The 229,200-nt window shown below is 39.6% G+C and carries 219 protein-coding genes and 3 pseudogenes; 154 read left to right on the top strand and 68 right to left on the bottom strand.

Annotated features, from left to right (window positions below; translation table 11 throughout):
* Positions 1–492: 492 nt before the first annotated feature.
* A complete protein-coding gene (locus ACFPA1_RS10105) occupies positions 493–1,014 on the bottom strand; it encodes an ECF transporter S component (RefSeq protein WP_213145594.1) in 522 nt (173 codons plus the stop codon).
* A 436-nt stretch (positions 1,015–1,450) separates the two neighbouring features.
* The gene (locus ACFPA1_RS10100) at positions 1,451–1,720 is read right to left on the bottom strand and encodes a hypothetical protein (RefSeq protein WP_241113982.1); all 270 of its coding nucleotides are present in this window, start codon (positions 1,718–1,720) and stop codon (positions 1,451–1,453) included.
* 260 nt (positions 1,721–1,980) lie between these two features.
* Between ACFPA1_RS10100 and ACFPA1_RS10095 the strand changes: the two genes are divergently transcribed.
* The 3 genes from ACFPA1_RS10095 (at position 1,981) to ACFPA1_RS10085 (ending at position 4,049) form a co-directional block, all read left to right on the top strand.
* Positions 1,981–2,544: a hypothetical protein gene (locus ACFPA1_RS10095; protein ID WP_378582471.1), complete on the top strand. Its 564-nt coding sequence runs from the start codon at positions 1,981–1,983 to the stop codon at positions 2,542–2,544.
* Positions 2,545–2,693: 149 nt separating this feature from the next.
* Positions 2,694–3,248, top strand: a complete 555-nt coding sequence (locus ACFPA1_RS10090; RefSeq protein WP_213145596.1) for an S-Ena type endospore appendage — start codon at positions 2,694–2,696, stop codon at positions 3,246–3,248.
* Positions 3,249–3,422: 174 nt separating this feature from the next.
* Complete coding sequence (locus ACFPA1_RS10085; RefSeq protein ID WP_338088312.1) at positions 3,423–4,049, top strand: S-Ena type endospore appendage; 627 nt, start codon at positions 3,423–3,425, stop codon at positions 4,047–4,049.
* 201 nt (positions 4,050–4,250) lie between these two features.
* Here the strand turns inward: ACFPA1_RS10085 and ACFPA1_RS10080 are convergent, their stop codons facing one another.
* From ACFPA1_RS10080 to ACFPA1_RS10060, 5 genes are all read right to left on the bottom strand, one after another.
* Entirely contained in the window at positions 4,251–5,423 is a 1,173-nt protein-coding gene (locus ACFPA1_RS10080) for an MFS transporter (protein ID WP_378582510.1), read from the bottom strand.
* Between the two features lie 221 nt (positions 5,424–5,644).
* Positions 5,645–7,123, bottom strand: a complete 1,479-nt coding sequence (locus ACFPA1_RS10075; protein ID WP_378582469.1) for a flavin monoamine oxidase family protein — start codon at positions 7,121–7,123, stop codon at positions 5,645–5,647.
* A 286-nt stretch (positions 7,124–7,409) separates the two neighbouring features.
* Positions 7,410–7,736 (bottom strand): YnfA family protein, encoded by a 327-nt coding sequence (locus ACFPA1_RS10070; RefSeq protein WP_378582467.1) that lies wholly within the window; start codon positions 7,734–7,736, stop codon positions 7,410–7,412.
* Between the two features lie 128 nt (positions 7,737–7,864).
* Positions 7,865–8,815 carry an LCP family protein gene (locus ACFPA1_RS10065; RefSeq protein ID WP_378582465.1) on the bottom strand — a complete coding sequence of 317 codons (951 nt, stop codon included), beginning with the start codon at positions 8,813–8,815 and terminating at the stop codon, positions 7,865–7,867.
* A gap of 459 nt (positions 8,816–9,274) precedes the next feature.
* Positions 9,275–9,901, bottom strand: coding sequence for a metal-dependent hydrolase (locus ACFPA1_RS10060; RefSeq protein ID WP_378582464.1), 627 nt, complete (start codon positions 9,899–9,901; stop codon positions 9,275–9,277).
* 244 nt (positions 9,902–10,145) lie between these two features.
* On the opposite strand from ACFPA1_RS10060, the gene ACFPA1_RS10055 reads away from it, so the two are divergent.
* Both ACFPA1_RS10055 and ACFPA1_RS10050 read left to right on the top strand, forming a co-directional pair.
* Entirely contained in the window at positions 10,146–10,583 is a 438-nt protein-coding gene (locus ACFPA1_RS10055; RefSeq protein WP_378582462.1) for a hypothetical protein, read from the top strand.
* 173 nt (positions 10,584–10,756) lie between these two features.
* Entirely contained in the window at positions 10,757–11,617 is an 861-nt protein-coding gene (locus ACFPA1_RS10050) for an MBL fold metallo-hydrolase (RefSeq protein ID WP_378582460.1), read from the top strand.
* 8 nt (positions 11,618–11,625) lie between these two features.
* Here the strand turns inward: ACFPA1_RS10050 and ACFPA1_RS10045 are convergent, their stop codons facing one another.
* Positions 11,626–12,141 (bottom strand): DnaJ domain-containing protein, encoded by a 516-nt coding sequence (locus tag ACFPA1_RS10045; RefSeq protein WP_378582459.1) that lies wholly within the window; start codon positions 12,139–12,141, stop codon positions 11,626–11,628.
* Between the two features lie 182 nt (positions 12,142–12,323).
* Entirely contained in the window at positions 12,324–12,659 is a 336-nt protein-coding gene (locus ACFPA1_RS10040) for a L,D-transpeptidase (protein ID WP_213145604.1), read from the bottom strand.
* Positions 12,660–12,952: 293 nt separating this feature from the next.
* Between ACFPA1_RS10040 and ACFPA1_RS10035 the strand changes: the two genes are divergently transcribed.
* From ACFPA1_RS10035 to ACFPA1_RS10010, 6 genes are all read left to right on the top strand, one after another.
* Positions 12,953–13,261, top strand: coding sequence for a heterocycloanthracin/sonorensin family bacteriocin (locus ACFPA1_RS10035; RefSeq protein WP_213145605.1), 309 nt, complete (start codon positions 12,953–12,955; stop codon positions 13,259–13,261).
* Positions 13,262–13,434: 173 nt separating this feature from the next.
* Positions 13,435–15,375 carry a putative thiazole-containing bacteriocin maturation protein gene (locus tag ACFPA1_RS10030; protein ID WP_378582457.1) on the top strand — a complete coding sequence of 647 codons (1,941 nt, stop codon included), beginning with the start codon at positions 13,435–13,437 and terminating at the stop codon, positions 15,373–15,375.
* On the top strand, positions 15,372–17,312 hold the full coding sequence (locus ACFPA1_RS10025) for a TOMM precursor leader peptide-binding protein (protein WP_378582455.1): 1,941 nt from the start codon (positions 15,372–15,374) through the stop codon (positions 17,310–17,312). The genes ACFPA1_RS10030 and ACFPA1_RS10025 overlap by 4 nt, the downstream gene beginning before the upstream one ends.
* A gap of 22 nt (positions 17,313–17,334) precedes the next feature.
* Positions 17,335–18,915: a SagB family peptide dehydrogenase gene (locus ACFPA1_RS10020; protein WP_378582453.1), complete on the top strand. Its 1,581-nt coding sequence runs from the start codon at positions 17,335–17,337 to the stop codon at positions 18,913–18,915.
* Between the two features lie 239 nt (positions 18,916–19,154).
* Positions 19,155–19,244, top strand: coding sequence for a YjcZ family sporulation protein (locus ACFPA1_RS10015; protein WP_372447621.1), 90 nt, complete (start codon positions 19,155–19,157; stop codon positions 19,242–19,244).
* Positions 19,245–19,280: 36 nt separating this feature from the next.
* Positions 19,281–19,424, top strand: coding sequence for a YjcZ family sporulation protein (locus ACFPA1_RS10010; protein ID WP_213145609.1), 144 nt, complete (start codon positions 19,281–19,283; stop codon positions 19,422–19,424).
* Positions 19,425–19,622: 198 nt separating this feature from the next.
* Here ACFPA1_RS10010 and ACFPA1_RS10005 read toward each other — a convergent pair whose 3' ends face one another.
* The 4 genes from ACFPA1_RS10005 to ACFPA1_RS09990 all read right to left on the bottom strand — a co-directional run bounded on the left by ACFPA1_RS10005 (position 19,623) and on the right by ACFPA1_RS09990 (position 20,253).
* On the bottom strand, positions 19,623–19,793 hold the full coding sequence (locus ACFPA1_RS10005; protein WP_213145610.1) for a hypothetical protein: 171 nt from the start codon (positions 19,791–19,793) through the stop codon (positions 19,623–19,625).
* A gap of 93 nt (positions 19,794–19,886) precedes the next feature.
* Positions 19,887–19,988 carry a YjcZ family sporulation protein gene (locus ACFPA1_RS10000; protein WP_213145611.1) on the bottom strand — a complete coding sequence of 34 codons (102 nt, stop codon included), beginning with the start codon at positions 19,986–19,988 and terminating at the stop codon, positions 19,887–19,889.
* A gap of 54 nt (positions 19,989–20,042) precedes the next feature.
* Positions 20,043–20,126 (bottom strand): YjcZ family sporulation protein, encoded by an 84-nt coding sequence (locus tag ACFPA1_RS09995; protein WP_213146045.1) that lies wholly within the window; start codon positions 20,124–20,126, stop codon positions 20,043–20,045.
* A gap of 43 nt (positions 20,127–20,169) precedes the next feature.
* Positions 20,170–20,253: a YjcZ family sporulation protein gene (locus ACFPA1_RS09990; protein WP_213146045.1), complete on the bottom strand. Its 84-nt coding sequence runs from the start codon at positions 20,251–20,253 to the stop codon at positions 20,170–20,172.
* A 389-nt stretch (positions 20,254–20,642) separates the two neighbouring features.
* Here ACFPA1_RS09990 and ACFPA1_RS09985 point away from each other — a divergent pair, with 389 nt between their 5' ends.
* From ACFPA1_RS09985 to ACFPA1_RS09970, 4 genes are all read left to right on the top strand, one after another.
* Complete coding sequence (locus ACFPA1_RS09985; protein WP_213145612.1) at positions 20,643–20,951, top strand: hypothetical protein; 309 nt, start codon at positions 20,643–20,645, stop codon at positions 20,949–20,951.
* A 180-nt stretch (positions 20,952–21,131) separates the two neighbouring features.
* A complete protein-coding gene (locus ACFPA1_RS09980) occupies positions 21,132–21,557 on the top strand; it encodes a heterocycloanthracin/sonorensin family bacteriocin (RefSeq protein ID WP_378582450.1) in 426 nt (141 codons plus the stop codon).
* 518 nt (positions 21,558–22,075) lie between these two features.
* Positions 22,076–23,443, top strand: a complete 1,368-nt coding sequence (locus ACFPA1_RS09975) for an arsenic transporter (protein WP_378582506.1) — start codon at positions 22,076–22,078, stop codon at positions 23,441–23,443.
* A 28-nt stretch (positions 23,444–23,471) separates the two neighbouring features.
* Entirely contained in the window at positions 23,472–24,146 is a 675-nt protein-coding gene (locus ACFPA1_RS09970) for a DUF2642 domain-containing protein (RefSeq protein ID WP_213145614.1), read from the top strand.
* A gap of 404 nt (positions 24,147–24,550) precedes the next feature.
* On the opposite strand, the gene ACFPA1_RS09965 is transcribed toward ACFPA1_RS09970, so the two are convergent.
* Positions 24,551–24,871, bottom strand: coding sequence for a hypothetical protein (locus ACFPA1_RS09965; protein WP_213145615.1), 321 nt, complete (start codon positions 24,869–24,871; stop codon positions 24,551–24,553).
* Between the two features lie 179 nt (positions 24,872–25,050).
* Between ACFPA1_RS09965 and ACFPA1_RS09960 the strand changes: the two genes are divergently transcribed.
* Positions 25,051–26,220, top strand: coding sequence for a solute carrier family 23 protein (locus tag ACFPA1_RS09960; protein ID WP_378582448.1), 1,170 nt, complete (start codon positions 25,051–25,053; stop codon positions 26,218–26,220).
* Between the two features lie 94 nt (positions 26,221–26,314).
* On the opposite strand, the gene ACFPA1_RS09955 is transcribed toward ACFPA1_RS09960, so the two are convergent.
* Together ACFPA1_RS09955 and ACFPA1_RS09950 are read right to left on the bottom strand one after the other, a co-directional pair.
* The gene (locus tag ACFPA1_RS09955; RefSeq protein WP_378582447.1) at positions 26,315–26,473 is read right to left on the bottom strand and encodes a hypothetical protein; all 159 of its coding nucleotides are present in this window, start codon (positions 26,471–26,473) and stop codon (positions 26,315–26,317) included.
* A gap of 79 nt (positions 26,474–26,552) precedes the next feature.
* The gene (locus tag ACFPA1_RS09950; RefSeq protein ID WP_378582445.1) at positions 26,553–27,314 is read right to left on the bottom strand and encodes an SDR family NAD(P)-dependent oxidoreductase; all 762 of its coding nucleotides are present in this window, start codon (positions 27,312–27,314) and stop codon (positions 26,553–26,555) included.
* Positions 27,315–27,941: 627 nt separating this feature from the next.
* Here ACFPA1_RS09950 and ACFPA1_RS09945 point away from each other — a divergent pair.
* From ACFPA1_RS09945 to ACFPA1_RS09910, 8 genes are all read left to right on the top strand, one after another.
* The gene (locus ACFPA1_RS09945) at positions 27,942–28,607 is read left to right on the top strand and encodes a hypothetical protein (protein ID WP_378582443.1); all 666 of its coding nucleotides are present in this window, start codon (positions 27,942–27,944) and stop codon (positions 28,605–28,607) included.
* 173 nt (positions 28,608–28,780) lie between these two features.
* Entirely contained in the window at positions 28,781–30,223 is a 1,443-nt protein-coding gene (locus ACFPA1_RS09940) for a sigma-54 interaction domain-containing protein (RefSeq protein WP_378582441.1), read from the top strand.
* Positions 30,224–30,372: 149 nt separating this feature from the next.
* Complete coding sequence (locus tag ACFPA1_RS09935; protein ID WP_241113976.1) at positions 30,373–31,509, top strand: acyl-CoA dehydrogenase family protein; 1,137 nt, start codon at positions 30,373–30,375, stop codon at positions 31,507–31,509.
* Between the two features lie 34 nt (positions 31,510–31,543).
* The gene (locus ACFPA1_RS09930) at positions 31,544–32,719 is read left to right on the top strand and encodes a thiolase family protein (RefSeq protein WP_213145620.1); all 1,176 of its coding nucleotides are present in this window, start codon (positions 31,544–31,546) and stop codon (positions 32,717–32,719) included.
* A gap of 53 nt (positions 32,720–32,772) precedes the next feature.
* Positions 32,773–33,660, top strand: a complete 888-nt coding sequence (locus ACFPA1_RS09925) for a 3-hydroxyacyl-CoA dehydrogenase family protein (RefSeq protein WP_213145621.1) — start codon at positions 32,773–32,775, stop codon at positions 33,658–33,660.
* Positions 33,657–34,439, top strand: coding sequence for an enoyl-CoA hydratase (locus ACFPA1_RS09920; RefSeq protein ID WP_378582438.1), 783 nt, complete (start codon positions 33,657–33,659; stop codon positions 34,437–34,439). The genes ACFPA1_RS09925 and ACFPA1_RS09920 overlap by 4 nt, the downstream gene beginning before the upstream one ends.
* An 89-nt stretch (positions 34,440–34,528) precedes the next feature.
* Positions 34,529–35,764 (top strand): acyl-CoA dehydrogenase, encoded by a 1,236-nt coding sequence (locus tag ACFPA1_RS09915; RefSeq protein WP_378582436.1) that lies wholly within the window; start codon positions 34,529–34,531, stop codon positions 35,762–35,764.
* A gap of 79 nt (positions 35,765–35,843) precedes the next feature.
* Complete coding sequence (locus ACFPA1_RS09910) at positions 35,844–36,911, top strand: phosphotransferase family protein (protein WP_378582434.1); 1,068 nt, start codon at positions 35,844–35,846, stop codon at positions 36,909–36,911.
* Between the two features lie 316 nt (positions 36,912–37,227).
* Here ACFPA1_RS09910 and ACFPA1_RS09905 read toward each other — a convergent pair whose 3' ends face one another.
* Together ACFPA1_RS09905 and ACFPA1_RS09900 are read right to left on the bottom strand one after the other, a co-directional pair.
* Positions 37,228–38,283: a HupE/UreJ family protein gene (locus ACFPA1_RS09905; protein ID WP_378582432.1), complete on the bottom strand. Its 1,056-nt coding sequence runs from the start codon at positions 38,281–38,283 to the stop codon at positions 37,228–37,230.
* Positions 38,284–38,393: 110 nt separating this feature from the next.
* Positions 38,394–39,929 (bottom strand): phosphoesterase, encoded by a 1,536-nt coding sequence (locus tag ACFPA1_RS09900; protein ID WP_378582430.1) that lies wholly within the window; start codon positions 39,927–39,929, stop codon positions 38,394–38,396.
* 166 nt (positions 39,930–40,095) lie between these two features.
* Here ACFPA1_RS09900 and ACFPA1_RS09895 point away from each other — a divergent pair, with 166 nt between their 5' ends.
* Positions 40,096–40,653, top strand: a complete 558-nt coding sequence (locus ACFPA1_RS09895; RefSeq protein ID WP_378582504.1) for a hypothetical protein — start codon at positions 40,096–40,098, stop codon at positions 40,651–40,653.
* Positions 40,654–40,726: 73 nt separating this feature from the next.
* Here the strand turns inward: ACFPA1_RS09895 and ACFPA1_RS09890 are convergent, their stop codons facing one another.
* The 4 genes from ACFPA1_RS09890 to ACFPA1_RS09875 form a co-directional block, all read right to left on the bottom strand.
* A complete protein-coding gene (locus ACFPA1_RS09890) occupies positions 40,727–40,879 on the bottom strand; it encodes a hypothetical protein (protein ID WP_213145627.1) in 153 nt (50 codons plus the stop codon).
* Positions 40,880–41,459: 580 nt separating this feature from the next.
* Positions 41,460–43,094: a bifunctional metallophosphatase/5'-nucleotidase gene (locus tag ACFPA1_RS09885; RefSeq protein WP_378582429.1), complete on the bottom strand. Its 1,635-nt coding sequence runs from the start codon at positions 43,092–43,094 to the stop codon at positions 41,460–41,462.
* Between the two features lie 163 nt (positions 43,095–43,257).
* Entirely contained in the window at positions 43,258–44,232 is a 975-nt protein-coding gene (locus ACFPA1_RS09880) for a metal-dependent hydrolase (protein ID WP_378582427.1), read from the bottom strand.
* 533 nt (positions 44,233–44,765) lie between these two features.
* Positions 44,766–45,347 (bottom strand): DUF421 domain-containing protein, encoded by a 582-nt coding sequence (locus ACFPA1_RS09875; protein ID WP_213145630.1) that lies wholly within the window; start codon positions 45,345–45,347, stop codon positions 44,766–44,768.
* A 233-nt stretch (positions 45,348–45,580) separates the two neighbouring features.
* Between ACFPA1_RS09875 and ACFPA1_RS09870 the strand changes: the two genes are divergently transcribed.
* Both ACFPA1_RS09870 and ACFPA1_RS09865 read left to right on the top strand, forming a co-directional pair.
* The gene (locus ACFPA1_RS09870; protein ID WP_378582426.1) at positions 45,581–46,234 is read left to right on the top strand and encodes a TerC family protein; all 654 of its coding nucleotides are present in this window, start codon (positions 45,581–45,583) and stop codon (positions 46,232–46,234) included.
* 357 nt (positions 46,235–46,591) lie between these two features.
* Positions 46,592–47,440: a DUF1002 domain-containing protein gene (locus ACFPA1_RS09865; RefSeq protein WP_378582502.1), complete on the top strand. Its 849-nt coding sequence runs from the start codon at positions 46,592–46,594 to the stop codon at positions 47,438–47,440.
* 182 nt (positions 47,441–47,622) lie between these two features.
* Here ACFPA1_RS09865 and ACFPA1_RS09860 read toward each other — a convergent pair whose 3' ends face one another.
* The gene (locus ACFPA1_RS09860) at positions 47,623–47,940 is read right to left on the bottom strand and encodes a hypothetical protein (RefSeq protein WP_378582424.1); all 318 of its coding nucleotides are present in this window, start codon (positions 47,938–47,940) and stop codon (positions 47,623–47,625) included.
* Between the two features lie 267 nt (positions 47,941–48,207).
* A complete protein-coding gene (locus ACFPA1_RS09855) occupies positions 48,208–50,025 on the bottom strand; it encodes a bifunctional metallophosphatase/5'-nucleotidase (protein WP_378582423.1) in 1,818 nt (605 codons plus the stop codon).
* Between the two features lie 286 nt (positions 50,026–50,311).
* On the opposite strand from ACFPA1_RS09855, the gene ACFPA1_RS09850 reads away from it, so the two are divergent.
* The 7 genes from ACFPA1_RS09850 to ACFPA1_RS09820 all read left to right on the top strand — a co-directional run bounded on the left by ACFPA1_RS09850 (position 50,312) and on the right by ACFPA1_RS09820 (position 56,863).
* Positions 50,312–51,190: an endonuclease/exonuclease/phosphatase family protein gene (locus ACFPA1_RS09850; protein WP_378582421.1), complete on the top strand. Its 879-nt coding sequence runs from the start codon at positions 50,312–50,314 to the stop codon at positions 51,188–51,190.
* Between the two features lie 235 nt (positions 51,191–51,425).
* Complete coding sequence (locus ACFPA1_RS09845; protein ID WP_378582420.1) at positions 51,426–52,556, top strand: cysteine desulfurase family protein; 1,131 nt, start codon at positions 51,426–51,428, stop codon at positions 52,554–52,556.
* Positions 52,557–53,232: 676 nt separating this feature from the next.
* Entirely contained in the window at positions 53,233–54,237 is a 1,005-nt protein-coding gene (locus tag ACFPA1_RS09840; RefSeq protein WP_378582418.1) for a glycosyl hydrolase family 18 protein, read from the top strand.
* An 81-nt stretch (positions 54,238–54,318) separates the two neighbouring features.
* Entirely contained in the window at positions 54,319–54,708 is a 390-nt protein-coding gene (locus ACFPA1_RS09835; RefSeq protein ID WP_213145635.1) for a cupredoxin domain-containing protein, read from the top strand.
* A 91-nt stretch (positions 54,709–54,799) separates the two neighbouring features.
* Positions 54,800–55,354, top strand: coding sequence for a CBO0543 family protein (locus ACFPA1_RS09830; RefSeq protein ID WP_378582416.1), 555 nt, complete (start codon positions 54,800–54,802; stop codon positions 55,352–55,354).
* Positions 55,355–55,369: 15 nt separating this feature from the next.
* Positions 55,370–56,386, top strand: coding sequence for a DUF3231 family protein (locus tag ACFPA1_RS09825; RefSeq protein WP_213145637.1), 1,017 nt, complete (start codon positions 55,370–55,372; stop codon positions 56,384–56,386).
* Positions 56,387–56,485: 99 nt separating this feature from the next.
* Complete coding sequence (locus ACFPA1_RS09820) at positions 56,486–56,863, top strand: SET domain-containing protein (RefSeq protein ID WP_378582415.1); 378 nt, start codon at positions 56,486–56,488, stop codon at positions 56,861–56,863.
* Between the two features lie 163 nt (positions 56,864–57,026).
* Here ACFPA1_RS09820 and ACFPA1_RS09815 read toward each other — a convergent pair whose 3' ends face one another.
* Positions 57,027–57,245, bottom strand: a complete 219-nt coding sequence (locus ACFPA1_RS09815; RefSeq protein WP_378582414.1) for a hypothetical protein — start codon at positions 57,243–57,245, stop codon at positions 57,027–57,029.
* 64 nt (positions 57,246–57,309) lie between these two features.
* Between ACFPA1_RS09815 and ACFPA1_RS09810 the strand changes: the two genes are divergently transcribed.
* The gene (locus ACFPA1_RS09810) at positions 57,310–57,495 is read left to right on the top strand and encodes a hypothetical protein (protein WP_378582412.1); all 186 of its coding nucleotides are present in this window, start codon (positions 57,310–57,312) and stop codon (positions 57,493–57,495) included.
* Positions 57,450–57,575: an SDR family oxidoreductase gene (locus ACFPA1_RS09805; protein ID WP_378582501.1), complete on the top strand. Its 126-nt coding sequence runs from the start codon at positions 57,450–57,452 to the stop codon at positions 57,573–57,575. Before ACFPA1_RS09810 ends, ACFPA1_RS09805 begins: the two co-directional genes overlap by 46 nt.
* Before the next feature lie 127 nt (positions 57,576–57,702).
* On the opposite strand, the gene ACFPA1_RS09800 is transcribed toward ACFPA1_RS09805, so the two are convergent.
* Positions 57,703–58,524 (bottom strand): hypothetical protein, encoded by an 822-nt coding sequence (locus tag ACFPA1_RS09800; protein WP_213146053.1) that lies wholly within the window; start codon positions 58,522–58,524, stop codon positions 57,703–57,705.
* Between the two features lie 577 nt (positions 58,525–59,101).
* Here ACFPA1_RS09800 and spoIIP point away from each other — a divergent pair.
* Complete coding sequence (gene spoIIP / locus ACFPA1_RS09795) at positions 59,102–60,253, top strand: stage II sporulation protein P (RefSeq protein ID WP_378582410.1); 1,152 nt, start codon at positions 59,102–59,104, stop codon at positions 60,251–60,253.
* Between the two features lie 50 nt (positions 60,254–60,303).
* Here spoIIP and ACFPA1_RS09790 read toward each other — a convergent pair whose 3' ends face one another.
* Entirely contained in the window at positions 60,304–60,681 is a 378-nt protein-coding gene (locus tag ACFPA1_RS09790) for a hypothetical protein (protein ID WP_378582408.1), read from the bottom strand.
* A gap of 243 nt (positions 60,682–60,924) precedes the next feature.
* On the opposite strand from ACFPA1_RS09790, the gene ACFPA1_RS09785 reads away from it, so the two are divergent.
* From ACFPA1_RS09785 to ACFPA1_RS09775, 3 genes are all read left to right on the top strand, one after another.
* Positions 60,925–62,469 (top strand): spore germination protein, encoded by a 1,545-nt coding sequence (locus tag ACFPA1_RS09785; protein ID WP_378582406.1) that lies wholly within the window; start codon positions 60,925–60,927, stop codon positions 62,467–62,469.
* Positions 62,469–63,629 carry a Ger(x)C family spore germination protein gene (locus ACFPA1_RS09780; protein ID WP_378582405.1) on the top strand — a complete coding sequence of 387 codons (1,161 nt, stop codon included), beginning with the start codon at positions 62,469–62,471 and terminating at the stop codon, positions 63,627–63,629. Before ACFPA1_RS09785 ends, ACFPA1_RS09780 begins: the two co-directional genes overlap by 1 nt.
* A gap of 225 nt (positions 63,630–63,854) precedes the next feature.
* Positions 63,855–64,970, top strand: a complete 1,116-nt coding sequence (locus ACFPA1_RS09775) for a GerAB/ArcD/ProY family transporter (RefSeq protein ID WP_378582404.1) — start codon at positions 63,855–63,857, stop codon at positions 64,968–64,970.
* 43 nt (positions 64,971–65,013) lie between these two features.
* On the opposite strand, the gene ACFPA1_RS09770 is transcribed toward ACFPA1_RS09775, so the two are convergent.
* A complete protein-coding gene (locus ACFPA1_RS09770; RefSeq protein WP_378582402.1) occupies positions 65,014–65,370 on the bottom strand; it encodes a hypothetical protein in 357 nt (118 codons plus the stop codon).
* Between the two features lie 192 nt (positions 65,371–65,562).
* Here ACFPA1_RS09770 and ACFPA1_RS09765 point away from each other — a divergent pair, with 192 nt between their 5' ends.
* Positions 65,563–65,940, top strand: a complete 378-nt coding sequence (locus ACFPA1_RS09765; RefSeq protein ID WP_378582401.1) for an enoyl-CoA hydratase — start codon at positions 65,563–65,565, stop codon at positions 65,938–65,940.
* 139 nt (positions 65,941–66,079) lie between these two features.
* Here ACFPA1_RS09765 and ACFPA1_RS09760 read toward each other — a convergent pair whose 3' ends face one another.
* Positions 66,080–68,287 (bottom strand): glycoside hydrolase family 3 protein, encoded by a 2,208-nt coding sequence (locus tag ACFPA1_RS09760; RefSeq protein WP_378582400.1) that lies wholly within the window; start codon positions 68,285–68,287, stop codon positions 66,080–66,082.
* 190 nt (positions 68,288–68,477) lie between these two features.
* Between ACFPA1_RS09760 and ACFPA1_RS09755 the strand changes: the two genes are divergently transcribed.
* The 4 genes from ACFPA1_RS09755 (at position 68,478) to ACFPA1_RS09740 (ending at position 72,261) form a co-directional block, all read left to right on the top strand.
* Positions 68,478–69,137, top strand: coding sequence for a hypothetical protein (locus ACFPA1_RS09755; RefSeq protein ID WP_378582398.1), 660 nt, complete (start codon positions 68,478–68,480; stop codon positions 69,135–69,137).
* Positions 69,138–69,341: 204 nt separating this feature from the next.
* A complete protein-coding gene (locus ACFPA1_RS09750; RefSeq protein ID WP_378582396.1) occupies positions 69,342–70,364 on the top strand; it encodes a DUF3231 family protein in 1,023 nt (340 codons plus the stop codon).
* An 83-nt stretch (positions 70,365–70,447) separates the two neighbouring features.
* Positions 70,448–70,915: a hypothetical protein gene (locus tag ACFPA1_RS09745; RefSeq protein ID WP_378582395.1), complete on the top strand. Its 468-nt coding sequence runs from the start codon at positions 70,448–70,450 to the stop codon at positions 70,913–70,915.
* Between the two features lie 563 nt (positions 70,916–71,478).
* Complete coding sequence (locus tag ACFPA1_RS09740) at positions 71,479–72,261, top strand: TerC family protein (RefSeq protein ID WP_378582393.1); 783 nt, start codon at positions 71,479–71,481, stop codon at positions 72,259–72,261.
* Positions 72,262–72,417: 156 nt separating this feature from the next.
* Here the strand turns inward: ACFPA1_RS09740 and ACFPA1_RS09735 are convergent, their stop codons facing one another.
* Together ACFPA1_RS09735 and ACFPA1_RS09730 are read right to left on the bottom strand one after the other, a co-directional pair.
* Complete coding sequence (locus ACFPA1_RS09735; protein WP_378582391.1) at positions 72,418–72,699, bottom strand: hypothetical protein; 282 nt, start codon at positions 72,697–72,699, stop codon at positions 72,418–72,420.
* A gap of 140 nt (positions 72,700–72,839) precedes the next feature.
* Positions 72,840–73,649, bottom strand: coding sequence for a S1C family serine protease (locus tag ACFPA1_RS09730; RefSeq protein WP_378582390.1), 810 nt, complete (start codon positions 73,647–73,649; stop codon positions 72,840–72,842).
* Between the two features lie 120 nt (positions 73,650–73,769).
* On the opposite strand from ACFPA1_RS09730, the gene ACFPA1_RS09725 reads away from it, so the two are divergent.
* Positions 73,770–74,246 (top strand): hypothetical protein, encoded by a 477-nt coding sequence (locus ACFPA1_RS09725; protein WP_213145653.1) that lies wholly within the window; start codon positions 73,770–73,772, stop codon positions 74,244–74,246.
* A gap of 124 nt (positions 74,247–74,370) precedes the next feature.
* On the opposite strand, the gene ACFPA1_RS09720 is transcribed toward ACFPA1_RS09725, so the two are convergent.
* Both ACFPA1_RS09720 and ACFPA1_RS09715 read right to left on the bottom strand, forming a co-directional pair.
* The gene (locus ACFPA1_RS09720) at positions 74,371–74,811 is read right to left on the bottom strand and encodes a YaiI/YqxD family protein (RefSeq protein ID WP_213145654.1); all 441 of its coding nucleotides are present in this window, start codon (positions 74,809–74,811) and stop codon (positions 74,371–74,373) included.
* Between the two features lies 1 nt (position 74,812).
* Positions 74,813–75,649 (bottom strand): MerR family transcriptional regulator, encoded by an 837-nt coding sequence (locus tag ACFPA1_RS09715; RefSeq protein ID WP_378582387.1) that lies wholly within the window; start codon positions 75,647–75,649, stop codon positions 74,813–74,815.
* A gap of 124 nt (positions 75,650–75,773) precedes the next feature.
* Between ACFPA1_RS09715 and norA the strand changes: the two genes are divergently transcribed.
* Both norA and ACFPA1_RS09705 read left to right on the top strand, forming a co-directional pair.
* Positions 75,774–76,967, top strand: a complete 1,194-nt coding sequence (norA, locus tag ACFPA1_RS09710) for a multidrug efflux MFS transporter NorA (protein WP_378582385.1) — start codon at positions 75,774–75,776, stop codon at positions 76,965–76,967.
* Between the two features lie 248 nt (positions 76,968–77,215).
* Entirely contained in the window at positions 77,216–77,314 is a 99-nt protein-coding gene (locus tag ACFPA1_RS09705) for a putative holin-like toxin (protein ID WP_378582383.1), read from the top strand.
* 663 nt (positions 77,315–77,977) lie between these two features.
* On the opposite strand, the gene ACFPA1_RS09700 is transcribed toward ACFPA1_RS09705, so the two are convergent.
* A complete protein-coding gene (locus tag ACFPA1_RS09700; RefSeq protein WP_378582382.1) occupies positions 77,978–78,766 on the bottom strand; it encodes a TrmB family transcriptional regulator in 789 nt (262 codons plus the stop codon).
* A 110-nt stretch (positions 78,767–78,876) separates the two neighbouring features.
* Between ACFPA1_RS09700 and ACFPA1_RS09695 the strand changes: the two genes are divergently transcribed.
* From ACFPA1_RS09695 to ACFPA1_RS09680, 4 genes are all read left to right on the top strand, one after another.
* A complete protein-coding gene (locus ACFPA1_RS09695; RefSeq protein ID WP_378582380.1) occupies positions 78,877–79,644 on the top strand; it encodes a TSUP family transporter in 768 nt (255 codons plus the stop codon).
* Between the two features lie 257 nt (positions 79,645–79,901).
* Positions 79,902–80,366, top strand: coding sequence for a GNAT family N-acetyltransferase (locus ACFPA1_RS09690; RefSeq protein WP_378582378.1), 465 nt, complete (start codon positions 79,902–79,904; stop codon positions 80,364–80,366).
* Between the two features lie 210 nt (positions 80,367–80,576).
* On the top strand, positions 80,577–80,846 hold the full coding sequence (locus tag ACFPA1_RS09685; RefSeq protein WP_378582376.1) for a CD3324 family protein: 270 nt from the start codon (positions 80,577–80,579) through the stop codon (positions 80,844–80,846).
* Between the two features lie 129 nt (positions 80,847–80,975).
* Complete coding sequence (locus tag ACFPA1_RS09680; protein WP_378582375.1) at positions 80,976–81,641, top strand: FusB/FusC family EF-G-binding protein; 666 nt, start codon at positions 80,976–80,978, stop codon at positions 81,639–81,641.
* Positions 81,642–81,786: 145 nt separating this feature from the next.
* On the opposite strand, the gene ACFPA1_RS09675 is transcribed toward ACFPA1_RS09680, so the two are convergent.
* Positions 81,787–82,209 (bottom strand): hypothetical protein, encoded by a 423-nt coding sequence (locus ACFPA1_RS09675; RefSeq protein WP_378582373.1) that lies wholly within the window; start codon positions 82,207–82,209, stop codon positions 81,787–81,789.
* Positions 82,190–82,663: a MerR family transcriptional regulator gene (locus ACFPA1_RS09670; protein WP_213145664.1), complete on the bottom strand. Its 474-nt coding sequence runs from the start codon at positions 82,661–82,663 to the stop codon at positions 82,190–82,192. The genes ACFPA1_RS09675 and ACFPA1_RS09670 overlap by 20 nt, the downstream gene beginning before the upstream one ends.
* A 208-nt stretch (positions 82,664–82,871) precedes the next feature.
* Between ACFPA1_RS09670 and ACFPA1_RS09665 the strand changes: the two genes are divergently transcribed.
* The 9 genes from ACFPA1_RS09665 (at position 82,872) to ACFPA1_RS09625 (ending at position 95,966) form a co-directional block, all read left to right on the top strand.
* The gene (locus tag ACFPA1_RS09665) at positions 82,872–83,687 is read left to right on the top strand and encodes a lipid II flippase Amj family protein (RefSeq protein WP_378582371.1); all 816 of its coding nucleotides are present in this window, start codon (positions 82,872–82,874) and stop codon (positions 83,685–83,687) included.
* A gap of 161 nt (positions 83,688–83,848) precedes the next feature.
* Positions 83,849–84,814 carry a hypothetical protein gene (locus tag ACFPA1_RS09660; protein ID WP_378582369.1) on the top strand — a complete coding sequence of 322 codons (966 nt, stop codon included), beginning with the start codon at positions 83,849–83,851 and terminating at the stop codon, positions 84,812–84,814.
* Positions 84,815–84,844: 30 nt separating this feature from the next.
* On the top strand, positions 84,845–86,143 hold the full coding sequence (locus tag ACFPA1_RS09655) for a WD40/YVTN/BNR-like repeat-containing protein (RefSeq protein ID WP_378582367.1): 1,299 nt from the start codon (positions 84,845–84,847) through the stop codon (positions 86,141–86,143).
* A gap of 573 nt (positions 86,144–86,716) precedes the next feature.
* A complete protein-coding gene (locus ACFPA1_RS09650; protein WP_378582366.1) occupies positions 86,717–88,018 on the top strand; it encodes an MFS transporter in 1,302 nt (433 codons plus the stop codon).
* Positions 88,019–88,469: 451 nt separating this feature from the next.
* Positions 88,470–92,633 (top strand): 5'-nucleotidase C-terminal domain-containing protein, encoded by a 4,164-nt coding sequence (locus ACFPA1_RS09645; RefSeq protein ID WP_378582364.1) that lies wholly within the window; start codon positions 88,470–88,472, stop codon positions 92,631–92,633.
* A gap of 213 nt (positions 92,634–92,846) precedes the next feature.
* Positions 92,847–93,206: a spore coat protein gene (locus tag ACFPA1_RS09640; protein WP_378582362.1), complete on the top strand. Its 360-nt coding sequence runs from the start codon at positions 92,847–92,849 to the stop codon at positions 93,204–93,206.
* A gap of 449 nt (positions 93,207–93,655) precedes the next feature.
* Positions 93,656–94,696: a DUF3231 family protein gene (locus ACFPA1_RS09635; protein ID WP_378582360.1), complete on the top strand. Its 1,041-nt coding sequence runs from the start codon at positions 93,656–93,658 to the stop codon at positions 94,694–94,696.
* A 65-nt stretch (positions 94,697–94,761) separates the two neighbouring features.
* Complete coding sequence (locus tag ACFPA1_RS09630; RefSeq protein ID WP_378582358.1) at positions 94,762–95,235, top strand: hypothetical protein; 474 nt, start codon at positions 94,762–94,764, stop codon at positions 95,233–95,235.
* Between the two features lie 107 nt (positions 95,236–95,342).
* Positions 95,343–95,966 carry a thermonuclease family protein gene (locus ACFPA1_RS09625; protein ID WP_378582357.1) on the top strand — a complete coding sequence of 208 codons (624 nt, stop codon included), beginning with the start codon at positions 95,343–95,345 and terminating at the stop codon, positions 95,964–95,966.
* 298 nt (positions 95,967–96,264) lie between these two features.
* On the opposite strand, the gene ACFPA1_RS09620 is transcribed toward ACFPA1_RS09625, so the two are convergent.
* Positions 96,265–97,101 (bottom strand): hypothetical protein, encoded by an 837-nt coding sequence (locus tag ACFPA1_RS09620; protein ID WP_378582355.1) that lies wholly within the window; start codon positions 97,099–97,101, stop codon positions 96,265–96,267.
* A 265-nt stretch (positions 97,102–97,366) separates the two neighbouring features.
* Between ACFPA1_RS09620 and ACFPA1_RS09615 the strand changes: the two genes are divergently transcribed.
* The 4 genes from ACFPA1_RS09615 to ACFPA1_RS09600 all read left to right on the top strand — a co-directional run bounded on the left by ACFPA1_RS09615 (position 97,367) and on the right by ACFPA1_RS09600 (position 99,889).
* Positions 97,367–97,858, top strand: a complete 492-nt coding sequence (locus ACFPA1_RS09615; RefSeq protein ID WP_378582353.1) for a hypothetical protein — start codon at positions 97,367–97,369, stop codon at positions 97,856–97,858.
* Positions 97,859–97,992: 134 nt separating this feature from the next.
* Positions 97,993–98,499, top strand: a complete 507-nt coding sequence (locus ACFPA1_RS09610; protein WP_378582352.1) for a hypothetical protein — start codon at positions 97,993–97,995, stop codon at positions 98,497–98,499.
* Between the two features lie 427 nt (positions 98,500–98,926).
* Entirely contained in the window at positions 98,927–99,490 is a 564-nt protein-coding gene (locus ACFPA1_RS09605; RefSeq protein WP_378582350.1) for a GNAT family N-acetyltransferase, read from the top strand.
* A gap of 60 nt (positions 99,491–99,550) precedes the next feature.
* On the top strand, positions 99,551–99,889 hold the full coding sequence (locus ACFPA1_RS09600) for a hypothetical protein (protein ID WP_378582349.1): 339 nt from the start codon (positions 99,551–99,553) through the stop codon (positions 99,887–99,889).
* Between the two features lie 191 nt (positions 99,890–100,080).
* On the opposite strand, the gene ACFPA1_RS09595 is transcribed toward ACFPA1_RS09600, so the two are convergent.
* Positions 100,081–100,353: a hypothetical protein gene (locus ACFPA1_RS09595; protein WP_378582347.1), complete on the bottom strand. Its 273-nt coding sequence runs from the start codon at positions 100,351–100,353 to the stop codon at positions 100,081–100,083.
* Between the two features lie 509 nt (positions 100,354–100,862).
* Here ACFPA1_RS09595 and ACFPA1_RS09590 point away from each other — a divergent pair.
* The 16 genes from ACFPA1_RS09590 to ACFPA1_RS09515 all read left to right on the top strand — a co-directional run bounded on the left by ACFPA1_RS09590 (position 100,863) and on the right by ACFPA1_RS09515 (position 114,493).
* Complete coding sequence (locus tag ACFPA1_RS09590; protein ID WP_213119309.1) at positions 100,863–101,318, top strand: C40 family peptidase; 456 nt, start codon at positions 100,863–100,865, stop codon at positions 101,316–101,318.
* A gap of 294 nt (positions 101,319–101,612) precedes the next feature.
* Positions 101,613–102,635 carry a DUF3231 family protein gene (locus ACFPA1_RS09585; RefSeq protein ID WP_378582345.1) on the top strand — a complete coding sequence of 341 codons (1,023 nt, stop codon included), beginning with the start codon at positions 101,613–101,615 and terminating at the stop codon, positions 102,633–102,635.
* 406 nt (positions 102,636–103,041) lie between these two features.
* Positions 103,042–104,658, top strand: coding sequence for an ABC1 kinase family protein (locus tag ACFPA1_RS09580; RefSeq protein WP_378582343.1), 1,617 nt, complete (start codon positions 103,042–103,044; stop codon positions 104,656–104,658).
* A gap of 365 nt (positions 104,659–105,023) precedes the next feature.
* Complete coding sequence (locus ACFPA1_RS09575) at positions 105,024–105,368, top strand: PadR family transcriptional regulator (protein WP_378582341.1); 345 nt, start codon at positions 105,024–105,026, stop codon at positions 105,366–105,368.
* Complete coding sequence (locus ACFPA1_RS09570; protein WP_378582340.1) at positions 105,365–105,706, top strand: DUF1048 domain-containing protein; 342 nt, start codon at positions 105,365–105,367, stop codon at positions 105,704–105,706. The genes ACFPA1_RS09575 and ACFPA1_RS09570 overlap by 4 nt, the downstream gene beginning before the upstream one ends.
* 13 nt (positions 105,707–105,719) lie before the next feature.
* A complete protein-coding gene (locus tag ACFPA1_RS09565; protein WP_378582338.1) occupies positions 105,720–105,887 on the top strand; it encodes a DUF1048 domain-containing protein in 168 nt (55 codons plus the stop codon).
* Positions 105,888–106,041: 154 nt separating this feature from the next.
* Positions 106,042–106,803 (top strand): ABC transporter ATP-binding protein, encoded by a 762-nt coding sequence (locus ACFPA1_RS09560; RefSeq protein ID WP_378582337.1) that lies wholly within the window; start codon positions 106,042–106,044, stop codon positions 106,801–106,803.
* Entirely contained in the window at positions 106,804–107,553 is a 750-nt protein-coding gene (locus tag ACFPA1_RS09555; RefSeq protein ID WP_378582335.1) for an ABC transporter permease, read from the top strand.
* A gap of 199 nt (positions 107,554–107,752) precedes the next feature.
* Positions 107,753–108,514 carry an alpha/beta hydrolase gene (locus tag ACFPA1_RS09550; RefSeq protein ID WP_378582333.1) on the top strand — a complete coding sequence of 254 codons (762 nt, stop codon included), beginning with the start codon at positions 107,753–107,755 and terminating at the stop codon, positions 108,512–108,514.
* 233 nt (positions 108,515–108,747) lie between these two features.
* Positions 108,748–108,966 (top strand): Fur-regulated basic protein FbpA, encoded by a 219-nt coding sequence (locus ACFPA1_RS09545; protein WP_378582332.1) that lies wholly within the window; start codon positions 108,748–108,750, stop codon positions 108,964–108,966.
* Between the two features lie 71 nt (positions 108,967–109,037).
* Positions 109,038–109,574 carry an NADPH-dependent FMN reductase gene (gene ssuE, locus ACFPA1_RS09540; RefSeq protein WP_378582330.1) on the top strand — a complete coding sequence of 179 codons (537 nt, stop codon included), beginning with the start codon at positions 109,038–109,040 and terminating at the stop codon, positions 109,572–109,574.
* Positions 109,575–109,619: 45 nt separating this feature from the next.
* Positions 109,620–110,150, top strand: coding sequence for a hypothetical protein (locus tag ACFPA1_RS09535; protein ID WP_378582328.1), 531 nt, complete (start codon positions 109,620–109,622; stop codon positions 110,148–110,150).
* A gap of 291 nt (positions 110,151–110,441) precedes the next feature.
* Positions 110,442–111,812: an LLM class flavin-dependent oxidoreductase gene (locus ACFPA1_RS09530; protein WP_378582327.1), complete on the top strand. Its 1,371-nt coding sequence runs from the start codon at positions 110,442–110,444 to the stop codon at positions 111,810–111,812.
* Positions 111,793–112,563 (top strand): ABC transporter ATP-binding protein, encoded by a 771-nt coding sequence (locus ACFPA1_RS09525; RefSeq protein ID WP_378582326.1) that lies wholly within the window; start codon positions 111,793–111,795, stop codon positions 112,561–112,563. Before ACFPA1_RS09530 ends, ACFPA1_RS09525 begins: the two co-directional genes overlap by 20 nt.
* A gap of 13 nt (positions 112,564–112,576) precedes the next feature.
* A complete protein-coding gene (locus tag ACFPA1_RS09520; protein WP_378582324.1) occupies positions 112,577–113,416 on the top strand; it encodes an ABC transporter permease in 840 nt (279 codons plus the stop codon).
* 57 nt (positions 113,417–113,473) lie between these two features.
* The gene (locus ACFPA1_RS09515) at positions 113,474–114,493 is read left to right on the top strand and encodes an aliphatic sulfonate ABC transporter substrate-binding protein (RefSeq protein ID WP_378582322.1); all 1,020 of its coding nucleotides are present in this window, start codon (positions 113,474–113,476) and stop codon (positions 114,491–114,493) included.
* A gap of 133 nt (positions 114,494–114,626) precedes the next feature.
* Here ACFPA1_RS09515 and ACFPA1_RS09510 read toward each other — a convergent pair whose 3' ends face one another.
* Genes ACFPA1_RS09510 through ACFPA1_RS09500 form a run of 3 tightly spaced genes read right to left on the bottom strand, consistent with a single transcriptional unit; the run spans position 114,627 to position 116,816 of the window.
* The gene (locus ACFPA1_RS09510) at positions 114,627–115,460 is read right to left on the bottom strand and encodes an RnfABCDGE type electron transport complex subunit D (RefSeq protein WP_378582321.1); all 834 of its coding nucleotides are present in this window, start codon (positions 115,458–115,460) and stop codon (positions 114,627–114,629) included.
* Positions 115,438–116,352, bottom strand: a complete 915-nt coding sequence (locus ACFPA1_RS09505) for an FAD:protein FMN transferase (RefSeq protein ID WP_378582319.1) — start codon at positions 116,350–116,352, stop codon at positions 115,438–115,440. Before ACFPA1_RS09505 ends, ACFPA1_RS09510 begins: the two co-directional genes overlap by 23 nt.
* 8 nt (positions 116,353–116,360) lie before the next feature.
* Positions 116,361–116,816, bottom strand: a complete 456-nt coding sequence (locus tag ACFPA1_RS09500) for an FMN-binding protein (protein WP_378582317.1) — start codon at positions 116,814–116,816, stop codon at positions 116,361–116,363.
* A 223-nt stretch (positions 116,817–117,039) separates the two neighbouring features.
* Here ACFPA1_RS09500 and ACFPA1_RS09495 point away from each other — a divergent pair, with 223 nt between their 5' ends.
* Together ACFPA1_RS09495 and ACFPA1_RS09490 are read left to right on the top strand one after the other, a co-directional pair.
* Positions 117,040–117,714, top strand: a complete 675-nt coding sequence (locus ACFPA1_RS09495) for a response regulator transcription factor (RefSeq protein ID WP_378582315.1) — start codon at positions 117,040–117,042, stop codon at positions 117,712–117,714.
* 1 nt (position 117,715) lies between these two features.
* Positions 117,716–118,999: a sensor histidine kinase gene (locus ACFPA1_RS09490; RefSeq protein WP_378582313.1), complete on the top strand. Its 1,284-nt coding sequence runs from the start codon at positions 117,716–117,718 to the stop codon at positions 118,997–118,999.
* A gap of 100 nt (positions 119,000–119,099) precedes the next feature.
* On the opposite strand, the gene ACFPA1_RS09485 is transcribed toward ACFPA1_RS09490, so the two are convergent.
* Both ACFPA1_RS09485 and ACFPA1_RS09480 read right to left on the bottom strand, forming a co-directional pair.
* The gene (locus ACFPA1_RS09485; protein ID WP_378582311.1) at positions 119,100–120,674 is read right to left on the bottom strand and encodes a PucR family transcriptional regulator; all 1,575 of its coding nucleotides are present in this window, start codon (positions 120,672–120,674) and stop codon (positions 119,100–119,102) included.
* A gap of 1 nt (position 120,675) precedes the next feature.
* A complete protein-coding gene (locus tag ACFPA1_RS09480; protein WP_378582309.1) occupies positions 120,676–121,251 on the bottom strand; it encodes a 4Fe-4S dicluster domain-containing protein in 576 nt (191 codons plus the stop codon).
* Between the two features lie 129 nt (positions 121,252–121,380).
* Between ACFPA1_RS09480 and ACFPA1_RS09475 the strand changes: the two genes are divergently transcribed.
* The 7 genes from ACFPA1_RS09475 to ACFPA1_RS09445 all read left to right on the top strand — a co-directional run bounded on the left by ACFPA1_RS09475 (position 121,381) and on the right by ACFPA1_RS09445 (position 129,362).
* The gene (locus tag ACFPA1_RS09475; protein ID WP_378582307.1) at positions 121,381–123,432 is read left to right on the top strand and encodes a molybdopterin-dependent oxidoreductase; all 2,052 of its coding nucleotides are present in this window, start codon (positions 121,381–121,383) and stop codon (positions 123,430–123,432) included.
* 314 nt (positions 123,433–123,746) lie between these two features.
* Positions 123,747–123,989 carry a hypothetical protein gene (locus ACFPA1_RS09470; RefSeq protein WP_213145696.1) on the top strand — a complete coding sequence of 81 codons (243 nt, stop codon included), beginning with the start codon at positions 123,747–123,749 and terminating at the stop codon, positions 123,987–123,989.
* Positions 123,982–124,602: a TorD/DmsD family molecular chaperone gene (locus tag ACFPA1_RS09465; protein ID WP_378582305.1), complete on the top strand. Its 621-nt coding sequence runs from the start codon at positions 123,982–123,984 to the stop codon at positions 124,600–124,602. Before ACFPA1_RS09470 ends, ACFPA1_RS09465 begins: the two co-directional genes overlap by 8 nt.
* Positions 124,596–126,797: a molybdopterin-dependent oxidoreductase gene (locus ACFPA1_RS09460; RefSeq protein ID WP_378582304.1), complete on the top strand. Its 2,202-nt coding sequence runs from the start codon at positions 124,596–124,598 to the stop codon at positions 126,795–126,797. Before ACFPA1_RS09465 ends, ACFPA1_RS09460 begins: the two co-directional genes overlap by 7 nt.
* Before the next feature lie 12 nt (positions 126,798–126,809).
* Positions 126,810–127,373, top strand: coding sequence for a 4Fe-4S dicluster domain-containing protein (locus ACFPA1_RS09455; protein WP_378582302.1), 564 nt, complete (start codon positions 126,810–126,812; stop codon positions 127,371–127,373).
* Complete coding sequence (locus tag ACFPA1_RS09450; protein WP_378582300.1) at positions 127,373–128,176, top strand: dimethyl sulfoxide reductase anchor subunit family protein; 804 nt, start codon at positions 127,373–127,375, stop codon at positions 128,174–128,176. The genes ACFPA1_RS09455 and ACFPA1_RS09450 overlap by 1 nt, the downstream gene beginning before the upstream one ends.
* An 88-nt stretch (positions 128,177–128,264) precedes the next feature.
* Positions 128,265–129,362 carry a 4Fe-4S binding protein gene (locus tag ACFPA1_RS09445; RefSeq protein WP_378582298.1) on the top strand — a complete coding sequence of 366 codons (1,098 nt, stop codon included), beginning with the start codon at positions 128,265–128,267 and terminating at the stop codon, positions 129,360–129,362.
* Positions 129,363–129,552: 190 nt separating this feature from the next.
* Here ACFPA1_RS09445 and ACFPA1_RS09440 read toward each other — a convergent pair whose 3' ends face one another.
* Positions 129,553–129,651 carry a YjcZ family sporulation protein gene (locus ACFPA1_RS09440; protein WP_378582296.1) on the bottom strand — a complete coding sequence of 33 codons (99 nt, stop codon included), beginning with the start codon at positions 129,649–129,651 and terminating at the stop codon, positions 129,553–129,555.
* Between the two features lie 179 nt (positions 129,652–129,830).
* On the opposite strand from ACFPA1_RS09440, the gene ACFPA1_RS09435 reads away from it, so the two are divergent.
* The 4 genes and pseudogenes from ACFPA1_RS09435 (at position 129,831) to ACFPA1_RS09420 (ending at position 132,941) form a co-directional block, all read left to right on the top strand.
* Positions 129,831–130,262 (top strand): DUF2383 domain-containing protein, encoded by a 432-nt coding sequence (locus tag ACFPA1_RS09435; protein ID WP_378582294.1) that lies wholly within the window; start codon positions 129,831–129,833, stop codon positions 130,260–130,262.
* A gap of 305 nt (positions 130,263–130,567) precedes the next feature.
* Positions 130,568–130,942, top strand: a complete 375-nt coding sequence (locus ACFPA1_RS09430; protein WP_378582292.1) for a hypothetical protein — start codon at positions 130,568–130,570, stop codon at positions 130,940–130,942.
* A gap of 738 nt (positions 130,943–131,680) precedes the next feature.
* Positions 131,681–132,218 (top strand): annotated as a pseudogene (locus ACFPA1_RS09425) (GNAT family N-acetyltransferase).
* Between the two features lie 226 nt (positions 132,219–132,444).
* Positions 132,445–132,941, top strand: a pseudogene (locus tag ACFPA1_RS09420) (AAA family ATPase).
* Between the two features lie 977 nt (positions 132,942–133,918).
* Here ACFPA1_RS09420 and ACFPA1_RS09415 read toward each other — a convergent pair.
* Positions 133,919–134,188 carry a tyrosine-type recombinase/integrase gene (locus ACFPA1_RS09415; protein WP_378582498.1) on the bottom strand — a complete coding sequence of 90 codons (270 nt, stop codon included), beginning with the start codon at positions 134,186–134,188 and terminating at the stop codon, positions 133,919–133,921.
* A 749-nt stretch (positions 134,189–134,937) separates the two neighbouring features.
* Positions 134,938–135,210: a hypothetical protein gene (locus tag ACFPA1_RS09410; RefSeq protein WP_378582290.1), complete on the bottom strand. Its 273-nt coding sequence runs from the start codon at positions 135,208–135,210 to the stop codon at positions 134,938–134,940.
* Between the two features lie 827 nt (positions 135,211–136,037).
* Here ACFPA1_RS09410 and ACFPA1_RS09405 point away from each other — a divergent pair.
* Together ACFPA1_RS09405 and ACFPA1_RS09400 are read left to right on the top strand one after the other, a co-directional pair.
* Positions 136,038–136,826, top strand: a complete 789-nt coding sequence (locus tag ACFPA1_RS09405) for a hypothetical protein (RefSeq protein WP_378582288.1) — start codon at positions 136,038–136,040, stop codon at positions 136,824–136,826.
* A 10-nt stretch (positions 136,827–136,836) separates the two neighbouring features.
* Entirely contained in the window at positions 136,837–137,295 is a 459-nt protein-coding gene (locus ACFPA1_RS09400) for a hypothetical protein (protein WP_378582287.1), read from the top strand.
* Between the two features lie 413 nt (positions 137,296–137,708).
* Here the strand turns inward: ACFPA1_RS09400 and ACFPA1_RS09395 are convergent, their stop codons facing one another.
* Genes ACFPA1_RS09395 through ACFPA1_RS09385 form a run of 3 tightly spaced genes read right to left on the bottom strand, consistent with a single transcriptional unit; the run spans position 137,709 to position 140,319 of the window.
* A complete protein-coding gene (locus ACFPA1_RS09395) occupies positions 137,709–139,343 on the bottom strand; it encodes a GMC family oxidoreductase (RefSeq protein ID WP_378582285.1) in 1,635 nt (544 codons plus the stop codon).
* Entirely contained in the window at positions 139,336–139,941 is a 606-nt protein-coding gene (locus ACFPA1_RS09390; RefSeq protein WP_378582283.1) for a gluconate 2-dehydrogenase subunit 3 family protein, read from the bottom strand. Before ACFPA1_RS09390 ends, ACFPA1_RS09395 begins: the two co-directional genes overlap by 8 nt.
* A 6-nt stretch (positions 139,942–139,947) precedes the next feature.
* Entirely contained in the window at positions 139,948–140,319 is a 372-nt protein-coding gene (locus ACFPA1_RS09385; protein WP_378582281.1) for a hypothetical protein, read from the bottom strand.
* Between the two features lie 155 nt (positions 140,320–140,474).
* On the opposite strand from ACFPA1_RS09385, the gene ACFPA1_RS09380 reads away from it, so the two are divergent.
* From ACFPA1_RS09380 to ACFPA1_RS09370, 3 genes are read left to right on the top strand one after another with little or no spacing between them, the layout of a single operon-like run.
* Positions 140,475–142,118: a thiamine pyrophosphate-binding protein gene (locus ACFPA1_RS09380; protein WP_378582279.1), complete on the top strand. Its 1,644-nt coding sequence runs from the start codon at positions 140,475–140,477 to the stop codon at positions 142,116–142,118.
* A gap of 14 nt (positions 142,119–142,132) precedes the next feature.
* Entirely contained in the window at positions 142,133–142,993 is an 861-nt protein-coding gene (locus ACFPA1_RS09375; RefSeq protein WP_378582277.1) for an SDR family oxidoreductase, read from the top strand.
* Between the two features lie 44 nt (positions 142,994–143,037).
* Positions 143,038–144,156, top strand: coding sequence for a mandelate racemase/muconate lactonizing enzyme family protein (locus ACFPA1_RS09370; protein WP_378582275.1), 1,119 nt, complete (start codon positions 143,038–143,040; stop codon positions 144,154–144,156).
* 125 nt (positions 144,157–144,281) lie between these two features.
* Here ACFPA1_RS09370 and ACFPA1_RS09365 read toward each other — a convergent pair whose 3' ends face one another.
* Positions 144,282–144,878, bottom strand: a complete 597-nt coding sequence (locus tag ACFPA1_RS09365; protein WP_378582273.1) for a DNA-3-methyladenine glycosylase — start codon at positions 144,876–144,878, stop codon at positions 144,282–144,284.
* Positions 144,879–145,237: 359 nt separating this feature from the next.
* Between ACFPA1_RS09365 and ACFPA1_RS09360 the strand changes: the two genes are divergently transcribed.
* Entirely contained in the window at positions 145,238–146,446 is a 1,209-nt protein-coding gene (locus ACFPA1_RS09360; RefSeq protein ID WP_378582271.1) for an IS4 family transposase, read from the top strand.
* A gap of 462 nt (positions 146,447–146,908) precedes the next feature.
* On the opposite strand, the gene ACFPA1_RS09355 is transcribed toward ACFPA1_RS09360, so the two are convergent.
* Entirely contained in the window at positions 146,909–147,685 is a 777-nt protein-coding gene (locus tag ACFPA1_RS09355) for a DUF2935 domain-containing protein (RefSeq protein ID WP_378582269.1), read from the bottom strand.
* A 158-nt stretch (positions 147,686–147,843) separates the two neighbouring features.
* On the opposite strand from ACFPA1_RS09355, the gene ACFPA1_RS09350 reads away from it, so the two are divergent.
* Entirely contained in the window at positions 147,844–148,806 is a 963-nt protein-coding gene (locus ACFPA1_RS09350; protein ID WP_378582267.1) for a polysaccharide deacetylase family protein, read from the top strand.
* A gap of 50 nt (positions 148,807–148,856) precedes the next feature.
* Here the strand turns inward: ACFPA1_RS09350 and ACFPA1_RS09345 are convergent, their stop codons facing one another.
* The gene (locus ACFPA1_RS09345; protein ID WP_378582265.1) at positions 148,857–149,108 is read right to left on the bottom strand and encodes a hypothetical protein; all 252 of its coding nucleotides are present in this window, start codon (positions 149,106–149,108) and stop codon (positions 148,857–148,859) included.
* 345 nt (positions 149,109–149,453) lie between these two features.
* On the opposite strand from ACFPA1_RS09345, the gene ACFPA1_RS09340 reads away from it, so the two are divergent.
* Together ACFPA1_RS09340 and ACFPA1_RS09335 are read left to right on the top strand one after the other, a co-directional pair.
* Positions 149,454–151,778: a xanthine dehydrogenase family protein molybdopterin-binding subunit gene (locus ACFPA1_RS09340; RefSeq protein ID WP_378582264.1), complete on the top strand. Its 2,325-nt coding sequence runs from the start codon at positions 149,454–149,456 to the stop codon at positions 151,776–151,778.
* 218 nt (positions 151,779–151,996) lie between these two features.
* Positions 151,997–152,940, top strand: a pseudogene (locus tag ACFPA1_RS09335) (aldo/keto reductase family protein).
* Positions 152,941–153,189: 249 nt separating this feature from the next.
* On the opposite strand, the gene ACFPA1_RS09330 reads toward ACFPA1_RS09335, so the two are convergent.
* The 3 genes from ACFPA1_RS09330 to ACFPA1_RS09320 are packed head-to-tail and all read right to left on the bottom strand — an operon-like array spanning position 153,190 to position 154,427.
* Complete coding sequence (locus tag ACFPA1_RS09330) at positions 153,190–153,411, bottom strand: helix-turn-helix domain-containing protein (protein WP_378582262.1); 222 nt, start codon at positions 153,409–153,411, stop codon at positions 153,190–153,192.
* A 10-nt stretch (positions 153,412–153,421) separates the two neighbouring features.
* Positions 153,422–153,910, bottom strand: a complete 489-nt coding sequence (locus tag ACFPA1_RS09325; protein ID WP_378582261.1) for a DUF2975 domain-containing protein — start codon at positions 153,908–153,910, stop codon at positions 153,422–153,424.
* Positions 153,911–153,944: 34 nt separating this feature from the next.
* A complete protein-coding gene (locus tag ACFPA1_RS09320) occupies positions 153,945–154,427 on the bottom strand; it encodes a DUF2975 domain-containing protein (protein ID WP_378582259.1) in 483 nt (160 codons plus the stop codon).
* A gap of 222 nt (positions 154,428–154,649) precedes the next feature.
* On the opposite strand from ACFPA1_RS09320, the gene ACFPA1_RS09315 reads away from it, so the two are divergent.
* Both ACFPA1_RS09315 and ACFPA1_RS09310 read left to right on the top strand, forming a co-directional pair.
* Complete coding sequence (locus ACFPA1_RS09315; RefSeq protein WP_378582257.1) at positions 154,650–156,062, top strand: FMN-binding glutamate synthase family protein; 1,413 nt, start codon at positions 154,650–154,652, stop codon at positions 156,060–156,062.
* A 2-nt stretch (positions 156,063–156,064) separates the two neighbouring features.
* Positions 156,065–157,468, top strand: coding sequence for an FMN-binding glutamate synthase family protein (locus ACFPA1_RS09310; RefSeq protein WP_378582255.1), 1,404 nt, complete (start codon positions 156,065–156,067; stop codon positions 157,466–157,468).
* 281 nt (positions 157,469–157,749) lie between these two features.
* On the opposite strand, the gene ACFPA1_RS09305 is transcribed toward ACFPA1_RS09310, so the two are convergent.
* The gene (locus ACFPA1_RS09305) at positions 157,750–158,316 is read right to left on the bottom strand and encodes a hypothetical protein (protein ID WP_378582253.1); all 567 of its coding nucleotides are present in this window, start codon (positions 158,314–158,316) and stop codon (positions 157,750–157,752) included.
* Between the two features lie 1,059 nt (positions 158,317–159,375).
* Here ACFPA1_RS09305 and ACFPA1_RS09300 point away from each other — a divergent pair.
* The 3 genes from ACFPA1_RS09300 to ACFPA1_RS09290 all read left to right on the top strand — a co-directional run bounded on the left by ACFPA1_RS09300 (position 159,376) and on the right by ACFPA1_RS09290 (position 161,528).
* Positions 159,376–159,972: a hypothetical protein gene (locus ACFPA1_RS09300; protein ID WP_378582251.1), complete on the top strand. Its 597-nt coding sequence runs from the start codon at positions 159,376–159,378 to the stop codon at positions 159,970–159,972.
* A 16-nt stretch (positions 159,973–159,988) separates the two neighbouring features.
* Entirely contained in the window at positions 159,989–160,618 is a 630-nt protein-coding gene (locus tag ACFPA1_RS09295) for a hypothetical protein (RefSeq protein WP_378582249.1), read from the top strand.
* Positions 160,619–161,372: 754 nt separating this feature from the next.
* Positions 161,373–161,528 carry a Fur-regulated basic protein FbpA gene (locus tag ACFPA1_RS09290; protein ID WP_378582247.1) on the top strand — a complete coding sequence of 52 codons (156 nt, stop codon included), beginning with the start codon at positions 161,373–161,375 and terminating at the stop codon, positions 161,526–161,528.
* Between the two features lie 143 nt (positions 161,529–161,671).
* Here ACFPA1_RS09290 and ACFPA1_RS09285 read toward each other — a convergent pair whose 3' ends face one another.
* Positions 161,672–162,580, bottom strand: coding sequence for a LysR substrate-binding domain-containing protein (locus ACFPA1_RS09285; protein WP_378582245.1), 909 nt, complete (start codon positions 162,578–162,580; stop codon positions 161,672–161,674).
* Positions 162,581–162,716: 136 nt separating this feature from the next.
* Between ACFPA1_RS09285 and ACFPA1_RS09280 the strand changes: the two genes are divergently transcribed.
* The 7 genes from ACFPA1_RS09280 (at position 162,717) to ACFPA1_RS09250 (ending at position 170,246) form a co-directional block, all read left to right on the top strand.
* Positions 162,717–163,775: a carcinine hydrolase/isopenicillin-N N-acyltransferase family protein gene (locus ACFPA1_RS09280; RefSeq protein ID WP_378582243.1), complete on the top strand. Its 1,059-nt coding sequence runs from the start codon at positions 162,717–162,719 to the stop codon at positions 163,773–163,775.
* Between the two features lie 27 nt (positions 163,776–163,802).
* Positions 163,803–164,543: an aspartate/glutamate racemase family protein gene (locus ACFPA1_RS09275; RefSeq protein ID WP_378582241.1), complete on the top strand. Its 741-nt coding sequence runs from the start codon at positions 163,803–163,805 to the stop codon at positions 164,541–164,543.
* Positions 164,544–164,775: 232 nt separating this feature from the next.
* A complete protein-coding gene (locus tag ACFPA1_RS09270) occupies positions 164,776–166,200 on the top strand; it encodes an NCS1 family transporter (protein WP_378582239.1) in 1,425 nt (474 codons plus the stop codon).
* A gap of 489 nt (positions 166,201–166,689) precedes the next feature.
* Positions 166,690–168,066 (top strand): allantoinase AllB, encoded by a 1,377-nt coding sequence (gene allB / locus ACFPA1_RS09265; protein WP_378582238.1) that lies wholly within the window; start codon positions 166,690–166,692, stop codon positions 168,064–168,066.
* A 351-nt stretch (positions 168,067–168,417) separates the two neighbouring features.
* On the top strand, positions 168,418–168,708 hold the full coding sequence (locus ACFPA1_RS09260) for a hypothetical protein (protein WP_378582236.1): 291 nt from the start codon (positions 168,418–168,420) through the stop codon (positions 168,706–168,708).
* A 132-nt stretch (positions 168,709–168,840) separates the two neighbouring features.
* Positions 168,841–168,981: a hypothetical protein gene (locus ACFPA1_RS09255; protein ID WP_378582235.1), complete on the top strand. Its 141-nt coding sequence runs from the start codon at positions 168,841–168,843 to the stop codon at positions 168,979–168,981.
* A gap of 674 nt (positions 168,982–169,655) precedes the next feature.
* Positions 169,656–170,246, top strand: coding sequence for a molybdopterin-dependent oxidoreductase (locus ACFPA1_RS09250; protein WP_378582233.1), 591 nt, complete (start codon positions 169,656–169,658; stop codon positions 170,244–170,246).
* 456 nt (positions 170,247–170,702) lie between these two features.
* Here ACFPA1_RS09250 and ACFPA1_RS09245 read toward each other — a convergent pair whose 3' ends face one another.
* Positions 170,703–170,864 carry a hypothetical protein gene (locus ACFPA1_RS09245; RefSeq protein ID WP_378582232.1) on the bottom strand — a complete coding sequence of 54 codons (162 nt, stop codon included), beginning with the start codon at positions 170,862–170,864 and terminating at the stop codon, positions 170,703–170,705.
* A 416-nt stretch (positions 170,865–171,280) separates the two neighbouring features.
* Between ACFPA1_RS09245 and ACFPA1_RS09240 the strand changes: the two genes are divergently transcribed.
* The 10 genes from ACFPA1_RS09240 to ACFPA1_RS09195 all read left to right on the top strand — a co-directional run bounded on the left by ACFPA1_RS09240 (position 171,281) and on the right by ACFPA1_RS09195 (position 183,982).
* Positions 171,281–172,537 carry an amidohydrolase gene (locus tag ACFPA1_RS09240; RefSeq protein WP_378582231.1) on the top strand — a complete coding sequence of 419 codons (1,257 nt, stop codon included), beginning with the start codon at positions 171,281–171,283 and terminating at the stop codon, positions 172,535–172,537.
* A gap of 63 nt (positions 172,538–172,600) precedes the next feature.
* Positions 172,601–174,193, top strand: a complete 1,593-nt coding sequence (locus tag ACFPA1_RS09235; protein ID WP_378582229.1) for an ABC transporter substrate-binding protein — start codon at positions 172,601–172,603, stop codon at positions 174,191–174,193.
* Between the two features lie 181 nt (positions 174,194–174,374).
* Complete coding sequence (locus ACFPA1_RS09230) at positions 174,375–175,328, top strand: ABC transporter permease (protein WP_213145716.1); 954 nt, start codon at positions 174,375–174,377, stop codon at positions 175,326–175,328.
* A 28-nt stretch (positions 175,329–175,356) separates the two neighbouring features.
* Entirely contained in the window at positions 175,357–176,259 is a 903-nt protein-coding gene (locus ACFPA1_RS09225) for an ABC transporter permease (protein ID WP_213145717.1), read from the top strand.
* Positions 176,260–176,309: 50 nt separating this feature from the next.
* Positions 176,310–177,311, top strand: coding sequence for an ABC transporter ATP-binding protein (locus ACFPA1_RS09220; RefSeq protein WP_378582228.1), 1,002 nt, complete (start codon positions 176,310–176,312; stop codon positions 177,309–177,311).
* Positions 177,301–178,356, top strand: coding sequence for an ABC transporter ATP-binding protein (locus ACFPA1_RS09215; protein WP_378582226.1), 1,056 nt, complete (start codon positions 177,301–177,303; stop codon positions 178,354–178,356). The genes ACFPA1_RS09220 and ACFPA1_RS09215 overlap by 11 nt, the downstream gene beginning before the upstream one ends.
* Before the next feature lie 34 nt (positions 178,357–178,390).
* A complete protein-coding gene (locus ACFPA1_RS09210; RefSeq protein ID WP_378582225.1) occupies positions 178,391–179,716 on the top strand; it encodes an amidohydrolase in 1,326 nt (441 codons plus the stop codon).
* Positions 179,717–179,751: 35 nt separating this feature from the next.
* Positions 179,752–181,110: a CapA family protein gene (locus ACFPA1_RS09205; protein WP_378582223.1), complete on the top strand. Its 1,359-nt coding sequence runs from the start codon at positions 179,752–179,754 to the stop codon at positions 181,108–181,110.
* A gap of 15 nt (positions 181,111–181,125) precedes the next feature.
* Entirely contained in the window at positions 181,126–182,586 is a 1,461-nt protein-coding gene (locus ACFPA1_RS09200) for a M20 family metallopeptidase (RefSeq protein ID WP_378582221.1), read from the top strand.
* A gap of 172 nt (positions 182,587–182,758) precedes the next feature.
* On the top strand, positions 182,759–183,982 hold the full coding sequence (locus tag ACFPA1_RS09195; protein ID WP_378582219.1) for a threonine synthase: 1,224 nt from the start codon (positions 182,759–182,761) through the stop codon (positions 183,980–183,982).
* 22 nt (positions 183,983–184,004) lie between these two features.
* On the opposite strand, the gene ACFPA1_RS09190 is transcribed toward ACFPA1_RS09195, so the two are convergent.
* Entirely contained in the window at positions 184,005–184,901 is an 897-nt protein-coding gene (locus ACFPA1_RS09190; protein ID WP_378582218.1) for a LysR family transcriptional regulator, read from the bottom strand.
* A 128-nt stretch (positions 184,902–185,029) separates the two neighbouring features.
* Between ACFPA1_RS09190 and ACFPA1_RS09185 the strand changes: the two genes are divergently transcribed.
* The 4 genes from ACFPA1_RS09185 (at position 185,030) to ACFPA1_RS09170 (ending at position 191,082) form a co-directional block, all read left to right on the top strand.
* Positions 185,030–186,601 carry an ABC transporter substrate-binding protein gene (locus ACFPA1_RS09185; RefSeq protein WP_378582216.1) on the top strand — a complete coding sequence of 524 codons (1,572 nt, stop codon included), beginning with the start codon at positions 185,030–185,032 and terminating at the stop codon, positions 186,599–186,601.
* 109 nt (positions 186,602–186,710) lie between these two features.
* Positions 186,711–188,513, top strand: a complete 1,803-nt coding sequence (locus ACFPA1_RS09180; protein ID WP_378582215.1) for an alpha/beta fold hydrolase — start codon at positions 186,711–186,713, stop codon at positions 188,511–188,513.
* A 12-nt stretch (positions 188,514–188,525) separates the two neighbouring features.
* Positions 188,526–189,866 carry a M20/M25/M40 family metallo-hydrolase gene (locus ACFPA1_RS09175; RefSeq protein ID WP_378582213.1) on the top strand — a complete coding sequence of 447 codons (1,341 nt, stop codon included), beginning with the start codon at positions 188,526–188,528 and terminating at the stop codon, positions 189,864–189,866.
* 46 nt (positions 189,867–189,912) lie between these two features.
* Complete coding sequence (locus ACFPA1_RS09170; RefSeq protein ID WP_378582211.1) at positions 189,913–191,082, top strand: M20 family metallopeptidase; 1,170 nt, start codon at positions 189,913–189,915, stop codon at positions 191,080–191,082.
* Between the two features lie 313 nt (positions 191,083–191,395).
* Here the strand turns inward: ACFPA1_RS09170 and ACFPA1_RS09165 are convergent, their stop codons facing one another.
* Positions 191,396–191,701, bottom strand: coding sequence for a transposase (locus tag ACFPA1_RS09165; RefSeq protein WP_378582210.1), 306 nt, complete (start codon positions 191,699–191,701; stop codon positions 191,396–191,398).
* A gap of 210 nt (positions 191,702–191,911) precedes the next feature.
* Between ACFPA1_RS09165 and ACFPA1_RS09160 the strand changes: the two genes are divergently transcribed.
* On the top strand, positions 191,912–192,115 hold the full coding sequence (locus tag ACFPA1_RS09160) for a zinc ribbon domain-containing protein (protein WP_378582208.1): 204 nt from the start codon (positions 191,912–191,914) through the stop codon (positions 192,113–192,115).
* Between the two features lie 111 nt (positions 192,116–192,226).
* Here the strand turns inward: ACFPA1_RS09160 and ACFPA1_RS09155 are convergent, their stop codons facing one another.
* Together ACFPA1_RS09155 and ACFPA1_RS09150 are read right to left on the bottom strand one after the other, a co-directional pair.
* Positions 192,227–192,805, bottom strand: coding sequence for a hypothetical protein (locus ACFPA1_RS09155; protein ID WP_378582207.1), 579 nt, complete (start codon positions 192,803–192,805; stop codon positions 192,227–192,229).
* 222 nt (positions 192,806–193,027) lie between these two features.
* On the bottom strand, positions 193,028–194,011 hold the full coding sequence (locus ACFPA1_RS09150) for a glycosyltransferase (RefSeq protein ID WP_378582205.1): 984 nt from the start codon (positions 194,009–194,011) through the stop codon (positions 193,028–193,030).
* Between the two features lie 194 nt (positions 194,012–194,205).
* Here ACFPA1_RS09150 and ACFPA1_RS09145 point away from each other — a divergent pair, with 194 nt between their 5' ends.
* Complete coding sequence (locus ACFPA1_RS09145; protein WP_378582203.1) at positions 194,206–194,454, top strand: hypothetical protein; 249 nt, start codon at positions 194,206–194,208, stop codon at positions 194,452–194,454.
* A 107-nt stretch (positions 194,455–194,561) separates the two neighbouring features.
* A complete protein-coding gene (locus ACFPA1_RS09140; RefSeq protein WP_378582201.1) occupies positions 194,562–195,071 on the top strand; it encodes a hypothetical protein in 510 nt (169 codons plus the stop codon).
* A gap of 375 nt (positions 195,072–195,446) precedes the next feature.
* On the opposite strand, the gene ACFPA1_RS09135 is transcribed toward ACFPA1_RS09140, so the two are convergent.
* Entirely contained in the window at positions 195,447–196,898 is a 1,452-nt protein-coding gene (locus ACFPA1_RS09135; protein ID WP_378582200.1) for a bifunctional metallophosphatase/5'-nucleotidase, read from the bottom strand.
* Positions 196,899–197,149: 251 nt separating this feature from the next.
* Between ACFPA1_RS09135 and lgt the strand changes: the two genes are divergently transcribed.
* Positions 197,150–197,971, top strand: coding sequence for a prolipoprotein diacylglyceryl transferase (gene lgt / locus ACFPA1_RS09130; RefSeq protein ID WP_378582198.1), 822 nt, complete (start codon positions 197,150–197,152; stop codon positions 197,969–197,971).
* Positions 197,972–199,007: 1,036 nt separating this feature from the next.
* On the opposite strand, the gene ACFPA1_RS09125 is transcribed toward lgt, so the two are convergent.
* A complete protein-coding gene (locus ACFPA1_RS09125) occupies positions 199,008–201,266 on the bottom strand; it encodes a beta-glucosidase (protein WP_378582196.1) in 2,259 nt (752 codons plus the stop codon).
* Between the two features lie 302 nt (positions 201,267–201,568).
* Here ACFPA1_RS09125 and ACFPA1_RS09120 point away from each other — a divergent pair, with 302 nt between their 5' ends.
* The gene (locus ACFPA1_RS09120; RefSeq protein ID WP_378582194.1) at positions 201,569–202,003 is read left to right on the top strand and encodes a CBS domain-containing protein; all 435 of its coding nucleotides are present in this window, start codon (positions 201,569–201,571) and stop codon (positions 202,001–202,003) included.
* 138 nt (positions 202,004–202,141) lie between these two features.
* Here ACFPA1_RS09120 and ACFPA1_RS09115 read toward each other — a convergent pair whose 3' ends face one another.
* Positions 202,142–202,279, bottom strand: coding sequence for a hypothetical protein (locus tag ACFPA1_RS09115; protein ID WP_165976406.1), 138 nt, complete (start codon positions 202,277–202,279; stop codon positions 202,142–202,144).
* A 294-nt stretch (positions 202,280–202,573) separates the two neighbouring features.
* Here ACFPA1_RS09115 and ACFPA1_RS09110 point away from each other — a divergent pair, with 294 nt between their 5' ends.
* The 12 genes from ACFPA1_RS09110 (at position 202,574) to ACFPA1_RS09055 (ending at position 218,540) form a co-directional block, all read left to right on the top strand.
* Positions 202,574–203,380, top strand: a complete 807-nt coding sequence (locus tag ACFPA1_RS09110; RefSeq protein WP_378582192.1) for an IclR family transcriptional regulator — start codon at positions 202,574–202,576, stop codon at positions 203,378–203,380.
* A gap of 265 nt (positions 203,381–203,645) precedes the next feature.
* A complete protein-coding gene (fabG, locus tag ACFPA1_RS09105; protein WP_213145736.1) occupies positions 203,646–204,386 on the top strand; it encodes a 3-oxoacyl-ACP reductase FabG in 741 nt (246 codons plus the stop codon).
* Between the two features lie 120 nt (positions 204,387–204,506).
* Complete coding sequence (locus tag ACFPA1_RS09100; protein WP_378582190.1) at positions 204,507–205,673, top strand: acyl-CoA dehydrogenase family protein; 1,167 nt, start codon at positions 204,507–204,509, stop codon at positions 205,671–205,673.
* Positions 205,673–206,845, top strand: a complete 1,173-nt coding sequence (locus ACFPA1_RS09095; protein WP_378582188.1) for an acyl-CoA dehydrogenase family protein — start codon at positions 205,673–205,675, stop codon at positions 206,843–206,845. Before ACFPA1_RS09100 ends, ACFPA1_RS09095 begins: the two co-directional genes overlap by 1 nt.
* Positions 206,846–206,914: 69 nt before the next feature.
* Entirely contained in the window at positions 206,915–208,084 is a 1,170-nt protein-coding gene (locus tag ACFPA1_RS09090; RefSeq protein ID WP_378582186.1) for an acetyl-CoA acetyltransferase, read from the top strand.
* Positions 208,085–208,086: 2 nt separating this feature from the next.
* Entirely contained in the window at positions 208,087–208,491 is a 405-nt protein-coding gene (locus ACFPA1_RS09085; RefSeq protein ID WP_378582185.1) for a Zn-ribbon domain-containing OB-fold protein, read from the top strand.
* Positions 208,492–208,876: 385 nt separating this feature from the next.
* Positions 208,877–210,067: a TAXI family TRAP transporter solute-binding subunit gene (locus ACFPA1_RS09080; protein ID WP_378582183.1), complete on the top strand. Its 1,191-nt coding sequence runs from the start codon at positions 208,877–208,879 to the stop codon at positions 210,065–210,067.
* Positions 210,068–210,185: 118 nt separating this feature from the next.
* Positions 210,186–212,093, top strand: coding sequence for a TRAP transporter permease (locus ACFPA1_RS09075; RefSeq protein WP_213145742.1), 1,908 nt, complete (start codon positions 210,186–210,188; stop codon positions 212,091–212,093).
* Between the two features lie 3 nt (positions 212,094–212,096).
* On the top strand, positions 212,097–214,250 hold the full coding sequence (locus ACFPA1_RS09070) for an acetate--CoA ligase family protein (RefSeq protein WP_378582181.1): 2,154 nt from the start codon (positions 212,097–212,099) through the stop codon (positions 214,248–214,250).
* 77 nt (positions 214,251–214,327) lie between these two features.
* On the top strand, positions 214,328–215,098 hold the full coding sequence (locus ACFPA1_RS09065) for a citryl-CoA lyase (protein ID WP_378582179.1): 771 nt from the start codon (positions 214,328–214,330) through the stop codon (positions 215,096–215,098).
* A 14-nt stretch (positions 215,099–215,112) separates the two neighbouring features.
* The gene (locus ACFPA1_RS09060) at positions 215,113–216,924 is read left to right on the top strand and encodes an acyl-CoA dehydrogenase family protein (RefSeq protein ID WP_378582177.1); all 1,812 of its coding nucleotides are present in this window, start codon (positions 215,113–215,115) and stop codon (positions 216,922–216,924) included.
* Between the two features lie 209 nt (positions 216,925–217,133).
* Positions 217,134–218,540 carry a hypothetical protein gene (locus tag ACFPA1_RS09055; RefSeq protein ID WP_378582175.1) on the top strand — a complete coding sequence of 469 codons (1,407 nt, stop codon included), beginning with the start codon at positions 217,134–217,136 and terminating at the stop codon, positions 218,538–218,540.
* Positions 218,541–218,780: 240 nt separating this feature from the next.
* On the opposite strand, the gene ACFPA1_RS09050 is transcribed toward ACFPA1_RS09055, so the two are convergent.
* Positions 218,781–219,653: a LysM peptidoglycan-binding domain-containing protein gene (locus ACFPA1_RS09050; RefSeq protein ID WP_378582173.1), complete on the bottom strand. Its 873-nt coding sequence runs from the start codon at positions 219,651–219,653 to the stop codon at positions 218,781–218,783.
* 511 nt (positions 219,654–220,164) lie between these two features.
* On the opposite strand from ACFPA1_RS09050, the gene ACFPA1_RS09045 reads away from it, so the two are divergent.
* The 8 genes from ACFPA1_RS09045 (at position 220,165) to ACFPA1_RS09010 (ending at position 227,054) form a co-directional block, all read left to right on the top strand.
* On the top strand, positions 220,165–220,977 hold the full coding sequence (locus tag ACFPA1_RS09045; RefSeq protein ID WP_378582172.1) for an SDR family oxidoreductase: 813 nt from the start codon (positions 220,165–220,167) through the stop codon (positions 220,975–220,977).
* A 475-nt stretch (positions 220,978–221,452) separates the two neighbouring features.
* On the top strand, positions 221,453–221,692 hold the full coding sequence (locus ACFPA1_RS09040; protein WP_213145749.1) for a sulfurtransferase TusA family protein: 240 nt from the start codon (positions 221,453–221,455) through the stop codon (positions 221,690–221,692).
* A gap of 42 nt (positions 221,693–221,734) precedes the next feature.
* Entirely contained in the window at positions 221,735–222,097 is a 363-nt protein-coding gene (locus tag ACFPA1_RS09035) for a DsrE family protein (RefSeq protein ID WP_213145750.1), read from the top strand.
* 46 nt (positions 222,098–222,143) lie between these two features.
* A complete protein-coding gene (locus ACFPA1_RS09030; protein ID WP_378582169.1) occupies positions 222,144–222,857 on the top strand; it encodes a sulfurtransferase TusA family protein in 714 nt (237 codons plus the stop codon).
* 10 nt (positions 222,858–222,867) lie between these two features.
* Positions 222,868–224,037 (top strand): vitamin-B12 independent methionine synthase, encoded by a 1,170-nt coding sequence (locus ACFPA1_RS09025; RefSeq protein WP_378582167.1) that lies wholly within the window; start codon positions 222,868–222,870, stop codon positions 224,035–224,037.
* Between the two features lie 14 nt (positions 224,038–224,051).
* Entirely contained in the window at positions 224,052–224,504 is a 453-nt protein-coding gene (locus ACFPA1_RS09020; protein ID WP_378582165.1) for an OsmC family protein, read from the top strand.
* A gap of 353 nt (positions 224,505–224,857) precedes the next feature.
* The gene (gene nagZ / locus ACFPA1_RS09015) at positions 224,858–226,591 is read left to right on the top strand and encodes a beta-N-acetylhexosaminidase (protein WP_378582163.1); all 1,734 of its coding nucleotides are present in this window, start codon (positions 224,858–224,860) and stop codon (positions 226,589–226,591) included.
* 145 nt (positions 226,592–226,736) lie between these two features.
* On the top strand, positions 226,737–227,054 hold the full coding sequence (locus ACFPA1_RS09010; protein ID WP_378582161.1) for an Ada metal-binding domain-containing protein: 318 nt from the start codon (positions 226,737–226,739) through the stop codon (positions 227,052–227,054).
* A 364-nt stretch (positions 227,055–227,418) separates the two neighbouring features.
* Here ACFPA1_RS09010 and ACFPA1_RS09005 read toward each other — a convergent pair whose 3' ends face one another.
* Together ACFPA1_RS09005 and ACFPA1_RS09000 are read right to left on the bottom strand one after the other, a co-directional pair.
* The gene (locus tag ACFPA1_RS09005; RefSeq protein ID WP_378582159.1) at positions 227,419–228,375 is read right to left on the bottom strand and encodes a phosphoglycerate dehydrogenase; all 957 of its coding nucleotides are present in this window, start codon (positions 228,373–228,375) and stop codon (positions 227,419–227,421) included.
* A gap of 88 nt (positions 228,376–228,463) precedes the next feature.
* Positions 228,464–229,069 carry a TetR/AcrR family transcriptional regulator gene (locus tag ACFPA1_RS09000; RefSeq protein WP_378582157.1) on the bottom strand — a complete coding sequence of 202 codons (606 nt, stop codon included), beginning with the start codon at positions 229,067–229,069 and terminating at the stop codon, positions 228,464–228,466.
* Between the last annotated feature and the right edge of the window lie 131 nt (positions 229,070–229,200).

The raw sequence follows: 229,200 nt of genomic DNA, 5'->3' as shown, positions 1-229,200 counted from the left end.
TAGCCATTTGGTGTTAGGAAATGAGCAGTCATGCTTTTCGACTGATCATTTCTAATACCGTACCAAACGAAGTGCGGTAGTGGCTTGGTTTCTAAAAGTCTTAAATTTTACTGTCCACTTTCTTGACAGAAGACCATCTAAGGGACATTTTGCCATGGACTGCTGTTCGAAAAGTCCAATAAAAGCCGTCTAAGGGACATTTTGCCATGGGCTGCTGTTCGAAAAGTCCAATAGAAGCCGTCTAAGGGACATTTTGCCATGGGCTGCTGTTCAAAATGTCCAATAAAATCCATTTAAAAGACATTTTGCCATCGACCGGTGCCAGAAATGTCTAATAAAAGCTATTTAAAATACACTTAGACATCCACAGTGCGAAATGTCTAAAAAGTCGTTTTAAAGACAGGACTGTCTGACCAGAAGGGGAAAAAAGTCTTTAATCCTCGTTCTTAGGAATTGTTTTTCAGTAGTCTCGAACCGTCCCCATGAACCATGTTACCCTCTTTTCTTTAAGCGTCCTACAAGAGGGACTACAATGATGCCTGCTATTACGACCTGCATGATGTTTCCAGGGATGGAGCCGAATGGCTGGATCCAGTTCCCGTAGAGGATGACTTCGGTGAAATAGTAGCCTACAACTTTTATGACTAGTGCAGCTACAACGGCCAGAGAATATACAAGTACTCTTTTTCCGGGTACCTTTTCGGCAATGAGACCGACTACAAAGCCCATTGTACCTACGATGACAAAGGTAAATGGTGACCATAATGCCCATCCTGAGACAATATCAAACAAACCCATACCAAACGCCCCAGCAATGGCTCCGGTTCTTTTACCGTAAACCAAGGCTGCGATAAAAAGAGGAACGTTACCCAAATGGATTAAACCACCGTTCCCCATGATTGGGAGCCTTAAGTTGATGAACATCGTGGCTACGAAGGTTAAGGCAATGAAAAGTGCACTGATGACAATGGCTTTTGTTTTTGTTGATTCTGTTGTTGAAAATGTCGTATTCATATTTAACCTCTTCTTTTCTAAAAAAGTATTAGATTTAAATATATACGTAAATCTATTTGAAGAAAAGATAATTTTTGTACATTTATAAACTTGGGTTGAAGAAAGGGGTTGCGGCTATTCCCATTTTTCTTGCACTTCCGTTTTTTTGATTTTTAATTACCTTAGTAAAAACCAAAATATGAGTAAAGTGTTCCTCCAACTCATTCAAAAATAAAAAAATGGGTTACCCATTTTTGGCACAAACGATGCCTGTCCATACAAAGGCAATTACTATTGCATATGATGAGATAGAAAGGTGGTGGAAAACTTATGAGTTATTCTAATGGTAATGGGTATGATTACTGCAATGGGTGTTATAAACAAAAACAGTTTTGCACATGCCCAACTTCCTATTCTTCAGACCTGGTTATTCCGGAAGAACCTTGTAACCAAACGTTTACTGAACATAATCCATCATGTCAATCGATTGGGGAACAGGAGCAACAGCAGAAACAAGAACAAGGTGGACTTGAACAAACGCAAGGTCCACAAACGCAAGGTCCTCAACTGCAAGATCAAATTCAAGAAGGTCAGAGGCAAGGACCTCAATCTCAAGAACAAACACAGGGTCCTCAAACGCAAGGTAACCAAACGGAAGATCAACACCAAACCCAAGGTTCACAGGTACAAGCCCAAACAGAAGATCAAGACCAGACCCAAGGTCCACAGCTCCAACTCCAAAGACATGGGGATCAAACGATGACCAACAACCAAACCATTTCCACTCCGATAGATGTGGATGGGGTCACCTTGAATGTAAAGTGTGGAGATTGCCAGCCTATTATTTTCCCGGATTTTGAATTCTTTAAGAAGCGTAAGAATAGAAAACGTTGCGAGAGGGGGTGTCATAACATGGAAAATTGCGATTGCGGGCAGTGTAATGAAGATTCATGTTGCAATTGTTGCGTCCGAAATCTTGCTAATTTGTTGAATAGCGTTCGACAGCTACAAGCGACAGCTACAGTTTCCAATCCAATCGATCTCTTTTTTAGCGTCAGCAGCACATTGTCCAATCCTGCCACAGGTCAAATTATCACGAACGTAGTGGATTGTTCTACTGTCAGCTTTAGAAGTCCTGCCACAGCAGTACCAAATACAAGAGTGCAATTATGTGATGTCGCAGGGTTTTGCGTTGCCAATACCTCCCCTGATGTCTTTCAATTTCTGCTGGATCAAATCAATGCTACGGCACCGGTCACTGAAGACGACGATTGCAGTAAGAATCAGCCGTGCATTTGTCCAAGCTGTGCCGAGGGAATTGGACAAGAGTTGATGTGTGCTGCCAGCTTCGGACTACAAGTCAATATATTTATCAGAGGGTTAGTAACCAATCCCACAACGCCACTCCCTAATTATGTATTAGCAGTAAGAGACTGCTTGGTATTCTTGGGTAATGCCCCGATCAATCCGACCGAGATTTGCGTCTTCTCTTTATGTGCCATCACTGGATTCACTGTTCCTCCGCAAACGATTCCTGCGCCAACGATCTAGTTTACAGTACAAACTGTTCCAAGGTTCTATTCATTCAATAGGTTGTTTTAAAAATGGATGTATATACTGATTGATTAGCCTGTACCAAGAGTTCAATAGGACATACATTGATAGTGTGAAAAGTTGAAAAATCAAGGAGGAAATTTTAAATGAATTTCATGTCGGAGGTAAAAAAGTGTAACTGCGGACAACAGGAACAATGCACATGCAAAAAGAGGCATATGGTCCATTCCGGAGAATGTGAACAGAAACACCATCATTATGCAATGGGGGAAATGCGGAACCACTGTAATCATCAACACGAAGTATGTCCGGAGAAGGTGAAAGGGTTTAATTTATGTCGTCGGAGAAATGAGCTACGATGCTTTAAACAATGTGAACCTATTTCTCAACCATGCGATGGTTTATTTTATAACTACTTTACCAGCAGAACTAATTTTGAATTTAGCGGATTAGTTGTTGTTACCAATACAGGGAATCCAACTAGCGGCTGTTCTATGCAAGTTCGTGTGACAGATCGAGCAGGGACAGCGGCAGTAGTCGCAACCGTCAGTCCAGGTGCATCCGTACCAATTTTTGTGGAAGGTTTAACCTCACTGGATATTGCATGTGTTCCAAATCCAATAGAACTACCAGTTCCATCCATTTGTAGTGGTGAAATCCGCTTCGATTTGGAATATTGTGCTGCAACAGTATGTTTTTAAAAGAGTAAGAGATTATCATTCTTTCTAACACGTATGTATTCATTATCCCCCTCTCCACCGAAAATGGATGTTTGTACTGATTAAATAGCCTGTACGATAATTGCCTATTAGACATATATAGAAAGTATGGGAATATCTAAGGAAAACTTAGAGGGGGAAAAATAATTGAATTCTATGTCGGAAGAAAAAAACTGTGACTGTAAGGAAAAAGAATGTTGCACTTGTAAAAAAAGTTATAGGGGCTATTCTAGAGAACCTATAAAGAAACACCATCATTATGAAGCTTGTGAAATACAAAAAAACTGTGAACGTGAAAAAGAAAAGTGTCATCATGAAAAAGAACATTGTGATCACAAAAAAGAAAAGTGCCATCATAAAAAAGAACATTGTGATCACGAAAAAGAAAAGTGTCCAGATACTGTAAAAGGGTTTAATTTGTGCAGGAGAAGAAATGAATTAAGATGCTTTAAACAATGTGAACCTGTTTCGCAACCATGTGATAATAAATATTATAACTATTTTACCAGTAGAACTAATTTTGAATTTAACGGATTAGTTGTCGTTACCAATACAGGGAACCCGACCAGCGGTTGTTCTATGAAGGTTAGTGTGTCAGACCGGGTTGGTTCTGATGTAGTCGCAACCGTCAGTCCAGGGGCATCCGTTCCCATTTTTGTGGAAGGTTTAACCATGCTGGATATTAAATGTGTTCCGAATGAATTAGAACTTCCGGTACCACCCATATGCAGTGGCGAAATCATTTTCGATTTAGAGTACTGTGCTTCAAGAGCATGTTTCTAAAGATTTGAACAGCCTAGATATAATGAAAAAGGAATGTATTATTTTTTTAAAAATGACAATTAAAAAAACTAGCCTTTTCACTTTTACCGGGTAGGTCAATCCTGGGTGTGGGTGGAAATAGAAATTCTATATTATAAAAGAAATGACCCAGTAAAGTGGACTGGGCCATTTCTTTTTGCTGAAATCTTTTTTCTCATGTAATCATGCAGCCAGTTTCTTTTCCATACGATCATTTGGTAAAAAGACCGCGATCAACGAGCCTGCAAGCGGGAGCAGCGAGAGAATGGTGAAAACGGTCGCGATCCCAAAGATGTCTGAGATGCCGCCCATAAACACTGATCCAATTCCACCAGCCCCTACACCGAAACCAATCGAAAGACCGGAGGCCAGACCAATGTTCTTCGGAAGCATGCGCTGCATGTAAACCACACTGACCGAGAAAGATGAAAGAACACTGAAACCAAACAAGAGCAATACGAGAACCGACAACACCCCATGTACATGTGGAAAAATAAGAGCAAACGGTGTTGCAAGCAGCATGGAACTGACCAGTAAACGTTTCATGCCAAGTTTGTCTGCCAGAACCCCGCCGACAAAAGTACCAAGTGCTCCTGCCCCGACAAAGACAAAGCTAAGAATCTCTGACTGTTGGATGGTGAGGTTGTGCAGGTAAAAAGGCAAAAAGACGACAACGCCAATTTGGCACCAGGAACGCAGGATGATAACACAAGAGAGCAGGGTAGCTCCCAGTAAATTGTTGTCTCCAGTTATTTGTTTCTTAGATTGAAGTTTAGTAGTCTCTAATTTTTCACGCAGCCAAGGCAGAATTTGGCCAGTTAATAGAAGCGATAGGAACGCTACTGGAATGAGCCATAGGAGTCCCTGAATCCCTGAGTGACTTACGTAGAGGGATACTAATAATGGCCCAAAGGCTTGCCCGGCATTTCCACCGACTTGGAAAATAGCTTGGGCGAGTGCTTTTTTAGATCCAGAAGCAAGGTGGGTTGCTCGGGAGGCTTCTGGATGGAACGCGCCCGATCCGAGACCGGAAATCGAAATAAACAAAAGCAGCCAAGGCAGAGATGGTGCGAGTCCTGTTAAAGCCAGCCCCATAATCGAACAGAACACTCCTGCCGGATACAGCCAGACACGAGGCTTACGGTCCGCGAACATGCCGAACAGAGGCTGGGAGATAGAGGATGTTAGGTATGACATTAAAACTACTAAAGTAGACTGGGTATAGTTTAGGTCAAATGCTTGTTTATAAAGCACAACCATTGCCGGAACCATACCTGTGGTCACTAAATCATTTAAAAAATGTGATCCGCTGAAGGTAAAAACACCCCGGCGAAAGATGGGTTCTTTTCCTTTCATTATGGGTTGTGATGCTGTTTCCAATGGTGTGCTCCTCCAATCGATTGCAAAGCGATATTTTGTGGTACAAATTTTTTCCTTTTTTAATAATATCTCAGCTTCATATAATTGTCACTTTTTCAAACCTTAATTTGTAAAAGCACTTTTTGGAAGGACAATTGGTGATTAATGAAAAAAAGATGGGTGTTCCCCGTAAAAAATAGGGGAACACCCATCTTTTTTTAGATTGGCAGATGATTCACTTCATTGGCAACGCGAATGCCTGATTCAATGGCACCCTGCATCCAACCGTGGGTAAGTGTCGTATGTTCTCCTGCAAAGTGAACTCTGCCTTCTGGAATTGTAATATAAGGAAACAATTCATTTTCCTGACCAGGTTCAAATGCTACAACCGCTCCGGTGGCATGGGGATTATCCACCCAGCTATAAGAAATACCAGAAACAAATTCGGAATAGACCTGGCTGCCGAAAATTTGAGCTAGGTTATTTAAGGCATATTGAATACGCTCTGCGTCGGAAAGACCATTCCATGTCATCGCTTCATCCGCCCATGTATAGCTTGCGACCACAACAGCAGGTTCAGATGTGCCGATCCCGCGACTCGGGTAATAGGTGAACCGAATGGGCAGGTCCGTGATAGATTTACCGCCGTATTGGCCGTACCTCTCCCAAAAACGGCTCTTAAACTGAATTCCGATTTTTGTGGCGGCCATATAGTTGATTTCACGAATGGCTCTGTGCTTGTAATAAGAAAAAGAATGGTAGGGTTCAATGGTTACAAATCGCATAACAGAAAAGGGGATGGTAATGATGGCAAGGTCACTAGTGGTAGTCGAATTTTTAAATGTACGGGGATCAGTCGAATGAATGATGACACCTTGGTTATGTTGGACAATTTTAGTGATTCGTTGGTTGAACCTAATCTCCTCTTTTAATTGCGGCAAAAATGCCTTTGGAAGCAGATCCATTCCACCAGTGATTTCATAGAAACGATTAGTTGTGAGGCCCGACGTTTCGCGCAAAACTTCAAGAAACGACATCCCCATAAAAGCTTCATAGTCGAGAAGGACATCAATCATGTCAATGGCACCATCTGAAAAAGTCGTTCCGTATTGATAATGAAACGAATTCAAGAACGTACCGAGTGACTGGTTTTTAAATTCTTTTTCGATAAGCGGCCAATGTGTCACGGGGTCCTTATTAATAAATTGCACAATCGGATCTGTAGCTAATTTCCATAGTTCTTCTGCGCTCTTGCCTCTTTCATTCGGCCGGACAGGAAAGTTTAGAATTTCAGGATTTTGTTCAAATATGCTGAGACGGGTCATGACTCCATTTACATAAAGAATGTCTGCGGGAGTCCGGTTGATAAAAGGATTTACGGGCAACCCAAATTTTTTAATATACTCTAGAGTCAATAAATGGGTATCAGGAATACGCATAGGGCCGGCGTTTAAATAAAGTCCATTGCTGAAGGGGCTGCGAATCGTATAAATACGGCCGCCCACCATGCTGTTGGCTTCTAAAATAGTAACTTTGTGCCCGGCCTCTTTCAATAATGAGGCTGCTACAAGCCCTGCTATTCCTGCACCGACCACGGTAATCTGCTTAGGAGTTTGTGTTTTATCAAGCCCATTCCTAATCATGTGAATCATTTGTTGCGGTGATATTGTCATTGGTCCATTCAAATTTATTGGCATCTCACTACCTCGTTTAAATAAGGATTAATACATTTTATTCACTGGTTGAGATGTCTATGTGTGATGCATGGGGACGGTTCTGATGCATCATTTATTTATTTATTTAAACAAAAAGAGAGGGTGCCTCTTCATGTATTGATCCGCAAATATAACAGGGGGATTCGCAAATAAAAAGGGGAATTTCGCAATTATTCTGCTCGGATTCGCAAATATTTTGTTTAAAATCGAAAATTAGGTTCAAAAAAAATGAGGAACATCTGAGTGATGTTTCTCATTTTTTAAAGTTTTATTGGCGCGGTGCAAACAATATCACGGCAGCTCCAAATAAGCAGATACCAGCACCGATCCAGTCATATAAATCAGGTGTTTTTCGATCAATTCCCCATCCCCATAAGATAGACAGAACGATAAATACTCCTCCATAGGCAGCATATACTCTGCCGAAGGATGGGAACGATTGAAATGTTGCTATGACACCATACAATGCCAGGATAAGCCCTCCGAAGATCCCCCAATACAATGGTTTCCCTTCTCTTAACCATAGCCAAACCAGATAACCGCCGCCAATTTCGGCAAGCCCTGCAAGTATAAATATTACGATTGATTTAATCAAATGACATACACCTTTCAAAAGCCTATCTTATTGGAATTATATTTTTCAAATAAGTTTAGGTCAAATCACATACTGGTGTACTTAGGCAAAAGCAGCTTGGAAATCAGTCGGGTGAGTTGCTTTTATCTTCATTTTTGATTATCACTGGTCCCGTCCAAAAAACGTTCAAGAGCTTCTTTATTTTTCACGAAATCCACTTCCAATACATCACCAAGCTCATCATCCCGTTTATTTTGAAAACTGCCATCCTCGGGAATGCGTAAAGTTTCAATCTCGCTGTTCTTTCTCGTAAGTATGTCCTTTCCAATTTCAATAAGGGTAGAACTGTTCATATTTGTCTCTAAATATTTATTCAAAAGACCGATTAGCTCTGGGAGTTTTAACACACTTTTAGGACCTAACGCTTCTTCCTTTAATTTTGAAATCACTTCCTGCTGCCTTTGAATCCGCCCGAAATCACTTAAACGATCATGTCGAAACCTAACATAGCCTAACAGTTCTTTACCATGGAGCCGCTGCTTGCCTTCTTCTAACGTCATGCCAATTCCATAAGACATCTCATACGGCACGTCCACTTCGATTCCCTTTGGAACAAGCAGGTCGACCGCTTTTTCGAAACCTTTAAAATCGATGATCGCATAATAGTGAATATCGAGTCCGAAATTTTCTTTGATCGTTTTACTTAGCAATTCAGTACCGCCAAAAGCGTAGGCGGCATTTAGTTTTTGCTGTCCATGATTGGGTACGGAAACAAGCATATCGCGCATTAAGGAAATCAGTTTAAATTGATGTGTTTTTGGATCGTAATGGGCGATCATAATGGTATCTGTTCGGGATTGTTTTTCTCCCCGTGAGTCACTTCCTAATAAAAGCACATTGACCTCATCGAGGTTACTCTTTGCATCTTGAATTGTATGTTTTCCCTCCACTTTTTTAAGCGGTGGGTTAATCGTTTTAATTTTTCCTTCTATGTATTGAAAAATGGTAAAGAGACCAACTGTGACAATACCAATTACAAGTAGGGCGGCAAAAACTCTGCCCCATCTTATTTTAATTCTTTTCTTTTTCTTTCGTGTCAAAACTTGCACCACCTAGGCTGAAATAATACTATCATCAATGGTTTATTTTATACTATTAAGCTCCCATATAGGAATAATTTAGAAAGCTCTGAAGTAATGATTATCCCATAAATAATTTTCAACTATTTAACTATCAGGTTACATTTATTTTTCATTTCTAATTAATATAGTACAAAAACAGGTATGACTAATTAGTAGTCATACCTTCCAAACTGTCCCTGTGTATCGTTAAAAGATTTCTTTAATGAAAATAAAATTCTTAAGAAGTTCTCTTTCATTGATGGATATCCGATTCGCCAAATCTTTCGTTCTCAAGACAAATTCTTTAACTCCGATAAATTCTGATTCACTAATCAAGTAAAAGTGAGTTCCTATATCCATTAAACTGTCTTTTTAATCTATATACCTTCATTCAATAACCTCTAGTTTATTTTTTAACTATTCCTGAATTTACGCTAATTATAGTTCCTTAGATGTCAGCGGCAAGAACAGTTTAATCCCTCGCTTGTTAAATGGCAAGATTTTTAAATCAGCGATCAGGTGACTGATGTAACCAGCTAAACAGGTATAGAAAACACCGAGAATTCCAAGTGAAGATTCTAAATGGAAAGCAATGATCCCGAAGAAAACAACGCCTAAGATGGAATGAGTATAACTCCGATGAGAAGTCAAGGAAGCAATGATAAAGTAAATTCCTAATAGGATGATCCAAAGCTCCCCTAAAGATAATCCTCCAAGCAGAACAGCAATTCCCGTAATGGTTAACATATGTTTTTGCTTAATGAGGGATGCAACCAGCACAATCAAAAGCCCGATACCGACCCCCATCCATCGTTCAGCCGCCATTTTCTCCAAGACACTATAGAAAATCATCAGCAATCCAATGATCATCGCAGCTAGCCGAACCATCTTATGCGACAGTGTAATTTTTCCACGAAGCTTCCCGTCAATATCCAAATCTGGCATCAATCCTGACACGGCACCTAATCCAACAAACAAGAGTGTCGCAGAAGGAGACGTCTGATAGGTATTAGCCACAATATATCCTGTTGCTGATCCAATTACTGCATGTGCTGTACCATTCAATTTCATTCCACCTCAAAAATTATTAATCTAGTCAAACAGAAACAGATATTCCTATTCTACACCAAAACGTCTGTTCTGTTTACAGATAAATAATTTATGAATAAATACGTTAGGCTGCGTAGTATTAGCTAGCGACGATTTTTTTAAAATTTGATTCAAATATTTGGACAAATTAACGTGTCCCTCTGCTGTTTATATGAATAAGCTATTATAGTTTGATAGGAAAGGAGTGATATTGATATCTATGAGCAACAACACTAAAAAGTTTACAGCCGTATTAAGGCAGGAATTTTCTTTTTATGCGAACGAGGAAGTCCTTGACTCGGTTTTAGATGATATTGCGGATCAAGGAGTAACGATAGTTGCATTTACCATTACAAAGTTGGACATGGGCAGGGTGAACTTTGTCCGAATGGTTGTCGGTCCTGATAATTCAAATAGTTCCCGTGCTAACCAGATCGCGCGGGACGCTCTTCGCCGAGCAGGTGTACGGTTCCATCAAGAAGAAGTTATCCAGATCATTGTTTCACCTGCTCCGGGAATCTTAAGAAACGTGTTACGAGCTTTGTCTCCTCGGGTAGTTGTGTTCGCTGCGTACAGTGGAATAAATTCTATCATCCTGAACGTCTCCGATATCCCAACTGCTCTACAATTGTTAAGGCAAAATAACATTATAGCTTAAGAGTTTTACCTTTTAATGTCTAATTGTGAAAGCAATTAGGCATTTTAATGTCAGGTTCAATATAAACTGATGAAGACCAAACGATTCGAAGTGCTCTTCATGAAGTACATTGGTTATATAAAACTGGTACAATTCAGTTAGATTCGATTGATTATATACGAGGAGATATTACAATGCAAACCATACATAAAATAGGCAATTCATTTTGGTATATGACAGCTGTTTCGGATACAGATCGACCGATTTTAGGGATGGTCGTGGGAAAAGAAAAAATATTAATGATTGATGCTGGGAATTCGGAAGCACATGCTCAATTATTTTTAAAAATGCTGGAGGAACAAAATATTGGCCGTCCTGATATGGTTGTGTTAACCCATTGGCATTGGGACCATATTTTTGGACTTTCGGCATTAAAGGATAGTGTATCGATTTCTTCTAAAGCAACAAAATTAGAAATAGAAAAACTAATGCCTTTAGCATGGTCGGATGAGGCTTTAGATGAGCGGGTGAAGGAAGGCACAGAAATTGAATTTTGTGCCAGCTGTATTAAAAACGAGTTTGCAGATCATAGGAATATACATATCACATTGCCACAAGTCGTTTTTGACAACGAGCTCGAAATCGATCTTGGCGGGGTAACTTGTGTATTGAAGCATGTCGGAGGGGACCATGCTTCTGATTCTGTTGTCATCTATATGAAAGAAGAGAAGATATTGTTTTTAGGTGATAGCATTTATCCTGATATATTTTCTCCCAAACGGAACTATACAACCAAACGAACAAAGGAACTAGCGGCAATCCTGGAACAGTTTGATGCAGAGACCTATATCCTTTCCCACTGGAAACCAATATCGCGGACTGAGTTTAACAACGAAATGCAACTGTTAAAGACAGTGGCCGATTACACAGAAAAATATAATGGTGATGCAGAACAAATTAAATCGGAATATGTACGAGAGTTAAACCGAGATTTAAACGAAGACGAATCTGAAACGATCGATTATTTTGTGAATGGATTTGAACTAAAACGATAAATTTTCACTCAATCTCGTGGACTCGATTGCTTAAGATTCTCGTAATGTTCATTAAACACTTTAAAAAGCCTTTCATCCCCGCCGCGGTCGGGATGGAGGGCTTTTAGCAGTTTCTTAAATTCTTTTTTCATTTGATGGCTGCTAGAGTCTTGATTTAATCCCAATAACTCACCGTAGTGAAAAGTACTGGGTTCGGTGACTTCAATCTGTGTGTTTAGCATTTTTTTTAAGGTGCGTACCTTTGATTGTTCAATATGTATTCGGGTATTTAATATCTCTATTTGTTCCGTAAGACTGCGATTTTCTTGAAGTGACTCTTCTAATTGTGCAGTAAGTTGAGAGGCATGCGTTTGGATGATAAATTCAATTAGATCCTTAACATTGATTTTGTAGGTAGTTGTTCTTCTTTTGTTTATTTCGGCCTTCATTTTGCCTTCCTTAATCCACGCCATTACGTCATCGTCACTGGCTGCTATGCCAGACGAGGTTAATTGCTCAACCGCTTCTTTTATATTCAGCATCATTTTTCACTCGCTTTTTTTAAAATCTAGCATTCTATATTACAGATAGACCCATCATATCACTGAACTTTTTCAGAAAAAGAACAGGAGTGTGACATTAAATTAAAGTCTCTTTACATTGAGACATTTTTAATAAAAAGGATGCTCAAGAGGTACGAACATCCTAAATTTTATGAACAGATGCGTTATTTATGAATAAAAACCTGCGTGCCAATTGGGACTAAAGATGACAATTCTAGAACATCGTGATTAAACATTCTAATACAACCATGGGAGACGTTCTTACCGATAGAAGATGGATTATTTGTTCCATGTATACCGTAATGAGGTCTTGACAATCCCATCCAAAGGACCCCGAATGGTCCGCCGGGATGAGGATCTTTGTTAGTAATCGAGTATGTTCCGGTAGGAGTTGGTGTCAATATTTTTCCAACTGCAATGGGGTAAGTTTTTAAAAGCTTATGACGATCAAAGAGTTTTAATTGGTGTTTTGATGTTGATACATCAATCCATTTCGCCATCTGAATCAACTCCATTTTTTGAATAGTGTATTAAATAAAACATGCAAATGTTCATTAACAAGAATTAGTGGACAGTTATTTTTACTTGCGAAACCAATTAATCTATTAATTTTAAACGTGTTTTGGAAACATTCTTTAAACCATCACCGTAAAATAGGCTCTTGATTTAGTGACAGCGACCTATTAGTAATCATAATTTGTTGAAGAGAGTACACTTTGAATCTAATGTTTGATTTACACAAAAGTAATCATACAACTCTCGATATTTGATTAAATACAAAGGGGAGGACAAAATGCAGAATTTTCAAAATGAACTACAAGGGTTGGGAATCGATCCTTATCAAACTAGTCAGCTAGTTACAATGGATCCACAGAGCCAGGATCCGCGCCTGTTTGGTATGCGCTGTGGCGGCTTTCGTTGCGGAGGCTTTGGTCGTTGCGGAGGCTTTGGTCGTTGCGGAGGCTTTGGCTTTCGTTGTGGAGGCTTTGGTTTCGGTTGTGGTGGCTGTTTCGGTTGCGGCGGCTGCGGCGGCTGCGGCGGCTGTTTCGGCTTCGGGTTTGGTTGTTTTGGCTGTGTTGGCATTGGTTTCGGTTTTATTTAATTGGTTTGGCTTTTGGCGATCACCGAAAAAAATATTTTCTTATGAAAAAAGGTGCCCTGCACGGACTTGTGCCGTCAGGGCACTTCTTTACTATGTTTATCATATTGGACAAAAAATGATACATAAACTGATAGTGCGGAAGTTGTAACGATTAGAAATAAGGAGGAGCGCCAGTGACAGAACTTACCTCGTCCTCACGACTGAAGGTCAAAAGGGATACGTTTTTTCTCCCAGATAAAAAGGGGGGTGTCTATTTTAGAAATAACCAAAGTTCATTCCGAATGGAAGGCAATACCATCTATCAGTGGATTGAAAAATTGCTGCCGATGTTTAATGGGGAGCAAACAATGGGAGCTTTGACTCAAGGGTTAACAGGACCGTATCGTGACAGGGTATACGAAATCGGCGAAACGTTGTACAAGAATGGGTTTGTTCGCGATGTCAGCAAAGATACTCCCCATCAATTAAATCGTCAAGTTCTTGAAAAATATGCTTCACAAATTGAATTCATCGAGAATTTTGTCGAATCAGGTCCATACCATTTTCAAGAATACCGCCAGGCTAAGGTTCTCACTGTCGGCTCTGGCCCCTTCATGGTATCACTGGCTGCTGCGTTACTTGAATCGGGACTGCCCAAATTAAATGTCATGATAACAGATGCGGTTCTAACCAATCGGCAGCGGCTCCATGAACTGGTGCATAATGCGAGAAAAATAGATTCCGATGTGGAAATGGTAGAAGTACCTTACCATCATGGTACAGGGATCAATTTTTGGAAAGAAGCTGTTCAGGACTATGATTGGATTCTGTACGTCTCTCAGGATGGAAATGTCAATGAATTGAGAGCTCTAAATCAGGTTTGTATAGAAGAAAAGAAGTCGTTTCTCCCGGCCATCTGTTTAGAAAGAGTGGGGCTATCCGGTCCGTTAACACATCCAGAATCAGATGATTGTTTCGAGTCTGCGTGGCGAAGAATTCATCAATCTTTCGTGCAAGCCGATGGGAAGCCTCGAGGTTACTCTTCCACATCAGGAGCGCTTTTGGCAAATGTCTCTGTATTCGAATTATTCAAGAAGGCTACAGGAGTTGCTGGTTCAAATCAAAGTAATCAAATTTATCTGCTTAACCTTGAAACGATGGAAGGAGACTGGCTTTCTTTCATCACACATCCTTCATTAGCAGCTAAACGTAATACACCCGAACTGATTGAAAATCTTGATGAAAGACTAAAACAAGAAACGGACAGGGAAGAGGAACCGGGTTTGATTTTGGACTATTTCAGTCGATTAACTTCAAAGGAAATAGGTATTTTCCATACCTGGGAGGAACGGGATTTGCTGCAGCTTCCTCTTTCCCAGTGCTTTGTTCAGGCCGTTGACCCTATGTCAGAGGGACCGGCAGAACTGCAGCCGGAAGTTGTTTGTTCGGGGATGACACATGAAGAAGCAAGAAGAAATGCTGGTTTGAAGGGTATTGAAATGTATGTGTCAAAACTGATAGATTCCCATATTTTTAGAGGCAAGAGTCATCCAGAGGGGTTTATTGGTATCGGTTCAGGAGAAACAATCGCAGAGGCTGTTTGTCGAGGTCTGCAAGCCTATCTGGATGAAGAATTGAAAAAAAGAAAGGCTAGTCAGCCAAATACGGTTTATCGTGTACCGATGGGAGCCATAGAAGATAAAACATGCAGATTTTATTTAAATGCCCTGACTACCTTGCAGGGTCCACCAGCAATCGGTGTTAAAGAGGATGTAGCAGGCTTCCCGGTTGTTTGGGTTAGGTCAAACGGCCATTGGTACGCAGCGGCCGGTTTAAATATAACCTTGGCATTGCAAAACACACTGCAGCAAGCCCTTTTCGATGCTCAAAACGGGATCAGTTCCGTGGAGAGGAAAGCGAAGGAATCGATGATTTATTTGGAAATAAAGGATAGCAAATTTGATATCCGCTCTTGTGAAGACATGACACAATTGGAGCTATTACAATCTGCTATTCAGGTCTTACGTAAAAACAACAAACAGTTATTTGTCTATGATCTGTCGATGGAGCCATTTTTAAAGCAAGGGCTGTTAGTGGTGTATGGTGTGCAGGTACGAGAGGGGGATTCCAAATGACTGCACAGGTCCTCATTGACGGAGTCGGTTTATTAGCGGAATACGTCTATGATCTTCTGTCCACTAGCTATCTAGTAAGACGTCAAAGTATTCTGGAAGAGATTCCTAAAGAAACAGAATTAGTCCTGGTGCTTGACGATGCCTGGCATCCGGCCGTTCACCAAAAAGCGGAACAGAGATGCATGATTGCCGGAATTCCTTGGCTTCGAGGATTCGTTTCCTTTGGTGAGGGGATCATTGGCCCATTGATACGCCGAGAAAAACCAGGCTGCTCACTCTGTGCTGACAAACGGCGCTTGATCGCCGGACCTGACCGCCTTGAAATGTGGGGAATTCAGACGAAATTGACTTCAGGTCCAAGTGTGCTGCGTGATGCCTGGGCTTCCCGGACGGGGTTATCGCAAATGGCTATCTTGATCAGTAACGAAGTGCAAACAATTCTTAAAGGAGAACCCTCCTCCTTGGAAGAAAGAATGTTCATGACCAATCTGAGAACTTTAACGACCTCCAGCCACTTTTTCCTGCCTGATCCATTGTGCCCGATTTGCAGCCCAATCCCTGAAGACACACCGGAATTAGCACAAATTAGCTTGGCATCCAGTCCCAAAATCAATGGGGAAGGGTATCGCTGCCGTTCTATAGATGAATTGAAAACGGTTCTTACCGCAGACTATCTGGATGAGCGGACTGGAATCATGAATGGGAAAATGGCGGATTTCAGGCTCCCATTTGCCGATGTTTTGGTGAACATGCCATTGTTTGGAGCAGACGAGGGGGTAGCGGGCCGGACCAATTCCTATGAATTGAGTGAACTGACGGCCATTTTGGAGGGGTTGGAGCGATATTGCGGAATCGAGCCTCAAGGCAAAAGGAAGAAAGTTCGAGATAGTTATAACAATGTAAAGCATATCGCATTAAATCCTGCATCAGTAGGTCTGCATGACCAGGAACAATATGCAAAGCCCCATTTTCCGTTTAAACCGTTTCATCCTGATGCCCCAATGAATTGGGTTTGGGGTTATTCGTTTTTACAAGAACGTCCGTTACTGGTTCCAGAGTTACTCGCGTATTATAGTTTGGGCCAAGGGGAGGGCTATGTTTACGAAACCTCCAATGGGTGTGCATTGGGAGGAAGCTTGGAGGAAGCCATTTTCCATGGGATTATGGAGGTTGTCGAGCGGGATTCCTTCTTGTTAACCTGGTATGCCAAACTGCCCCTTCCGCGTCTAGACCCTTTTTCTGCTAACGATAAAGAAGTAGAGCTGATGGTCGACCGGTTACGTGAGGTGGCGGGATATGATGTTTATTTATACAATTCGACGATGGAACAGGAGATTTCCAGCGTCTTTGCAATAGCAAAAAACAGGCAAGATAAGGGGGTAAACCTCATTTGTGCAGCAGGAGCGAATCCTGATCCCGTAAGAGCTGTTAAAAGTTCGCTTTACGAGCTTGCTGGAATGATGGTTCGGCATGACAAAATACTGGAGGAAAACCGGCACAAATATGAACAAATGCTGAAGGATCCATATGCAGTCCGTTTGATGCCGGACCATGGCCTGCTCTACGGTCTGAAGGAAGCGGAGAACCGGCTGGACTTTTTATTGGATGACAATCGTCCATTACGAACGTTTGCTGAGGAATTTAAACAGCCTCCCACGAATACAGATTTGAAGGATGACATGCAGGATATTCTTCAGCGGTTCCGAGAGTTGGACCTCGAGGTTATTGTGGTGGACCAAACAACACCAATCACCAAACGGAATGGATTATACTGTGTAAAGGTATTGATTCCTGGCATGCTCCCGATGACATTCGGACATCACCTGACCCGTGTCAAAGGGCTGGAAAGGGTTCTCCAAGTGCCCGTGAAACTTGGATACGCCAAACAGCCGTTGACGTATGAACAACTAAATCCAGATCCGCATCCATTCCCATAATGGAAAGGAAGGAGGTTTACTCTTGAAACTGGAGACATTTCTGCAGCACCTTCACTTTGAACCGGAAAAAATCACTCCGCCAGATTGGCAAGTCGATTGGGACGATGCACCGCTTCCCTATAAACTATACCGCGGCCTACCCGAGATTCCATTAACCGGTGATGTACCGTTAACGCTTGAGAAGCGAGAAGCCGATGCGAGGATCGGACTAGAGGAGCTCGGGGCTTTCTTATGGTATGTGTACGGTCTAACGCGTTACGCACAATATGGTTTCCTTGAAGATCCCGAGGATAAAACTACTGTAAGCTATCTTCAGTTATTGCGAAAATTTGTTCCTTCTGGCGGGGCATTGTATCCCAATGAATTATATGTGTATGCAAAGATTAAGGACGTCCCAACGGGAATTTACCATTACGATGTAGCCCATCACAGCCTTCGCTTGCTCCGGGAAGGAAATTACGATTCCTACTTGTCCAGGAGCCTTGGGGATTGTGATGTTTCTGAGTGCTTCTGCACGGTTTTTGTCTCGACGGTTTTTTGGAAAAATTTTTATAAATATAATAATTTTTCCTACCGTCTACAAGGTCTTGATGCCGGTGTGGTCATTGGGCAAACATTAGAAGTAGCAGATCGGATGGGATTCTCGTCACGGGTATGCTACCAATTTCTTGATCGTTCGATTAATCATTTACTTGGGCTAACCGAACAGGACGAAAGTGTATATGCGGTGATCCCGTTATCTATTGATCCCTCTATCCAATGGGGTGACGACTTTAATAAAGAAGAATATGTGTCTACCGCTGAATTGTCCCTGGAAGTGCCGTTGCTGAAAACGGAAACCTATAACCGTTCAAAGAGAGTCCTTGATTACCCACTGCTCAGAGAGATGAATGAAGCATCGATATTTGAAACAACCCAGTCATTTGTGAAGATAAAAAAGGATGGTCGTGTTCAAAAGTCCTATGGTACGGAATTGATCATGCTCCCATTTACGGAGTCCTTTTCGTACGACCTTGCTTCTGTTTGTAGAGAGAGGCATTCTCCTGATATTGATTTTATTTTAGAAAAGGTCAGTCAAACTCAACTAGCAACTTTGTTTAAAGAGGTTTTTTCCAGACCTTATCAGAATGATCTTGACGGCACAGATGGAAAAACGGGGACTCGTGTTTCGTTGTACGGCTTTTTTTATAACGTGGAGGGTGTTTCAAATGGCGCTTACGCCTATGACAAAGGCGCTCATGCACTGAGTAGAATAACAGACGGGGATTTCCGTGAGATATTGCAAAATGCTTTAACCATGCCCACTGTCAATCTGTTTCAAGTACCGCTCTGCCTGCATTTGGTTGCAGACAAGGATCATCTTAAAGAAGAACTGGGCTATAGAGGATACAGAATTCAACAGATGGAAGCGGGAATACTCTTGCAACGGCTGCTATTGATCTCATGTGCCTTGGGTATGGGGGGACACCCTTTATTAGGGTTTGATGCGAAACTATGTGATGAACTTTATCAAGCTGAAGCGAAACAAATAACAAGCCTCATCCAAATCCCTGTGGGACCGTACCGTTCGCGTGCCTGGTTAAAAGGAAGTTTAAATAGTTAGACCAGTTTACCTTGTATATCCGATATCAGGTGCCCTAGTCCAAGGTTAATTTAAAGGACTAGGGTCATTTGTTATGATCCTAACCCTAAGTAACCTATCGATAAAAAATCCAGGCGAGTACACAATTGGGTATGTAACCCTCCAGGACATTTCTAGGGGGTTTTTATAGTGGTTAGCCCATACAAATTTTCTCCATTTACATAGTCTGTATTGACAGTTCGAAAGGAAGTATCAAATACGTGGTAGGTAACAGCAGTGGATTTGCATTAATCGTTGTTTTGTTTATCCTGCTAATTATTATTTGTGCTTCTTTTTGTGGTGTCTGGTAAAAAAATTTGAATGCTTTAAAGAAAGGATGATTATTGATGGATGGATTCGGTGCTTATGGCTACGGAGGTTGCGGATGCGTCGGTTATGGTTACGGAGGTTTCGGTTGCGGAAACCCGTTTGTTTTAATCGTTGTATTATTTATCCTGTTAATTATTGTTGGATGTGCCTGTTACTATTAAGCTTTTTTTAAGGTCCTTTAAAGGGCCTTTTTTCATGCAGAATCATTTAAGATATAATAAAGAAACGTTTGCGATAAACGCAAACGTTCCTTAAGAGAGGTGTATATGGTATGGTGCTTTTGGCGGCGGTCTAGTAATATTATATGCAACTAGAATAAAAGAGAGTGGACAAGCGTTGAATTTACAAAAGATTATTTTTTACAAGAAGAATCCGCCTCTTCTTCTTCTTCTTTCGATTTCAATTGCGATTCGTCTTCTTCTCTCTATTTCGATTTCAATTTCAATTACTCTTCTTCTTCTTTCAATTTCAATTTCAATTTCAATGGGAACGAATCGTCTTCTTCTAAAGCCGTCTGGAAAGGGAAACATGCATAAAACCTCCTTTCCTAAATATTAATATCGGGTAAAAGGACAGATTAATCTTACCCAACCTGTCCTTCACCAATTGGCAGTGCCATTAAATTAATAGCCGCCCATAAAGGAAGATCCTACGATGATTAGGAGAATGAACAAAACTACAATTAATGCTGCAACATTGTTTCTGCGTTCTCTGCGTTCTTCCATGTATACCACCTCCAGTCTAAATGGTTTTTATTCATTTGATTCTCTCATTTGGAATTAATAAGCAAAGCTAGTTAGTACAATGATTAACAGAATAAACAATACTACGATTAAGACAAAGCTGCTGCCACCGTAATACATAATCCTCACCACCCTTTGTTGGCTTCCATACGATTATCACCGATTAATAAGCAAAGCTTGTTAGAACGATAATTAAGAGAATAAACAAAACTACGATTAACACAAAGCTGCTGCCGCCGTAATACATAATCCTCACCACCCTTTGATTATTAGGAGGAAAGAAACTTTCCTCTATGTATATATATTTATTTGGACAAGGATTGCGTGGACAAGCATCATGGTATTCTGAAATAATTATTATTTTTTAAATTTTTCCTTAAAAATATAAAAAAGAGGCGTCTGCAATTCGTGCAAACGCCTTAAAGGAGGTTTTGATATATGGTTGACGGAGGTAATAATAACATATTCATTCATTGTTAAAGTGTGTGGACAAGCGTATAAAAAAAGAAAAAACTTTTTTAGAATAATTTACAGTATATGCTTGAAATCAAAATGTAAATATTCTGTCACTATAATATCGTTGAGGTTATGAAATGATAAGTTTACACTTTAATTACTATTTGAGGAGTGATTAAAGTGAAAACAGTTTCAGTAAATGAGTTAAAGTTTAAGAAAAATTTAACGATGATTGAGCAATTTTCAATCCAAGATTTCCTATTTAAATATATTAGACAAACCACAGAAGAAATTGCTGATATTCTAAAACTTGAGTATTCAGAGAATGTCTTTGCCAAGATGGAGGCAAAGCTGGAACCAGCAATAATTATTAATGGGGTTGAACAATTCAGATATGTGACAATAACTGAAGATAATCAAATTGTAATTGGTGTTTTAGATTCCAATAAAGAGTTAAAGCATAGAATCATTTTTCTAGATGAAGTTTAATCGCTAGCATATATGGGGAAGGTTAAATAATTGTTCTACCTACATAACAAATCTTTTAATATAGTAATCTATTTTTGGACTTTTTTGAGAACATCTCATAAAACTTCAACGAAAAATAGGCTCTTTATTTAGTGACAGCGACCTATAAGAAATCATAAATTGTTGAAGAGAGTGCAAGGCGTGTTGAATGTTGTATCTTACACATTTATCTCTCTATTCAGGTTTAACCTGATGAAATACAAAGGGGAGGAAAAAATGCATAATTTTCAATTTGAATTGCAAGGGTTGGGAATCGATCCTTATCAAGCTGGTGAGTTAGTTGTGATGGATCCACAGGGCCTGGATCCGCGCCTGCATGGCGGCGGTATGCGTTGTGGCGGCGGCATGCGTTGTGGTGGCGGCATGCGTTGTGGTGGTGGAATGCGTTGTGGTGGCGGCATGCGTTGCGGTGGCTTTCGATGTGGAGGATTTCGATGTGGAGGTTTCCGCTGTGGTGGATTTGGCTGTGTAGGTGTTAGCTGTTTCGGCATTGGTTTAGCGGTAGGCGGATGTGGCAGCTGCTATGGCGGCTATTATGATGAATACTACTATAATGGCTACTATTAACTGCTATAACTGTGTCAGCGTTGTTGTTATATAAACTATTCAAGGAACCAGCAGGATAGTTAAATAAGCATATAAATAATAAAGGGACAGTACTGTTTTTCGTAAGCTAATAAGAAAGTATAAACTTTCTGTCGAAAGCTTTATACTTACTTAACGCATAAATTCAACTACGCCTCTGTCTTCGTCCTCGCGGACTCGCCAATCGGCGAGTTTCCATTTATGTCCCTTTCCGTTGAATTTGTATAAATTTTAATGTGCGAAGCTTAATTGCTTCGCTTTTTTGTTTTCCCAGTGAGACGTAGCTATTAGAATTTCATTCTTTATTTTTTAGACTCCTGTTGATTTATTGAAAAAAGGGTACAAGTCTAAAGCCTGTCTTATTCGTTTTTCATAGGATAAAGTACAACAACACAAGAGGGATAGATGGTAGGGGGGGACATCAGCGGAACAATTGAAGAGGAAGGTATGTGGTCTCAGGGATACGTCCTGAGAAATCACAAAATGAAGGGAGAAAAAATATGGTCCATTTAACCGTTTGGATCACCATCGTGACTTTTTTGGTTACCCTCGGACTTATTCTTTGGCGGCCAAAAGGCATCAATGAAGCGATACCTGCAGCAATCGGAGCGGTTATTGTCGTCCTTAGTGGAAGTGTTTCATTATCAGACCTGGGGATCATTTCAGAAACCATAAGTGGTGCCGCGATTACGATCATGGCAACGATTGTCATGGCGATTGTATTAGAAAGTTTTGGGTTCTTTAGCTGGATGGCTGAGAAACTCGCAGAAAGAGCAAAGGGGTCAGGGGTAAGATTATTCTGGTATGTCAACCTTTTATGCTTCCTCATGACTCTTTTTTTCAATAACGATGGAAGTATTTTAATCACAACCCCAATCTTAGTCATGCTGTTAAACAATATGGGCTTAAAAAACAAGCAAAAAATTCCCTATTTGCTATCCGGAGCGTTAATTGCGACTGCTTCGAGTGCCCCAATTGGTGTAAGTAACATTGTAAATTTAATTGCGCTTAAAATCGTCCATATGGATTTGTGGCTGCATACGGCGATGATGTTTGTACCTGCAACGCTAGGATTGCTGCTGCTGACTTGGTTCTTGTTCCTTCGCTTTAAGAAAATCTTACCGAAAACCGTTCCTACGAATGTTTCAGGGCTGACAAGTTCAAAGTATCACCCTCTTAAACCAGCTAAAGGTATTGAACATCCTTCAGAAAAAGCCCGTTCAAGATTTATGCGAAATGTTCTGCTGTTCGTGTTTGCTGTCCGTTGCAGTCTGTTTGTTGCGTCGTTTTTGGACATACCCGTTCCTTTAATGGCTGTAATCGGTTCGCTTATTCTTTTAGCATGGAGATGGGCATATTTAAAAATCTCCCCAGCCGATATGCTGAAGAAAACACCATGGTACATTATCGTTTTCGCCTTTTGTATGTATACCATCATATACGGTCTCAATAACATCGGATTGACAGACTGGTTGATTGGTTTCATGGAACCGATGGTTTCTGGAAGCCTGCTCCACGCGAGTGTCATGATGGGCGTGCTTCTATCCGTTCTATCCAATATATTTAATAATCACCCAGCCCTCATGGTTGGAACACTCACATTAACCCATATGGATCTTAGTTTGCTCGAATTGAAAATTGCCTACTTGGCGAACGTGATTGGCAGTGATATGGGCTCGTTACTGCTTCCGATGGGAACCCTTGCTACATTGATGTGGATGCATATCGTAAGGAAAGGAAAAGTAATGATCAGTTGGTGGGAGTATATCAAAATCACGGTCGTCGTCATACCGCCCGCAACTCTGTTTACCCTAGTCGTTTTATATTATTGGGTTTCTTGGCTATTTGGCGGTGCTCTTTCGCATTAAGATATTTTAGTAAAAAAGGAGAATGAAGATGCCGATCGATTTTGTTGATTTAATAGGAAAGAAAATTGAAGTTGAACTTTCGGGAGGGAATTTTCACAAAGGAATCCTGTTAGATAGCGGATTAGACATTATCGTCTTATACGATAGCAAAAACCATCGTTTCATTTATATTCCATTCATTCATGTACAAAGATTAAAAGAAACTGAATTAGAAGAAGAAGATCTTACTAATACCCCACCGGCGGAAAAACCAATTGAAACGGATGCCATATCTTTTCGAAAGGCATTAACTGTTGCTAAAGGATTGTTCTTGAAAGTTTATGTCACAGGGAATAAATCCATCCATGGCTACCTAACCAGCATTATGAACGACTATTTCGTATTTCACTCACCTGTATATAAAACAATGTGTATCTCAATGAATCATGTGAAATGGCTCATTCCCTACCCACCAAATACAACGCCATATTCCTTAAACAGTGAAAACTTGCCTCTTATGCCAAAGTCCACTCCTTTAGCAAGGTCGTTTGATGAGCAGTTGAAAAAATTTGAAAATCAACTTGTGATTATTGATGGAGGAGACCATCCTGAAAAAATCGGCGTACTCCAAAAGATTCAAAATAACAAAATTGCTTTAATCACAGCAGAAGGGGAACGGATCTATCGGAATGTGGAGCATATTAAAACAGTACAATTACCTTAACAACGATGTGAAAACTCGAGAGATTGATATAACAACATTAAAGAAAGTGAAGAGTGATGTCATGTTGGGTCAATATTTACAAAATGAATAATCCATCCTGTTGGCAGACGAGGATGGATTATTGAATCACCGTTAACACTGTATTTGGCCGTGTCGCTTTTGTCACGGTCTTTTTTTCTGGTGTCCTACCTATGGTTATGATATGTTATTGACTTTAATTTTGTTCAGGCTAAAAAGATTTTGTCCGTTCATCTTTCTTAAAATAAGTAAAATAAAGCAGCAAGTATTGGGACAGCACTGCTTGGGTTGGGGATTGTGTTGTTACTTATAATCTATTTAATAGCCCATCGGATAATAAGGCTAAATCATTTGAGCCTTTATAATAAATAGGGTCCGTCCCTTCTTTAAAATCTAAATTCTATCCCATTTTCTAGATAGATTGTGTTTTGAAATCCAGTTTGGTTTACCAGATATTCAAATACATTTTTTGCGGTCCTTCTGGTTATCACGACCAGACCTAAGTTGTCAAACACGCGCGCATAGCAACGGATAATCAACGTATCATTTTCTGAAAACAGATGATAATAGACGGTTTCTTTTTGTTTTTTCGAAAAACAGTGGATAAATAAATATTCATCTGTTGGTTCTATTCCTTTTATCAAAAGTTCTTTTTGAACGATTTGTTTTATTTCCGCTATTTGATTTTCTGATAAATTTATTCTCATTCGAAGTTCACCATCTTATTTTTTATCGATAATTTTAGCATGAAATAGGGCTTCCGGCAGGGGCCTTTTTTGTGTAAACAGAAAATAGAAAAATGTAATCAAAAAAGACATAAAACATTTTTCATTCGAATATTTAACATTGAATAGAACAAATGAACTATCAAAAGGGGGGAACACGATTGAAAAATTTTTTAAGTGCAATACCCTTGTCATTACAACATTTGTTTGCGATGTTTGGTGCAACTGTTTTGGTCCCAGCACTCACCGGTCTTGATCCGGGAAGTGCCCTAATTGCCAGTGGTTTGGGAACCTTGATTTTCCATCTTATTACGCGTGGAAAGGTTCCTACTTATCTAGGTTCATCGTTTGCCTTTATTGCTCCGCTTGCGTTGTATGTGGGGAAGCTGCACTCTCCGGGTCAAGCGGTCGCAGGACTTATTAGCGTTTCCATTGTTTATGCCATTGTATCATTGATTATTTCTTTTTTCGGCTTTGAAAAAGTCCGCAAGGTTATTCCTCCAGTTGTTGTCGGACCGGTTGTAAGTATTATCGGCCTTTCACTGGCAACCACAGCGGTGACCAGTATGGCGTCAACTCAATGGGATGTCGCGATCGTCAGCCTTCTTGCAGCGGTTATCGCAACGCTAGCAGGCACAAAGGTAATCCGCCTTTTGCCGATCATCATCGGTCTTGTTGTCGGGTATGTTTATGCCGCGATACGTGGATTTGTTGATTTTGAGACAATAGCTACTGCACCGGCTTTTGCACTTCCACATTTTGTTATGCCGGAATTCACCTGGGTCGTGATTTTCGGAATGGCACCGATTGCCCTGGTTACCATCATTGAAGACCTTGGTCATATGTTTGTATTAAATGAAATTACAGGAAAAGAAGTTACAAAGGATCCTGGATTTTCGAGCATCCTTTGGGGGAATGGCATTGCAACATTAGTCTCCGGCTTCCTGGGCGGACCAGCGCAAACTACTTACGCTGAAAATCTCGGGGTACTAGCCATCACACGCCAGTTTTCCAGCAGGATCATTCAAGGCGCTGCCGTTATTGCAATTCTCCTTGGATTGTTCGGTAAAGTTGGTGCGGCAATTCAATCCATTCCAGTTGCCGTGATGGGCGGCATATGTATCCTGTTGTTTGGTATGATCGCCGCAATGGGGATCCGTCACCTTTTAGAAGAAAAAGTGAGTCTAGCTAATATGAAAAATTTAGTAATAGTTGCAATCATCTTTATCATCGGTGTTGGATATGCCCACAATGGTATCGCCTACGCTACTATTGCTGGATTGCTTATCCATTGGCTCGTACCCGATTTTACGACAAAAAACGAGAGTTAAAATGACACATGGGGACGGTTCTTGTGCATCAATTTTTAGTTCGCACTTCAGTGAACCAAAATGACACAAGAGAACCGTCCCCATGAACCATTCTTTAATCGCGCATTGCTCCTGCCTCTCGGGAAGTCATCGCACCTTGTCCTGCACTTACATCTTTTTGAATTTCTTGTTTTACTTTTTGTGCATCAGTTCCAGCAAATTCCTGTTTCATCATGGAACCCGCATTCCCTTTAGCTTGTTGGTTCTGCTGCATATTAATCCTCCTTAATTTGTGGTTAAACGCTCTTATTATGGCTTAATTAAGGAAAACCATCCAATCTTCGAAAATCGACTTAAAAATTCATCCTTGATTGTCCGCCATCAACATTGATGCTGGCCCCGACAATCCAGGATGCTTTTTCAGAAGCAAGGAATACCGCAACATTGGCGATTTCTTCTGGGGTACCGAAGCGGCCAGCGGGAATTTCCTTATTCACAAACTCTTTGATGCCCTCCGGGTCTTCGTTCATGCGTCTTTTCCAATTGCCAGTCTCGTGCAAAATACTTCCGGGAGCAATACTGTTCACTCGTATACCATAAGGAATCACTTCGTCAGCCAAAGACTTCGTAAAACTGATGAGTGCAGCTTTTGCATTATTGTAGGTAACTTTTCCGCCGCTTTCCCTACCATAAACAGAGGTAATATTAATGATTGATCCCGACCTCTGATTTTTCATGTGAATTGCAGCCAGTTTACTCAAATGTACTGCGGAAAAATAGTTCAGTTCCATTGCCTGATAAAAAAGCTCCATATCGGTTTCAATTGTTTTACCACCGTTGCTGCCACCGGCATTGTTAATCAGGATATCAATCGTTCCATTTTCCTCGATAAACGTGTGAATCAATTTGTCCCGTTCCACTTGATTAGTAAGGTCAGCCTGATAAATTGATACGTTGCCGCCAAGTACCGCTTTTGCCTCTTCTAAATAACCTAAACCTCTGGCGGTAATCGTAACATTTGCGCCTTCCGCAATAAATGCCTCGGCAATCGCTTTTCCGATTCCTTTTGAACCGCCAGTAATAAGTACGTTTTTGCCTTGTAATTGCAAGTCCATTGTTTAAAGCTCCTTTATTCAGATCATTTTTGTGTTATGTATGGGGGCGGATCTGCGGCTTGAGGGTTACCATCAATAACCGTCCCGGTGGTTTCCCGATTCCTGTTCATGAGCGATTTAAGTTGTGTGAGACTTTTTCTTTTTATTTAAAATAAAGATTTCTCTTATAAATGCACCCACTATCGAGGAAAGTATGATGACAACGATAAGATTCAACACTTTGATAAATACATAGGGTGAGCCAATCACTAATACACTATCAAAAATCACAATGATTCCAAAAAGAATGCAAAAAATAATGAGTTTGGCCGGCGTATTTACTTTCTCATTACCTATCTCTTTCCCCTCCTGGTCTGCTCCTTTATATACAACTTTCTTCTATTTTAGCACAAAATGGAAATGGGGTTTTTTGCTTTCTTAAAACAACTATAAAAATAATGAAAACAAATCCGTGATTAATCCGTTGAAACCTTCTCGAGTTATTAACGTATATGAGTACAAATATAGCGGTTTGTAGGAGAGGGGAACAAGTATATCTGAGAAGTGCTCTATAAAATGTGGAAGCAAAAATGCAGGAACAAAAGGGTCCCCGTGGCTTAGATTAAATAGAAGTAGAGGTTGTTAACAATGATTCGAAAAAGAACAATACATATTCTAAATGGACTAGCTATGTATAATTTTTACAAAAAGACAAATTTTCTTGAACAAGAATTAATGGTTCCCTTTAACGAGGCGATGTGCTATGGAAATACGAGTCCCAATCTATTTTCCAAAGAATTCATCCAAATACGTGCGAAGGTCCATCATGTAACGCCTAAACAATACACTGAACACACACTAACACCATTGCAGCCGCTCTTCTGCGGAAAATTTACTCATATTTCCTTATGGTTTGATGCCGATATGTTTTGTCAAATCAATATTCTGACCATCCTAGCTTGGTTAGACAAAGCAGAGCATATAGATGCTATCGATCTTTATATAGTCGATGATCAGTTTGAGCCTGTGAGCCAGTATACCTTAAAGGCGAAAGGATATTATGACATTTACAAACAAGTGTTGATTGATAAAACTATGTCTGAAAATATCAATCCCGAACCATTAAAGAAGGGGATAGGGCTATATTTGAATTACTTAAGAAAAGACAGTGATCTTATGCAGTATATTCGCAAACACCGTGATATTCCAGAAGAAGAACTTATGCTAACTTTACTGGAAAAATTTAAAGATTATGGTCTGGGCGATACACAATATTTTGAGATTATAAAATCTCAACGGCAAAATCATCTTTAAGAATCTATTTCCTATATTCCAGGAGTTGCGGATAGGAATGAATAGGGATGAACAGATTAAATCGTTTATTTTTCAGAAAATATAGAATACAATAACTATATTCACATTATTTACATACAACCCTAATTGGAAGGAGGACTAAGAAAATAGCAAATAGGGATCGTAAGTGGACGTTGTTACCAGACGCATCGAGCGAATTAGAGAAACTGAAAGAGATTTATGAAACGTATCAGCAAATGTTTCAGCATTCCATAACAGGAATAGTCGTCACTGATCAGGATGGCAGGATTACCGAAGTGAATCCGGCATTTAAGGAACAAACGGGATTATCGGCAAGTGATGTGGTTGGCCGCAAGCATCGTGATTTAATGATCGAGGAAATCATTGACCAAACTGTCGAACTGCAGGTTTTTAAAGAAGGAAAACCTAGTACCCAGCTGACAAAACTCTATAATGGCAAGGAAGTTTTAGTAACCGCCATCCCGATTAAAAATAAACAGGAGCAAATCATTAAAGTTGTCAGTCAGATATTGGACGTAACGGTATTAAACCAGCTCAAGCATGAAATTTTTCAATTAGAGCAGGAGCATGAGGAAATCACTCGGCAGCTGGAGGAACTAAAATCCAATAAAAAAGCCATTCATTCCATTGTCGCCTACGACTTGAAAATGAAGAAAGTCATTGACCGCGCCTTACGAGTCTCTCAGCACGATTCAACCGTCATTTTATATGGGGAATCAGGAGTAGGGAAAGAGGTTGTTGTAAAAGTAATTCATGAAAATAGCAATCGAAGCAGCCAGCCGCTTATCAAAGTGAATTGCGGGGCGATTCCCAATGATCTATTAGAATCTGAATTGTTCGGCTATGAACCTGGGGCGTTTACTGGAGCTAGCCCTAAGGGTAAGGTTGGTTTATTTGAACAGGCAGCTAAGGGGACAATTCTTTTAGATGAAATTGGCGAAATCCCCTTACACTTACAGGTCAAATTACTAAGGGTGCTGCAGGAATTTGAAATTACCAGGGTCGGTGGGACAAAGCCGATAAAAATTGACACCAGGGTGATCGCTGCAACTAATCAAAATCTAGAAGATTTAATCAAAAAAGGAGGATTTCGAAAGGACCTCTATTATCGATTAAATATCATTCCAATCCATATTCCTCCGCTAAGGGAAAGAACAAATGACATCATTCCGTTAACCTATCACTTTATCAATAACATAAGACAAAAATATGGCGTGAATAAGATTTTTTCAAAGGAAGTTTTGGATAGCTTTCAACGTTATCATTGGCCGGGAAACGTGCGAGAACTTCAAAACATAGTTGAGCGGCTGTGCATTATGATTGAAAAACCGATCATTACTGCTGAGGACATCAGAAATGAATTGTTTATACAGCAGCATAACGAAAAAACGCAGACTGAACCACAAAGGGAAAGTGACAACATCATCACTGAGCCGAACAATTTAAAGTCCCTAAAAGAGCAAATGGAACATTATGAAAAACAGCTCATCGATCGTGCCTTGAAAAATTACCCCAGCATTCGCGCGGCAGCAAAAGCACTAGACGTCGATGCATCCACGTTATCAAGGAAAGTACAAAAATATTCTAATTTCTAAAAACAGTGCGGAAATGCAACGTGTTGCAATTTTGCACTGTTTTTTTTGTTGTGTTTTTGCATTACCAAAGGAATGGAGCCTAAATAACCTGTCAATTTAGTTTGGCACAGAAATTGCATTATAAAAGAATAATGACCATGGGAGGGGCAATGGAATTGATTCAGGAAGAGATTCAAATGGTTCGTCATTTTATCCGGTCTATTGCTGAAGATTGCTTTCTTCCTGCAGCAAAAGATGTGGACCAACTTCAAAGAATACCGGACACCCACGTCAGGAAGTTAGCAGAAAATAGATTATTCGGAACAAGTGTACCTACTAGTTTTGGAGGTGGCGGCTTATCGCACTTGAATCAGTTGATCATGATTGAAGAGATTGCTCGCTGCTGCGGTTCGACATCCATGCTGTTGACGAATCAGGAAATGGTGATGAACCCCATTCTTCTAGGTGGTACGGAGGAGCAAAAAAAGAAGTATTTACCCCCTCTCACATCAGGTGAGTTAATAGGGGCGATTGGGATTACGGAAGAGGGAATCACCAGCGATCTCGAAACGGTTTATACAACTGCTGAGAAAATGGGCGATTATTATGTTTTAAATGGTAAAAAGTTATTTGTGTTTAACGCTGGGGTAGCTGATATTTACATGATTGTGGCAACCATGGACCCCAGAATAAAAAATGCAGGAATCACCTATTTTATTGTCGAGCAAGGTACACCTGGACTAATAGTAGGAAGAGAAACAGGGAAAATGGGTGTAAAAGGGATTCCCGCAAGAGAGGTTATTTTAGAAAATGTAAAAATTAACCAATCACAACTAATTGGAGGGGAGGGCAAAGGATTTAAAATTTTAAAAGAAACGCTTAATCGAACGAGATTAAATGTTGCGGCTCTAGCTTTGGGGATTGCACAAGGCGCATATGAAGAGGCAATAAAGTATGCCCATAAATTTATGCGCTCTTCGAGGGAGAGTTTGAGATTTCATAATACCCAGCTAATGCTGGCTGATATGGCAACAGAGATTGAGGCGGCAAGAAGATTGCTTTACTACGGTGGAGAATTGCTGGACAGCGGATCAGCTGAAGTGGCAGGTTCAGCCTCTATGGCAAAGCTATTCTGTTCGAATACCGCGGTGAAGGTGACCACGGATGCGGTTCAAATGCTAGAAGGCAGCGGCTACACCGATGACTACCCTGTGGAAAGAATGCTGCGGGATGCGAAAATTACCCAGTTTTATGAAGGTTCAAATTTGATACAAAAGCTTGTCATTGCACGACAGGTTTTACTATAAACATAGTTAATAGATGAATAGGGAGGAAAAAAGAATGTCAAAGAGAGATGCAGTGATCGTATCAGCCGTAAGGACTCCAATAGGAAGGCAGGGTGGGGCATTAGCCAGCCTGAATGCCCATGAATTTGGTGCAGTCGTGATTAAGGAAGCGCTAAATCGAGCAGGTGTTAACGCGAATCAGATTGATGATGTTATTTTTGGAAACGTTTTAAGCGGCGGCGGGAACATTGCCAGGTTAACAGCTCTGCAAACGGGGCTTTCCCTTGAAATTCCTGGTTTAACCATTGACCGTCAGTGCGGATCCGGTATCAATGCCGTCGTTTTAGCTGCCCAGGCGATTAATGCCGGAGCAGGTGATATTTATGTGGCAGGTGGGACCGAAAGCATGAGCCGTGCTCCTTATTTAATGGATCGCGCAACAAAAGCGTACAGTGCAGCGCCCCCAAGTTTTCGCAAATCGCAGCTTTCACCAAAGGAAATCGGTGATCCTCCAATGGGAATCACGGCTGAAAATCTAGTGAAAAAATATAATATTTCTAGAGAAGAACAAGATGCCTATTCATTAAGGAGTCAGCAAAGAATGGCAGCCGCTATGGAACAAGAATTTTTCAAACAACAAATTGTGCCTATTGAAATTCCTGTTAGAAAAGGGCAGCCTATCACATTTGCAGTGGATGAACATCCGAGATCATCAACGACGCTTGAAGGATTAGCTAAATTACCGCCAGCCTTCCTTGAAGGAGGAACTGTTACAGCCGGAAGCAGCTCAGGACTCAATGATGCAGCCAGTGCATTAGTGATCATGTCCCGTGAAAAGGCTGAAGAATTAGGCTTAAAGCCGCTGGCAGTTGTACGTGACTCAGCCGTAAGCGGTGTTGATCCTAATATTATGGGAATTGGTCCAGTACCGGCAACTAGAAAGCTATTACAGCGGACAGGTTTAAAAATCGATGATTTTGATTTGGTAGAATTGAACGAAGCGTTTGCTGCTCAAGTTCTTGCCTGTAACCGCGAGCTGGAAATTGACGAAGCAAAGCTCAATGTAAACGGAGGAGCAATTGCACACGGCCATCCACTTGGAGCAACAGGAGCCATTTTGATGACGAAAGCCGTTTACGAATTACAAAGATCAAATAAACAGCGGGCTTTGATTACGGCCTGTATCGGCGGTGGCCAAGGTATTGCAGCGTTGATTGAGCGAGAAGGATAAGTTTTGAATATTGCTAAAGTACTAACCGGTTAGTACCGGAAGGAGTGAAATCATTGAATATACAGGATGTAAAACATATTTCGGTGTTAGGTGCAGGGTCTATGGGACACCAAATTGCCATGTTATGCACGTTAGGCGGGTTTTCAACAACCATCTACGATATCCAGGAGAAGGCGTTGGAACAGGCAAAGGAAGCCCTTGATTTTCAAATGGGAAAATGGGTTCAAAAAGGGAAAATCAGTCAGGAAGGCTTGGATCAGGCCTTCGCCCGGTTGTCTTATACTACTAATTTAGAAGTGGCGGTAGGGAATACAGACTTTGTCATTGAGGCTGTAGTTGAAAAGCTAGATGTTAAACGAGAGCTTTTCGCTGTTGTTGATCGTTTGGCACCACCTCATGCCATTTTAGCATCCAATAGCTCCACGATTGCTAGTTCAAAAATTGCCGATGTAACTAGGAGGCCGGAGAAAGTCTGCAATATGCACTTCTTCTTTCCAGCTTTAGTGATGGATTGCGTCGAGGTCGTCATGAGTGAGACTACGTCTGAAGAAACGGCTGCTGTCACAATGGCTGTTTGTGAAAAAATCAATCGTACCGGCGTGTTGCTGCGCAAGGAAACATGGGGCTTTATAGCCAACCGTCTGTTGTTTGCCCTAAATAACGAGGCGCTCAAGCTGTATGAAGAAGGCATCTGCGATTATAAAGACATTGATACGATTGTCAAAAAAGCATTAAACCACCCGATGGGCCCTTTTGAACTGATGGATTTATCCGGCATTGATGTCGGCTACTATGCACTGGCGGAAAAATATAAAGAAACAGGAAATGAAGAGGATAAGCCTTCTGCAAGCCTAGAAGAAAAAGTGAAGGCCGGGACTCTTGGCCGTAAAACCGGCAAAGGCTGGTATGAATACGAAAAAACAGGGGTGAAGGCAAAGTGAATACGCAATTGGTAAAATTGGAAAAAAGTGATCATATTGCGATAGTGACGATTGATAATCCGCCGCTAAATGTTTTAAGCGGGCAGGTAACCAGTGAGTTAAAGACTGTCTTTGATGATATTGCCAGCGATCACGACATTGTGGTGGTCATCTTGACGGGGGCAGGAAGCCGGGCGTTTATGGCGGGAGCAGATATTAAAGAGTTTCCACAATCCATTGGCAAAGCAGGCATGAAGGACCGAGTATTGGAGCAGCATGCTGTCTTTAACCAAATCGATTTCCTGCCGAAGCCGACGATTGCCGTCTTAAATGGCCTGACCTTCGGCGGCGGCTGTGAGCTTGCCATCACTTGTGACATCCGGATTGCCGAAGAACACGCACAGCTTGGCCTGCCGGAAATCAAATTGGGAATCTTCCCTGGCGGAGGGGGCACCCAGCGTCTTCCGAGAATAGTAGGAGAAGCAAAAGCAAAAGAGCTCATGTTTGTCGGTGACCCCATTTCGGCACATGAAGCGGTGAAGCTTGGACTCGTGAACAAAGTTGTCGCAACAGGACAAGGAATGAACGCGGCACTGGCAATGGCCAAGAAAATCAGCGGGTATTCTCTGCAGGCTCTTTCTCGGATTAAAAAGGCGGTAGATGAAGGAACAAATATGGAATTCCATGCCGGAATTGAAAGAGAAGCTGAACTGTTTGCAGAGGTCTTTTTAACAGAAGATGTGAAAGAGGGAGTTTCAGCATTTATCGAAAAAAGAAAGCCCGTTTTTGCCCATAAATAAAATGGGTAACAGTGAACATGCCAACACTCGATTCAGGTCTATTGTACAATCTTAAATTTATCTAAAAACATGAAAAGGGGATGGATAGGATGAATTTTTCATATTCTGAAAAGGTTGTTAACTTGCAAAAGAGAGTTATTAAGTTTATGGAGGAGTATGTTTACCCAAATGAAAAGTTGTATAAGGAGCAGCTGAATCAACAGGAAACACGCTGGTCTGATATTCCTCCGATTATGCAAGAATTGAAACAAAAGGCAAAAGCGGAAGGGCTATGGAATTTGTTCTTGCCGGAAAGTGAGTATGGGGCTGGATTAACCAATCTGGAATATGCACCGCTATGTGAGATTATGGGGAGATCCATGATTGGTCCGGAAGTATTTAATTGTAGCGCACCAGATACAGGAAATATGGAAGTTCTTGTTCGGTATGGTACAGAAGCCCAAAAGAAACAATGGCTTGAACCGCTTTTGGCCGGCGAAATTCGTTCCTGTTTTTCGATGACAGAGCCTGATGTTGCTTCCAGTGACGCAACCAATATTGAAACAAGTATTGTCAGGGATGGCGATGAATATGTCATCAATGGCAGAAAATGGTGGTCCTCAGGAGCAGGGGATCCGCGCTGCAAGATTGCGATTGTAATGGGTAAAAATGATCCAACCGCAAAGCTGCATGATCAGCAGTCTATGATTCTCGTACCATTAAACACACCAGGTGTGAAGATTGAACGAACCCTTTCAGTGTTTGGGTATGATGATGCCCCGCATGGTCACGCGGAAATTGTTTATGATAATGTCCGGGTGCCTGCCGAGAATATGCTATGGGAAGAAGGAAAAGGATTCGCGATTGCCCAAGGGCGGCTTGGACCGGGGCGGATTCATCACTGCATGAGATTAATCGGCCTTGCAGAACGTGCACTCGAAGACCTCACTAAGCGCGTGCTTAACCGGACTGCCTTTGGTAAAAAAATTGCCGATCAAGGTGTTGTTCAAGAGTGGATTGCAGAATCAAGAATTGAAATCGAGCAAGCCCGTTTATTGACATTGAAAGCTGCCTATATGATGGACACAGTTGGAAATAAAGAGGCGAAAGCCGAAATCGCAATGATTAAAGTGGTTGCACCAAATATGGCACTTAAAGTGCTTGATCGTGCGATTCAAGCATTTGGAGCTGCCGGCGTAAGTGATGATTTCACTCTTGCCAATCATTGGGCGCAGGCACGTACATTAAGACTTGCCGATGGTCCTGATGAAGTGCACCGCCGTCAAATTGCCAGATTGGAACTTAAAAAATATCAAACTCCAGAATTATCAGCCGTCCGGAGTTAAAAACAATATTCGAGTTCAGGTAATGGGAGGTCAGACCTCCATTGCCTGAACTTTTTTTTAAAAGGGAGTGAAAAAAGAAATGAAGGAAACCTTTCGTGACACGATTGATGTGAGAAAAGGGGAGGAGCTCGATTACGAGAAACTCCAAAAGTTTATTCATGAACATATCGAGGAGGCCCCTGCAGGCAAATTGGAGATTGAACAATTTGGTGCAGGTCAATCTAATCTGACCTATTTAATACGAGTTGGCGAATGGGAGGCGGTACTGCGCCGGCCGCCGCACGGACCTGTTGCCCCAAAAGCTCATGATATGGAGCGGGAATATACGATTTTATCGAATGTGCACCCAATCTTTCCAACTGCCCCTAAACCGTATATTTTTTCCAATGATCACTCCATTGTCGGCAGTCCTTTTTTTATCATGGAAAGAAGAAAAGGGATCGTGTTAGATAAAGAGTTTCCTGCACATGTTCCCTATCAACCTAGTATAGGGAGAAAAATATCGGAGATTATGGTCGATCAATTAGTAGAACTGCATCAAGTCGATTACACGAGAACAGAATTACTAAACATCTCAAGGCCGGACGGATTTATGGAGCGGCAGACTGGCGGCTGGATTAAACGGTACGAAAATGCCAAAACGGAAGAGGTTCCCGGTGTTAAGGAGTTAACTTCCTGGCTGCAAAAAAATATCCCTGAATCACCTAAACCCGCCATCATTCAATATGATTATAAATTGAATAATGCGATGTTTTCAGAGGATTTTCGTGAGATGAACGGTTTGTTTGATTGGGAAATGGCAACAATCGGCGATCCGCTTGCAGATGTTGGGGTAGCCTTATGTTACTGGCTGGAATCCGGCGACCCTGACGAATTAAAAGGCGGGTCAGGAAAACAACCTGTCACAGCAAAAGAAGGCTTCTTTACTCGCAGAGAATTTTTAGAAAGGTACGCGAAGAAAAGCGGCATTGAGGTTGCTAATATACCTTTTTATCTTACCTTCTCGTACTTTAAATTAGCTGTCATAGCTCAGCAAATTTACTTCCGGTATTTCAAAGGACAGACCCAGGACGAGAGATTTGCACGGATGAATCGAGCAGCTGCCAGCTATATTGAATACGCCTTGTTGTCGACTAAGGGGCTTTAGGAATGATGCATGGGGACGGTTCTCTTGCCTCAAAATGATAGAAATCCGTCCCTATGGCATTTTTTTAGGCTCTTTTCTAAAAAATAGTTGCTAATAAGAATTCGCAAATAAAGAAATAGAAATCGCAAATAAAAGGTTTGAATTCGCAAATAAAAGTGTCAGATTCGCAAATAAAAATTGCAAANACTATTAAAATCGCAAATAAAAGTGCTGGATTCACAAAAAAGATCTGAAAACCCTCTGAAAAAGTCTAATATTACTCTTTGCTACGTCAATTCTATAGAAAGAAGCAACTGTATTTACGAAAAAAGCCTTTTTAAAAAGCTCTTTGAATAAACCACACAAGACCAAATGCTAAAATGGCTGCTGATGTTCCGGGAATGACCCATTTTATTGGTTTCACCGTTAATTTCTTGATCCATAAAATAAGCGGGTATACCAAAGAAACAATGATAAGTTGGCCGATTTCGATCCCGATATTAAAAGATAAGAGGGACGCAGCCATATGGTTTGTGTCTAATCTCATTTCCGATAAGATTCCTGCAAAACCGAATCCATGGATTAAACCAAAAGCAAAGGCAAGCCATGGCTGGTGTTTGGAGTCCTTATTAAAAATATTCATAAGCGCAACGTAGACGATGCTTAAAGCGATCGCGGATTCCACAAATCTGCTTGGCAGCTGAACAATGTCGAAAGTAGCAAGAGCCAGTGTGATACTATGGGCAATCGTAAAGGCAGTGACTAAAGAAAGAATGTGACGAAAAGTTTTTGCCCCAAAAAGTAAACTAATGATAAACAGGATATGGTCATAGCCTGTAAAAATATGCTCTAAGCCAAGAACGACAAACTGTTTAACATTTTGCAAAAGGCTTACTTCACCAATTTCTAATTCCCTCGATTCAAACGTAAGAACCTTTTCCTGTTGTTTCCCGTCCATTTTAATGGTTGCGAAATTGGCATGACTTGGATCGGAGTCGTCCAAAAACATATTATATTCCATTACTAGTTTTTGGGCTTTATGTTCAATATTATAATTCAAGTTAATGACCGAAAATGGTTTCTCGTTAATCATCTCTATATCTGATTTTTCCAATTTGCCCTCAATAAGTTGACTATCCGCATAAAGTTTTATATGGGAATTAATATATTGCTCCACAATCTTATTGTTAATTAGTTCCTTTTCAGCTGTTGTCTTATTAAGGGCATGCCCTAGTTCTTCTAGATCGAGTTTTAACTCGTAATCTAGCGATTTCTCCTTCACATCAATGCTAGAAAAACCTTCACTATTATTTGTATGAGCAGATGATGGGGCAGGCAAAAGGGAACCAAATAAAAGTAAAAAGAATAAACTAGGCAGCCATAGCTTTTTCATTCATTCCACGTCCATTTCAAATGTTTTCTCGCAATGTTGTTGATGATTAAAGATAACGGAAAGACGAGGAGTATAAAATGCCCCTCGTCAAGTTCTCCTTGAATTCCTAATTATTTACTTGCTTTCATGAAAATTGGGTTTGAGTAGAACCAAAGATCATTCCATGGGTTTTCACCTTTAGGATCTTTTTCTGGTTCTAATTGATCAGTGTTAGTACCACGTAAACGAATGTAGCTATCTTTATCCACATCTTTTAAAGTATAAGTAATCGTGATGTATTCACCATCTTGTTTCCAATCGTTTTCAGTAAAACGCTTCACAACTTTTGTAGTTGGATTAGAAGCAGTTGAGCGGTCTTCCACTTTTCCGTTCACTTCTCCCATGATTAAGTCAACACGTTGAACATTTGGCTTATCTCCATGAGAGTTCGCGGCGTTTGGATCTTTGATGCGAACTGTTACTGTTACATCAGATTTCTTACTTGGAAGTGTAAGTGTTTCACCGATTGATGCTGTATTTCCTTTTGCCTGTGCATGCAATGGTGATTTTCCTCCTGCCTGCAGTTTAACATCAAGTTCTGAGATAAGGTCACCCGTGGTAACAAACACATTACCATTACGAAGGTTTTCCATTACATCCTTATAATCTTTCTTCGCTTTAACATATGTTTTCGAATATTCACCAGGCCAGAAGTCACTTCCTCCATCACGCCAGTTAACATGTGAGTCAGAGGTAGCAGTAATCCACCAATGTCTTCCTTCACCTAACATCGAATCCCATAAACCACCAACGATAGCTGACATTTGGTCAAATCCACCCATTGTTGGAGCGTTTACGTTTCCGTATGAGCCACGGGATCCTTTAGGATCAAGTGTGCCATCTGGATTAATAGCAGCTGCTTGGTGACCAGGAGCTCCTTCCATTCCGATAGAGATATTTGGTGCTGTATCATTCCAATTACGGAATTCTTGCGGAGTATCTTGTCCCCAGACTCCAACACCTGTCGCTGAACGGGATGGATGATGTGCGATAGAAATTGGAAGTTCGTCCATTTGTTTCATATAGTTAAGAGCTTCAATCATAGTTGATTCCGTATCCCTGCTTCCATCATTTGGATATGGGTCACGTTTATTGAATTTACTTTCAATTTCATAAAGCACTTGCGATTCATTATCAACTTTTGGGATCATTAGCGTGCTGTGATCAGCTGCTGGTGTATCAAACTCCATTCCATAGAATTGAAGAACTTCAGGAACAGCAGCGCGTGATTTTAATAACTCAGGATATGCTTGCTCTAAGTTAACCTTGGAATGATTAGGACCGCCGTGGTCTGTTGTCATCATCCAATCCAGTCCATACTTTTTACCATTTTCGGCATTTTTAGAGATTGGATAGATAGCATCCCCACCTCTAATAGCAGTCGGAGGATTTGTAGAATTGTCCCAACCAACACTCCATTCACTATGTACGTGGTGATCTCCTGCTAGCCATGTAGCATCCTTCTTTTTCACATCTTCATTTGAGACTGACTGAGCTTCTGCTTTTTGATTACCACCCTCATTAAATAATGATTGGGTTGTAAGAGCAGTTGTTGCTAGAACAGTTGTAGCAATGAAAGGAATAGCCTTCTTAAAACGAGTTTTCATTTTTCCTTCTCCCCCTTATTAATTTGCTTGCTCAACAGCTTAAATATTAAATAAGTTTTATTAGGGGAGAATAAACATTCTGTAAATGTTGTGTAAATCAGGAAAAATAAGACAAAAGAACTATCTTTGTCGAAATAAATAATAAAAAAATGGAAGGATACGGTTGATGCAGGTATTAAGACTTAAGGTAAATGGAAGGATTTACTTTCCGTTACCATTTCATAAAAATAAAGAGAGGAAGGCAGAAAAAATTATTTTTAATGAAAAGATTTTAGGAAGGGAAGTGGTCGATAGAATGCTTTATATATGGGATATTGAGGAGATTATAAGCAATACTTTAGAAGAGCACAAATTAGATATTAATTATGAGATGAACAATAAATTACCTGCACCGATGAGTTACAACGTATCGACAAATACTATTAAATTTAACTACCTACAAATAAATGGATACATAGCTAATATTAACTTTAAAATTAAACAAACAGATGAAGACTGTGTAAAACTTATTCTTTATCGTCAACTCGGATATTATTTAGATTTTAAGAAAAACAAACATGACTTAAGGACAATTCATTATGGTGGAGATGAAGAAAAAGTACAGCTTCTATCTCAAATAGAAAGGACTTCCTGGGAATACGGCAGAACCTTGGTACCTGAGAAACTATTAATTTCATATGATCAAGTGCGTGAAATTGATAAAATGCTGATAAAAAACTATTAAGAAACCACTGGGTCGGTTCTGCAGGCTTTTTTAAACATGAAATTAAAATTGCCACGAGAACCGTCCCTATGTTTCACTTTTGTTTAGCCTTTAACCGCTTTAATTTTCTTTTATGGGTTCTTATTGCGGTATCCTTATCTTTTAAACTTGTGGTAACCACTCCATCGCTTTCTACTACGACTAAATTATTATTTCCGCCTTGATAGTTTTTATAGGAAATATTCATAAGTCATCCTACCTTTATGAATAAAATTTGATTTTCCTTAACGTTGTGGCTATTAAATCGGTTACTTACGATAATTGTAGCCTATATTTTTTAAGCTTAGATAAAGAAAGTGTAAAGTTACCTTTAAATATTTCTTGCGAATTTGTCCGCATTGGCGATGAAGGACAAAATGGAGGAACCTAGTGTTGAAAATGTCCTTCATGAAGGTGATGAAGGCAAAAACGAGAGAGCCCTGGGATGGAAATGTCCTTCATGAGGGCAATGAAGGCCAAAACGAAGGAGCCCCGGGGTAGAAATGTCCTTCATGAAGGCGATGAAGGCCAAAACGAATGAGCCCCGGGGTGGAAATGTCCTTCATCGAGGGGATGAAGGCCAAAACGAATGAGCCCCGGGGTGGAAATGTCCTTCATCGAGGGGATGAAAGACAAAACGAATGAGCCCCGGGGTGGAAATGTCCTTCATCGAGGGGATGAAAGACAAAATGAAAGAACCTCGGGTTGGGACAGTCATCAAGGCGATGAAGGACAAAAGAGAGGAGCTACAGGGAGGAAATGTCCTTCATTCACTAGCAGGGATTCTATCAGTGAACCTTTTGAACCCGCCCATCAATGAAAGAGAGAATAGGTTGATTAAACTGTTTCATATATTCTTTAAAACTATCGACATCAATAGGTCCAATCTCTTTATACGTCCCACTCCGAAAAACAGTGAAATGATCACCGCCATTTGCCAGATAGCTAGTTACGGTTACGGTGTAAGTTTTTTCAGGTTGAATGAGAGCACCATCGTCCATAAACATATCGACTACTTTGTCACTGTCAGCTTTCGTTTCATTCCAGGTATACCTCAAACCGGAAACCTGAAGCATACGCACTTGGCCTGGCTGCCATTGTTGATTTAATACTTGACGGATTTGGTCGCCAGACAACGTCATCTTCACGAGGTGATGATGAAAGGGCAATATCGTTAACAGCTGTTCATAAGTGACAATACCAGCTTGAATATCTGCCCGGATTCCACCTGGGTTTATAAAAGCAAAATCCGTATTCATCATGGAACGCTCGGAATCGGCAATCAGATTGCCCAAAGCGGATTCTCCGTTTTCGTTCCGATTTCCAACTATATCAAAAGCAACCGTTCCAACAATTTCGTCCATCACAGAGGTAACTTCTGTTTCATATTTTGCAATCAATGATTTCCTTTCTGGGTCTGGCTTGATGCTGTCATGATAGGTAACAACAATCTCCGCTTTTTTTCTCACAATATCTTTCGTTACCGGGTCAACCTCCAAATCCACATCGGAGAAGGCTGTACCGTATGATTCAGCCTGGATAAGCAGCTTTCCGTCAACCTCCGTATTTAAATAGGAATGGCTATGACCAGCAAACATGACGTCCACTTCATTGTCAACCCGTTTGGCCATATCTACAATTTCACCGGTACCGGCAGCGTCGAGGGAAGACTGTTTGCCCGCATTGTGTGCTAAGACTACGATTGCTTTCACGCCTTGTTCCTTTAATTCAGTCACGGCTTGATTAATGGCAGTTACCTCATCAATGAATTTGACTCCTTCAACCGTGTTCGAATCAACCATGCTGGGTGTGTCATCTGTTACGACACCGATGAAGCCGATTGGAATGCCTGCTATTTTCATAATTTTATAGGGAGGGAGAATGGGAGAATTCGTCTTTGCGTTAAGAACATTGGCACATAGATAGGGGAATCCAGCACCAATAAAGTATTCGGACTTTTGGTTGAAACCTCCACGAATCAATCTGAGCATTTCCTTCACGCCCCGGTCAAACTCGTGATTCCCTAACGTTCCGATATCAAAGCCGATTTGGTTTAACACGTCGATTGAGGGCTCCTCTTGTAAAAGCGAAGAGACGGGTGCGCTTGCGCCAACCATGTCTCCGGCGTGAACGATAAGGGTGTTTTTGTTTTTCGCTTTTCTTTCTTTTAGATAGGCAGCGAGATAATCCGCGCGGCCAACTGGTCTTCCGTTTACTTCACGAGTTACATTTAATTGGCCGTGAAAATCATTAACCCCAAGCAATTGAACGTGAATGCGCGACTGACCAGTCTCGATGATGCGAGAAATGCCTGTCGTTTCAGGTCTCCCTGAGTCCAAAACAAAAGCGGCTGAAAACACAGTCGTAAGGATCAAAGCAGGTACAGCTTTTCTGATGGCATTCCCATTCAATGCGCCTTTCACTTTTTTCCCTCCTAAACTATTTTTTAGGGTGCGGATAAAATTTATGGCGGAATTTTTATGTAAAAAAGAGTGTGAGGATGGGGGAGAAGTATTGTGCTATGAACATAACTTGTCATTTTGCTAGTAATCATCCATAATGTTTTTTCCATTTGATCACCCTTTTTTATATTTTTAGTTTTCGAACAACCTGTTTGTATTGCTTCAAGGAATGCAAAGTACCGATAAAGCAATTCTTTATTTTAAAATCAGACGAAATAACTAGAATGGCAACAGTGGGAAAAAATTTTTTGGTACGAAAACGAAGGTCCCTCCAATAGATGAGGTATCCATTTTTCCAAGACCGAACAAACGGAAAGGCATATTGTGTGCTAGAAAGAAAATCGGAAACGGTAGGGTGGTTTTGGCTATCTGAAACGAGTTCTGGAAAGTCTATTTCCTTTGAAAAAGTATGCTCAATATGTAGACTTCCTTCAGAATAGACGCCAAATAAAAAGTCTGTATTTGTCTCGATTAAGACATCCCATTGAAACAAGAACGTACGTGGAATCAATTTAATCCGGAGGGACCGGGTAAAGTGGTGCTCTAATTTTCTTTTTATTAAAAATGCGTAAATGGTCCGGACAACAACATATAGGAAGATAAAAAGATAGATAATAAGAAAGGTTTTTCCAGGTTCATTGAAAGGCAGCAGGCAAAATCCTAGGATATGTACGAAAGAAATCGTTGGGTCAAATAAGGGGAGCGAATCAAAGGCAATCCATTTTTTTGAGAAAGGGAGTAAGACTTGCGTTCCATGCACATTAAACAAATCAAAGAAGACATGCAGAATAACGGCTAAGAAGGTCCATAAGAATAGATGGGAAAAAGACGGCACATTGAAAAGGGAAAAAATAATTCCTGAAAGGACAGCACTCCATAATGGTAAAGCAAGAAGAGAATGGGACCATGCTCTGTGGTTTCGATAATAGCTGCCTTTTCCTTTCAAAAGATACATAAAGTCAAAATCAGGAGCATTGGAACCTATGACTGTACCTAAAACAACAGCTTGTGCCAGGGCAGCATCATTAACGATCACCGGATCAATTTGAGCAAGGGCACCTAATCCCAACCCCATTAAGATGTGAGAAGTTGTATCCATATCATCACTCCTCTAAAAATGTAAGCTTCTACTTTATTATATTTGAAGTTGGAGTCTACTTTATTAATCTAATGTAAAAAGTACATTATGTTTTTGTAATGTGACAAAAATTAATAAAGATATTAGTAAAGGACGGGGCTTCGTGGAAGAATGTGAAGAAATCTACTTAAAAGTAACGGAAGTTGAACAAGAGTCACTTGTTTCATTGTTTTAAAAATAAAAACCAGCCATTTTTTTGGCTGGTTTTTTATTGGTAATTAGAATTTAAAAACGTAACGGAACGTATCGTGTTTAATCAAAATAAAAGTACCTAATCCTATAAATACAATGTGAACAATAATGTGACCTTTACGTTCTAAAGTCTGAGCTATTAAGGGGTGGTGTGCAAGGGCAAACGGGCTTCAATTATTTAATGCGAACATGGAAACTCTAATTATTAATGCAGTATGTAAAGAAAATTATTTTTACCGGATTGATATTTATTGTTATTGAAATTTTCCACAATGACCGTAAAGTTCAGTCTTGTGATTATTTTAATTTTTCTGCTCGTTTTGTGTTTGAGTGTTATCCTGAACAGTTTCCTTAGAAACTCTTTGTTCAATAATGCGAAGTTGTTGGAGTATATTTGATTGTAGTTCATCTATAGTTTTTTCTAAATCTCCGAGTGTTACGGCCTTTGAATAATTCATTAATTCATACCCAAATTGTCCGGTAATTTCAATGGATGCAGTTTTAACATCGGTGATAGAAGAAATTCCATTTTCTCGTAACCTTGCTTCCAACTGATCAACGGTGATGCGTAGCTTTTTTAGATTATTAATAATAATTTTTCCATCTTGGATAACTGGTGTTGACTTCCCTACCAATAATCTTTTAACAAAATTAAATTTAATTGCTAAAAACTGAATTGTTATTAGAATTGCTACAAGAGAACACAAGGCAAGTATGGTTTTAATTAACCCTTGTTCTGAAATAGCGTGACCAGTTGTGGAAGCAATCGCTAAAATTGTTATAACTTCCAATCCTGACATTTGAGCCACTGTTTTTTTTCCGGCTATCCGTATTAAGCAAACTCCTGTGAATAAAATTGCCATCGATTCCCAAATGTAATTCATTTCATAGCTGCCCTCGATTTAGACGTTATAATAAACGTTTTTTTTTAATATTTCCCCTTTATTCTATTAAATATACAGGTGTACCGCTTTCCTTAAAATAATTTATATATGTAAATCTATAAAGGAAAATATATTTCAATTAATCCAAATCAGGTGGTCTTTAATAAACCCCAAATTAATATAATGGCTTAGTTAAACTTAAGTCAGAGGTGGTTAAATTGGAGATATTTGGTTTGTCGTTTGCGGTGCTTTTGGAGGTTATTTTAATCAATATTGTATTAAGTGGAGATAACGCAGTTGTAATCGCAATGGCAGCTCGGAATGTTCCAAAGAAACAACAAAAGAATGCAATCTTTTATGGCACAGTTGGAGCCATTATTTTACGATTAATTTTTGCAGTAGCAATAGTGTACCTGCTAGAGTTACCATTCTTAACTTTTGCTGGGGGCCTTCTTCTCGTATATATAGCCATTAAACTTCTAGTTGATGAGGGTGAAAATCATCAGAGAGTAGGAGGGTCAAGTTTAATTTCCGCCGTGAAAACCATTATTACTGCTGATGCAGTGATGTCCCTTGATAATGTACTAGCTATTGCCGGTGCCGTTAAAGGAAATTTAGCTGGGATTTTCATCGGTGTAATCGTTAGTATCCCAATCGTCGTTTTTGGAAGCCAATTCATATTAAAAGCCATGGAAAAGTACCCGATGATCACCTATGCTGGTGCTGGAATATTAGCATGGACAGCAGGCGAAATGATGGTAGGAGAGCCTAAATTCCAGCCAATACTCCCAAACGATTTTCACTTATTGGTACCAACTGCTATTACTGTTCTTGTTATAGTTTTTGGATATATTATTGCTAAGATAAATACAGCAAAAGAAGGCTAGATAAAAAAATAAGGTTAAATAGGACAACATTAGGAAATAACGGTTGTCCTTTTTTGCATGGTGAAATCACTTTTTTGGCCATGGTTACATCTGGAACCACTGCCGTCATTAGTCTTTTTGTGATAATCAATGGGTCGGTAAAGAAATCGTACTCTAGCTGTAACATTATTATCCACTGTGTAAATACCTTAATAGAATTGGCATAATTGTTACCGATTCTTATAATGAAATGCCAAACCTCTAGTGTTATGATAATGCAAAGCCAAATTTTCAGGAGGTATTTTTATAGAAAAGATACTCATCCAATGAAAAATGGCGCTTTAAGGAGGTTTTATTTTGAAACTCAAATTGAAGGCAATGTTTCTTGCTATAGCGATGCTTGTCTCGATCCCTTCAATCTGCTTTGCAGACGCATCAGAAGGAGATGTCATTGTTACGTTAGGAGAAAACCTAACACAACAGCAAAAAAATGACATATTAGCAGAGTTAAGGGCACCGGAAAACGTGCAAATGATTACAGTAACCAATCAAGAAGAGCATGAATATTTAGGGGAGTTTGTTCCCAAGGCACAAATTGGCAACAAAGCTATTTCATCAGCAAGTATCACAATCGACGCTAAGGATTCCGGGTTAAAGGTTCAAACGAATAATATTACTTGGGTTACAGAGGAAATGTATAAAAATGCCTTGATGACAGCAGGGGTAAAGGATGCAACAATCAAGATTACTGCTCCCTATGCAGTATCAGGAACGGCTGCTTTGACGGGGATTATGAAAGCTTATGAAACAACCACGAATAAAGAAATTCCAGAAGAGGTCAAAAAAGCGGCCAATGAAGAAATGGTGAAAACCGCACAGCTTGGTGATTCTATTGGAGCGGACAATGCCGCAGCTCTGATGGAAAAGGTCAAGGATGAAATTGCTAAAAATGATCCAAAAACTGAAGCAGACATACGTGAAATCATTCAACAAGCTGCAACGGAGCTTGGGATTTCGTTATCAAATGAAGAGTTAAATAAGTTAGTAGACTTCTTCAACAAACTGAAGGGGATGGACATTGACTGGAACCAAGTAAAGAACCAGGTAAGTGATACTGCAGAAAAAGTCTCCAACTTTTTACATTCAGATGAGGGACAGTCATTTTTACAAAAGCTGCAGGATTTCTTAAATCGGACAATTGAAGTGATTCGTGCCCAATTTAATTAATGGATAAAATTTATTCTTGCGTGTTCCTAATCAAAAAACGAAGGATATATCCTCCACGTCTGAAAGATTTTCGAAATGAAATGCATAATTGTGGATTGAATGATAGATGTATAAATAGGATAGTTGTTATGAAAAACAAGACGGCAGCAGCCGTCTTGTTCACTTTTTCCTGCTACTTTTCCTTATTGACCAGAATTGTCATCTTCACTTTGTGAACCATCATCTTGTTGAGACCCATCATCCTGTTGAGAACTATCATCTTGCTGAGAATCATCATCCTGTTGGGTGCTATCGTCATTCTGTGAGCCATTATCCTGTTGAGAACTATCGTCATCTTGTGACCCATCATCCTGTTGAGATCCATCATTTTGTAAACTATCGTCGTTTTGTTCCGTGTTCGGATCATCCGTTTTTGAACTGGCATTTGAGCATGCCGTAGCAGCTCCCAGTAACAACAATGCGGACATCAAAGCAAATAACCATTTTTTGAAAGTTTTCATCTGTATTCCTCCTCGAGTTCCATATTGTCTTACAGTCTTATCATACAAGCCTTCAAGGAAAAAAGAAGGCATTTTTCCAATTCTTTACACAACTTAATCCTATCGAAAAATCTCTTTAATTTTTTGAATTGAAAATTAATAGACAATTAACGAAACCTACAACTTCTTTCACTTTACAAGAGCCTTTATCAATTCCAAGTGTGAAGAAATAACTATGGGCAAAAAAAATGCTGGAAACGTGGATCATCATGTTTCCAGCTTTATCACTTATTGAGAAATTGTTATAGATGTTACACGGTTTAATGCTGGCGGTTCGATGACCTTCTGCTCCTTTAAATAGTTTTGGAGAGCCCAATAATCAACTTCAGTGCGAACAGGTTCGCGATATTGTGTAAATGTCGGGTATCCATCAGCACCAATGACCATATACGCCAGTGCAGCTACTCTGTAGGAGCGGTTCAAATCTAGGGACTCCCCATTAATGATAACCGTCTTTGGATCGATTCTATCATTTATTGGTTTGCTTTTATCGTAACTATAGTGGACGTTATAGGAAACAGCCAGCGGGTAAAAGCTTTCAGTACCGTTTGCATTTTTTCTCCACTGCTCTTCAAGGATTTGTTTAATTTGCTGGCCAGTTAACGTTACGACTAATAATGGATTTTGGTAGCCATGGGCTTGCCACGCTTCGCCAAATAGAATCTGCCCGTCACTGTCAGCGGCATTTGTTCCCTTTTTGTACAGTAAATCCCCACGCAACGGACTGGCGGCTGTCAAAGCGAAATCGGCTGGATTCTCTGCTTTTTTACCAGAATAATAGTGAGCATCTGCCACAAAATTGGCAAGTGTACTTTCACCGTTTGCATTACGAGCCCGTGTCAAATCGCCTGTCAGTTTGGCAATTGGCTCTGCCCAGCGTTCCTTTCCACGTTCTACCCAGTAAGATACCATCTTCTCAATCTCCGGGTCAGCTGGAAGATCTCGTGTAACAGGGTGGTTTGTAGACGTAGTTAAATTGCGAACAACGTCCTTTGTATTTGGATCAATCGACAAGTTGATTTCATTAAGAAGGCGTCCATGATTGGCGGCTTCTACAACAGGACGAGGGTTACCGGCAGGATCTTCGATAAAGGCATTAAACTTTGCATGCCAGTGTCCGGATACAATCGCATCAATTGCCGGTGAAGCTTCTTTTGCAAAATCGAAGATAGGACCAAAAGGACTGTCAGACCCGTTAATGTCAGAGCCATCGCTTTTGGTCGACCCACCTTCATGGACGACAGCAATAATGGTTTCAACACCTTTTTCCTGCAATTCCTTTGCATACCGGTTGGCTGTTTCCACGAGAGGATCCGCTGTTAGTACCCCTTCTTGAAACGAAGTGGACCCTGTTATGGTTGTTGGTGTGGTAAGAGCAATGAAACCGACAGGGATAGCACGACCCTTGCCATCATGGATCATTTTAATGGTGTAAGGCTTTAACACCAGTTCCCCAGTTTTTGCATCACGAATATTCGCCGAAAGGTAGTCATAATCACTTCCTTTGAATTTCTTTCCCGTAGAGTCAGTAAATGAACTATCAACGCCTGGGACTCCAAAGCTTTTTCCCTTCATGATATGCTCCGTCAAGAACTCCTTGGAAGCATCAAATTCATGGTTGCCAGCCGCAGAAAATTCCAATCCAATCGCGTTAAGGAATTCGATGGTTGGCTCATTATGATGAGATGCCACTTCAAATGGCCAACCGCTGAAATCGTCCCCAGCGGAAAAAAGGATTGAATTTTCGTGACCTGCTTTTAAGTTTTTGATATGGGCGGCCAAATACGCTGCACCACCAACTGTAAGCGGCCCGTTTGTAGTCATGATTTGACCATTCGACTTGTCATTGAAGGCTTGAAGGTAGCCATGCAAGTCTGTCAAACTTAATAATTGCAAATTGACAAGGTCTTTGTTGCCCAGACCTTGATTGGACACCGCTTGTCCAGCATTATTGGATGCGAGAGTTTGTGAAGAGTTCATTAGGATTCCACCGCCAAGGACCGCGGCAGTAGTGACAGCAAATAGACGTTTGAACGACTTTTTCAATTTCATTCCCCCTAAATGATAGTTACAAGAAAATGGTAGCAAATAATTGTTAAATGGTAGTTAAGGAAGGGTAAAAATATTGAAAATTCAATCTCCTTTAATTTATTTATAGAATGCGAATGGAAGTACGCTGTTCATGGTTGTTCATAAAATCTTGGGGAACAAAACTGATTACTTTACCAGTTCTTAACAATTTTTAATGCGCTTTTTACACGTCAGAAATCAATACTTCAAATTGATCAAGTAATATTTAATAGAAAGAAAACAATCAGGGAGGGATGAGAGAATGAAAATCGGCACAAAGAAAAGAGGGAAATGGATGCTAAGCCTTCTGTCTATGGCATTTTTTATGGTTACTTTAACAGGGGTGCAGACAAAAGCAGCAGGGATTGAAATGGAGTTTCCTAGAGGACAATCAGTCAACGTAAAGGTAATGTCTTATAACATTCATCACGCTGAAGGTGTTGACCGAGTATTGGATCTGGAACGAATTGCAAAGGTCATTGAGGATGAAGAGGCAGATATTATCGGACTTCAGGAAGTAGACAACCATTGGTCAGAACGCAGTGATTTTCAAGACCAGGCAAAGTGGCTTGCGAATCGTTTAGGAATGTTTTATGTTTATGCAGCTAACCTGGACAGAGATCCATTACATGAAGGTGAGCCACGCCGGCAGTATGGGACAGCAATTTTAAGCAAATATCCTATTTTGCATTCTGAAAACCATCCCCTTACAAAAATCGGAAACACGGAACAGCGTGGTCTCCTTGAAGCGACTATTAATGTAAAAGGAAATCATCTTCATTTTTATAATACACACTTGGCGTTGACAACTGCAGAACGACAAATACAGATTAAGGAAATTATTTCTATAGCAGGAGAATCTGAAGGGCCAAAAGTGATAATGGGAGACTTAAATGCTGTTCCAGATAGCATTGAAATGCAGCCGATGTATGGTCATTATCTTGACGTTTTTTATGATAAGCCTGAAGCTTATACGTATTCTGCAGTAAATCCTACCAAACGAATTGATTTTATTTTTACATCAGCTGAAATTAAAACAGTAGAAAAAGAAGTAATAAAAACGTTAGCATCGGATCACCTACCCATAACTGCAGAAATTGTATTGGAGAGAACAGAACCATATGAAAATGGTGGAAACTAAATGCTTCCGAAGGAATCAGAAAATCCCGCTGAGCTGTAATGGCTTGGCGGGTATTTTTTTGAATAAGGGGACGGTTCTCGTGTTTCAAATAGTTAGCTGAATGAAATGAAGTGAAGAAAGCTGCGGAACTTGTGATAAATGCCGAACCCTCGTAAAATAAACATAGAATACATACAATAAACTAGTAGAACAGTATGAAAGTTTAATTGGGAAATGGGAATCCTCCGGGGAAGGAATGAATCGGTATATGCAACAAATTTATTTGGACTATAACGCAAGTACACCTCTGGCTCCTGAAGTAATTGATGCCATGATGCCGCTCCTGCATGACTATTATGGAAATCCATCAGCGCTGCATTGGGCTGGGGCACCAGTGAAAGAATGGTTACAGAAGGCAAGGGAACAGGTTGCTGACTTAATTGGCTGTTCGCCAAGGGAAGTCATTTTTACAAGTGGGGGCAGTGAGGCCAATAACCTGGCATTAAAAGGCTATTATTTTAAGAATAAAAGTAAAGGCAACCATATCATTACATCTAAAGTAGAACATCCAGCAGTGAAAAATCCATGCCAATTTCTCGAGCAAATCGGGGCGAGGGTCACCTACGTAGGCGTGGATCAATTCGGGAGAGTGTCAGCCGAAGAAATTGAGCAAGCCATCACGGAGGACACCATACTGATTTCGATTATGCACTCCAATAATGAAACTGGGACTTTACAGCCGATTCAAGTGATTGGAAATCTTGCTGAAAGGCACGGGATTGCCTTCCATACGGATGCTTCTCAATCAGTCGGGAAAGTGCCTGTTAATGTGAACGAGTTAAAGGTCGATATGTTGACCATCGCCGGCCATAAGCTTTATGCCCCTAAAGGAATTGGAGCGCTTTATATAAAAGATGGAATCAAACTGGAATCGCTCATTCATGGGGCCGGTCACGAATTCGGGCTCCGGGCAGGGACGGAAAATACATTGTTGGCAGTTGGCTTGGGAAAAGCGTGTGAAATCGCTGAAACCCATGTAGGAAATAGCGTCCTGAAGGAACTCACGGACTATTTTTGGAGCGGATTAAAAGTAGAGTTCGGGGACCGAGTTCAGTTAAATGGACATCCTGAGGAGCGTCTGCCCAATACATTGAACGTAAGCTTTGTCGAAAAAATAGGACAAGATCTGCTGGCGGCGATCCCACAGTTAGCGGCCTCAACCGGTTCGGCATGCCATGCCGGCAGCATCGAATTATCACCGGTATTAAAGGAGATGGCCGTTCCTGAAAAGGTTGGAATGGGGGCCATCCGCTTTAGTTTGGGCAGGTATACGACGAAGGATGAAATCAATCAGGTATTGCAATGGTTAAGGGAAACGATAGATTAAAGTTATCAGGGACAACAGTGAGATTCAACTGTTGTCCTTTTTATGTTATTTCAGAATGAGACAAAAGAACCGTCCGAGACCACTGAAAAATGATCCTAAGATGCTGGAGCGTTACTTTTCTTGAACTCAAGGGCAAAATAGATGGCTTATTTTTACCAGTGCGCTTCTTTTCTATGGTTCACGGGCAGAATAGGGCTGCTTATTTTGACCGTTACGCTACTTTTCTAAGGCACAGGGGAAGAATAGACCACTTATTTTGACCGATGCGCTTCTTTTATTGGCCTCAAGGGCAAAATAGGGCTGCTTATTTTGACCGATGCGCTTCTTTTCTAGGGCTCGCGGGAAGAATAGACCGCTTATTTTTACCGTTACGCTTCTTTTTTTGGCCTCACGGGCAGAATAGGGCTGCTTATTTTGACCGGTACGCTACTTTTAAGGCAGTTCATCTTAAAGAAGCCAAGGGGAAGGAGTGTTTTTTCATTGGTCTCGAACCGCCCCCATGCCTCACTTGTGAATAAGTTACACCTTTTCTTACCAACTTAAGTATAATATACGAATTGGAAGAAGGGGTATTATGGCGAAGTTTTGTTATCGGTCATTCACCATCGTTTCGATATGCTTGGCCATATTATTAATGTCATCGTGTAGGCAGTCACAATCAAAAGGGGTGGACAAAATGGAAAAAACTCCTCGTGAAGTTTTAGGTTTTTACACAGAACAGGAAGGAACGTTTCCAGGGTCGCAGCCTACAGTGGACTCGCAATACAAAAGTTTAAGCAGCATCGCACCCTTTTGGTATAAGCTTGACGATAAAAGTCCGGGAAGTGTTATAAGTTCCGTTCAAGCAGATCATAAGACAAAGGTTATTCAGAGTGCTCATGAAAAAAAACTAAAGGTATATATGGTTGTACATAATCTGTTTTACGAAACCGTGGAGAAAGGCAAGCAGGTTGCGAGTGATGTACTCAATAATGAAAAAAACCGCGATGTTTTCATTCAGAACTTACGCAATGAAGTCAATCAGTTTAATTATGACGGTATTAATATTGACATGGAAAATCTGAATTTGTCTGATCGGGATTCCTTTAGTCTAATGGTAAAAAATTTATCTGATACACTGCATCGTGATGGAAAAGTAGTGACGGTTTCAGTCCCGGCAAACACAGGTGATTCCCGTGCTAATCCCTGGTCACCATGGTTTGATTACGAAAAGCTTAGCCAATATTCAGATGGGTTAATGATTATGACGTACGATGAACATAACCCAAGAACAAAACCCGGTTCAACCGCATCGGTCGATTGGACAGAAGCAACGATTCGGTATGCTTTGAAACATGAAGTCCCACCAGCAAAAATTTTACTCGGAATCGCTGGTTATGGATGGGACTGGGATACAACAGCAGGCAAAGGCAAGTATAGCTCTTATGAAGAGTTAATAGCACAGAAAACAAAATATAAAGCTAAAGTTCTATGGGACTCCCATTCGAAAACACCTCATTTCAGTTATGTGGATCAAGAACAACATAGCCATCAGGTTTGGTTTGAGAATAGCGATAGTCTGGAGTATAAGCTAGACCTTGTTGAAAAATATAACTTACGGGGAATTGGGATTTGGCGACTCGGTTTAGAAGACCCAGAGTACTGGAAGACGATTCCTGAGAAAATAAAAGTAAAAAAGTGAATTAGGCACGTTGAGACCAATTAATTTTGATAATATTTAATAATTATGAAAAAAATAGCCATAGGAAAGGAGGGAGTGCGAATGTCTGTAAAAAAGTGGTTAGCTGGATTGGCTGTTATGTTTGCGATGGTATTAGTTGTAACAACTCCAAGCTCATTCAGTGTATTTGCCGAAACCGGCAAACTAACACAGCCTATTGAGTCAGCCAAAGCAATTGAGGTCGAGTTGAACGATGATTACTTTATGCCGAAAGACATCACTATTCCGAATGGGAGTACGACAACGTTACTATTGAAAAACAAAGGAAAGAAAAAGCACACCTTTACAGTGGAAAAACTCAAAATTGACGTTGAAGTCCTGCCGGGAACAGAAAAAACCATTACTGTGAAACCGACTATGTCCGGTACATATGATCTGATATGTCGATATCATCTACAGGAAGGAATGGCCGGGAAAGTAATAGTCAAATAACAAGCAGGGCCAATCGGGCCTTGCTTTTTTTATGGGTAATGGTACCTGAAAAGGGGATAATAAAAGCATCTGATACGAGAGAGTGAAGAAGTTGAAAGCAGCCTATCCAAGTTATGATGAAATTCAAAAAATCGAATATAAGTTAACTGAAATGAAAAATGAATATTGGCTTCATCATGATTTGTTTACATTTCAATGGTGGCTGCTTTTGATAATTTTTATTCTTCCATGGATTATATGGTGGAGGTACGTTGATAAAGCTAGATTAAAGGAAATTGTACTTTTTGGCACTTTATTAATGCTTTTGGTTGGACTGTTGGATGATATAGGTGTTAATGCTCACCTGTGGTCATATCCCTATAAATTGTTACAGGTGATACCAAGATTAGTCGCAGTTGATTATGGAATACTTATCGTGGCCCATATGACGGTTTATCAATTCTGCAAAACATGGAAATCATTTATCATTGTTAACTTAGTAATGGCAACTATTTTTACCTTTATATTTGAACCTTTGTCAGTTTGGCTTAACATTTATAAATTAGAAAGCTGGAAATACATCTATTCACTTCCAATTTATGTTGCAAAGGCTGTATCTATAAAATGGTTAGTTCAAGTAATAAATCGAAAATCTAAATCTATGTGATGGGGTGGAAAATTCATGGTTAAACACATACCCAAAATAACATCTGCTGAAATTTCGATGTTATGGAGTACCTATATTGGTGACACCATGTCTATTTGTGTTCTAAAACATTTTTTACAAACTTGCGAAGATCCGGACGTTAAACCTATTATTAAAATTGCGCTAAAGTTTTCCCAAGACCATGTGGCACAAATATCGGATTTATTTACAAAAGAAGGTATTCCTCTTCCAAATGGATTTGGGGACCAGGATGTGAACTTGCAAGCAAAGAAGCTTTTTTCGGATATAACATATTTGCGTTACTTACAGCATATGGGTAGAACGGGATTGAATTCCTATAGTTTGGCTAAGTCAATTTCTGCCCGTAAAGATGTCCGTGACTTATTCAAACAGTTTTATTCTCAAACCGAAATGTTATATGACCGTAATGCAGAACTGATGCAGGAAAAAGGGGTTTTTATCCGATCCCCTTATATTTCTTATCCTGATAAAATTGAGTACATAACAGAGAGAAAATTTCTTGGTGGTCTTATAGGTCATCGGCGACCGCTTCTTGGAATAGAAATTGCCCATTTAGGAATTAATATTGAAGTGGCAAATGTGGCCAAAACAATACTTTTAGGATTTAGCCAAGTCGCTCAATCTAAAAAAATTAGTGACTACTTTAAAGATGGATATGAATTAGGAAAGAAAATGGTGGAAGATTTTATGATAAAACTAAAAGAAGATGATAATTCATATCCCTCTACATGGGATTCTACTATTACCAATAGCACAGACCCACCTTTTTCCGATAAACTAATGTTATTTCATACAAGTGCACAAAGTGCTATTGGTCTTGGAGATTTTGGAATTGCCATAGCTTCATCATTTCGAAAGGACTTAACGGTTAATTATGAAGGCTACATTATTAGAGTCGGGGCCTTTGCTGAAGAAGGTGCAAAACTCTTAATTGATCATGGGTGGTTTGAAAAACCCCCCCAATCGATTGATAGAGAATCACTTAGAAATCAAAATATAGTGAAAAGGTAGAATACTTTATTTTAAAAAAGAGCGTAAAAAAAAGAGCATTATGTTCAAATTAATGGTACAGTTTAGTAAGAAAATTTTAAAGATGAATAGGAGAACAACATGATTGAGATAAAAAAATCTCCACTAAGTGATGGAGAATTCGATAGAGGAGTATTTGCTACATGTGATATCAAAAAAGGAACGCTTTTACACGAAGCACCTGTCATTGCTTATCCAAATGAGGAGCATCAACATATAGAGAAAACCTTACTTGCTGATTACACTTTTGAGTATGGGATCAATCATTCTGCGATCCTTCTAGGTTATGGAATGTTGTTTAACCATTCATACGAGCCCAATGCATTTTATGAGATTAATTTTGATAATCATACCTTTGAGTTCTACGCTTACACAGATATAAAAGCAGGGGATGAAATTCTAATTAATTATAATGGGGAAGTGGATAACAAGGATCCACTGTGGTTTAATCAGGACTAGTTATTTTGATTCATTATTTTTTGGAAGAAATAAATAGGATAGAGATGCACAAATAAAAAAGAAATGGCTCTATTTTATGAGTCATTTCTTTTTTATTTACAAAATCGCTGATAAATTAGATGCAATTATAACTGAAATTTAAAGAATCCCTTAAACTTTCTAATTACAAACCTTTTCCAATATCACGTATTGGTGCTTGCAATGGAACAGACGGTGGTGCCAAAAGTGGAGCGACAGTCTCTCCGATTGTCGTATATCCGACTGGAGTAGTTTTGGGAATCGTTGCAGCTGACCCCGTACCAATTTGCAAAATTCCCGCATTGGCGATAATCCCGATTTTCAAAAACCTGATGTCAAATGATTGTTCGAGATAACGATCCATATCCATCACCCGCCATCATTATATGCTAACAATTTAACTTTTATTTGCCATTTAGTTGAATTTTTTGGTTGGACTTATTCTAGTATTTGAGGCAGCTGGCGCGAACGTTCGAGTGAATTCCATTCATCCTTCGCCAGTCAATACGAGAATGATGCGGTCTTTAGAAAGCGGAGTTAGTCCGGATAACCCTGGGGGTGCAAAAGCATACCGCTTAAACGGTACGGAGAAGTCGCTGACATTGCTAATTTAGTATTATTCCTAGCTTCTGATGAGAGTGCTTTCATCACAGGTGCCCAATATCGAATCGACGGCGGCATGGGTGCATTTTAACCTGAAACAAAACCTCAAACTCATACAATAGTTTGAGGTTTTGTTTTTTGAAAAGGAGAATTGGTGCCCGGAACAGAGAAAAGTGGGCCGGTTCGGCATCAATAAAACCAAACAAACGAAGTACAGATTAAGTATCAAACAACGTCCCACTTAACGCATCAATATACCTGTCCGCTGACTTCTGTACTGCTATTTTGGCATCTTTTTTGACTATGCCATGAAAAGCATTATACAATCTGTCAAATTTCAATTTTTTTACGATATTGGCCATCTCACGCACTTTAGATGCAGGCAGTGGGATCAGATTAGGGTAACTATACATAAAGCTGACCCAGTTTTTGTCGGCGACAACTTGGATGATATCACCTGACAGTAAAATTCCCTTTTGCTCATTCCCATCCTTCCATTCTAAAACTGATCCACCTTTAAAATGTCCGCCTAGACGGTGAATAATGACCCCTTTATGCAATTCAAGGGATTCACCTGACCAGAAAAGAATCTTATCGCTTGGCCTCATGACCCATTCTTTATCATCCTCATGTATATAAATCGGCACATCGAATAGCTCTGCCCATTCAACTTGTGCAGAGTAATAATGCGGATGGGATAGTGCAATTCCCTGCAGTCCACCCAAATCCTTCATCTTTTTAATGGTACTTTCGTCAATAAAAGTGATACAATCCCATAATAAATTGAAACCCGCACTTTGGACCAAATAAGCAGTTTGACCAATTCCGAACTTTGGAATAGTGGTTATGCTGAATAGACCTTTTTCCTCAAAAGTAAACCTATTTTGATAGCCTTCATTAGCCATTTTCTCCAACGTGGTCCACGACTGCCCATTCGGATTTACATACTGCCTTTCCTCATTACAAATCGGACATTGCTCTGGTTCTGCCATTGAACTTTCATACTGAACACCACAAGTCTCGCAAATATAATTTTTCAGAGGTAACCCACCCTTTCCAAAAAAAGGATATACATAAAATTATATTTAGCGGGACTTTCGAATAGACTTTCGTGTAAATTTTTTACAGTATATTCCAATTTTGACTTCACTAGAAAAAATTAACAATAATTTTATTATGTAAACCGAAATCAGTGATAAGAAAAATACTATGAAATGAATCTGTAACATAATTAAAATATGCATGTTCTAATTTTCAGAATATAATGTAACTACAATAGTTGCTAAATGAAGTTGGTGGTTTTTAAGGACAAAACAGTGGAAAGGGGGCATGATCGATGGATATTTGTATTTCATGTGGTGAGGAATTATCAGTTATGGAGAGAAATCGTGCGGAATGCTGGGAGTGCAAAGATAAAACATCGGAAGCATATACAGAAGGAGAATGACATGGTAATGGATATTTGTGTGATGATCTAAAGCCAGTTTGCCTTTTAAAGGTGCTGGCTTTTGCTTTTCACACCTGTAATAAAGTAACTATATTGTAAAAATAAAATACTCTATTTTTCCTCCTAAACTCCTTATTCACTCATACACATGAGATAAGGAGGTATTTCCATTGAATCCGCTAAAAATCATCCCACTAAAATTTATTTATCGTTCTGTCCTAGTTGTTCTATTAATGTTCTTCACTATTTCATTGGTTGTTGTGTTAAAAGTAAATATTACTTCCCTAAAAATGAGTAATTCTATCGGAATCTTAAATGGACAGAAACTCTTTGTTGAATTTTTCAAAGCCGAGAACCATTCCTTTTTCCGAAAATTGAATACTCCTGTTTTTACCATCCCAAAAATAACAAATGTAGCATTCCAAATAGCAACCACCATCAAACCAACAGATATAAGAACGTACTTAGGCAATGAAATACCTGGATTAAGAATGCATGAAACAGAGATCGTCGTAGCCGGGGAGGGGACTAACCTAAGGAACCTTCCGAAAGAATCGGCTCCTCCAAATAAGGCTTTATTAAAGGAGAGACAAGCATCTGAAGAGAAATTAAAAGAAAATCAACGAACCGACGATGGCCAGCTTAAAAATCCCGAAAACAAAACCGTATTTATTTATCAATCCCATAGCTGGGAGTCATTCCTTCCAGTTTTAAATGATGCAAAAATACCTGACGATGCCATAAGCTCGGATGAAAGAGTAAATGTGATTGGGTTAGGAAATCGTTTAGCAAGTGATTTAATGAGTAAAGGAATCGGCGTTGAGCATGACAAATCAAATATGACGCAAGAATTATTGAAAAAAGGATGGGAATCAACAAAAGCATATACAGAATCCCGAGAGATTGTCGAAGCTGCAACAGCCAATAATCACCAATTAAAATATTTTATTGATATACACCGTGATTCGCTAGGAAAAGAAATTACGACTAAAACGATCAATGGTACAAGCTATGCAAGGCTCTATTTTGTAGTAGGAAAAGAAAACAAAAATTACCTCGAAAATCTGGAGGTGGCCAAAGAACTGAACGGAGAGTTAGAAAAAAAATATCCTGGGATCAGTAGAGGGGTATTTCTAAAAACGTATAAGGATGGGAACGGTGTATACAATCAAGATTTATCAAATAAGGCAATGCTGCTGGAAATAGGTGGTGTAGATAATAATTTGAATGAACTTCATAATACGATTGATGTATTTGCGGAGATACTTGCAAATTATTATTGGAAATCAAATGAATCCAAAGTAGTGAATGGCAGTGGTTAGGCAATTCGAAGCCAGCAAACAGATCATCAAAATGATGGTCTGTTTTTTTATCAACTTTCTACCTTAGATTGCTCTTTTCGGTCCTGTAAAATTTCTTGGATGATTTCGATATGAACGGAAGCCCAAGATTTTTCATGAAAGTGAAGAATCACGCTCATGGTAAGGATGAATATATAGGCGAAAGCAAAGTAAATCCAAAGTACACTTCCCTCTTTGAAGAGAAATTTTTGTAATTGCTCTGAAAAGAGAAGTAGCAGCCATGGGCCAGAAGATACAAGAATAGGTATAATTCCGGAGCCATTTTTCTCTTTTATCATGCATAAATATATTTTTTTTAATGTAGGACTATCAATAGAAATGTAGAAGCTCTGAATTTGTTCGATTTGGTCAATTTCCTTTACTGATTTAAATGATTGTTCATTGTTCAATGCCCTTTTTAGCTTCAGGTAAATTTTATGAGCATCTCCTCGAAATGAAAACATATGAAAACATATTTCCTCCATCAACAACATTACTAGAAGGCTTTACAAATATCGTTTCGTCTATTCAGGTTCCATTACAACTATTATTTGAAGCAAATACGGTGTATCAACTAATTCACCGTTTTTTTATTTAGAAAATACTTTTACTAAAAAAGGGAAATCTAACAAAAAGTTCGTGGAGTGAGTAGGATGTCGTTTTTTTCAAAATTGAAAGGGTTGCAGCAAACCCAAAAGGAAAATAAAAAGGTTTTTTTAGGGGCGGATTTTGATGTGCGAATGGAATGGTTTAAAGAAATCTTCCAACAAAGTATTGACATCACCTTTCACGAATTAACTGCCAATCAAACGCGCTGCGGTATTGTGTTTATACAGTGTATGGTGGATCAGCAAGTCTTTGATGAGCAAGTGTTAAAATATATTGTTTCGCCGAACTTTGCTTCATCACCAAGTGAATTGATTCATAAAGTTCTGGATTTACAGTCCATTAGTACAATGTGTACCAGCGTCCTTTCTGATATGGAGGAAGCTGCAGAAACGATATTAGATGGAAAAATTATTGTCTTTTTCGAAGGCGACAGTCGGATGATCGCCTTTCCTTTAACAAACTTCGAAAAGCGGACCGGTAGTGAAACCACGAATGAAAATGTCATCAGGGGGCCAAGAGAGGCATTTTTGGAGGATATACATACGAATGTCACCATGGTTCGGAGAAGAATAAAATCCCCTGCCTTAAAAATGGAACAACTTGTCATCGGAGATTATACAAAAACAAAGGTCATTATTAGTTATATTGAAGGGCTTTGTCGAGAAGATTTAATAGCAGAAGTGAAACAAAGAATAAACAGGATTAAAATCGATGGCGTTTTAGCGAGCAGCTATATTGAGGAGTGTATTGACGATCGGCCATTTTCACCGTTTCCTCAATCACAAAAAACAGAACGGCCGGATGTGGCGGCAGCAGCCTTACTGGAAGGCAGAGTGGTTATTTTTGTGGATGGTGACCCCATTCCGCTTATAGCACCTGTGAATTTTTACATGTTTCTCCAAGCTGCTGAAGATTATTATCAACGGTATTTCCTTACCAGTTTTATTCGCCTGCTTCGCTATGGCTGGTTAATCGTTTCGCTAACCTTTCCATCTTTTTATATAGCGATTACCACCTTTCATCCGGAAATGATTCCTACCAGTTTATTATTAAGTGTTGCTGCATCAAGGGAAAATGTCCCATTTCCAAGTATTGTGGAAGCCTTATTGATGGAACTGGCTTTTGAAGGTTTACGGGAAGCAGGGATTCGTACTCCAAAAGCGGTAGGGCAGGCGATTGGGATCCTAGGTGCAATTATCATCGGCCAAGCAGCTGTGCAGGCAGGGATTGTTTCTGCCATTATGGTGATCATTGTTTCAATTACCGGGATTGCCTCCTTCGTCATACCTGGTTATGATTTAGGATTTTCCGTCCGCTTGCTTCGATTTCCACTTATGTTTTTAGCAGGCACATTTGGAATATTCGGTTTAATGATTGGTACCATTTTAATTTATATTCATGTAGTAAGCTTACGTTCGTTTGGAATGCCTTATCTTTCACCAACAGCGCCGCTTAGAACTAGCGATTTAAAGGATATTTTCATCCGCGCTCCATGGTGGAAGATGCAGCGCCGGCCCTCCTTTTCCGGGTCAAATGATCGTATTCGCTCTAACATCGAGAAAACCATATCCGAAGGTGATGAAGATTAATGAAAAGACTCAAATGGCTCATCCTGTTATGCCCTTGTTTTTTAACTGGCTGCTGGTCACAATTTGAACTTAATGAACGCGCTTTTGTCTCCGGCATCTACGTTGATAAGGCCGCAAATGGCCACATGGAGATAAGCCTATCTTTTGCCTTGCCTAATCGCCTTGTCCCTAGTGATCTCGGTGGTGCCGGTACAACAGGAAAACCATACTCGCTTCAATCTGCAACTGGAAAAACTTTTACGGAAGCCTATAAGAAAATACAAGCCACCCTTACCAGAAATATTAGTTGGGGGCATACGCGGATCATTATCATCAGCGAAGAAATGGCTAGGGACGGTATCAGGGATATATTGGAATTTGTTCTCCGCGAACCAAATTTGAATATCAATCAAACTTTATTAATTGCACCAGGAAAAGCAAAAGATATCGAAGAATTGACTCCGATATTTGAACGATTTCCAACCACCATTCCCATATCATTTGCCCAAAGAAAGGTGACAGTCGATACAACACCAAAAGACTTCCTTGAAACAACTAGCGGAGATATGATTGTCGGCCTTTTATCAAAGAAAAGGATAAAAATGCTTAGTGAGGGCGGGAAAGAGGGGCTTTTTGTCCTTCCTGGGGAGATGGCTTTGTTTCATAATTATAAAATGGTCGGGAAATTAGACGCAAAAGTGGGCCGAGGAGCGTTCTGGCTTCGCAACCTGATAAAAGGTGCAGAAGTAACTATAAAAGCCCCGGCCGATCAACAGTTAATCAGTTTATTAGTCACGGACGCACATACAAAGATCCGCCCTTCTAAAAAAGAACCGTTTACATTTAATGTGGATATAAAAGCGGAAGGGAATATTTCTGAATCTCAATCCAATATGAGTTTAACAAATGAAAAACAAATGGCGCAACTTGAGCATGTAGCTGAAAAGCAAATCCGGAATAGAATTAAAGCCACTTTAAAGACTTCTCAAGAGGTAAAAGCAGATGTTTTCCAATTCAGTGAATACTTATCCTGGCACAAACCAAAAATATGGAAAATGGTAAAAAAAGATTGGCCTGAATCTTATCATGAAAAAGTAAAAATGAATGTTCAGGTTGATTTGCATATTAAACGACTAGGTGCTGAAAACAATTCATTCTGGGAAAAGGAAAAAAGTTTATGATTTTAATTATTATCGGATTTCTCATTATCTTTGGATATGAGTTGACGTATTTAAAAAGTAAAAAACGGAAAAAAAGAACCTATTGGATTGTCCTTTGTACCCTAGGGGCTTCCTGTATTTATTGCATTTCTACTGTATTATTCGAGCATATGCCCAGTCCAAGTGATTTGATTCAGTTCATTTTTGAACCGATTCAACAGAAAATTTTAGGTTAGGTGGACTCCTTTGAAGACAGAACAGATCACTCAAAATCAATTAATGCTTTTTTTCATTCTTCATTATTACTCCACATTAGTTGGATTTGCAGCGAGTCGCCTGATTTACCTATCTCAATACGATTCAGTGCTCGTTATTTTTATAAGCGGATTAGCAGGAATTATTCTAGCATATTTTGTCATAAAACTTGCGACGCGAAGACCAAACGAATTTTTCGTCCACTATGGTAGTGAGATACTTCCCAAATGGATTCATATTCCAATTATGGTGTTTTTTTTCGTCTCCTTCCTGCAAATTAGTGGAATCATTTTAAGAGAATATGAAGATTTCATCGTGCAGACTTATCTCCCAAGAACACCTAATTGGGCGGTTGGCTGCATGTTTGGAATGGTTGTAGCGGTCACAGCACGTTTAGGGTTTGAAAATTTATTCCGGATTGCCCAAGGGCTATTTTATCTTGTGATTATAGGGAATATCGGAAATGCGATTTTTATTGGTAAGGAATTACAATGGGACCGCTGGATCGCTTTTGTTACGAACCATAGCGGACAAGGAATCTTTAACGGCAGCTTCCAGACTGCTCCATCTTTTGGAGAAGTCGTTATTTTACTCTTTATATTTCCATATTTAACTCAAAAACATAAAACACTAAAGTCAATCATTTGGGCGACTTTTTTTTCTGCTATATTTATTGGACAAAATATTATTTGGCTATTATTACTTTTTGGTCCGAATTTATCTAGCCATCTTACCTATCCGATGTTAGAGATGATTCGCTACATTCGAATCGCGGATTTCATTCAAAACTTGGATCATTTATTAATTTCGATTTGGGCAACAATGGTTTTTTTAAAGGTGACCGTTTTTTTTACTATTTCAGTTCAAATTCTTGCCCATCTATTTCGTTTAAAAGATCACCGCCCTCTGACGTTTTCGTTAGCAGCAGTTATGGTCGCATTATCTATAAACACGGCAAGCGGAACTGCAGAGCTATCTAGCTTCCTTTACTACGTATGGCCTATTTTTTTATACTTTTTAGAGTTCATTCCTTTACTTTATTTATTGGTAGACACTATAAAACAATCCAATAAGAAAAACAAAATAGGTAACAAATTGAAGACTTAAAAGGGCAAGGAGACTGAAACGTATATGGACGGCGGTTAATGGCTCACTTCTTAAAGAATTTTCTCACGTAAGTTGAAACGTCCTTAAATATGGGTTGATATAGTTTATATGTTTTAACTGCCTCATCAACGGTTTCCATGAGCAAAATGATATCTACTTGGTTAAGAAGATGTTCAATTTGGTTGTACTGGTTGTGAACGGGTGGGGGGGTATGGGTACCGTTTGGCCCAAACAACCAAGGATCCCTTTGCGGTGCATGAGAAGGTTCATGGTGGTCTGGGAATTCTTCTGTTTGATTCGTAATATCTTCTTCGATGACTCTTCGTTTCTTCCCGAACATTAGATTTGTAAAGGGATCGGCATCATCCTGTGGAGGCTTATGTTCTTTTTCAAACTCCATAATGCTTTTATCTTCCTTTCATACCGTTTTCTTCTACAATAAAATATGTTTTGTTTTTAATCGTGGTGTGGACAAATACCTGGGCTTTTCGCTTGTGGTTATATTACTGGTTGAAAAAACATGATAACAATTGTTTGAATCTTCTAAGGTATCTATACTGATATTAGTATTAAATTCAAGGGGGAGACCAGATTGGCAACAAAAGTAGGAGACGTAATTAAGTTTGAACGAACATTCAAACAAGAAGATGTTGAAATGTTTACAAAAGTATCTATGGATGAAGGGAATCATCATATTACTCCAGATGAACAGGGGAGACTTGTAGTGCAAGGCATGTTAACTGCTACATTACCGACAAAGGTTGGCGGAGATTACAATGTACTCGCTCGTACGATGAATTTTGAGTTTTTAAGACCAGTTTTTACGGGAGATTCCATAATTTGTGAAGTGACAATTGAGCAATTTGAAAAACAAGAGAATAATAGAACCGCCATTATGGCTACTTTCTTGTGCACTATTCAGAATGAGAAACAAGTGTTGAAGGGGAACTTTGCGGGCGTGATATTATAGAATTAATCTTTTTCGAATAAACGGCTTGAGGCCATTGGAATTGCGGAATGATATCTAAGTTTATTTAAACCAGAAAAAAAGGATGGAGTCCTGTCTAGTGTACAGGATTCAATCCTTTTTTATTTTAATCAATCTGGGGTTAGGAAACGACCAACGTAGCTTCGAAAGGAGTTTCTTCGCTGGAGGTACCAAGGTATACCGTGTATTCACCAGGCTTCACTACAAAGTCATGTTCGCAGTAGTCCCACACACTCATCGGATGATTCGTCGCGGACGGATCAATCGTAATGGTAGCTTCCTGTGACTGCTCCGGCTCAAGAAACACCTTCTGGAACCCGACCAGGCGCTTAGGCGGCTGCCCCGTGACGGGTATGCCCAAATAGACCTGGACAACCTCGGCCCCTGCGACCTTCCCAGTATTGGTCACGGTAACCTTCACCGTAATCGGGGACTTGCCGTCTACTTTAGCCGGCGTTACCGAGAATTCGGAAAGCTCAAAGGACGTGTAGGACAAGCCAAATCCGAACGGAAATAGCGGCTTGATGCCCTGAGACTGGAACCAGCGATATCCCATGTTGAGGCCCTCGGAGTAACGAATGACAGGGAAGCCATTGCCCTCGTCGGTGCCAGGATAGCGTTCAGGGTGGCCGGCGTACATGAGATCGTTCTCGGATGCTGCGTAGGTAGTAGGCACCTTGCCAGATGGATTGACAACACCGAAAAGCAGATCAGCAACGACGTGACCATCTTCAGTACCTTGATTCCATGCTTCCAGAATCGCCGGAGCTTTGTTGATCCATGGCATCATCACGGGGCTGCTGTTTTTCAAAACTAGAACTGTGTGCCTGTTGACTTCCAGGAGTTCGTCAAGCATGCGGTTCTGATCGTTAAGCATATTCGGGCTCGGTAAATCGGCACCCTCGGATGCAACCAAGCCAGCCATCAGGATAACCAGGTCGGCTTCTTTGGCGGCAGACTTCGCCTCTTCAAGGTTCGACAGGTCTTTGGCGACGGTCACCTTGCTGACCTTCGCTTCCGAACCAAGGCCGTGCAAGACTTCCTGCATTCCCTCTACCGGTGGAATGGTGTAAAGCGGGTCAACCTTGGACGAGCCGCCGCCGCCATTGCAGGCATCGTCGACAAACTCGGATTGGCCGATGATAACGATGGTGCCGTAAGCTTTCGGGTCAAGCGGCAGCATTCCGCCTTCGTTTTTCAGAAGAACGGCTGTCTGGGAGCCGATTTTCCGGGAGATGGCGCCATGGCCTTTAGCGTCGATGACGCCCGGGTTGTAAGGACGTTCGAACTGTCCGAAACGGAACATCTGGGTAAAGCGGCGAACCAACGCCCGGTTGACGGTCTGAATCTCGAGACTCGTGTCCTCGAGCGCATTCTTTACGTTGGTCTCGTTGCACCACTTGGCATCTGGCATTTCATGGTCCATGCCTGCGGTCAGCGACGCGGCAGTAGAGCGGCAGGACCAGAAATCGGACTGCACGTAGCCTTGGAAACCCCACTCATCCCGGAGAATGTCATTGAGCAAGTAACGGTTCTCGGTGGCGTAAGTGGCACGAACGCGATTGTATGCGCTCATGATCGCTGCAAGGTCCGCGTCTTTGACCAGCATTTCAAATGGCAGCAGATAGAGCTCGCGGAGCACGTGTTCATCCACTTCGACACTGGTACGGAAGCGCTCATACTCCTGATCGTTAACCACATAATGCTTGCCCATGGCAATAACGTTGTGCGCCTGAATCGCCTTGGCTACCTCAACACCCATCACTCCTGACAGGTATGGATCTTCAGAGAAGTACTCGAAGTTGCGGCCGGCAATCGGGGTTCGGTGCAGACAAACACCCGGTCCTTCAAGCACGTGCTGACCCAGCGTCGCAGTCTCCGAACCGATTATGTCCCCGTAATCGCGGGCAAGCTTAGGATCAAAACCGGCAGCCAGACCAATGGTCATCGGCAATGCGGTAGCAGGCGGGCTCGGGTGCCCGTCACCCATGCCCACACCCACTGGGCCGTTGGTAATCCGAAAACGCGGGATACCAAGTTCCTCGATACCCTTTACATGGCGCTGCACTTGGATCTGGGCCATGAGCTTGTCATATTCCTCAGGGCTCATCGCATTCATTTCTTCCATTGATGGTAAGGCGTAGATGTTAATCGTCTCCATTGCTCCGTGAAGCTGGGCAATCTTTTGCTCCAAGGTCATTGCCGCTACAAGCTTCTCAGCACGTTCACGCGGTGACAATGACTGATCCATCCACGGAAAGTTACCATTGCGATGAGAGCTTTGTGTTGACTCATTCAGTTCGGGGTTTAAAGTATGTTCATTGTTCATGGGAGAACTCTCCTCAAATAATATTTTTTCAAATAACTCTTCATAATTTTTACCATCTTACAATTGATATATGTATTAGCCATAGAGGTTTGGGAGAATGGACCTTAAGATCGGTACCTTCATTACGGAATACTAACTAACAAGATGAAGAAAAATAAAATAGTCCGAACTTAAATGGAGGAAACATCTAATGAAAAAATTACTTTCAGTTATCTTAACAATAGGATTGTTAACTGGTTGTGGTAAAACAGCAACACAAGAGAAGAGCTCAGAGCAACCATCGAAAGAAAAAGTAGAAATGAAAAGTGAAAAGATAAACGTGGTTAAAAAGGAACAACCAGGAGAATCAGTAGAACAGAATAAACAACCATCCAATAATAATCAAGCACAACAACCAAAGCAAGAGGAAAATAAGAAAGTTGAACAAACACCACTATTAACTCAAAAGCCTGGAAATCAACCTGTAGAACAGCCAAAACCACAAGGAATACAAACACCACAAACAGAACAAAAACCGGAAGAGGTACAGCCGAAACCACAAGAAATTAAACAAGAACCTGAACAACCAGCTCCAGTTGAAAAGCCAGTAAAGCAAGAGCCAGTCGTTCCTCAAAAGACCCAACAACAACTATTTAAAGAATATGTAGATAGTGGACACTGGACATTAACCACTAACACAGACTATCTCAATAGTCATAAACTATATGTATACGGAGTAGAAAGCGCAGAAGAAAACTTCGTAGGAAACTACGTAAAGAGGTATATAGAACAAAACATTGCAGGTAAACCAGTAACAGTTACAACCTATCAAGTGGGGAACGGAATAAAAACCTATAAATTCTCTTGGTGATGCATGGGGACGGTTCTCGTGCATCGTTAAATTTAAATTCAGAAGCACTAAAGCTCATGAAGGAACGAACTTGCAGCGTTGTTCAAATTACCATTATAAGTTAGAGGTAGAGTTTGTTGGAATTAAACTATATCCCAATGGAAATCATAAGCGAAAATGCGGGAAAAGGAGATTAGTTATGACCACCGATAAAGATTTAATCCAATGAATGTGATGAAACCAATCAATTTTAGTTCATATTCATTAAATGAGAGCCAACCTTTAACGACGTTTGAAATGGGTAAACTATGGGCTACATATATGGGAAACAGTATGTCAATTCAAATCTTAAGTTATTTTCTTCAGCATTGCGAGGACGAAGAAATTAAAACGCTATTGGAAAATGGTTTAGCTTTATCAGAGGATTTCATACAAAGGATCGAAGGATTTTTTAATAAAGATAATTTCCCTATACCGATTGGATTTACAAAAGATGACGTAAATCTTGGTGCCCCACGTTTATACTTCGATGAATTTTACGTTCACTATTTAAAATATGCTGCAAAGGCAGGTATGAGCCTTTATGCAGTAGCAGTTCCGTTGGTAATGAGAGAGGATATTAGAGAGTTCTTTATTTATTGTAATCAATGTACAACTGTCTTGTTAGGGCAAATTAATAATGTTTTAATGGGAAAAAAACTAATTGCAAACCCTCCTATCATTCCGACACCAGATGGAATTGAAAAAATTGATAAACAAAGTTTCTTAAACGGTTATTTTGGAGAAGTCCGACCATTACAGGCATTAGAAATCATTCATCTTTGGGATAACATTGAGAATAACACAACAAGTATGGCGTTATTATTGGGATTTCATCAGATTGTTAAAGATGAAAAAATAAAAGCTTTATTCAAACGAGGTTTAAACATGACTGATAAAGCGGTAAAGCAGTATAAGGAAAAACTTCACATTGAACAGATACAATCACCAGCGTACTTAGGCCATTTGGTTACAACCTCAACATATCCTCCTTTTTCCGATAAAATAATGCTGTTTCATAAAGTGGATATGTTTGCAATGAAGATAAGGGCATTTGGAAACTCATTAGCGGTAACGGCAAGAAGAGATATAGATATGTTGTATGCAAGAACTCTAATAAATATAGGCTTATTTGTTGACGACGGCATGAATATCTTAATTGATAAAGGTTGGTTGGAATCACCGCCAAAAGCGCATGACAGGGTTTAACAATCGGAACAGATTGAACAACTTCCAAATGAAAGCTAGGCAAAAAATAAGGTGGTTTTTCCATTTCAGAAGGGGAGATTACAATGTCCCTTGCTTTGCTGGCGATGGTAACTTGGTTAGTAATGATTGTCTTCGCCAATATTCCAAAAAGGTTTACCCTCACGGAAATAATCTTCCTATATTTTGTAAGTTCCATCATGACCGTTACCGTATTCACATTATTTGATGAGAATTTTCAATGGGTTACAGCCACTCGGAACGTGGAAAAATCATTGGCACTGGATATTTGTCGCTTCGTCGAAATACCGCTTCTTCTCATTATGTCTTCGGAGGTTCTTATTAACTCATCCTTAAGAGTGGGTTGGAGATGGACAATTGCAGCTACAATTTGTTTGTTTCTTACCGTGAACGACTGGATTTTAGTGCAGTTTGGCATTTTGGAATATCGCCAGTGGAACTATGTATTTGCGTTCCTCGACTATGGAATGTTTATTGTTTTGATGGCATGGACTGCCCGATGGTTTGTTCGTTTGGATAAAGGAGGTTCGTGAACCTTGAATGAAATCGTGTATGACAATCGTTTTAATGCCAATGAGTGGTATGTCATAACCTCACTCTGCATTGGAGTCCTGATGGTATTCATACTCCCAAAACGGTTTACAAAGAAGACGACGGGTGTTTATCTCATGTGCGGAGTGTTTTTTGGTTTTTTTTTCGATCATACATTGAGTGTATTTCCAGTTAGTTTTTATGACATAAACGATACCTCACGTTATGAACTGATGGATTTTTTATCTCACTTTATGTACGCAGCGTACTGCTATTTGTTCATGTATCTATACGATAAATGGCATATCAAATTACGGTACTCACTAGTTTACATTCTTGTGTGGTCATTCATAAATATCGGGTTTGAGCGGTTGGCCGTTGCTTTGGGAGTTTTTCACTACACGCAACACGGATATAAAATTTTCTATTCTTTTGTGATTTATTTGTTTGTTATGAGTTGTTGGATTGTTCTTTACTATGTTACTCGGATATATGGTAACAAGCGGTTTTTGACATACAAAGAGTCATAAAACGGTGGATTATAATAAAGAAAGGAAAGAAATGGATGGATTCAATATGGCTGGAGTACGCTTGGGCATTGTTAATTCTAATCGGATTAGAGGGATTGTTATCGGCTGACAATGCTCTAGTGCTAGCAGTAATTGCAAAACATTTACCGGAAGATCGGAAAAAAAGAGCTATAAATTACGGAATCATTTTAGCATTTGCTTTTCGGTTTGTTGCACTTTTTGCGATTTCATTTATTGCAAATGTTTGGCAGATACAGGCGATAGGTGCAGTTTATCTTCTGTACTTAGGATTAAAGCACATCATTCAAGCGCGATTCGGCAAAGAAAATGAGAACATCCACAAGGACGATGAAAAGGAATCCGCAGGCAAAGGTTTTGGGCTAACAGTTGGAAAGATTGCAATAGCTGACCTCGCTTTTGCAATAGATTCGATTCTAGCTGCGGTTGCTCTCGCTCTAGGCCTTCCAGATACACCTTTAGACAAATTCGGAGGTATGGACGGAGGTCAGTTCTTAGTTGTTCTTATTGGTGGTGTTGCTGGCCTCATCTTGATTAAGTTTGCAGCAACCTGGTTTGTGAAACTTCTTGAAAAACGTCCAGCCTTGGAAACTACAGCATATGTAATTGTTGCCTGGGTTGGTGTCAAACTGGCTGTAATCACTCTAGCACATGAAGATATTGGGATCTTAAATCATGATTTTCCACACAGTACAGCTTGGACGCTGATTTTTTATGGAGTATTAGTCGCTATTGCCCTAATTGGTTGGTTTGCTCCTGGAAATAGATCATTACAGGCGAATGCTAAAGGAAGTAAATGAAAGATGCATGGGGACGGTTCTCGTGCATCAATAAATTTGGATCCAGAAGCACTGAAGCTCATGATGGGATGAACTTATTGATCCACAAAGACCGACCAATATTGGCTCCCAAATAGGGAGCCGTCTTATGATCTTAAAAGAAGAAATTACGAATCGTTATTTGTTCTTTATTTCATTATAAAGTGCAACAATAATATCAATATTATTATCAATAAAATTCAGTCGTTCTCTTGAAACCTGCGACCACTCGCTAGATAGATGGCTTGCTGATAAAATATGTCTGAGGCTAAATGTATAGGTGTGATGCAATTCTGAAATCAGATAGCTAATGCCTGCATGAGGGTCCTTACTCACAATGCTTTCGACATCCTTCTTTAACCAATCTGGAGCTACCTCAACGGATTTCTTTAAAAGTAGTTCATACTCTTCATTAAACATGATTTTTCTCCTTAATATAAGTTTTCATCATGTTTTTTATCATACAATATCTAAGGTCATATTGCTAATGGTGTGTCCATTAGTTCACCACAGGGATTAATTGGTTACACTTCATCAGAACTGTTCCCCAGCTTATTATCTTAATTAATTTCTTCCATAATCTGCTGAATGTAATAGGAGGGAATGGCTGCACCAATGATTTCTTTGGTGGAAATTTCCGGGTTTTGCAATGTGGCAAAGATGACTCCGATGACTTGCCCCTCTTGATTAATCACCGGACTGCCGCTATTTCCCTTGTAAATCGGCGCCTTAATCATCATAACCGGAATACCCAATCCGTTCACTAGGACCGGACTTATGAAGGTTCCTTCATTAGCAATCTGCGTATAAGCTAAAGGATTGCCGATAAAAATAATTTTCTCGCCCGCCCAAGTCTCCCAGTCTTTTTCAGCGGCAATCGACAGGACGGGCAGTTTTTTTGCCTTTTCAATATCAACAATGGCAAGGTCCCATTCCGGCCGTTTGGCAATGACCTTACCTGCAAAGGAATCCCCGTTGCTAAAATGCACATTCACTCGATTCGATTTTTCAACAACATGTTCATTAGTGATAATTAACCCATCTGGAGCGATATTAAAGCCAGTTCCCTTAACACCGTCCCATTCCAGAGTGACGACGGCTTTTTTGTATTTTTTCACTTCCGGTTTCTTCGAAAGCTGATTAGACACCTTCACAAAACGAATGGCAGGCAGATTAAAGACATCAAACCACATCCCTAATCCGCTGATTAACATGGCAAACACAAGCAGTGAACTGACTATTTTAGCAGCAATTTTTCTTCGCTTTTTCCGCTTTGCTTTATCCTTTTCCCATTCTTTTGCTTCTTCTTCAGTAAAAAAAGCTTCCCAATCCGGCTGTTCTTCATGAAAATCCTGATTTTCCTTGTCCATGTGGATCCTCCATAAAAAGGTTCGGTATATTCCTATTATATCGGTTTACGTAAAGAAAATGGCGTTAAGAATGGTTTCACGATACAATAGATTGGAATGTAAGGAACAAGGAGAATGAACATGAATGGTAAAGAAATCGAAGAATTGAAAGTGGAATTAAACCGTGTAAAGGAACAAAATCAGGAGTTATTCCAAACCATAGTTGAACCAGGGTTACATAGCAAAGTTCAGGAATTTTTAGATAGCTTTGAGGATTATTTTCGTGAAAGGGGCTTTGTGATTCGAAAAAAGAACGATAAGGTTAGAGTTTCATTCGATGACCTTCATCTAAAAGCTTTTTCGGACGGCGGTCGGGATATTTTTATCATGAGAGGAAAAGAGCAGATTGCCTCTGTAACCGTTAAATTTATTGGCGAAGGTAAGAAGGGTATTCAGAGCCAAATGGATGATTCGTTGGACCAGCTGGAAAAAGAAATGGAAAAAGAAAAATCATTTACAGATAACCTGAAAAATCCCGTATTTTATTACACAGGAAGGGATTTTGGCTATAAATACGAAACTCCATTATCCGTTCTTGATAGCATTTTTGGGATATGACCAGTTGAAAACTTGAAATAATGGAACTAGTTAGAGATTAATGTGAAAGGACAACAGTCGTAATCAAACTGTTGTCCTTAAGTAACCGGCACCAATTTTTAATCCAAAATGGACGGCCCTTTATTTAACTTGATATCGCTTTTTTAAAAAGCACCCTAAATTTCTCACTATCTTCTGTAGTAAAAGGTTTTGGCCCCTTTGTCCGCTTTCCGCTTTTTCGGGCCATTGCACTTAAATAACGTGCTTGAAGTAATTGGTCAATATTTTCATTTGTATAGCTATACCCAGTATGGTGAAGGACCGTACACTTTTTTGCTAAACCTAGTGAAGCAAGACCATAATCTTGCGTAACAATGATATCTCCTTTTTCTGCTAACTTCATAATCCGATAATCTGCAGCATCTGCTCCAGAATCAACATAAATTGTTTCCACTCCTGCTGGTTTTTCCGCATTAGAAAAATGTGAAAAGCTCGTAACAAGGATCACAGGAATATCAGCCTTCGTACCTTCAGAAATAATAATATCTTTTACCGGACAAGCATCTGCATCAACATATATTTTCATCTTATCCTCCAGAGTTTTGTTCCACTTGTATCATAATTTTGGTTGCATAATGTTCCTTATGATTCATTACAACTGTATCATAAATATATTCCTCAAAAACATACTCTCCTAAGGCTAAATTTAAACGTTCCATTTCTGAAAAAAGCCGCTTATAGGTTTTATGTAATGTTTTCTCATCCCCAATATGATACCCAATAAGAAAATCACCTTTCACAGCCTGGAAATAGGGATATCCAACCTTTGGATGGGGCTGCTCAATATATAAGTAGCTATAATTAGAGAATTCTCCCTTCATTACATGCTCCCGTTTTGTTATACCACCTATTGGATATCCTGAATCAAGTTGGGATATGTTCAATTCATTAATAAAATCTGAAATAACCTCTACAAATTCTTCATCCGTTATATTTTCAATGTTTCTACTTAGATAAAGTGTTGCTTCTGGTAATTGTTTAAGCGTCATTTGTTGAAAATCAAGGTGCGACGCTTCTTCCATTATGGCTATTTTAGCATCGATCATTTTTTCCTTCATTTCAATCTCCTGACGCTTTTTTACAATCTCTTGTTTTTGTTGATACATTAACGATAAAAAACTTTCAGGCGATTTATTATTCATGTATTGTTGAATATCATTTAGCGACATACCAAGATCCTTTAATAAATCAATAACAAAAAATAGCTCTATTTGGTGAATGGAGTAATAACGATAGCCTTTTTCATTTTTCCAGAGGGGAGACAAAAGTCCAATTTGATCATAATAAAAGAGTGTCTGTTTGTTTACTTTACAAAGCTTCGCAAATTCCCCAGTAGTTAAATACTTGCCATTTTTTTTATCCATTTTTTACAGCACCGCCCTTGACTATATAGTAACTATATACACTAGGATGGAAATTGTAAACAAATGATGATAAACAAAATGAAGTGGTTTGCTGTAGTTAGTTTTGTTAAGGAGAATGTAAAAAATGAAGAATAATAAGGTCACCTTAGGATTATTATTAATGAATTTATTCATAGCCTTTTTAGGAATTGGTCTTGTCATTCCAGTCTTACCGACATTGATGAATGAATTAGACATTACGGGAACAACAGTTGGTTATTTAACAGCGGCGTTTGCTATTGCTCAATTGATTGTTTCGCCATTTGCAGGGAAGGCAGCAGATCAATTCGGCAGGAAAATTATGATTGTCATTGGCTTATTTATTTTCGGCATCTCGGAATTTTTATTTGGGATCGGCAAAGACATTCAAATGCTAATTATTTCTCGTCTTTTAGGCGGAATTAGTGCTGCGTTCATCATGCCAGCTGTGACAGCTTTTATTGCTGATATTACAAATTTGGATACTCGTCCGAGGGCATTAGGCTATATGTCTGCCGCGATTAGTACAGGATTTATTATTGGGCCCGGCATTGGTGGATTTTTAGCGGAATTTGGAACACGTATCCCATTCTTCTTTGCAGGAGCACTGGGAACTATTGCAGCTATACTTTCTATCCTTTTATTATCTGAGCCTAATCGTCATGAAAATAGCCATAAACAAGTCTCAGATGGGAAGGTTGGTTTCAAACGTATTATGGACCCAAAATATTTCCTAGCGTTTCTGTTAATTTTTATTGCCTCATTTGGTTTAGCAGCTTTTGAATCGTTCTTTAGTCTATTTGTGGACCACAAATTTCAGTTTAAACCATCCGATATTGCAATAGTCATCACAGGCGGTGCTGTCCTTGGTGCAGTTTCACAAGTCGTATTATTTGATAGGCTAACACGAATCTGGGGTGAAATTAAACTGATTCAATATAGCCTCATTTTATCAGCCATACTTGTCTTTTTAATGACGGTTGTTCATTCCTATTTCTCTATATTACTTGTTACATTTCTTGTTTTTGTTGGATTCGATTTATTCCGTCCGGCAGTTACTTCATATCTTTCAAATATCGCCGGGAACGAACAAGGTTTTGTTGGAGGAATGAATTCTATGTTTACAAGTTTAGCGAACATAAGTGGACCCATTCTAGGGGGGATCTTATTTGATATAGATATCAACTACCCATACTATTTTGCGACTTTGATCTTATTCCTGGGAATCGTTCTTACATTATTTTGGAAGAAGCAAGCCAATAATTCTTCAAAAGAAGTGAAGGCTAGAGTAGCTAATTAGTCGAATTGAATTAAACTTTATGTGGAAATTATTTTGTTTTCGGTTGTGACTATCTAGAAGTGAGGCATTCATCATGAAAGACAAAGTTCAAAAAACTTATACATCATGATAAAAATTGTGGCGGGGTAGGGGCGAATGATATAATAAAGGTGTACAGCTGCATAGCGGGGTGAGAAGTGGCCGTGAACTTTCTTTTGTGGAAGGTGGTGGTATTAACCGACTTCCTCTGAAGGGGGGTGAGGCCGCTGATGGTTACTTTTGTTGAAGCAATGACTCTGATGTTTGGATTTGGAATGTTTATTCTAACATTTATCTCAGTGTTAATCGCTCTCTTCAAAAAGAAGTAACCTTCCCCCCGCACCTGCCAGTGTAAAAGGGTAATGGTTACTTCTTTGCTCATAATATAGCTTGGCGGTCACTGCACTTCATGCAGTGTGGCTGTATATTAGGGATACTAGTTGGCGCTAGTATCCCTTTTTTATGCTATGCTGTATATCTTTATTATATGCAACAAATTGGTATTTTACAAATAAAAAAGAGTATCTGTGGGAGTTCCCGGATTTGGACAGGCAAAGCCTTTATGCTAATTCCGTATCCAGAATCAAGAGGATCCTCACTTATCTTTTGGGGAATTAGGTTAAGCAACCGAGCTGATAAATAGACGGAAAAATTCCGCTAAATTAGTAATTTATATTAAAAAAGGCTGAAATAGACGGAGAGGTTCCGCCTATTGACTCGAAAAATTCAAAAATGGGGGATTTTGCTGCGCATAAACGGAAAAACTTCCCTTATTTCCCTCGAAACAAGCTTCATTCTGCATTTAACCGGAAATTCTCCGCTTAAGGTTGCTCACTCAACATTTTTTAGGCTATCGACTATTTTTACCGCGTCCTTAATGGGACCTTTATAAAAAAATTTATAAACAAATCCATCACCCCCAGGATATGTTAGTATATGCATGATAAGTGATTGATCGCCTATTTCTTTGAGGAAAGGGGCATTCCCCATTTTTATTTTTCCTTAAAGAATGTTTTCCGCTCATTGGTAATCCAATTGTCCAGATCGTCTTGGCTGCGTCGGACAAGTCGGTTTACTAGCACATCGTGCCACACATAATCCTCTAATAAATAAATATGGACAGGGTCATCTGTATAAAAAGCAACACTACGCTCCTCAATAGATGGTCCGTAAATCATCTCTTTAGAATCTATGGATAAAATAAACCAACGCTCTGTAGAAGGAGTTTCAGTAAAAGTTGTGATGCGATGTACTTCTAGATTTTTAATAGGATTTTCAACATGTATGGTAATACCTTGTAGAGTGACGTTATCAGCCGCAGCCTCAGCCAGTTCGTCTTTCAACACCTCATACATATCGTCCCACATCGAAATAACAATACGGCTGTTTGCTTTTTTTATTAATGTCTGACAATAGCTAATGATGGTTTGATAGTCCTTTAAAGTAATCACTCGATTGTCTGTTTTTTCCTCAGAAGCTTCTAAACTTCTTAATGAATCACTTATTTCCGTATAAGTCGATTGCCACTCTGATTGAGCCTTCTGCAAAAAAATTTCAACGGGCAAAGGGGAATACCGAGTGGAGTCATTTATTTCTTCCTTTAAGACAATCCCTTTTTCAACTAGATTACTTAACACGTCATAAATTCGAGCTCTTGGGACGCCAGACTCCTTACTAACTTGGTAGGCAGTGACAGGACCTTGTTTAACAAGCGATAAATAAGATTTAGCTTCGTATTCGTTAAAACCTAATTTTTTGAGCCGTTGCACGATGTCGACCACTTTTTCCGTCCTCCAATTTCTTTCCTATATTTCCAATTTACAATACCTATTTACAATAAGCAATTCATTAGTTACTATTTTAGTAGTGACTACACGAAAGGCTGAATGACATGCATTTTGACTTAGACCCAACGTTATTAATGATTTTGATTCTTTTCGGATTTTTAGCAGCATTTATTGATTCGGTTGTAGGTGGAGGCGGACTAATCGCACTACCCGCATTATTATTTACAGGTTTGAATCCGGCAGGGGCAGTAGCGACCAATAAACTAGCATCGACTATAGGTTCTTTAACGAGTACATTTATGTTTTATCGGTCAGGTAAACTAGATATTAAGTCAGTTTATAAATTATTTCCGCTCACTTTTATTGGTTCGATGCTGGGTGCGTGGACTGTACATTTGATAAACCCTGAAGTACTAAAGCCATTGATGCTGATCATGCTCGCAGCCGTTGCCATTTATACGATTTTTAAGAAAGATTGGGGAAGCGTTTCAACTCCAAAGAAATTGTCCATCCAGCACTTCATTATTTTTACGATTGCTCTTTTTTCGATTGGTTTCTATGATGGATTCCTTGGTCCCGGGACAGGCTCATTTTTAATTTTTTCTTTTTTATTGGTTGGTTTTGATTTTTTAAAAGCTGCGGGGAACGCAAAATTTTTAAACTTTGGCAGTAATATTGCCGCATTGTTGATGTTCATGCTTCTAGGACAAGTAAATTACACGTATGGGTTAATCATGGGAGTGGCACAGCTTGCTGGTGCCATTTGTGGCTCAAAATTTGCGATCAAAAAAGGAAGCGGCTATGTTCGTGCGCTGTTTATTGCCGTTACCTGCTTATTGCTAGCAAAAAATATTTATGATTATCTTCATTAACATCAAAAATACTGTCTTCCTTAAAGGGGACAGTATTTTTGGCTTGGTCGTGAATTTTTTAAAGAAAATTTAATTGGTGAAATCCAATTAGCCATTGCACCGATTATTTTAGAGAAAGGAATCTCTATTATTTCACAACTGGAGTTTAGTGAAAGAAGAATAAAATTTAATCTCGAGAATTTAAAGGAAATTATAGAGTTTTATAGAAAATATTTAGAAAAATCCCTTACTTATTATAATATACGAGGAGTATGAAGATGGAATTACAGACAGAAAGACTAAAAATTGTTCCTTGCACAGATGAATTATTATCTACAATTTCACCAGAAGATTACAAAATAGGCCCTCATATAAAGATGTTTTTGGAGAAACTTAGAGAGGATTCTACTCAATTAGGTTGGGGTGTATGGCTAGTTATCAATAAAGAAAACAATACGATTATTGGTGATATTGGATTTAAAGGTAAACCTAATTCAGAAAATACGGTTGAAGTAGGATATGGAATGATCCCTTCAGCACGAAACAAAGGTTATGCAACTGAAGCCGTAAATGAAATTATTAAATGGGCATTTACGAATGATCATGTAGATAAAGTAGTTGCTGAGTGCCTACATGATAATATTCCATCCATTAGAGTGTTAGAAAAGTTGAAGATGAATAAAATTGGAACTGTGAATGATATGTTAAAATGGGAATTAAAAAAGGTGAGATGCGTTCATTGAATTGCGCTATAATTAAATTTTAAAGGGGGTGCGTACAGATGGAGAATCACGTTAGATTGTCTGGTACTTCTTTCACTCATGCAAAGCCAATTATTAGAAAGGCGATACTTTGCATGGGGCGAAACATTTAATTTTATCGCTGAATAAGCTTTTCTAATCTTTTGGCTTTGCACCTTATTTTATTCAAAATCAAATAAGGGGCGAGCAAAATTGAAGTATATGAATGCAAGCAAAGTTTTACCAGAAAAGCTAATTGTGGAAATCCAAAAGTATATTCAGGGGGAAACCCTTTATATTCCTAAACAGGAAACGGAATATCGGAAATGGGGAACTTCAAGTGGAGGAAGACGGCTGCTTGACCTCCGAAATACCGATATTAGAAATTCTTTTATTAGTGGTAACAGCATCCAGCAACTGGCTGAGGAGTATTATCTTTCACCTGAAACGATTAAGAAAATTGTATATTCACATAAAAAGTAGGAGAGCAGCACTGGTGAAAATCCTTCATCAGTGCTGTTTTTATGTAAAAAACGATTCTAAATCATTTTTTCCATTTTTTAAGGTTGATATATTTTTTAAAATAAGTGTAAAGAGACTTCAGCAAAATGAATGGAGATAGAAGAGATGACCGAAAAGTTTATTAAAAATGAACAATTAAATTTTATAAAAAAACAGATTGCTGTCATTAAGGACAGCACCAAAAAGAACGTACCTCAAAACGTTTTGACTGCTGTGATTGACTTAGCCAATGCCAAAATCTCCGATCTATTTCCAAATGTCTCTTCGGAACAACAAGAAATGTTGGATCTTTCGAGACTAAAAACAGATAAAGAGTATGAGCAATATATCCAGCATCTTTCAGACTATTTGCTGCCCTTTCCAAGAATCACCGAACAGCAATTGAAAAAAATGTTTCCGAAACATAAAAAATTAAAAATGCCTGATTTATCAAATATAGACCACAGCCAGCTGACCTATTTAAGCTGGAACGACCTAAGATCAAATAAGAAATTTATAGTATATGAGTTAGAGGGGAAAATGGTCGGCATTGAATGCGAATTTGCACCGACTAGTAAAAAAAATCTTTGTTCCTTCTGTAATTGCTTTGGTGAGGTTGCCTATTTTTCCACCGTAACAAAAGCGAAAAAATCAAAGAACCCAGATTATTACAAATCTATCGGAAATCTCATTTGTGCCGATAGCTTAGAATGCAATAAAAAAATAACCAATGTTGAATATTTAACAGCTTTTCTAAAAGACTCACAAGGGATGTGAAACTTATTGAGAAAAGGCGCTCTCTATACACAAGAAAAGCGCCCTCTATTTGAATAACCATTTACTTAAAACAGTACCTTATATCACTTGAAGGTAAACAGCTTTGAGCGATTCTGCGAGTTAGAAGACAATTCGGGAATCTCTGCTACGGTAGTCCTTGTTTTTTCTTCACAGTTGTGCCCAGTATGATCAAGGCAACATAGATTACGATGGCAATCGAATCTATAAGCGTATCCGTAAGAGCCGTAACGTCAAGTAATGCCGTTACGCCAAGGATGACCATCAGCCGGACAATCAGGATTGCCGCTATCATCCATGCGGCAAAACGGACCTTCGACCGCTCACTTTGGAAAGACATGAGAATGAACGCGATGCCGAAGATCAGGTTTTCCGCGGTTATAATGTGCCAAACATACGTGAATACCGTTCGGGTATCCATGGATATCGTCCTAATGTCGAGGGTCTGCAGCACAGCGGCTTGCCCGTTCCATGCATGCGTGACAGCAAACAGCATCGCAAGAACACCTGCAATCAGATAATAAAAATTCCTAACCTTGATGATGATCACAACCCTCCTTAGAAATTACCGGTTTATTTCCTCGGATATCCTTGTAAAGCTCGCGGACGAATTCTGCCAACCGTTGGTCGCTTTCGTTACTAAAATCTCTTAACGTTTCGGCTGCCATACTGAGCAGCAGACTGACCTTTTCCAGATGGTGAATCTTCATGCGCGTTTCTGCGTTCTTTGCATCGATGAAAGCAGCAGCCTCTTCACAGTAAGCGGAGTTGAGATTTTCCATCTTTCGTAAACCAAGTTTCTCCTTGATTTCATCAAGAGAGAAGTCCGCAAACTGCATGATCTGAATATTCATCAAGTCTATGAGGTCATCCCCCGAATACCTGCGGTACCGATTGTCATCCCGAGACGGCGAGACAATCCCGATCCGGTCATAATACCGAAGTGTATCCTTGGGAATCCCAAGTATCTGCGAAACCTCTTGAATAGAATAAAGTTTTTCCATGTATTCAGAATAACATTTGAGTTGACTCCAATGTCAAGAGGTTTTTTGAATTTTCTATCAATATATGCAGGCCGACGTGCAGAGGATGTGAACAGCTGGTCAGTTGGTTAGTTAAAGAATGAATGATACTTGTACTTTCTCTTCTAATCATTCCAAAAGAAAATAATTTAGTTTATAATACGGCTATCATATTTTTTAGGGGTTATTTATGGGACTAATTTCAGGCAAAGTTATTATTATCGCTCTGTTTTTATTGATCATTACCATGATTGAAACATTAGCTTATTCAACAAGAATTTCAGGAGCCAGAGTAAGATTAATCGCCACTGCTTTATCTTTGTTTAGTACATTGGTGATTGTTTCAAGGTTTTCCACAATGATTCAACAGCCTCTTACAGCAAAACTTATTGCAGAGGCACCTGATGTAAACAAATTGCACTTTATAGAGGAACAATATAGGATCTTAATAGCTGTGACCTCCATAGGGGTTTTGTTGGGGATACTTTTATTTCCAACGTTTATCAATATCTTTTCAAGAGCCATTGTTCAACTTTCAAATCAACGTGGTTCAATCATTGCGCTGTTTGTTCATCAATTCAATCGAAATGGCTTAAGAAAAGTTTTTATGTGTTTAAGGATGCCGAGATTTGCATATCTGAAGGGAATTACCTTAAAAACCATTCCAAAACGGCTCTTTGTGATTAATGTCATCATTTCAGCTGTTTTTACGATTGGCGTTCTATCTTCAATTTATGCTTCAATGTTAGTTCCTAAAGATTATGCTCAGGCAGCATTAATGTCATCTGGAATTATTAATGGTATAGCAACGATTCTTTTGACATTGTTTATTGATCCGAAAGCGTCGGTGTTAGCTGATCGAGTAATGAAAAAACAAACCGATTACATTTACTTAAAAAGCTATTCTTTGACTATGATTGGTTCAAAATTCTTGGGGACAATTGTGGCTCAACTTCTGTTTATTCCTGCGGCTTATTATGTAGCTTGGTTTGCTAAGTGGATTTAATAGATCGATTATATTCATTAAATTCAAAAATACTGTCTTCCATATTGGGATACAGTATTTTTATTTTGCCTTCTATATATTGGAATAGGTATTATTTTAATATGATAGTTTAGTGGAAGAATTTGAAACAGGATGCAATTTGACTCAAAGGGGTTATATGAATGGTAGTTGAAAATAAATTAACAAAAAAATTATATCGACGACTGATGTTGCGAGATTTATTTTTGGGAAGTAAGAGCAGTTTGTTTATCCTTCTACTATATATCATGTGGTGGAGAATTCTTTACACCATTACAAAAATAGGACAATTGAAAACGAATATTCCGATTTTTATAGGAATCAGCTTTCTGCTATTATTAATGGTTATCCATATTTTTGTTACCTATTGTAAGCTAGTGAAAAGAGAGATAAACGCTAAGCCTGTTCATCCAAACTTTTGGAAATGGACGGTTATTCTCTTTTCATTGGTTACGATGGTTGGAGGATACTATGTTGGTTCAAATGCTGTCAATTTTAACGGAGCATTAGCCTGGAAAATCCAGGAGTTAAAAACAGAGACACTGGTCAAGCTTGAGAATGATAATTTTTACACAACAAAGCTAGATGGGATAATCGATTCTGTCAATGAGAAGATGAAGCTGGAACCGTATCTAATGACCAATGATTTAAGGATAGACTTTGAAAAGGATGGGACAATCGCAGAAATTTATATATATATTTACGGCTTTGACCAAGACAAGAAATTGCAATCAGGATATTTAATCTATTTTGATAAAACAAAGGACAATAAGGTTAAGATCCATAAACAAGATTGGAATGGGGAAGGAACAACAGTTTATGATCCGAATAACGATTTATCGATCGTCATCAATATGCTGAAATGGATACCCGTTAAAGAGGAAGTAAAACGGTGGAATGAAGGACGTTATGCTGTACTGTATAAAGGAATAAGAAACTGGGGGATTACTAGGGATGGGATTCACTATATAGATGAAAAAGGCAAGGCTATTCCTTCCATAGCTGACCCAGGAAACTCAGGACCAACCATCTCCTTATACATTCCAGGCAAGGAGGATATGATTCCTCCACAGCGGTATATATATAAACCATTTTTTCGTGAAGAATAAGTTTATATTTTGAATGAAGGATGAATTCCATTGAAAAAAACGAAAAGTAGATTAATCCTTTTTAGTTCCATATTAATTGTTATCTTCATTATCTTCCAAATGTTTAATGGGGTTCATGAAAATCCCAATACGAAACCAGTTGAAGTAAAAAAGGTAGATATAAACAGTAAACTCCCTTACACAGTTCAGGTAGAAGAAAGTGATCAAAAACCAGAAACGATTGCTTACCGAATCTGGTTTGATTTCATGAATCAGTTAGTGAGTGAAGGAGCGATTACCAATAAGAGCTTTACCAGATTTACCAAGTTATCGGGGGATGAGAACTATTTTATTGCGGCGGTCGTGTTTCAAGTTCAGTTACCTGAAGGAACACAAAAAATTGATTACGGTTGGGGAAAGGTGCAGGAGACCCGAGTCGTTCCTAATATCGTTTGGAAACTAAGCATCAAAAAGGAAGAAAATTTAACGTATACATTAACCAATATTGAAAGGACAACCGATACGCAAATCGGGCTGCCGCCTGTTGAAACGTTGGAAGAATATCGAAAGAATGTCGGAATTGAAGAGCCATCTAAAAAAATAGATTATGAGATTAAGGATGATAAGCTTAGGGTTACTTATAATAGGGGTAAAAGTTGGAAAGTAGTTCCTGTTGCGGTTGAAGATTTATTAGGCAGTACGGATCAAAAATTGCTGGATGGCAGCTATCTGATTACATCGGAGATAACAGCGTTTGTACTTAACAAAGGCTTGACGGTTCTGATTAGTAGGGATAAAGGGAAATCCTGGAATGAAGTGTTGGTTTCGGACCAGCTGCCATCTTTGCGTATGCGAAAACTAGGGTTCACATCGGACAAGGATGGTTATCTCATCGTGACAGGTGAAAAAACGATGAGTTGGGAGGCACACTTTGTATTTAAAACAAACGATGGCGGAGTGTCCTGGTACAACGCCGGATCGGTTAAGGACGTCTATTCCTTAGTGACAGACGGAGGGTTTATTGACGATCAATTAGGGTTTATCTCCTTTGGTGAATTACGATATGAAGCACAACCGCCAATTCCAAATTTATATAGGACGATCGATGGTGGGGCAAACTGGGAACGCGTCGAGGTCCCGATACCGGAAGAATATCAGGGTTATTTCACAATAGCAGAGATTCCTGCCTTTAACGGAAATGAAGGAATTTTATTGGTGAATCAAGGTCCACAAGGTGATTATTTGGGCGGAAAGGTATTGGCAAAGTTTACCTCACAGGATACGGGCAAAACATGGTCCTTTGCCGGTTTAGTCGATCCAGATGGGGTGCTTGGTGCAATGAAAAATTGAATAGGCTAGGTTTTATGGAGCATTTCTTTGTCATGAGGAATGCTCTTTTTTGGAATTATCATTAAAACGCAATAAAAACATCATAAAATAGGATAAATATTTATTGAAAATCTACAGAAATGTGCCATTAGAATCAGGGCTTTGTACCATTTCGGATTTATTAGTTTGTTCAGACAGTAACAACGGCTTATACGACAGAAACAGGGGCTTATACGACAGTAACAGCAGCATATGCGACAGTAACAACCCGTTATGCGACAGTAAGAGCAGATTATGCGACAGTAAACCTTTCTAAATAAAATTGTCGATTGCAAAGTTTGGTATCTTTGTCCAATAAATACAAAATATTCGGAATTTTATCAACAAGTTTAGCGTTTGAGACCAATTGTTGTAGAAATATTACTATGGTATTCTACTTGTAAGCGCTTTCGATATAGGTAAAACAAAACGTCGTTTTGTTATTTGTTTTCCTTTGGAATTTAATTTCCAAAGGGGTCTTTAAATCTAAAATTATCTGAATTATAGGAATAGTTTGTCTGGTAGTGGGTTTGTAAAACAAGGGGGTAATACTAGGTGGAAGTCCAACAAATAGCCGAAAATACGATAGAAACGAAGAAAGTCAGTTACTCAGACGTAAAGAAAGTTGTTTTTGGAGCAGGTATGGGGAATTTAATTGAATGGTTTGATTACGCTTCATACGGATATCTAGCTACGGTCATCGCTGCAGTCTTCTTTGCCCCCGGGAACGAACGAGCCGCATTGTTAGGTACATTCGGGGTGTTTGCCATCTCTTTCATAGCAAGGCCAATAGGTGGAATCGTTTGGGGACATTTTGGTGACAAGCTTGGGAGAAAGCGGATCTTGACTCTTACGATCATCATGATGTCACTTGGGACATTTCTAATTGGGCTAATTCCCAGCTATGCTACGATAGGAATGGCCGCACCCGCGTTACTGCTTCTCTGCCGTCTTGTTCAAGGTTTTTCAGCATCGGGTGAATATGCTGGAGCTTCCTTGTTTATTGCCGAATATGCCCCGAGTTCACGCCGGGGACTTCTTGTCAGTGTTGTGCCGGCGAGTACCGCGGCAGGACTGTTACTAGGGGCTTTGACCGCGGCAGGTCTTGAATTCTCTCTAAATCAGGATGCATTGCACAGCTGGGGATGGCGTATTCCCTTTCTTGTATCAGGTCCTCTAGGTTTAATCGCCTTGTATTTGCGGACGAGAGTTGAAGAAACGCCTGCTTTTAAAGAGATGGACCATGAAAAGCCGCAGGACCCAGTTTTCGAGAGCATTCGTCAGAACTGGAGAAAGATCATCGTTGCTTTCGGAGTAATCTGCCTCAATGCCGTTGGTTTTTATACTATTCTTAGCTACATGCCGACCTACCTTACTAATGAGTTGGGCTTTGACAGTGTTAAATCAATACTGTCGACCATCGCTTCACTTGGAACTTATGTAATTTTTCTACCTATTGTTGGTACACTTGCAGATCGCATAGGCAGGAAGCCAGTGCTGATTGGAGCCAGTTTATTGTTTATTTTGTTTTCCTATCCTGCCTTCATGCTTCTACCCTTGGGAGGAGTATACGCCGTGTTAGCACAGATCTTCCTTGGGGCCATATTGGCCGGAAATGATGGCGTGCTCGCCACGTTCTTATCAGAGATGTTCCCAACCTCTGTACGCTTTACGTGCTTTGGATTGTCTTTCAACTTGGGTAACGCCATTTTTGGTGGAACTGCACCATTCATTGCTACATTTCTCATTCTTCAAACAAACAACAAATTTGCACCGGCCTTCTACTTAATAGCCGCTTCCTTAATAGCATTTATTGCTTTGTTAAAAACCAAGGAAACGGCGAACAAGTCTCTATAATGATGAGGGAAAGGAGGGCATCCATTTTCGTGGCTGCCCCCCCAACCACCATACTAATTCTTCTGGTGTTTCGGTTGATACGACGGCTTATACCGTCGTATTTTTTTGTTTGAGCAAAATATGTTTCAATGATTATTACGCTAGCAGATAGTCTATATAAGATGGAAGGTCTAGGTACTTGTTCTCATTAAGAAAAAATTGGAAAATATTATAATAAATTAAAAGTTAAAAATTCAATATTTTCCTTTGTAAAAATTGTTAACGCCTTGTTTTGTGAGGGTTAAAATTCAGTTAAACGAAAGGAAAAAACTAGAAGAAATGGTAAATTGGTAGTATACCTCTAGTGCTTCCTACAAGAGAAAGGAGGATATTATTGATAGATTTAGAAGATTATTTGGAAGTACTATTCTATAGAGGGTAATAATTAAACAAATTTAAAGGAGGAATACACGTGGAGAGGCTTAGAAAACAGCTATTTGCGATAACGACAATGTTTGTCATGTTGATTAGCATGGTTCTCCCATTTCGAGCACAAGCGGCTGAACCTATAACGGTTGCTCAGGCAATTGCGAATAATATGGGGACAGCCACTGTGACAGGGTATATTGTAGGTTATACCACAAGTGGTGGTGGTGGAAAAGCTACATATGATTTTGAGGCACCATTTGCAGGAAATACAAACTTCGCCATCGCAGATAGCCCTACTGAAAGAGATGCCACGAAAATATTACCCGTTCAGATCACAACTAGTTTCCAATCAACCTATGGTTTATTATCGAATCCCTCGAATGTAGGTAAAAAGGTTTTTGTTACAGGTTCACTTGAAGCTTATTTTTCAGTACCTGGCCTAAAATCTCCAACGGCCATTTCCTTTGATGGCACAACTCCACCTCCAGATGAACCCGGAGATGGCGAAACAGGTTTAAAAATTCGCGACATTCAAGGTCAATCTCATATTTCACCATATAAAGATAAAAATGTAGCAGATGTACCTGGAGTAGTAACCTACGTAGTAGACGGCAGCAATTTTTACATGCAGGATCCAAACCCAGATAACAACTCTAATACATCAGAAGGTGTTCTTGTCTACAAGCCATCCCATGGTGTGGCAGTGGGGGATAGCGTAACCATTTCAGGACTTGTCAAAGAGTGGGTATTAGATGGATATGCGGAGAAGTTGCAAACCGATTTAGCGATGACCGAAATCAATGCCCAATCAGGCAAGGTTACTAAGGTTTCTAGTGGTAATCAGCTTCCGGCTCCAATTGTCATCGGTAAGGACGCGATACCGCCAACTTCTGTCATCGACAACGATCGATTTGGCACATTTGACCCAGCAGAAGATGGTATCGATTTTTATGAAAGCCTTGAAGGAATGCTTGTTTCCATTGAAAATCCGATTGTTACAGGGCCACAAAAATATGGAGAAGTACCTGTCATTACAGGTCAAGTGGACGGAAAAGCATATACAAAAGAAGGAACTCCTCTTTTAACAAAAGAAAATCAAAATCCAGAGAAAATGCTTCTTCAACTTGATGATCGCAGCTATGTATCGAAAGCAGGGGACTCCTTTGATGGAACCGTAACAGGAGTGGTCAGCTATACGTTTAGTAACTTTAAGATTCTTACAAAAGCAGCTAATCTACCTAACTTAGTAGAACGTCCAAGAACGAATGAAGTAACGACTATTCAAAAAGAAGAAGATAAACTAACCATCGCCGGTTACAATATCGAAAACTTTGTAGCAACAGACACGGCTAAACGCGATAAGCTGGCAAAATCAATGGTCGAGAACTTAGGATCTCCCGATATCATTGGTCTTGTTGAGGTACTTGACGAAAGTGGGGAAACGAATAACGGTGTTGTCAAAGCGGATGCAAACTATAAGGCATTAAGTGATGCAATCAAAGGCTTTGGCGGACCAGCCTATGCTTGGACAGACATCGCACCAGTTGACGGGAAAGACGGTGGAGTACCGGGAGGAAATATACGCGTCGGATATTTATACAATCCTGAACGTGTGACGTTGAATAATGCACCAAAGGGAGATGCCACAACGGCTGTCGCTTACGAAAATGGTTCACTTTCATTAAATCCTGGCCGCATTGACCCTACAAATGCTGCATTTAACAGCAGCCGAAAGCCGCTTGCAGCGGAGTTCACATTCCAAGGCGAAGAAGTTATTGTCATTAACAATCACTTTAACTCAAAAGGTGGAGATCAGCCGTTATTTGGAAAAAATCAGCCGCCGTTCCTTGAAAGTGAAGCACAACGTGTGCAAATTGCCACGATCGTAAATAACTTTGTCTCTGATATAAAGACTAAGAACGAGGACGCAAATGTAGTGGTTTTAGGTGACTTGAACGATTTTGAGTTTTCAGCACCACTAGCAGCATTAAAAGGTGATGATTTAACGAACTTAGTTGAAACACTGCCTGCTTCTGAAAGGTACACATACAACTATCAAGGAAATGCACAGGTATTGGATCATATTTTGGTATCTAATAACTTAGCTCAGTCAGCAAAGCTTGATATCGTGAACTTTAACTCTCCGTATATGGAAGAGCATGGACGTGCTAGTGATCATGATGCGCTGGTTGCTCAGTTAGATTTAGATGTAGAAAAAGGACCATTTTCGTTGTCACTTCTTCATACAAACGATACACATGCTTATGTAGAGCAGTTCCCACGACTGATTACGGCTGTGAACGAAGTGCGGTCCCAGAAGGAAAATTCACTGTTGCTACATGCAGGGGATGTGTTCTCAGGAACATTATATTTTAGACAATATCTAGGTCTAGCAGACTTGTATTTTATGAATCAACTAGGCTTTGATGGTATGACTCTCGGAAATCACGAGTTTGATAAGGATTCGGCTACTCTTGCGAACTTTATCAAGCAAGCGGAGTTCCCAATTGTGTCTTCCAACGTAAACATGACAAACGATCCTGAACTAGGTCCACTATTCAATAACGCAATCGGTGGAACGAATGAACAAGGTGAAATCTTCCCAGCCATTATTAAAAAAGTGGATGGAGAAGAGGTAGGGATTATTGGTTTAACAACAGAAGATACAACATTCCTAGCGAATCCTGGCGAAGATATTGTATTTGAAAATGCAGTCGAAAAAGCCAATGAGACAGTTGAAATGCTTGAAGCACAAGGTGTAAACAAAATTATTGCTTTATCCCACTTAGGCTATCAACAAGATTTGGATTTAGCGAAAAAGGTAGACGGTATTGACGTTATTGTTGGCGGACATTCCCATACAAAACTAGATGCTCCAGTGGTTGTAGATAAAGTGGAGCCGACACTAATTGTCCAAGCCAATGAGTATCTAAAATACCTTGGTGTTGTTGATGTAACATTCGACGAAAATGGCGTGATTACTGATTACGCCGGTGAACTGAAGGATTTAAGTAAGTATGCAGAGGATGCAGCTGCAAAAGCGAAGGTGGAGGAGTATAAAGCTCCATTAACAGAATTACAAAAACAGGTGGTAGGAAGTACATCTGTTGCGTTAAATGGTGAACGTGCTGATGTTCGCAGTAAGGAAACTAACCTAGGAAACTTAATTGCAGACGGAATGGCAGCTAAAGCCAATGAGTTCATCCCAACGTATATCGCCATGCAAAATGGCGGCGGAATCCGCGCCTCCATTGATCAAGGTGATATCACATTAGGAGAAGTGTTAACGGTATTGCCATTCGGCAACAGCCTAGTCACTCTTGATCTATCTGGAAAAGAAATTCTTGCTGCCTTAGAGCACAGTGTGAGCGCCCCTGGTGCAGGCGGATTCATGCAGGTATCAGGGTTAAAGTTCAAGTACGATCCAGCGAAACCAGTTGGGGAACGAGTCTGGTATGTGGAAGCTTTAACAGCTGATGGCTATGAAGAACTCCAACTGGATAAAACGTATCGAATAGCGACGAATGCCTTCACTGCGGACGGTGGCGATGGATACGGCATGTTTAAAACAGCGAAGGACGAAGGACGGATCACAGAGTTGTACATTGTAGACTTTGAAGTGTTTACTTCCTATTTAGAAAAATTCAATCCTGTTTCACCATCGGTGGAAGGTAGAATTGTCCAAGAGGTTGCGGATACTGTAGCTCCAGAGGCTCCTTCTGTAAATGAAGTGACAGACCAATCGACTAAAGTAACAGGCAAAGCAGAAGCAGGTGCAACGGTAGAAGTGTCTGTTGATGGAACCATTCTTGGTTCAAGTACGGCTTTAGAGGACGGCAGCTTTGTCATTGAAATTGCGAAACAAGCTGCTGGAACTGAATTAGCTGTTACGGCCACAGATGCGGCTGGCAATGTAAGTAAAGCGACAGTTGTGATAGTTAGGGATGTAACCGCACCAGATGCCCCACAGGTCGACCCAGTCATTCATAATGATACGACTGTCACAGGGACAACAGAAGCCGGTGCAATTGTTAAGATCATAATGGGCAATGTGGAGCTAGGCACAGCTGTAGCAGATGCAAACGGTAAGTTTATGGTATCTATACCAAAGCAAAAACACAAGAATTTCTTAACGGTAACGGCTACAGATGCTGCTGGCAATGTTAGTAAGGAAACTGTTGTTGACGTATTAAAGAAAAACGAATAGTAAGCGTGAAGGCAGGTTCCTGTTTGGGCAACCTGCCTTTTTGTATTTAAACACAATATTACAGAAACCGTATATTCAAGGAACGAGAAGGTTAGCTAAAATAAATACTCATCCGCATATGTCATAGATAATTTGAAGATTCAGGACGAATACCCAGGAATTTATCCCAAATAAGCATATGCTCTAATGGAAAAGGAAATGAGGAGGATGAAAGTGAGTCCGCATAATCATATAAATTATATTGTCCATATTCCAATTGATGAAAGAATAGGTTTGGGTGGACCAGGCTCGGGGGTAGGCTTTTCACCAGGACTTGGTTTAGGTGGACCAGGCTCAGGGTTAGGTTTTGGACCAGGACTTGGTTTTGGGGGACCAGGATTTGGACCTGGTTTTTATCCAGGTATGGGCTTAGGTGGTCCGGGTTCGGGCGTTGGTTTCGCAACAGGACTTGGTTTAGGCGGACCAGGCTCAGGGTTAGGTTATTATCCTGGACTTGGGTTTGGCGGACCAGGCATGGGATATGGCCATCCGTACCCATATCCATATCACCACCATTATTACCCCCATTATTAAAAATTGCTGATATAAAAAAATTAAACCCAGTATGATGTCTCTAAAAACCGGGCGTTTCTACAATAAGTGGAGACGCTTGGTTTTTATTAATTTAATTTGAAATGGTTAGGACTGTTAAATAAGATAAGAAGTATTCATTATATAAGCAAATTTTATAAACAGCAGGTCATACAAAAATTAAAAAGGAATCGAGTTATGACCAGAGCAGATATATCCATAAGCCTACATAGCAATCTAAAAGCTCTTTCAGAACGATTTAATGGTTTATCCAATTTGAAAATAAGAAAACTATACGTCGGATGCATGGGGACGGTTCTCATGCATCACTTTTTAGGCTAAAGTGAGGCAGAAGAACTGTCCCCATGCCTCAATTTAGATTAAGTTATCCCGAATATGATTTGAATGGAGGAGAATACTAACTCAAAACTCGAAAAGGGAGATTTTTCTTAATGGAACCGCTAACGCCAATTAATATAAGTTCAGAAAAAACGGACCTAACTGAAAATCTTACTTCAGCAGAAATGGGAAAACTTTGGGCGACCTATATGGGTAACAGTATGTCAGGATGCATTTTACGCTATTTCCTTCAACATGTTGAGGATCAAGATATTAAGACATTATTAGAGAACGCATTAAAATTAAGCACGGAATTCATGAAAACGACAGAAGCGATATTCAAGAAGGAAAATTTCCCGATTCCGAAAGGTTTTTCAGTAGAGGAAGATCTCAACGTTGGTGCTCCTCGTTTATTTGAAGATGAATACTATGTTCATTATCTTAAATATGCTGCCAAAGCGGGGTTAAGCATATATCACATTGCCATACCGCTTGTTTATAGAAAGGATGTAGAAGAGTTTTTTATTTATTGTTTGGATTCCAGCATTGCTTTGGTAAAACAAATCAAAGAGATATTAATGGGTAAAGGTCTTATTATCAAACCACCTATTATTCCAGTACCCGATAAAGTGGAATTTGTTCAAAAAGAATTCTTAAATGGGTTTTTGGGAGATGTACGGCCATTACACGCATTAGAAGTTACTCATCTTTACGACAATATTGAAAATAATGTAACAAGTAAAGCGCTAATTATGGCTTTTAGCCAAGTGGTAAAATCGGAAAGGATTCGAGAGCTGTTTATTCGCGGGAAGAAAATGACTCATAAACATATTGAAACCTACATGGAAAAACTCCATAAAGAAGATTTGCCTACGCCTTCTTTTCTTGACCATTTGGTTACAAAATCAACTTTTGCTCCATTTTCAGATAAATTAATGCTGTTTCATAAGATGGATATGTTCTCCATGAAAATTAGGGCATTTGGAAATTCTGAGGCGGTAAATGGTAGACATGATATAGGGCTTATGTACACAAAGTCATTATTGCGCCTTGCATCATTTGTTGAGGATGCAGCAGAAATCATGGTGGAGAACGGTTGGATGGAGCAGCCTCCCTATGCACTTGAAAGAAATAAGTTAGCAAAAAAAGAGTAACCATCCATATTGCCGAAGTCTAACGATGTGTTCTATAAAATCTAAAAGAAAAAGGTTAGAATGATTTGAATCCAAAAGAAAAATTGTTATGGAGTATCGCACTCCCTGGATTTGGTCAATTACTGAATGGAAAATACCTTAAAGGAATCATATTTATATCATTAGAATTTCTTATTAATGGTCAATCTCATTTTAATGAATTAATCTTGCTTAGTTTTAACGGTGAAATTGAAAGAGCCATTGACAAGACAGAATACCAATGGCTAATGTTTTATCCGTGTGTCTATTTTTTTGCCATGTGGGATGCATTTAAAGATGCAGGTGGCGGTAAAGAACCTTATTCGTTCTTACCCTTTGTTCTATGTGCTTTTTTCGTGACTGTGGGCCTTATATATTCAGCAAAAGTAAGGTTATTTGGGGTTTCCTTGGGAACAGTTTGGTTTCCAATGGTATGCGTGATTCCAGGTGTTGTCATAGGTATAGTATTAAAAGCATTATTGAAAAAGGCAAAATTTTTTAGTAAAAGTGTACCGGATTAAGGTACACTTTTTTGCATCGTTTTTTTACCCGACCCGACCCTGTCCTTTTTCGATTCATTTGACTAAATAAAGGGTGAAAAAACAAGGAGACGATGATTGTTTAGAATTTGCCGGAGCAGGCAGGGAGGGGAAGCTTAATAAAAAAGCAAATTGCCGGCATGACCCTTATCGCAGGAGCAACTTTTCTGGCATTGCAGCCGGGATCCCTGCAAAACAAATGGAGCAGTGTTCAACAGAATAAGGAAACGACTCCTGCAATAGTCTCTACGTTTTATACACAGAAGCGGGTACCGGCGGTTCTAGTAGAAACCATCGATGGAGATACAATCCGTGCAAGAGTGAACGGAAAAGTTGAAGCGGTCCGCTATTTATTGATTGATACCCCGGAATCGAAAAAGCCGGGAATGTGCACCCAGCCCTATGCGAAAGAAGCTTTTTCTAGGAATGACGAGCTGGTGAAGTCAGGAGTCTTGACTTTGGAATGGGAAGAGGGGAACACAAGGGATTCCTACGGTCGGTTGCTAGCCTATGTGTATGTCGATGGAAAGTCGGTTCAAGAAAGCCTGCTGAAGGATGGATTCGCGCGGGTGGCTTACGTAATGAAACCTCCCTATAAATATCTAACTTTATTTAAGGACGATGAACGGCTAGCCATACGCAACAAAGCTAACATCTGGAGCCGTCCGGGGTTTGTGACGAAATGGGGATTTAATGGGTGTTTAGATGGATAAAATTTGGTTTCCGCTGCATTTTTTTCGAGTACATATCCATTTTTATTTACTTCGTTATATAAAATAAAGGAGCCCAATCCCCAATAATTTGTTTAGCATGAATATTTATGAAAATATTAGATAAAGATTTTTGTACTTAAAGTAAACCATATAAAAAAAGGTCAACCAGAAAAATCTGGCTAACCTTATATTACGAACGGGTGCTTTGCTTCAATATTGGAGCAAGGCACTTTTCTTATTGAAGTAACAGTGCAGAATAGTTGAGGTAGAAAGATGACCATTCATGAAAATGGATACTTTATTTTTTGTGTATTGTTTTATAAAAAAATCTTGAAATAAATGTCATTACTAAATATCGAGAACTGGTAACTAAAAATTGGTTGATATTCATTTTTAAGATATTCATTTTAACCAATGTTAGATCAATAAATATATGGCTTATTGGTAGTAGTATTCTATAAAGCAATCCAGTCTTTGAAGAAGTAATGGTAGCGATAAAGGAGAGTATCAAACTGTATAGAGGTACGATTTTAAAATGTTCAGTCCACGTATGTAAATTTCCTCGCCCAAATCGAATCAAACGTTTTATTGCAGAAATATATATAACAGTAATCCAAACTACTTCAATAGACAAGTAATGAGCAATTACCATTGCCCATCTTTTTTGGGTTGAAAGTGCCTTATAAAACCCATCGCTAATATAAAAATATACATTGATTAAAACTAGAGTGTATATAGGTTTCCACCAATAATCTTTATAAATATTTAATTGTAAAAATAATTTTTCAATACAATAATAAAAAATGCTGAACTTTATTTTCCACTTCCAGTTTTTATTTAGTAGAGTTAGAAAAGTAGCTGTAATTGGTACATAAATTCCTTGAGAAAAGATTGCTCCCAAGACTGAGTCAAAAACACGCTTTTTCATTATTGAAGGTCTATATCTATAACCATTAAATAAGTTGAGGGTCGGATACTCAAATAAATAAGCAAATCCTATATTTGATAATAGTAAAATCCACACATCCTTTTGTTTTTTACGTTTTAACAATATCAATAACATACCTAAGTGAAAAACTGCTAACAACAAAAAAGGAGTTGAGTTTTTATTGAAAAGTTTTATCTTTTTTCTCATTCTTGACACCGTTTTACTTTTTGACATTTAGTTTTATTATTGTTCATTTGAAGGGAATTATTTATTAAACAAACGGATGCTTATGTTCAAAAACGAGTTGGTACGATGAACCCGTTTTCTTATTGAACTAAAGGGCAGGTTACTTGAAGAAAAGCTTTGGATGATTTTTTATAAAAATCCACTAATAAACTAATAGTTTTGTCTAAGCATCAATAGAACTATTTTAATAAAATATATTATTCCCATTAAAAGGAGGTGGATTTTATTGTCAGATAAAACTGTAGATCAGGGGTTACCAAACACGCCAGCCAACGCTTGGCCAGTTTCGGTAACTAATTTTCCTTCAAATCACACACATTTAGGACGAGCGCCGAGTGATTTAGTAACAGTACGAGGTAGACTAGATAACGATTTTATCATTAGAGATTTTATTAGGATATTTCCAGATAGTACTCAAGCACCTTTTGAAATTCCCGAAAATCAGATTTTTATCCTAATGGATATAAATTTTACTTTTTTATCTAGCCCCATAAATCCTACTTCTGGAATACATCCATTTTTATCGATATTAGTCCCCGCCAACTCTCAGGTATATTTCCAAAGTGCTACAGAACCAACAGATATTGAGGGTAACGGAGGAGGGAGTATTAGTCTAACTAGTGGAGTGGCTATTTCAGAACCGTTTGAAGTTGGTTTTAGTAAAACATTTGAAGCAGCAACAGTAACCTTAAATGGCTATTTTATGGATTTCTCTTAGTGAAGTATTACACTTAAAGTAACGGGTGCATTACTGGAACAACGGTAATGCTTTTTTATTGAAGTAACGATGCAGTTTAGTTGAAGAAGAAGTGGTATTATTTAAACTAGGAGAGAATGGGAAGGGCTGACTTTATGAAACGTTACTTCAGGTGGGACGATGATGACTATATTGGAGGCACTATATATATAGAAATTGATGATGGTTATGCAACAAAACAGATTGCAGTAACACCAAACAAGTACATAGCCTCCAACCGTAAAGACGAAGAACATCATTTTTATTTAGCCGAAGGACTAGTGGAAATTGATGAAATTATAGAGTACGGTGGTTCTGAGATAAATGAAGAACAATTTTTTAGTGTATGGTACACATATAGAAATGACCTTATCGATAAATGGAACGAGACAAAAGAAAAATTCCCTATTGGAGTTGAGATTGAGGGCATAATTGAAGTTTTTTATCCTCAAGGGGTAATTATTAATGTTTCACAAGATGTAATTGGTATCGCTGACTACAATAAATGTAGCGACAGTACGCACCCAGAAAACCTTTATCCAGGACACAAAATAATAGGAACAGTAGTTGGATTTGATGAAGAAAATATGTGGTTAGTTATTGATAATCCAAGGGTGTTTTGACCATTGTTCTTATTCAACTAACGGGCAGGTTAATTCAACAAGGAATTTCTTGACAAGAGTAACTTGGGAGGATATAATATCCAGAAAATTCCGCATTAAATAAAGTTGATGATAAGAGTAGTTAATTAGTGGATATTTACAGACAGCTCCTGTTTGCTGAAAAGGAGTAGTATTCGTCTTAATGAATAAAGCCTCGGAACTTCTTACCAATCTAATGAAAAATAGGGATAGTAAGACGGGATCTTAAGATAGAAAGATAGGGTATGAAAGTACTTGAAGAGGTTGATATGGTGACGTTTCAACAAACTGAGGTGGTACCACGAAGTTACAACTCTCGTCCTAAAGATTTATTTCTTGGAGGTGAGAGTTTTTTTATTTCACTGATTTTCATTATTAATTTAAAAAGTTCAGAGAGAGGGAAAATCAAATGAACCCATTGTTGTTAGATGTTCCTTTAAAATTAGAAACAGAAAGGCTAATGCTTCGAGCACCACTACAAGCTGGTGACGGAGAAATTGTGAACCAAGCAATTGGAGATTCCTTTTATGAATTAAAATCGTGGTTGTCACTTTTCCAAGAACCTCCTACTGTTGAAGAAACAGAGATAATGTTAAGGAATGCTCATATAAATTTTTTAAAGAGAGAAAGTTTTCGTTTTCTTATCTTTGATAAAGGTGGCAATGACTTTATTGGAACTACGAGCCTCCATGGGATTGACTGGGACATTCCAAAATGTGAAATTGGATACTGGATTAATACAAAATATAGCGGTAATGGATATATGACAGAAGCTGTAAAGGAATTGGTTAACTTTGGATTAAATAATATCAAATTTAGAAGAATTGGAATAAGGTGTGAATCAACAAACCTTAAAAGTCGTGCTATCCCAGAAAAACTTGGGTTTGTATTAGAAGGTACTTTAAGAAATGATGATTTATCCGCTGATGGTAACAAACTAACTGACACTTGTGTTTATTCTATAATAAAGTAACATTGTGAACAATTACACTTAAACTAAAGGGTAGCATTTCTTAAAATTGGGGGTAAGAATGTGACTGCATCTTGGAACCTGAATAAAACATCAATTAATTTACCATACTCATATGAAAGTTTAGTTGGGCTATTAAGTCGTATATCTAAAAGTGAAAATAATTTCTCCCAATATGATTTTGCTCAGTGGTGCGATAATTTTACAATGGTCTTTGATGAAGCTGAATTATCACCAATCGTTGAAATTGCAGTTACTGTCGCACGAGATATAGAATGTCAATGGGATTTATTTTTGGATAATTCCTATTCATTAAAAGAATTGGAGAATATGGACTTATCAAAGGTAAAATTACCTCAAGAGTGGTATATACAGTGGCTAGAGGAATTAAACGAGAGGTAAATGATGAACCTGCTTGTTTCACTAACGGAGTACTTTACTTTTATTTGGAGTAAAGCTCTTTTCTTATTTAAGTAACGGGCGGGTTAGTTAAACAAGTATAAAAAAACTAAATATCGGTAGGTTTCGAAACAGGGATTTACACAAAAAAAAGCACTAATTCAAGTGCTTTCTTCAAGAAAATTATTAATTAATTATATTGGATGTGGTGGAAGAAATGGAATGGGGCGGATAGAGGCTACGGTATCGCTATTCGGTTTCACGTGAATCTGCACTTTTGCATCATTAGCCGCTAAGTCGGCTGTGATTGCAGCGAAACTGTCTAGGACGTCAGATGTCGTCGAACCGAAGGTCACTGGTCCTTTGATACCCTCAATCAGTGTATTCCAGCGTGTGACTAGTGGACGAATTGGGTCGGAGGGGAAGAACCGTTCTAGTGGTGCATGCAGTGGTTTCGTCGTAGACACGACGGTGGACGTCTGTGTGACGCCATCAACGCTGTAGGTGAGTGTACCAGTGCTTGGAGAAAAAGAGATTAGCGTTGCAAATACGTTCATACCTGTCCTCCTTTATTATAAGATTCTATTTATCTTATGCTTGTACAACAAGTCAGTATGGATTTATATCCAAAAAAAATGGAGATTTTCATCAAACGTATTTGGAAATAGTTATTAGGTCCACCATATTTGTTTTAGATACTTATCAACAACAAGAATTTAGTGGCAAAGTTGGTGAAGTATTACACTTAAAGTAACGGGTGCGATTGTTCAATAAGAGCAATCGCTCTTCTTGTTCAGCTAAAGAGGGCAGGTTAATAGCAAAAAGAAAGCAGCTCTGAACATGTAAAAAATAATTAATTAGCGCTTTTTAATTATATTAGAAAAACTTTGTAATGAGATTATCATATTGTTGTGATGAGTCTGTTATACCTTTCTAGTATAGTGAAGCTATCAAATCACACTAGGAGGAAACAATCATGCTAAAGAAATTCATCGTAGCCTTTACCATTTTAGCTTCTTGTGGCTCTTTGTTCGCCGCCAAGGGTGATAATGCGGAAGCAGCAACTTATAATTATCATACAGCAGCGGTTTCGATTGCGAAATCTAATATCGGAGTTCCTTACCGATGGGGCGGGATGTCGCCAAGCGGCTTTGACTGTTCAGGTCTTGTGAAGTATTCTTACGGAAAAGCGGGAAGAACACTTAATCGCACTGCTGCCCAAATGTACTATGGAAACGGATATCGACCATCTAATTTGCAGATAGGTGATTTACTGTTCTATGGACCATCCAAAGCAAGTGCTCCGACCCATGTTGCCATCTATATCGGATACGGGAAAATGATCATGGCATCCTCATCAAAAGGGGTTATTATCACCTACACAAGCAACCCATATTGGCATCCTAGATATATTGGAGCAAAGCGAGTATAAAGATCATCGATGACGATGATCTTTTTTCATTTAATAGTATTTTTCTTAACTAAAAAAACTACTCCTAAAATAGGGTTTTTTGAAAGTAATTGAAAATCTTGAGGGTTAAGCTCTTATTAAACAAACGGGGGGCATGAGAGAAAAGAGCTACACTTCTGTACTGACCCCAAAAGTTAGAGCTGAATTCTGACTTTTGGGGTGCTTACAGGGTTGATTTTTATAAGGTAACTAATACATACTATACGAAATTTATGGGGAAGGTATTTTTTAGTAGATCTTTTTTGGAGGTTACTTATGGAGGAAACAGGGAACCAGATCAGGCTAACAGCAGGTGAGATTGCTCAACTTTGGATACAATACTTAAATGATAGCTCAAGCATATGTGTTCTTTCGTTTTTTTTAGAAAAAGCTGAGGATGATGAAATTAAGCCTATTATTAAATTTGCTATAGAGTTATCTCAATCACATATTCAAAAAATTACAGCAATTTTAACTGAGGAAAAAAATGTTGTACCATGCGGTTTTAGTATAAAAGAGGATGTAGATTTATCCGCTCCTAGACTTTATTCTGACACTTTTGTACTTAATTTTATAAACCAAATGTCTAAGATTGGTCTCATTTCTTATGCTGGAAGTGTAGCGGCATCTGTAAGAAATGACATTAAAAGTTATTATATGGAATGCCTTACCGAAACAATGCAATTATATAAAAATTCAACGGAATTATTATTGTCAAAAGGATTATTTATCAGGTCTCCCAGCTTGCCAAATTTAGAAAAGGTTGAATTTGTGAAAAAGCAATGGTTTATGTTAGATGTGTTTGGAGAGAAAAGACCATTAACCGCTGCCGAAGTAGACGCTTTATTTGCCAATCTCCAAAGAAACGCTTTGGGAGTTGCGGCACTCACTGGATTTAGTCAGGTTGCACAAAATAAGGATGTAAAACAATTCTTTTTAAAGGGTTTAGAAATTGGGAATAAACATATGAAATTATTTAGAGGAAAGTTAGAGGAAAGTAAACTCCCTGCACCTATGGGATGGGATTCGGAAATAACGAATAGTACAGCGTATACATTTTCTGATAAACTTATGATGTTCTACACATCTGGTTTGGTTACTTTGAGCGTGGGGTATTACGGTACAGCTGTCAGTCAAAGTCCAAGAGGTGATATTAGTGCAATGTATAACAGGCTATCCTTAGAAGTGCAGTTGTATGCTGAAGATGGTGCCAATATTATGATAAAAAATGGATGGTTGGAACAGCCTCCAATGGCCTCGGATAGAGATGAACTAGTTAGGAAAAAGAATCAATTATAAACATATTTAAAGTCCTTCTGTAAATAAGCATAAGGACTTTTTTCATTTCCATTAGGATTTATCTACTTTCCTGATATATTAATTTTGGGGGCTGTAATGTCAGCCAATGGACCCAATTTCAGTACTAACCATTTTTAAGTTAATTACAAGGAACACCTATAAAATTTCTTGTGAAAAAATTTAAAATTTAATCTTAAATTAAAACCAATTTTGCCGGAAAGCTTAAAGAGATATTGTTAAAAAGTTCAAAAAAAGGAAAAATCCAAACAATAATTATGATATAGTTTAAGTAATAAAATAGCGTGTTTTCTGGAGGAGCCTGTCACCATAGGATTTTTTATGTCCTTTTGTTACAGGCTTTTTTCTATAAAGTCAAAACAAAATAGTTAAGAAAAGAGGGGTGCTAATGAAAACGAGAAACAAGTTAACTCGAACAAGAAAGTTGCTTTTTATGTCCTTTATTATCTTCCTTCAAATCTATTGGTATAAAATTCGAAGAAAACCTAAAGACAAGTGGGAAATACTATGGGGTGAAATTGGGGAACGATTTAGAAAAACCCTATTTGAATTAGAGGGACTGCTAATCAAAATCGGACAGTTTTTAAGTACCCGTGCTGATTTATTACCCAGTGCTTTTATTCATCAAATTGAAGATCTTACGGACCATGTTCCTCCTTCAAACTGGATTGAAATTAAGGAAATCCTTGAAAAGGAATGGGGGAATTCACTAAATAAAAATTTTATCTCAATCGAAAAAACGGCAATTGCTTCTGCATCGATAGGAGAAGTATATAAGGGGGTGCTGCAAGATGGAACAGAGGTTGCCATTAAAGTAAAACGCCCTAATATTGATTCGGTAATTCAAACAGATTTCCGTACTTTAAGCATTATCATTTGGTTTGCTGATCACTTTGTTCCCATGCCAAAAGGGTTCATTAATTTTAAAGTTCTGTTTAAAGAACTTAAACAAGTGATTGAGCGTGAACTTGATTACTCAAAGGAATTAGACACAATTCTTTTTTTTAGAGAACGATTTAAGGATATGAATGTCGTGCAGATTCCTTCGGTATACCCAGAACTTAGCACCCCAAATGTCCTTGTAATGGAATGGGTTGAAGGTATAAAGCTCACTGATATGAAGGGGTTAAATCTATTAACAGAAAGCCGAGAGGAGCTTGCCAAGAGGCTTTTCAAAGTATTCCTTCCTCAATGGCTTGAACCAGGTATTTTTCATGCAGATCCACATCCAGGTAATGTTTTAATATCAAAGGAAGGTAAGATTATCTTGCTTGATTTTGGAATGGTGGGGGAGATTTCTAAACAGGATGCAGCTTATTTTCAAGGGTTAATCCAAAGCATTCTTTCGAAAAATTATCCGAAAGCTGTTGATTGTTTGATCCATTTAGGATTTTTGCAGCCTGAAGCTGAGTCAAGAACAATTGAGCGTTTATTAGCTGAATTGATCGCTATACAGCCATCTCAATTAAAAGAAATGGACATATTTGCTTTAAAAATGGAAATGAATGATTTACTCCAAGCCTTGCCCATACAAGTCCCAACAAGATTTGTCTTTTTAGGCCGATCTTTTGTAACGATTGAAGGGATTATTCGAAATTTGGCACCAGATTCTGAACTAATTGATTTATTGAAACCTGTGTTTATTGAGTGGCTGGGGAAACAAGGGAATAAATGGTCCTTTGTGTGGCAATGGATTCAATCACAACCGATTTTTAAAATATTCCATTCTGTTATGGAATTTTTAGATGCACCTCAAAAATTAGAATTGTTAAAAGAGATTGAGCAAAGAAGACAATTTCAGTTTACTATTTATGAAAATCATAAAAAGCAGTTATTTCAATTAACACTAATCGGATTCACAGGAATTGTAGTAGGCATTTATACAGTTAGCTCTTTTATATGGCAGATTTCCTGTGGAGTAACCGTCGTGTCTTTTGTCGGGTATTTTATTTGTAGTTATAAACAGAGAAAATGGATGAAGTATATGCATGAAAAACGAAGATAGTAAAATAAATAATTAATGTAACAAAAAGATTATTCTAAGTGATTTAACGAGATAAAACTTATTTGAATAGTTGTAACATTTAAATCAAGTCTACCAAAATGAGTGAGTTCCTGGTCATCAACCCCTTCACCAATTATTTTAAATTATTTAGATCTTCTTGAGAATAAACGTGTCTGGATAAAGTCTTAGCTGTCAAATTTAATAAAAGCATCTTTGACGTCGTAAAAACGGGCTTTTTTGACGAAAAGTTTTATTGACAAACTGCTCTATTCAGTAATACTATATACTAGTAATCAGTAACACAAAATACCTGTGTTACAGAGTACTGAAAAAAATATAAGTAAAATATACATGGAGGTAATAAATTGGAAAATATCACGGAAATGCTGAAAGGGGTGCTTGAGGGGTGTGTGCTTGAAATCATCAGCCGCGGCGAAACTTACGGCTATGAAATCACGCAACAGCTGCGAGAACTTGGCTTCACTGATGTGGTTGAAGGCACAGTTTATACGATTACAATGCGGCTTGAGAAAAACAATCTAGTGGACATCGAGAAAAAGCCATCCACTATGGGACCGCCGAGAAAATTTTACACACTCAACGCAGCAGGTCAAGAGCAACTTAAAATATTTTGGAAAAAGTGGGAATTCGTCGCAGGTAAAATTAACGAACTCAAAACTAATAAAATCAAGAGGAGAGAAGTAAAATGAATATTTTTGAAAAAATTATCGGAAGTCTGGATGACAAGCGGGAATGGAGGGCGATGGAGGCACGTGCAAAGGCACTTCCAAGTGAATACCACAACGCTTACAAAGCTATACAAAAATATATGTGGACAGCTGGTGGTGGTCCTACCGACTGGAAGGACAGCAGCCGTATCTTTATCGGCATTCTCGACCTCTTCGAGGAAGGAGCAGCGGAAGGCAAGAAAGTCACTGACCTTACGGGCGAGGACGTGGCTGCTTTTTGCGACGAACTAGTGAAGGATGAGCAAACTTGGAAGGATAAGTATCGCAAGAAGTTGAACGATACGATTGGTCGTGGCTAACGGCAATTCCTGTGTGGATTTTCGCCTAGCATCGACAATAAAGACGCAAACTACCACTGATGACGACTTGGCTTCCTTTGCCGACGAACTAGCGGCAAACGCTAAAACCTATGTTGACAAGTATCGTGAAGATTTGAATCAGAGTATCATGAAGCGATTGGGAAAAAAGAAAATTCAATAGATCATACCGACTGAATAGCTGGTTACAAATGTAATGTGTTCACACCTTCACTATTCAGTTATATTTTTAACACAGTAGTAAGTAATACTGAATATCAGTCAGACTAAGTAGGGTATTATAGGCAATCTAGTACTTTTATAAGGAGGAAAAAAGTATGAGCAAGGCAGCGATTTCTGTAAAAGGGTTAAAAAAATCATTTAAAGATAAGGAAATCTTAAAGGGGGTGGATTTTGAGGTGAGGCGTGGCGAAATTTTCGCACTGCTGGGCTCAAATGGAGCGGGCAAGACGACTACGGTCAACATCCTCTCGACACTGATGAAACTCGATTGCGGCGAAGTAAGTATTTTCGGCTATGACGTCCAGCGTCAACCGGAACATGTTCTACAGAGCATCAGCCTTACAGGGCAGTTCTCTAGCTTAGACGGCATGCTCACAGGAAGGGAAAACCTGATGATGATCGCAAAGTTGCGGGGAGTTTCTAATCCTTCTCAAGTCGCCGACAATTTGCTTGCAAGATTCAGCCTGACCGATGCGGCCAACCTCCGGGCGGACAAATATTCAGGCGGGATGAAACGCAGGCTTGACATTTCCATGAGCCTAATCGGGACGCCAGCAGTCATTTTTCTCGACGAACCGACAACAGGGCTGGACCCCGAAGCGCGGATTGAAGTCTGGAATACCGTCAAGGAGCTTGCCAGCGGCGGCACGACCATCTTGCTGACAACCCAGTACCTGGAGGAAGCCGAACAACTGGCAGATCGTATCGCCATCCTGCATGGCGGAAAAATCATCACGACCGGTACTCTTACCGAACTCAAAGAGATGTTCCCGCCAGCAAAAGTGGAGTACATCGAGAAGCAGCCGACACTGGAGGAAATTTTCCTCGCGATCATCGGCAAAAAGGAGGAGATGTAAATGAAAAGCAAAGCAGGGGTATTACTAGGGCGTTTAATGCGCAACATCATGCGCAGCCCGGATACGATTATCACGGTGGCGATTACGCCAATTATGATGATGCTGCTGTTTGTCTACGTATTTGGCGGCGCAATAGAGTCAGGCACGGACAACTACGTCAATTATTTATTGCCGGGAATCTTGCTGATGGCTATTGCATCCGGCGTCGCATACACTTCCGTGCGGCTGTTTACGGATGTAAAAAGCGGGCTGATGGCTCGTTTCATTACCATGCCCATCAAGCGCTCGTCGGTATTATGGGCTCACGTGTTGACCTCGCTTGTTTCCAATGCGCTTACTGTCGTGGTCGTGATCCTCGTCGCGCTCTTGATCGGCTTTCGTTCCAGCGCTGATATGCTGGATTGGCTCGCGGTGGCTGGGATACTAGGGCTGTTTACGCTGGCGCTGACATGGCTGGCAGTCATTCCCGGATTGACAGCGGGATCCATGGAAGGGGCGACTGCCTACTCGTACCCGCTGATTTTCCTGCCGTTTATCAGTTCGGCCTTTGTCCCCACCGAAACCATGCCTAAAATTGTCCGTGTGTTCGCTGAGAACCAGCCCGTAACTTCAATCGTGAATGCGATTCGTGCCCTCTTGTATGAAGGGTCTGTAGGCAACGATATCTGGATCGCGCTTACCTGGTGCGTCGGCATTATGATCATCGCTTACTTCTTCGCCAATAAACAATTTAAACGCCAGTTAGGGTAAGTACACCATGATTAGCCAAATCAATAGTCAGCCGTTGCGATAAAAGTATTTGCTCCACATGGAAGGCTGCTTAAATGATCTTGGGACCCGAGAACCGTCCCCATATTTCGAATAATTCATAGTTGACAGGTAGGAATAATATGAATTATAATCCTTTTAATTAGAAAAATGGAAATGGTCGTTAAGGAGGGGACTTGGGATGAAAGAACAATATCCTGTTTTGGCTGGAGCCGAGTCATTTTTTATTGAAGGGAACGATACGGGCATCTTAATTTCCCATGGATTTATGGGGACACCTCAAAGTGTGCAATACTTGGGACAAGAATTTTCCAAACTGGGTTATACAGTTTATGCCCCTAGGTTAACAGGTCATGGAACGCATTATCGGGACCTAGAGAATACTACGCATCATGACTGGTTTTCAGCTTTGGAAACAGGTTACAAGTTTTTAAAGGAACGCTGCTCCACGATCTTTGTCATCGGTCAATCGATGGGAGGGGCATTAGCACTCTGGTTGGCAAAAAAATATGCAGATATAGAGGGACTCGTTACCATAAACGCTGCTTTAAGTTTACCAGACTATGAATATTTGGTTGGAAAATCAAAACCAAGATTTCTTCCTGAAGGTTCGCCGGATATAAGATTACAAGGTGTTCATGAAATAACCTATAACAAAGTTCCACTTCAGTCCATTCATGAACTCCAAGCGCTCATGAAGAAAACGCCTGATATCATCCCAACGGTCAAACAGCCTATCCTTTGCTTTAAATCCCTTGAGGATCATGTAGTTCCTCACGAGTGCACGGATTATATATTCAATCATATTGGGTCTGCACAAAAAGATGTGGTGACACTTTATCATTCTTATCATGTGGCATCGATGGATTATGACAAAGATGCAATCATCAAGAATTCACAAACATATATAGAGAAAATCATTGAAAAAAAAGTTTTAGTTTAGACTAAAAAGCTCGCCGTGGATGGTTTTAACATTTTGGGACACGAGAACAGTCCACGTGCATCAATTTGTTGTTGACAATGATGGAAAATGCTGATAAATTATAATTCAAAGTTATCCAATCGGAATAATAAAGGTTCGATCAGTCTACTGAAGGCCTTGCGATGTTGAAATCACATGATTAAACATTGCAAGGCCTTTTTGTCTACATTAACTAAATATAAGGGGTGTTTTAATTGGGGAACCTTCTTAGGAAAGCGGTGGAACAAAGACGGCAAAGTTTAATAGATAAATTGATTGCATTTAACGTCTATAAGAAAGCTGATAAACATCTTTTTGAATTGTCATTATCTGAATTGGAGAATGAATATCGGCAATTTATACAAACCTGCCACCCACATACGAATCTAGGGTTAATCAAATGGAATAAAAAATATGACCGATCAGGCACCTGAAGGTCCATAACTATTATTAGAGTTAGGTGCCTTTTTATTTTTAAATTTTTAAAAAAGAGGAGCAGATAAAGATGACAAACATTTTAATTATTTCGGGAAGTCCAACGAGCGTTTCACGTACCGCTGCGGTTGCTGCATTTATTAAAAATATCCTGGCTGAAAAGGGAACGAAGGTGGAGCATCTGTCAGTAAGGGAGCTGCCCGCAGAAGCACTGCTTCACGCACAGTTTAACCACCCGGAAATCAATAAAGCCCAAAAGTTGGTAGAGGATTCGGATGCATTGATTGTAGTAAGTCCGGTCTATAAAGCAAGTTATCCAGGGATTTTAAAAAGCTTTTTTGATTTGATTCCTGAAAAAGGGCTTGAAGGCAAAATAGTGCTGCCGATTGCATCGGGTGGAACCCCTGCTCATTTATTAACGCTTGAATATGCATTTAAACCTTTATTTTCAGTTCTGGGCGCACGGGAAATTCTACAAGGAGTTTATATTGTGGACGCACAGGTTAGCTATACAGGTGATGAAATCAAATTTGTCGATCCGCAGCTCGAAGAACGGCTGGCATCAGCAGTACTGGAATTGCTGGAGAAGATAGTGGCCATTAATTAATACAAATTTTTGGATACCAAAAAAGACTTTCTTGGAGGTATACCAATGAAACCACACGTAAACAAATTCATTTTAGTCATCTTAATCCTGTATTTATTTTTATTAATTGCCTGGACTAAACAGCACGACAACAAAAACCATCCCGAAAAACGGCGAAGCTACTATATTAAATATCAGCAACCAAAATCTTGGTTTAGGCTGGATTTGATGAGAATAGGAGGTATGGAAATGCAAAAGAACGCCATAAACAATATGGAGTTGCCTTTGTCAGCCGAGAATAACAATTTAATAACAAACCATTTTTTAAATCTTCCTGACCTACACTTCTTTCAAAAATGCAACCACCAATACCGTGTTAATCGCGGAGTATATAACATGATTGACGATTGGTTTTTCGAGTATGGTATTGTTCAGATTGCACCTAGAAGGATTTTTATTTTAGCATTTCTGGATTTTGCCTACCAGGAAAATAAAACCGAATCAACTAAATTTTTAAGATTTGGTCATGGAGGACTAATGAAAAAACTAAATGACTTCATTAAAAATCATGAGAAGGGTTCCTACGGACAAAACTGATGAAAAAAGCAGAGGAAGTGTCCGAACCAAGGGTCGCTTCGGACAAAACTGGTGAAAAAAGAAGAGGAAGTGTCCGAATAAGGGGTCGCTTCGGACATTACCTGTTGAAAAAGAGAAGGCAGTGTCCGAACCAAGAGTCCCTTCGGACAAAATTGGTGAAAAAAGCAGAGGAACTGTCCGAACGAAGAGCCCCAACCAACAAAAGCCGCCGATCGTACAAACGAAGGCCTGCCTTATACAAATTAAAAGGCAGGCCTTTTTATATAAAAAAACATAAGGGAGACGATTGTAATGAATAATCAAAAGCGTCAAATGAATTTAGGGGCATTTTTTATGATTCCAGGCCATCATGTAGCTTCTTGGAGGCATCCTGAAAGTCCAACAGAACAGATTCTATCTTTTGATTTATATAGGAAACTGGCAGAAACAGCAGAACGCGGCAAATTTGACATGATCTTTTTCGCAGATGGTTATGCGGTAAATGACCGAAATGGCGTCGGCATTGAGCAGAGCGTCAATGTAAGACCCGATCCGTTAACCTTGCTTGCCGCACTAGCAGCCGTAACTAAGCATATTGGCTTGGCGGCCACAGCATCGACAACCTATAATGAACCCTTTCATCTCGCACGAAAGTTTGCCACCATTGATCATCTTAGCGGCGGGCGTTCAGCCTGGAATGTGGTGACATCCTCAAGCGAGGAAGAGGCGCTGAATTTTAGTAAGGAACATCATCTCCAGCATGGTTTGAGGTACGAACGCGCGGAAGAATTTGTCGAGGTGGTCAGGAAGCTTTGGGATAGCTGGGAGGACGCTGCCCTACAAATTAACAAAGAATCGGCGAGATTTGCAGACCCTAATCTTGTGCATCACTTAAACCATATGGGTAATTGGTTTTCCATAAAAGGACCATTAAATATCTCAAGACCAGTCCAAGGACATTCGGTGATAATTCAAGCAGGCTCTTCGGAAGCAGGGAAGGAACTTGCGGCGAAGACGGCAGAAGTCATTTTTACAGCTTGGCAGACCATCGGTGAGGCGCAAGCCTTTTATCAGGATGTAAAAGGCCGGTTAAAGAAATATGGCCGAACGGAAGACTCTTTGAAAATCATGCCAGGTGTGTTTCCGGTGATCGGAAGGACAGAGAAGGAAGCGAATGAAAAGAAGCAACAGCTGATTGAATTAATACCGGAAAAAGTGGGAGTTGGACTGCTGTCTTCGCTTATTAGCTTTGATTTAACTGGTTATCCAGTAGATGAGCCGCTGCCAGAATTACCGAATATCAATGATATAAACGGAGCAAAAACAAGATTCCAGCTCATCAAGAATTTAGGAGATCGAGAGAATTTAACAATCCGTCAATTATACCAGCGGGTGGCGGGTGCCAGGGGTCATCGAGAAATTAAAGGAACACCTGTTCAAATCGCGGACCAGCTGCAGGAATGGTTTGAAAATGGTGCAGCGGATGGCTTCAATATTATGCCGCCGTATTTGCCAGGCGGTTTGGAGGATTTTGTTGATTTGGTCATTCCAGAACTACAGAACAGGGGACTCTTCAGAGAAGAATATACGGGACGAACATTACGAGATCACCTTGGCCTATTAAGACCAGCTAATCATTTTGAAAAAATAAAAGGAGACTACTATGACACTATTAGAAATTAACCATTTAAATAAAACCTTTGTAAAAGGAAGGGATGTGACGCATGTTTTAAACAACATTGATTTACATGTCAAAAAAGGTGAATTTATTACGATTATCGGGCCAAGCGGCTGCGGAAAAAGTACTCTCCTAAAAGCAATGGCGGGGTTGGATATAGAGTATTCAGGTGAAATCAAATTAGATGGAGAAAGGGTGACCGGTGCAAGCATCAAGCAAGGGGTTATTTTTCAAGAACCTCGACTGTTTCCTTGGCTGACGGTGGAAAGGAATATTGCAGCAAGCCTGCCATTATCGGATAGCGAAGTAAAAGAGAATGTAGATAAGCTAATCAAGCTTGTAAGGCTGGAGAGATTTGAAAAAGCGTATCCAAAGGAACTATCAGGCGGTATGGCGCAGCGAGTTTCGATCGCGAGAGCATTACTGAGAAAACCAAAGATTCTCCTGCTGGATGAACCCTTTGGCGCATTAGATGCGTTTACCAGGTCGCATATGCAGGATGCGCTCTTGGATATTTGGAAGGAAGAGAAAACGTCGATGGTCTTTGTGACACATGATATTGATGAAGCGATATATTTGGGAAACAAAGTCATTATTATGAGTGCACGGCCTGGTACGATTCAAAACATAATCAACATCGATTTGCCAATTCCACGAAAAAAATCAACCAAGTCCTTTCAAGAGTTTCGGCAGCTCGTGTTAAGGGAATTCGAAAAAGTGGAAGAGTTAGAGCTAATCGATAGCGCCGGAATTTAAAGGAGGTTCAAAAATGAGTAACCAATCAGCGATATCTTTGGATAAAGTAAACTCCTCAAAAAAGAGAGTTTTAAAAAGTAAGAGAGACCTAGGCAAGGTAACCATCATGTTAAAAGGATTTATTTTTCCAATTGTCATTTTGGTCATTTGGGAACTGACAGGGGCTTGGGGCCTGATATCCCCGACACTATTGCCAAGACCCAGCGCGATCCTTACAACCTTTATTGATTTAGTTTTAACTGGTAATTTAATAGAGCATTTTAAAATTAGCTTATGGAGAGCTTTAGGTGGATTCGTATTAGGCGGGACCCTCGGACTGTTGGTCGGAGTGGCGGTTGGTTTTAAAAAGAATATTGAACAAACGGTAGATCCGACCATCCAAATGCTGAGAACCGTACCTACACTGGCGGTGATTCCATTGTTCATTCTGTGGTTCGGATTTGGCGAGGTTTCGAAAATATTGTTGATTGCAAAAGGGGCATTCTTCCCGCTCTATGTGAACACATTTTTAGGCATCAGAACTGTAGACTCAAAATTGTTTGATGTGGCAAAAGTATTGGAGTTTAATCGCTGGCAGCTGATTACACGATTGATTTTACCTTCAGCGCTGCCAAACATATTATTAGGATTGCGATTGTCCATAGGCGTTGCGTGGCTGGCGCTGGTTGCGGCCGAATTAATGGGCTCCAGTGAAGGGATCGGCTATCTCATCATGGACGCACGGCAATTCTCGCAAACATCGATTGTGTTTGTAGGGATTATCATTTTTGCTGTATTTGGTAAAGTTTCAGATTCCATTGTGAAGGTATTCGAAAAAAGACTATTAAAATGGCAGGATAATTTCAAGGGGTAACGGGGAACCTTTGGTTTTAATCCGACTAATCATATATGTTTAAATGGAGGTAATTACATGTCCAAAAAATTAGTGCAATATTATAGCTTACTAGCCGTCATTATTTTACTTTTACTAAGCGGCTGCGCAGCGTCGTCTTCAAATTCTGAAACTTCGTCAAAGGCTACGAATAAGGAAATTGTTGTGAACATAGGGGTTCAAGGGAAAACAGGCATCCTCACTTATGCAAGAGATCATAAATACTTTGAAAAGGCATTTGAAAAAGAGGGAGTAAAAGTGACCTGGAATGAGTTTGCAAGCGGACCGCCGCATTTTGAGGCATTGGCTTCAGGCCGGCTGGATTTTGGGTCTGTGGGAGGTACACCAGTCATTGCCGGGCAGTCAGGGAATGTCGATTTTAAGGCCATTGGTGTTACAGCTGATGGGAGAAAGGGGAATTCTATTTTAGTACCGAAAGGAAGCTCCATTAAAGAATTAAAGGATTTAAAAAATAAGAAAATAGGTGTCGCAAAAGGCAGCAGTGCTTATAACTTTTTATACATGGCATTGGATCGTGCCGGCTTAACAGATAAAGATATCGAGATTATTCAGCTCCAGCCGGATGAAGCGCGACCGGCATTGGATAATGGCTCCATTGATGCTTGGTCTGTGTGGGAGCCTTATGTGACGACAGCTGTGTTTCAAACGGGAGCAAAAGAACTAGCGACCGGAGAGGACTTGAATATTAATGCACCTAGCTTTCTGATTGCCAGAACAAAATTTACCGAAGAACATCCCGATTTAACCGTCTTATTTTTAAAAACATATGAAGAGGTCCGCAGGCACTACGTCGAAAACCTTGACGAGGTAGCAAAGGAGATCGCGCAATCACAAAAGGTTGACGTGAAAATCATTGAAACGGTTTTGAAAAAAAGTGATCCTATTTTGTCTCCGGCTACAGCTGAATTTAGCAAAGCACACCAAGAACAAGCTGACTTTTTATATTCTGTTGGCGGTATTAATAAAAAGCTGGATACGTCCAAAGTAATTGAAAACAAATTTGTAGAGCAGGCATTGAAGGAATTAACAAACAAATAGGGTGAATGAAAGTGTTTCTAGCATATAACTAAAATGTATATTATGGCAGATAGGGGCTCCCCAAAAGCCCCTTTAAACTTAGTTCCTATTGATCAGTGTGGGGGTAATACAATTCCCACTAATTTAGTTCACTTTATCTGTAAGTTTGCAAACCTCTATTCTTTATTACATTAGAACGGCTCAATGAGGCCTTTGAAGACGAGCGTTTTTTGAGGAAGGAATAGAAATTTCCGATAACTAACCCAAAATACAAATAAGTCAATCCTCCAAAAAGTCCATAAGTGAGCGTTCCCGCAACCGCCGTAAGGATTCCGAATATCACTTGATCTTTATCTTTTGCCGGCGATGTAGGCGGATCTGTAAGCATAAAAAAGCCAAAGAAGAGAGTAGCATTTATAAAAGGTGGACGGAGGGCATCCGTTTCACCTCCAATATTGAAATAGCCGATAAGGAGCAATAGTAAAAAAGATGTACCAAAAAATGCGAAAATCTGAGGGAATTTATTGACTCGGTTAGTAATGGCGTATCCTCCAATTATAAGAAACGCAATCGTCCAAGCGGGAAGATCTCCGAAGGCCCCCCACCAGCTTTGTCCAGAATGGAAGAAAAGGACAGATAAAAGCAAACCAATGGCTGCAGGATTAAAGATTGGCTTTTTCTTATAGACCAGAAGATACTTGGAAAGTATAGCCATTACAGCCGTTGCTGCAATGACTCCTACAGATGACGTTGTACTTATGATCAAGGATATAATTAACCCTGTAATAATGGCACTATCCGGCATGCTCCATTTGCTTTTTTTCATTGTACGACAAAGAATGTCCACGATGACCGAAACGAAAACAGCCACGAAAACATTTTTAATACCCATTATATCTTTAGACCCAATTGAGGCGATCAACAGGTAAATAATCATCGCCAGGGTCACATAACCTTTTGGTGTTTTAAGCCATTTCTTTGCTGTCATTTTGTGTTCCTCCAACTTTCACAATTTGTAAATCAGGTGTAATGAAAAGTCCCCTTAAGCCAACGCTTTCGATTAATGTCTTTCCTTTTTCACGGCCAAACAAAATCGCAGTTGTCGAAAAGGCATCCGCCATCATGGCAAAAGGTGCAATAATGGTGGAACTGACGCAATCATTAGGTGAATATCCCGTTTTTGGATTGATAATGTGATGCATCCCAGGAATGTTGGCATTCTTTCGTTCATAACTTCCAGAGGTACAAACCGCTTCATTCGAAATTTCAATCACATCAATGATTTGATCTTTTTTTAAGGGATGTTGAATTCCTACCTTCCATGGGCGTCCATTCCAATCCATTCCGCCGGCAAACAGGTCCCCTCCTGCATTAACCATGAAACCTTCAAAATCTCTTAGTACGTTAGCAGCCAAATCGATGGCAAACCCTTTAGCAACCGCACCTAAATCGATCACAAGAGGTTTGTTTAAATATAATGTATGGTCATGTTCATCTAAAATAATATCCCTAAATGTAGCTGTGGAATCGGCAGCAGGCGTTTCTATGGATTTACCTGTTAAATAATGTCGATTATATCCCTGCTCCTCCATGACTTTTCCAATGGCAGGATCAAATTCACCATCCGTCCAATTGGCCATTTCTAACGCGAAATTCAGAGGTTCAAATAAATACGGGCTGATTTGTACCGGCTTTTCAATGACTCGGCAGGCAGTCATTAATTCACTGTCAGGACTAAATCGACTGCAGGCCTGTTCTACTTTCCGGAACGCTTCAAAAGCCCTGTCTACTTTTGTTTCAACCAGCTCTTTGGATGCTGTTCCATTCATCACTACCTGTATTTCTACAACTGTATCCATAAATAATTTCGCTTTTTTCATTTATTCTCCTAACTATTTTGGGCTTGATAGAGTGCGTCTTGTACGGCGTCTTGAAAAGCTTGGGTACTGTATGTTGCCCCTGAAACATTCGATACTTGTGCATTTTGATTTTGTAAAACTTCATTAGGCAGTCCGACGACATCACTTTCAGAATAATGCATAGCAAAATCGCTTATTTCAACATCCGTAATTTTATCGTTTTGAATCGTTACTGCGACTTCAATCGAACCGCGTCTATTCTCCCCCATGCCCGTAAAGGTACCATTTTTATATAATGATTTTTTAGGCTGATTTTTTGATTCAGTCACACTTGGGTGATCTGCATTTGTTTGAATATTGATAGGGGGATGTTGTCTCAATGTCGTTTTCGTCGCTTCAGCTTCCGTAGAAAAATAACCGGTTGCGTAAACCGCAGCAACCGCCGCAGAACACAAAACGACCAACTTTCGATCCATTTTAGCCATTAAAAGTCCTCCTAAATTTTTCTTTTTGGTTTTTAATGATTAACATTAGTATAATGAGGCAATCTTAAAATTCTCTTAGAAAGATGAAAATTCTTTCCAATAAAAATTTTTGTAGGGAAGTCATAAAACGAGAATTTTTCTAATAAAAATTAAATCTTTCTTTGATAAAATATATAGTTAAAATCATTGTTTTCATTTTTAGAACAAGGAATAAGGTGAGATTATGCGTATTTTAGTCATAGAGGATGATTCGGCTCTTCGAAAAATCGTATCAACGATATTAGAAGAAGAAGGTTACGAAGTGGATCAATCTGCAGATGGAAAAGAAGGTTTATTCATGTCCCAATCTGGGATGTATGATTTACTTATTATTGACCTCATGCTGCCAGGTCTAGATGGAATTTCCCTGATTAAAGAGCTCCATGTGAAGGGGATGAATGTTCCAACCCTCATTTTAACAGCAAAAGATAGTGTTGCGGATAAAGTAAAGGGTTTAGATGTAGGAGCAGATGATTATTTGGTAAAGCCTTTTGCTACAGAGGAATTTTTAGCAAGAGTAAGATCCGTCCTTAGGCGTGCAGGGAAAATAGGTCTTGAAGGAAAAATTTCCTATGGTGAAATCGCTTTAGATACGAACTTAATGCAATGTTCAATTGGGGAGAATACGTTAAAGTTAACCAAAAAAGAATATGACTTGCTTTATTATTTAATCCAAAATCAAGAAAAAATTCTCATGCGTGACCAAATTTACGATCGTGTTTGGGGGATTGAATCTGATGCGGGAGAGTCGGTTGTGGATGTGTATATCCACTATTTACGAAAGAAATTAGCACCTTTTGGATATGGCGATATCATTCGTACCATACGGGGTGTAGGCTATATGCTTACGGAGGAATAAAATGTTTGAAAAGACGAGGCAGCGATTAGTCTTATTAAATTCAATTGTACTCTTAATCATATTAGGCAGTTTTGGAACATTCCTTTATTTTTATATGGAGTATCGTTTATATCGGGAAGTAGATGAAACATTACAACATGCTAAAACACATATTACCCGGGAGCACAAAGGTGATATGTCTAAATTTATTAAACCAGAAGAAAATGACGATGATCAACGAACGATTTTCCTTTTTTGGGGAAGAAACGATATCCTTCAAGCTGAAATTCCTAAAAATATTATTTCTGAAAAGGCTAAAGATAAACTATTAGAAGAGAAAAATTCAAAGTCGCCAAGTACCGTTCATATTGGAAGTTTCTATTATCGAACGATTAACATTCCAATTCATCATTCAATAAGTATCAATGGCAGTACAAAATATGTTGAAAGAATACAATTAATTTATAATTTGGAACGTGAAAGAGAAATGTTGGAACATCTTTTAGTCTTTATTGAATTTGGAAGTGTAATAAGTGTTGTTGTCGCCATTCTAGCGGGTTTCTTTTTAGCCAATCGAGCATTGGTGCCAATACAATTGGCTTGGAACAAACAATCTCAGTTTGTTGCAGATGCCTCACATGAATTACGCACACCTCTTGCTGTTATGAAGCTGAATTTGGAACGTTTGTTTCGGCACCCAAAAAGCAGTATTGAAGAAGAAAGTGAAAATATCTCACAGTCAATCAGTGAAATTAAGTATATGACGAAAATGATTTCCGAACTTCTTACGTTAGCACGATCTGATTCCAATCAGCTTGAGATAATTGTTAGTAAAGTTCAATTAGATACCTTATTAAATAAAGTGGTTCAAGATTTTTCGGAATTGGCCAGGTTAAAAGGTATAAAGATGATCTCTAAAATCCAGAGTCCAGTGGAAATTCTAGGAGACAAAGAAAGGCTTTATCAATTATTTATGATTATTTTAGATAATGCATTGAAATACACTCCCGAAAACGGGCAAATCACCGTTCAATGTAATGTAAAAGGATTTAATGCCCACATTGTCATTGCAGATACAGGGGAAGGGATCTCTAAAGAAGACTTGCCTTTGATATTTGACCGCTTTTATCGAGGTGATAAAGCGAGGACTAGAAAATATGAAGGTACGGGTCTTGGACTCTCAATTGCCAAGTGGATTATTGAATTACATGGCGGAAAAATCCGTGCAACGAGTGAAATGGGAATGGGGACCCAGATTATTATGCATGTTCCTCTTAACAAACGGCATATCACCTCCTTCCATTGATTTCATCAATGGAAGGATCTTATAAAAATACTAAAGGAAACCAGCAATTTATCATATCTTTTGTGCTATATGGACTGTCCCGCTCTTTGGTTAGATAAACTCATTTCAGCATTTTCATAATTTTTAAGGCAACATCGATTTTGACAAGGTCATCTAAGAGATTAAAATCTACATTAAGCAGGGATTCAATTTTTTTAATCCGTTTTCTTAATGTGTTTGGATGAATATACAGTTGTTCCGATGTTGTATTGATATCCGCATTATTCGTGAAGAAGGTTTCGATTGTTTCAAGGTAAAAATCATCATTTTCTTGATCCATTCCGATCAATTTACCCAATGTTTCTTGATAATAGTCATGTAAAATATCATTATGGATGTTGGCCAGCAGCCTCGCGATACCGATGTCCTCAAAATGAAGAACAGCACGGTGCTTCGTTTCATACTTCCCGAGCTCCAGTGCAACTTTCGCTTCATAAAAGCTTCGAAAACATTCCATATTTGATGGATGCTGCCGGCCAAGGCCAATCTGGAAGTCGATGCCCGGAAAGGAGTGTGCGAGACTGTGGTGGATTTTTCCAGCCAATGAAACCATAAATTCTTTCCGATTGATTCCCGTCACAGCAGGGGAATCAAAGATAATCAGGACAATGAACCCTTGGATGGGAAAGGCGATCAGGTTGAGAAAATTGGCCTGGACGATCGAGCGTATGTGACTAATAATCTCGTTTTGGTCAATGGTACCACCAGTGAAGTTGGTGGTCACATCCATGCGCAATACCATTAACTGAGTTGGTTTCGTGAAGTCCCAGCCCCATTGCCCGCCCAAATTGATTAACGTCTGCTCAGATTCAATATTGTTATATAAAAGATTTGTTAAAAATTGTTCTTTGTATGATTGATGTGCACGAAGAACAGCTTTTTCACTTTTTAACATGGAAATAATCGCAGGTATCGCATGTGTCAGCTGTTCAATCGTTACGTCAAGCATCATGCCAGGCCGTACTTGGATGAACATAAAGCCATAAAGAATTTCCCCAGATTGCAGCCGCATGAGGAGATACTCATCGGCGCCGTTGTTAAGCATGAATAGTACATCTGACCGTGACTTTACTTGCTGATAGTAGCTTGCTTGAAGGTCTTTTCTTTGTTCCTCCGGGTCAGCATCTCCATTCCAATTTCGGATATAAAAATGTTCATTTAACATCTGTATTCCTTCGCCGATGATGGAACCCAATCTTGCCAAAAGACCGTTCAATCCGCTTCTTTGCCCGAGTTGAAGCCAATAATTCGTAGTACGCTCCCAAACCAAATGAAACAATCCCATCGATTTAAGCTGCTGTAAATCGGTGATGGCTTTTTGCAAACTGTATGGATTTGACACCGATACATCTAATAAAGGCTTACCAATGATTTCAGCCATTTGTAATATCGTGGGAGATAGATGTATATTTTCTGCCCCGTACAGAAGAATCCCTTGGATGTTTGGATGTTCAAGATAATCTGCCAACAGTAAATGGGCGTCGCCGGACTTTGACAACAGTAACAGGCTTGGTTCTTCCAACAAGTCGGTTGGTGCAGCAGCCTGCAGGATATATCTGTCCTTTCCCTTCCATCCTGCCAGTATTTCCGCATTGTCAAAAGGAGTCGAGCTTATAATTTCCTGAAAAATTAACATGTTAGATTCCTCCTTCATCGACAGCTACAAAAAAATGCTGAATTTCTTCCTTTCGTGTTTGAAAGCGAATGGAAGGGCTGGTGACTTTTTTCATTTCGAAACCATGGACGGCTTTTTCACAATGGGCATTTTTTGGATCGTTAATATCTATGATTTCAATCGCTTTAACCGGACAGGCCGAGACGCAAATGGGCGCCTTGTTTTTCATCTGGCGCTCGTAGCACATATTGCATTTATCTGCTTTTTTCGTAATCGGGTTAATTGTGATCGCATCAAATGGACAGGCGGTTACACACTTACCGCAGCCAGAACACTTGGTTTGATCGATCAAAACAATCCCATTCGGCTTCTTTTTGATGCAGCTTTCCGGGCAAACAGGAAGACAGGCAGGATTTTCACAATGGTTGCACGCCATTGAAAAATGGTGAAAACTGTGCCCTTTTATGCCATCTCCCGCAACAGCATGGATTTTTCTCCGAAAAGTATCTTCATAGCCATGTTCATTTTTACAGGAGAATTCACAGGAACGACATCCCAGACATTTTTCAATATGGACAAGAAAACCAAGTTGTTTCATAAAATGATCACCTTTTTAACCTCAAATAATTAAGTTTTCCCTTTATACTAAGTATAAATAGTTTTATTACAGAGGAATTGCGGAACTTGGTACAAGTTTTTAACAATTTATCGAGAAAGGAGATTGCCCATGGACAAGACGTACACGATTACCCGCCATATTTGTCCCCGTAATTGCTATAGTTCCTGCAGCATGCTGGGGTATACGGTCAATGGCCGTTTAACCAAGGTTTCCGGTGATCCTAAGCATGGTTATACAAACGGGCTCTTATGCGCCAAAGGGTATAATTATTTGCAGCATGTTTACCATCCCGACCGGCTGAAATATCCAATGCGACAAGTGCCGCGGGGAAGCGGGAATTGGCAGCGGATTTCTTGGACTCAGGCAATCGACCTCATAGCGGAAAAAATCATTGAGCTCTATCAGCACTATGATTCACACCTTTCGTTAGCCTTAAATAAATATTCCGGGAATATGGGCATCCTGCATCATGCGATGGAGGGCTTCTTTAACGGGCTGGGGAAAACCTCACGGGCAATCGGTAATCCATGCTGGGCACCCGGTATGGATGCCCTTTATTATGATTTCGGCGAACATCACACATCAGATATGGTAGATATTCGTCATGCGAAAACGATTATCTTGTGGGGAATTAATCCTGTTTGGACCTCGATTCATTCGATGCCATATATCCTTGGGGCTAAGCAGCGAGGGGCGAAGGTGATTACGATTGACCCAGTTTACACGGAGACGGCGAAGAAATCAGATACTTATATTCAAATTAAGCCGCGGAGTGATGGAGCGCTGGCACTCGCGATTGCCAAGTACATTTTTGAGCATGACTTGTATGATGCTGACTTTATCAGCCGCCATACGCATGGTTGGACGGAATTAACAGAATACCTAAGGCACAGTTCCATGGAGGAGGCGCTCAAGCAATGCGGGCAAACAATAGAGGCAATCCAATACTTGGCAGAAGTGCTTTCGAAAAATAAACCGGCCTATTTTTGGGTGGGGTTTGGCATGCAGCGCCACCAAAATGGCGGACAGAATATTCGCGCCATCAATGCCCTTGCCGCAATCACAGGGAATCTGGGTAGGAAGGGAAGCGGTGTTCAATTTGGACAACGGGCGACCTGGAAATTTAGCTACAACATTCTCAAAGCTGAACCGAAAGACAAAAAAAGATCGACCGGGGTCCGGCCGCTCGATTTTAATGATTTCGCGAATGAATTGCAGAAGCAACAAAATCCTCCTGTGAAACTTCTTTGGATTACGAGCAGAAATTTACTCACCCAAAGCGGAAATATCGAACAGCTGAAGCAATCGCTGCAAGAATTGGAGTTAATCGTGACGCTTGATCATTTTTTAACCGAGACCGCGACCTTTTCCGATCTTGTTTTGCCGGCGACCACTCAATTTGAGGAGTGGGATGTGGTTGCGAGTTATTGGCATCATTGGATCAGTATTAATCAGCCGGCAATCAGTCCCTACTATGAAAGCAAAAGTGAGTTGGAAATTGCCCGAATGCTTTCCAAACGGTTAAATGAGTACGAGCAGAATTTCAGTGCTTTTCCAACCGACCTAACGGATGAGGAATTTATTGACCAGGAATTTACGGATGAATTTTACCAAGCGTTGCAAATTCAAAATTGGCGTGAATTATTGAACGGTCCACGAAGGGTGAATCTCCCGAAAACAGCATGGGAAAGCTTAGATTTCAAAACGCCGTCAGGAAAAATGGAGCTTTTCTCAACAAGGGCGGAAAACGAACAGCTTTCACCATTTGGGATGGCGCTATTAAACGAGCAAAAAACAAGTAAATATCCATATCTCTTACTGTTAAATCATGAACCGTTCCGGATTAATTCACAATTTCAAAACCTAAATTCCTATAAGCAAATAAATCCGGAGCCTTGTATCTATCTGCATCCTGCACTTGCAATGGAAAAAGGGATTCAATCAAATTCACTGATTAAGCTGTTCAATTCTCATGGACAAGTTACCATTCGTGCCAAATACTCCGAGGATGTAGAGAATCATACACTTGTGATTCATCCCAATCATCCTTTGATCAATCAGCTGATTGACTTTATTCCTACTGACATGGGAAAAATGGTCACCGGTGGAAACGGGAATGCGCTTAATGATCTGTACGTTAATATCGAAAAACTCACTTGAAAAAGTATGGATGATTTCAGTTACTGTAGAACAGTAGTTGAATCGAATTCCATACTTTTCTTTTTTTGGCTCTTTTTTAAAAGATTAGGATTCGCAATTAAAACTCGTAAAATCGCAAATAAGCTTGCTGGATTCATAAATACTTTTTTTATAAAAATGTGTCGGAAATATTGTGAAAATATGAGCAAGGTGTGACAAAAGCATCGGTTTCATTCTTTTTACACCAGCGGCTTCGAAAGCTTGTAGACACTTCTACATTTGCTCACTCCTGAACATGGTATGCTGAATTCAACATCCTGAAGGGAGTTAAATCGATGATGAAAAAGTTTCTATTTCTCCTCCTTACTGTCATGATTGCTAGTTCACTAACCGGGTGCGGCGAGCAGGCAAATGAGGATCTAAAAGCGAAAATCCAATCTTCTCCTAATGAAAATTATAAGGGTAATCCGCATCCAGTCGTGAAAGAGGAAATGAAATTAACCGAAGAGGAAAAAGCGGAATTCAACAAGCTTAAACAAGAAATCATGTCCACAAAAGAGGGCGAATCCGATGAATGAAAAATGGATCGACAGGCAGGATGAAAGAGTCGAGATATACCAGCTTTGTTGGCATTACTATAGGGGGGACTTAATGAAATTAACCCTTGGTGAATGGCAAACAGTTGCAGCTTGTCTTTCAAGCAAGCCAGCCATAAGGAAAAATGAATGGGGAACAAAAGCGTTAAACCTGCTAGCTGACATCAACGAACAAACGCTGGAAACATTCGAATACGATTATAACCGGCTTTTTGTCGGTCCTAACAAACTATTAGCGTCGCCCTATGAGTCTAGTTATCTTAACATTGAAGGCACAGTAATGCAGGCTGAGACATTGAAGGTTCGCAACTTTTATTATCATGAAGGACTGCAGGTGGACATGGAGGGGCAGATGCCTGATGATCATCTCCAATTTGAATTGGAATTTATTCTGTATTTAATCAGATTTGAGGAGAAGAAGGAAGTCCTGCACTTGTTCTTGAAAAATCACCTTTTGAAATGGTGCGAGACACACTGCTGCAAAATTGAGGAGCACAGCCGAAATCCGATTACGTTGGCGTTTGCCTATTTATTGAAAGGATTTTTACAGCAGGAAAAATTATTAATGGAAGAAGAGGGGGCCGTCATATGTTAACGGAATCGATTACACGCCGAAATTTCTTAAAGGGGTCCGCTTCATTAACAGCCCTTTTGGGACTAGGTGCCGCCGGCAGTCAGGCGCCAAATGGGCTGGTTTCGAAAGCGGCAGCCAAAGCAAACGGAAAAGTCCAGCAATTCTATAATGCTTGTCCGCGCAACTGCTATGATACTTGTTCGATTTTAACAACTGTTGAGGACGGCAGAATTACCTTTATCACTGGAAACGAAAACAACAGTTATACGAAAGGGAGGCTGTGTGTTAAGGGAAATACGTATCCTCGTGTGGTTTATTCACCCGACCGGATTAAATATCCGATGCGGCAAAAGGGCCGAGGCAGCGGCAATTGGGAACGGATTAGCTGGGATGAAGCTTACACCATTATTGCCAAAAAGATTCTGGAAATAAAAAAGGAATACGGCAGCACACTTCCTATTTGTCTAAATAAATATTCAGGCAACTTCAATATTTTAAACTATGCAACCGAAGGAATGCTGTCGAGTATCGGCTATACAACCCGGGCTCAAGGGACTCCATGTGACCCAGCCGGTTCGGATGCCCAAGGCTTTGATATGGGCGCTGCCTATAACAATGATCCGGAGCAATTTCTCGACGCGAACTATATCATCCTTTGGGGAGCAAACCCTGCCTGGACTTCGGCGCATTCGATGTATTTTATTGAACAGGCGAAGGAGCGCGGGACAAAGCTGGTCGTCATAGACCCGCTGATTACGCAAACAGCCTCAAAAGCCGATGAGTATATCCAGGTGAAAGCAAGTACAGATGGGGCACTGGCACTTGGTATGATCCGCTATATCTTCGATCATCAATTGTATGATAAGGAGTGGGTTGCCGCGAATTCAATTGGTTTCTCGGAATTCTTCGCTTATGTAAACAAGAATATTACGGTTGAATGGGCGGCGGAAAAAACGGGTGTTCCACAGCCAGTGATTGAACGCTTGGCACGTGAATATGCGACAGCCAAACCAGCCAACATTTGGATTGGTTTCGGGATGCAGCGTCACGTCAATGGCGGCGCTATGGTCCGGGCAATCGATGCCCTTGCTGCGATTACCGGAAACATTGGCAAACGAGGCGGTGGTGTCAACTATATTGGCGAAGAAACATGGGGTTTCAATTACTACACGATGGGCTTTGGTGCACCACAAGGAAGCGGCGGAGAAGAGGACCGTTATGTGAATATGAACAATTTCGGGGCCCAGGTTTTAGCAGCCAATGATCCGCCGATTAAGATGATGTGGATTGCCTGCCGCAACCCGTTAGCCCAAGATCCGGAACCAACCGTAGTGAAAAAAGCGTTTGATCAAATGGATTTAATCGTGACCGCTGATTTATATATGACGCAAACCGTTGAATATTCCGACATCGTCCTGCCGGTCACCACCCCGTTTGAGTCGGTCGGGATCAATGTCAGCTACTGGCACTATTGGATGAATGTCAACGAACAAGCGATCAAACCACTCTATGAAGCAAAGAGTGACTTGGAAATTGCCATGGGTCTATCGGAAAAATTAAACCAGTTAAGTTCGGGCTCGTGTACATTTCCAACCTCCGGCGACCCTCAGGATTGGGTCGAAAAAGAGTTCAATGATGAAATAAAAGAGCTGTTTAACATTGACAGCTGGGAAGACCTCAGGAAAAAAGGAGGTACGGCAAAAGCAAATGAAAAAATTACGGTAGCCTGGGAGGATTTACAGTTTCGAACACCATCCGGCAAATATGAATTTTTTTCAAAAAAAGCAGTTGAATATGGCCATCACCCGCTTCCTGTATTTACAGAAGAGTATAAAGCGCCGAAGGAATATCCGATTCGCTGTATGTCGCCACACTGGAAATTTGGGATTCACAGCCAATTTCAGCATCAAGATTGGCTGATGGCGATTCAGGATCATCCATTCCTTGAGATCCATCCCGAATTGGCGAGGAAAAAGGGAATTCAGAACGACGATATTGTCAAAATCATAAACGAAACTGGCCATATGACATTGCCTGCTAAGATAACAAAGATGGTACCGCCAGATACGGTTGTCATGTATGAAGGCTGGTGGAAGGGTGTCAATTATACGGAGAATTTTACGGTAAAGGCGTTGGCGGAAGATATGGGTGAATATCAAAAAGGGCAGCGCGGAATTGCCTTTCATGACAACTTTGTCAACATTGAAAAAGCGTAAGGGGGAGCAACTATGGGCAAAAAGCTGGGGTTTTTAGTAAATATTGAGCGCTGCATCGGCTGTCACGCTTGTGAAATATCGTGTAAAAGTTTTTATCAGCTTGAACCGGAGATGCGGCGGCGCCGGGTAACGGAATTGCCGGAGGACCTTGTCGGTACGCCTGTCCGGGCATTTGTGTCCACCGCCTGCAATCACTGTGAGGACCCAGCCTGTAAAAAGGCTTGCCCGGTTGGTGCCTATACGAAGCGGGAGGACGGAATTGTCGTCCACAATCAGGAGCTGTGCATTGGCTGCCAAATGTGCGGCAAGGCCTGTCCATATAAGGTTCCTGTGTACAATCCGGTTAAAAGAAAAATGGACAAATGCAGCATGTGCCATGAACGTTTAGATGTGGGCCAATTGCCCATCTGTGTAGAAAAATGTCCGTTGGAGGCGATTCAAATCGTCGATTATAATGAGGTCCAGCCGGCAAATGGTGTTAGCATCGTGCCGACCTTTGCCGACCCTTCGATTACCCATCCAACGACACAGTTTATTTTGCCAAAGCCAGGCAAACAAACAAGGAGGTCATCGTAATGCATGAGCTGCCACTCGTGATCTTTACTGTATTATCACAACTAGCCGTCGGCGGGATTGTGACGCTTTGGTGGATGGACTGGAAGAACACGATCCAACGGAAAACCGGATTGCTTATTTCGCTTTCACTTGTGGTGATTGGCGGGGTGGCAGTCCTAGTCTCTATGTTTCATTTAGGCCATCCATTTGCAGCCTATCGGGCAATTTTAAATATCAAGGTCTCATGGCTTAGCCGTGAGGTTACCTTTTACGGTGCCTTTGTTGGCTTAAGCTTCCTGTACACCTGGTTTTGGTTTAAAGATGTGGCGGACTGGCGCGGCATCACTGGAGGAATCGCGGCAATCTTGGGCGGTCTTGCGATTTTCTCTTCAGCCAAAATTTATATGATTCCAGCGATTCCAGCTTGGAACGGGATGACGACCATGATGATGTTCTTTTTAACTTCTATTCTTTTAGGACCATTATTTGTTGGGTTGTTTTTACTGATTCGTGGAGAGCTGTCGATGAAGATCACCACATTTGTCCTATTTGGCTTCATTGCAGCGGCAATTGTAATGCTGCTCTATTTCTCGGGGCTTCAAGGCGGCCTGCCGCAAGCGGGTGAGAGCCTGCGATTAATGACAGGTCAGTTTATTTTTTGGCTGCGGCTGTTCACGTTTGTCATTGCGTTTGCCATTCTTGCAATCAACTCAATCGGCAAACAAAAGCAGACGGGCATCACCTATTCCGTGGTGTTTTTGCTCCTATTAATTAGTGAGTTCTTGGCCCGCTTTCAATTTTACGAAACGGCCGTTCATTTGTAGGTAAGTGATGCATGGGGACGGTTCTCATGCATCATGTTCACTTGTAGGTTTAGATTGTTTTATAAGCTAGAGAGGAGGCTGGTTTGGAATGAATCTGATGACCTGGGCAAAGGCCATTGAGAAAAATACAACAACGCTTATGATTGAAGCAAATCTTTGTACTCGATTGATATCGCCTAAAAGTACATGCCGGCAGTGTGTTGACTCTTGTCCAACAAACTGCATCACGTTTACGAAGGATACACTCGAGATTACCGATTCCTGTTTAGAATGTGGATTATGTACAACGGTTTGTCCGACAAGCGCACTTTCCACCAATCGGCCTTCTCTCCACCATTTGGTTGAAACGGTTTTGCACACATGCAAAGAAAGCGAACACGTTTATTTGCATTGCCAAAGACATTCCATTAAAGAGGAAGGTGTGGCAGTCGTCGCTGTTCCCTGCCTCGGCAGCATACCACGAGAAGCCTGGCTTACCTTTCTTGAGGAATGTGACAATCTGTCGATTCACCTTCCTGATGGGGGATGCGATAGGTGTGAAATAAAACAGGGAGAAGAGTTGTGGCAAAGAGAATTGGCTGCTGCAGAAAGGATGAGCGGCAAGTGTATGGATTTGGCTTTGGCCTTGAAGAAGTCAACAGAATTAGAAGGGCTGGATAAGAGCAAGCGATCCTTATTTCATTCCATATGGAGGGAATGGAAGGACGTTCATAAGCTGGCAGTGAAAGAAGCTCTCGGCAGCGCTGAAATTAAACCGTACCAGGAAAAGCTCAAGAGCGATTCGGCTTCGCTCATTCGAAAAGAATGGAATGTGGCAGCCAACGGTGTGATGGAAAAAGTTTTTAAAGAATCCACCTACCCCTATATGGTGAAGCGAAACTTGTTTTTGAATCAACTTATCACGAATAAAGACCTACAAACAGAAAAGAATGTTCGGGTGCCAATTATCTTGTCTGATTGCACTTTGTGCGGAGCCTGTTCCATTCTCTGTCCTACCAACGCACTTGTCCAAGAAACAGAAAATGGCGCCACGCAGATCAAGCTAATACCAGCAAATTGCGTCGACTGCAAACTCTGTGAGGAAATCTGTTATTTTAAGCAAATACAATTAATAGAAGCAGAGAATCGCGTGTTGTTAAAGGGACAAGGAAGGGAATCGGTGCTGTTTCGAACGGAAAGTCAATAATCTTAATAATCTAGGGGTCAGACCCCCGGTCGTTTAACGCTTTAAGACACCGGAGGTCTGACCCTATTTTTCTACTTATTTTTAGGTATATCAAATTGGTTGTCATTTTTTTCATTATATTATGTAGGAATAGGAGCGCCTTTTGACGCTTCTATCCATAAAATGAGTCGTTACAATTTTGATTCTAAGCTTAGTACACCGTCATAAACTGTGTACCAACGATAATTAAGAGGACGAAAAGCACTACGATTAAAGCAAAAGATGTGCCCATTCCATGTCCGTCAGACAAAATGTATCACCTCCTTATCTCTAAGGGATAATACATGCTATGATAGAACGAATATGAGTGAAATGGACAAGCATGGAATTATACTGACATAATAATATTTTGTGGATTAATTCGAAACAACATAAGATAGGATAAAACCTTGCACACGCTTCATAATAAACCTTGAGGATGTGAAACGAATGGACAAAGAAGAGGTAGTCATTGAGGAATTAAACACATTATTAAGAGGAACCTATATGGGAATTCACGCTTTTGAACATCATATCCAAAAGCTGGAGGAAACCACCATAAAGCAGAAGTTTCAGTCCCTGCAGCAAGAGGCGAAGCAATCGGCCCAAGTTCTAGCCGAACGGATTCAAAATTTACATGGAGTTCCCGCAGATAGTGAAGGAGTCTCAGGCAAGCTGAAAAGCTACATGCATAAGATGATCGTCCCCAATGAAACTGAAGGGATAATCCAAGATGCTTTAAAGGGAATGGAGCAATATGGTGTTGAATATTCGGAAGAACTCGTAAAGGGAGACCTGGACCCAGAAAGCAAACGCATCGTCGATGAAGTGATCGATACAAACCGCAGAATCGCACAGGAGTTACGACAATTGCTTCATTGATGCAAGGTGATGCATGGGGACGGTTCTCATGCATCACCTTTCAGACCACCTTCGGACAAAGCGGGTGAAAAAAGCAGAGGAACTGTCCGTAAGAAGGATTCCTACGGACAAAAACGGTGGAAAAACCGAGTAAATGTCCGTACTAAGTAGAAAGTTCGGAAAAAAATAGCCGCCGATCAGTGGCTCCGGTAGATTAATAGCCAATTCTTATATCATCATGTAGAAATGATTGGTAATGCCTTGTTGGTTGTTGTAAAATAGGCCTAATCAGTTGTCATCTCTCAGTATTAAGGTAGGTGTTCCTCATGGGGAAATGGGTTAGGACAGGTACTATTGTATTAATTTTATTCGGAGTCCTATTGATATATCTGAAGGATGTTTATTATCCTTCTCTTCCGATCAGATCAATTTCAAAATCCGAAGTGATAAATAAGGTGAATAAATCGAATGGAAATATTGTTAAAATCACAGAGGAAGACAGTTACCAATGGTATGTATCAGAAATGAAACAAGGGAGAGCGTATGAAAATTTAAAAAGATTAATGGAAGATAAAGGCTGGTTTTTTAAAGAACAACTAGGTTCGGGCTTTGTTTTTCAAAATGAACAAGGTGAAATAATGGTTTCAAGTGAAATGTGGACTAAAAAATATGTAATCTTTCATTTTCCCAATGATATATAATGGCCAGTTTTCGAGATGAGATTAGTAACCAAATAACCATGAGGATCAAATCAAAATAGAACTGTATCCCAATTATTGTTGTGTTAATGATTAGGGTGCAGTGTTAAGACGCCTTCGCTTTTTTAATATGCAGTTTGCAAACCGTACAGGAAGATACAAATAAATTTACCAAATTTCCCCTTAACCTGTTAAAATGAATGTATATACTACTAGTGAAACCTAAATGATGTTAACCCGGTGGATTGCCCATGGAAAATGTGAGGTTGATAGGGGTGATATATATTGAAAAAGAGGTCAAGGTTGCGCAGACGTATTCGGGAATGGCTAGAGAAAAGACGAGTGCGGAAAGAAGAAAACTCGCTACCTAGTTTTTCAAACCGTAGTATAAATGACCGTCAGCAGCAATTAAACAAGCCGGATGAATTGTCTAATGATTAACCAACTAACTGAAGGTAATGGCGGATATCAGCTCTAAATAAAATAGGTCCAAACAAAAATGACGTGTGCTAATACACGTCATTTTGAGCTCTATTAAGAAATCATGAATGAAAAATTAAAAAGGTAATGTGTATCCCCTGCCCATTGGTTTGACATTAAATTTAAACCAATAAAAACATGATCATAAATAATGCTAAGCTAAGGGTATTTTAGTTGAGGAACAAACAATTATCAGGTTAAACTTTAGTTGTATAATGCGATAAAGCGTTAAAGTGATAAATGGATGGGAGTAAGGCATTTATGATAGAACTAAAGTATTTTGAACGTATTGATTTCAAACAACTTATCAATTGGATTGATTCACCAGCATTTTTGCTTCAATGGGGAGGTCCAGGGTTTGATTACCCTTTAAATGATAAACAACTAGAAACGTACATCGAGAATGCCAATAAGGATAACACAGAAACGATGGTTTATAAAGTAGTTGATAAAGAGACTGGTAGAGCGATTGGTCATATCTCTTTGGGGAAAATTGATAGAAAAAACAAATCTGCAAGAGTGGGAAAAGTATTAGTCGGTGATAAAAAACACAAGGGGTAAAGGAATAGGGCAGCAAATGATGAAGGCAATCCTTAAAATCGCATTTGATGAACTTCAACTATATAGAGTTAGTCTTGGCGTTTTTGACTTTAATGGTTCGGCCATCGCCTGTTACGAAAAAGCAGGATTTATAAAAGAGGGGTTGCTTCGAGATTCAAGAAAAAATGGTGATGAATACTGGAGTTTATGGGAAATGAGCATTTTAGAAAACGAATGGTTGAAAACCCATAACGTTTAATCTTATTTAACTCAATGGGGATAGGTGTTTAACAAGGGGTTGCTTCGGCGACTTCTTTTCTTATTAAGTTAAAGGGAGGTTTGTTAAAGAAGGAATATGAACAAAATTGGTAGAATAAGTAAATTGGATATAAATCTTAACTTCTAAATATTAATAAGAGGAGAATATCTATGGGCGCTAACGAAGTAAAAGTTTAAACTAATATAAGCGCGGGGGGTTAAAAAATATGAAACAATTGGGGACGCTATACTTTTTCTGCGGAAAAATGGGAGCTGGAAAATCAACTAAATCAAAACAATTGGCGTTAGATAAACATGCGATACTGTTGTCTGAGGATGAATGGCTTTCATCTCTTTATCCCAATCAGATTGAATTATTTGAGGACTATCTAAAATTCTCAGTGCAGCTCAAGCCGTTGGTGAAAAAACATGTCCAAAACATATTAAGGGTCGGTACAGATGTAGTGATGGATTTTCAGCTAACACTCAAAAACTGCGAAAGTGGTTTTTGGATATGGCGTCAGAGGTCAATGCAAGCCATCAACTAATTTTCCTTAATCTAAATAACGAGCAATGCTTACGTCAAATTGCACAAAGGCGTAACGAACAACCCGACAGAGCAGCTTTTGACACGGAAGCGGTGTTTATTCATGTTACTAAATTTTTTGAAGCACCAGAGGCATTCGAGGGTTTAAATATTTTAGAGTTTAGCGGAAAAGAATAACAAGGAGTTCAATGATTCGTGTGTATAAAGTACCTTTTGTTCTGGGAGGTGCTCTATATGATATAAAATGAAATGTGAGTAAGAAAAGTTTCAATGTATATATGTTAAAATCGATGTAACTTTGTGAAGTGGTACACTTAAACTAACGGGTAGCGTTAGTTGAATAATTTAATAAATAAAGGACCATACATATTAGACATATCTAAAATGTGTGGTCCTTCTATTAAAAACCCTTTTGATTCCTAACCTAAATATAATCATTGCTCTATTAATATATGGATGATTGAGATGGTGAAGGCTTAGTAGGTGAATAAATGGGGTTATGCAGTGGTTCTTTTCTTCTTATTGAATTAACGGGAGTTTAGTACAAGAAGAAAATAACAATCACACTTCTTTAAATGTCCAAATGACCAAAATTTGTGCAATATGTAGGAGAGTGAAAATGAAATTTAAGAGCTGTTTGGATTATTAAAAATAATACAGCTAAACAGCTCAAATAATACTTAATATAATGAGAAAAAAGGAGTCCCTGGAGATCTCAAGAAAGGATTATAAGATTCGACTATATATGGTTGTGAAATATTTGTTATGTGGTAGTGAAAGTGATAGTGAAAATGATGGGTACCGGGGTAATAATGTGAGATATCATATTCAAGATGACCTGGAAAAGGACCAGTTACTATAGTATAGCTCAAATATACACACTTCTTTCCAATTATTTATTTATTCATATGACTTAGGAAGTAATTTAGGAACTTTAAATAAATATGCGAAGGTATATTTTTTGAAAGAACGCAGTCAATTATGTTTGGGTTTATTTTAGAGTTTATAAAGAATGAGTATTAAAGCAAAGACCATCATACCAGGCGTAAAATCAATTAAGGAAATAATAAATAAAAATTAGAATAAATACCGGTATTGAGTTAATTAAAGGTTGCTATGCAACTCCTTTTTGATATTGATGAAAAATTTTGTACTTAAACAAACGGGGGCAATAGTGAAAAGGCAGCGGAGTTATCCGTTGCCTTTTGCCATCCAATCTGAAAGTATTTTCTATAAAACTCCCTTCTAAGGCTCCCACTTAACAGAGCATAAATCCTTGTAGTCTCGCTATTTTCGTGTCCTAATAAACTTTGAATAACATGAATGGGAGCCCCGTTGTTCAAAAGGTGTCTGGCATAGCTGGTGAGGATGAAATCGTTGTTAATTCCTACCCGACTTGATATTCGTTTTATGATATACCTCATCTGTCTAATACTCAGCCGGCAGATGCCACCATCCATGAAACCGTCTTTTGGTTGAGACAAATGGCAGATCATCTAGGTTATATACGCCATTATATCTTAGTTTTCCTTCCAATGATCAATCAGGTACTCGACTTGTTTTTTGTCAACAATGTTTACAGCGAAATAAGCAATATCCTTATATTTCATTTTTCTAATTGGATTTTTTACAACGTTATGCATTTCTCTAAAAACCATTATATCCGGTATTGTAAAGGCAACTAAGATAATCGACTTCTTACCATTTATGCCCCAGGTACCTCTTGTGCCTATAACAAGAGGTAAAGGCTTTTCCTACTTTTTAGATAATTGTAAACCCACTCTTGTTCGGTTAAGGTTTTTTCACTCATATAGATGACCCACCCTTATTTGAACGACAATATGCTCTTAACGTGTTTTCTTCTTTACAAATGTTGTCAAGATACTTAAGGTATTTGACAACTGGGGCAACAGGTGTGTTATTTTCTTCATCAATATGTACATATCGTTTTTTATTATCAAAAGGAAGATACTTTTTAGTGAATATAAGATGTTTTAGATAACTTAAAATATCCATAAGTTGATGGTCTAGGATGTCTATGTTTTGTCGGAATTGTCTTACTCCTCTTCTTGGACGAAATATACTTTCCAACAATCATTGGACTTTTTTAGCACTATTTGCCCATAAAGGTTTTTTTTCTCATTCCTTTCATTTGAATGTATCAGCCTATAGTTTACACGAGAAATATATTCATTGGCACTACCTTCGTTTCCAACAAATCGACATGCCCAAAGTTGTTTATATTTTTCCATATGAAATCTTTGTCTCCATATCTAACTTTTATAAAATAATCCCCTAAAGTTTGAATATATTTCTCAGCATCCTTTTCATTGATTGCTGTAACCATTGATTCAACAACAGAAAGGATTTTTTGCTCTTCCGTTTTATCAAATCCGGATAACAGAAAACTGCAACTAAAAAATAAAACCAATATAAGCTTTGTCATAAAAATTATTTTTCCAAAATTTTTTTAAAATATGCTTATTGCAAGCCGTAAAAAAACCCATTTAACCGTAGCTAAATAGGTTTCAATTAGGTGAATGTTCATAGCTCAATGACTTTTTATGATATGAAAAACTGGTTAAGTTTGTTTTTACTAAATATTTTTTTATAGGGAACGATATTGACAGTTAAGAAATTTTTGGGAAAGAATCTTAACAGGAAAGGATTTGCACTTGTATGCTTCGTTTGATACCTAAATACCTAATAATCTCGTTATTGATTTGTTTTTTCCTTGTCTGTATATCCATATATTCCTTTAGCCGAAACAAAGTACAATCAAAAACTGCAAGCATTTTTGGATTTTGAACATAAAATTGAAAAGATGGTTACAGCCAATATGGGGCAATTGGAAAAATTCGATAACAAGATTAAAAAAATGGATAAGGAAAGCTTATATAAAATTGTCTTGTCAACAAAACAAATACTCGTGAAGACTCCAAGGTTCTCGCAAAATTGGAAATACCAAGCATACTTCCGGAAAATATAAAAGATTCTATAATCGTAATAAAAAGTGATTTTTCTTTCGGATTTAAATCAATAGCGGAAAGCATGACCTACTACAAAAAATAACTGGATACTGAAGATCCGGTATTATACTGGAAGTTCCTTAAACAGCGTGATATAGGCATTACCCATATCAATGGTGGATTTACTTCATTAAGTACTGCAAGACTGCAGCTAATTCCACCACCAAGGGGCGTAATACCTAATAATGATTGGGAAGTAGTTGAACGTGGAAATAAATGGCGAAAATCACAAATGGTGAATTTAATGAATAACTATACGAATGATAACACTGCAAGACGTTATAAGGCTGATATTAGCATATTTGGCACGACCCAAATCCATTTACGAAACCCTTATATTGTTGCTTGGTGGTCAGCAGCTTTCCCGGGATTCGGACATATGATGCTGTGTAAATATCCAAGAGGATATGCATTATTTATCTGGGAAGTGGTTGTAAATATTAAAGCACATGTGAATCTTGCCATGATTTACTCATTTCAAGGAAATATATCGATGGCAAAGGAGGTGTTGGACACTAGATGGTTACTCATGTATATCCCCGTGTATCTATTTGCGATTTGGGATAGTTATCGGACAACGGTTGATTTGAACAAAGTTTTTATTTTAGCTGACCATGAAGACCACCGTTTCAACTCATTTAGTTTAGGACCATCTGGAATTAATTATTTAGATAAGAGAAACCCCACAGCTTCTATTATGTGGTCACTATTTATTCCAGGGCTAGGGCATCTTTATATACATAGAATTTTGACAGCCTTTTTTATTATCTTTTGGGTAGTAGTCTTTTTTTATCAATCCCATGCACTTGAAGCGGTTTCCCTTTTGTTCTTAGGAAATGTCAAGGAGGCTTCCTCTGTTTTAAACTCGGAATGGCTGTTATTCCTTCCATCTCACTATGGATTTGCTGTTTTTGATTCCTATATAGATACGATTGAGAATAATAAACTGTATGAAAAAGATCAAAGAAGGTATTTAATGGAAAAGTATCAAGATACAGGTTTCCAAATACTTAAAGGTCAAAAAGTGAAGTGATGTGAAGTGTTTGCAACTATTTTCAACTTTTGAATATAACGCATTTTTAGAAATGGCAATTTCAACTTTAGAGAAAAAAGGAATTAAAAAGGAAAATATATTTGCTATTCCACTGGATAATCGAGAAGAAGACCGTAAAATTTTTGATACCATACATCGCTCAGACGGTACAAGCCTTATTGATATCGGTATGGGACTTGCCACTGCGTTTTCAGTTATTGGAGCAAGCATAGGATTTAAATTAGTTTGGGGTCCAATTTATTGGGGGCTGATAGGTGCATCTGTGGGGTTTATTCTTGGCTTAACTATTCGACTTTTTATGGAGTTAGTTATAAAGAAAAATAAAAGGGTTATAAAAGGCAAACATTCTGAAATAATTTTAATTGTTGATTGTGAAGAAACGCAAGCTGAAATAATTGAGGATATACTTTGGTATCATTTTGCAATTGGCGTGGCAAAAGTAAAATGATTAATCAATATTTGTTGATTATAGATAAAACTAAAAGTTGTGAAGGATTGCACTTAAACTAAACTAGCTATCAAAAAGAGAAAAAAAGCATCTCATTGACTAGCATGAGGCGGGGGAATTTGACCAGCAAATAATTCATTCCATGGAATATAACCATTCGGTAAGGCTTACAGTATGGATGAAGGATGTACTCACGACATTAGTGGTCGAGTCATTACATGGGTCCTATTACGCTTGAGCTACGAATTGAAGTTTCATCACCCTTTTTTCTTCCTTATCCAGAGTGAACAAGAGTCATGTATTGATCTAATTAAATCAATACATGACTGTTTAATGCATCTTAAGTGCAAATCCAAATTCGGGGTTAGTAAAATTATAAGAACCCTTACCTTTATGACTATACCATTTTTATACTATGAAATTCCCCGATATTTCATTTGTTCAATGATATAATCGGCGGTACGAGAGGCAAGCGCCATCACCGTATTGGTTGGATTACCCCCCCCTGACGTCACGAAAAGACTAGCACTACAAATAAATAAGTTAGGGATATCGTGTGCTTGCCCAAAGCTGTTCGTTACCGATTCAACTGGGTTATCTCCCATACGGCATCCGCCCATCAAATGGGCTGTATCATTCGTAACAAATTCCGGGGTGCCTCCAGCTGCCTGAATAATCTCCTTCATTTTTACTACGGCATGGTCTATTAATAGTTGATCATTCGTCCCATAGGAAAAAGAAACATTTGCTAGCGGCATTCCGTATTCGTCCTTTTCCTCCGAAAGTGTGACACAATTCATTGGATTGGGCAGAACTTCGCCAACTAGCGTTACTCTGCCGTAAAAATTATAATCTAGCATCGTTTTTCGCAACGCCTCTCCCCAAAGCTTTCCTGATTTGGAAATGCCCTTTGCCATTTCAACTGGTCGGGAACCGTGTGCGTGTAAAGTATAACCCCGAGCAAACCCACGATTCTTATCCGTTTCATAAAAATCCTGCGTTGTTGCCAAAACAGGAGTCCCCTTATAAAGTCGGATTTCCTCCGGGAATTTACCATAGACATCGTTGCTGCTATGGACCGTAATTGCTTTACCTACCCACCCGCTGGAGTTAGCCAGTCCGTCGGGGAACTGTGTGCTGGCAGAATTCAGTAATAGCCTTGGCGTTTCAACTACAAAATTAGACAGGATGACAATACGTGCCTTTTGTTCATATGTTTGTCCATCATGAACAAACCTTACGCCGGTTACGAGCCCTTCTTTATTAGCTAATACTTGGGTAACCATGCTGTCGGAAATTACTTCGGCCCCGTGCTGAATAGCCTTGGGAATATGATGAACCAGTGTACTAAACTTTGCATTTGGCATGCATCCTTGGTTACAAAACCCCCTGTTAATACAAGGCGGCCGGCCATCAAAGGGTGCGGAATTAATAGCAAGTGGTGCTACTACACTCTGTATACCTAATTTTTCGCATCCAATCCGGAACATTTCCGCGTTTGCACTGATTGGCTCGCGTTCCGGATAAGGATAAGGACCATGAAATGAACCCCATGGAAAATGTTTCGGTCCAGATACGGCAATTTCTTTTTCGATTTTATCGTAATAGGGTTCAAGGTCCTGATAGGTGATGGGCCAATCCTCCCCAACGCCGTCTTCCGTTTTTGTACGAAAATCACTTTCATGAAAACGTAAAAATACGCCGGTAAAATGCGTAGTTCCCCCGCCAACCCCTCTTCCAGAGTTATTATGACCCATTTGCAGGGGATTTGCGCCGCTGACAATTCGTGTATCCTGCCAGCCAAGGTGAGTCATGGATAATTCATCACTGGCGAAGTCAGTTTGCGGGTTCCAAAATGGTCCCGCCTCAATGACAACGACTTTTAGCCCCGCTTTGCTTAACTCATAAGCCAGAACACCACCGGCAGCGCCTGCTCCGACTATACATACATCTGCATCATCTTTATATTTTCGCTTGTCAAGGTGATCATAACGATGTCCATGGTAATGGTTGACGTTGTGCTTAACAGAGTCTTGAATATTAGCCATCTTTTTTCGCCTCCCATGGGTCAGTAAGGCCCAATTCTGTACGAACATATCCTCTTGGGTAAGCAGGACCGGCATAACCGATTTCCGACCAAATTATTGGATGGGAATAATAAGCAGCCGTTGCCTCGCTTGAAATCTTTTGGATAAAATCTTTAACGGGAATACTAATCTGCCCATATTCTAAGGTAAAGTTTCCTTGCATCAAATTGCTTACTACTTCCTTTTTTGTTTCATCTTTTAAGCTATCAAAAGAACTGCCATAAATGTGGGTACAGACTTGGTCAAGCAAGGCAAGCCCATCGCGTATCAGGACGGATTGCTGCGGGACGCCAGCCTTTCGCTGAGACTCCCCAATATTAGCGGCCAATGTCGAATCAAAGTGATGGACGATAAAGGATATAATCGGATCACGCAGGTCATCTAGAAAAATAGCGCAAAGCTGGAATAATGTACTTGATTCCTTCTCGGTAAAATATTGGAGTGGAAAAAATGAATCCGTTTCCGTTCGTTTACCCACGATTTGTCGGGTGTGGGAATCCCACTGTTTTTCTTCGTCCATAACATTGAAATTTGGATAATGAAATTGATCCTTTGACATTCAAAATCACCCCCAATGCAATGCGATTAGCCCCAGAAGGCTAACGGCACTTACCATAGCCGGAAGCGTCAACGGCGGTCCAATCATGAAATTTCGTAATTTATAGCCATCCACGCGCTGTCCGACCCCGCGGATATGCATAAAAGACCCAAATAAGCCTGCGATTATCCCAATGGCTAGCAACACGGTTAAAAGGCTTCGGAGCCAGCCAGCATTATAAAATGTGAATATAACTAAACAAAGACCAAAGATTGGCGTACCAAGTACGGGAATCCACATCGACCAATGACGAAAGTTTTGCCGGTAATGAAATAAGGTAACTTGTACAAAGATTACTAGAAATAATAAACCCATCGCGAAAATGAAAACACGATCCAATGACCACCCGGTCCACCCCAAAACAATCACCTTCCATTTTTGATAGATACAATTCCATTATTCCCTAAAATTTGTAATCGCTATTCAGGAATAATAAGAGATTATATTTTTAAAACTATAAAAATAACTGAATGTAATGGAAGGGGGCTTGGCGATTGTCTACAACCGAAGGCTCAATACTACTGCGGCCTATTTCCCGCACTGTAGCAGAGGCTATTCTTGAACAACTTGAATTATTCGGGGTCAAACGAATTTATGGAGTTATCGGTGATGCCATCTTTGGGCTCATGGATGCGATTGCTAAGAATGGGGAAATTCAATTTATTGCGGTTAAGCATGAGTCTGTTGCTGCAATGATGGCTTCCGCTGAGGCAAAATGTACGGGAGGACTCGGAGTTTGCGCTGCACAGATGGGTCCTGGGCTAGCCAATTTAATAAATGGACTTGGTGATGCCTTTTTAGATGGATTTCCTGTTTTGGCTATCTCAGGTCAAGCCCCATTAAAGAAAATCGGTACTTCCTATAAACAGTATATAAACCAGCAAGAATTGGTTCAGGCGGTTACGGGTGACAGTCAATTAGTTGTTCACCCTGATGCGGTTATTGGTTCCTTGACAAAGGCAATCTATACATCCATTACAATGGATACAGTATCTCATCTTTCCATACCAGCAGATGTCTTTACAGTAAAAACGTTAGTTCCGACAAACAAACCGACATCTATAACCGATGGGGAATTTTGCACTGAACAACTTGAAAAAGGGCTACAGATCATGTATTCGGCAAAGAACCCCATGATTTTAATAGGAAATAAGGTTGGGCCACTATCGGTGGAAATCCAGCAATTGGCCGAACGCTGGGGAGGGGGTATTGCCACGGCCTATGGTGCAGTTGGGATTCTTCCTGATTCCTGTCCATATGGATTGGGCGGATTGGGAGAAGGAGGTAATCCTTTTTTAACCCATTTATTCAAGCAGGCTGATGTAGTTTTGGCCATTGGTACATCGTGGTGGCCGGAGGGGCATACTCCTGTAAGAGCCCGTGTTATTCAGGTTCAAAATAGGCAGACCAATCTTGGAAACGGAATGCCAGTGGATTGCGGAATTGTTGGAAACATGTCAGATATCATTTTACAGCTAATTAGTAGATTTGAACCCCATGATCGGAATCAAGAATGGGTTGGCCAAATTAACCAATGTAAACAAACCTGGGCCGCTCAAAACGAGGAGGAAGGAAATAAATCGAGTTTTCCACTCCAGTCTTCCCGTGTTATTAGGGCTATCGAAAGATGTACCACTCCCGATACGGTCATTGCATTGGATGAAGGGGATTTTACGCTCTGGTTTATGAGAAATTTCCGTGCCCAATGTGAGCATGTCCTTCTTTCTAGTAATTGGCGAACAATGGGATTTGGCCTGCCGTCAGCTTTAGCCGCAAAGTTATGTATGCCAAATAAACATGTGATTTGCGTTACAGGGGATGGCGGGCTTGCGATGGTATTGGCCGATTTGCTAACCGCAGTACGATACCGGCTTAAAATAACCGTCATTATCCTGAATAATGGCATGCTGCAAATGGAATACAACAAAATGGTGAAAAAAGGACTTACTCCGGAGGGGGTTGAATTAACCAATCCTGATTTCGTCATGCTTGCAAAAGCATGTGGTTGGGAGGCCTTTAGGATTCAATCAGGGGATGAATTGGAGCAGCTGTTAATAACCGCCCAAATGAGTGAGAATCCTGTTATATTGGATGTTCCAACCGCCCAGGTTTCTTACCCAAATTATCAAATTTCTTAAAAGGAGAAAAACACATGGAAACTATACCGACACCTTTTCCACCCCAACATCAAAACCAGCAGCCAGGCATTGAATCAATAATGAATCCTAGACCAGCCTATGATAACCCAAATTACAAAGGCAGTGAGAAGCTTAAAGACAAAGTTGCCATCATAACGGGAGGCGACAGTGGACAAGGACGTGCGATTGCAGTTGCCTTTGCCAAAGAAGGGGCCGATGTCGTCATTGTCTATCTTAATGAGCATGAAGACGCTAAGGAAACAAAACAGGTGGTAGAGCAGAAGGGGCGCCGCTGCCTTGCGCTTGCCGGTGATATTGGAACCGAAAACTTTTGCAAACAAGTGGTAGAAAAGACAGTTGCTGAATTCGGCAAATTGGATATTCTGGTCAACAATGCGGCGGAGCAACATGTGCAATCGGGGCTGGAATATATCACAACAGCACAAATGGAAAAGACATTCCGTACAAACTTTTATTCAATCTTTTATTTAACGAAAGCTGCTTTGCCCCATATGAAGCAGGGAAGTACAATCATTAATGCCGCATCACTTACAGCCTACGAAGGGAACGAACAATTAATTGACTATTCGGCAACGAAGGGAGCCATTGTGGCTTTTACACGGTCACTTTCCAAATCGCTTCAGACCAAAGGGATTCGCGTGAATGGTGTATGTCCAGGAAATATTTGGACACCATTAATCCCTGCTTCGTTTCCCGCTGACCAGGTGGCAAACTGGGGGGCAAAAACCCCGATGAAACGCGCGGGACAACCTCAGGAAATTGCACCGGCCTATGTGTTTTTAGCGTCGGAGGACTCTTCCTATATGTCTGGGCAATTCCTGCATGTAAACGGGGGAATCGTTATTAACGGATAGGAAAATATGGGGCGGTACAAAAAGCGTAAAGGGGTGCCAGGCTAATGAAGATTGCAAGTATCGAAACCTTCCCTTTGTTCTATCCGCTTACACAGCCCTATGGTGATGCGAACGGTTATAAACAATACCGAACCTGTTTCTTATTTCGGATTACAACCCAATCTGGGATTACTGGCTGGGGGGAGTGTGTTGACTGGCTGCCGACTTTGAAATTAGGATTTGAAAATAGAATTATTCCCCATTTAATCGGTAAAAACGCATTAAACCGCCTGCAACTGGTTAATCACATCAAAAAATGGCATCAACGTGCAGCGGCCGGTGTCAGTATGGCGCTTACGGAAATTGCCGCGAAACATTCCGGACTTTCTGTATGCGATTTATGGGGAGGTAGATGGAGGGAAGAAGTACCCGTTTACGCGTCGTTCCAATCCTACACGGATAAAGTAGGGTGGGCTAAACATTCCATTCACCTTGTAGAACAGGCTTTAGATTACGGTTTTACCATGATAAAAGTAAAGATAGGGGGAAAGACATTTAAGGAGGATCTTATGCATATCCTTGGTGTCCGCAATGTGATGTCGGAAAATCACCAATTAATTTTAGATGCCAACCAAAGTTATGATTTTTCAACAGCCAAGCAATGGGGACAACCGATTTCAGAGTGGAATAACTTCCTTTGGTTTGAGGAGCCACTACCGATAAATCTCGTCTCGGATTATAAATTACTTCGGTCAAGTTTTCCCGCCCCAATTGCCGGGGGAGAAAACTTGAAAAATGCCAAGGAATTCTTAGCCTTCTTGCGTGAGGGGGCAATTGATATTATTCAACCGGATATTGCACATGAAGATGGGGTAGATGGGTTCAGGCATACGTTGCAACTTTCCCGTTATTTTGGGGTCAGAGCATCACCGCATACATTTGACGGGGCTTTATCAAGATTATACGCCATATTTGCTCAAGCTTGTTTACCAGCTTGGAGTAAAATGCCTTTGGAAAATATTGAACCTGTTGAATGGGATGTGATGGAAAATCCATTTAATTCAATTATACCAATTGAACCGGGCCGCGGAACAGCAGCCATTCCTACTGGTGAAGGGATTGGTGTTGAATTAGATCAAGGGATTATTGAAAGGTACTGTTGGGATGGCTCAATGTACAGCTAATTTAAGATAATTGATATTATGTTAAACATCGTTTTTTAAATTTGATATGGGGGGAGTTTTGGTTTGCCGGACCAATGCCCCACCTCCCGTTTACAGGCCTTAAAACTTGACTAAAGTATAATATTTTATTGGGTTTTCGGGGAAACAAATTTGTTTCCGGAAATCCAAAAGCGCCATGGATAGTGTACTGCTTCCCCCGTATTCTGTATTCCAATCCTCGGGCCAATTGCTATATCCCTTGGGTCTATATTCATTCCCTTCGATATCCAAAGCGGGGGTTCATCAAGTGGATGGCCATAGTCGGACATCGTAATACCCAGCGCTTTTGCAAGTTTACCCGGACCATTTGTCCATTCTATTTCATTTTTTGCTTTTGGCCTTCTTTCGGCCATTAATTCTTTACCGGAAAAAGGTTCTAATGCCCTAACAAGAACGGCATGTGGTTGACCAATTTTACCGCTTACTACATTAAGAAGACAATGCGTATGCATGGAATACGTATAGGCGAAACCTGGTTCACCAAACATAACTTCTGTTCGTTTGGTACGACGTCCTTCAAAACTATGTGCCGCACGATCATCGGGCCCCATATATGCCTCTGTTTCGACAATAATACCAGATGCTGTCCCAAAGGGTGTCTCCTTAATAAGAAAACAGCCAAGTAATGCCTTTGCAAGTTCAAGCGTTGGTTGATAATAAAATCCTTTTTCAAGTGGCTCCATTAAGCTTACCCCTTTACCTATGATTTGTAGATGGTGATTAGTTTCAAATTTGCATTCGTATAAACAAAATACCCGGATACATAAACGGTAAAATTCCGTTTAAATTAGAAAATACCTATATTTCCTCAAAAATAAAGGAAGTTTTTCCGTTTATACTATCCAAATCTTTGGATTTTAACTCATTTAGGGTAGTTAATCGGAATATCTTCGCTTATATCTCACTAGCCTTGCAAATAAGTTACAATTTTTGGTAATTTTTTCATTTTCAGTAGACAAAATAAAAGGATCCTCCTAATGTAGAAGCTGAACCCACAAGATAAACACGTTACCCTATGACTTCTACAAAAAGGAGAATCCATATGGATAACGTACCAAAAGAAAGTGTTGTTGAAAAGTGCCTTGAGCTTCTAAATTTGAAAAATTTTCGACATCCCTATGTTGACCATGGTTCAAAAAAGCTCCTTACCGGCCCAGCCATTATGCTGCTTGTAGAAGCTGAGATTCGGAAACATAAATCACTTTCATACATTGATAAAAATTTGCGATCCAGCCCTGCTATCCAAGAGTTAACCGGTTTAGATTCCGTTCACGGCTCTACTGTCAATCGGAAAATCGAGCGCCTTCCCTATGACCTTTTACAGAGTCTTTCAGCGGACATTTTCCATAAGGTTGACAAGCATTACACTAAAAAAAATCCTAATACCTCACCATTGGGTCCATTATCAATTGTGGATTCCAGCCAGATTGCACTTCCTTCAAAAGCTGGCGAATGGGCTTATTGCACAAAAGACAGTAACACCATTAAGATTCATACAAAATTGGCCTGTATTAACGACAAAATTACCTTCCCCAAAAAGGTGATTTACTCAACTGGCGCTGTTGATGACAAAGAAGTGGTCCTGCAACTCGTTACAGACAAGGACACAACCCACGTATTTGATAGAGGCTACATCCACTATCATCACTTCCATCTTTGGAAAACCGAAGGTTTCAAGTTTGTCGCTCGTGTAAAGGCCAATTCAAAACTTCGTGTCTTAGTGACCCGTTCCACAGAGGAAAGTTCCTTTATTAAGCTAGATGCCGACGTTGAAGTAACGGACCATGAAACTAAGGAGCTTTTTTCCTTAAGGCTTGTAGAGTATCGTGACGACCAAAAACGACCTTATCGTGTCGTCACGAATCGCTGGGATCTTTCAGCTCAAGAAATTGCAGATATCTATAAGCGCAGGTGGCTAATCGAGCTATTTTTCAAATGGATCAAACAAAATTTAAATACGGTAAAGCTCTATTGTTATAAGCCCAAAGCCGTTTGGAATCAGATTTGCATCGCCATGATTGCCTACGGTTTGGTAGAACTGGTGAAAATACTAACTAAGACGACCAAATGTAACAGAGAAATCGTGGAGCTGTTACGTATTTACTGGGAGAAAAACTGGAATGAATTCTTAGAAGAACTATTCCGTGAACCCAGTCGAAAATCCAAGGGACGGAGAAAAAAGGGCAAACCAGGACGCCCACGTAAACACCCTAGAATTATGAAAGCCAAGAAGATTATTATCAACAACTAGTTTTTAATAATTGGTAACGTGTTTGTATTGTTAATGGGTTTTTATTAAGGTATTCCTTTTTTCTCCTTATTAAATCCAATAGTCACAGTAATAATCTTAAAAACCATTTAGTCAGAACCTTAACGTGAGGTCGGGAATCTCAAAGCCGTTTACCGAGAAGGGTTCTGGGAGTAAAATGTCACCAACTTCCATTTTTTAACACATGTTTGCAAGGCTAGTGCTTATATCTGCTTCTTATGCTACCACTATATCATTAGGCGGAAATTCTCTGTCTATGAATTAAATTCTCATGCCTACAAATGGAAATATAATTGAAAGATAGAAGGAGTCGGAGGTAGAATTGACCCATACGTTTTAACTGGGTAAACAGGATTATTTTAATATTAAAAGGACCCCCGTCCTGATTTCAGGATGGGGGTAAAATGAAGATTATAATTAAATTGGCTAATTATTGGGGTTTATTTAGGTTATAATCCCATCCTCCAAGTTTCTCCAAAGATGATGGGCCTCCCTGGCGATATGTTCCAATAAATCAGGCGGTGAGGTTGTAACTGCGGCGCATTTTTTGATTAAATCATCCAGTTCCAATTTAAATGCTTCCAGATCCTTCGCTTCTTTAATTATCATTTTATTAAATTGCTGTAAAACCGGCAGCATCTCATTACGCGGTTTGCGTATCATTGTCTTTAATGCCTGCGCCTGTAATAAAAGTCGTTCAAATTTATGCGTCATTTCAATTACCTGTTGGCGAAGTTGGTAATTAGATGCATCCAAATAATGTTGGATATAGACCAAATGGTCCGCCATTTGCCTTAACCAAAAGGTGCTTTCGTGTATGGACGCATCTGCTGGTGTATAGTTACCACCACCACTTAGTAACAAATTAAAAATTCGTTGGGATTCCTCGGCCTCCCTTGCCATATGATCAAGCAGGGAGACAGGAGTTGAAACAATGACCTCACAGTGTAAAGCTTTATCCATGGTATAGGTAACAATACCATGATACTCATGTACAGCATGTTGCGCCTCATTTATAATGGAGCCAAGATCTCCTGATTTGGATTGAATCTTTTGAAGGACAGCCCCCATCCGTTGAGTAGCATGGTTGTTCGTACGCGCTAATTCAAGCTCATGATGGCTTATTTCCCTGTCTAAAAATCGGCTATGGTCATAACTGTTACGAACCCAGAAATCAAGTATTCCATAGATGTCCCTATTATAGTTATCCGTATAACCCATCCCTTCACCCCATTTCCGTAGTCCCCTAATGTATATTCAAGATTTTTTAATTTATTTCATGCCGAAGCATATCAACGTAACCTATTGGATAAATACATAAATGCAAGGGCGGTGGACAAATTAAAGGTATTAAGCCAGTCCTGGGGGATTGATTTACAATGAAAAAGGGGCTATTCATTCCAACGGTATTCCTATATGTTTTTATAATTGCACTGGGTAGTTTGGTCGAACCACTTAATGTTACCGCAGTCACTTTAAAAACCGACATCCAAGCAAAGCAAAAGAAAAATGATGATCTTTATAAAAAAATAGAAGCATTTAGCAACGAGCATAGAATTGCGCCGATTGATGCAACCATTGATAGGATTTGGAAGGCGATTCCCGGTCATAACGGATTGGATGCAGATATTAAGGCAAGTTATAAAAAAATGAAGAAGAGCGGTAAATTCGATAAAAATAAAATTGTTTTTAAGGAGGTATCACCACGTGTCCACTTGGAAGATTTAGCGGCTGAACCTATTTATAGGGGGAATCCACAAAAACCAATGGTGGCTTTATTGATCAATGTCGCTTGGGGTAATGAATACATACCAACTATCCTTGAAGTATTAAACGACTCCAAAGTTAAAGCAACGTTCTTTTATGATGGCAGCTGGGTTAAAAAGAACCCGGATCTGGCAAGGATGATTTATAAGGAAGGCCATGAAATCGGCAACCATGCGTATAGCCACCCAGATCTGCAAAGACGCTCGAAAAGTGAAACCATTCAGGAAATAAGTAAGACCAATACAGTCATTGAAGAAACCATTGGAGTAAAACCGAAATGGTTTGCGCCGCCAAGCGGGAGTTTTAATAAGGTAACAATCCAAGTCGCTGACGAGCTTAATATGAAAACTATTTTATGGACAATCGATACGGTTGATTGGAGAAAGCCCGCAACGGGAGAAATGGTTAATCGCATAGTTAAAAATGCAGATAATGGCTTTATGGTGCTTATGCATCCCACAAAGCCTGTCGTAGAGGGGCTTGGCGATATGATAACGGGTATCAAAGCAAAAGGAATTCAACTTGGCACCGTTAGCGATCTGTTGAGTGAAAAACGTATTAATCAAACTAGGTAAAGCCCTAAAAGGGCGGGTCGGAAATTCGCTTTTTTGTCCCCAAAACTACCTCATTCTGGTGTCCTATCAGTATTGGATTTCCGGTTTAAATAGCCCTTTTCTAATCCTAGTTCGATGTTTATTAATAGCCCCATTTTTTCTAAATCAGCCTTTGTTACGACTGGATCCATAACAGACCAATCAACCGTATAAACATAGTAGTAGCCTTTGATAGGCCTAAAAATAACGGTTGATCCCGGAAATCTGTCAAATTTCGCCTTTATTCCATATCTCCACGTAAATTTATAGTCCAACAAATTCACTGAACCTCACCAACTGTTATTAAAGTATCCCCATATCTTACTTAAACTTTTTATAAACCGAAAAGTCTTATTGAACACAACATTATTTTACGGGAAAACATTTTGAAACATCCCTGTTTAATGAATTGGCACAAGTTACCGCCAATGGAGGCTATGATCAAATTTAACATGTGATCATTTTTTGCAACTCAGGAAAATGGTATGAAGTTTTTTTAGTCAACATATGTTTATAATGAATGTTTTAAAACAATGGAATACCGAACCAAAGGAAGTTTTCAAATTTAAATTAGGAGTATTCCTTCGATATCTCTGGGAAACGATTCAACAAAGAATGGGGGGAAAGTCTTGGAGGTTATCGGTAAAAGCATCATTCGTAAAGAGGCATGGGAAAAAGTAACCGGAAAGGCACGATATACCCACGACTTTAGGTTTGCCGATATGCTTTCATGTAAACTGGTAGTTAGCCCATATGGACACGCAAAGATTGTTTCAATTGACACATCGGCGGCAGAAAAAATGCCGGGGGTCCAGGCAATTGTCAAAGGGGGACCGCACCTCCCCTTAATTGGCGAATCGGTGCGTGACCGGCCTCCAATTGCGTTTGAAAGGGTGCGCTATCACGGCGAGCCCGTAGCACTTGTCGTTGCCGAAACACCTGCACAAGCAAAAAAAGCCGCGGATCAAATTCATGTCAAATATGAGCCCCTGCCGGTTCTTTCTTCGCCAACACAGGCTTTTCAAAAGAATGCCCCGCTTATACATGAGCATTTGGGTGAATACAAGAAAGATGATGTTTCTTATCCGGTCCCGGGTACAAATATTGCGACCCATTATAAAATCCGTAAAGGAAAAATGGATAAAGGATGGGCTGATAGCGAAATAACGGTTGAAGGAGATTATTCGTTTGCCCCATCATACCATGCAGCAATGGAAACAAGATGTTCAATCGCGGAAATTTTACCCGATGGTATTATTAACATCATGACCTCCTCACAGGCCCCATTTATGGTTAAAAGGCTTATAGCTGATTACTTTGGGGAGGATGAAGGGAAAGTTGTTGTTCATACCCCATTAGTTGGTGGAGCCTTTGGAGGAAAGGCTTCAACACAACTTGAAATATTCGCTTATTTAGCATCAAAGGCTGTGGGCGGCAGACCGGTTAAGGTTTTTAATGAACGGGAACAGGATATGATTACTTCCCCTGGCCATATCGGACTGGATGCTAAAGTAAAATTTGGGGCAAAACGTAACGGAAAGATAACGGTTATGGAAATCGGATACTGGTGGGATAGCGGTGCATACTCCGATAAGGGCGTAGATATTTCAAGATCGGGGGTGGTGGATTGTACTGGGCCCTATCATATTGAAAATGTTTGGTGTGATTCATATTGTATGTATACAAACCATCCCTATCCCGCTCCGTTTAGGGGGTTTAGCCACCCTGAACTTTCTTTTGCAATTGAAAGAACGATGGACTTATTAGCAGAAAAATTAGGGATGGACCCGCTTGAACTTCGATATGTCAATGCAATTATGCCAGGAAGCACGACCCCGACAAGGGTTCGGTTAAATAATAGCAATGTGGGAAACTTACAGAAATGTATTGAGAAATTACGAGACATTTTCAACTGGGATGAAGGGCCTATCAAAGAGATTGACGAGCGTTTTGTTCGGGTAAAAGGGGTCAGCTGCAGTTGGAAGTCATCCACCATTGACCCAAATGCGCCCTCAGGGGCTATTTTAACTTTTAACCGCGATGGAAGTATTAATTTAATGGCGGGAGTGGTTGAAATTGGCACGGGTACCAAAACGGTTCTTGCGCAAATTATTGCAGAACGGCTGAAAATGGATGTAAACAAAATCCATGTTCGGATGGAAGTTGATACCCAAACCACGCCCGAGCATTGGAAAACTGTCGCAAGCAGAGGAACATTTATGGGAGGAAGGGCCGTTTTGGAAGCTGCGGATGACGTCATCCGGCAGCTCAAGGAAATTGCGGCATGTGTCCTAAGAGCGCCAATACAAGATCTTGAAGTAGCAAACAGCCGAGTTTTTTTACGGGATGACCCTTTGATTGGGTTAGATTTCACAGATATTTGTTATGGCTATTCCTATCCAAATGGTAACGCTGTTGGTGGCCAAATTATCGGTAAGGGAAATTATATCTTACGCCATTTAACCCGAATTGACCCTGAGACAGGTGAAGGGAAGCCAGGTCCTGAGTGGACGGTTGCAGCATATGGAGTAGAGGTAGAATTTGATAAAAGGGACTTAACCTACCGATTGATAAAAGCAGCGTGTGTGGTCGATATAGGGAAAGTAATGAACGAAAAAGCGGCTCTGGGCCAAGTTATGGGTGCAATGAGCATGGGGCTGGCTTTCGCAGGAAGGGAAACTTTTTATTTTGATGAACTTGGAAGGGTTTTGAACCCTCAGCTTCGAACATACCGCCCATTGCATTACGGTGAAAACCCAGAATACCTAGTGGGTTTTGTTGAAACCCCGCAGCTGGATGGACCATATGGTGCACGGGGGGTTGGTGAGCATGGGGTACTTGGTATGCCTGGGGCACTGGGAAATGCCCTTTCGCTAGCCGCCGGTGTATCCCTCCATCATTTACCTCTTATTCCAGAATTAATCTGGAAGGCAAAGGAAAGGACCCGGCCATGATTTTGTTTGATTTTGATTGAGTTAAAATAGAAAAGTGCCAGGTACCAACCAATTATTTGGAAGATGCCTGGCACTATTAGTTATGATTGAAAAATTAATAAGGTAAAATAAAAGATGCATTTACTTTATTTTGGAACAAGTGGCAAAATATTGGACATAAAGACAAAACATATAGTATTTTTATTTTGTGTCACGAAATTATTTTTGGGGGGATAAACATGGAATACCGTCGTTTAGGAAAAACAGGACTAAAGTGAGTGAAATAAGTTTAGGCAGCTGGCTTACATATGGCGGGTATGTAGAGGAACAAAATGCTACAGCTTCAATCGATAAAGCCTATAACCTTGGGATAAACTTTTTTGATACTGCCAATGTTTATATGCGCGGGGAAGCAGAAATTGTAGTCGGAAAAGCCCTAAAGAAGTTCGTACGTGATTCCTACGTTTTAGCCACAAAGGTATTCTGGCCAATGGGTGATGGGCCGAACGATCGTGGGTTATCCCGAAAACATGTAATGGAACAATGTCATGCGAGTCTTAAACGCCTGAACACCGATTATGTGGATATTTATTATTGCCATCGTTTTGATCAGGAAACGCCGCTCGATGAAACATTGCGGGCCTTAGATGACCTTGTACGCCAAGGAAAAGTATTATATATCGGGGTTAGTGAATGGACAGCTGAGCAAATTACAGAAGCTGTTCATCTTGCAGACAAAAAGCTCCTTGACCGAATTGTTGTGAATCAGCCACAATACAGTATGCTAGAGCGGTATATTGAAAAGGACGTCATCCCAGTATGTGAAAAACATGGCATTGGCCAAGTCGTTTGGTCTCCTCTTGCCCAGGGTGTTTTAACTGGTAAATATCAGAAGGGTTCTCAGGCTCCTGCAGGAAGCCGTGCATCACAAGAAAAGTACGGTAATCTTTTTGGATTACTCACTGAGGAGAATCTTGATAAAGTGGAACTGCTAAAAGAGGTTGCCAAAGACAATGACATGTCACTTGTCACCCTGGCACTATCGTGGATTTTACGACAACAAAATGTATCCAGTGCTCTGGTAGGGGCAAGTCGTCCTGAACAAATGGAGGAAAATGTAAAAGCATCAGGCGTAAAGTTAAATGCTGAAACACTCGCTCGAATTGAGGACATTTTAAGATAAGGCTCCGTTAAGAATATATTTTTTCTTTGAAAAATTAGGAAGAAACACCGTAGAAGTGTTTCTTCTTATTCGAATATCAGTTAAATCCCTTTTTACTGTGAGTTCTTGTTCAACTAAAGGGTGCAAGAATTGAATAAAAGCAATACATTTTTTCAGCAGTGCTTTTCTTACGGCCCTTTTTATATTCAATTTCAATTTCTGTTTATCGACTTTTTTTCTGTATAGTTTACAGCCCGCTGAAGATGTCTATTATACTTGAGTGGCCTCGTCATTTTTATATTCTAAAATGTCTCCAGGCTGGCATTCTAATGCTTTGCAAATACCCTCTAAAGTGGAAAAACGAATGGCCTTGGCCTTTCCATTTTTCAAGATGGAAAGGTTAGCCATCGTAATTCCGACCCTCTCCGAAAGCTCAGTTACGCTCATTTTCCTTTTAGCCAGCATCACATCAATATTAATGATGATTGACATGGTTTTCACCTCACACTATTAGATGATTTTCAGATTTTATATCAATGACTACTTTTACAAGTTTTTGGAGGACGCCAACAAAGGTTGCGATTATGCTTGAAGCAAAAGTGAGCATAAATCCCAAGCTTATAATACCTGTTATGTCTTCACCTGTACCTGTACTCAATATCACGACAGATATGATTCCAGCTCCAATAAAGGCAATGATGGTAATCGCACAACGTTTGATTACCTTCAATGCCCTTAAAGATAATTCCGTGAAAGCATTGTTTTTATCAATGTAAACTAAAAGTTTAAATGCTTGATACAACGCAATGAAAAAGGGCGTAGAGAATAAATAAGCAGCTAGTAAAAAGGGATATTGCAAGTAAGCAGTTACTGGATGTTCTTCTGCATCTCTACTAGCTATTTCAGGCAACAGAAATATACACAAACCAAGTGCTGCCATTCCGATTAGAATAATAACTCCCTTTAGGAAAAAAGTTGATGATCGGTTCATAAAAAACACCTCACAAATGATTTGTAATACAAACCTAGACCGTTAAGTCATTTTCAGATTTGATATCAATCGCATCTTTTAACAGTTTTTGAAGAACAGCAGCAAAGACGGCGATCACCATGGAAGCAAAAGGTACAACTAATCCGACAAAGATGACACCAGGGGCGTCGTCTTTCTCCGCAAAGAGATAGAAGAGCGGCAAGACTAGCACATGCAAAATGCTGATGGTGATGGCACATTGTTTGATTTTCTTTAAAGCTTTTACAGACAAATCGGAGAAAGCTATATTTTTGTCAATAAAGAGTAGCAGTTTGAAAGCCTGGTACAAAGCAAAGTAAAAAGGAATCGCAGATGCATAAAAAATAATGAAAACCAGATATTTTATAGAAGCAACCCCTGGAAGCAATTTTGCTGCAAGTTTTCCAAACTCAGGCACCAAAAAGATGCATAAAGCAATAACAGGGATCCCAATCAGAAAAACTGCTATCTTCAGGAAGAGAGTTGATACATGTTTCATAAACAGCACCTCACAAATTTATTGTTAATGAGAATTTAACACAATATTTATTGATTATCAATAAATTTTTATTTTTTATAATGATATTTTTGTTGTAATAAAAACATGGTTTTCAAAGCTAACTCCAACATTTTATAAGGTACCTATTGATATTTATAAAATTAACATTTTGTGGAATATAATAGTATTGGTTGAAACTTTTTAGATTTTGGAGAAATAACGATGGCGAATATCTTATATTACTTGACCTTTGGAATGGTTGCGTGTGTTTTTATCATTTTTATATTCATGCTTTTTGGTTGGCGTTGGATCATGAAACGGATGGTAAAGCAAATGGGAAAGATTATTTTAACAGACAGTTATCAAGAAAATGTGATGGAATTGATGCCCGGACTCCGGCATATGGGCATTCAAAATATGCTTGAAAATAGCTTACGGGCAGAAACAGGCGATGTTCTCCATCGTCCGCTTGGCTCTTCGAAAAAATGGCCGCATTTAGACTCGATTACCTTCATTCCCGCCCAGACATCACCTTTTCCAATTGACGGTGAAGAAGATGTTGATGTGGAAGTAACCATTGGGCCTCAAGCAAAAAAACCGATGAAAATAAAAATCCCGTTAATGATCAGCGGCATGGCCTATGGGATTGCACTCAGTGAGGAAGTGAGACTTTCATTGGCACAAGCAGCGAATAATGTTGGAACCGCTATTAATTCTGGTGAAGGGGCAGTCCTGCCAGAGGAAATCAATGTCGGCGGAAAATATATTTTACAGTTTTCTAAAACAGATTGGTCAAAAGAGGAAGAATTAATTAAACAGGCAGATATGATCGAAATTAAATTGGGACAAGGCGCATTATTCGGGACAGGTGGGAAAATTTCTCCTAAAAATTTAACGGGTCGTGCCCGTGAACTGATGGGGTTAAAGGAAAACGAGGATGCCGTGATTTATGATAATTTTGTTGTAGATCAAACACTGGATGATTTGAAAGAACTTGTTGATGAGCTTAGGAGTATAACAGGTGGTGTTCCCATTGGCACAAAAATTGGGGCTGGCGGGAAAATTGAAGAAGATATTGATCATTTAATCTATATGGGTGTTGATTATATTGCGGTTGATGGTGGACAAGCGGCAACACTCGGTTCTCCCCCTATTTTAGCTGACGACGTTGGAATCCCAACTCTACATGCGATTGTCAGGGCTGCTAATCACCTAGAAAAGAGAAACATGAAAGGAAAGATTAGTTTAATTGCCTCTGGCGGACTTCTAGTACCGGGGCATTTTTTAAAAGTGCTCGCCCTTGGAGCGGATGCTGTGTATTTAGGCTCCTCTATGTTATTTACCGTCTCACATCCGCAATCATTGAATGCCCTTCCGTTTGAACCACCGACACAAGTTGTTTGGAATCAAGGGAAATACAAGGATCAATTTAAGATTGAAGTAGGGGTAAAATCCGCGGAGAAATTCTTAACAGCGTGTACAGAAGAAATCAAGACGGCATTAAGAGCAATGGGTAAGCGTTCTTTAAAAGAATTATCAAAAAAGGATCTGGTATCCTTTGATGAATTAACCGCCCAAATGGTGGGAATTCCGTTTTCCTTTGATCCATGGGAAGAAAAACAATTGGAGAACTGACAATGGCGAACATTTTTGTTTATTTGACTTTTGGACTAATGTCCCTATTATTTGTGGTGTTTCTATTCATGCTCATTGGTTGGCGCTGGATGATGAAACGAGTAGTGAAAATGGCTGGTAAAATTATTTTATCTGACAGTTATCAAGAAAATATTATGGAACTGATACCAGGCCTTCGGCATATGGGGATTCAAAATGTGCTGGAAAATAGCTTACGGGCAGAAACAGGAACGGTCCTTTTTCGCCCGCTCGGCGGCTCTGCAAAAAAATGGCCGCATTTAGAGCCCATTACTTTTATCCCAGCGCAAACGTCACCATTTCCAATTGATGGTGTAGATGAAGTAGATGTTTCCGTTACCATTGGACCAAAGTCAAAAAAACCAATGAAAATTGAAATTCCATTGATGATCAGTGGAATGGGCTTTGGTATTTCACTTAGTGAACAAGCTAGACTTTCTTTGGCAATAGCAGCAAATAAGACAGGAACTGCGATTAACTCTGGTCAAGGTGGAATTCTACCCGAAGAATTAAACGCTGCCGGAAAGTATATTTTACAAATTTCTAAAACAGATTGGGCAAAGGAAGATCAATTATTGAAGCGTGCTGATATGATTGAAATTAAATTAGGCCAGGGCGCTTTAGCGGGAATGGGCGAAAAAATTCCGCCACAAAGGTTAACAGGCCGTGCCCGTGAAGTAATGGGACTTAAGGAAAATGAAGAAGCAGTCATTTATGAAAACTTTTTCGAAGATCAAACATTGCTAGATTTAAAACTACTTGTGGATGAACTTCGGGTACGATCTGGTGGAGTCCCCATAGGTGTCAAAATTGGCGCAGGTGGAAAAATGGAAGAAGATCTTGATCATTTACTCTTTATGGGGGTTGATTTTATTACCATTGACGGCGGACAAGCAGGCATGTACGGGGCACCCCCTATATTATTTGATGATTTTGGAATCCCGACATTACATGCTGTAGTGAGAGCTGTGAACCATCTAGAAAAAAGACAGATGAAAGGGAAAATTAGTTTAATCGTATCAGGAGGGATGTTAGTCCCAGGACATTTCTTAAAAGTGCTTGCGCTCGGAGCCGACGCTGTATATGTAGGCACCGCCATGCTGTTTGCTCTGGCACACGATCAAGTATTGAATGCCCTTCCATTTGAACCGCCTACACAAGCGATTTGGTATGACGGCAAGTTCAAGGATCAATTTAAAACCGATGTAGGGGAAAAAACAGCGGAGAAATTCCTAACAGCTTGTACTGAAGAAATGAAAATGGCATTAAGATCAATGGGTAAACGCTCTTTAAAAGAGTTGTCAAAAAAGGATTTGGTTTCCTATGATGAATTGACGGCTAAAAAGGTAGGAATTCCGTTTTCCTTTAGGGCATGGGAAGACAAATAGTCTCGATAGAAAAAGGTTAATCCCCCAGCCATTGGTTGGGGGATATTTTCGGGCGCCAACTTGCGGATTGGTCCCGCAACTAGCGGATTGGTCCCGCAACTAGCGGATGAGGCCCACCAACTTGCGCTTAAATCCGAGCAACTTGCGGATAAGGTCCATCAACTTGCGCTTAAGTCCCCGCAACTTGCGATAAGGTCCACTTATCAACTAATGGAATGAGATAAAAATCCATTCATACTAAAAATCCATGTAAATAGATAACCATATTTACTGTTTCCTAATTATCTTGAAAAGTTTTCGATGATCGCAGGGATCATTTCATAAAAAATCTCAAGAAACATATTGAACAGCATGACGGCTGCGGGTATTACTAGAATGGCAAAGCTTATATAAGCTAGTTTCAGCCTGCCATTTGATTGCTCCATCCATTTGGTTATACGTTCGATTGACCATACAAGAAGAAAAGCCCCAATAAAAAACAATGCCGAGAACAATGAGATCCCTAACGGGGCTTGAGGTCCAAATAATTCGTTGTTTGGATTTGACAAAAACAAAGGGGTCCCAAAAATAATTAAGCTAAGCAACCCAAAGTAAAACCCCTTTTGGATCAAGCTCATTCTTGAGGTTTGAAAAACAATTGTGTAAATGATACTGTTGGCCAGTGTTACGGCAATTCCTAATATAACGATCATCAATGTTCCGGAAAAATGGAATCCACTCGCCATATGTGGGAAGAAAAACGCAATGATTCCCATCACCAATCTCAATAATAGCCCAAAAATAAAGCCAGTAAAAATAGCTCCCGTAAAGGAAATACCAAAATTCCTTGCGATTCTTTTCCACCGCATTGAGGCGGTTTCCTTCACTGCTTCAGCGCTTTGCTTCCCCTTTATATAAATCACTCCCTAATCAAATTTTTTAATTAGGTTCTCCCGTATTATATTTATGCGGAGTTGCGTGTCTGTACCTGCTAAAATAAAAAAATTTTCAGTGGTGCAAGTATTATGGGAAGTAGGACTAATGGAAAAAGACCTATGCAATTTGGCTTCTAAAATTTTAAAGCTATTGGTCGCATAGAAAGGTTTTATGAGCCTGAACTGCTGAAGGTTTCAAGCGTTAGGTCGCATAGAAAGGTTATATGAGCTCGAACCACTGATGTTATCAAGCGTTTGGACGCATAGAAAAGCTATATGAGCCCGAACTGCTGATGGTTTCAAAAGTATGGACGCATAGAAAGGCTATATGAGCCCAAACCGGTGATGGTTTCAAAAGTATGGTCGCATAGAACGGCTATATGAACCCGAACTGCTGAAGGTTTTAAAAGTTGGGTCGCATAGAAAGGTTATATGAGCCCGAACCGCTGGTGGTTTTAAAAGTATGGTCGCATAGAACGGCTATATGAGCCCGAACTGCTGATGGTTTCAAAAGTATGGTCGCATAGAACGGCTATATGAGCCCCAACCGGTGATGGTTTCAAAAGTATGGTCGCATAGAACGGCTATATGCGCCCGAACTGCTGAAGGTTTCAAAAGTTGGGTCGCATAGAAAGGTTATAAGCGCCCGAACCGCTGATAATTTAAAGTGTTGAGGCGTTTAGAAAGGCTATAAACATCTACACGTTAGTGCGTTTGGAACTTTGTCGAAGCAATTAGGATAGGGGAACAAAAATTAAAAGCAATTAGATAAGGGGAATTTTAGATTTAAATTAGGTTTACCATTTATGGTAAGCCTGTTTTTTTCTTTTGCGTTAAAATGGGAACAGGTTGGAAATTTAGTGGAAAGGGATGAAATTGGATAGGTTTGAAAATCTATTTATTCATAAATTCGCTATAAAGAGATTGTCCCTCTTTATCTGTTAATCTAATTAATTTTTTTAAAATAAAAATTTAAAAGGGGAGAGAGAAAACATGAAAAAATTGACCAGTCTTTTTCTGGCGGCTATGTTGCTATTCTTAGTTTCATGTTCAGCTGAAAAAACAGACAAACAACCTAAGGAAACAGAAAAAACAAAAAGTGAGGCCGTGAATGTTGATAAAGGACTATTGAGTGTCACAATCACTTTGCCGGCCAGCATGTTTGAAGATCAAAACGTTGACGAAGTAGTAGCAAATGCCCAAAAAGATGGTATTACAGCAACGAAAAATGCAGACGGTTCTGTCACCTATAAAATGTCTAAATCAAAACATAAAGAAATGATGCAGGAAATGAAAACGACTGTCATCCAAACGATCAATGACGCCAAAAGCGGCAAAGATTTTCAATCTATTAAAGACATAACCTACAAGGATGATTTCTCTGAATTTACTCTTGTAGTAGACAAAGCAGCTTACGAAAACAGCTTTGATGGATTTGCCGCACTGGGCCTTGGAATGTCAGGGATGATGTATGAATTATTTAATGGCGTAAAACCGGATGATTATAAAGTCACCATCAACATTAAAGACCAGGCGACTCAAAACGTATTTGACCAAATCGTTTATCCAGATGCATTAGATAAAAAATAGAAAAGGGGAAACAGTAATGAAAAAGATGGGGTTATTTCTAGTATCCTTAGTAATCATTCTTGCACTAGCTGCATGCGGACAAGACACGAAAGAAGTGGCAGTTAAGGATACAGCCGCCGCAAAACAAGAGCAGCCAAAGAAGAATGAGGAAAAGAAGCAAGAGCAAACGGTATCAAAACTAGGTTCTCGCACCAACCCAGTACCATTTCAAAAAACGGCAACCGTGGATGATGAATTGTACAATGATGCAGGAGAGTCATTTCCCATCAAATTTGATTTAACGATGGAGGAAGTCACTCGTGGTGACGCAGCTTTTCAAAAATTAAAAGCAATGAACGAATTCAATGAGCCAGCACCAGAAGGATATGAATGGGTACTGGTTAAAGCAAAAGTAAAATTCACTGAATCAAAAACACAAGATTTATCCTTTAACATTGATGGAATCATGAATTTTAAGATGGTCAGTGAGGGTGGAGACATCTATTCTGGCGATGCATATGCTACAACTGATCCAGATTTTTCATTTGAAATGTACGTGGGAAATGAAAAAGAAGGGTATATCGCTGGACTTGTCAAAACTGGAGAAAAGGCGCAGCTTCGTTATGAAGAGCTTATGGATGGGCAGGTTTTCTTTAACTTGCAATAAAGATGAAAAGAGACTCATTTGAGTCTCTTTTATTAGTATTAACAAGGAATCTAGAATGCAAAAAAGCGGAGAATCAGTTAATTCTCCGCTTTTTTGCATTCTAGTATTATTTTTAAGGCCTCAATGAGCCCAGGGAGTTTCTCATAATTTAGTTGATCGTTGTTATTTATGATCTCATTGATCCTATTTTGAATCCGGGTCTCTGCCTCCTCTATAGTAAACAGAACAACTATCTCCATAGTCCATCGTCCACCTCGAAGTTTTTCATTATTATATGTGAAAAAATTGAAAGTGTTTGCACTTTTCCCCATTTTAAACGTAGTGCCAAAGTTTAAGGATTAACTACTACTTGATTACAAGTTTTTCTTTTTTTAAAGAGAGTTAACAATTCGGTTAAGAGTTAATAATTTCAGATAAATCGACATATTTTAATAGATTGCTTGTCTATAATGACAACAGTCAAAGGGAACGGAGTAGAGATAATAACTTAACTCGAAAGGAGGAATTAGTGATAGTAGTTTAAAAACAGTACAGTGATAAAATACGGAGAATTATAGAAAATAAACACAAGGCCTAAGCCATTTAAATTAAAAATAATAGAAAGGGTTGAAACTCTATGAAAAATCGGTTCAGAAGACAAAAAAGGAAATTTATAAAGGATTGTTGGGATAATAAACTTACAGGGAACATAAAATACCGTGTCTCCAACCTAATCATGATTGCCAGCTTCTTCTATAAATAGAGGTGATAAAAAATGGGAAATTTACTACGAAACGCTGTTCAGTTAAAAAAGAAGCAGTTAATTAACAAGCTCATTAAACAAGAGATTTATAAAAAAAATAACAAGCATCTTTATGAGTTGACATTGAATGAACTTGAAAAAGAGTATAAATTTTATGGGCACGAATGACCTTGTGTGTAGTTAGTTAATTATTCAACTAAAAGCGAAGGCGATAAAACCAATCTGCCCTCGCTTTTTTTAATATACAGCTTGAAGAACCAAAATGTCCCTAACAATCTGCCTACTTCATATTCTGATATAGAGTAAAAACATCAGTTAATTTTTTTAACAGAGGCAACATTTGTATTGTTGGAAAAGATGATTTCCTTTAGCTTTTCGACATTTTTATTTGCATATAAGTTAGGCTTTGTCACCCAGTAAAACTTTTGCAGCATTCTATGTCCAGAAATTCTCATCGCTTTTAAGGTTCCTTTTTGCACTTCATTTTTAACAGCCGAATAGAATACAATTCCCACTCCTAACCCATTTTCTACTGTCCGTTTCATTGCCTCAGTATCTCCGATTTCCATCGAATTCGAGGGGGTAAATTCTAACCCAAGCTGTCTCAATGTATTCTCCGCAAGCTTATGAGAACCGATCTCCATAATTATGAAATTTGCCTCAAGCAGCTCTTTGATCCCTAATTCATCGTCTTGCGCCCAAGGATGATCCGGTGAGAGGATTAACACAATCTCGTCTTCCGCGAATGGTTCTTCTATCAGCGAATTCATCTGTATTTCCTCAACGACAAGTGCCACATCAATTTCATCATTTAATAGTTTTCCAATAACTTCTTTCGTTCTCCCAACCTTCACTTGAATAACATTATCCTCCATATACCTCTTGCACTGGGAAATAATTTTTGGGAGAAAATATGTACCAATCGTTAAACTTGTCCCCACTTTGATTGGGTTATTACTAGTCTGCTGTTCTTGGGTGGCGAGGAATGATTCGTCATATAATGAGAGAATTTTCTCCACATAGGTTACTAATGTTTCGCCTGCAGGAGTCAAGGAAATATTCTTCGAGCGAATAAATAATGGAACATTGTACAACTTTTCTAGGTTTTTAATATGTTGGCTGACAGCAGGCTGGGATATATGTAATTTTTCTGCTACTTTAGAAAAATTCTTATCCTTCGAGAGAGTTAAAAAAATACGATACATTTGCTCAATGTCCATAGGATTCCCTCTTTCTTAAACCTATAAGCATTGACTTATAGGACATATAAAAAATCAGTATTTCCGTAATAACTTAATTTTAATTATAATCCAATTAATCGAATATTCAATATTTTTAAAGTTAAGGGGGAGAAAAGTGAAAATCATCTTAAACCTAGTAATAGTAGGGGCCATTCTTCTTATTTTTGGCTCCGATCACTCGGTATTAGCCGCTTGTACCATAATGGGAGCAACTGGTACAGCGACTCTTGGCCGGCGTGTGTTTTTGGCATCTACCAGTGATAATCCTTACCTCGAAGGTCCGAGAAAACCTGTCGTTGTCACCATCCCACAAGACGGGGGATATAAATTTGTGCATACCCCTTGCCTAATTAAAGACTCTTCCGGGGAACTGGTTGATATCGGTTCGGATAGGGGGATGAATGAAACGGGCTTTTCCTGGACGAGAGCATGGGTGGTTCCGAAAGAAGGGGAAGATCCTGAAAAATTAGATGCAGTTGATTGGTTTTTAAAAATGGGAGCAACGGTTTCGACGGTCGATGAGGCCATCACATTTGTGAAAGAGAATCCAAAGGGATTCGGCACTCAGGGGAATTACCTTTTTGCGGATCGGAATGGGAACATGGCTGTGGTAGAAGTTGGCTATAAGACGGTTACGGTGGCCGAAACATTCACGAGCAAAGACTTGGGAATAGCAGCAAGGGCCAATAGGTGGGAAACGGATCCGATGGTACCACTCGATGATAGCAAAAGAGGAAATACCATTCATTTTGATACCTCTGAATTCCGTTATCATCGAGCAATGAGTCTCTTAAAAGAAAACGTATCACAAATTGATGTAGAAACGATGAAAAAACTAATTAGTGATCGAACTCCTGACCCAGGATCACCGCACGAAAAGTCAATTTCCAATCATGGTCTTCAAAGCGGGACAGTCAGTACCGAGATTTATGATCCACAAAACCTTACATTCTGGTATACATACGGCTGGCCAGACGGTGAAGAGGATCACGTCGATTCTGCTATCTTTGGTGAAAATAAAAACACCTGGGGCCAATGGATTCCGTTTGTACTAACTGAACTGGAAGAGGAAGGGTATTACACTGATTGGGCTGGGAACATCACTCCAATCGGGGCTAGATATTTAGGAAGGAAAATTGGCGATGTTGAGAGCGCTTTATTTTTAAAAAAATAAACCATAAATTACAGGAGGTAAATTAATATGAACGAACCTAAAAAAATCGGAATGCTGACACCATCATCGAACACAGCTTTGGAGCCGATTTGCTCGAGAATGCTGCATGAAGTTCCGGAGGTAACTTGTCATTATAGCCGGTTCGAAGTGACGAAAATCTCACTGGAGCAGGATTCCTTAAGTCAATTCAATATGGAACCCATGCTTCGGGCAGCAGAATTACTGGCGCATGCCGAAGTCGATGTGATTGCATGGAATGGAACATCAGGCGGATGGATTGGTTTTGATGTCGACCGAAAGCTTTGCGAAGAGATTACGAAAAGAACAGGAATCCCGGCAACCACTTCCATGTTATCGCAAATAAGAGCATTCAAAGAGCATGATATTAAATCCGTCCACCTTGTTACTCCGTATATTTCTGAAATTAATAGATTAATTGCTGAACAATACAAAAATGAGTGTGGAATAGAAACGGTAAATAGTTCCGGACTCAATATTACACACAATCGGTCGTTTAGTTTGGTGCCCCAAGAAAGAATTGAAGAGCAAATTAACGAAGTTACCGTTTCTCCCGCAGATGCTTTAAGTATCGTTTGTACGAATTTTCCTCCAGTTGCTAGGGTTAATTATTATGAAGAAAAATACAAAATGCCAATGTACGACACGATTAATGTGCTTATTTGGGAATGTTTAAAAATGGTAGATGTAGATCCTGCAAAAGTAAAAGGGTGGGGAGCATTGTTTTCTAGGGCAACTGTAAACCAATAAATTGAACCATTCCGGTCATCTCTAGAAGAATAGTAAACAAGCTTATTCCCTTCGTAGGAATGAAAACGCTTTATAAAAATGAATAAACACGTACAAGAATCAATGAGTTGCCATTAGAAAGTGGTGTGGATGGACTAGCTAGAACCCATATTTTACGGGAACTTCAGGTGGTAATGAAATTCTCAACATAAATCTGGTCATAAGTATCACTTTTTAAAATAAAGGGGGAGCTATGATGACAAGTCCAGTAATTCAGCCAAATCAAGTAGGTCAATCAAGTCAAGTAAGTCAACAAACACAAGGATATGACTATTCAGGTGTGGAAGAAAGTCTACGACCCAATAAACCTGAAAATAGAATACTCACTCCACTGAGTTTTGGGCTGATGTTCGCAGGGGATGGGGTAAGTCTAGGGAATATGGCGATCGGAACGGGTTTAGTGGTGGCTGGAACCGCAACGATGAATTTGCTGCAAACGATTGTTTCATTACTTATTGCAACGACTATTATCGGTGGTGCCTTTCTACTAAATGACGGCTTCGGCTATCGTGCGGGAGTACCCTATGTTATACATTTAAGAATGGCTTTTGGTATGAAGGGTGCGATTATTTCGTCCATTATGAGAGGTGTCCCGGCAATTATTTGGTATGGGTTTCAGTCATGGATTGGGGCCACTGGATTAAGTGAGATTATAAAGATTGCTACAGGAGGAAAAATTGATAGTATTCCTATTAGTTTTGTTATTCTTGTGCTCCTCCAAATTGTTTTATCTTTAAAAGGCTTCCATACCATTAAGTGGATGAACTCGCTGATAGCCATTACCCTGATGTCAGCTTTTATTTACGCATTTGTAGTCATTTTAAAAGACCATACCTCCGTCATTCATTCAACCTGGGTAGAAGCAAAAGGAACATGGGGGCTCCCATTCTGGTCATTCACTATGGCCTTCCTTGGAAACTACGCTGCGCTGTTCCTTAGTGCCTCTGATTACTCACGTGAATTGAAGGAAGGAGTATCAGCTCCTAAGCGTTTTCTCATGTACTTTACACCGGTTACGGTGGCCTATCTTACGATCATGAGTATTGGCGTCATGCTTGCTGCTGCAACAGGACTTGCAAACCCTGTTCAAGCGTTCGCGCAAATTGTAAACAATGATTATATTACTTTCATCGTCTCCGTTTTCATCGTTCTAGGAGCAGTTGGTGTTAACCTGGTGGCAAACATTGTTCCGGCAGCCTACATCATTCAATTGTTTACAAAAGTAAAATATAAAGTATCTGTCGTGATTGCAGGCTTGCTTGCAATGGTATCATTCCCTTGGAAATTGATTCAGCCTGGTTCATCAGATGGACTCCGAATCTTTATCCTTACCTATTCTGCCTTCTTGGCACCGATCACGGCAATATTAGTCGTTGACTATATCCTATTGAGGAAGAAAAAGGTAGATATTAATGAATTGTATAATCCGAATGGTCAGTTCAGCGGGTTAAATATGGCTGCAGTGATCGCCATGGTCATTGGCGCAGCCAGTGCCTTTACTGTCGTCGATCTTGGCTGGCCGATTGGATTAGTGGTTGGCGGCATCTCCTACTACTTGTTGAATAAATATGGATTTAAACAATCTGTATTTAAAAAAGGAACCATTTTTGAAAAATAGATTTAACACCTAAAAGTCAATTGAACCGAACTTAAACTGCACCTCCATGGTTTTTGTTTAGGTGTTGGGATTACAAGTGTGGAAAACGAAATAGAGTAATAGAGCAGGGTGTTTTAACATTAATATAGGCTGTTTTCGTAAACTTTGTTGTTATGCAAAAAAGTAGTGGTTGGAATGAGGTTCACTCTGCGAAAAAGCTTGATTATGGGTTGGCACCCTTGGAAGTAATAAATAAGCGGAAGTTTTTCCGTTATTTGCAAAATGGAGCTTATTTAGTAAAAATAAGCGAAGGTTTTTCCGTTATTCAATAAAAAGCTCCCGATTTTAGCGGTTTAAAATCAAATAAGGGAAATTCCTCCTTCTATTTCAGCTAATTTACATCCATTTTCCTAAATAAGGGGAATTTCTCCCTCTATTTTTTTTTGAATGAGCCTTAAGCAACAATGTTTTAGAAAAGAGTCTTTATATAAATAGAAAGGATGAGGGGAAATGAGGTTTGATTTGGTGATCCAAAATGGAAGTGTCGTTTTAAAGGGCTCTGTTGAAAAAGTCGATATCGGTATTAAGAACGGCAAAATTATCGAGATATCCCAACATATTAACGACTCTGCCAAAGAATATGTCGATGCAACTGGTCAATATGTCATGCCAGGGATGGTGGATGCCCACGTTCATCTTAGTGAACCGGGGAGAGATTGGGAAGGGTTTGAAACGGGAACAAAAGCCTTGGCCGCCGGCGGAACCACTTCTATTGTTGATATGCCTTTAAATGGACTTCCAGCTACTACAAATAAAGAAGCACTTAGAGGTAAATTAAAATGTGCGGAAAATAAAGCCTATGTGGATTACGCTCTTTACGGGGGACTAGTACCCGGGAACATCGAGGACCTAGAGGATCTTTCCAACGAAGGAGTTGCCGCATATAAATGCTTTATGGCGACAACAGGCAGTGAGGAAATAGGAGACTTTAAAAATGTGGATGTTTACACCCTTTATCAAGGTATGAAGAAATTAGCTGAATTGGGGCATTTTTTATCGATTCATGCCGAAAATGCTGAATTCACAGATCAATTTGCCTTAGAGAAAATGAAGCAGGGCAAGGTAACGGTAAGGGATTATGTGGAATCAAGACCAGTAATTGCAGAAGTTGATGCTGTCAAACAGGCGTTATTTTTAGGAAAAGAAACGGGATGCAAGCTCCACTTTGTTCATATCAGCAGCAGGCAAGCGGTAGAGGAGATTATAAAAGCACGCGAGGAAGGCCAGGATGTGACGCTGGAATCGTGTCCACACTATTTCACGATGGATTTGGAAGCCTTTGAAAAAATCGGCCCTGTTGCAAAATGTGCGCCGCCATTACGGGAAAAAGAAGAGCAGGATCAATTATGGGAAGCACTTTTGGAAGGGAAAATTGATTTCCTAACATCCGATCACTCCCCGTGTCCGCCAGAAATGAAGAAAAGTGACACCAACAATATTTTTGAAATCTTCGGAGGGATCTCTGGCTGTCAAAATAATGTTGATTTAATGTTTGACGAAGCGGTCAAGAAGCGTGGACTATCTGTTCATCGTTTTGCTCAACTGATTGCAACAAATCCGGCTAAGAGATTTAACTTGAAACAAAAGGGCAGTATTGAATTGGATAAAGATGCGGATATCATCCTGCTTGACCCGAATCAATCCTATCAGGTACGGAAGGAAGACTTATACTACCGTCATCCGCACAGCCCTTATATTGGCCGAACCATTGATTGTCGTGTCACAAAAACATTTGTGAGAGGACAGCTGGTATTTGACCTCGAAGAAGGGATCGTTGGTCGACCAGTGGGGAAGTATCTTTCCGCAAATAGTTTAGTAGAAATTTAAATCCATATATTGTAATAAAAGAATGGTGTAGGAAGAATTCCTGCGCCATTTCTGTTTGAAGTGGGGACGCAATAGAAGCGGAGCCGACCCTCCAGGGTTCATCTTGAAAAATGGTGATTACAGCCATAGAAATGTACAAATGTACCACCATTGACATAGTTCTTACCACTAAATGACAAAGAATGGACCAGTTAATGACAGGCTGTTTACCAGTTTGTTTTATTAATGATCAGTTAGGCAGTTTTTCCACTGGCAGTGAATCCTGTTGAGAGAGGTTAGTTCAATTAGGAATTACAAAATATTTACAGAAATATAATGATAGTATTGGAAGTTCGAGGGGGAATAAACGGAATGTATATAGGAGTTGGTATTCTCGCTTTAGTATTCATTTTTATTTCATTAATTCAGACTTTATGGAACTGGAATTGGAAATTAATTTACACTGCATACGGTAATGAGGAATACTTTAAGATAATTGCCATATTAAAAACAGAAGGAATAAAGTTAAAAATTGAGACTCCATACAGAGGCATTGATAGCCGAATTACTCGATTTAAGGATAATACACAATATGATATTTATGTAAAAAAAGATGAAGAACATTTAGCTGTTAAAGCGTTGCAAAAAAGAAATAATCTTTAATTAGTATAGGGTAAGCGCTGCCTATTCTTATTGAAAAGGGAGTCTAGTTTTGACAAAGTCCAATTTGATATTACAAAATTACCCAATTAGGGTTATTATTAATTTAATATATTCATTGAAGTAGGTGTGAAAATGGATTTACTGGTCGGATTCTTAATATTTGCGGGAATTTTTGCGATTTATGATGCTTTAAGAAAGGTGAATAATAATATCTTAGACCAAACAGAAGAGATAAAAAAATTACGCGAAGAATTAGCAAAAGGTAAAAATTAGAATAAGCAACTTAGGTATATCTGATCTTCTCTCTGCATCCGCTACTGCTTTTTGATTTTCTGCTTTCGCGGCTTTAACAAGTTCCGCAGCAATTAACTGGTGTTCCCTTTTAAAATTGCTGAACTTTGCAGCTATTCTATTTTCATAGAAGGGCTTTAGTAAATTGCCCATAATCGAAACAGACGTGCGGTAACAGCGTCTATATTAGGTAAATTAAAGGCTCTGTTAATAGTCATTGTTGATTTTCGTATAGGTACGAGAATTCATAGGCGGAGAATTTCCGGCTAAAGTATTAAGAGGAAGCTTAATAAGCAAATATAAGCGAAGAAATTCCGATTAACTGCTCTAAATAAGGCAAAATCCAAAGATTTGGATCAAATAAACGGAAAAACTTCCTTTATTTTTAAGGAAATAAGGGTATTTCCCAATTTAAACGGAATTTTTCCGTTTATTTTTCAAACACAGAAAAATCAACATTCAGTTATTTATTATTTTGGGACCCTTATTAAGGTAACTGGCAGGATAGTGGAATAGGAAATTTATAGGAATATGCTGGTTCCAAATTTTATGTAAATCTCAAAAAACGGATTTGACTATGCTTTCATTATTTTGAAGCATACTATACAAAGCACTGTGATTTAATTAATGTTTAAGATGAAAAAGGATGGTGTAAGATGAAAAAGCAGCTTCCACCTGGCCAATTCGAAACAGAAAAATGGCCAATACTGCACACAGGGGATGTTCCCGAGTTTAATGAAATCACATGGAATTTCAGACTTTTTGGTGAGGTGAAGGAAGAAAAGTCCTTATCCTATAAGGATATCATGGAGCTTCCCAAGACCATATCAAGCGTTAACATGCATTGTGTTACCACCTGGTCTAAATTTGATACAACTTTTGAAGGAATTGCACTTAGAGAGTTATTGAAATTTGTTGAAATTAATGAAGGTGTAAAATACATTAAGATTTACGGTTACTACAATGGGGACAGATTTGGTTATTCTGCAAACCTGCCGCTAGAGCCTTTAATAGGGGACGATTCTTTGTTTGTTTACCGTTGGAAGGATAAAAATCATGATTGGCAGGATATTGATCAAAAACATGGTTATCCACTAAGGTTTATTCCACCAGAAGTATTTTATCTATGGAAAGGCTCAAAGTGGGTTTCAGGGATTGAGTTTATGAAAGTAGACGAGGCTGGTTTTTGGGAAGAGCTTGGCTATTCGATGACAGCAAATCCATTTAAAGAAGAGCGGTACCGTTAACATAGGCTACGAAACAAAAAGGAGGGTGAGAAGTACTTAAACTTTTGATACTTTGCTTCTAATAAAAAAGCAAGGCCATTTTTTTGTAACGGTGCAGGTTAATGGAAGAAGAATGGATTCCAGCTATTCTGAATGGCGAAAACAGAAAGAAAAACCGTAGTATTTTTCTCATTGAGGATCACTTTACATTGTTAGTAAAGACTAATAGTTAATTCAAAGTCAAAAGTGGACAGAAGTTGAAGGCGACTATATCGATTACAGAACCGTTTTTGGTTGTGTGTTTTTAGTATTAGATGAACTTTCTTTAAATTTATCTGGATTAAATATAAATGAATAATAGGCTTCCCTAAGTGTTTTTTGTATTTCTGAATTTTCACGGAATTAGTTTTTTAAGGAGGAAATTATGAAAGAATTTATTATTTCATATATAGAAGATAATGAAAAGCGGAGAATAAATTAATTCTCCGTTTTTTTGCTTTCTAATATTATTTTTAAGGCATCAATGAGCCCAGGGAGTTTTTCATAATTTGGTTGATCGTTGTTATTTATGATCTCATTGATCCTGTTTTGGATTCGGGTCTCTGCCTCCTCAATAGTAAACAGAACAACTATCTCCATTTTCCATCGTCCACCTCGAATCTTTTCATTAATATATGTGAAAAAATTGAAAGTGCTTGTACTTTTCCCCATTTTAAACGTAGGACCAAAGTTTAAGAATTAACTACTACTTGATTACAAGTTTTTCTTTTTTTAAAGAGAGTTAACAATTCGGTTAAGAGTTTAAACAAAAAAGCGTTTCTGTACATAGCAGAACCGCTTTTTCTAAAGCAAGAAGAGAATTCAGTTTAACATTCTATTCTATTAATTCAATGATTAAAAAAACTCATTATCAATATTTATAAAACTAATTTTATTTATTATCTTAACTTTGATAATATTCTAATAACTCAAAAAACTATTGTCAAAATATCTTACATGATTCTAATTTATACCATTATTTTTACTATATTTCAAGAGATAAGGAGGGATTCTTTGTGAATGTCATAGATTTAAGAAGAGATTTTCATCGTTATCCTGAACTAGGTTTCACTGAGTTCAGAACCGCTTCCAAAGTGGTTGAGGTCCTAAAGGTTTTAGGGTTTAACGTTTTATATGGTGAAGACGCAATTGATTCGAATTCCCGGCGTGGGGTCCCATCTAAACGTGAATTGGACGAGGCGTATGCAAGAGCAATAAAATGCGGTGCCAATCTGGAAATAATTGAAAAAATGAAAGGCGGCAATACCGCAGTCGTAGGAGAATTGAAAGGAAAAAAGGAAGGCCCTACAGTAGCTTTCCGATTTGATATGGATGCTTTACCTATTCATGAGAGCAGCGATGAGGATCATTATCCGCATGCGGAAGAATTCTCCTCTGAATTCTCTGGAAATATGCATGCATGTGCGCATGACGGCCATACGGCCATGGGGTTGTTACTAGCTGAAAGATTAGCAGACCGAGAGTTTGCTGGTACCTTAAAACTAATTTTTCAACCTGCTGAAGAAGGTGGCCGAGGAGGATATGCGATGTCCCAAAAAGGAATTGTCGATGACGTGGACTTTCTGTTTTGCTCCCACCTTGGATTAGATTTGCCACTAGGAGAAATTCATGGAGGAAATTCAAAATTTTTAGCTTCTTCCAAAATGAAGGCCTATTTTTACGGTGTTCCATCCCATGCTGGCGGTACTCCTGAAAAAGGCCGCAATGCCTTACTAGGAGCAGCTACTGCTCTATTAAATATCCATGCCATCCCTCGTTTCAGTGGTGGGACCACTCGGGTGAATGTAGGAATATTAGAAGGCGGAACAGCCGCAAATATTATTGCGAGCGAAGCTTCTATGGTCATTGATGTCCGTTCTGATAGGGCAGAAATAAAAGACGAACTAGAAGAACGGGTGAAATCAATTGTAGAACATAGTGCCCTGATGCACGGATTAACTTCAAAGATAGACATAATTGGTGAAGCGACCACTATCCAACCTGATCCAGAGTTGGTCTCCGTGGTACTCGAAGAAGCAAAGCAAATAGATGGGTTTACATCGTTCAAAGAAGATTGTGACATTAGCCTAGGCAGTGAAGATGCTTCTTTCCTTATTAAAAGGGTTCAAGATAGAGGAGGAAAGGGAACTTACATGAATATTGGTTCCCCATTACCGGCGCCGCACCATCATCACAAATTTGATATTGATGAGGCTGTCCTGCCGCTAGCCGTTCAACTATTAGTAAGAATTGGAAAACGGATGTTAACTTAGAAGAATTGTTCTAAATTCAACATACCGATTTCCGAATTTTTATATAAAAAAGGGGGTTTATTTATGACAAAAAGGTTTAAAAAGCTCAGTTGGTTAATCACATGTCTGTTATTGCTCTCGATGGCTTTAATCGGGTGCAGTAATGATTCAGACAAAAAAACGAAATCCACTAGTGGTGAGGCGGTTACGAAAAAAGGGGGAGACCTTAAAGTTGCCATTGATGCCCAGCCGCCAACATTAGATCCTCAAATCTCTACAACCACTGCTACCAAAGAAATCGCCAGACACATCTTTGAAACCTTATTGGTGTTAAACCCGGATTATGAAGTACAACCGATGTTAGCAGAATCATATAAAGTAAGTGAGGATGGCTTAACCTACACTTTCAAATTGAGACAAGGGGTTAAATTCCATAACGGTAAAGAGATGACAGCAGAAGATGTAGTAGCATCGATGAACCGCTGGTTAACCAAATCAACACGGGCTGCTAATGCGATTGGAAAAGGTCAATTTGAAGAAGTAGATAAATATACGGTTCAATTAAAAATTGAAAAGCCGACAATTGGTGTATTAGATGTCATTGCTTCCACCAACCAGTTTGCTGCCATCATGCCGAAAGAAATTATTGACAATGCTCCAAAGGACGGGATCACCGACATTGTTGGTACTGGACCATTTAAATTTGTTGAATGGAAACCAGACCAATATATTAAAGTGGCAAAATATGATGATTACAAACCTGTAGATGCACCATCTAATGGATTAGCAGGTAAAAAGGAAGCTTTAGTAGATAACATTATTTTTGAAGTTGTTTCAGATAGTTCTACTAGACTCGGTGGAATTACAACAGGTCAATATCAAATTGCGTATCAAATCCCTTCTGATAACTATGAGCAAATTAGCAGTTCCTCTGATACGAAACCAATTTTAAATTTATATGGGGGTCTTACCTTCGTATTTAACAAAAAACAAGGGCCATTTACGGACGAAAAACTTCGTCAGGCAGTCAATACAGGGATTAATAACGAAGACGTATTGATTGGAGCGTATGGGAATAAGAAATTTTACCGGTTAGATAATGGATTAATGTATAAAGACCAGAAAAAATGGTACACGGATGCCGGGAAACAGTATTATAACCAAAACGATAAAGAAAAGGCTAAACAGTTAGTTGGTGAATCCGGCTATAAGGGAGAAGAGGTCCGTATCCTAACAACCAGGGATTATGAGTATAACTATAATTCTGCTGTTGTCATGAAAGAAGAATTAGAAAAGATTGGAATTAAGGTGAAATTGGACGTCGTGGACTGGGCAACATTAACCTCTAAACGGAATGATCCAGCTGCTTGGGATGCATTTATTACTGGATTTTCACCAGTTTCATTGCCAACTCAAACGTTACCATTAGACCCTAATTACCCAGGCTGGCCGGCGGATGAGAAACTTCAACAATTCACAGAACAAATTCGTACTGCAGCATCTGATAAGGATGCTTATGCCAAATGGGAAGAAATGCAGGAATATGCTTGGAAAGAGTATGTACCTTACGTTAAAATCGGAGACTATTATACCTTCCATGTTTATCGTAATAAGGAAATTAAAGGAAACACTTATTTTGAAGGCATGATCCTATGGAATACAAGTCTAACAAAATAATAACTTCTTAGTATAACAAGAGGTTGAAGGGTTTGGGGGGGGGACCTCACGAGTAAGACAAAGACCAGAAGGATGTTCAATCACCACAATCTGGAAATTGTTCAGTGAGGTTGCCCTTTCCTATTACAAACCCTGCTTGTTATCTTCCGTTACATACTCTGCAAAAGGAGGCTTGTTTGATTTGAAATCGTATATTTTAAAAAGAATTCTTTCTCTTATTCCAGTTCTTCTCATCGTTTCAATTGTCGTTTTCATGATTATCCATTTAACACCAGGAGACCCTGCATCCGTGATACTCGGTCCTGAAGCAAGTCAAGAAGATGTCAAGCAATTGCAAGAGGACCTAGGACTAAATGACCCTGTTTACCAGCAATATTTCCATTGGGTTGAAGGTGTTTTCCAAGGAGACTTAGGCGATTCATTTTTTATGGATAAACCGGTAACGGAGGCAATAATAGAACATCTTGGTCCTACTATATCATTAGCTATTTTGTCTCAAATTACAGCTATTCTTATTGCTTTGCCTTTAGGAATTATGGCTGCTAGAAAGCGGGGAACTGCGACTGACCAAACTTTTATGGGTCTTTCCTTGCTGGGCATCTCTATCCCTCATTTCCTCTTCGGATTATTTTTAATTATTATTTTGGCTATTAACTTAAGGTGGCTTCCCGTAGCCGGGTATCAGCCATTGAGCGCCGGATTTTGGGAGCATATTAAATATCTCATTATGCCAGCTATTGCCTTAGGTACAGGTCAAGCCGCACTTATTGCACGGATGACTCGGTCTTCCATGGTCGAAACGTTGAATTTGAACTTTATTAAAACGGCTCGATCAAAAGGACTTCATGAGAGGAAAGTCATCTATAAGCACACGTTAAGAAATGCCTTTATCCCGATCTTAACAGTTATTGGGCAAACCTTTGGAACGCTTGTTGCCGGAGCTGCCGTTACCGAGACTGTGTTTAATATTCCTGGCATTGGCCAATTAATCATAAATTCCGTGGAACGAAGAGATTACATGGTCATCCAGGGGACGGTTTTAATGGTCACTTTAACCTATGTTTTGATCAATTTATTAGTTGACTTACTGTATGGTGTCATCGACCCACGGGTACGGCTTAAGAAAGAATCGTAAAAAATTTGCTCTGACTGGAGGAAATCGAATGGAAGTAGCTGTTGAAAAGAGACGAGAATTGAGCGATTTTAGACGAGATATTAACCGAGAACGGAGACGTTTGTTTGTCCGCCGTTTTTTTTCCAATAAATTGACGGTTACTGGAAGTGTCATTATCCTTTTTACCTTACTGGTTACCTTATTGGGACCTATACTTTCGTCCTATACTCCCTATGAAATGGTAGTAACTAGCAGATTAAAAGCTCCAAGTGCAGATCATCTTTTTGGAACAGATAACTTAGGCCGGGACTTATTTGCACGAGTCGTATACGGGGCAAGGGCATCTATGGGTGTTGGACTTTCTGTTGCCATCATTACATCGGTATTAGGCATGATTATCGGTTTATATTCGGCTTACTATAAGGTATTAGATCATATTTTAATGAGGATTTGTGATGGATTAATGGCTTTTCCTGCTATTTTATTAGCAATCGCATTAATGGCAGCATTAGGAACGAAAATTGACAATGTCATTATCGCTTTGGCCGCAGTCTTTACTCCTTATGTTGCTCGGGTAGTACGTTCAGCAGCGTTAGTAGTAAGAGAACAAACCTATATTGAAGCGATGAAAGCACAAGGGGCTTCCTCCATGAGAATTATTTGGGGGCATATAGCACCTAATACTCTTTCCCCATTAATTGTCTACTCTACCTTTATCTTCGCCGATGCGATTATTATTGAAGCCGGTTTGAGCTTTTTAGGTGTGGGTGTACCGGCACCAGACCCAAGCTGGGGCAACATTCTTTTTGATGGCAAATTGGTTATTTTTAATGCTTGGTGGATGACCTTTTTCCCAGGGGTGGCCATTATTTTAAGTGTATTAGGCTTGAACCTGTTTGGTGATGGGTTGAGAGACTTGTTAGACCCGCATACAAACCATGCCAAGAAATAATCGAACAAGCTAGGTTTCCGAAAGCTAGTTTTGAAAGGAGGATGCGAAAAATGGGTGACCATTTATTAGAAGTAAACAACCTTAAGACTCATTTCCGAACCGAAAGAGGGAAGGTTACAGCAGTTGATGGGATTTCCTTTCATGTCGACCGTGGTGAAGTGTTAGCCATTGTTGGGGAATCTGGATGCGGAAAGAGTGTGACAGCACAGTCGATTTTACGATTGTTTGAAGAAAAAGGGGTAACGACCTATGATGGTGAAATTAATTTTGAAGGTAAAAACCTTTTAAAAATATCGGATTCTGAAATGAGGAAGATAAGGGGAAATGAAATTTCTATGATCTTTCAAGACCCCTTAAGTTCTCTCAATCCTGTTTTTACAATTGGAGATCAAATCATGGAGCCGATTATGCTCCATCAGAAACTATCGAAGAAAGAGGCCTTCAAACGAGCGATCGAAATGTTGAAATTAATTGGCATTCCGGCACCTGAACAAAGGGTTCATGAATATCCTCATCAAATTTCAGGCGGGATGCGGCAGCGGATCATGATTGCCATTGCCCTTGCCTGTCAACCCAAACTGTTGATTGCAGACGAACCGACTACAGCATTGGACGTGACGATCCAATCGCAAATTTTGGAACTCATTGACAGTCTGAGACAGAAATTAGATATGGGTATTATGCTGATTACCCATGATTTGGGTGTGGTGGCCCAGCATTGTACACGTGTAGCCGTTATGTATTTAGGGGAAGTGGTGGAAGAAGGAGATGTGGAATCCTTATTCGAAGATCCGCTTCATCCCTATACACAAGGGTTAATCAGATCGATACCCCAGCTTTCTGGAGATCGAAATAAAAAACTCTCCATTATTAAAGGCATGGTTCCATCCCTTAATGAAATTCCAAAGGGATGCAGATTCGCTCCAAGGTGCCCCTTTGCAGATGCAAAATGCATGAATGAAAAGCCAGAATTAGAAACGCTGGATCATAATAAAAAAATTAAGTGCTGGCATTATCAAACAATAAAGGGGGCTGTATCGAATGCAACATGAAGCATTGAAACTGGACAGAGACCATGGGAACGGTTCTTATGGAACCGCCGCCTTTGAAGCCCGGCCAATAAAAGGGAATGCAAGAGAGAAGCTTCTTGATATTAAAGGAATCAAAAAATACTTCCCCGTGAAAAATACGATCGGGGTCACCAAAAAATATGTGAAAGCAGTCGATGATGTGACCTTTCATTTATATGAAGGCGAGACATATGGATTGGTGGGCGAGTCTGGCTGCGGTAAAAGTACTCTTGGTCGTACGATTTTACGGTTGACTGACCCGACGGATGGCGAGGTGTTTTTTGGAGGAACTGACATTTTTAAACTATCAAACTCAGAGTTTAGAAAACAACGGCAAAATTTACAAATGGTGTTTCAGGACCCGTATTCCTCGTTGAATCCCCGAAAAAGAATTGGAGACAGTATCGGTGAACCGATGGTGATTCACAATATTGGCACCAGCCAAGAACGGATGGAAAGGGTCTTCGACATTCTTGAAAAGGTAGGCTTACATGCAGACACTTATTATCGCTTTCCCCATGAATTTTCTGGCGGTCAGCGGCAAAGGATTGGTCTGGCGCGTGCATTAGTAGTGAACCCAAAGCTTGTCATCTGTGATGAACCAGTTTCGGCACTTGATGTATCCATTCAATCACAGATCATTAATCTTCTCGAAGATTTACAGGAAGAATTTGGGCTGACCTACTTATTTGTCGCACATGACTTAAGTGTTGTCAGACATATCTCCGATCGAATTGGTGTCATGTACTTGGGGAAAATGGTCGAGGAAGCCGAAACGGATGAACTTTTTGCCAATCCGCTTCATCCGTATACCAAAGCTTTATTATCTTCCATTCCGCATCCAAATCCAAAAATCAAGCAAGAAAAGATTATCTTAAAAGGAGAAATTCCTTCTCCTATTAATCCTCCTTCAGGGTGCAACTTTCATACTCGTTGTCCTTTAGCAACGGACATCTGTAAACAAGCCGTTCCGAAAAGAGTAGAGAAGAGACCAGGACATTTTGTGGCATGCCATTTAATAGAGTAATCGGAACTCAAAATTTTTTGAAATGGGTGATGAAATGAACGCAGAGATGAATGGTTTAATAGAAGATATTTATGCTGAGATGGTGGAATGGAGAAGGGATTTTCATAAACATGCCGAATCGGGCTGGCTTGAGTTCCGCACTTCATCATTAGTTGCTGAAAAGCTGGAAGCATGGGGATATGAAGTGAAGATTGGGAAACAAGTCATTGACACCAATGCAAGAATGGGTGTCCCGCCAGAGGAGATTTTACGGCAGCATGAACAACGGGCACTGAAGCAAGGAGCGAATGAAAAATGGCTGGAAAATGTAAAAGGCGGCCATACCGGTGTGGTAGGTATTCTGGATACCAAGCGCCCTGGTCCAACGATTGGCCTGCGATTTGATATGGATGCGCTAGATTTAGTGGAAGCCAACGTTCCTGAGCATGTACCCGCTGCAATGGGATTTCGTTCGGTCAACGAAGGAATGATGCATGCATGCGGCCATGATGCCCATACTTCAATCGGATTAGGATTGGCGAAATTATTTTCACAAATTCAGGATCAGCTTTCAGGGAAAATTAAGCTGATTTTCCAGCCGGCAGAAGAGGGAGTGCGCGGAGCAAAATCAATGGTGGCGGCTGGTGTTCTAGATGATGTGGACGTTTTCCTTGCCAATCATATTGGCACCGGTGTGCCGCTGGGAGAGTATGTGTGCGCCAATAACGGCTACCTATCCACCACGAAAATCGATGTTACCTTCACTGGAGTCGCTTCCCATGCAGGCAAATGTCCAGAAGAAGGCAGAAATGCCTTACTTGCTGCGGCATCAGCGGTCCTTAATTTACACGGAATTTCCCGCCATGGCGACGGTAATTCACGAATCAACGTCGGTGTCTTAAACGCAGGAACAGGAAGAAATATTATTCCCTCCTCTGCAAAACTTAAGATTGAAACCAGAGGTGATACCGCTGAAGTGAATGAATATATCTTAGCCAATGCCATTAATATTCTAAAAGGAACAGCAATGGCTCATCAGGTGGAGGTAAACATTGACATCGTTGGGGAAGCCAAATCGGTAGATTGTAGTGAGGAATTGGCAGAATTTGTTCAAGAATCTATTCAAAATATAGAAGAAATCAGTCAAGTTCATTTACTTTCAAATGAAAGTTCTGGTTCTGAAGATGCAACCTACATGATGGAAAAGGTCAAAAGCAACGGGGGATTGGCAACATACGGTGTCGTCGGAACAACCCTTGCAGCCGGTCATCATAATGAAAAATTTGATATTGATGAACTTGGTATGAAGATTGGCGTAAAGGCATTAGCCCAAGTGGTATTAAACTCTACTAAACTCAATATTAAAAAGGCATTAGTATAAGTTTTTTCCTAACTAAGGATAAGGGGTGTCAAACGATGAAGAGTACGATTTCATTTGCAGCCACCGGTGATTATCTACCTACACGACGAATTCCAAGTTATCAGGAAGAAAGTTTTCAAGCGATTGAAAAAGTGATCAAGCAAGCGGATGGAAGAATCACAAATCTTGAAATTAGTATTTTGCAAAATGAAGGTACCCCTGGAGCGATTCCAGGCGGTACTCACATCCGAACGACACCCGATCGTTTAGACGATCTAAAAGCCTATGGTTTTAATCTAGTTGGCACTGCAAACAACCATGCCTTTGACTATGGATATGACGGACTCGAAGCAACGAACCGTCATCTGGATGAAGCAGGCATACTCCATACAGGAATCGGAGAGAACTTATATGAAGCAGGAAAGCCGATTTTCCTGGATACAACCGCTGGCCGTATTGGATTTATTTCCGTTTCGGTTGTTTCTCATTTAACCCACATGGCTACAGAACAAAGGCATAATATCAAAGGAAGACCTGGAATTAATGGTCTTCGCCATGTTCGAAAACATATTATTAGCTCTGAAGAACTCGCGGTGTTAAAGAACATTGCCGATAAAACAGAGGTAAATGCCTTCACCCAAATGTCCATCAATGAAGCCTTCATTCTGCCATTTCCTGAAGGGATTTTACCTTTTGGAAGGGATCAATACGGCTACCCGATGTTATTTGAAGTCGGAGAGGAACAGGGCCTCATAACCGAACCTAATAAAAAAGACATGAAACGTATTGAAGGGGTTATCGATGATGCACTAAGACAAGCGGATTATGTACTGGTTAACTTTCATGCTCATGAAATGAAGGGGACGAATAAACGAATCGGAGCTGATTTTGTAGGAAAAGCTGCGAAACGATTTATTGATGCCGGTGCCCATAGTGTCATTGGCCATGGGCCGCATACATTGAGGGGCATTGAAATATACAAGGGAAGACCGATTTTTCATAGTCTAGGAAACTTTATTTTTCAAAATGAAACCCTGGATGCCCTGCCGCAGGATTTTTATGATAACCATAATATTCCGAACGAATATGGCGTGATGAAGGCAATGGACAAGAAATCCCATAACGGTACAAAAGGATTATTGAGTATACCGGAAATGATGGAGTCCGTCCTTCCCTTCTGGACCATGAAAGACGGAGAGCTAGTCGAAATAACCTTATATCCGATTGAACTCTCTCATGGAAAGAAGCGCCATCAAAATGGATTCCCGGAAATGACAAAGAATGAATCCATACTCAAAAGGCTTCAAGATTTATCGGAACCGTTTGGTACCAACATCATCATCGAAGATGGAATTGGCCGGATTTATGGGCAAGCAACCGCTGAGAGAGAGAAAGCAGAAGTGAAATTTGTCTAGAAAAATTAGCGGTAAATGGAGGGAGAAGTGGTTTTGAAGCAAGTTGATTGGGTCAACGAATATATCGACCAAACACAGGAGAAATGGAAGAAAATCAGTGACTTTATCTGGGAAAATCCTGAAACAAGATTTCAGGAATACATCTCCAGTAAGTATCTATGTGAGCAGTTAGAGAAAGAGGGATTTAAGGTAACAAGCGGTGTTGCAGGAATCGAAACAGCTTTTATCGGTGAATTTGGTGAAGGGAAACCAGTAATAGGTTTCTTAGGAGAGTATGACGCATTATCCGGATTGAGCCAAACATGTGATGTAGACTTTCTGGAAGCCGTTCAGCCTGGTGGCAATGGGCATGGTTGTGGTCATAATTTATTAGGGACCGGTGCTTTAGCAGCAGCTTCCGCATTGAAAAAATATATCGAGGAGAATCAATTAAAAGGAACGGTTCGCTTCTATGGCTGTCCTGGTGAGGAAGGCGGATCAGGAAAAACCTTTATGGCCCGTGAAGGGGTATTTGAAGATGTGGATTTTGCATTGACATGGCACCCAAATAGCCGTACCGGTGTTCAGGGGTGCAGTTCATTAGCCAACATCCAAGTCTATTTTAAGTTTAAGGGTAGAAGCGCTCATGCCGCAGCCACTCCCCATCTAGGAAGAAGTGCTTTGGATGCCGTGGAACTCATGAATATTGGGGCTAATTATATGCGTGAACATGTCAGCCAAGAAGCACGGATCCACTATGCCATCACCAACTCTGGCGGTATTTCACCAAATGTGGTTCAGTCAGAGGCTGAGGTACTATACCTTGTGCGTGATCAGAATATGAACAAAACCAAGAAAATCTATGACCGACTATGTAAGATTGCTAAAGGGGCCGCTTTAATGACGGAGACTGAGGTTGAAATTCATTTTGATAAAGCTTGCTCCAACTATAATCCAAATTATACGTTAGGTAAAGTATTGGAACAATCTCTTCAAGAGGTGGGGATGCCTTCCTATTCGACAGAAGAATATCAATTTGCCAAGCAGATTTGGGATACATTAACGGATGCGGAAAAACAAAATGGTGAGTATTTCCAGGCAGTTAGTTCTAAAAGATTCCCGATTCATCCTGAAGGTCCCTTCCTATCTGCTGAGCCTATTCCTTTTGACGGAAAGGGATTCCTCTCCGGCTCCACTGATGTAGGCGATGTAAGCTGGATTACCCCAACGGCCCAATGTATGTATACGACTTCTGCTTTGGGGACAGTGCTTCACAGCTGGCAAATGGTCACCCAAGGAAAGTCTTCCATTTCCCACAAAGGGTTGCTGCAGGTTTCTAAAGCATTGGCGTTAACAGCCATTAAAGCATTGGAAAATCAGGAAATCATCGAGCAAGCCAAAAAGGAATTACAAGCACAACTGGCGGAACACCCATACCAATGTCCGATTCCGTCTGGAGTAATTCCTACTATATTAAAGGAAAGTCTATTAGTTTAAAGTTGTGGGGCTGCTTAATGATAAATTAAGCGGCCCTCCTTTATAGCTGGTAGCCAGTTAGAAATGATGTCATTAAATTTCTAAATGATTTCCATTAATATTATTAATTTCAGTTATCAAAAACAATCAAGTATGATGTTTTACAAGAACGATAAAGACTGGAGTGAGCCCTATGAAATACAGTTACATATCTCATTTATATTGTCCCAAATGCAGCAACACTTTTTCACACGAACAGAAAAATCAGCTATGCACCTGTGGATCACCGTTATTGGTTGAATACGATTTAGAACTATTAGGCAAGGAGCTTTCCAAAGAATCTTTAGTCAGCAGAGTATCCAGCTTATGGAGGTATCATGAACTGCTTCCAATTTGTAATGAGAAAGACGTTGTTACATTAGGTGAAGGGATGACTCCGCTTATTAAAATGCCTATTATGGGTGAAGATATGAAAATAGCAAACTTGTGGATGAAAGACGAGGGAATCATTCCGACTGGAACATTTAAAGCTCGAGGAGCGGCAGTGGGAGTATCCAAAGCAAAAGAGTTAGGTGTAACAGAACTTGCCATGCCTACCAATGGAAATGCGGGAGCTGCTTGGTCACTTTATGCGGCGAGAGGTGGAATTCAATCTACCATCGTCATGCCAATTGATGCACCCAAAATTACTAGAAATGAATCAGCGATCTCGGGTTCAAACTTATATCTTGTTGATGGACTAATCAGTGATGCAGGAAAAATTGTGGCTCAGTCGGTCGCAGATCATGGTTTATTCGATGCATCGACCTTAAAGGAACCATACCGGATTGAAGGAAAAAAGACGATGGGACTAGAAATTGCCGAACAAATGGATTGGAAGCTGCCGGACGTCATTTTATATCCAACAGGCGGCGGCGTAGGGATTATTGGTATTTATAAGGCACTTACTGAATTGAAAAAGTTGGGCTGGGTGGAAGGAGAACTTCCTCGCTTGGTCGCTGTTCAAGCAGAAGGCTGTGCCCCGATTGTTAAAGCATGGGAGGAAGGAAGGTCAGAATCAGAGTTCTGGCATGATTCTGAGACGGTTGCCTTCGGAATTAATGTGCCAAAAGCATTGGGGGACTTTTTAGTCCTTGAAGCCATTTATCAAACAAATGGTTGTGCTGTTGCGATTGAGGATGAGGCGCTTTTGGCGGAACAAAAGAAGCTAGCAAGCCTTGAGGGGGCATTCGTTTGTCCCGAAGGAGCTGCAACGTTTGTCGCAGCTCGCAGATTAAGAGAAGAGGGCTGGATAAAAGAGCAAGATATCGTTGTTGCCCTAAATACTGGAATGGGAATTAAGTATCCCGACACCATTTCCGTTGAGGTCCCGATCTTACAAAAAGGGGACACTATTAGGAAGAGTATGAAAGCATAAGCAAACATGCGGATAACGAAAATTAAACGAAAATGTCTAAGGTTGAGTAGTTTTCTAGGAAGGATAAAAATAAACTAACGGATCTAGGTTGAAGGTCGGTCTTAGGGATGACATAGCAAAAATTACGAATCATCGGGTTGTTCTTGATTCTTAAGGTATGTAAGGATTTGAGTTCCATTTCTTTACGAATGGTATGAATGGATAAAATAGAAATTCCTAAACCGGCTTCAACCGATTCTTTAATAATCTGAGAGCTTCCAAAGGAGCGAATTTCGCTAGGTGAGAAGTTATTTTCTGAGAAAAGTTGATTGATAGCCTGACGGGTCGCAGAACCTTTCTCCCGAATAATCCATGTTTCATCTTTTAAGTCATGCAGTTCCACTTCTTGTTTTAATGCAAGTGGATGCTTAGGTGAGACAATCAGGACCATTTCATCTTGGGCAAATGGTTGAATATGCAATTTAGGATTCTCTACTATACCTTCAACAATGCCTAAATCCAATTCGCCACGAAGCAGCTGTGAAATAATACGATGGGAGTTCCGAATGGCGATATTAGGCTTAATGAGTGGAAATTCTTCTGTAAATTCTGAAATGATTCTCGGAAGTAAATATTCCCCAAATGTATAGCTGGAACCAATCGTAAGAATCCCGCTTGCTGAATGAGTCAGTTCATCGATTAACCGATTCATTCGGTCATATAGGGATAGAATTTGCTTTGCATGCTGATACAAGATTTCTCCAGCCTTTGTTAATCGCACATATTTATTACTTCGGTCAAGCAACTTTAACTCATATTGTTTCTCCAGTACTTTAATGGATAAAGTAACAGCTGATTGAGAAATATGTAGTGCTTCGGCTGCACGCGTAAAGTTTTTTTTCTCGGCAACTGTAACAAAAGTGAGAAGATGATAATCCATTTTTACCTCCTTAAGTCTTATTATTGTAAAAATTTACAGAATTTACACCCTATTAAGAATGTTACAATAACGATTTTATGATAGGAATAGGTAAAAGGTTCTATAAACATAAATTTGAAAGGATGAAGATGGTGAAAAAATTTTCATTTCTCATATTGGTTTTATTGGTTTTGCTGGCTGGCTGCAGCAGTGAAACTACGAGTAAAACGACGAAAAAAACGGCTTCTGACGAACAAACAGGCGGAGTTTTAAAGATTGCACTGAATGCCCAGCCTCCAACACTAGACACTCATTTAACGACACAAACCGTTGCCCTTGAGGTTACCAGAAATATTTATGAGACATTGGTTACCCAAAATGCCAAGCAGCAGCCAGTTCCGATGTTAGCCGAGTCAATTGATAAGAGTGACGATGGTTTAATTTACACGTTTCACTTAAGGAAGGGTGTTAAATTCCATAATGGGAAGGAAATGAAGGCTGAGGATGTTACGGCATCGATGAATCGATGGCTGAAACTGTCATCCCGGGCAAAATTACTGTTAAGCGGTGCAAATTTCGAGTCGAAGGATGATTATACCGTAGAACTTAAATTACAATCGGTTGCTTCAGATGTGTTAGATATTATGGCAGGACGTGGACAATTTCCCGCCATTATGCCAAAGGAAATCATTGAATCTGCTGGAAAAGATGGCGTAACCGAATATATCGGGACCGGTCCTTTCGAATATGTTGAATGGAAACAAGATCAATATATTCGATTAAAACGCTTTGATGATTACGCAGCTGTCGATGAGGAACCTAGCGGTATTGCCGGAAGAAAAACGGCCTATGTCGATGAAGTCTATTATTATATTGTATCGGACCCGTCAACTAGAATGGCCGGAGTCCAAACGGGCCAGTATGATATTGCGACCTACATGCCTTATGACAATTATGAACAGTTGAAAAGTGATAAAAATCTAAAAACCTATGTATCTTTTGATGGCGGTACATTAAATGTATCCTACAACAAAAAGCATGGATTATTCACGAACCAAAAAATCAGGGATGCTGTCAATACGGCATTAGATTTGAACGCTATCATGCTTGCAAGCTTTGGACATAAGGATTTATTCAAATTAAGTCCAGGTTATATGAGCACGGAACAAGTAGACTGGGCCACTGGTGCAGGAAAAGAGTCTTATAATCTTGCCGATCCTAATACGGCCAAAACCAAGCTGAAGGAAGCTGGTTATAAGGGAGAGGAAATCACCCTGTATTCTACACGAGATTATGATTATATGTATAACTCGGCAGTTGTGATGAAAGAAGAATTAGAACAAATTGGGATGAAAGTGAAGCTAGAAATATTTGACTGGCCGACTCTTATCGAAAGAAGGGAGAATCCAGAAAACTGGGATATCATGGTTGTGGGAACAGGATATGTCACCACTCCATCACAGTTATTGGTGGTGAATCCGGATTACGTTGGCTGGACCAATGACCAAAAGATTACCGACTTACTTGCTAAGATTAGAACATCAGCTTCACAAGAAGAAGCGAAAGGGCTTTGGGAAGAATTACAAACCTACATGTGGGATGACTATTTGCCGTTTACTCTATTTGGGCATTATTCAACCATCATGACTACCAGCAACAAACTTGAAGGCTTTACTCCTTTCCAAGGAGCTATTCCTTGGAACGTAAAAAAGAAACAATAGAAGCTCCATAAGAGAAATACTCCTCCCAATGATCCATGGCTGATTAGCGGGTGGAGTATTTCTTTAAACGGAAATATCCATCATTCCATGATTATTAGGAGGAATCGTAATGAATAATCAAACCATCTTGGATGACTTTTTAAATGTACCTTCAGCCTTCAAATCACAAATCATTCCTGGTAAGGGGAGATTTACATTTGTTTCTAATTTGACAGGCCTTCCGCAAGTTTGCACTCTTGATCAAGAGCAAAAGCCAGTGCCATACGTAAGCATGGAAGAGCGTACGCTTGGGATCTATCATGCACCTAACGGAAAAATGACAGTCATCGGAATGGACTGGAAGGGGAATGAAAAACAGCAGTTATACCTATACCGTGAAGGGAGTTCATCGGTAGAACCATTGGTTCAATCGCCAGAGCATTTTCACTATGTAGGAGGGTGGTCACCAGATAATAAGTATGTTTCCTATACGAGCAACCGCCGTCAGCCGGGCTATTTCGATGTATTTATCGTAGACATTGAAACAAAGGAATCAAAGACGGTCTTTCAATACGACGGAAATTGCGATGTGCTCAGCTGGATCGATCATGAACATATATTAATCAGCATTACGGAATCCAACCTTGATCATGCCATCTACCGATTCAATCTGAAGACACAGGAAAAAACCAGAATCGGAAATGACAAACAAGCAGCTGGTTACAAAAATGTAGTAATGAAAAAAAACGGAGATGGAGGCTATCTGTTAACAAATTTTGGAGCAGAGACCTATTATTTAAGCAGCTTTTCTTTTGCCGCCACCGAGAAATTAAAGAAACTTGTCCATTGGACTGAATGGGATATTGAAGAAATCAAGAAGTCTCCTGATGAACAAAGACTGGCCTTAACGGTAAACGAAGCGGGCTACTTGCGCTTATGGTTGTATGAACCTCATTCGAATAAAAAAGAAGAAATTACTGGGTTTCCTGCAGGTGTGATTGAATCCATTTCCTGGATGAATAATGAGGAATTTATCTTTACATTGAAGACACCTTCTATGCCGGGAGACATCTGGAAATATTCGATATCCTCTAGAAGCGTTACACGATTAACGAATATCAGTGAATCTGATACGGTTTCTCGCCACTCTGTTGAACCCCAATTATGTTCTTTTACCTCTTTTGATCAATTGGAGGTTCCTTACTTTTTCTATAATCAAGAGAATGAAAAAAATAAGCCTGCTGTTATTTATGTTCACGGTGGACCGGAAGGACAGACGAAAGCAGAATTTAACCCTGTGATTCAGTATTTGGCCAGTCAAGGCTTTGCGGTGGCAGCACCTAATGTCCGTGGCAGCAGCGGATATGGCAGGACCTATATTCAACTGGACGATGCCCGTAAAAGAATGGACTCTGTCAAAGACCTTGTATGGCTGGTGAAGGATTTAATAGAAACCCATCAAGTCGACCCGGACAACATTGGTATTATGGGACGAAGTTATGGTGGATTTATGGTATTGGCAGCGATTACTCATTATCCGGATGTATGGGCAGCTGGCGTTGATATTGTGGGAATCTCGAATTTACGAACCTTGTTAACCAATACAGGTGCATGGAGGCGCAGGCTAAGAGAGTGTGAATATGGTTTTCTAGATCAAGACAGTGATTTCTTTGATGAAATTGCTCCTTTACATCATGCCCATAAAATAAAGGTTCCGTTGTTGGTATTCCATGGACTGAATGATACTCGTGTACCAGTCAGTGAATCAGAGCAACTTGTGACGGAAATGAAAGCACGGGGTCAAGAAGTGGAACTAACGGTTTTCGATAATGAAGGACATCAGACTGAAAAACGAGCGAATCACATTGTGATGCATCAAAATACCATTGAATTTTTTCTCAAGCATTTAACAAAATCAACCATGGCAAAGTAAGGGGGCGTTCTTTTGATAGAAGATATCTATCAATATATTGAAGATCATAAAGAAATGTATTTGGATTGGTTAATGGAAATTTGCAGGCAGCCAAGTGTTGCTGCTCAAAACCGTGGTATGGAAGAAACCGTTAATCTAGTAGAACAGTACTTACAGCGATTATCCTTTGCAGTAGAAAGCATACCAACGTCGGGAAATCCCATCGTTTATGGAGAATTAAATTCCGGCAAAGACAGAACCCTTACTTTCTATAATCATTATGATGTACAGCCGGAGGATCCAATTGAATTATGGGAAAGTCCGCCTTTTTCTCCAGAGATTCGAGACGGAAAATTATTCGCACGAGGGACGGCTGATAACAAAGGGACCTTACTTTCAAGAATATGTGCCATTCATGCTTATCAGCAGGTATATAAGGAGTTGCCAATCAATATTAAATTTATTATTGAAGGGGAAGAAGAGATTGGCAGTCCTCATCTTTCCGAATTTACCGAAAAGCATCCTGATAAATTAACAACGGACGGATGCATTTGGGAAAATGGCTTTAAAAGTACAGATGGGAGGCTGCAGATCACACTTGGATGTAAAGGAATGCTCTATGTAGAATTGCATGCAAAAGGGGCAAATGTAGATCTGCATTCAGCAAAGGCAGCGATTGTCACAAACCCTGCTTGGAGATTGGTCTGGGCATTAAGTACGTTGAAGAATGAACAGGAAGAAATCTTAATAGACGGTTTTTACGATCGGATTCAAGAGATGACCATTGAGGAAAAAGAATTAACAGAGTCCATCGATTATAAAGAAAAGGAAGAATTAGAGCAGCTTGGACTCAAGTCATATTTAAATAACTTAACAGGTTTCAATCTCAAAGAAAAACTAATTTTTCAACCTACTTGCACGATTTGTGGAATGGAATCAGGGTATACCGAACAAGGAGCAAAAACGGTATTACCCTCTGTGGCAAAAGCAAAAATTGATTTCCGGTTAGTATCTGAACAAGATCCTGATGAAATTTTGCAGCTGTTAAGGAAACACTTGGATAAACATGGATTTGATGATATTGAAATCGTCCGCTTGAAAGGGCAGCGTGCTGCCTTGACAAAATTGAATGACGCTCTTGTTCAGAAAGTGGTCAGCAGTGCAGAGAAATTCTTCGAAAAGAAGCCGCAAGTCATGAGATCACAGGCAGGTACTGGTCCAATGTATACCCTTTGTCAAAAGTTTGGTATCCCAGCAGTAGGATTCGGAGTTGGTCATGCTGGCTCTCACAATCATGCTCCCAATGAGAATATTTATATCGATGACTTTATCGAAGGAATCAAATTTGCTGCACTAGTCATCCATGAATTTTAAATGATGCTTACTTTTTATTGGTAATAAAATGTTAGGAGTGGAGAAGTTGATAGATATAGATAATGAGAAGATGGAGGACATGCTGAACCTTTTAGAGAAGCTGGTGAATATGGATAGCGGCAGTTATTTTAAGCAAGGGATTGATGAGATAGGTGCTGTTTTATCAAAAGAATATGAATCAATCGGTTTTGATGTACATGTTCACCCCCATGAGGAACGAGGAAATAATCTGGTGATCAGGCACCCTGATGCCATCGATCCCAAAGTAATGATTGTCGCCCATATGGATACTGTTTTTCAAAGAGGGACGGCAGAAAAGCGGCCTTTCAAGATAGAGGGGAATTATGCTTATGGACCTGGTGTCGTCGATATGAAGGCAAGCTTGGTTTCTGTCCTATTTGCCATGAAATCATTGGTTGAGAGGCAAGATGATGCGTATAAGAATGTTGAAATTGTTCTCAATAGTGACGAAGAAATCGGCTCGAGACACTCAAGATCTCTTATCGAACAGATAGGAAAAGATAAAGAGTATGCCCTTATTATGGAAGCGGCAGGGAAAGATGGTTCGATTGTAACGCAGCGAAAGGGCGGAGCAAGGTACAAAATTAAAGTAGAAGGAGTGCCTGCTCATTCAGGATCTGAGCATGAAAAGGGCCGCAGCGCGATTGAAGAAATCGCTTATAAAACCATAAAATTGCATAAAATCACTGATTATAAGAAAGGCATTACCGTCAATGTTGGATTGTTAAAAGGAGGAACTTCCGCCAATACAATCGCCCCCATTGCGGAAGCTGAAGTGGATGTAAGGATCACAAAACTGGAGCAAATAAAAGAAGTGGAGCAGAAAATGAAAGAGATTTGCTCTGAACCTAACATCAAAGGGACAAAAATCAAACTAGCAGGCCAGTTAAATCGGCCCCCAATGGTAAAGACCAAGAAATCGATTGAATTGATTGGTTTAGTGCAGGACATTGGGAATGAAATGGGGATTGAAATTAAAGAGTCATTTAGAGGAGGATGTTCAGATGGCTCTTTCACCAGCTCAATGGGCATCGCAACTGTCGATGGGCTGGGACCAAAAGGCGGGAACGGCCATAGGGATGATGAGTACTTAGACATTTCATCATTACCTGAACGAACGGCGTTGCTGGCAGAAACCATCAGCAGATTGACCCATATGCACCGGACTACACAATTTAAGGAAAAACAAAAATAATCCACCTTTGAGTCAGCGACCTAGATCCTCATACTATTGTTAGTCGATCAGTGGAGAAAGATCTTTCCGCAAACAGTTTAGTAGAAATTTAAATCAATCTATCATGATCGAAGAATGGTGTAGGAAGAATTCCTGCACCATTTCTGTTCGAGTGAGATATACAAGAAATGTGTCAAATTGGGTATTTTAATTGTTTTTCTAGGGTCATTGTATTAGGCAGGCCCTTTTTTTATACAAACCGCTAATCTTGGGGCTGGTCCCCCGGCGATTAACGCATGAACGCAACGGGGTACTGGCCCCATTTCCCAAAAATCTAAAGAATTTTATCATTTTTAATATCATTTACTACTCGTAAAACAAGGATATAAAGAAAATACAGCCCCAAGTAAGCGCCTGTCATAAGGAAGAAGGGATTTAAAAATACCCCATGAATATTAGTCATAAAGACTTTATCATCTCTGATAATCTCAAAGATAGCGATTGAAGAAATATTTCCAAAAATAAGTGCCGACAGAATCGCCATTATATCAAAAATGACCTTTATTTTGGACCATTTTCTTTGAAGTACAACCATTAATATAGGGAGTACAATACTTCCGATTATTAAAAGGAGCTTCATCAGGATCACCTCGCTTATCATTCTTCACGAAATATAAGGGGATTAAACATACTAAGTAAATGGGTGAAAAGTAAAGCCTCCAAGCGGTTTTTTCCATAAAAAACAGTGATTGGCAGAAGGACAATGCTTCTATAAATCCACTGAAACCTTTTCGAGCTGCCTTCGTATTATAGGGTAACTAAATTGGTTATTTGTGGGAGGAGAACATGTATGTCTGAAAAAGGCTGCATAAAATGTGGTAGCAAAGATGCAGGAACAAAGGAAGTAGCGATGACGGGTACAGGTTTATCGAAAATCTTAGATATTCAGCACAATACCTTTATCGTGGTGTATTGTAAAAAATGTGGATACTCCGAGTTCTATAATAAGCAATCTTCTAAAGGGTCCAATATATTGGATTTATTCTTTGGTTAATTTAAAAATACTCCATAATATTATTATGTAAACTGAAGTTCAAAGGTCAGTCCCCCAGTGCACTAAAGCTTTAATGTACTGGGGGACTGACCCCGTTTTTAGAAAAAAGATTTAGTTGTCCAAATTTGACTGTCTTGCCGCATAAAACCTTACAAAAAACTTCGTCAACCCGTAAGCAATCATGGTAATAACAATATCTATAAAAAATAGATGAACAATTGTAAATCCCTTGTAGATGGAAACTAGACCCATCCACTTTTCAATAGGGGCAAAAACAAAAGCTAAGATGGCGCTTAGTCCAGTAGTCCATATAATGAAAGGTTTATCACTATTCAAGCAATATTGATAGACAAGCATAAAGGAAACAGGGATAAGGGATGCTGTAATTCCTAAAGCTTGTGGCAAGAATGGCGTTAGGAAATAGTTATGGTCTACATAACCTTGTCTAATAAGCAAGAGGTCGGTATATGTCCATAACATATGTACTGTGTACCCAAAGAAAAGAATTTCAAGACTTCTATTTCGGTTAAGCTTAACTAGAAGCACAATCAGTGGAACAAGCAAGAAGAGTAGGATGACCCAGAACTGCCAGTTTCCCCAGTCAGAATGCTCATGCCAAAAAGAATGCATTAATGATGAAACCCGCTCACTCTTATCGTTTATTTCTTTCCAATATTGTTTAACAGACATGCTATCAACCCCTCTATAAGCAAAAAACCACCGATACTCTAGTTATAAAATAATCCCTTTTTTTCTTAGTAATCACCTGTTATTAAATTTGCCAAGCCCTTTATTTTTATACAAAATAAGGTATTGCCGTGGGAAATTTAAATAGTATTAGAAAAAATAGACGTGCGATTGCATGTATGTAAGGCAGAAAAAAATGATTCTAGGTAAATTGAACAGGAGCCCTTAATTTAATAAATCTTTATACAAATTTATGTAAGCAACGGTTTCTTGTTCAGGTGAACTGTTTTCGCTGATCCATTCCTTTGCTTGCTGAATCACTTTCTCTCGCAAGGTAACATCACATACAATGGATTGAACGGCCTTTTTAAATTCATCCATCGTTTCATAAAGCCAGCCTGTTTGTTCGTGGCGAATCAATTGGATATTCGCTTCATTTTTTCGCGCGATGACTGGTCGCCCTAATGCCATTGCTTCCATAAGGGCAAGCGACTGACCTTCAGATAGGGAAGTATTGATGACGATTTGGGCTTGTTCGTACCAAAACTTCATAACCTCATAAGGAACAACGCCCGCATACTTCATCCAATGGCGATGCTCTGCTTCTTTTTGTACCACTTTAAAGACATTCGCATCTAACTTTGCCCCAAGAATCGTGAATTCCATATTGGGGTATTCACGAATTAACTCATCAAGTGCCGGAACAACATGCAAAACATCTTTTACTGGTCGTAATCCGGCCGGAAGAAGAATACGTGGATGGATTTCTCCTTTTATTGTCGATATGTTCCAAGGCAGCCAGATCCCTTGGGGAATAACGATGGTCTTAGCGGTCCACCCAGGGAATAACCGTGATACCTTTTCTCTTGCATCATCTGTAAAAACAGTTATAAAAGCAGCATCATTTAAAAATGAAAATATTTCATCATTCATGCTTACCTGTAAATCAATATTAATATCGGTTCCGCCCATCGTGACCAGATAGGGGCGATTTAAAGTAAAATTGGTTTCTTTTTGCCATTGAATAAATCGGGTAGCATGTAAAATATGATAAATATCCGCATCTGAACGATGCCAATCATCTTCTTCCATGTATGGAATAACGGAAGTATGAATATTTCCCTGCTGCAAAAAGTGAACAAGACGCTTTATGGTTGTAGAATTCCCTCTTGGTTGATTAAAATAAGGAGCAAAAAATAGGATATGCATACTGACCACCTGTCATTAATGTAAATAGAACCTGCAAATATACTTTTATTAATATCTCCTTATATTATAGATTGCTGAATTGCTTTTCCAAAACTCAAAAAGGCACTATTTTTGAGATGCCGATTTTATGTTCCACAGTTTATGGTTTGAACATAAAATAATAAACAGTAACAGGAGAATAGGAGGGAATTTGGGTGGCTTCAATCGTTAATGTAGGAATGTTAAACATAAATTCTCCTCAACCTAGTTCCGCCATTTTTGTTGGTGAAGGTATTGTAAATGGGATGGATGCTAACAGGAAATACAATTTAAACACGGGGGGAATTTACGGTATTAACACCATTAATGCCGGAAATATAAATAATGTCGCGGATAGCTTTGAAATCATAGATGGGGTTATCTTTGATCAGGACTTTAAGCCGAGCATTCCAGTGAATGCATAAACAATCAGTAAGACACGGCTTTTTAGGTGAGTGCACAACCCAAGATTCATGAACATAAATTAAAGCATTAAACCTCATTCATAATGAACTAAAGTGGTGAACCAAAAATGGGTAAAACTACAGATTTTACTTTTGCAGGTAACATTCATGTCCAAACAATGGAGAGACAATGTGGTATTTTTATTGGAGAGCAAAACACTGCGATTGGTTGGAGTGCTCATGGCAAGCAAAACAGTGTGTTCGGAAGTATTGGCGGACACTCTAATTTGCTGCTTTGCAATACTTCCATCCTAATTGACCCTGACATAGTTGATACACCAATTGATGATCGGGACATTCATATTGCCGTCGAGAATTCAAGTGATGAAAACAACTTAACAAATCTTAATCTTAATAGTGTAAACGTCAATTCGATGCAGCCAGGAAGCTCGGTATTCGTTGGCAAGGGCCATGTTAATGGGATTGATGGCAATCAAAAAGAAAATACCAATCACGGTAATTTAAATGGGAATAATATTCAGCTAATGGGGAATATCAATATAACTGATGATCAAGATACGATAGATGCAGTTATGGATGATCGTGATATTAAAATCGCAATCATTGAAAAAGAGTAAAGAAAAGGATGCTTCGATGATGATCGAACCATCCTTTTTTAATAGGCTTAAATTAATCCCAAGGCAAATAGATAATAAATACCAAAAATAAGAAATATAAGCAGCAAAACAATAGAAAGAAAAATGACCAAAAAACGAGAGAAGATAAAAGTTTTGGTCCCAGATGTTATGATAATAGGATTTAGAGTAGACAAATTTTATAATCTTAGGTATTGCAAATTTCAGTTTAAATTAATCATAACATCATTAGATGGATTTAGCAGGCAATCGATGAACAGAAGACTGGGGTTTTAATTTGGCTGTCGCAGGAGTCAACAGCCTTATGAATAAAACTATTAGAAAAGAACCTATACATAAGATAGGCGCGTACACTATTTAAACGACTTGAACGGTGCCATTCAACCCAATAGAAATAATGCCCCGTTTCTCTATATATTGTTTCAATGCATCTATGGCATGATAATCCGAATTTCTTCGATTGGTGCCATATTTTTGTGACACACCCTGCATTGTGACAAAAGCAGCCAGATACTTGTGGTAAAGGTCAACACGACGGTCTCCTATAAACAGCTCTTGAATACGTGTTCCGGCGGGGTTTTCAATTTTAATGAACATCTTTAGTCCCAGACAGCGTTTAACATATCCTCCCATCTGACCATAAGGGTTGCTGGCAAAAGTTCGCTCCAAATTTTCTTCTAGCATCTCTAACAATTCTTTTCCTGTTAATTCTACCGTTGAAACGGGAGGATTGGTGGGAATGATGTTCCACAGGTCATTCATGGTTACCGGTCCAGGAGGAATAGGTGCACCATAACGCCATCCATTGGAGAAAGCAAGCTCGGCATTCGTAACCTCTGCAATGGATTCCAAAAGCAGATTATCCATGGTTGATTCAAGTTGAGAATAACGATGCAGAGCGGTTTTTGTTTCGCCAACTGCACTTTGGAGCAGATCTTTATGAGGAACAAGGACAAGATTTATAAGTGCTTGCACCTTGGGGTCAGGTTGAATGTCTTCTAAAACTTCAATCAACTTGTGGTGATAATTTAAAATCTGTCCGTTTTCGATTTCTAATTCCAGGCAACCAATAAAGGAACCATGGCAGCCGGATTGGATGATGAGAGTGTTGTTTATTCGTACAGGTTTGTAAAGACGGTTATGTGTATGAGAACTTAGCAATATATCAATTCCATCAACTTCTGAAGCAATTTTAACTTCAATAGGGAAGCCCAAGTGGGAAACAACCACAATTAAATCTACCTGATCCACTTTACGCAACTTTTCAATTTGTGCAGGCAATTCTTCATTTCCAAGCGTGAAATAAACGCCAGAGGAAAAGTGCGGCGGCATTGTCTTATCTACAATATGACAAGCTATTCCAATCACGCCAATTTTCAATCCTGCTTTCTCAATGATCGTATGTGTAGGGAACACAGGTTGTTTACTTCTCTCGTCATAACAGTTATTCGCTAACATTGGGTAGTTAAGTAGGGAGGATAGTTTTTTTAATTGATTCGGGCCATAGGCAAATTCCCAATGAGCAGTCATCCCGTCAATCCCCATTGAGTTTAGAATAGGGACAAGTGACTCACCCATGCTGGTAACAGCTGGATACGTGCCATGAAAGGTATCACCATTATCTAAGACAAGCACCCCGTCAGGATTGGCTGATCGAGCTTCATTAAGAATGGTGGCAATTCGGGCATACCCGCCGGCATTTCGAAAGCGACCCTCCCCATTTCCTTCAAAGAATATCTCAGGATGAAGGTCCAAGTAAGCGTGAGTGTCATTCAGCTGAAAAATGGTCAAATGGTTCATTCCACTCATGAAAAAAACTCCCTTTTTTTTAAAATTTTTTGATGACCCCATAAAACTGCATCAATAATTATTTTTCCACTTAGTAGGAAAAATAGACGAAATGATTCGTCTGTTTTTCAATACAGCCCATTCAAATTCATAAATCTTACAATCTGATTTTAATGATTTTTTAATAAAACCAATAATCCATGTTTGTTATAATAAAAATGCAATCTTTAAGAATATTTGGTTAATGAATGATAGTAAGAAGGGAGTCAGGTATGTTAGCACTTGTTTATCCACTTAACCCAATTGCCATTCATCTTGGACCTATTGCTGTGCATTGGTACGGTGTGATCATCGGTATTGGTGTTATATTAGGGCTATTGTTAGCCGAAAAAGAAGGGGAAAAGAGAGGAATTCCTTCTGGAACAATTGGTGATTTAATTATCATTGCGTTACCTATAGCCATCATTTGTGCAAGGACATACTATGTCCTCTTTGAATGGAGTTACTATAAAAGTCATCTGAATGAAATTCCTGCTATTTGGCATGGTGGAATTGCCATTCATGGTGGAATTATCGGGGCAGTTTTAACAGCCATTTGGTTTTGTAGAAAAAGAAAAATATCCTTCTGGAAAATGGCAGATCTATTAGCTCCTAGTCTGTTGCTTGGACAAGCCATTGGCCGATGGGGAAACTTTATGAACCAGGAAGCCCACGGGGGACCGGTATCTAGAAGTTTTCTGGAGTCACTGCATTTACCTGACTTTATAATTAACCAAATGAATATCAACGGTGTTTATTACCACCCAACATTTTTGTATGAATCCATCTGGAATATCACAGGTGTTATTCTATTAATCCTTTTAAGAAGAATCGATTTTAGAAGAGGCGAAATATTTTTAACCTACCTGCTTTGGTATTCAATTGGAAGATTCTTTGTCGAAGGCCTTCGGACAGATAGTCTAATGTTGACATCCCATATCCGAATTGCCCAATTAGTATCAATAGTTTGTGTAATCCTAAGTATCGTCATTGCCTTGTATCGAAGAAAGAAAGGTTATGCACTTTTAAGTTCTACCGCCGATAACTTTCAGTAATTCATTAATAAAAACCTTCCATTATATCCATTTTGGAAGGTTTTTTGTTGTTTTCATTTAATCCCACACAATGGCTTCTCAATGGCGAAGAACCAAGACATATATCCAATCATATTTTATTATAAAAATTTTATCCAACTATCGTAAAATGTGCGTGGGAGGCTAAGGATGCAAAAATGAAGCATGACGAATATTATCATCAAGTGAATCTTACATGGATGGAAGGAAAAAAATACAACTAATTGACGCCCCAACTGAAGATCATGCAGTCACTCTCATGGATGGATGGCCAGAGGGTGCCGAAACAAATTGATATTAAGGAAATATAATCAATGCATGGTTTCATTGAAGACGTAGCTATTAGACCTAAATAAAATTGAAGCTGGCGAAGAATAACGGGTTTACTTTTGGGGAGCAAAACGTTAATTCACAGACCTAATCAGATAGCAAATCACATAAATTTCACAACACAAATCAAAGGATATTTTCACAGTCAAAAAGGCTTAGAGATATTTTTTCATCTCTAAGCCTTTTTTGTATTATCTTTTTTCACTTACTCCCCCGTATGTTGTACAAGTCATTAGACGCTAAAGCGAGTTTGATAAATAAGCGGAGAAATTTCTCTTAATTTAGAAATAGCACTAAAAATAGAATAAATAAGCGGAAAAATTCCGACTATTGGCTCGAAAAACGTGAAAATGGGTTATTTTTCTTTACTTAATCGGAAAAACTTCGCTTATATACACCGAACCGAGTCTATTCAGCAGTCTAACCGAAAAAACTCCGCTTATTTTGCAAATAATTCACCCACCCTACAATAATTATTTCATACCGAGTGATTTACAATGTGAATTAGGACAAAATAAGCAACAAAAGGCTACCGAAATTTTGATTAATCAATAAAAAACGCACTGTGAATTATATTCGGAATTCAAGTGCGTTTTCCTATATGTTTTAAAACGTTTGCACCTCTAAAGTAAACGCGTTAGGCGTAAAACAGAACGTTTTCGCCAGCTTCTTTACTTATTAAACGACCTTATTTACTATAGCCCGCTGGGGTCCGCACGTTGATGGAATCTGTCAAAGTAATGTTGTCAGAAGAGTTGCCAACGAATACTTTGTACTCACCATCTAATGTTTTCCAAGTATCAGCATTGGAATCCCAGATGGACAGCGGGTGGTTGCTTGTAGCTGGGTCAATGGTAATCGTCACATGTTTCTTTTCACCTGGGTTAAGCCAGACTTTCTCAAATCCAACAAGCCGCTTAGGTGGTTCGTTTGCATTTTTAGGCAGACCTACGTATACTTGCGGTACTTCCGCACCCGCAACTTTTCCGGTATTTTCTACGAAGAAGGATACCTGAATTTTCTTAGTCCCGTCCGTTGTCTTCGGCGTCACAACTAGTCTAGAAATGTCAAAGTTTGTATAGGACAGACCATGACCAAATGCAAAAAGAGGCTTGATGCCTTGTGCATCGTACCAGCGGTAACCCATTTCTAAACCTTCAGAATAGTACACTTGCGGAATTTCTTTGCCCGTGCTGTCCAGTACACCTTGATTAACGCCTGGGTAGCGCTCTGCAGTGCTTGTTGGTGTGTCCGCTTTGGAAACTGGATAGGTCACGGGAAGCTTTCCGGAAGGGTTGGCAAGACCAAATAACAAGTTAGCGACAACATTGCCGTCTTCCTGACCTGGATTCCAAGCCTCTAGGATTGATGGGACTTCATTAACCCATGGCATAAGAACAGGATCCCCATCTTTAAGGATTAAAGCCGTTTTCTTGTTCGCTTCTGTAACAGCTGAAATCATTTCATCCTGGCTGTCAGGCAAGGACAAGCTAGGGCGGTCACGACCCTCGCTGGTCACAACACCAGCCATAAGGATGACAATGTCTGCATTTTTAGCCGCAGCAACAGCTTCGTTAAGATTACTATTATCATTAGCCACGGTTACCTTCGTAATCGCTGTGTTAGAGCCTAGTTTAGTTAAAGTATTTTGAAGTCCCTGCAGTGGTGAAACGGTATATAGCGGACTTACCCGCGAACTGCCGCCACCTCCTGCAACGGCGGCGTCAACATAGGTTGACTTACCGATTAAGGCAATTGATTTTACAGATGGATTGAGCGGAAGCAGGTTACCCTCATTCTTCAGCAATACAGCTGTCTGTTCTGCAATCTCACGTGATTTCGAACCGTTCGTTTCAGCATCGATCGTACCACGTACAATCGAACGGTCGAAAATTCCATATTTGAACATTTGGATATACCGGCGACTAAGAGCTTGGTCAACGGTATCCATTGTTAGGCTGCCGTCCGCAAGTGCGGCATTAATGTTGGCAGTGTTGAAGAATCTGGCACTTTGCATTTCAAAATCCAATCCGGCGTTAAGCGCTGGGGCAGTCGAATGGGTGGCACCAAAGTCAGACTGCACGTACCCTTTGAATCCCCACTGATCGCGCAAAACGGTATTCAACAGATAGTCGTTCTCACAGGCGTAGGTTCCGCTTACCCGGTTGTAGGAGCACATAATGGAACCAACGTTGCCATCCTTTACTGACATTTCAAATGGGAGAAGGTAAAGCTCATGAAGTACATTTTCGTCGATGTTAACGTTCACAGATCCACGGTTTTGTTCTTGATCATTAAGTACGTAATGCTTTGACATGGCGATAATATCATTATCTTGGATTCCCTGAATTTCTTTAGAAGATAAAACACCAGCGAGATAAGGGTCTTCACCCATGTATTCGAAATTACGGCCGTTCTCGCCCAAGCGTGCAAGATTCATGCCTGGTGCTTCGAGCTCGTGCAGCCCAAGCGTGCGGGCCTCACCCCCCATTAAGTCACCGAAAGAGTAGGCAAGACTCGGGTCAAAACTGGCTGCAAGTCCAAGGGCAACCGGTAAAGCGGTGGCCTTATCCTGCGGGCTGCAGTCACCGCCGCCAAGACCTACAGGACCATTGGTAATTCTGAATGTTGGGATCCCAAGTTCAGGGATTCCAGGAACGTGCCTGCCAGGTGATCCGCATTCAGGCAGTTCCGGAATTGCTCCACGTTGCCCAGCAAGCTGTTGGATTTTCTGGTCAAGCGTCATGGCATTGATAAGCAGTTCGGTACGTTTTTCAGGCGAAAGCGACGTATCCATCCAAGGCAGCTGGGATGAAACAGCGGCCTGTTCAGCGTTTGCCTGTGTTGGCTGTACAGAAAATGCTCCGCCCGCTATGGATGCGACAGCTACGCTCGATACAAATGTAGACCACACAAGTTTCTTGAATTTTTTTCCTACTTTAAACATCTCTCCAACCTCCCCAAATTGGAATAAAGATTTTACTTTTTATCCACTCTTCACCTCCATACTACCTTTTTTGAAAACGCTCTCACTATGATGTCAATCTCATTATAATAAAGCATCTCAAGATTCCATTTGTGGTATTTTTATGATTTTTTGTAATATTTTTATCTGACTATTAGGAAAATTAAAAATGATTAATTGGTAATGGGCGATATTTCCTGTTTAAAAAATTTGAAAAAAATTCCATTAATAATATCGCCAATGTTCCCTATCCTATAAAGGTAAATATGATGGGAGGAATTTTCATGGCACAATTAAGAGACATTATGACATCGAATGTTGTTACAGTTAACGAAACACAAACCGTACAGGAAGCTGCAGCGTTAATGAGCGAATATAATATCGGAGCGATCCCAGTAGTAAATAACAGCAAACAAATTGTTGGAATTGTAACAGATCGCGATATTACCCTTCGTACGACAGCTCAAGGTGAAGATCCACAAACACCAGTATCTGAAGTCATGACTGCACAGCAAATTGTACAAGGTACACCTGATATGGATGTTCATCAGGCAGCAGATTTAATGGCAGAGCAGCAAATACGCCGACTGCCGGTAGTGGAAAATGGACAAATCGTAGGAATGGTTGCTTTAGGTGATTTAGCCGTACAAAATCAATATGCAAACGAGGCAGAAGAGGCATTACAAAGCATTTCAACTCCTTCTGCACCACAACAATAGTAAGGGGTTCCTTTTAAAAGCACAGGCCCAGACTTGGGTCTGTGCCAATGCCATTAAATAAAAACAGAGTATGGAAAATTCCCATACTCTGTTTTTATTACTATTCTAGCTACACCAATACCTACAGGCCTAATGTGTTTAAAATGGCTCGATCGCTTTCTCGTTTTTACCAGTTTGAGGCTGATTTTCAATGCTTCTTGCTTCGACTTCCTTGGGAATCTCTTTTAGGTGTTTATTTACTTCTTCTACTTGATTTGTAGTTCTCATTTCATCCATTTTCCAAAACCTCAATTCATTAAAATATTTTATAAATATAGTATGAGCAGAAACGAAGATTTTATGTCCGCTGAGTCAGATCCGTATGGTTTGCGAAGTGTTGTCTTTTTTTCTAGATGCCAATAAGAGGGTGACGATGTCACAGAAATATAGGAGAAAAGGAGTGTTTTTCTTTGACAAAAAAATTTTTTATATATAAAATTATTAAAATGGTAATTTAAAGATCTCGAAGATACAGTCAATAAAAATTGCTTTACTTAGAGCCTATTATTTTAAAATTAAAGGGGAATTTGAATGGAAGATAATATGAATGGTATTGAAGAAAAGAAAAAGCCCAAATACAACGTTCCAGCTGTTGATAGTGCGTTCAAAATATTAACTTTACTAAGCCGAAAAAAATTTAGTAAAAGTAATTTAACTGAGATTTCTAAAGCGCTTTCCCTTACCCCAACTACTTGTTTTCGGATTTTGCAAAAGTTAGAGGAACTATCGATTGTTCGTTTTGATAAAAGTTCAAAGCGGTATAGTCTTGGCCCGTATCTGGTTGTCTTAGGGGAAAGAGCAAAAGAAAATCAATTTGATATCTCTGTCATTATTCCGTACTTGGAGAGTCTTTCAGAAAAAACGGGACTAACAGCTTTTCTTGTCAGCAGAATTGGTAAAAAACGCTCAACCATTATTGCTAAGTCTGAGGGGGAAGAGTTTGGAATTAATGTATCGGTAGGAAGGCATTTTTCAGTCATTGATGGTTCCTATGGTAAATGTTTATTAGCTTATATGGAAGAAGAAGATGCTGTCGAACTTTTACATACCAATGAAGGACTGCGAACAATGTCTTCAGAGGAGATTCAAGAACTGATAAAAGAATTGCCAACCATCCGAGAGAATGGATATGCCACAACCTTTGGAGAGTACATTGATGGAATCGTAGGGATCTCGGCACCTCTTTTTAATACTGACGGATCTGTGGATATGGCCATTTCAATTATTGGTATGACCGCCCAATTTAACGATAAAGAAATTGTAAAAATGGGCGAACTCATTAAAAGAGTTGGACAGGAAGTTAGTTTCAAAATAAGCGGTTACGTAAGTAAAAAATAAGTCTTTTTTATAAAAAATTTATATATCTAAATAATCATCTAAAGGAACGTATCCCCATCGACGTTCCTTTTTTATTTTTTACCACTAAACTCACTGGAAGAGAACCAAATCATAATGGTCTTCCTTCCTCAGTACAACCAATGGTTTTAATCTTCTAAATATTACGATATTTCATTGACAAAAAATTTTTTTAAATATAAAATCTTGATTAGATTAACAAATGTTTCCTTTCTTTCATCATCTTAATATATAGGAGTGACTTGAAATGGAATTAAACGGAAAAATAGCGGTGGTAACCGGGGCAGGACAAGGAATTGGCAGAGAAATCTCGTTATTTCTAGCAAAGCATGGGGCAAATGTGGTGGTTGGAGATTTAAATTTAGAATCTGCCCTGCAAGTTGCGAAGGAAATTGAAAAACTGGGAACAAAAGGCTTAGCTTACCAGGTAGATGTTTCGCAAAAAGAAAGTGCTCACGGACTAATTCAAGCAGCGATTGACACATTTGGAGGTTTAGATATTCTTGTAAACAATGCCGGAATTACAAGGGATGCCATGTTACACAAGATGACGGAAGAGCAATTCGATCAAGTAATAGCTGTACATATGAAAGGAACCTTCTTTTGTATGCAGGCGGCGGCCATTCATATGAGACAGGAACAAAAAGGTAAGATCGTTAATATTTCATCGATCGCCGGAAAAGTGGGAAATATGGGCCAAGTGAATTACGCCGGAGCAAAGGCAGGGCTTGTCGGAATGACAAAGGCTGCAGCAAAAGAGCTTGCTAAATTCCAAGTAAATGTGAATGCGGTGCAGCCTGGCTTTATTGACACGGATATGACACGTGCGGTGCCAGAGAAAGTTCGGCAAATAAAGATTGCTGAAATCCCAATGAATAGAATCGGGGAACCATTGGATATTGCCAAAGCTGTGGTATTCCTTTGTTCCGATTATTCAGATTACATGACAGGTAATGTTTTAGAAGTGACTGGCGGACGTTTCATGTAATACCAAAATAATAGAAATATTTTAGGGATAGCAATGAACAATGAGGGAGTATTCTAGGTGTCAGGCACCTTTGAAGCTGTGTGCCATCAAAATATGAGCTATGAAAGGCGGGAAAGCTGAATGAATTTTGAGTACTCACAAGAGGCGGAGTCTTTTCGCGAGTCTTTTCGCACCTGGTTAATGGCCAACTTTCCAAAGGAGTGGAACTATGAAGTAACTGGCGAGGAATTGGTGGAAAGACGAAGAACGTGGGGCAAAATGTTGGGTCAAGGAGGATGGGTAGCACCTGCTTGGCCAAAAGAGTATGGCGGCCTCGGATTAACGCTGGAACAACAGTTAGTTTATATTGAAGAATTAGTACGGATCAATGCACCCGAAGTGTTAAATTCCAATGGAATTGGCATTTTTGGAATGACATTAATTCGCTATGGAACAGAAGAACAAAAGAAGCACTATCTACCCCGGATGCTTTATCATGACGACATATGGTGTCAAGGTTTCTCAGAACCGATTGCCGGATCGGATTTAGCTGGTCTTCAAACAAAAGCAGAACGTAAAGGGGACCATTATGTATTAAATGGTCAAAAAGTATGGACATCTTATGCTCCCTATGCAAATAAATGCTATATCTTGGTCCGAACGGGAGAATCCAGATACAAAGGCATTAGCCTGATGATCTTAGATTTGAAACAGCCAGGAGTCACAGTACGGCCAATAAAAAATATTGCCGGTGAATCAGAACTGGCTGAAGTTTTTCTGGATGATGCCGTTGTTCCAATCGAGGATGTCGTTGGAGAAATAAATAACGGGTGGGAGATGGCTAATTATTCGCTAGCCAACGAACGTGGAATTCATTTTGCGCAGCGCGCCTTAAAAATGCAGCAAGAATTCCGGCAGCTAGTTTCACTATTTCAAAAACAGATGGACAATGGCAACTCGCAAGCAATCAGCTCCGTCCTGCAAAATAAATTAGTACAGTCCTATTTATCCTGTGAAATATTAAAAAGTATCTCCTTACGGAATATTGCCCTTATTGCTCAAGGTGATGAAAACGGTGCCATCCCCGCCATAGCCAAACTAGTATGGAGTGAAAGTCATCAAGATTTACTTGATTTAGGCGTGGAAGTTCTAGGAGAAGAATCGTTAGTTAAAGGAGAACATGAAGTTTGGTTACAGAAATTTCTTATCTCACGAGCCGAAACGATCTATGCCGGTACGACACAAGTTCAAAAAAATATTATTGCTAAATCTCTGGGACTGCCAAGCTCAAAGGGGGGGAGAGCATAATGGAATACCGCTTTTCTGAACAGCAGAAAATGTTAAAAAAGGCTCTGCAATCATTGTTAAAAAAAGAAATGACACTGGAACATTTTAAAGAAATAGTCGAAAAAAAACACGGCTTTTCAAAGGATGCATGGAGGAAACTGGCAGATAATGGCTGGCTCGGAATACTGGCACAAGGAAAATGGCAGGTCTTTGAGGATATGACAACTCTTGACTTGATGTATCTGTCAGAATCGTTTGGAGAAAGACCTTTTCCGGGACCTTATTTGTTAACAGCTGGCTTCATTGTCCCGCTCCTAAGTCAATTAAAATTATCGGCTGTTCAACAACAACAATTAGACCTCTTGCTTTCTGGAGAGAGCCTCATCACCGCGGCCTTGCCTCGGCTGGCAAAGTCCCAAAACGGAATAGACTTCAATTGGCCATCTATCAAAATAGCAAATCAGGAAAGCAGCCGAATTCAATTGACAGGTGAAATCAAACATATCCCGTTTATCCAGCACTCAGATTATTGTCTATTGCCGGTAAGTGACAGTAGCGGGGGTGTTTCTCTAGCATTATTAAATACCAGCCTGGAGGGGGTAACGGTTTCAGCCGAGGAATCAGTGGAACTGGCCAAATCGCAAGGAACCATCCAGCTTGATCATGTTTGGATTAATAAAGTGGATTTTATTCATGGATTCGACACTGACCACCAAGAATTGTTAAATGAGCAAGTTATCCAGTATTTACTTTGTACTAATGGAGAAATCATTGGCGGTGCAGACGAAGTATTAAAAAGAACCATTCATTATGTGACCCAGCGGAAGCAATTTGGAGTTCCAGTTGGATCCTTCCAAGCGGTGAAACATATGATTGCCGATATGCATGTCGCTATTGAAAAAGCGCGCAGCTACAGTTTTTATATAGCAGCTCAACAGGAAACAAATCAGGATAAAAACTTATTGAATGTTATGGCAAGCCGCTATTTTAGTACAGAAATGTATAAAAAAGTCTGTGAAGATGCGATCCAGCTTCACGGTGGAATGGGCTTTACATGGGAAGAAAGCATTCATTATTGGTACAAATCTTCTATTTACCATCTTTACCATATTACCCATCCGTCGATCATGATTGAATTTGTCATGCAAAACTTGCTTTCACCTTCTGAAAAACCTCAAGGAATAACAATTTAATTATTTACCAAATAAAGGAACGAGAACGACTTCTGTGCGTAACAAAAAAAATAAAGGGTAGGTGAAAAGATGTCAATCAAACGGGCAGCTGCTATTGTCGGCGTTGGAGATGTTGAACTTGAGAAAGGAAAAGTAAAACACGGTCATTCGGTTTTACAAATACAGGCGATTGCTGCAAAAAGAGCATTAGAGGATGCTGGATTATCAAAGGATGATGTCGATGGGATTTTTGTTGCCGGACTTTGGGGATTACCTGGCATCGGTTCCTTTCCATCTGTTGTGGTATCTGAATACTTAGGGATTCAACCGAAGTATACCGATTCCACTCAAATAGGCGGATCAGCCTTTGAAGCGCATGTCGGCCATGCGGCTGCAGCCATTCAATCAGGATTATGTGAAGTAGCTTTAATCCTCTATGGGAGTACGCAACGCTCTGAAAAATCGCGTACATTGGCCGGACGACCGCCAGTCTTAACGGCTCAATACGAAACTCCATATGGATTGCCGTCGCCTGCAGGTGCCTACGCTATGGCAGCCCATCGCCATATGCACCAATATGGGACAAAGCCTGAACAATTGGCGGAAATTGCAGTAGCTACCAGAAAATGGGCGCAATTAAATCCACACGCTACGATTCGTGATCATTTAACGATTGAAGATGTTTTAACTTCACCAATGATCTGTGACCCATTACATTTACTAGATTGCTGTTTAGTTACGGATGGGGCGGGTGCGATTGTTTTGGTCTCAGCTGAACGGGCCAAAGACTGCCGAAAAAAACCGGTATGGGTTCTAGGACAAGGAGAGTCTCACAGCCACTGGTCCATTCAAGCAATGCCGGATTTAACAGTAACTTCAGCGGCTGTCTCAGGAAAGAGAGCATTTGAGATGGCAGGAGTCACTCATGATGAAATTGATGTTGTGCAAATCTATGATTCTTTCACGATTACTGTTTTACTTACACTAGAGTCTCTAGGTTTTTGTAAACCTGGAGAGGGAGGGGATTTTGTTTCGAATCAGCGAACAGCTCCAGGCGGGGATTTTCCTTTGAACACAAATGGCGGGGGGCTATCCTATGCTCACCCTGGAATGTATGGAATCTTCTTGTTAATTGAAGCTGTGCGTCAGTTGAGAGAAGAGGCGGGAGAGAGGCAAGTGAAAAATTCAAAAATTTCTCTTGTGGCGGGAACAGGCGGAACGCTTTCCTCTACATCCGTGGTTATTTTAGGGAGGGATTAAAAATGATAGAAAAACCGATGCCTATACCTGATGGAGACTCCTATGTATTTTGGCAAGGGTGTAAAGAGCATAAACTATTGATTCAAAAATGTGAGGACTGCTCCAGCTACATTTTTTATCCACGGGTCTTATGTCCAAATTGTTTTTCTGAAAAAGTCCAATGGGTGCAATCCTCTGGAGTTGGAAAGGTTTATTCCTTTACCATAGCAAGACGACCAGGGGGCCCGGCATTTAAAGATGAAGTTCCGTACGTTGTCGCATTGATCGAATTAGACGAAGGGGTTCGTATGCTTAGTAATATCATTGATGTAGATATAGATAAAGTAGAATGTGATATGCCAGTTGAAGTGGTCTTTCAAGTAGAAGGAGATTTTACATTACCGAAATTTAAACCAAGAGCTATCTAACATGACCACTAGGAGGGAACATCAAATACTGATGCTCCTCTAGCCTTAAACCAAGAAGGCACGGAATCCGAAACGGAAATAGTTTTGGTTTATAGCGAAAACTATTCTATTAGTTTAAAAACCTCATCTGTTAAGATCCTTTCACAATGTTTCAACTTTGCAAACACTATGAGGAATTCCTATCATAACGACCAATAGCTCTTTTTTTCATTATATGAAATATATGTTAACGGAAAATACTGAATTTTATAAAATTTCATTGACGTAAATAAATTTTGTATATAAAATAAATTTAGTAGAAATATGAAAACGGTTTCCTGCCTGAAAAAGTAATGATGTAACATCTCTTTCAGGTAGGAAGGCTTTAAATGAAGGGGGATTATGGATGTTGAAAAAACCGCTAAAATTCTTAATGGCTATCTTTTTACTCTCCATTTTATTGGTAGGCTGCAGCAGTAATGGATCACTGAAAAGCAGCGGAACTGAGAAAAAACCAGCTTCAAACAAAGGTTCTTCCACAGCTTCTAGTGTTATCTCACTTCCCAAACAAATGACATGGAGCGTATACGATGTTGGATCCGGTGGATACGCAGAAATGTCAGCAATTGCAAACACATTGACTAGTAAATATGGAACACAAATTAGGATGCTTCCATCCGCCAGCGGGGTAGGACGAATGCTGCCATTAAAGAGTAATCAAGCTTCTATTGGAAAATTGGGTGATGAAATTCAATTTTCTTTTGAAGCAATGGAAGAATTTGCGAAACCCGATTGGGGTCCTCAAGATGTAAGGGCCATTTGGGCACCAATTAGTCAATTTGGGTTTGCGGTTCGAAAAGATTCGGATATTAAATCGATTGCAGATTTAAAAGGAAAGAGGGTTCCTAGAATTACTGGTAATTCCTCCGTTAATATTAAAAACGAAGCAATGTTGGCCTTTGCAGGTCTCTCATGGGACGATGTAAAACCGGTGGATATTACTTCCTATGCAGGACAAGGTGATGCTCTGCTACAAGGGCAAATCGACGTAGCCGGAATTAATCCAACCGCTTCTACCATGTTTGAAGCAGACAGTAAGGGCGGAATTCGCTGGCTTGAAATGGATCCTAATGACAAGGAAGGCTGGGCACGTGTAGAAAAGACGGCATCATGGCTGTTCCCATATACAATGGATAACGGTGCTGGTATGAAAAGCGCAACAAACGTCTTAGGTCATGGATATCTTATCGGCGGTTATGCCAGCCAGGATGCAGATACTGTTTATCAGTTATTAAAAGCTATGGATGAAAACTTTAATGACTATCAAAAGGCGATACCAAACTTGGCCCTATATTCTAAAGATAAAGTGTTGACAGAGCCACGCGGTATCCCATTCCACGAGGGGACGATTAAGTTCTTAAAAGAAAAAGGTTTGTGGAATGATGAAAAACAAGCGAAAAATGATGCATTGGCCGAAAGATATAAGAAACTAAAAACTGCCTGGGATAAGGTAGTCGATGAATCTAAAAAGGAAGGCATTTCTAATGATAAGTTTCCAGCCTATTGGTTAGAGAAAAAGGCTGAACTCATAAAATAAGTTTATATATAAAAAAGAAAGTCAGCCGCTAAAAGCTGGCTGACATTCTTTTTTTTCAAAATCTCAGCAACGGAGAGACTGTCAAAAATTCGATAATAATAAGATTGGGGGATCTCGCTTGAAAACAGAAAGGCTTAATTTTTTTTGGAAAGTAGTCGTGGCAGTTTCCACTGTTATTGGTGTTTTTCTTTCTATTAATATGTTGTTTTATATCCATTTGTTTGGAATTAACCCCATCCAGAATGCTTACCTCATCTATTTGCTAGGCTGTTTTATGCCGATATCATTTTTAATTTTCCCTGCCAAGAAAACTCAAACATCCGTCAAATGGTATGATGTTGTCTTTTTTGCTGTTTCGGTCATCATTACTGTTTACCTTGGTTTACAAGGAAAGCGTATCATCGAAGAAGGCTGGGATTGGAACGCTCCAACCATTCCTACATATTTCAGTATTGTGTTATGGGCCTTATTACTTGAAGCACTTCGTCGAACTGCAGGCCTTGTCTTATCCCTTATTTGCTTGGTGATTTCCCTTTATCCCCTCGTTGCTTCCAATGTACCTATCAGTCTATTACAGGGTCAATCCTATGACTTTTTAACATTAGCTAGAAACCATATTTTAAGTTCCAATAGCGTCTTTGGGATCGCTTATACTACGATCGGAAACTTGCTTCTTGGTTTTCTTGTATTTGGCGTAGTGATCACTCGTACTGGCGGAGGAGATTTCTTCTTTAACCTGGCCCTATCTCTATTCGGGAGAACCAGAGGTGGCTCAGCAAAAGTAGCCGTTGTTGGAAGTGCTTTTTTTGGTATGTTAAGCGGAAGTGCTGTTTCAAATGCAGTAACTATTGGTGCTATGACGATTCCGGCAATGAAAAAGTCTGGTTATAAACCGTACTATGCAGCTGCGATTGAAGCAACTGCCTCGACAGGCGGAACCATTACCCCGCCGATTATGGGTTCTGCAGCATTTATTATGGCCTCTTTTTTGGCAACACCTTACTATCATATCGCCCTTGCAGCGGCAGTGCCTGCCTTCCTTTATTACCTTGGGTTATTTATTCAGATTGATGGATATGCCGCAAAGAATCATTTAAAAGGATTATCAAAATCAGAGGTACCATCTTTTTGGAAGACATTGAAAGATGGCTGGTATTATATCTTTGCTATTCTCATTATGATCGCCTTTTTAGGATTTTTAAATTCTGAAGGCCAGGCACCTTACTACGCAAGTGTTGCCTTACTGATTATCGCTATGATCAAAAAAGAAACACGTATGAGCAAGAAGCAACTTTTCGATATGTTGTTAGAAATTGGAAAAGTATTAGCCGATATCGTCGTGATCATTGCAGGGGTCGGTTTTATCGTCGGAGCTTTGTCAGCTACAGGAGTATCATTTTCACTTTCAAGAGAACTAGTTGCTGCAGCGGGAGACAGCACCTTCCTTATATTAATTGGCGGAGCGCTTACTAGTTTTATTCTAGGGATGGGGATGACAGTATCTGCCGTATATGTGTTCTTAGCAGTTATCATGGCACCGGCCTTGATAGCCGTTGGTGTGGATCCTATTGCCGCCCATTTATATGTGGTCTACTGGGCAACTGTTTCTTATATCACACCGCCTGTTGCATTAGCTGCGTTTGCCACGGCAAGTATCGCTGGTGCCAGTCCGATGAAAACAGGTTTTCAAGCGGTGCAGCTCGGCTCTGTAAAGTTCATAGTGCCTTTCTTTATGATTTACAACCCGGCCATCTTAATTGGACGCGGCGAGCCTTTAGAGACAGTTCTTAGCATAGTTCTGTCAATTATAGGGATATTTATGATTGCTTCATCACTCGAAGGATACCTTTTAGGAGCAGGAGCGTTAAAAATTGTAGAACGGTTATTGTTATTTGCTGGAGGGTTATTGATGTTTTTCATGAATCTATATTTGCTGATTATCGGACTCGTTGTCTTGGGATTAATCTATCTCTTTAAAATTAAAGTTTCACTAAATGTCAACAAGGAAAAAGGACAGGAGGTTTAAAATATGTCAAAAATAAATGCGATTGACCGCTTTTTGAATCCCCAATCGATCGCGATTGTTGGTGTATCGAAGGACTTTACCTCTATAAGTGGTAAACCAATAAAAAACTTAATTCATCACAATTATAAGGGAAAAATTTATCCTGTTAATCCAAAATATGATGAAATTCAGGGAATTCCTTGTTATCCAAGCCTTTTAGATATTCCCGGAGAAGTTGATGTCGCTTTAATTGCAGTTTCCTCCAAACGGATGCTGCAAATTCTGGAAGATTGTAAAAAGAAACAAATCCACCATCTGGTTCTATTCGGCTCAGGATTTGCTGAGGTTGGTGAAGAAGGAAGAAAGCTGCAGGAACAAGTTTTGAAAAATGCTAAGGAAGCGGGGATTCACATACTGGGTCCGAATTGCGTAGGCTTATTAAACGTTAAAAAGACAATCCCTATGGGTTTTGCTACCTCTTTTGAAACAGAAAAAGGATTCCAACCGGGCAATGTTGGTTTTGCCTCCCAAAGTGGTGCGATCGGATTTTCCTTATTTGGATTAGCTCAAGAGGAGAATATAGGTTTTTCTTATATCGTCAATACAGGAAACCAAATGGATATTCATTCGCTTGATTGCATCGAATATATGCTCGAGGATAAAGATACACAAGTCGTGGCGGGTTATCTTGAAGGCATACCTGATGGGGAAATGCTGATTGAAATTTCCAAAACCTCTAAAAGGTTGAATAAACCAGTTATTTTATTAAAGTCTGGCCGTTCTGAAATTGGCAGGCAAGCCGCTTTATCCCATACGGCTTCCTTAACTGGATCAGAAGAAACGTTCCAAGCTATTGCCAAACAATATGGATTCATTTCCGTAAATGATGTCGATGACATGATTGATGCCATGAAGGTTTTTAGGAGAGGCAAGAAGACTGCTGGCAACCGTGTTGTCACTATATCCAATTCGGGTGCAGCAGGAATTGCCATGGCAGATTATAGCGAAGTGTTAGGATTGGAAATGGTTCGTTTATCTGCGGAAACAGCTACAGAAATTAAAGCCATTATCCCTCCATACGGTTCAGCGCTGAATCCAATTGATGTAACTGCTCAAGCACTAAAGGAACAGCATATTTTAACGGATACACTTGAGGTTCTGATTAATGATCAAGACATTGATGCCATAGTTTTTCAAACTACGTTTGGCGGCAATCTGGGAAAGAAGATCTGTCAAAAAATAGCTGAGATTGATAAATTAACAGACAAACCGATTCTTGTCACAATCACAGGAACCAGTGAGTTGACCGGTGAAGGAAGAGCCATTCTGCAAGAAGCTGGCGTTCCCGTTTTCTCTACCTCTTATAAAACAATGATGGCTTTAAAATATTTAGTCGATTTTTCTGCATTCTGCAGGAAAGAAGAAACAGGGCACCAAGTGCCGGAAAATCAGAATATCGAAAAGTCTGGGGGAGAAATGACAGGGATTTGGACAGAGGAACGTGTCAAGGAAGAGCTTTCAAAGCTGGACATCCGCGTTCCAAAGGGCACGCTCATTAAAGATCGGAGCCACTTAGAAGCAGCAAAAGAACATCTCCAATATCCGGTTGTATGTAAAGTAATTTCCCGTGATGTTCTGCATAAAACAGACGCAGGCGGTGTGAAGATTAACATTCAAAATTCTCTTCAACTAGAGAATGCCTTTGACGAAATCTTGCAATCTGTTAAACAATATGCTCCGGATGCAAAGATCGAAGGAATTCTAGCGGAGGAGATGTTTCAAGATGAAGGAATCGAAATGTTTATTGGGGTAAAACAAGACCCCCAATTTGGACCTTTAATTGTTTGCGGTCTTGGCGGAATTTTCATCGAAGTGCTAAAGGATGCTTCGATTCGCCGGGCACCAGTTAGTAAACAAGAAGCCTTTGATATGTTAAAAGAACTAAAGGGTTATCCTTTGTTAGAAGGAACCAGAGGTAAAAAGAAAAGAGATGTTTCTGCCCTGACGGAGGCCATTGTGCAGGTTTCACAGTTTGCGGCACAGCATAAGGAAAAAATTAGTGAGATGGACATAAATCCATTATGGGTGTTCGAAGAAGGGAAAGGCATCGCTGCCCTAGACGGAATTATTATCTGGAAAAACGGTGTGGAATCTACTGTTTCAGCAGGAACTATTTAACCCAAAACGAAAAGGACAGGAGTTAAAAACATGCTAATGTGCTTCAAAAATATAAAATTTTGGAGGTATAGCTAACAATGGAATTTCAAACGAAAATTGGTAAATCAACCAGTGATCGAATTTTTGTTCACGGTTATGACCTAACAGAAGATTTAATCGGAAAAATTACTCTGGCTGATATGGCATTTCTCGGAGCGATGCATCGGAAACCGACAGAAAATGAATCCAAGATGCTTAACGCACTATTAGTAGCCATCTGCGAGCATGGGTATACTCCAAGCTCTATTTCAACAAGGCTCACTTATTTAGGAGCACCCGAATCTGTTCAATCAGCCGTTGCGGCAGGGTTGCTTGGTGCGGGAACTGTTTATCTTGGGGCAATGGAATATGTTGCAGAAATGCTTCAGGATGCCTATCAAAAATATGGAGAGGAAAGAGATCTGCAAGAAATCGCCTCTCTTGTCATTAATGAGAGGCAGGAAAGCGGAAAGCAGCTTCCCGGATTTGGACATCCCGTTCATAAACCCGAAGATCCACGAACAACCCGATTATTTGCGATTGCTGAAGACCTAGGCTTCAACGGAAAGAACTCAAAGCTTCTTAATGAGATTCATAGACAATTCTGCGAGAAAAAAGGAAAGACGGTTACCCTAAATGCTGTTGGTGCCATTGGCGCCATTATGGCCGACATGGGGATTGATTATCGGATTGTCAAATCGTTTGCGGTTGCTGCACGGGCTGTCGGATTAGTCGCCCATATTGTAGAAGAAATTGAAGTGGGAAGAAAAGAAAGTTTCGGACAGCAATTGTTCGATTATATCGAAGAACATACGGAATATCGAGGTTAAGGGAGGTTTTATTCTTGAAGAATAATCATTTACTAAGCCTGGAACCTAAGCTTGGGGGAATGCCAGAGACGGAGGGACTTAATTTTTTCCTTGATGATCCAAACTTAGATTTATTAATGCGTTTCTATGTTTCGAAGGATGAATATGAAAAAGCACTTCCACTATTATCAAAATTAGGGGACGTGGCAGGTACTGAGTTAGATGACTTATCCCGTGATGCGGACCAACATCCTCCGGTATTAGTCCCTTACAATCGACAAGGGGAGAGAGTTGATATTGTAAAATATCACCCGGCCTATCATCGAATGGAGGAAATCGGTTATGGTGAATTTGGGCTAGTAGCCATGTCCCATCGACCAGGTGTGATGGGGTGGCCGACTCCTTTTTCGAGAGTGTTAAAATATGCATTTTGGTATCTATTTGCGCAATCCGAGTTTGGACTTTGCTGCCCAATGAGTATGACAGATTCAGCTGCCCGAGTCATTGAACAATATGCAAGTCCTGAAATAAAGAAAAAATACTTACCTCGAATGCTCAGTACCGATCCAAGTGAACTTTGGACTGGTGCGCAATTCATGACAGAAAAGCAAGGCGGGTCAGATGTAGGTTCCAACACTGTAACAGCTAAAAAGGCGGGTGACCATTGGGAGCTTTGGGGGGATAAATGGTTTTGTTCTAACGTATCTGCTGATGTTGCACTGGTGCTGGCACGTCCGGAAGGAGCGAGTGCTGGTACCAAAGGTCTGGCCATGTTTTTAGTACCTAAAAAACTGGAAAACGGTGAGCGAAATCGATTTCGAATCAACCGGTTAAAAGATAAGCTAGGAACAAGGGATATGGCCTCCGGAGAAGTTACTTTTGAAGGGGCGGTTGGTTATGTCATCGGAAATCTTGACAGTGGCTTTAAACAAATGATGTCGATGGTCAATTCCTCCCGGCTTTCCAATGCCGTCCGTTCTGCAGCCATGATGAGACGAAGTTTTACAGAGGCGCTGGTGACAGTAAGAGGAAGAAAGGCATTTGGTCAGGCCCTAATTGATTTGCCTTTAATGAGAGAGAGCCTGTTTGAACTGCTCCTTATGACGGAGGCAGCCTCATCGGCCATTTTTTACACAGCCCATATCTTTGATCAGGCAGAGGGTAATCAAGAAGAATCGAAAAAATTGCTACGGATTTTAACCCCTTTGCTAAAAGGGACTGTTTGCAAACAGGCACGATATGTAACTGCAGAGGCAATGGAAATTCGCGGGGGCAATGGCTACATTGAAGAATGGGTAAATCCAAAGCTCGTTCGAGATGCCCATGTCGGCTCCATTTGGGAAGGAACAACTAATATCGTGGCTTTGGATGTGTTAAGAGCCATTCACAAGGATGATGGCGGAAGGGCATTTATTAGTGATTTGGAAAAGCGGCTGTCAGGTTTAAAGAATGCTTATGTGCAACGTGCAGCAGAACTTTGCCAATGGAAAATGGAAAAATTCAAAGAACAAGTAGAGCAAATTGTCCAGGGAAGATCACCTGAACAAGAAATTTCCGCGAAACGGTTTATGAACCGTATGTATCATCTTTTTACGGCAAGCCTGCTGCTCCAAGAAGCAGAATTTCAGCTTTCGTCGAACGGCGGTTATCGAAAATTATATCTATTTATCCATTATTTTCAACGATACTTACACTTGGAGGATGATACGGCCATTTTTGATAAGAGCGTAAATGAATGGCTTGACGCGATTATCGATTGGGAGAGCATTCCTGAAAATAGTATCGATCCATTATTGACCGTGATGGAGAAGAATGTAAAAGTATCAACTAAAGCGCCAACTAAGTAAAAGAGTTGAGAATCCGCCATAAGGGCAAGAGATAGGATAGTTGATGCTCCGCACCCAAAAATAGGTTCTTTCAAAAAATATAATAGTCCCCATTTAATAAGCAGCCCAAACTTCCAAGTGTTCCTAATGGGGGCTATCCCTATTATCGGTGATTCATTTCCTTAGTCGCGGTGATGAAAAAGAAATTTTATTTGACGGAGTTGAAAAAATTGTTGGAAACCAGGTTAATGCCTAGAGCAAAAGAAAATATACAAGTGAAAAGTTTACTGATCCTTGCCATGTGTTTGCTCTATATTCTTCACAATTTTACCCATTCCAATATCTTTGATTATTTCCTCGCATCCTTCACCATCGTTGTTTTTTTATCCAACCTTAAACAAGCCGAGCCTCTTCCTCGTTATTTTAGTATTTGTATGTTTATGTTTGGATTTTTTATAAATATATATAAAGGTGCAGCGATTGAGGGGACAGTGAAAGGCTTACTTTCCTACCTTCCTTTATTAAGTCTTATTATATTGGTTCCTCTGTTAACAATTCCTATAAAACTCGGCGGTTATTATCATTCCATACAATTTTTTGTAGAGAAATTAGCTCATCAATTAAGAAGATTATTTGGCAGCATTTCGATCTTATTGTTTTGCCTAGGACCGGTATTGAATATTGGTACCATTCGAATCCTGCATGAACTGATTGGAAGTTTTAAACTTGCCCCTGAAATACTTGCAAAATCCTATCTGGTGGGGTTTTCATCTGTGATCTTATGGTCTCCCTATTACGCATCGGTTGCCCTGGTTCTTTATCAACTAAAAGTTCCTATTTTGCATTACATACCGTTAGGATTTACGCTTGCCATTATCCAGCTAGTGACCGGGAATTTATTATTTTGGATTTGGTTAAAACGCAGAAAAGATAGTCAGGTCATAAGACCCTTTGTGACACCTAGTGAAGAACAATATTTTGATGTCCAACAAGGTAAAAGTCATCAAAGAAATATGCTTAATTTAGCCGGACTGTTTTCTCTGATCATTGGAATGACATTCCTCCTTGAATTTTTAACTAAGTGGTCAATGTTGTTTTTAGTGAGCTTAGTAGCAATTACCTTTCCTGTTCTTTGGGCTGTAGCGAAAGGGAAATGGAGGGATTTTACAGAACAGTTTGTTATTTTTAAAAATACATCTGTTGTTAATATGAAAAATGAGATTGTTTTATTTATCAGCGCTGGCCTTTTTTCTAAAGCATTGACTGGAACAGCTGCGGCTGACAGTATTAAACTTTTCCTAACTCATACAGCTTCCATTTCTTTTTTGCTTTTTATCCTCGTTGTTGCCGGAACGATCCTGGTCCTTACCTTTATTGGGGTTCATCAATTAGTCGTCGTTTCAGCCCTGGTCACACAAATGGACGCGAATATGCTCGGAACACGACCCGAGGTACTGGCATTATTGTTGATGCTGTCCTGGTCTTTATCTTCCGTATTAAGTCCAATTAATCCTATTAATTTACTTGTAAGTAGATTATTAGGGAAATCTAGCCTTTCCGTTGGGTTACGGTGGAACGGAGTATTTTTGTTAATCATGCTTATAATTGGATCAACATTTGTTTATTTGATTCATTAAAAGTAGAATTGGCTATTGTTGAATATTGGAAGTTATTAATACCAACAGTGGCCGGATTGGGATTGTTACATCTATAGACCTTTCGAAAAGCAATTGAAGCTATTCATACCAATTCGGGAAGTAAGAAAGGACTCAGTAATTTTTACTGAATCCTTTAATAAGATATGACTGTAATGAACGGATTCAAGTTGAAACATCTAAATGCCAAGAGAAGAGTGAACGCCGTTCAGTTAAATTTTATTATTTAGTTTTTCGTAAATCCAAATATTGCACGGTCTTACCATCACGGTCAATCTGAACAATCAATTGGCTTTTATTAAATGTATAAATCATTTGTTCACAACTAGCACTTTCATAGCAGGTAACGATCTTTACTTCATTTGGGTTTCCATAAGTATCGAGGATTTTGTTCTTGTCAGTGGGGATGGAAGTAGTTGTTAAAAATTCTGGGTATACCTGCAGCTGTTCAATGGAATCATTGGCTGCATAAAAGTTTATCCGGACACCGGGACCTTCGTTTTGATAATAAAGCGACCTAGTATTCTTATCATCCTCTGTTTTGGTTGGCTGCCCGAATTTTTGAAGAAGCTGATTGTAAGAAGTTCCTAGTGTGATTCCGTTTATATGAAGTGGCTTCTCAGATAAAAGAAAAGCATCTTTTATCCCGATATCCTTTACTTTCTTCTTCATTTTCTCCGCATTGGATTTCTTGGAAAATACACCCGCTTGAACACGATAAAAGTTTTTACCATTCATGACTTTTTTAACGACGATCGCGTCAATTCCTTTCTTTTTCAAAAAAGCAACTCGCTTATCTGCATTCGTTTTCTTGCTAAATGAACCAGCGACGACAACATATAATGGTTTGGTTTGTTCAAAATCTGGAATCATTAACTTTTGGCCGGCAATAATCTTGTTGCTAGTTAGTTGGTTGTATTCCTTTAAATCTCCAACGGAAATATGGTATTTTTTCGAAATGCTATATAATGTGTCTCCTTTCTTTATCACAATATAATTGTCCTTAGCGAATGTGTTCTCCTGATCAAAATAAAATACCGACCCGATCAACAATATACAAAGGACAGCCTGCAAGAACCGTTTGAATTTTTTCATTTTATTTTCACCTCATTTATACTGACGGGGGAAAGAACATTTTGATTCTGATAAATAAGCCCAATTATTATCGGAAAATAAAAAATGGGTACATGATATCATTCTGATCTAAAGGTTATATGAGCCCGGACCACAGATTTAATCAATCAATGGGGCGCATAGAAAGGTTATATGAGCCCGAACCGCAGATTTAATCAATCATTGAGGCGCATAGAAAGGTTATATGAGCCCGAACCGCAGATTTAAACAAGCGTTGGGGCGCATAGAAAGGTTATATGAGCCCGGACCACAGATTTAATCAAGCTTTGGGGCGTATAGAAAGGTTATATGAGCCCAAACCGCAGATTTAAACAAGCGTTGGGGCGCATAGAAAGGTTATATGAGCCCGAACTGCAAATATTATCAAGTATCGGAGCGCATAGATAGGTGATAAATGACAGGGAGTAATTTTCACGAAATCTAAATAAATATCACTTCAAGCAGCATATGTCCACTGAAAAAAAGATTTATAATGAAGATAATCGATTTTTTTCATGGAAATGGAGTTGGCGAGAACATGAAGCATGTTGTCATCACTGGAAGTACAAGAGGAATTGGTTATGGACTCGCCCGGGAATTTTTACTGGCGGGATGCAGGGTAACGATAAACGGACAATCCCAGGAAAGTGTTGAGCGATCATTGCAAAGCTTAAGAAAGATAAATCCTGATACTGTTGAAGGATATGCAGCAAGAGCCGATAATCGAGACGAATTAGAACAATTGTGGATTTATGCCGAAAAACATTTTGGAACTGTTGATATTTGGATTAATAATGCAGGAATTGATCAGGAGCGAAAGTATTTTTGGGAAATGGCCGAAGAGGAATATGATAAAGTGATTAGCACGAACCTTAAAGGTGTTATGAATGGCTGCCATGTTGCCTTTAATCATATGCTAAAACAAGGTTCCGGCCAAATTTTTAACATGGAGGGCTTCGGTAGCAATGGAATGATGCGCGAAAAGATGACACTTTATGGGACATCAAAAAGTGCCGTAAGCTATTTCACCCGCTCGTTGGCGATTGAGGCCAAGAAGACAAATATAAAAGTGGGTACGTTAAGTCCAGGAATGGTAGCGACGGATTTTCTGCGAAAATCGCTTGATAAAGACAACCGGAAAATCTTCAACATCTTGGGAGATAAGGTCGAACCAGTAACGAAATTCCTTGCCGTGAAAGTGCTCGAAAATCAAGCCAATGATGCAAAAATCCAATGGCTGACCAAACCAAAGGTCATGTGGCGATTTGCCACATCTATGATTAGTAAGCGGGATATTTTTAATTAATTTATGCGAAGATTATACTGAATTACAATATCTATGGGCATGGCCAGAGAAAGAAAAAAACTGAGGCCTCTTCTAAAAAGGGGGTTAAGGACGAGCTTTACCTTTTGCCACGGATTTATGTGAAGTATTCAACTACACTGAATGACTTTGCAAAAATCGTGGAAGGAGAAGAATACTGAAAACTTGATTCTAGAGGGCGGGAATTAATCGAGAAAAGGATGCTGTAAAAAAGTAAAAGGAGGCTTCCTCGTAATTGTAAAAAAGTGTTCACAATTAAGGACTACTTCCTATAAATAGGGAGTAGTCCTTTTTTTACTGGTGTAATCAGCTTTTTGGTCTTTGTATTGATAAAATAGATTGAATCTGATTTATTTAATCGATATTAAAAGTGTATATAGGAAAAATAACCAATCTATAATAAATGAGAAGGTTAAAAAAGCAAATAGTTTAATATAGTTGGAAGGGAAAGAAAAAAATGGGACAGCCATATATACCACTATTGACATATGATGCGGGTCCAACAGGCTGCGGAGAGTTAATTATGAATTTGTTTCTAACAATGAAAAAGATGAATAGTGGAGAAATCATTGAAGTCATCTCCTATGACCCTGGTGCACGAGAGGATATTCCGGCATGGTGTCGATTGCAAAAGCACCATTTATTGCAGCGGGAGGATAATGGGAAAATTAGTCATTACTTTATTAAAAAAGGCTGAAATAGCCTTTTAAATATTAATAGATTATTAGGAGGAACTATAATGTCTGGAAAATTCTTAGTAAGTTTAACAAATGCAAAAAACGATCAGGATAAAGCGACCGTGGGTTTTGTTGTAGCCAATGCGGCTGTTGCATCAGGTCAAGAAACGGTTGTCTTTTTAAATGTTGAAGGCGCTTACTTAGGCTCTAAAGGCTATGCTGATGATATTCATGAAGAAGGATTTGCACCGTTAAAACAACTTATGGACCAATTCATAGAAGCTGGTGGTAGCGTTTGGGTATGCAGCCCTTGTTACAAAAAGCGTAATTTAACCGAAGAAGATTTAATTGAAGGTGCTACGATTGTGGGCGGAGCAAAAGTTGTTGAATTCTTAACGCAAGGCGCTGCGTCTATAACCTATTAATAATGAAAGCAAGTTTGATATTTCGCTGTGGAATTAGGTGATTATTGTGGAGAACCCAAAAAGAGTTTGTGATGGTGGAGATTTAGATTGCGGTTCTGGTCTATTGCTTATTATTAAAAAAGCAATGGATCCTTTATTTGCAGGAGAAATCCTCGAGGTTCGCAGCCGTGAGCGCACGGTTGCAGATGATTTACCTGCTTGGTGCCGGATGGTTAATCATGAATTTCTAAATTCGGAGCCGGGTGATGGGACAACGAGATATTTCATACGAAAAGGCGGAAAACAAGAAGAATTAGAGGCGGACTTAGAAGCTGCAAAAGGATATAAATGGAACGTCCGTGTGAAGGCTGAAAAAGCATTAAAGGCAAAAGTTCATTCACGAAACCACACGTTTGTGGTCGGTCAACCTGCCGATTTTGGTTCAAAAGTAGAAGCACCAAGTGCAATCGATTACCTGCTAGGTGCGCTTGCCTCAGATTTAACGGTTGGCTTTAAGGCACAGGCCTCAAGAAGAAAGATTGAAATCGACCAATTAGAGGTGTCTATTAAAGCAGGGTTAGAAAATGTTTTATACCACCTGGAAATAGAAGATGAAGGCAGTCCGAGAATTCAAGAGATAAAAGGGAGTTTTTACGTCTCTTCACCACATTCAGAAGATGATTTAGAAAAACTGTGGGAAAATACGCTCGAAAGATCTCCTATCTATCAAACTATCAAACAATCAGTCAAGATTAGAATAGAATTTATGATTGTCTATTGAGGAGGTCAATATGATGTTACCGAAGTTTCCTACCACCGTCATTGGCAGTTGGCCGCGTTCGAAAGAAGTACTACGGGCCATGAGAGATTTACGGGCAGGTCGAATGTGTGAAGAAGAATTTCAAAACGTTGCCAATCAAGCTGTATTACAATGTTTGAAATGGCAGGAAGAAGCAGGCATTGATATTGTTTCTGATGGTGAGCAGCGGAGAGATAATTATATTTCCTTTGTCGCTGAACATTTGAATAATGTTCGCATGTTAAGTGTTTCTGAATTACTAGATTATGTAGAAGATAAATCGAGTTTTGAAGAAATTCTAGGAACATTAGATGTTCCGGCTTTTTCAATGTCTAATCCGGCTGCAATAGGCAAGATTAGCCGCAAGAAACCACTGGCATTAAACGACTTTTTATTTTTAAAACAACATACTGACAAAGCGATTAAAGTGACGTTACCCGGTCCTTATCTGTTAACGAGGTCGATGTGGGTGGAAGGACTATCAGTTGATGCATACCCGACAAAAGAGGATTTGGCTGTTGATATTGTCAAGGTACTGCGTGAAGAGTTGGAAGACCTCATTGCTGCAGGAGTAGATTTTGTACAATTTGATGAGCCTGTCTTAACAGAAGTGGTGTTTACGCAAAAGAATGCAAACAGAACCTTCATGTGCGGTGCGCTGACTGCAAAAGCGGATGCAGAAGAGGAGTTATCGTTTGCTTTAGATTTAATTAATCAAGTTACCGATGGAATGTTAGGAAGAGGTACCACCATTGGCATTCATATTTGCCGTGGGAATTGGAGTACTGACGATGAAATTTTACTTCGTGGTCCGTATTTTCCATTAATACCTTATCTTGAACAGGCAAATGTAGACCAGTTAGCTCTTGAATTTGCAACACCAAGAGCAGGTGAACTTGATGCGATTAAGAGCATTGGCAGAAAATCATTAGGATTTGGTGTAATAAATCCAAGAACAGTTACGCTTGAATCTGTTGACGATATTGTCGCACGGGTAGAAGAAGTAAGGGCGATTCTGCCTGATGCTGAAATCTTTTTAAATCCAGATTGTGGTTTTGGTACCTTTGCACAACGACCAATGAATAGTGATGAAATTGCTTTTGAAAAATTAAAAGTCATGACAGTTGCTGCTAAAAAACTTCGAGAAACGGTAAGTGTTTAAGAAAGGATGAAAATATGAGACAACAAATGTCAGTAAAAGTACAAGGAATTGGAAATGGCATGAGGACAGATTCCGTTGCAGGCAAGCATAAAATTGCCATTGATGAACCGGTAACAATGGGCGGACAAGATTCTGCGATTGACCCTCTTTCAACTTTTCTAGCCTCACTTATTGGCTGTGAAAACGTAATGGCACAAATCATTGCGAAAGAAATGAACTTTGACCTTCAAAGAATTTCATTTGAGGTTGAAGGCGATCTTGATATTAGCGGTTTAATGGGGGATTTAGAGGTAAAACCATATTTTGAAAAGGTGGTCATTAAAGCCACTGTTGAAACATCTGAGTCTCAGGACAGAATAGATGAACTAAAAGAGGCAATAGATTTACGTTGTCCAGTCTTCCGTACCATTAAAGATGCAGGAATTCCAATAGAAAACCACTGGTTAAAAGCATCTGTGACAATATAAGAACTATAAAAAAGGTGATGAATCAATTAGGATTCATCACCTTTTTGTTCAACGTTTTTAATAAATGCTAACATATTGCTAACGCACACATTTCCAAACAGTAAATTCAGGTTAAAGATGTTATAATAAAATTCGGCAAAACGGTGATACAAGACCTAATTCATAAGAGTAGTATACAATAGAGGTTGACATATACTAGTCATGACTAATATATATCAACCTCTTATTTTTTTATAATCACGTGCTTTAATGGAATAAGAATAGTTAGTTCAAAACTTCATATTCATTCTAACTGTGAGTTAAAGAACCCTATTATAAAGGGGTTATGAAAAGGTAGAAAGGGGAATTGGAAAATGAAAAGAAAAAGGGATTCTCGAAACAAGCTGCGGATTTTTACGATTCTACTTTTAATGTTTGCCTTAATCATTGGAGTTTATTATGCAATCAAAGAAAATGATAGCGAACAGACACCAGGCAAAGAAGGCACAATTATAACGAAGCCATCCGATACTAAAAAGGATAATCAGAATTCAAATGAGAAATTAATAGACGAAACCTTTTCCTTATCAAAGGAAAGTAAGGTTCCGAACATTCCTTTTGTCTCTGGTAAAACAGGATGGAAGGAAGTAAATAAAGAGTGGGGAAAACCAGACAATGTTTCGGAAACTGCTAAAGGCAGGTATGAGGAATACAAAAGTCATCATTCTACAATCGGCTATGCCGGTAACACTGTGAATGATATCCGGTCTTATGACTCAGAACTGCAAAAGATCACCTTAAATGAAATTAAGAAAACGGGTGGAGAACCCGATGATATTCGATATTATAAAGATTCAACTCATGACCAAATGATACTTGTCTATCATGCAAACACGTCCACTGATTTATTATGGGTTTTGCCTAAAACAACAGAGCAGGAACCAGATCCTAAAGTTGACCATATCTCACTCTTTACACAGATTGAAGAAACATCAAATCAACAAGAAAATCAAACCATTTCAAAAGTAATTTCTAACATGAGTTTAGATGAAAAAATAGGGCAGATGATTCTTGCTGGGATTTCCGGGACCACAATGGATCCAAACGCCCAAAAATTAATAAGCCAATTCCATGTAGGAGGAATTATTTTTTTCAAAAATAATTTTGAAACCCCTGAACAAACCGTTCAACTTGTGAATCAGCTGAAGGCTGAAAATAGTTCGAATCTACCGCTTTTTTTAAGTGTTGACCAAGAGGGGGGACGTGTGACCAGATTGCCGGGTGGACTTGCTAACTTTCCACCAAATGGTCAGATTGGACAGGTATATGATCCTGAGTTTTCTTATAAAGTCGGAACACTTTTAGGTCAAGAATTAAAAGAATTTGGTTTAAATCTCGATTTTGCACCTGTTCTGGATATTAACAGCAATCCAAATAACCCTGTGATCGGGGATCGATCATTTGGTAACAATTCAGAAATAGTAAGCGAACTTGGAATTCAAACGATGAAAGGGATTCAGTCGCAAAACGTCATCCCTTCAATTAAGCATTTTCCTGGACATGGAGATACATCGGTTGATTCCCACCTAGATCTTCCAATTGTAAATAAAAGCCTTAAGGAACTTAAAGAACTAGAGTTAATTCCGTTTGAACGTGCGATTGATGATGGAGCAGATGTTGTGATGGTCGCACATATCTTATTGCCTGAATTGGATAAAACCAATCCAGCGTCCATGTCAAAAGCTATCATGACGGATCTTCTTAGAAAACAACTTAGTTTCAGGGGAGTAATCATAACGGACGATATGACAATGGGGGCCATTACAGAACATTTTGATATTGGCAAAGCAGCGGTAGAATCTGTAAAGGCAGGAAGTGATATTATTTTAGTAGGACATGATTACAATAATGTTGTAAAGATTACCTCCTCTCTAAAAACTGCTGTTCAAAATGGGGAAATTTCCGAACAAAGATTAAATGAAAGTATAGAAAGAATTATTCAACTAAAAAGGAAATATAGCATTAACGATACGAAAGTGGTGGAAAATCCTAACATAAATGAAATAAATCACTCAATCAATAGTTTACTAAATAATTATTTACATTAATTATTCATTTAGGTTGGTGGAAATATAAATATATAGACAAATTCAAACGGATAGAAACAATAATTATATTATGTAAACAAAATTGATTTAATCGAATCAAATTAAACTAGATTTGGATATTTGTAAAGTTGAAGGGGGATCACAAATGCTAGATAACAATGAGGAAAATCAAAAAAGCTGGCAGCAAGAAAAAACATATACACTTCTAGGTCCGGATAAGAAACCTTATCAGAGTAATATTCCAGGTACATACGGCGGCCACAGGAAAACAAAAGTCTACGGACGTATGGATTGCCCGGCGGCATTACGGGCGATTGCCAAAGGGGGCTATATACAGAATCGCGTGTTTTTTGCAGACGAGGAGACCGCGATTGCAGCAGGATTCAGGCCATGTGCATCATGTCTTCGAGAAAAATATATGGAATGGAAAGAAAGACAAAAGCTTCAAAACCCTAATCGATAAGTCAGGAAGTCTTGGCCATTTATCCAAATCGTTTCGGGGCATCAAGAAGTCACGAATATGCTGATCATAATGTGTGGTTAGTAGAACTGACACTAGGTCAATTGAATGGCCATCTTTTTGATAAAATCAAAATGGATACTGCACTAAAAGATAATTCACCTAAAGAAAGAGGTTGACAATTAGTTTAAGGTACTTTGCCGGTGCCAACTAAAGGATATTTTTTCAAAATAAAACCGAATCAGCAGCACCTTTTTGGGAAGCTGCTGATTCGGTTTATTAAGTATGTTGAATAACTGGGTCAAAATGAGTAATTCAAGACATTTTAAATGAAAAATAGTTTCTTAGTTTGTTTCGTAGCATTATTTTAAACTTTTACCTCATATTCAGAATTTAAACCAGTTAGAACATTCATAATATTTCTTGCAGTAATGAAACCAACCTCCACCAATGCCTCTTCCGAATAACCCGCTATGTGTGGAGTAGCGATGAAGTTATCTAACTCTAACAGTTTGTTTTTTCCTATAGGTTCCACTTCAAAAACGTCTAGGGCAGCACCTTTAATTTTATTAAAATGAAGTGCTTCATACAAAGCATCCTCATCAACAATCCCGCCTCTAGCAGTATTGATTAAAAATGCCTCATTTTTCATTAGATCAAACTCGTTCTTACCTATCATGGAAGCGGATTTATTATTGAAATCGGTATGAATGGTAATAAAATCAGCAGATTGGATGATTTCTTTAAATGGTACATATTTCACTAAATTTAATTGCTCAAGCGTTCGGTCAGGATAAAGGTCAAAAGCAATAATATTCATATTAAAACCTTTTGCTCTGCGTATTACTTCTTTCCCTATTTTTCCAGTCCCAATAACACCTAATGTTTTACCGTAAATATCGTTTCCTATAATATTTATCCAGTTTCCATTTTTGACTACAAGGCTTGATTCATTAATCCTTCTTGAAAGGGAAAGCATGAGCCCGAAAACAAAGTCTGCAACTGCATGGCGGTTAGCCCCTGGTGCATTTGCTACCACAATTCCTCTTTTTTGTGCGGCTGAAATATCAATATTATCTACACCTGCTCCATGCTTTGCTATGATTTTTAATTTTGGGGCGTAAGAAAGTATTTCTTCCGTTATTTTTTCAAAGCCAAGAATTAATCCATCAGCATCATTTAGTGCAGAAAGAAATTCATTATTAAAGGATGGATTTTGCTGCCTAGATAAAAAGATGATTTCACAATCATTTCTTCTTAATAATTCAATCGGCTCTTTAGAATATTTTCCGAATGTCGGAGAGGTGGAGATAATTTTAAACATTTCACTTTTCACTCCTAGCTATTCATATATTAATAACTTCCAGGTTAAAAAGAGTGGATACTAAGATCTGTTGTAATCGCTTTCTATATTAAAAAACCTTCATACCATTTATAAGACACCTTAGCCCGTTCTCTCCGACACTTAAGAAATTAAAATCACCTTTCAGTAAACACCAATCAAGAAAAATACCTTTATAATATTGCAGGACCAAAAAAGTCAACTCATTGGAAGTCAGATCGCTGCGGAATATATTAACTTCCTGACCCTCCTCAATAATTTCCTTAACAATCCTATTGATTGTCCTCTCCTCATTCACAACAAATGGGGCAGTATCCTTTTGAGAGAGTTGATTTAGTAAAACAATAGTTAAAACCTCTGAACCTAATTTTTCTAAATGCTTAATACCTTCGGTTAATACATAGATTAGTTTTTCTTGTGGAGGTAGCTTTTGTTTTATTTCTAAATAGAACTTCTCATATAAATCATCAATATTTTTATAATACTCTATAAAAACCTCATCTTTAGATTTGAAATAGGTATAAAAAGAGCCTTTTGATGTTCCTGCACCTGAAGTAATATCCTCTATAAATACATTATCGTACCCTTTTTCCTTGAAAAGTTTTAGTGCGGATTCAAAAATGGCTTTTTTTGTTTCAAGGGCTTTCAATTGGCGTGATGTCATTTTTTTTGTCATTAAATTTTCTCCTTTCATATATATAATTTTTCATTTTGATTTTTTGGATGAATGAGATGAACTAGGGTGAAGAATTCTATTAAAACCATAAAAATCAAGTAATATTTGAAGATTATTAAATTTACAAATGA

Source organism: Neobacillus sp. GCM10023253, assembly GCF_042653105.1.
Lineage (GTDB): Bacteria > Bacillota > Bacilli > Bacillales > Cytobacillaceae > Neobacillus > Neobacillus citreus.
The sequence above is the reverse complement of the archived record's forward strand: the minus strand, read 5'-3'. Positions and strand labels throughout refer to the sequence as shown.

What these genes read in the sequence shown, in the direction of transcription:
- ACFPA1_RS10105 (WP_213145594.1), bottom strand. Translation starts at nt 1,014, where the DNA reads ATGAATACGACATTTTCAACAACAGAATCAACAAAAACAAAAGCCATT.
- ACFPA1_RS10090 (WP_213145596.1), top strand. Translation starts at nt 2,694, where the DNA reads ATGAATTTCATGTCGGAGGTAAAAAAGTGTAACTGCGGACAACAGGAA.
- ACFPA1_RS10085 (WP_338088312.1), top strand. Translation starts at nt 3,423, where the DNA reads ATGTCGGAAGAAAAAAACTGTGACTGTAAGGAAAAAGAATGTTGCACT.
- ACFPA1_RS10080 (WP_378582510.1), bottom strand. Translation starts at nt 5,423, where the DNA reads ATGAAAGGAAAAGAACCCATCTTTCGCCGGGGTGTTTTTACCTTCAGC.
- ACFPA1_RS10075 (WP_378582469.1), bottom strand. Translation starts at nt 7,123, where the DNA reads ATGCCAATAAATTTGAATGGACCAATGACAATATCACCGCAACAAATG.
- ACFPA1_RS10055 (WP_378582462.1), top strand. Translation starts at nt 10,146, where the DNA reads ATGAGCAACAACACTAAAAAGTTTACAGCCGTATTAAGGCAGGAATTT.
- ACFPA1_RS10050 (WP_378582460.1), top strand. Translation starts at nt 10,757, where the DNA reads ATGCAAACCATACATAAAATAGGCAATTCATTTTGGTATATGACAGCT.
- ACFPA1_RS10045 (WP_378582459.1), bottom strand. Translation starts at nt 12,141, where the DNA reads ATGATGCTGAATATAAAAGAAGCGGTTGAGCAATTAACCTCGTCTGGC.
- ACFPA1_RS10040 (WP_213145604.1), bottom strand. Translation starts at nt 12,659, where the DNA reads ATGGCGAAATGGATTGATGTATCAACATCAAAACACCAATTAAAACTC.
- ACFPA1_RS10035 (WP_213145605.1), top strand. Translation starts at nt 12,953, where the DNA reads ATGCAGAATTTTCAAAATGAACTACAAGGGTTGGGAATCGATCCTTAT.
- ACFPA1_RS10025 (WP_378582455.1), top strand. Translation starts at nt 15,372, where the DNA reads ATGACTGCACAGGTCCTCATTGACGGAGTCGGTTTATTAGCGGAATAC.
- ACFPA1_RS10010 (WP_213145609.1), top strand. Translation starts at nt 19,281, where the DNA reads ATGGATGGATTCGGTGCTTATGGCTACGGAGGTTGCGGATGCGTCGGT.
- ACFPA1_RS10005 (WP_213145610.1), bottom strand. Translation starts at nt 19,793, where the DNA reads ATGTTTCCCTTTCCAGACGGCTTTAGAAGAAGACGATTCGTTCCCATT.
- ACFPA1_RS10000 (WP_213145611.1), bottom strand. Translation starts at nt 19,988, where the DNA reads ATGGAAGAACGCAGAGAACGCAGAAACAATGTTGCAGCATTAATTGTA.
- ACFPA1_RS09995 (WP_213146045.1), bottom strand. Translation starts at nt 20,126, where the DNA reads ATGTATTACGGTGGCAGCAGCTTTGTCTTAATCGTAGTATTGTTTATT.
- ACFPA1_RS09990 (WP_213146045.1), bottom strand. Translation starts at nt 20,253, where the DNA reads ATGTATTACGGCGGCAGCAGCTTTGTGTTAATCGTAGTTTTGTTTATT.
- ACFPA1_RS09975 (WP_378582506.1), top strand. Translation starts at nt 22,076, where the DNA reads ATGGTCCATTTAACCGTTTGGATCACCATCGTGACTTTTTTGGTTACC.
- ACFPA1_RS09970 (WP_213145614.1), top strand. Translation starts at nt 23,472, where the DNA reads ATGCCGATCGATTTTGTTGATTTAATAGGAAAGAAAATTGAAGTTGAA.
- ACFPA1_RS09965 (WP_213145615.1), bottom strand. Translation starts at nt 24,871, where the DNA reads ATGAGAATAAATTTATCAGAAAATCAAATAGCGGAAATAAAACAAATC.
- ACFPA1_RS09955 (WP_378582447.1), bottom strand. Translation starts at nt 26,473, where the DNA reads ATGCAGCAGAACCAACAAGCTAAAGGGAATGCGGGTTCCATGATGAAA.
- ACFPA1_RS09950 (WP_378582445.1), bottom strand. Translation starts at nt 27,314, where the DNA reads ATGGACTTGCAATTACAAGGCAAAAACGTACTTATTACTGGCGGTTCA.
- ACFPA1_RS09945 (WP_378582443.1), top strand. Translation starts at nt 27,942, where the DNA reads ATGATTCGAAAAAGAACAATACATATTCTAAATGGACTAGCTATGTAT.
- ACFPA1_RS09935 (WP_241113976.1), top strand. Translation starts at nt 30,373, where the DNA reads ATGGAATTGATTCAGGAAGAGATTCAAATGGTTCGTCATTTTATCCGG.
- ACFPA1_RS09930 (WP_213145620.1), top strand. Translation starts at nt 31,544, where the DNA reads ATGTCAAAGAGAGATGCAGTGATCGTATCAGCCGTAAGGACTCCAATA.
- ACFPA1_RS09915 (WP_378582436.1), top strand. Translation starts at nt 34,529, where the DNA reads ATGAATTTTTCATATTCTGAAAAGGTTGTTAACTTGCAAAAGAGAGTT.
- ACFPA1_RS09910 (WP_378582434.1), top strand. Translation starts at nt 35,844, where the DNA reads ATGAAGGAAACCTTTCGTGACACGATTGATGTGAGAAAAGGGGAGGAG.
- ACFPA1_RS09905 (WP_378582432.1), bottom strand. Translation starts at nt 38,283, where the DNA reads ATGAAAAAGCTATGGCTGCCTAGTTTATTCTTTTTACTTTTATTTGGT.
- ACFPA1_RS09900 (WP_378582430.1), bottom strand. Translation starts at nt 39,929, where the DNA reads ATGAAAACTCGTTTTAAGAAGGCTATTCCTTTCATTGCTACAACTGTT.
- ACFPA1_RS09895 (WP_378582504.1), top strand. Translation starts at nt 40,096, where the DNA reads ATGCAGGTATTAAGACTTAAGGTAAATGGAAGGATTTACTTTCCGTTA.
- ACFPA1_RS09890 (WP_213145627.1), bottom strand. Translation starts at nt 40,879, where the DNA reads ATGAATATTTCCTATAAAAACTATCAAGGCGGAAATAATAATTTAGTC.
- ACFPA1_RS09880 (WP_378582427.1), bottom strand. Translation starts at nt 44,232, where the DNA reads ATGGATACAACTTCTCACATCTTAATGGGGTTGGGATTAGGTGCCCTT.
- ACFPA1_RS09875 (WP_213145630.1), bottom strand. Translation starts at nt 45,347, where the DNA reads ATGAATTACATTTGGGAATCGATGGCAATTTTATTCACAGGAGTTTGC.
- ACFPA1_RS09865 (WP_378582502.1), top strand. Translation starts at nt 46,592, where the DNA reads ATGTTTCTTGCTATAGCGATGCTTGTCTCGATCCCTTCAATCTGCTTT.
- ACFPA1_RS09860 (WP_378582424.1), bottom strand. Translation starts at nt 47,940, where the DNA reads ATGAAAACTTTCAAAAAATGGTTATTTGCTTTGATGTCCGCATTGTTG.
- ACFPA1_RS09850 (WP_378582421.1), top strand. Translation starts at nt 50,312, where the DNA reads ATGAAAATCGGCACAAAGAAAAGAGGGAAATGGATGCTAAGCCTTCTG.
- ACFPA1_RS09845 (WP_378582420.1), top strand. Translation starts at nt 51,426, where the DNA reads ATGAATCGGTATATGCAACAAATTTATTTGGACTATAACGCAAGTACA.
- ACFPA1_RS09840 (WP_378582418.1), top strand. Translation starts at nt 53,233, where the DNA reads ATGGAAAAAACTCCTCGTGAAGTTTTAGGTTTTTACACAGAACAGGAA.
- ACFPA1_RS09835 (WP_213145635.1), top strand. Translation starts at nt 54,319, where the DNA reads ATGTCTGTAAAAAAGTGGTTAGCTGGATTGGCTGTTATGTTTGCGATG.
- ACFPA1_RS09825 (WP_213145637.1), top strand. Translation starts at nt 55,370, where the DNA reads ATGGTTAAACACATACCCAAAATAACATCTGCTGAAATTTCGATGTTA.
- ACFPA1_RS09820 (WP_378582415.1), top strand. Translation starts at nt 56,486, where the DNA reads ATGATTGAGATAAAAAAATCTCCACTAAGTGATGGAGAATTCGATAGA.
- ACFPA1_RS09815 (WP_378582414.1), bottom strand. Translation starts at nt 57,245, where the DNA reads ATGGATCGTTATCTCGAACAATCATTTGACATCAGGTTTTTGAAAATC.
- ACFPA1_RS09785 (WP_378582406.1), top strand. Translation starts at nt 60,925, where the DNA reads ATGTCGTTTTTTTCAAAATTGAAAGGGTTGCAGCAAACCCAAAAGGAA.
- ACFPA1_RS09780 (WP_378582405.1), top strand. Translation starts at nt 62,469, where the DNA reads ATGAAAAGACTCAAATGGCTCATCCTGTTATGCCCTTGTTTTTTAACT.
- ACFPA1_RS09770 (WP_378582402.1), bottom strand. Translation starts at nt 65,370, where the DNA reads ATGGAGTTTGAAAAAGAACATAAGCCTCCACAGGATGATGCCGATCCC.
- ACFPA1_RS09760 (WP_378582400.1), bottom strand. Translation starts at nt 68,287, where the DNA reads ATGAACAATGAACATACTTTAAACCCCGAACTGAATGAGTCAACACAA.
- ACFPA1_RS09755 (WP_378582398.1), top strand. Translation starts at nt 68,478, where the DNA reads ATGAAAAAATTACTTTCAGTTATCTTAACAATAGGATTGTTAACTGGT.
- ACFPA1_RS09750 (WP_378582396.1), top strand. Translation starts at nt 69,342, where the DNA reads ATGAATGTGATGAAACCAATCAATTTTAGTTCATATTCATTAAATGAG.
- ACFPA1_RS09745 (WP_378582395.1), top strand. Translation starts at nt 70,448, where the DNA reads ATGTCCCTTGCTTTGCTGGCGATGGTAACTTGGTTAGTAATGATTGTC.
- ACFPA1_RS09740 (WP_378582393.1), top strand. Translation starts at nt 71,479, where the DNA reads ATGGATTCAATATGGCTGGAGTACGCTTGGGCATTGTTAATTCTAATC.
- ACFPA1_RS09735 (WP_378582391.1), bottom strand. Translation starts at nt 72,699, where the DNA reads ATGTTTAATGAAGAGTATGAACTACTTTTAAAGAAATCCGTTGAGGTA.
- ACFPA1_RS09730 (WP_378582390.1), bottom strand. Translation starts at nt 73,649, where the DNA reads ATGGACAAGGAAAATCAGGATTTTCATGAAGAACAGCCGGATTGGGAA.
- ACFPA1_RS09725 (WP_213145653.1), top strand. Translation starts at nt 73,770, where the DNA reads ATGAATGGTAAAGAAATCGAAGAATTGAAAGTGGAATTAAACCGTGTA.
- ACFPA1_RS09720 (WP_213145654.1), bottom strand. Translation starts at nt 74,811, where the DNA reads ATGAAAATATATGTTGATGCAGATGCTTGTCCGGTAAAAGATATTATT.
- ACFPA1_RS09715 (WP_378582387.1), bottom strand. Translation starts at nt 75,649, where the DNA reads ATGGATAAAAAAAATGGCAAGTATTTAACTACTGGGGAATTTGCGAAG.
- norA (WP_378582385.1), top strand. Translation starts at nt 75,774, where the DNA reads ATGAAGAATAATAAGGTCACCTTAGGATTATTATTAATGAATTTATTC.
- ACFPA1_RS09705 (WP_378582383.1), top strand. Translation starts at nt 77,216, where the DNA reads ATGGTTACTTTTGTTGAAGCAATGACTCTGATGTTTGGATTTGGAATG.
- ACFPA1_RS09695 (WP_378582380.1), top strand. Translation starts at nt 78,877, where the DNA reads ATGCATTTTGACTTAGACCCAACGTTATTAATGATTTTGATTCTTTTC.
- ACFPA1_RS09690 (WP_378582378.1), top strand. Translation starts at nt 79,902, where the DNA reads ATGGAATTACAGACAGAAAGACTAAAAATTGTTCCTTGCACAGATGAA.
- ACFPA1_RS09680 (WP_378582375.1), top strand. Translation starts at nt 80,976, where the DNA reads ATGGAGATAGAAGAGATGACCGAAAAGTTTATTAAAAATGAACAATTA.
- ACFPA1_RS09670 (WP_213145664.1), bottom strand. Translation starts at nt 82,663, where the DNA reads ATGGAAAAACTTTATTCTATTCAAGAGGTTTCGCAGATACTTGGGATT.
- ACFPA1_RS09665 (WP_378582371.1), top strand. Translation starts at nt 82,872, where the DNA reads ATGGGACTAATTTCAGGCAAAGTTATTATTATCGCTCTGTTTTTATTG.
- ACFPA1_RS09660 (WP_378582369.1), top strand. Translation starts at nt 83,849, where the DNA reads ATGGTAGTTGAAAATAAATTAACAAAAAAATTATATCGACGACTGATG.
- ACFPA1_RS09635 (WP_378582360.1), top strand. Translation starts at nt 93,656, where the DNA reads ATGGAACCGCTAACGCCAATTAATATAAGTTCAGAAAAAACGGACCTA.
- ACFPA1_RS09620 (WP_378582355.1), bottom strand. Translation starts at nt 97,101, where the DNA reads ATGAGAAAAAAGATAAAACTTTTCAATAAAAACTCAACTCCTTTTTTG.
- ACFPA1_RS09610 (WP_378582352.1), top strand. Translation starts at nt 97,993, where the DNA reads ATGAAACGTTACTTCAGGTGGGACGATGATGACTATATTGGAGGCACT.
- ACFPA1_RS09605 (WP_378582350.1), top strand. Translation starts at nt 98,927, where the DNA reads ATGAACCCATTGTTGTTAGATGTTCCTTTAAAATTAGAAACAGAAAGG.
- ACFPA1_RS09590 (WP_213119309.1), top strand. Translation starts at nt 100,863, where the DNA reads ATGCTAAAGAAATTCATCGTAGCCTTTACCATTTTAGCTTCTTGTGGC.
- ACFPA1_RS09585 (WP_378582345.1), top strand. Translation starts at nt 101,613, where the DNA reads ATGGAGGAAACAGGGAACCAGATCAGGCTAACAGCAGGTGAGATTGCT.
- ACFPA1_RS09580 (WP_378582343.1), top strand. Translation starts at nt 103,042, where the DNA reads ATGAAAACGAGAAACAAGTTAACTCGAACAAGAAAGTTGCTTTTTATG.
- ACFPA1_RS09570 (WP_378582340.1), top strand. Translation starts at nt 105,365, where the DNA reads ATGAATATTTTTGAAAAAATTATCGGAAGTCTGGATGACAAGCGGGAA.
- ACFPA1_RS09560 (WP_378582337.1), top strand. Translation starts at nt 106,042, where the DNA reads ATGAGCAAGGCAGCGATTTCTGTAAAAGGGTTAAAAAAATCATTTAAA.
- ACFPA1_RS09555 (WP_378582335.1), top strand. Translation starts at nt 106,804, where the DNA reads ATGAAAAGCAAAGCAGGGGTATTACTAGGGCGTTTAATGCGCAACATC.
- ACFPA1_RS09550 (WP_378582333.1), top strand. Translation starts at nt 107,753, where the DNA reads ATGAAAGAACAATATCCTGTTTTGGCTGGAGCCGAGTCATTTTTTATT.
- ssuE (WP_378582330.1), top strand. Translation starts at nt 109,038, where the DNA reads ATGACAAACATTTTAATTATTTCGGGAAGTCCAACGAGCGTTTCACGT.
- ACFPA1_RS09535 (WP_378582328.1), top strand. Translation starts at nt 109,620, where the DNA reads ATGAAACCACACGTAAACAAATTCATTTTAGTCATCTTAATCCTGTAT.
- ACFPA1_RS09530 (WP_378582327.1), top strand. Translation starts at nt 110,442, where the DNA reads ATGAATAATCAAAAGCGTCAAATGAATTTAGGGGCATTTTTTATGATT.
- ACFPA1_RS09525 (WP_378582326.1), top strand. Translation starts at nt 111,793, where the DNA reads ATGACACTATTAGAAATTAACCATTTAAATAAAACCTTTGTAAAAGGA.
- ACFPA1_RS09520 (WP_378582324.1), top strand. Translation starts at nt 112,577, where the DNA reads ATGAGTAACCAATCAGCGATATCTTTGGATAAAGTAAACTCCTCAAAA.
- ACFPA1_RS09515 (WP_378582322.1), top strand. Translation starts at nt 113,474, where the DNA reads ATGTCCAAAAAATTAGTGCAATATTATAGCTTACTAGCCGTCATTATT.
- ACFPA1_RS09510 (WP_378582321.1), bottom strand. Translation starts at nt 115,460, where the DNA reads ATGACAGCAAAGAAATGGCTTAAAACACCAAAAGGTTATGTGACCCTG.
- ACFPA1_RS09505 (WP_378582319.1), bottom strand. Translation starts at nt 116,352, where the DNA reads ATGAAAAAAGCGAAATTATTTATGGATACAGTTGTAGAAATACAGGTA.
- ACFPA1_RS09500 (WP_378582317.1), bottom strand. Translation starts at nt 116,816, where the DNA reads ATGGCTAAAATGGATCGAAAGTTGGTCGTTTTGTGTTCTGCGGCGGTT.
- ACFPA1_RS09495 (WP_378582315.1), top strand. Translation starts at nt 117,040, where the DNA reads ATGCGTATTTTAGTCATAGAGGATGATTCGGCTCTTCGAAAAATCGTA.
- ACFPA1_RS09490 (WP_378582313.1), top strand. Translation starts at nt 117,716, where the DNA reads ATGTTTGAAAAGACGAGGCAGCGATTAGTCTTATTAAATTCAATTGTA.
- ACFPA1_RS09485 (WP_378582311.1), bottom strand. Translation starts at nt 120,674, where the DNA reads ATGTTAATTTTTCAGGAAATTATAAGCTCGACTCCTTTTGACAATGCG.
- ACFPA1_RS09480 (WP_378582309.1), bottom strand. Translation starts at nt 121,251, where the DNA reads ATGAAACAACTTGGTTTTCTTGTCCATATTGAAAAATGTCTGGGATGT.
- ACFPA1_RS09475 (WP_378582307.1), top strand. Translation starts at nt 121,381, where the DNA reads ATGGACAAGACGTACACGATTACCCGCCATATTTGTCCCCGTAATTGC.
- ACFPA1_RS09470 (WP_213145696.1), top strand. Translation starts at nt 123,747, where the DNA reads ATGATGAAAAAGTTTCTATTTCTCCTCCTTACTGTCATGATTGCTAGT.
- ACFPA1_RS09465 (WP_378582305.1), top strand. Translation starts at nt 123,982, where the DNA reads ATGAATGAAAAATGGATCGACAGGCAGGATGAAAGAGTCGAGATATAC.
- ACFPA1_RS09460 (WP_378582304.1), top strand. Translation starts at nt 124,596, where the DNA reads ATGTTAACGGAATCGATTACACGCCGAAATTTCTTAAAGGGGTCCGCT.
- ACFPA1_RS09455 (WP_378582302.1), top strand. Translation starts at nt 126,810, where the DNA reads ATGGGCAAAAAGCTGGGGTTTTTAGTAAATATTGAGCGCTGCATCGGC.
- ACFPA1_RS09450 (WP_378582300.1), top strand. Translation starts at nt 127,373, where the DNA reads ATGCATGAGCTGCCACTCGTGATCTTTACTGTATTATCACAACTAGCC.
- ACFPA1_RS09445 (WP_378582298.1), top strand. Translation starts at nt 128,265, where the DNA reads ATGAATCTGATGACCTGGGCAAAGGCCATTGAGAAAAATACAACAACG.
- ACFPA1_RS09435 (WP_378582294.1), top strand. Translation starts at nt 129,831, where the DNA reads ATGGACAAAGAAGAGGTAGTCATTGAGGAATTAAACACATTATTAAGA.
- ACFPA1_RS09430 (WP_378582292.1), top strand. Translation starts at nt 130,568, where the DNA reads ATGGGGAAATGGGTTAGGACAGGTACTATTGTATTAATTTTATTCGGA.
- ACFPA1_RS09415 (WP_378582498.1), bottom strand. Translation starts at nt 134,188, where the DNA reads ATGAGGTATATCATAAAACGAATATCAAGTCGGGTAGGAATTAACAAC.
- ACFPA1_RS09410 (WP_378582290.1), bottom strand. Translation starts at nt 135,210, where the DNA reads ATGACAAAGCTTATATTGGTTTTATTTTTTAGTTGCAGTTTTCTGTTA.
- ACFPA1_RS09405 (WP_378582288.1), top strand. Translation starts at nt 136,038, where the DNA reads ATGAATAACTATACGAATGATAACACTGCAAGACGTTATAAGGCTGAT.
- ACFPA1_RS09395 (WP_378582285.1), bottom strand. Translation starts at nt 139,343, where the DNA reads ATGGCTAATATTCAAGACTCTGTTAAGCACAACGTCAACCATTACCAT.
- ACFPA1_RS09390 (WP_378582283.1), bottom strand. Translation starts at nt 139,941, where the DNA reads ATGTCAAAGGATCAATTTCATTATCCAAATTTCAATGTTATGGACGAA.
- ACFPA1_RS09375 (WP_378582277.1), top strand. Translation starts at nt 142,133, where the DNA reads ATGGAAACTATACCGACACCTTTTCCACCCCAACATCAAAACCAGCAG.
- ACFPA1_RS09370 (WP_378582275.1), top strand. Translation starts at nt 143,038, where the DNA reads ATGAAGATTGCAAGTATCGAAACCTTCCCTTTGTTCTATCCGCTTACA.
- ACFPA1_RS09365 (WP_378582273.1), bottom strand. Translation starts at nt 144,878, where the DNA reads ATGGAGCCACTTGAAAAAGGATTTTATTATCAACCAACGCTTGAACTT.
- ACFPA1_RS09360 (WP_378582271.1), top strand. Translation starts at nt 145,238, where the DNA reads ATGGATAACGTACCAAAAGAAAGTGTTGTTGAAAAGTGCCTTGAGCTT.
- ACFPA1_RS09355 (WP_378582269.1), bottom strand. Translation starts at nt 147,685, where the DNA reads ATGGGTTATACGGATAACTATAATAGGGACATCTATGGAATACTTGAT.
- ACFPA1_RS09350 (WP_378582267.1), top strand. Translation starts at nt 147,844, where the DNA reads ATGAAAAAGGGGCTATTCATTCCAACGGTATTCCTATATGTTTTTATA.
- ACFPA1_RS09330 (WP_378582262.1), bottom strand. Translation starts at nt 153,411, where the DNA reads ATGTCAATCATCATTAATATTGATGTGATGCTGGCTAAAAGGAAAATG.
- ACFPA1_RS09325 (WP_378582261.1), bottom strand. Translation starts at nt 153,910, where the DNA reads ATGAACCGATCATCAACTTTTTTCCTAAAGGGAGTTATTATTCTAATC.
- ACFPA1_RS09320 (WP_378582259.1), bottom strand. Translation starts at nt 154,427, where the DNA reads ATGAAACATGTATCAACTCTCTTCCTGAAGATAGCAGTTTTTCTGATT.
- ACFPA1_RS09315 (WP_378582257.1), top strand. Translation starts at nt 154,650, where the DNA reads ATGGCGAATATCTTATATTACTTGACCTTTGGAATGGTTGCGTGTGTT.
- ACFPA1_RS09310 (WP_378582255.1), top strand. Translation starts at nt 156,065, where the DNA reads ATGGCGAACATTTTTGTTTATTTGACTTTTGGACTAATGTCCCTATTA.
- ACFPA1_RS09305 (WP_378582253.1), bottom strand. Translation starts at nt 158,316, where the DNA reads ATGCGGTGGAAAAGAATCGCAAGGAATTTTGGTATTTCCTTTACGGGA.
- ACFPA1_RS09300 (WP_378582251.1), top strand. Translation starts at nt 159,376, where the DNA reads ATGAAAAAATTGACCAGTCTTTTTCTGGCGGCTATGTTGCTATTCTTA.
- ACFPA1_RS09295 (WP_378582249.1), top strand. Translation starts at nt 159,989, where the DNA reads ATGAAAAAGATGGGGTTATTTCTAGTATCCTTAGTAATCATTCTTGCA.
- ACFPA1_RS09290 (WP_378582247.1), top strand. Translation starts at nt 161,373, where the DNA reads ATGGGAAATTTACTACGAAACGCTGTTCAGTTAAAAAAGAAGCAGTTA.
- ACFPA1_RS09285 (WP_378582245.1), bottom strand. Translation starts at nt 162,580, where the DNA reads ATGGACATTGAGCAAATGTATCGTATTTTTTTAACTCTCTCGAAGGAT.
- ACFPA1_RS09275 (WP_378582241.1), top strand. Translation starts at nt 163,803, where the DNA reads ATGAACGAACCTAAAAAAATCGGAATGCTGACACCATCATCGAACACA.
- ACFPA1_RS09270 (WP_378582239.1), top strand. Translation starts at nt 164,776, where the DNA reads ATGATGACAAGTCCAGTAATTCAGCCAAATCAAGTAGGTCAATCAAGT.
- allB (WP_378582238.1), top strand. Translation starts at nt 166,690, where the DNA reads ATGAGGTTTGATTTGGTGATCCAAAATGGAAGTGTCGTTTTAAAGGGC.
- ACFPA1_RS09260 (WP_378582236.1), top strand. Translation starts at nt 168,418, where the DNA reads ATGTATATAGGAGTTGGTATTCTCGCTTTAGTATTCATTTTTATTTCA.
- ACFPA1_RS09255 (WP_378582235.1), top strand. Translation starts at nt 168,841, where the DNA reads ATGGATTTACTGGTCGGATTCTTAATATTTGCGGGAATTTTTGCGATT.
- ACFPA1_RS09250 (WP_378582233.1), top strand. Translation starts at nt 169,656, where the DNA reads ATGAAAAAGCAGCTTCCACCTGGCCAATTCGAAACAGAAAAATGGCCA.
- ACFPA1_RS09245 (WP_378582232.1), bottom strand. Translation starts at nt 170,864, where the DNA reads ATGGAGATAGTTGTTCTGTTTACTATTGAGGAGGCAGAGACCCGAATC.
- ACFPA1_RS09235 (WP_378582229.1), top strand. Translation starts at nt 172,601, where the DNA reads ATGACAAAAAGGTTTAAAAAGCTCAGTTGGTTAATCACATGTCTGTTA.
- ACFPA1_RS09225 (WP_213145717.1), top strand. Translation starts at nt 175,357, where the DNA reads ATGGAAGTAGCTGTTGAAAAGAGACGAGAATTGAGCGATTTTAGACGA.
- ACFPA1_RS09220 (WP_378582228.1), top strand. Translation starts at nt 176,310, where the DNA reads ATGGGTGACCATTTATTAGAAGTAAACAACCTTAAGACTCATTTCCGA.
- ACFPA1_RS09215 (WP_378582226.1), top strand. Translation starts at nt 177,301, where the DNA reads ATGCAACATGAAGCATTGAAACTGGACAGAGACCATGGGAACGGTTCT.
- ACFPA1_RS09210 (WP_378582225.1), top strand. Translation starts at nt 178,391, where the DNA reads ATGAACGCAGAGATGAATGGTTTAATAGAAGATATTTATGCTGAGATG.
- ACFPA1_RS09205 (WP_378582223.1), top strand. Translation starts at nt 179,752, where the DNA reads ATGAAGAGTACGATTTCATTTGCAGCCACCGGTGATTATCTACCTACA.
- ACFPA1_RS09200 (WP_378582221.1), top strand. Translation starts at nt 181,126, where the DNA reads ATGGAGGGAGAAGTGGTTTTGAAGCAAGTTGATTGGGTCAACGAATAT.
- ACFPA1_RS09195 (WP_378582219.1), top strand. Translation starts at nt 182,759, where the DNA reads ATGAAATACAGTTACATATCTCATTTATATTGTCCCAAATGCAGCAAC.
- ACFPA1_RS09190 (WP_378582218.1), bottom strand. Translation starts at nt 184,901, where the DNA reads ATGGATTATCATCTTCTCACTTTTGTTACAGTTGCCGAGAAAAAAAAC.
- ACFPA1_RS09185 (WP_378582216.1), top strand. Translation starts at nt 185,030, where the DNA reads ATGGTGAAAAAATTTTCATTTCTCATATTGGTTTTATTGGTTTTGCTG.
- ACFPA1_RS09180 (WP_378582215.1), top strand. Translation starts at nt 186,711, where the DNA reads ATGAATAATCAAACCATCTTGGATGACTTTTTAAATGTACCTTCAGCC.
- ACFPA1_RS09165 (WP_378582210.1), bottom strand. Translation starts at nt 191,701, where the DNA reads ATGAAGCTCCTTTTAATAATCGGAAGTATTGTACTCCCTATATTAATG.
- ACFPA1_RS09160 (WP_378582208.1), top strand. Translation starts at nt 191,912, where the DNA reads ATGTCTGAAAAAGGCTGCATAAAATGTGGTAGCAAAGATGCAGGAACA.
- ACFPA1_RS09155 (WP_378582207.1), bottom strand. Translation starts at nt 192,805, where the DNA reads ATGTCTGTTAAACAATATTGGAAAGAAATAAACGATAAGAGTGAGCGG.
- ACFPA1_RS09150 (WP_378582205.1), bottom strand. Translation starts at nt 194,011, where the DNA reads ATGCATATCCTATTTTTTGCTCCTTATTTTAATCAACCAAGAGGGAAT.
- ACFPA1_RS09140 (WP_378582201.1), top strand. Translation starts at nt 194,562, where the DNA reads ATGGGTAAAACTACAGATTTTACTTTTGCAGGTAACATTCATGTCCAA.
- ACFPA1_RS09135 (WP_378582200.1), bottom strand. Translation starts at nt 196,898, where the DNA reads ATGAGTGGAATGAACCATTTGACCATTTTTCAGCTGAATGACACTCAC.
- lgt (WP_378582198.1), top strand. Translation starts at nt 197,150, where the DNA reads ATGTTAGCACTTGTTTATCCACTTAACCCAATTGCCATTCATCTTGGA.
- ACFPA1_RS09125 (WP_378582196.1), bottom strand. Translation starts at nt 201,266, where the DNA reads ATGTTTAAAGTAGGAAAAAAATTCAAGAAACTTGTGTGGTCTACATTT.
- ACFPA1_RS09120 (WP_378582194.1), top strand. Translation starts at nt 201,569, where the DNA reads ATGGCACAATTAAGAGACATTATGACATCGAATGTTGTTACAGTTAAC.
- ACFPA1_RS09115 (WP_165976406.1), bottom strand. Translation starts at nt 202,279, where the DNA reads ATGGATGAAATGAGAACTACAAATCAAGTAGAAGAAGTAAATAAACAC.
- ACFPA1_RS09110 (WP_378582192.1), top strand. Translation starts at nt 202,574, where the DNA reads ATGGAAGATAATATGAATGGTATTGAAGAAAAGAAAAAGCCCAAATAC.
- fabG (WP_213145736.1), top strand. Translation starts at nt 203,646, where the DNA reads ATGGAATTAAACGGAAAAATAGCGGTGGTAACCGGGGCAGGACAAGGA.
- ACFPA1_RS09100 (WP_378582190.1), top strand. Translation starts at nt 204,507, where the DNA reads ATGAATTTTGAGTACTCACAAGAGGCGGAGTCTTTTCGCGAGTCTTTT.
- ACFPA1_RS09095 (WP_378582188.1), top strand. Translation starts at nt 205,673, where the DNA reads ATGGAATACCGCTTTTCTGAACAGCAGAAAATGTTAAAAAAGGCTCTG.
- ACFPA1_RS09090 (WP_378582186.1), top strand. Translation starts at nt 206,915, where the DNA reads ATGTCAATCAAACGGGCAGCTGCTATTGTCGGCGTTGGAGATGTTGAA.
- ACFPA1_RS09085 (WP_378582185.1), top strand. Translation starts at nt 208,087, where the DNA reads ATGATAGAAAAACCGATGCCTATACCTGATGGAGACTCCTATGTATTT.
- ACFPA1_RS09080 (WP_378582183.1), top strand. Translation starts at nt 208,877, where the DNA reads ATGTTGAAAAAACCGCTAAAATTCTTAATGGCTATCTTTTTACTCTCC.
- ACFPA1_RS09070 (WP_378582181.1), top strand. Translation starts at nt 212,097, where the DNA reads ATGTCAAAAATAAATGCGATTGACCGCTTTTTGAATCCCCAATCGATC.
- ACFPA1_RS09065 (WP_378582179.1), top strand. Translation starts at nt 214,328, where the DNA reads ATGGAATTTCAAACGAAAATTGGTAAATCAACCAGTGATCGAATTTTT.
- ACFPA1_RS09050 (WP_378582173.1), bottom strand. Translation starts at nt 219,653, where the DNA reads ATGAAAAAATTCAAACGGTTCTTGCAGGCTGTCCTTTGTATATTGTTG.
- ACFPA1_RS09045 (WP_378582172.1), top strand. Translation starts at nt 220,165, where the DNA reads ATGAAGATAATCGATTTTTTTCATGGAAATGGAGTTGGCGAGAACATG.
- ACFPA1_RS09040 (WP_213145749.1), top strand. Translation starts at nt 221,453, where the DNA reads ATGGGACAGCCATATATACCACTATTGACATATGATGCGGGTCCAACA.
- ACFPA1_RS09035 (WP_213145750.1), top strand. Translation starts at nt 221,735, where the DNA reads ATGTCTGGAAAATTCTTAGTAAGTTTAACAAATGCAAAAAACGATCAG.
- ACFPA1_RS09025 (WP_378582167.1), top strand. Translation starts at nt 222,868, where the DNA reads ATGATGTTACCGAAGTTTCCTACCACCGTCATTGGCAGTTGGCCGCGT.
- ACFPA1_RS09020 (WP_378582165.1), top strand. Translation starts at nt 224,052, where the DNA reads ATGAGACAACAAATGTCAGTAAAAGTACAAGGAATTGGAAATGGCATG.
- nagZ (WP_378582163.1), top strand. Translation starts at nt 224,858, where the DNA reads ATGAAAAGAAAAAGGGATTCTCGAAACAAGCTGCGGATTTTTACGATT.
- ACFPA1_RS09010 (WP_378582161.1), top strand. Translation starts at nt 226,737, where the DNA reads ATGCTAGATAACAATGAGGAAAATCAAAAAAGCTGGCAGCAAGAAAAA.
- ACFPA1_RS09005 (WP_378582159.1), bottom strand. Translation starts at nt 228,375, where the DNA reads ATGTTTAAAATTATCTCCACCTCTCCGACATTCGGAAAATATTCTAAA.
- ACFPA1_RS09000 (WP_378582157.1), bottom strand. Translation starts at nt 229,069, where the DNA reads ATGACAAAAAAAATGACATCACGCCAATTGAAAGCCCTTGAAACAAAA.